This window comes from Pseudomonas sp. GW821-FHT09C10, from assembly GCF_059418085.1.
In genome coordinates, this window is record NZ_JBWKPE010000016.1 from 1 (window position 1) to 178,657 (window position 178,657).

The following is a 178,657-nucleotide window of genomic DNA, read 5'->3' on the forward strand; positions in this document are numbered from 1 at the left end:
GGGTGGGGTCGGGGGGAGGGAGAGGAGAGAAGAAGAGACAGGTATCAGGCATAACTCAGCGGCTGGTTTTGGGGCTGCTTCGCAGCCCAGCGCGGGGCAAGCCCGCTCACCACAACAAGCCCGCTCACCACAAAAAGCTCACCACAAACCACAATAAGCTCATCACATTCGCCATGACCTTACGCGTTCTTGCCCTTTTCCAAACCGCCCGCAGCCCCCGTCACCACCTGCACACTCAAGCGCGGCGTGGCCAGGTCCAGACCGGCTTCATCCAGATGCCGCTTCAGCGACAGGTTGAACGCCCGCGATACTTCCCACTGCTTGATCGGCGCCGTCTTGAACCGCGCGCGCAGGATCGCACTGCCTGACTCGAAGCTTTCCACCCCCTGGATCTCCAGCGGCGACCAGATATTGCGGCGTTGCAGCGGATCGTTGCGCATTTTCTGGCCGACATCGCGCATCAGCTTGATCGCATCGTCGATTTCCATGTTGTACGGGATCGCCACCCGGAAGATCGCGTAGCCGAACTCCCGCGAGTAGTTCTTGATGCTCTTGATCTCGCTGAACGGGATGGTGTGCACGATGCCGTCAATGTCGCGCAGGCGCACGGTACGGATGGTCAGGCCTTCGACGGTGCCGAGGTGGCCGCCGACGTCCACGTAGTCATCGATGGCCAGGGAGTCTTCGATGATGATGAACAGGCCGGTGATCAAGTCGGCCACCAGTGACTGCGCACCAAAACCGATGGCCAGGCCGATCACACCGGCACCGGCCAGCAGTGGCGTGACGTTCATGCCCATGTTTGCCAGGGCGACGATGGCGGCGATGATGAAGATGGTCACGAACAGCACGTTGCGGATCAGCGGCATCATGGTCTGCGCGCGGGCATTGGCCAGGCCTTTGCGCGAGCGGGTGAGGGCGTGATGGATGGCGGTGTCGCTGAGGATCCAGATCAACCAGGCAAATAGCAGCGTGCCGCCCAGGCCGAACAGCTTGACGCTGATTTCATGGCCGTCGCCTTCGGTAAAGCGAATCAGCGACAGGCCCCACACCCGCAGCCCGAGTTCGATAAACACCAGCCACACCACCAGGTGAGCGAGGGTGTAGACGAAGCTTTTCAGGCGTTCGGAGTACAGCGCATGGCGCTTGTGCCCCCGTTGCGGCTTGAGCGCATGGCGCCGCACCAGACCGTTGATCACCATGCACAACACCAGCAACACCGTGCACAGCAGCGACTGGCGCAGGGCGGTGCTGGTGTCGCCGGCGGAGACGAATGTAGCGAACAGCGAGATGCCCACCAACAACAAGGCGGGGATGTACCAGAAGGTGCCGACGATCTCGATGGTGTCGCTGAGGGCGCGGCGGGTCAGGCGGCGCGACAGCGGCTGGTTGCGGATCAGGTGGGCGATCGGCCGCCGGAAGCGCAGGATGAACACGCCGGTGGACAGCGCGGCCATCACATTGGCGACCGTGGCCGCCGTATGGGCCAGGTGCTGGCCGAGCGCAGCCACCAGCCGCGGGTCGCTCAAGGCTTCACCAAAGGCGGCAAAGCTGCCGATCCACCACAGCGGGCGGAACGCCTGGTGGCGCAGGATATACAGCGCGCGGTGGCGGTGCGGGCCGTCGAGCAGGGAGAAGGCAATCACGCAGATCGCCGAGAAACAGGTGCCGACCACCAGCGCGTACGCCAGCACCATTGCCAGGGATTTGCCCAGGGACGAGGGCAGGGCGTAGCTCAGGTAAACCGTGATCACCAGCGCGATCAGCCAGGGCCCCAGCTTGCGCAGTGCGAAGCGCAGCATGTCCCAGGTACGCGGGTGTTGCGGCAACTCCTCGGGCAGGCCGAAGCGCTCGCGTACCCGGTGGCTGAGCCAGATCAACGCGGCTGCCAGCAGGCTCCAGACCGCCAGGATCACTGCAAAGCCGAAAATGATCGGCAGCCATTCGCTGGCCGGCAGCATCAGGGCGCTGAGTTCATCCTTGGCCAGGTCGATTTCATTCGACCAGCGCCCCAGCGGGCTGTCGGCTCCGGAGAACTGCTGCTCCAGGCCCGACAGCGTACTGCCGATCAGCCCGAGCACGCCTTGCTCGGCGGCGGGCTGGGCCTTCTGGGTAGCGGCGCGCAGCTTTTTCAAGTCGCTTAGCAACTGGGTGCGTTGCTGGTCGTTTTCCAGGGTCTTGATCACCTCGTCCAGCGACTGCCCCAACGGCACTTCGGCCTGGGGTTGGGCCTTGGTGGTGCCGAGCAGCCCGGGCAGGCCCACCGCTTGGGCAGGCGAGAGCGGCAGCAGCGTGAGCAGGGCGATCAGGAAACAGCAGGGCAGGGCAAACAGACGGGAAAGCACGAGGCGGTCAACCTTGGAAACGACGGGTTGAGCGAGTGTACGAGTGCAAGCGTCATTCGGCCAGTTTGGCGAGGATCTTGTACACCACGGTGCCCAGGATCAGCAGCATGCCGATCCACATGCCGAACACGCCGAGGGGCTTGTCGCGGAAGTTGAAGCCGACGGCGAGCATGATCATGCCGATCAGGATAGGGATAAGCATGGCGTGGAAAGAGGACATGGAGATCATGGGGCGACGGCCTTGTCGGAGTGGGAATACTGACAAGTCTAGGTCGGATTGCAGGAAATGCAGGTGATGCAGATCAGGTGGACGTAAACCAAATGTGGGGGGGCAAGTCGAATCGTTGCACCGCCCCTCCCACATGTTGACGGCATCCAGTCCTGGTCTTAGGGCAGGTCGTGGCTGGCGTAGAACGCGCCCAACACCTTCACCAGATGCGCCAGGTCATGGCTGCCGCACAGTTCACGAATGGAGTGCATGGCAAACGTCGGCAAACCGATATCCACCGTACGCACTCCCAGGTGGCTGGCGGTAATCGGGCCGATGGTCGAGCCGCAGCCCATGTCGCTGCGCACCACGAAGCTCTGCACCGGCACTTCCTGGGCCATGCACAGGTGACGGAAGAACCCGGCGGTTTCGCTGTTGGTGGCGTAGCGCTGGTTGCTGTTGACCTTGATCACCGGGCCGGCATTGAGCTTGGGGCCGTGGTTGGCGTCGTGCTTGTCGGCGTAGTTGGGGTGTACGCCGTGGGCATTGTCGGCCGACACCAGCAGGGATTTCTGAATGGTGCGTACGAATTCATCACCTTCGGGCAACAGGCGACGCAGGGTCTGTTCCAGCATCGGGCCATCGGCACCGCAGGCCGAGCAGGAACCGACTTCCTCGTGGTCGTTGCACACCAGCACGCAGGTTTCGTCGCTCTCGCTGGTGAGCAAGGCTTGCAGGCCGGCGTAGCACGACAGCAGGTTATCGAGGCGTGCGCCGGCGATGAAGTCGCCGTTGAGGCCGATGACGGCGGCGCTCTGGGTGTCGTAGAAGCTCAACTCGTAGTCGAGTACCACATCGGCGTTCAGCCCGTGCTCCCGTGCCAACTGCTCGGTGAGCACGGCACGGAAGTCCACGCGTTCATCACCGGCAAATTGCGCGAGGATCGGCGGCAATTCGGTCTGGGCATTGATCGCCCAGCCCTGGTTGGCTTCACGGTTCAGGTGAATGGCCAGGTTGGGGATGATGGCGATGGGCAGCTTGAAGTCGATCAGCTGGCTTTCGACCTTGCCGTCGCGACGGAAGGTGACGCGGCCGGCCAGGGACAGGTCGCGGTCGAACCACGGCGCCAGCAGCGCGCCGCCGTAGACTTCCACGCCGAGTTGCCAGAAACCCTGGCGTTGCAGCTCAGGCTGGGGCTTGACCCGCAGGCACGGGCTGTCGGTATGGGCGCCGACCAGGCGAATCCCGCCTTGCAACGGCGAATGGCGGCCGAGCTTGAAGGCGATGATCGAGGAATCGTTGCGGGTCACGTAGTAGCGACCGTTGGCTTCGGTGGTCCAGGTCTCGCGCTCGTCGAGGCGCTGGAAACCGGCCGCTTCCAGGCGCTGGGCCAGGGCGGCGGTGGCATGAAAAGGAGTAGGGGAGGCCTTGAGGAAGTCGATCAGGCCTTGATTCAACGCTTCGCGCATAAATAGCTCCAGACAGCAATGCGCGGAGTTTACCGTTCGAGGGCGGGAAGTGCACAGAACAAATGTGGGAGGAGGCAAGTCGCACCGCCCCTCCCACATGCACTGTATTTACAGCTTTAGAAGGGCGCCGGGCACTCAAAGCGCAAGCGCTCACCGCTTTGCGGGTGAGTGAAGCTCAGCATGCTCGCGTGCAGGCACAGGCGCGGCCAGGCAGCCAGGGCCTGTTCATGGGCATACAGGCCGTCACCGAGCAACGGATGCCCGATGGACAGCATATGCACGCGTAACTGGTGCGAGCGTCCGGTAATCGGCGTCAGCTCGACCCGGCACCAGTCGCCACAGCGTTCCAGCACTTTCCAGAACGTCAGCGCGTGCTTGCCGAACTCGTGGTCCACCACATGGCGCGGTTTGGTCGGCGGGTCGTAGCGCAGGGGCAGGTCGATGCTGCCGCTGTCCAGTGCCGGTTGGCCCCAGGCCAGCGCGGTGTAGGCCTTTTCGGTTTCGCGATCGTGAAACTGGCGGGACAGTTCGCGATGGGTATCGGCATCCCGGGCCAGCAGGATGATCCCCGAGGTTTCCCAGTCCAGGCGATGGACGATGCGGGCTTCGGGGTAGCCGTTTTCCTGCAGGCGGGTGATCAGGCAGTCCTTGTTGTCATCGGCGCGGCCGGGCACCGAGAGCAACAGGGTCGGCTTGTTCACCACCAGGACAGCGTCGTCCTGATGCAGGATATGAATAGTGGACAGCGGCATTAAACAGCCTCGCAACAAACGCCAACGGCGGCTCGACCACCCGGTTCCCGCAAAGGGATCAAGGTGACCGAGCCGCCGTGGCGGCCGCCTGTTCGATCAACGATCAGGCAGGGTGATATTGAGTTCCAGAATCGAGCAGCTGCCGTCATTTTCCAGGGCGACATGCACGTCATCGTTGCCGATATTGACGTACTTGCGGATCACCTCGACCAGTTCCTTCTGCAAGGCGGGCAGGTAATCCGGGGTGCTGCGTTGGCCGCGTTCGTGCGCCACGATGATCTGTAGACGCTCTTTCGCGACCGACGCGGTGCTTGGCTTTTTGTTGGCGCGAAAGAAGTCGAGAAATTTCATTGTTTAGTTGCCTCCAAAGATACGCTCGAAGAATCCCTTCTTCTTAACATCGAGGAAGCGATGTTCCACGGTCTTGCCCAGCAAGCGATCAACCGCATCGCTGTACGCCTGGCCGGCGTCGCTCTGGTCGTCGAGAATCACCGGGACGCCCTGGTTGGACGCCTTCAGCACCGCCTGGGATTCCGGGATCACACCCAGCAGGGTCACGGCGAGGATTTCCTTGACGTCTTCAACACCGAGCATTTCGCCGTTGCTGACGCGCTCAGGGTTGTAGCGGGTGAGCAGCAGGTGTTCCTTGATCGGGTCCTGGCCTTCCTCGGCGCGCTTGGACTTGCTGGCCAACAGGCCGAGCATGCGGTCCGAGTCACGTACCGAAGACACTTCCGGGTTGGTCACCACGATGGCTTCATCGGCGAAGTACATCGCCAGGTGAGCACCGGTTTCGATACCGGCCGGGGAGTCGCAGACCACGTACTCGAAGGTTTCCTTCAGTTCAGCGAGGACCTTGCCTACGCCTTCCTTGGTCAGCGCATCTTTGTCGCGCGTCTGGCTGGCGGCCAGTACATACAGGTTCTCAAGGCGCTTGTCCTTGATCAGGGCCTGTTGCAGGTTGGCTTCGCCGTTCACCACGTTGACGAAGTCGTACACCACGCGGCGTTCGCAGCCCATGATCAGGTCGAGGTTACGCAAACCGACGTCGAAGTCGACGATGACTGTCTTGTGGCCGCGCAGAGCGAGGCCGGTACCGATAGCGGCGCTGGTGGTGGTCTTACCCACACCACCCTTGCCGGATGTAACCACGAGAATCTTGGCCAAGGTGTTTCACCCCTAAGGAAAAAGGACTTTTCAGCCCCTGAAAAACATCTCTTGGAACTCGCCGCAGGCGGACAGCCTTTGTAGGAAAAAAGACGGGTTTTCGCAGGAAAAACGCCAACCTTCAAATGTTCCTACGCAAGTAATGCCAGTTTCGCTGTGCTATCAGAGTCTAGAGATGCTTGGAAAATGCGGCAGTATCCGTTAAAGACGGATGATGTTCAACACATCGCCCGACAGGCTGACCTGCACCGCGGCTCCCCACAGCGGATCGCGGCGCAAATCTTCCGAAACCTTGTACTGGCCCGCGATGGACACCAGCTCAGCGGTCAATTGCTGGCAAAAAATGCGCGCCTTGGTATCCCCCTTGATGCCGGCGAGGGCACGTCCGCGCATCGGGCCGTATACATGGATATTGCCATCGGCGAGAAGTTCCGCGCCGGGACTGACCGAAGAGATCACCACCAGGTCGCCGCCCTGGGCGTAAATCTGCTGTCCGCCGCGTACGGGCGTGGTGATTATCTTTGTAGGCTTGATCGTAGGTTCCGCTGGTTTTTCCGGTTTTTTCTGCACTTCGCCGACCAAAGGTTCCAGTGGACGCTCACGCGCGCCGGAGGGTGGCAGTACTGGCAGTTCAATGGCGATGGCGGCGGCAATGTCTTCGATGCGGCTGGCACGAATCGCCAGGGTTCGCAGGCCGTGGGAGCGGCACACGCGCATCAGGCCGGGCAGGTCGATGCTGCCCTGGCCGGCCGGCAGTTTGTCCAGGGCCAGTACCAGCGGGGCGTTGTTGAAGAAGTTCGGCGCCAGGGCGACCTTGGCGGCGAGCTGGCGGTCCAGGGCGTCGAGGTCGTTGCGGGCCAGTTCCAGCACGGTGATGGCGAGCATGCTGCCTTTCAGCTGGAACACGGGATCTTGGTCTAGCGGTTCGGTTTGGCTCATGGTCGGCAAAAAGCGGCTTGTCACGAAAAGTGTCGAGACTTATAACGAGAACACTCACTGGCCGCAAGCCGAGTCGAACCGTTGTAGAATGCGCGGCCCTGTCTTTCCCGGAATCTGTAATGGATCGCCCGCGTTTTCGAGCTGTATTTTTTCACCCGCGCTTTTGGCTGTTATGGCTGGGACTCGGCCTGCTGTGGCTGGTGACCCAACTGCCGTACCGTGCGCTGCTGACCATTGGTCGCCTGCTGGGTGCAGGCATGTACCATGTAGCCGGCGAACGTCGCCGCATCGCCGCCCGCAACCTGGAACTGTGCTTCCCGGAAAAAACCGCCGCAGAGCGCAAGAAGCTGCTCAAGGAAAACTTCGCCTCCACCGGCATCGCCTTCTTCGAAATGGCCATGAGCTGGTGGTGGTCGCGCCAGCGCCTGGCGCGCCTGGCCCATGTCGAAGGCCTGGAACACCTCAAGCAGGCCCAACTGGATGGCAAGGGCGTGATCCTCATGGCCCTGCACTTCACCACCCTGGAAATCGGCGCGGCCCTGCTGGGGCAGAAGCACACCATCGACGGCATGTACCGCGAGCACGGCAACCCGCTGTTCGACTATATCCAGCGCCGTGGCCGCGAGCGGCATAACCTCGACTCCCTGGCGGTCGAGCGCGAAGACGTGCGCGGCATGCTCAAGCTGCTGCGTGCCGGCCGCGCCATCTGGTACGCACCGGACCAGGACTACGGCGCCAAGCAAAGTATCTTCGTGCCGCTGTTCGGCATTCAGGCCGCCACCGTGCCTGCCACCAGCAAGTTCGCCAAGCTGGGCAAGGCGCTGGTGGTGCCGTTCACCCAGCAGCGCCTGGCGGACGGCAGCGGTTACCGCCTGGTGATCCACCCGCCGTTGACCGACTTCCCCGGCGAAAGCGATGAAGTCGACTGCCTGCGCATCAACCAGTGGGTCGAAGCCTCGGTGCGTGAATGTCCCGAGCAATACCTGTGGACCCACCGCCGTTTCAAGAGCCGGCCACCGGGCGAACCCAAGCTGTACGAAAAACGCCGTCGCTAAGACCGACTTTCCCCCCACATGGAGTGTTGCAATGCGCGCAGCTGAACCGGTTACAGGCTTGATTCTTTCCGGCGGCGGGGCGCGAGCGGCGTATCAGGTGGGGGTATTGGCGGCGATTGCCGAGCTGTTGCCGCCGGGGGCTCCCAACCCTTTTCCGGTGATCGTCGGCACGTCGGCCGGTGCGATCAATGCGGTGAGCCTGGCCAGCGGTGCGATGGATTTCACGGCGGCGATCCAGCGCCTGACTGCGTTCTGGCAGGGGTTTCGCAGTCATCTGGTATTGCGCAGCGATTGGCCGGGGGTGGTGCGCCAGGCGAGTCGCTTCTTTACCCACAGCTTGCTGGGGCTGGGCCGGCAGTTGCCGGTGGCGCTGCTCAACAGCTCGCCGCTGCGGGACTTGTTGCAGGACAAACTGCATTTGGCAGGTATCGACGAGGCCATCCGCCAACAGCACCTGCATGCGGTCGCCGTCACGGCCTTCGGCTACGAATCCGGGCAGGCGGTGACTTTCTATCAGGGCGGCGGCACCATCGACGCCTGGTTGCGCCATCGGCGTATCGGAGTGCCGACGCAACTGACCGTTGAACACCTGCTGGCCAGTTCGGCGATCCCCTTGCTGTTTGCCCCGGTGAAGCTCGACCAGGAATACTTCGGCGACGGCGCGGTGCGCCAGTCGGCGCCCATCAGCCCGGCGCTGCACCTGGGGGCGACCCGGGTGCTGGTGGTGGGTGTCAGCGGTAACCCGCGGGGCAATGAACCGATGGCGCAACGCACCTATACCGGCCAGGAGCCGACGTTGGCCCAGATCGGTGGGCATATGCTCAACAGTACGTTCATTGACAGCCTGGAAAGCGATATCGAACTGCTGGAGCGTCTGAACCAGTTCAGCCATCACCAGCCAGCCGACAGCGCGGCCCGTGGCCTGGCGCCGGTGGAAGTACTGGTGATTGCGCCAAGTCAGCCGATCGACGAAATCGCCGCAAGGCATCGGCAGGAATTGCCGGCGGCATTGCGTCTGTTCCTGCGTGGGCCGGGGGCGACCAAGACAAGCGGGGCGGGGGTGCTGAGTTACTTGCTGTTCGAGGCGGGGTATTGCAGCGAGTTGATTGAGTTGGGCAGGAAGGATGCGCTGGCCAAGCGTGAAGAGATCATGCGGTTTCTGGGCCTGCCGCCTATCTGAATGTGGGAGGGAGCAAGTCCCTCCCGCATGTGTCTTGCAGTGGCTTTTAGAAGTGATACTTGACCAGGAAGCTCGCCGTGTCCTGGGTCGTCTTGAACGCGCCGGAATCCTCGATCCCGTACTTGTTCTTCCAGTAGTCGTATTCAAAGCCCACGTACAACTGCTTGTCGCCCCAATGCAGCGCCTTGCCCAAGTCGTATTTGACCTGCGGGTTGAAGTGCAGGTTGGCGTGGTAAGTGCCACGGGCGTTCTGGTCGTTGTCCACCACCCAATCCATGAAGCCGTCGATCAGGATATTCGAGTTGCCCACCGGCAGGGTGTACGACCATACCGGGGTGATCTGCCATACACCGTCGCCTGGGCGATTGCCTTCGGTCTGGCGCTGGTAGAAGTTCAGCTGGAAGTAGTCGAAGCCTGGGATATTCAGGTCGAAGCCAGGGCCGAGCAGGTACGACTCGTTGTCGCCTTCGCCGAACTCATACGTGAAGGCCAGCAACACATCCTTGATCGGTCCGAAGGACAGGTCCTTGTCGAGAATCTTGCCGAACGACAACCGTGGGCTGAACTCGCCGTAATACGTATTCGGGCCGACATTGCCGTCTTCCTTGCCGTTGTAAAAGATGCGGTCGAGGAAGAAGAAGTTGTCGCCGTACTTCCAGGCGTCGGCATGTTCGAACGTGACGGTTTGCTGGATCTGTGGGTTGACGGTAAAGCTCTTGCCCCACAGGTAAGTCAGGCTGTTGTTCTGCCACTGCAACAGGTCACCGGCCACGGCCTGGCCGCCGGCCAGCAGGGATCCCGCCAGCATCAGGCCTTTGAACATAGGTTTCATTCGGTTGCTCCCGAGTTAAAGTTTTATGGTTTTTCTTCTACACAAGCGCTCTGGTGCGGCGCCTTTAGTGGTTACAAAAGTGGTCTGAATGGTCAGCTTTATTGCTACAGCAAGACCCGCGCCAAGGCGGCAAACAACCGTCGATTCAAGCGGGCGCGGAGAATACTGGCTCCCACGTCAGGGCTCAAGTGCGCCGTTACAGCGCGCACAGGGCGACAATGGGGCATGTGTCAGGTGTGGGCGGGGTCGACTACGGGGCGCTCAGCGCCGCCGAGAATGTTGAACAGGATATTCAGCGACAGTGCGCTGAGGGTCGCCATGGCGATGCCGCTGTGGGTAATCGGGCTCATCCACACGGGCAACTGTGCGAAGAACTCCGGGCGCACCACGGGGATCAGGCCCATGCCGATGCTCACCGCCACCAGCAACTGGTTGCGACGGTCGGCGATATCGGCCTCCTGGAGGATCTTGATGCCGGTGGCCGCCACCATGCCGAACATGGCGATCGCCGCCCCGCCGAGCACCGCCGGGGGAATCGACGCCACCAGGTATGCGGCCTTGGGCAACAGGCTGAGCACAATCAGGAAGGCACCGGCCATCATCGTCACCGAGCGGCAACGCACGCCGGTCATCTGCACCAGGCCGATGTTCTGCGCGAAGGAGGAGTGGGTGAAGGTGTTGAAGAAACCGGCGAAGAACGACGCACCGGCATCACACAGCAAGCCACGGCGCAGCATTTTCGGCGTGACGTCCTGGCCGGTGATCTTGCCCAGCGCCAGGAACATTCCGGTGGATTCGACGAAGATGATCACCACCACCAGGCACATCGACAGGATCGGCGCCAGCTCGAACCTGGGCATGCCGAAGTGCAGCGGCGTCACCACTTGCACCCACGGCGCCTGGGCCAGGCCGCTGAGGTCAACCATGCCGATGGCCCCGCACAGGGCGTAACCCAGGCCCATGCCGATCAGCACCGAGATATTCACCCAGAAGCCGCGCATGAAACGGTTGATCAGCAGGATGGTCGCCAGTACCAGGGCGGCAATCGCCAGGTAAATCGGTGAGCCGAAGGTTGCCGCTGCGCTGCCGCCACCGGCCCAGTTCACGGCCACGGGGAACAGCGACAGGCCGATGGCCGTGATCACGGTGCCGGTCACCAGCGGCGGAAAAAAGCGTACGACCGTGGACATGAACGGCGCGATCAGCATGCCGAAGAACCCGGCGGCGATGGTGGCGCCGAAGATGCCCTGCAAGCCGATACCGGGCATGCCGGCCATGGCGACCATGCTGCCCACAGCGGCGAAACTGGCGCCCATCATCACCGGCATACGGATGCCCACCGGGCCGATGCCGAATGACTGCACCAGGGTGGCGATGCCGGCTACCAGCAGGTCGGCGTTGATCAGAAAGGCGATTTCTTCACGGCTCAGGCCGGCGGCCTGGCCAATGATCAGAGGGACGGCGACAGCGCCTCCGTACATCAGCAAGACGTGTTGCAGGCCTACCAGAATCAGTTGCAAGAGGGGCAGCCGCACCATGGCGGGTGCGGCAGGAATCTGCGGTTCGACTAACTCGGTCATGCAACACCTCGGATCTTTTTTATTTTTGTGTTGTGTGGAACGCAATCTTCAAAACACTGCAGGTCCAAATGTGGGAGGGGGCAAGCCCCTCCCACATTGGAACTATGTGAATCTGTTAGTTGGTACGCGCCCCCTGATTGATCCAGGTGCCAATCAAATCCCGCTCCTGCTGGGTCATCTGGGTGATGTTGCCCAACGGCATGATCTGGCTCGCCACGGCCTGCGCCTGGATGCGCGCCGCCTGTTGCTGGATCTGCGCCGGGGTATCGAACATCACCCCGGCCGGTGCGGTGCTGAACAGCGGGCTGGTGGGCTTGGCCGAATGGCACACGGCGCAACGCTCCTGGATCACCCCGTGGACCTTGTCGAAATCAATCGTCGCCTGGGCAGGCGCAGGTGCGGCGGCCGGAGCTGCCGGCGCGGCGGGTTTCAAGCCACCGCCCAATGCGGTTTCCGGCAACGGTTGGTACTCAATGGCCGCCGGTGCCTTGGCAATCGGTTCGGCCGGCTTTGGCCCGGTCACATACGCCAGGCAAATCATGGCCAACGCACCCACCGGCAAGGTCCACGCATACTTCTGGCTGTTATGCCGCGTGTTGAAGTAGTGCCGCACCAACACCGCTGCCACCGCGATCCCGGCCAGGATCAGCCAGTTGTATTGGCTGCCGTAGGTGCTCGGGAAGTGGTTGCTGATCATGATGAACAGCACCGGCAGGGTGAAGTAGTTGTTGTGCCGTGAGCGCAGCAGACCCTTGGCCGGCAGGGCCGGATCGGGGGTGCGGTTCTCGGCGATCGCCGCCACCAACGCGCGCTGCGCCGGCATGATGATGCGGAACACGTTACCGACCATGATGGTGCCGATCACCGCGCCCACGTGCAGGTACGCACCACGGCCGCTGAACACTTTGCTGAAGCCGTACGCGGCGGCAATCAACAGCACGAACAGGATCAAGCCGAGCAGGGCAGGGCGTTTGCCCAGGGCCGAGTCGCAGAGGAAGGAGTAGATGAACCAGCCGGCGAACAGTGAGCCGATGCCCAGCAAGACGCCTTCGCCGCCACTGAGGCTGCTGCCGGGGGCGAGCAGGTACAGCGTCGGGTTGAGGTAGAACACCACGCACAGCAGCGCGACGCCCGACATCCAGGTGAAATAGGCTTCCCATTTGAACCAGTGCAGGTTGTCCGGCATGGTTGGCGGGGCCAGTTTGTATTTTTCCAGGTGGTAGATACCGCCACCGTGGATCGCCCACAAGTCACCGGACAGGCCGTCCTTGGGGTTGACGCGGTTGAGGTTGTTTTCCAGCCAGACGAAGTAGAACGAAGCGCCGATCCAGGCGACGCCAGTGATCATGTGAACCCAGCGCACGCTGAGGTTCAGCCATTCCAACAGATGTGCTTCCACAGTCTTTACCTCTCGCCTGTCACCCTTGTTGTCGGGTGATCCGGCCTTCTCTTATTGGTGGGGGGCGAGGATCAACCGCTCATCCTCTTTGAAAAAATGCTCATCGCAGTTATTGCCTGTGCCACTGCGATCAACCACCAGGAAGTCATCCCGCTTTTCGATCGTCAGCACCGGGTGGTGCCAGACGCCGCGATGGTAATTGATGCCCTGCCTGCCGTTGGTGACGAAGGCTCGGACCAAGCCTGATACAGGTGCATCGCCAAGTGGCGCGACCACGATCAGAAAGGGGTTGCCGAGCAGCGGAATGAAGGCCTGGCTGCCCAGCGGGTGTCTCTCCAGCATGCACACGGTCAGCGGCATATCCAGCGCGTCGGCGCGGAAGATGCTGATGATCGCGTTGTCTTCAGGCTGTGCGGTTTCTACCGTTGCCAGCTTGTGAAAGCGCATGGTCGACCCGTTGTTGATCATGAAGTGATCGCTGCCGTCGGTTTCGATAACGTCTCCGAAAGGGGCGAAGGCTTCTTTGGTCAGGGGTTCGATCATCAGTGTGCGCATGGCTGTCTCTTATCCGAATTCTGTGTTGTTAAAACTATTTTGTGTGTGGCAATGAGCTTATGTGGTGAGCGGGCTTGCCCGCGCTGGGCTGCGAAGCGGCCCCAACAAGATCACTGCGTTTCTTCTGTGAAAACGCGGTGTCTGCTTCCAGGGTCGCTTCGCGCCCCAACGCGGGCGGTGCGACGATTCGACAAGCCCACTCACCACAACAAGCTCTTTTGCCACAGGATTCAGCGTTTACCTGGAGACTTTACCCAGTACACGCAGACGGCTCACACCGCCATCCGGGAACACGTTCAGGCGGATATGGGTGATCGGCCCCAGCGCCTTGATCTGCTCGGCGAAGGTGTGTTCGGCGTGCATTTCCAGTTTCTGCGCCGGCAGCAGTTCGCGCCAGAACAGCGACTGGGTTTCGATCTGGCTGTCGGTGCCGCCCTTCACGAAGGCGCCCTGGATCGAGCAGGTGTCCGGGTAGTTGCCCTTGAAGTGCAGGGTGTCGACGATGATCTTCTCGATTTCGCCGGGATGCCCCAGGGCTACGATCACCCAGTCATTGCCGGGTGTGCGACGACGGGCGGTTTCCCAGCCATCGCCCATGTTGATGCCACGGCCCGGGTTGAGGATGTTGCTCATGCGGCCGAAGTGCTCGTCGGAACACGCCAGTGCGCGACCACCGTTCAATGCGGCAGCCAGGTCGATCTGTTCGTTGTCGCCCACTGCCGACCAGTCGCGGAACGGCACGCCGTACACGCGCAGACGGGCCACGCCGCCATCCGGGTAGATGTTGAAGCGCAGGTGGCTGAACGCCTGGTCGTTGCTGATCTCGTGGTAGTGGTGGCTGTTGCCTTGCAACTCGACGGCCGACAGGACTTCTACCCACTGGGTGTTGTCGTCAGGCTCGCCCGAGGCCAGGAAGCAGGCTTCCAGGGAGGCCGACGGCGGGTAGTTGCCGGTGAAGAATGAAGTGTCGATGTCCACGCCCTTGATCGAACCCGGTACGCCCAGGCGGATCACTGCGCTGTCGTAGCCTTCGAAGCGCTTGCGGCGTGATTCCCAGCCGTCCATCCACTTGCCGTTGTCATCGAAAACGCCCTCCTTCCACACGGCCGGGGTCGGCTGGAACAGGCGGTTGGCGTCGGCGAACCAGTCATCTGTCACGGAGATGATCTTGGTGCCCAGGCGGGCGTCGGCCAGGTTGACGAACTTTTCGAAAGGTACGGCGTAAGCTTTCATTCTTCTTGTCTGCCTTAAATTGAGTGGCTGGGGATGGTCGTTTAGAGGGTCAGTAAACGGAACAACGCGATCTTGTTGATCTCGTCCAGCGCGCACTTGAACTCGGCATCCACCGAGTTGTGAATGCGGGTTTCGAACGCGGCCAGGATCTGATGCCGGTTGCTGCCTTTTACCGCCATGATGAAGGGAAACTTGAACTTGGCCTTGTAGGCATCGTTCAGCTCGGTGAAGCGTGAGAACTCTTCGGCCGTGCAGTGGTGAATCCCCGCGCCAGCTTGCTCATCGGTGCTGGCTTGGGTGAGTTGGCCCTGGACGGCCGCTTTGCCGGCCAGGTCCGGGTGAGCGTTGATCAACGCCAGCTGACTGGCGTGATCGGCGCTCAACAGGATGTCGCTCATGCGCTGGTGCAGGGTTTCGATCTGGTCGATCGAGGCGTCCTGGCCCAGGTCGAAGGCCTTTTCGGCCACCCATGGCGAATGTTCGTAGATGTCGGCGAAGGCCTGGACGAAGGCGTCGCGGCTCAAGGTCGAGGGTTTCAAGGTCTGGAAAGCAGTCATTTGGCCGCTCCCTGAAAAGGGTGTACGTCATGCCAGTGGCGGGCGATGTCGACGCGGCGGGTGAACCACACCTGGTCATGGCCCTTGGCGTATTCGATAAAGCGCTTCAACGAGGCCAGGCGCGCCGGGCGGCCGATCAGGCGGCAATGCAGGCCGATGGACAGCATCTTCGGTGCCTCGGCGCCTTCGGCATACAGCACGTCGAACGCGTCTTTCAGGTACTCGAAAAAGTCATCGCCCTTGTTGAAACCCTGCACCTGGGTGAAGCGCATATCGTTGGTGTCCAGGGTGTAGGGGATCACCAGGTGCGGCTTGCCGGTGGGAGTGTTGGGTTCCCAGTAGGGCAGGTCGTCATCGTAGGTGTCGCAGTCGTAGAGGAAGCCGCCTTCCTCCATCACCAGCCGCCGCGTGTTCGGGCCGGTGCGCCCGGTGTACCAGCCCAACGGGCGTTCGCCGGTGAGTTCGGTGAGGATGCGGATGGCTTCGAGCATGTGCTCGCGCTCCTGGGCCTCGTCCATGTATTGGTAGTCGATCCAGCGGTAGCCGTGGCTGCAGATCTCGTGGCCGGCGTCGACCATGGCGCGGATCACATCCGGGTGGCGCTGGGCTGCCATGGCCACGGCGAAGATGGTCAAAGGAATGTCGAATTCCTTGAACAACTTGAGGATGCGCCACACGCCGGCCCGGCTGCCGTATTCGTACAGCGACTCCATGCTCATGTTGCGCTCGCCCTGCAGCGGCTGGGCCGAGACCATTTCCGAAAGGAAGGCTTCGGACTCTTTGTCACCGTGCAGAATGTTGCGCTCGCCGCCTTCTTCATAGTTGAGTACGAACGACAAGGCGATGCGTGCCTTGCCCGGCCAGTGGGGGTGAGGAGGGTTACTGCCGTAACCGATCAGGTCGCGTGGGTAGTCAGCGCTCACTGCAGTCTTCCTTCTTGTTCGTGGTAGCAAGTGTGTGGCGGCCAGCGGAAAGACTGGGTGGCGTCACAGCGATGGGCTGATTGTATACAACTTAATGGTCACTTTGTAAGCCTGTATTTCCGCATTTTTTCCGTGGAGTTGCCGCCGTTCAGCACTGCAAGAAACTTGCCCGATTGGTCAGTAAACGGACAAAAGGTCTTTTAAAAGCAAGGCTTGCTGAGAATTCCCGCCGAGGATCGAGGCGTCGCAGCCTGTGGGAAACTTTGTGATTTTTATTGTGTACAATTTTTATTAAAAGTGTCTTAATCGGCCCATCAGCGGCTTTTTGATGCCCCGTAAAGGTGCAGCCTATTTCACTTCATGCAAGGGAGCCCGCCCCATGGGACGACTGACGACACACGTACTCGACGCAGCCCACGGCTGCCCCGGCAGCGCCATCCAGGTTGAGCTGTACCGCGTCGACGGCACGCAGCTGGAACTGGTCGCCACTGCGCTGACCAACAGCGATGGCCGCTGCGACGCGCCGTTACTGCAAGGTGATGACTACCGCAGCGGTGTCTACCAATTGCAATTCAGCGCCGGCGATTACTACCGCGCCCGCGGTGTGCAATTGCCGGAGCCGGCCTTCCTGGATGTGGTGGTATTGCGCTTCGGCATCAGTGCCGAACAGGATCACTACCATGTGCCCCTGCTAATTTCGCCCTACAGCTACTCCACCTATCGCGGTAGCTGAGTCGTCACCTGGTTACACCCCCAAGCTCTTCGTTGGTTTTTCGCCCGCCCACACTGCGGGCTTTTTTTGTGCGCGGCACCCGTCAATTATCTAGCGCCCTGTGGGCGTTTGCGCTGCATAGGCTAGGGTTTTCCTCGACGAAGATACCGCCGTGACTTCACCTACCGATCCCGATATGGCCGACGACGATGCGTTGCAGGCCATGCGTCGCCAACTGACCCGGTCCATCAACCGCAGCCCCCATCCCAGCCTGTTGATCAATTGGCTGACCGTTGCCGACCTGCGGTGCGCCCAGTCGGCCAAACACCAGTCCCGCCTGATCCTGCATGCGCCCAAGGTGCTGCGGGTGATTCGCGCCGAGCTGCGCAAGGCCTTTGACCTGGACCCGGACGGCCTGCTCTTCACCGAACCCAAGCCGCCGGCAGCCGCGCAGCAGGTCGACAGTCTGACCGACCGTGCGTTACGGCTGATGGTGTTGCCTGCAGTGCCGATCAACCTCAATCAGTTCACGGCTGTGAGCCTCAAGGCCGAGCCGGCACGCCAGCTGCCGTTTACGCCGCTGGAGGCGTTGCGCCGGGTGATTGCGCTCAACCTTTCGGCTCGGCTTGCCCAGGTGCACAGCGCCTATTGGCAGGCGCTGGTGCCGGGTTCCTGGCTGACGCGCCAGGAGCGCTGGGCGGCTTTGCACAAGCAGCAGTTCGCTGACCAGGCCTTTGTGGCGCGGCAGTTGGACGAGCTGTCGGAGGAGGCGATGGGCATGGTCCAGGCGCTGGTGGACGCTCCGACGGCCGAAGCGCGCCGACGCGCCGGTGAGCTGTGGGCCAGCGTCCAGGCCAGTGAGTTGATGTGGCCGGGCGTGGGGCCGCGGCTGATGCCGATCCCCGGCGCCCTGCATATTTATCGCGAGGGCGACCCGGCGGGCCGGCCGCACGTGATGTACCTGCCGGGTGCCCGCCGCAACTACTACGAATATCCGTCGTTCGCCCACTTGCAGTGTGGCCTGGTGGCATTGATCAATGGCGCCTCGTTCGACGACCTCTGGCAGTGCCTGCCGCTGCGGCGCCGGCATGAGGTATGCCGGCCAGAAGACGCGGCGGCGCCCGGACGCGGTGTGGCAGTGAGGGGCGATGCGCTGGCATACAGCGCGCAGGCGGTGCTGGAGGGGCAATGGGAAAACGAGTTGGCCTGTGGGATGTCGATCAACCTTGCGCAGGTGTTTTCCGCCAGGCGCGAGCCGCTGGAGATGAATGCCGCGCGGCTGCTCGCCTATATCGAACGCGCGCGCCGACACTGGGTGGGCAAGGCGCGCCTGGGCAGCCTTCGCCGGACGTTGCAGGACTGGGATCAGCATCGGCGGCGCAAGGAAATCCTGTTCGCCAGCACCGCCGCGCACCTGCCCGTTAACACGGCGCTGCAACAGCTCAAACGGTATGAAAAAGGCCTGATGGCATTGCTCGACCCGCAGGACGTCGGGGCGGATACCCAGGCCTTTGACGATTTCGTCGTGTTGGAGCAGCGGCGCAAGGTGCACGCGGACACCCTGCACACGCTGCTGCACGGCGCGCAATTGCACCTGTTCGACCCCGCCTTCTGGAAGGCACGTCCCACCGGTCAAGCCAGGCGCCTGAACGCGCTCATCGACGGGTGGACTGCTGTGCTGCGCGCCGACATCCTCTTGCTGCATCGGCTGCAATTGATCCGCGCAGTCCATCGCGACCTGCTGGTGGATGTGCTGGATACGCCGCTGGCCAGCAAGCGCGCCGGCAGCGATACCCGCGTGCTGTCCGTGCTGGTGGGCAGCGCCGACGCCTTTGAGCCTCTGCACAGCGTATTTGCGGTGACCCGCACCACGGCGCTCAACGATCCGCAACGACGGGTGCCGGTGGTGCTGTGCGCGTTGGGGCGCGAGGGTGGCGTGGCGACGTTTGCCAGCCTCGAAGCCTTGTCCCAGGGCATCGAGGCCAGCCTCGACAGCCGTGATGGGTCTGTGCTGTGGCGCTACATCGAGCGGCCGCAGCGCAACGCCATACGTGAACGGGTGGCCAATCAAACCCTGGCGGTGCGCTATGAGGTCATCGAGGGTAATCCTGTGTTGCTTGCGCTCAAAAGGCTGATGAAGGGGTACCTGCGCCTGCAGCGCGGGTTTGATGGCCGCGCGAATATTTTCAGTGAAACCCGGGATGTCCAGTTGACTCGCTTGCTGTTGGCCGTCGAGTTGGAGAAGCACCTCGACGCGCCGGTCAGCGATGCCCTGATTCAAGCACGGGCCCAGGTCGATCTGGTGCGCAAGGCGGCGGCAGCCAAACACGGATTGCCGAGTTGGCTGGCCGAGGCGACGGTGGCGCAACGCAACCGTTTCAAGTACCTGCAAAGCCGCTACCTGGGCAGCGTCCTGGCCTATGAAGAGCGCCTCGGGCAGCGTTTGCCGGATCTGCTCAGCTTCGCCCGCAGCCTTTTGATTGCGCGCTTGCGTGAGGACGGCCTGCCGCCGCAGCTGGACATCGACACTCCGCTTATTGAAATGCCCGACCGGGTCGATGGTCGCTTCTGCGGTTGGGAAAGCGGCTGTACGGTCGGCGATCGCAAGGAAGTCCTGGCGCCCAGTACTGAGCGTTCGCGCTTGAGCCTGCTGCAACTGGCACTGCACAACCTCGACCCGCAGATGATGTCCACCTGGTGGCGCTTCCGTTATGCCCAGTACCTGCAACCGGCCTGGCGGCAGCAACTGAGCCCGCGTTACCTGATCGGCATGGTGTCCTCGCTGGATATTGGCGGGCGCTACGAAGCCTTGATCAATGGTGCGTTTTATCCCCCCGATGCCGCTGCGCACCGGCTGAGCGACGCACGTGCCCCGGAGCTGCTCAGGCGAGCCTTGCAGGCGGGTATCGAGGCGGATCTCCATTCGGCGATTCAGCAGGGGCTGACCGCGAGTGCCCAACGTTTTTTCAACACGGCAATGGCGGCCCGTACGCCCGCGGATTTGCTTGCACACGGCGATCAATTGCAGTTGCACGTGGTGCATCTGGTGGGCCATACCCTGCAGCACGATCGCTACATCGCCGGCATCCTGCTGATTCACGACCTATTGTCGCAACGCTGCGTGGTCTATTGGCCCAGTGCGCCGGATGCGCGGCACATTCATGAGTACGCCAGCCTGCAAGAGGCCCATGAGCACCTCAATCGTGTCGGGGCGTTGCCCGATTACGTCAGCGCCCTGGCCCGGCATGTTGCGCCGGGCTGGGCGTTTGAAGCCATCGCCCATCACCCGGGCCCGGTGCACGTGCAAGCCGGCTTTTTTCAGCCGAGTAAACTGCTGCCGGGCGCGATCATGCTGCAGGGGCTCTGGCGCGCGGCTGATTTCGTTCGCTCATTCAATATCAAGCACCTGGTGCCCGCGGCGCGTGTCGAGGAGATTGAACAGCAACTGCTTGAGCAAATCGCCAGCGACCCGCTGAACTGGCTGGCCTGGGTCCCGACGTCCCACGCCGATGCCCAGGCCCTGTTGTACCGGGCGCGGGTGCTTGAGTTGCACCGCCAGGCCCAGTCGTACAGTCAGTCCGGCCAGGCGTTGCAGCGCTACCGCGAACAGCAGCTGGAGGCGCAACGTGACACGCGTCGGCGGGCGTTGCTGTCGGTGGTGGTGCCGTTTTTCAGCCTGGGTAACCAGCTGTACGAGTTGCTGCTCACCTCGCGGCGTTATCACCGCTATGGTGAGGCGCGGGATGCCGTGGATGTGGCGTTTGGCACGGTGTTTTTGACGATAGACCTGTTACTGACGTTTTTCCCCGGCCCCAAGCTGAAGCCGGGCGCCGTGGCGAACCCGGCAGTCCGTTCCATGGGCGCCGGCTTGAATCGTATCCACCGCGCGAGCGTCTCGACGTTGGGCCGGGTCGCCCCATTGGAGCCGTCGCCATCGAGGGTCGCGCGGCTCAAGCCCCTGGAGCGCTTCAAAGCCCAGGGTACGCCGCAGGAGGCCGTGGCGTTGAAGGGACCGGGCGAAAAGGGCATCTACGTCAAACATGGCGAGTACTTCATGGTGGACGACACGCACCACTACCCGGTTTACCGACGTGGCGACGAAGCGTATTTCCGCCTGAAGAACCGGCAGGCGCCGGGCGTCGATGAGTTGATCCTGACGGTCCATGAGCCCCGGGAGTGGCTGCTGGGGGCGGATGCACCCGTGGCCGGGCCGAGCTCGGCGACGCTCACCCCTTGGCCGGCACCTGCCCGAGCGCCAGGCTGGCGACCGCCCACGGCACCGATGGCCACCCACAACCGTATTCTTCAGTCCGCCGCGCCGACGGACTACTGGTTCAGTTGGCGTACCCAGATGCCTGAGGCCCTGGCGACGAGTCCGCCGGCTTCCGGGGTGTTTCATGTGCATCTGGAACCGCCCGGTTTTCCCTACGACGCTATCTACATCGGTTCCAGGTATGACACCGCGACGCAATCGGGCGTTGGTTATTACCGGTTGCTTCACCAGGGGGATCACGCGCCGTTAAGCACGCTCGGCTTTATTGCCAGGAACGAGCCGTTGGTTTCAAAGGCCCAGGTGGATATCGAGCGCTGGACCGGCGGCGCGCTGCAGGAGCAGCCGATTCCGGTGTCGCGCCTGCCATCGGGGGAGTGGCAATTGCACGCGCCGTTGTTCGACGGGCCGCTGGAGCCACAGGTGGGCAGGGCGTTCCCGGGCATTACGCGGCAAAGCCAGGCGTCTGCGATTGCCAGGGTGATTGAGTTGGCCGATTCCTCGCGCTCGGTCACGGCCAGCCATTTGCTCAACCTGCGGGCCACCCTGGACAACTGGTTGACCCCCAACCCTGTGAGGCTGGGCCAGACCGATGATTTGCTGAACCTGCTGCGGCCCACGCAAACGCGGGGCGCCAATCTGTTCATTGGCTATGAAGGTAAGGCGCCGGGTTTCACCCGCGTCGATTTCATTTCGCCGGTGGCGCTCGCGCCGGCACTCAAAGCCGGTGGTGCGCAGGTCTCCGAAGCGCGCAAAACCCTGCAGCGGCAGGCCGTCAGGGCGGTACTGGAGCAGCAGGGCTTCAGCCTTCACGAATGGCGTGTGCGGCGCGGCAAGATCCTCGTGCCTGAGCTGGTTGCCACCCATCCCCATTCGAACAACCTGTACTACGTGACCTATCAGTGGTTCGAGCGCGGTTCGGTGGCGTTGAACAAGCGGCTCACTGACCGCTGGCTCCAGGCCGCCATCCGTTCGCACCGGGATTCCGTCCTGGCCGCCACGGTCAGCGGGGCGATGGAGGAACAGCGCCTGGTTCGGATCGTCGCGGGCATCCAGTGGCCGGTGCTGGGGAACCTGGCGCCCAGCGTTTACTTCGTCAAACTGAGCCCGCCCGTGCCTTGAGCAGCGAGGCGACGCCGGCGCAGCCGAACAGCGCGGCACTGACGCGGTTGAACCAGTGTTGGCCGCTGCCGCTGCGCAGGTAGCGCGCAGCGCCATGGGCGCCGAGACCGTAGGCGAGTTTGCACAGCAGGTCGAGGAGCGTCCAGGTGGCGATCATGATCAGCAATTGCGGCAGGAACGGCTGCTGGCTGCTGAGGAACTGTGGCAGGAAGGCGGCGAAAAACAGAATGTCCTTGGGGTTGCTGGCCCCCAGCACAAAGGCGCGGCCGAACAACGCGCGAAAACGCGGCACCGGCGCCGCCTCCGGGACGGTCGCGCCGTGGGACGTCTGGCGCGATTGCTGCCAGCTCTGCCAGGCGAGGTAGAACAAATAGAGCGCGCCGACGATCTTCAACGCGCTGAAGAGTTGTTCCGAAGCCAGCAGCAATGCGCCCAGGCCCAGGGCCGACGCGCTCAACAGGCAGATCGAGGCAATCACCCCACCGAGAAATGCCGGGTACGAGCGGCGCAGGCCGTAGTTCAGGCTGTTGCTGATCATCAGCAACGACAGCGGCCCCGGGATCAGGATCACCACCAGCGCAGCGCCGCTGAACAGCAGCCAGGTTTCCAGACTCATGCATGCTCCTTTTCTATAGAAAGACGAACTTGGCGATAAAGATCGCGCACAACACCCACAGGCTTACGGAAATCTCGCGGTACTTGCCGGTGCCCGCCTTGAGCGCCACATAGGTGATAAAGCCCATGGCGATCCCGTCGGCGACCGAGAAGGTCAACGGCATCATGATCGCGGTGACAATCGCCGGGATGCTGTCGGTGGCCTCATCCCAATTGATATGGGCCATGCTCGCCATCATCAGCATCGCCACGTAGATCAGCGCACCGGCGGTGGCATACGCCGGAATCATGCCCGCCAGCGGTGCGAAGAACATGGCCGCCACAAACAACACGCCGACCGTCACCGCCGTCAACCCGGTACGGCCGCCTGCGGCCACCCCGGCGGCGCTTTCCACGTAGCTGGTCACCGGCGGTACACCCACCATGGCACCGAACACACTCGAAGCGCTGTCGGCCTTGAGGGCGCGGGACAGGTTATCGATCCTGCCGTCGGCGTTGACCAGCCCGGCGCGTTGCGCAACGCCCATCAGTGTACCTGCAGTGTCAAACATGTGCACAAAAAGGAAGGCAAATACCACGCTGATCATGCTGACATTGAATACACCTTTTATGTCCATGGCCATCCAGGTCGGCGCCAGGCTCGGAGGCGTGGAGAGAATGCCGTTGTAGTGCACCAGGTCCAGGCCCCAGCCGGCCAGGGTCACGGCGATGATGCTGATGAGGATCGCGCCGAACACCCGGTGGTAGCTGAGGATCGCGATCAGCAGGAAACACACCGCCGCCAGCAGTGGCGCCGGCTCGTGCAGCGAACCGAGCTTGATCAGGGTGGCCGGGCTGTCGACGATGATGCCCGCGGTTTTCAGGCCGATCACCCCGAGGAACAACCCGACGCCGGCGCCCATGGCGTGGCGCAGGCTCACCGGAATGCTGTTGAGCAGCCATTCACGCACCCGGGAAAGGGTCAGGCCCATGAACAGCACCCCGGAAATAAACACCGCACCCAGCGCGGTTTCCCAGTGGTAACCCATGGTGCCGACCACGGTGTAGGTGAAAAACGCATTCAGGCCCATGCCCGGTGCCAGGCCCACCGGCCAGTTGGCGTACAGCCCCATCAACAGGCACCCCAGCGCGGCGGCGATGCAGGTGGCGACAAACGCAGCGCCGTGATCGATGCCGGCATCGGCCATGATGTTGGGGTTGACGAAGATGATGTAGGCCATGGTGATGAAGGTGGTGAGCCCGGCGATCAGCTCGGTCTTCACTGTGGTGCCATGCAGGCGCAGTTTGAACAGGCGTTCGAGCCAGCCGTTCTGTGAGGGGGCAAGGTCCAGCGGCGAGGCTTCGGATTTGCGGCTATCCACAGCGAGTACTCCTCAAGCATTTTATTGTTATGTCCAGCGCGGGGCGCTGTGAGGTACCGGCGGGTTTTGTTGACTAATAGGTCAGGAACTCGCACGAAGCGAATTATGCTTTTGTATACAAATAAAGCAAATAATGTTTTCTATTTTCTGCATGAAAAGGATGAAAGGCAAAGCCAGGGCGCCACCGAGGATCAAGGCTGGCCTGCAAGCGCCTGGTTGACTGCGAGCCAACCGTTTACCGCTTCTTCGCCCGCTTCGGCGAAGGCACGCTGCAACAGCTTCACCTGTTCACGGCGCAGCGACTGCTCGAAACGCAGGCCTTCCTCGGTCAACTCCAGCAGGCGTTTGCGCTTGTCGGTCTCCGACGCGACGCTGTCCACCAGGTGCATTTCCTGCAATTGGCGCAGTGGCATGTTCAGCGCCTGCTTGCTCACACCGAGCAATTCCAGCAGTTCCTTGACGCTCAGCGCCGGGTAACGCGCGATAAAAAACACGATGCGCTGGTGCACCCGGCTCAGGCCACGGCGTTCAAGCATTTCATCGGCCTTGGCAGTGAACGCCTGGTAACCGAAGAAGAACGCTTCCATGGCTTGTTGCTGGCTGCTTTGGTTTTTAAGGTCAAGCATGTTGACGTATCCACTCAAGCTGTCGTAATTTCGGTCAACCAGTTTGACGTATTTCCCACAGGCTTCGCTAGCGGTGACCTTATGGCCTTCTCTGAACGTGTTACGCGCCTCAAAAGCTCCTTGATCCGTGAAATCCTCGCGGCGGCCCAGCGCCCGGAAGTGATGTCGTTCGCCGGTGGCCTGCCGGCCGAAGCCATGCTGCCGGCGCTGGACTGGGATGATATGCCGCTGAACATCGGCCAATACGGCATGAGCGAAGGCGAGCCGCAGTTACGTGAACTGCTCGCCGCCGAAGCGCGTGGGTTGGGTGTGCCGTGCCAGGCCAGCCAGGTGCTGGTGGTCAGCGGTTCCCAGCAAACCCTGGACCTGGCGGCCAAGCTGTATATCGACAAAGGCACCAGGATCCTGCTGGAAGGCCCGACCTACCTGGCCGCCCTGCAGATCTTCCAGCTGTTCGGCGCTGACTGCCTTACCGTGCAACTGGAAGCCGATGGCCCCGACCTGGCCAGCCTGCGCGCCAACCTCGAGCGCCATCGCCCGGCGTTCATCTACCTGATCCCGACGTTCCAGAACCCTTCGGCCGTGCGCTACAGCGAAGCCAAGCGCGAGGCCGTCGCCGCTTTGCTCGATGAGTTCGGCGTGACCCTGATCGAAGACGAACCCTATCGCGAGCTGACCTTCGACGGCGGCAGTGCACAGCCCATCGTCGGCCGCTTGAAAAAAGCCAGCTGGATCTACACCGGCACGGTCTCCAAGACCTTGCTGCCCGGCCTGCGCGTGGGGTACCTGATCGCCAGCCCGGACCTGTTCCCGCACCTGCTCAAGCTCAAGCAATCGGCGGACCTGCACACCAATCGCGTCGGCCAGTGGCAGGCCATGCGGTGGATCGGCACGCAGAAATACCAGCAACACCTGGTGGAACTGCGCAGTTTTTACCGCGAGCGCCGCGACGCATTCCAGGCTGCATTACAACGCCACTTCAGCGAACTGGCCGACTGGCAAGTGCCCCAGGGCGGATTATTCTTCTGGCTGACCTTGAAACAGCCGCTCGATACCCGCACCTTGTTGGCACCTGCGCTCGATCAGGACGTCGCGTTCATGCCCGGTGAACCGTTCTTTTCCGAGCCGGACCAGCATTTAGGCTCACTGCGACTCAATTTCAGCCATATCGACCCGGCCCGCCTGGACGAAGGGCTCAAACGCCTGGCCGCGGTGGTCCGTCAAGCACAGCACGCGCAAGCGGCATAAGGGGAGCCCCATGTACAAGGTTTATGGCGATTACAAGTCGGGCAACTGCTACAAAGTCAAATTGATGCTCAACCTGCTGGGCATCCCGTATCAATGGGTGGATATCGACATCCTCAACGGCGATACCGAGACCCCTGAATTCCTGGCCAAGAACCCCAACGGCAAGATCCCGGTGCTGGAGCTGGAAGACGGTACCTGCCTGTGGGAGTCCAACGCGATCCTCAACTTCCTTGCCGATGGCAGCGAATTCCTGCCCACCGAACCGCGCCTGCGCACGCAAGTGCTGCAATGGCAGTTCTTCGAGCAGTACAGCCATGAGCCGTACATTGCGGTGGCGCGGTTTATCCAGTTCTACCTGAACATGCCGGAAGATCGCCTGGAGGAATACAAGACCACCCACAAGCGCGGTTACAAGGCTCTGAAGGTCATGGAGCGTCAGCTGCAAACCACGCCATACCTGGTGGGCGAGCAGTATTCGATTGCCGATATTGCGCTGTATGCCTACACCCATGTGGCCCATGAAGGTGGGTTTGACCTGACGCCTTACCCGGCGGTGCAGGCCTGGTTGAAGCGCGTGGCCAGCCATCCCAGGCATGTGGCCATGCTCGACTGATCACCACGGTCAAAAACGGTGGGAGGGCGGTGCGACGATTCGACTTGCCCCCTCCCACATTCAGCTCGATGCCGTGTCAGATAATTCATCGTTCAGCAGGTCGAAACAGCGCTGCGCCGCCGGGCTCAATCCCATCCCGCTACGACTGATCAAGCCGATCTCGCGGTTCACCCCGGGATGATCGATGTGGATGCGCTTCAACCCCTCCAGGCTGTCCGCCGCCGACTCCGGCAGTACGCTGATCCCCAGCCCCTGACGCACCAGTGCCAGCACCGTCGACATGTAGTTGGCCTCCATCCCGGCGTTCATCGTCAACCGCGTCTCATCGAACAGCCCATCGACTTGCTCGCGTACGCTGCTGTCGCGGCCGGTGAGGATGATCGGCTGGTCCGCCAGTTGCTCCAGGGTCAATTGGCGATGGTGGGCGAGGGGGTGATCCAGCGGTACGAACGCACACAATCGATCATTCAGCACCGGGGTGAACTCCAGGCCATGGCTTAGCCGCGCCCGTACGCCAATACCGAAATCCACTTCGCCTGCGCGCACCTGGGCATGAATGCGATGGGCCACCAGGTCCTGCAGGCGTACTTCGATCCCGGCAAAACGCTCGCGAAACAGGCGCAAGGCCGGCGGCAGGGCACCGGCGCAGACCGACGGCAGGGCCGCGAGGGTGACGACGCCACGGCGCAAGGCCGCGAGGTCGCGGGAGCCGGTGACGATGTTGTCCAGGTCCAGCAGCAGTTTTTCCATCGGCCCGCGCGCGTCCTGGCCGGCAGCGGTGATGCTCACATGCCGGGGGCTGCGGTCGAGCAGGGCGACGCCGAGCCAGTCTTCGAGTTGTTGCACCTGCACGGTGAGTGCCGAAGGCGAAAGATGCAGCTCATGGGCGGCCTTGATAAAGCTGCCGGTGCGTGCCACCGCAAGGAACGCCTGAATGTGCTGGATCGAATTTTTCATTGTTGTTGTTCTCGAGCGTTTTGTTTTTACGAATATGACTGGCTGAACATTCCAATTTACAAAGAGTAACGCGCTTCCAATACTCCAGGGAAAACAATAACCGGCCACCAAGGCCGCTCTGGAGTAACCCATGCTCGCAACCCTGGGTGTCATTACCATCCTGTGCCTGCTCGCTGCCGTCATGAGCAAACGCCTTTCGCCACTGGTGGCCCTGATCGCCTTGCCGATCATTGCCGCGCTGCTCGGTGGGTTCGGCCTGCAAACCAGTGCCTTCATCATTACCGGCATCAAGAACGTCGCCCCCGTGGTGGGCATGTTCGTGTTCGCGATCCTGTTTTTCGGGATCATGACCGATGCCGGCATGCTCGATCCCATCATTGATCGCATCCTGCGTACTGTAGGGACACGTCCTACACGGATTGTCGTTGGGACTGCGACCCTCGCCCTGTTGGTGCACCTGGACGGTTCCGGTGCCGTGACCTTTCTGGTGACGGTGCCGGCGATGCTGCCGTTATATAAGCGGCTGGGCATCGACAAACGCATCCTCGCCTGTGTCTGCGCGATGGCCGCCGGGGTCAATTTCCTGCCGTGGACCGGCCCGGTGCTGCGCTCTTCGGCGGCCTTGCACGTGCCGGTGGCGGACCTGTTCCAGCCGCTGATCCCGGTGCAGATCGTCGGCCTGATCTTCGTCTTCGCCTGCGCCTGGTGGCTCGGCCGGCGAGAAGAAAAACGCCTGGGCCTGGGCGCCGGCTCCACCGTGGACGCCGTGCCGCAACGGGTGCTCAGCGACGACGACATCAAGCTGCGTCGCCCCCGCCTGTTCTGGGTCAACCTGATCCTGACCGTGCTGGTCATGGTGGTGATGATCGCCGGCTGGGTCGACCCGGTGGTGATGTTCATGCTCGGCACCGTGGCAGCGCTGTGCATCAACTACCCGAACGTGGACGCCCAACGCGCCCGCATCGATGCCCATGCTAAAACCGCCCTGACCATGGCCAGTATCCTGCTCGCCGCCGGGGTGTTCACCGGCATCATGCAAGGCACCGGCATGCTCAAGGCCATCGCTGAAGTGGCGGTGGCGCAGATTCCGGCGGGCCACGGCAAGTTGATTCCGGCGGTGGTGGGCTTTATGTCCATGCCGCTGAGCATGCTGTTCGACCCCGATTCCTATTATTTCGGCGTAATGCCGGTGATCGCCGAAGTCGGCAAGGCCCTGGGCGTCGACCCGCTGCAAGTGGCCCAGGCGTCGTTACTGGGCGTGCACACCACCGGTTTTCCGGTCAGCCCGCTGACCCCGGCGACCTTCCTGTTGGTGGGCCTGTGCAAGATCGAATTAGCCGATCACCAGCGCTTCACCATCCCTTTTCTGTTTGCCGCGTCGGTGTTGATGACCCTGACGGCGTTGCTCCTGGGAGTGATTTGAAATGAAAACCTTGCGCATAGGTTCCGGCGCCGGCTACTCCGGCGACCGCATCGAACCTGCCGTGGAACTGGCCGAGCTGGGCGACCTGGATTACCTGGTGTTCGAGTGCCTGGCCGAACGCACCATCGCCTTGGCACAACAGGCACGAATCAGCGATCCACAGGGGGGTTATGACCCGCTGCTCAGTGAGCGCATGCGCCGGGTGTTGCCCGTTGTCGGCCAGCATGAAGGGCGCCGTCGCCTGCGGGTGATCACCAATATGGGTGCGGCCAACCCGGTGTCGGCCGCCGTTGAAGTGCGCCGTATCGCCACGGAGCTGGGCCTGCACCTCAAGGTCGTGGCCGTGGTGGGCGATGATGTGTTGGAGGCCTTGCGGCCCGAGCAATTGCTGGATAACGGCCAGACCGTGGGTTCACTCGGCAAGCGACTGATTTCCGCGAATGCCTACCTGGGCGTCGACGGCATTTTGCAGGCCCTGCGCGCCGAGGCTGATGTGGTGATCACCGGGCGGGTGGCCGACCCGTCGCTGTTCCTGGCGCCGCAGATGTTTGCGTTCGGCTGGGCAGCGGATGATTGGCAGCGTCTGGGGCGCGGTACGTTGGTCGGGCATCTGCTGGAGTGTGCCGGGCAGGTCAGCGGCGGCTATTTTGCCGATCCCGGTTTCAAGGATGTGGATGACCTCGCACGCCTGGGCTTTCCGTTGGCTGAAATCGATGCCGAGGGTGACGCCGTGATCACCAAGGTGGCAGGCTCCGGTGGGCGGGTCAGTCGTGCCACCTGCACCGAGCAGTTGATCTACGAAGTGCATGATCCTGCGGCGTATCTCACCCCGGACGTGACTGCCGATTTTTCCCAGGTGGGGTTTGATGAGGAGGGCGTTGATCGGGTACGTGCCCACGGTGCTGCTGGCCGCGCACGGCCCGAGCAGTTGAAGGTGAGCGTCGGTTACCTGGATGGCTGGATTGGCGAAGGGCAAATGTCCTACGGCGGTCCCGGCGCGGTCGCACGGGCGCAGCTGGCGCGGGATGTCGTACTCAAGCGTTTGCAACTGATGGGTGTGAAGATGCAGGACGTACGCGCCGAACTGATCGGCATGGACTCGCTGCACGGTCCGCGCAGCAGCGTAGAGCCCTGGGAAGTGCGCCTGCGCGTGGCGGCCCGCTGTGAAGAACGCAGCGAAGCGGTGCGGGTTGGCAATGAAGTGGAAACCCTCTACACCAACGGCCCGTCCGGCGGCGGCGGTGCCAGCAAGAGCGTACGGCAGGTGGTGGCGGTGGCGTCATTGCTGCTGCCCCGTGACGCGGTCAACCCGAGGATCGAAGCATGAAACTGCACACGCTGGCCCATTCCCGTACCGGCGATAAGGGCGATACCTCGAACATTTCGATCATTGCTTACCGGGCCGAGGATTATCTGCTGTTGTGTGAACAGCTTACCGCCGAGCGCGTGGCCGACTTTTTTGCCGGCCTGCTGGAGCCGGACGCGGCCCCGGTGCGGCGCTATGAACTGCCGAATGTGCAGGCGCTGAACTTCGTACTGCCGGGGATATTGCGCGGCGGCGTAACCCGCTCGCTGGCACTGGATGCCCATGGCAAGTGCCTCGGCTCGGCGCTGCTCGATCTCGATTTGGCACTACTGGACTAACTCTGGGAGGGACTTGCCCCTCCCACAGTGAATCTGCCCAGGTCGGTCAGATCGCGGCGAAACGCTTGTCCAGGTAATCGATGATTACCTTGGAGTCATACATCCAGGTGGTCTGGCCATTCTCTTCGATACGCAGGCACGGCACCTTGATCTTGCCGCCTTGCTCCAGCAGGGTCTGGCGGTCCTGCTCGTTGTTCTTCGCATCCTTCAGCGCCACCGGCACATTCAGGCGGTGCAGGGTGCGGCGGGTCTTCACGCAGAACGGGCAGGCGTGGAATTGATACAGGGTCAGGTCCTTGGCCGCTGCGTTCACCTGTGCCTGTTGTTCGGCAGGGCGCTGCTTTTTGCGCGGACGGGTAAGGAAGTCGCCGGCGATGATGACGTGGCCGAGGCCCACTCGAAGTGCTTTGACGAACATGGCTGAAACCTCTTGCCCATGAAGAAGGGGCCGCAGCTTACCTCAATTTTGCAGGCGAAAAAAAACCGGCGATGAACGCCGGTTTTTCCCTACCCAGCCTGTTACTTGATCAGGCTGAGGAATTCACTGCGGGTGGCCGCGTTTTCGCGGAACTCACCCAGCATCACCGACGTGATCATCGACGAATTCTGTTTCTCCACACCGCGCATCATCATGCACATGTGCTTGGCTTCGATTACCACGGCCACGCCCAGCGCGCCGGTCACTTGCATCACCGCATCGGCGATCTGGCGGCTGAGGTTTTCCTGGATCTGCAGGCGGCGCGCGTACATGTCGACAATCCGCGCGACCTTCGACAGGCCCAGCACCTTGCCGCTCGGGATATACGCCACATGCGCCTTGCCGATAAACGGCAGCAGGTGGTGTTCGCACAGCGAGTACAACTCGATGTCCTTGACCAGCACCATTTCGCTGTTGTCGGAGCTGAACAAGGCACCGTTGGTGACTTCTTCGAGTGTCTGTTCATAGCCGCGGCAAAGGTACTGCATCGCCTTGGCGGCACGCTTGGGCGTGTCGAGCAGGCCCTCGCGGGAGACGTCCTCGCCGAGTTGGCCGAGGATCGCGGTGTAATTCTGTTCCAGGGACATGAAACTACCTGTGGGATTTTCGCAAAGCGCAAGGTTACGGTGGCCGACACATCGCTGCAAGCCTGACGATGGCACTTGTTACTCGTCGCGCCCTTCCATCATCGTGCGCTTGAGCATCACATACACCGCACCCGCGCCCCCATGACGGGCCTGGCACGAGGTAAAGCCGAGCACCTGGGCATGCTGGCGCAGCCAGGTGTTGACGTGGCTCTTGATCATCGGCCGCTTGCCGTCCAAGCGCACCGCCTTGCCATGGGTGACGCGCACGCAGCGGATTTCGAACTTGGTGGCTTCGGCGAGGAAGGCCCACAGGGTTTCCCGGGCTTTCTCCACGTTCATGCCGTGCAGGTCGAGGCTGCCTTCGAACGGGATCTGACCGGCCTTGAGCTTGCGCATCTGGCTTTCCTGTACGCCGTCGCGGGCCCACATCAGCTCGTCTTCGGGGCCGACGTCGATCACGAACTGGTCTGACAGGCCATCTACGGTGGTGGCATCGGTGCGCACGGTAGCAGCCTGGCGCAGCTTGGCGATCTGTGCGCGGTCGGCCTTGGGTTTGCCGGTGTCGGCGCGGTCGTGCTTGATCGGCTTGACGCCGCGCAGCTCGTTTTTGAACAGGGAAAAATCGTCGTCTTGCATGTCAGCCTCCGCGAAGGGCGGGCAGTTTACCTAAATCGCGGCGGCCGGGGCGCAGGAAACGCTATCCAAGCGCCATCAGTCGTGCTTTTTCATCAGGTGCGAGGCGATGTTCAGTGACAACGGCTGGCGCATCTTCCGACGGCTGCGACGCCACAGCCACACGCCCAGCCACAGCACCAGCAGCCCGATCCCCAGCAGAATCGCCGAGCCGCCAGGGCTGGCATTCAGTTCGCCAAGGGCCGGCGAGTGGCCAGACAAACCGGCGCCACCAGCGCCAGCCAACAACAAGCCTACGACCGCCAGCAGAGCGGCAATGCCGGCCACCAGGCGCAGACGCCAGTTGCTCGGGCCCTTGGGGCGCAAGCGACGAGCGTCAAAACCATCGGATATCTTCATTCCGACCTTTCCTCCAGGGTATCGGCCCTTCGACCGGAAGATACACAGGTTGTTCCTGTACCCGAGGTAAATGCGCCAAATGAGAGGGCTTTGCGGATGAGCGGGACCTGCAACAGGCCGCGCCGCTCACCCGAAGGGCGATCAGATCAGGTCTTTAGTCAGTGCAAGAGTGGCAAAGTTGTCAGCCATGATGGCCATCTCGGTCTGCTGCACATGCTCGGCGCTCAGGATGCCACCTTTGTAAGGCAGGTCGCGGGTGGCACAGGCGTCTTCCACCAGGGTGCAGCGAAACCCCAGGTTTTTCGCGGCGCGCACGGTGGTGCTGACGCTGGAGTGGCTCATGAAGCCGCAGACGATCAGGTCCAGGGAGCCGAGGTCCTGCAGGTGTTTTTCCAGGCCGGTGCCGTGGAAGGCGCTGGGCAGCAGTTTGCCGATGATGGTTTCGTCACCTTGAGGTTCGAGGCCGGAGATGAACTCACCACGCTCGCCCTGGGGGTCAAACAGGCCGCCCACGGTACCCAAATGGCGCACGTGCACGATCGGGCGCCCGGCGTTGCGCGCGGCGGCGACCAGTTGCTTGATATTGCCGACCGCCGCGTCCATGCCGGAGAGGGCGAGCGGGCCACTGAGGTATTCCTTTTGAGCGTCGATGATCACGAGGGTCGCATGGGCAAGGTTGGCAGCTGCGTAACCACGACCGCTGAGTTGAAACATCGTCTTTGGAACGGACATTCTGGGGCTCCTGTGAGGGGGGCTTTTGCGTCATTGTCCACTGGCTGAGCGGTTCTGTGAATCGCTACTATCGTAAGGTACGCCGTTGCTGGCGTGCAGCCATGTCAAGTGGGCAGCTTGTTTAACCGAATGATGGCGATTTGGATGAAATCCGACGTACGGCAACAGGTTTTCGTACATCGTCGGTACAGGTGAAGGCTGTTAGAATCGCCAGTCGTTTTTTCCAGGAGTCTGCCCCCCCGTGATCACATCCCGCCTGCGCACCTTGCGCGACCACATCCGTTGGGCCGTCAGCCGTTTCCATGGGGAAGACCTGTTTTTTGGCCATGGCACCGACAATGCCTGGGACGAAGCCCGGCAGTTGGTGCTCGGCGCCTTGCACCTGCCATGGGAAATTGCCGACAGCTACCTCGATTGCAACCTGGAAGAAGAGGAAATCTCTCACGTACAGCGTTTGTTGCATCGCCGTATCCATGAGCGGGTGCCCACGGCCTACCTGTTGAAAGAGGCGTGGTTCTGCGGCATGTCGTTTATCGTTGACGAGCGCGTGCTGATCCCGCGTTCGCCCATCGGTGAGCTGATCGAAAACCGCTTCGAACCTTGGCTGGCCCAACCGCCGGCGCGCATCCTCGACCTGTGCACCGGCTCCGGTTGCATCGGCATTGCCTGCGCCTACGAGTTCCAGGACGCCGAAGTGGTACTCGGCGACCTGTCCTTCGAAGCCTTGGAAGTGGCCAATCAGAATATCGAGCGCCATGGTGTCGACGAGCGCGTGTACACCGTGCAGGGCGATGGTTTCGACGGCCTGCCGGGCCAGCGCTTTGACCTGATCGTGTCGAACCCGCCGTATGTGGATGCCGAAGACTTTGCCGACATGCCGGACGAATACCAGCACGAGCCGGAGCTGGGCCTGGCCTGCGGCGACGATGGCCTGAACCTGGTGCGGCGCATGCTGGCCGAGGCGGCGGACCATTTGACCGAGAAGGGTTTGCTGATTGTCGAGGTGGGCAACAGCCAGGTGCATGTTGACGCGCTGTACCCGGAAGTGGACTTCGCCTGGCTGGACTTCCAGCGGGGTGGGCATGGGGTGTTCATGCTCACGGCCGAACAGTGCCGGGAGCACCAGGCAATCTTCGCCGCTCGGGTTTAACCAACCTTAGGGTAGAAAATGTGGGAGGTGGCAAGCCCCTCCCGCATTTCGATGGCTTTCCAGCCGGCTAGCGGTGCGTGGCAATCCAGATCAACAGCCCCGCCTGAAACACGGTGAACGCCACCAGGCAGGTGATGGTAAACCGCAACCCGCTGTCCTCACGCTTGAACTTGGTGACCTTTTCTTCTTCCTTGCGCAGCTTCACTTCCTGCTCCAGCAGGTTGTGCTCGGCCTGTTGCAGCATCTGCGCGGCTTCGAGGATCTCCACGAACTGCACCTTCTCGGTGTTCCAACTGTCCAGCACGTCGCTGACCTTGCCCGGCTGCACGTTGCCTTTGAGGTGCTGCACATCGGCGTAGGCCACATCGAAACCCTGGACGCGCAGGAAGTGATCGCGGCGCAGGCGTGTGGCTTCGTTGAGTGCGTCCTTGTTGGCCAAGTCCACGCCGTCGACGCGGTAGTGCGACCATTTCTTCTTCGCCCACGCGGCGCCCTGGGCCACCAGGAAGCGACCGATGCCGCGGTTGGCCGGTTCGATTTCCAGACTGTTGCCCGGGCCGAAGTGCACGCGGTGTTTATCGTGATCCACCCAGATATCCAGATGGTTCTGCTCACGGCGCACCCGCTGCCCCGGCAATTGGATCACCATGCGCAACAGGCTGTGGTGTTTGTCATGGCGCTCGGCATAGCCGAACTGTACGAACCGCAGCGGCCGCAGGCCGGTGGCGCGGTCGGTGGCCAGCGGGGCCAGGCGCAGCATCTTGAAATGCTCGGCCTGAACATCCGCCCACGGCAGGGGAGCCGCCGTGTCGATGGCCTCGGTTTTTTCAGCCGGGGTGTCGGCGGTCGGTTCCGGTGTTGCTTCAGTGGTTGTCATGCGGTGCGATCCTGTCCAAGCCCTGCAAGTCGAGCGTCTTTTTGCCGTCGACCCTGGGCTTATCGGCCGATTTCTGCAGGACTGGAGGCAAATTGTCGCTTAACGGGGTTGAAGTCCGTCGATAAAGCGCACCAAACGGTTGCCCAGCTCGGCGGCGAGGGGTAATTGCGGGTCATTGTAGGAGGCCAATTGTTGCTTTACGTCGTTGGGCACGATGCGCATCACGTGGTTCATGCCTTCGATCACCGTCAGTTCGGCATCGGGCTTCGCCCTTTTGAGTTGCTGGGCGTCGCCCACACCGACCTGAATATCGTTGGTGCCCTGGATGATTAACGCCGGCATGCGCAGTTTTGCAAAGGCCGCTGAAGGGTCGGCGCGAAACAGGCTGATCAGATACGGCTGCACGCTGGGTCGGAAAATGCCCTGCAACGGGCCAGGCACATCGGCGTCCACCTGACCGGCCTTGAGGTGATCAAGGATTTCATTACTGCGCAGCAGCAGGGCAGGGGGCAGGTGATCGGCCAGTTGCTGGCGGATGACTTGGTCGACCGGGCGGGCGCTGCCGGACAGGGAAATCACCCCGGCCGGGTCGAGTTGCGGTGCGGCCAGTGCAGCCACCAGCGCGCCTTCGCTGTGGCCCAGCACAATCAGCGGACCCATGCGTGTGTCGGCCTTGAGCAATTTACCCCAGGCCACCGCGTCGGCCACATAGGCGTCGAGGGTCAGGTTGCGTTCGTCGGGCGTGGCGGCGAGGCTGGCGGCCACACCGCGCTTGTCGTAGCGCACGCTGGCGATGTTGTGCCGGGCCAGCACCCAGGCCAGGCGCTTGAGGCTGTCATTGCGTGTGCCGTCGGCGCTGTTGCCGTTGCGGTCGGTGGGGCCGGAGCCGGCAATGATCAACACCACCGGCACCGGTTTGTCGGACTGCGGCAGCAGCAGCGAGCCAAACAGTTCGCCGCTGCCGGTGTCCAGGCTGATCGGGCGTTGCAGTACGACAGGGGAGGCGGCGTGGGCCACGGTGGTAAACAGGGTCAGGGTAAACAGAAGAACTCGCAGCATCATCGCGCCATCATGAGGAAGGTGCCCGTTGGACCAAGGTCTACCGGTAAGGTTTCGAGGATGAACTAGTCGGTTAGCCTGCGTATACTGGCCGCCTTAAGTTATTACGGTTGACTTGATTCAACTGATTTCACGGAGCGCCCTGCATGTCCGGCAATACCTTCGGCAAGCTGTTCACTGTCACCACCGCGGGCGAAAGCCATGGCCCGGCGTTGGTCGCCATTGTCGACGGCTGCCCGCCCGGCCTCGAGCTGTCCCTGGAAGACCTGCAGCGTGACCTCGACCGTCGCAAGCCCGGCACCAGCCGCCACACCACCCAGCGCCAGGAGCCCGACGAAGTCGAGATCCTCTCCGGGGTGTTCGAAGGGCGTACCACCGGGTGCGCCATCGGCCTGCTGATTCGCAACACCGACCAGAAGTCCAAGGACTACTCGGCGATCAAGGATTTGTTCCGCCCGGCCCACGCCGACTACACCTACCATCACAAATACGGCGAACGCGACTACCGTGGCGGCGGTCGCAGCTCGGCCCGTGAAACCGCGATGCGGGTGGCAGCCGGCGCCATCGCCAAGAAATACCTGGCGACCCAGGGCATCGTCATCCGTGGCTACATGAGCCAGTTGGGCCCGATTGAAATCCCGTTCAAGACCTGGGACAGCGTGGAAGACAACGCCTTTTTCTGCCCTGACCCGGACAAAGTGCCGGAGCTGGAAGCCTACATGGACCAGCTGCGCCGCGACCAGGATTCGGTCGGCGCCAAGATCACCGTGGTCGCCGAAGGCGTCAAGCCGGGCCTGGGCGAGCCGATTTTCGACCGCCTCGACGCCGAGCTGGCCCATGCGCTGATGAGCATCAATGCGGTGAAAGGCGTGGAAATCGGCGCCGGGTTCGCCTGCGTGTCCCAGCGTGGCACCGAGCACCGCGATGAACTGACGCCGGAAGGTTTCCTCAGCAACAACGCGGGCGGCATCCTCGGCGGTATTTCCTCCGGCCAGCCGATTGTCGCGCACCTGGCACTCAAGGCTACCTCGAGCATCACCACCCCCGGCCGTTCCATCGATGTGCACGGCAACCCGGTGGACGTGATCACCAAGGGCCGTCACGACCCGTGCGTGGGCATCCGGGCCACGCCGATTGCCGAAGCGATGATGGCCATCGTGTTGATGGACCACCTGCTGCGCAATCGCGGGCAAAATGCCGATGTGCGCGTGAGTACCCCGGTGCTGGGCCAGCTGTGACGGCGCGGCGGTGACAGCCCTCCCGTACTGGCGCCTCTCCAGCTTCTACCTGTTCTACTTCGCCCTGCTCGGGGCGACGGCGCCGTTCCTGGCGCTGTACTTCGACCACCTGGGGTTCTCCAGCGCGCGCATCGGCGAGCTGGTGGCCATCCCCATGCTGATGCGCTGCGTGGCCCCCAACCTGTGGGGCTGGCTGGGCGACTACAGCGGCCGACGCCTGGCTATCGTGCGCTTCGGCGCGGTGTGCACCCTGCTGAGTTTTTCCCTGATCTTCGTCAGCCACACCTACGCCTGGCTGGCCCTGGTGATGGCCCTGCATGCGTTCTTCTGGCACGCGGTGCTGCCGCAGTTTGAAGTGATCACCCTGGCCCACCTGCAAAAACAGACCGCGCGCTATAGTCAGGTGCGCCTGTGGGGCTCCATCGGTTTTATCCTCACCGTGGTGATCATGGGCCGCCTGTTCGACTGGTTGAGCCTGGACATCTACCCGGTTGTAGTCGTGGTGATCATGGCCGGCATCATCGGTGCCAGCCTGTGGGTACCGAATGCGCAGCCCGCCAGCCAAGGCAATCGCTTGGCCGGTGATGGTTTCCTCAAACAGCTGCGCAGCCCCGGCGTACTGGCGTTTTACGCCTGCGTGGCGCTGATGCAAATGAGCCATGGCCCGTATTACACCTTCCTGACCCTGCACCTGGAACACCTCGGCTACAGCCGTGGCATGATCGGCATGCTGTGGGCCCTGGGGGTGGTGGCGGAAGTGCTGATGTTCCTGGGCATGAGCCGCATCCTCACGCGTTTTTCGGTACGCCGGGTGCTGCTGGCCAGTTTCCTGCTGGCGGCCCTGCGCTGGCTGCTGCTGGGCTCGTTTGCCGAACTGCTGTGGGTGCTGTTGCTGGCGCAGTTCATGCACGCTGCCACGTTCGGCAGTTTTCACGCGGCGGCGATTGCCTTTGTGCAGCGCAGTTTTGGCGATAAGCAACAAGGCCAGGGCCAGGCGCTGTACGCCGCCCTGGCCGGCACCGGCGGTGCGCTGGGTGCGCTGTATTCCGGCTACAGCTGGAACCTGCTGGGGCCGACCTTCACCTTTAGTATTGCCAGCGTCGCCGCCCTGGCCGCCGCCGCTATCATCGGTTTTCGATTGCAAGAGCAGAACCAAGGAACCCTTCAATGAGTTATGTCGCCGTCTACCCCGTCGCTTCACCGGATACCCCGAGCAAGGTCCTGACCCATGTCGACGACATCGCCGCTACCCTGGCCGAGCACGGTGTGCGGTTCGAGCGCTGGCAGCCTGCCCTGATCGAGAGGGGCGCCAGCGACGCTGACATGATTGCCGCCTATCAGCCGCAGATCGATGCCCTCGGCTACGGTGCGGTGGCGGTGCTCAGTGTCACCAGCGACCACCCACAGAAAGCCGAATGGCGTGCCCGGTTCCTGGATGAACGCCGCTACAGCGAAGACGAAGTGCGTTTTTTCATCGCCGGCCAGGGCTTGTTCAACCTGCATGTGGGCGACTACGTGTATGCCGTGCGTTGTGAGAAAAACGACCTGCTGGTGGTGCCGGCCGGTATGCCGCACTGGTTTGATATGGGTGAGAACCCGCACTGTATAACGCTGCGACTCTTCGATCAGGCGCAAAACCCGGTGCCGGAGTTGACGGGTGACGATATCGCCCGACGCTTTCCTGGGCTGGATGACTGATTACGACGTATCAAAAACTTCAACCCCCGCATGTTGGAAGTTGTTGTGGGAATAAACTCTTATTCTTGTAAGGCCCAGCTGTTTATCGCGGGGCCTGCGCCTGAGTGCCATTGGTTATGTAACTCTTTGCGGCATCAACGTTTATATCACCTGTCAATAGGAGGAATCCGAAGGTGATAGGGCGATAGCCAATAAAAGGGAGTGAAACTAATGATAGGCCCAAGGGAATTGTCTCCAGCGCCACATTCGGTGCCCAACGCCGCCAGGAGGCGTTTGAGCTTGTCCGGAAAACCGCTGACGCCTACGGAACTGGAAATCCTGCGTTGGGCCTCCGAAGGCAAGACCGTCTGGGAGATCAGCCAGATTCGCGCCACCTCCGAAGCCACGGTGAAATTCCACCTGCGCAATATCTACGGCAAATTTGGCGTGACCAACCGAGTGCAGGCGATGAATGAGGCGGCACGCCAAGGTTTATGCTGACCCCAGCGAGCCTTGGTGAGGGGCTTTCGGCCATCGAAGCCATCGGTTTGAAGCGTCATCGTCCAGCCAGAACGAAACCGTGCCTACGTAGCGCGGTGTGCGCAGTCTGGATTGGACTGGTTCGTCGCTAAGTGCTGGGGGTGGGCGTTCAGCGCCTGATTAACTCAGCCCGGACGATGTGGCATTCGCGCAATTCTTGAGCTGCGCGTTTAGCCATTCAGCAGGCGGCCGCCGTCAAGGACGATTTCAGAGCCGAGCGTCCAGCGCGACTCGTCGGACGCCAGATACAGCACAGCTTTGGCCACCTCGTCGGAGGTACCGAAGCGCCCCAGCGGAATGGTTGCCGCGATCTCTTTGTTAAGCTGCGCGCGATAAGCTTCCGGAATACCCAGCTTGTCGTAAAGCGGCGTCTCGACGGGGCCAGGGCTCACTGCGTTGACACGGATGCCACGGCCCAGCAATTCGGTCGAGAGCGTCTTCGACATGTTCAGCAATGCGGCCTTCGTTGCGGCATACACGGACGAGCGATCTGCGCCTGCATGGGCGCTTACGGAAGTCGTCAACACGACCGAAGCAGGATTGGCGAAGACCGGCAACAGCGCCTGTATCAGGAAGTACGGCCCTTTGACGTTGATGTCGAAAGAGCGGTCGAACATATCTTCCGTCCATTCCTCAATGGGCTGCCAGACGGATACGCCGGCATTAAGGAAGGCAACGTCGAGTTGGCCGTAGTGTTCCTTGATGACGTGTGCCAGCTCCTTTTGTGCCTCAACGCTGGCCGAGTCGGCGCGCAGCACCGGCACTTCCGGGCCTAATTCGGCCTGGGCCTTTGCAATCGAATCGGGGTTGACCCCCGTTACGATCACGCGAGCACCCTCCGCCAGGAACTGCTTTGCCGTTTCCAGCCCGATGCCACTGGTGCCGCCAGTAATGAGCGTACGTTTACCTTGCAAGCGCGACATTTGAATTCTCCGGTGAAGGACGACCACCGCGGTCGACAGGGAGAAATATGCGCTCATGCCCCATGGTATATAAGACTGCTTATTCGCATATAATTAATGCAAATTGAGCATGAATTGAGGTGGAGAAGTGGACCGATTTCTGTTGATGACATGCTTCGCGCGTGCTGTAGAAACCGGGAGCTTTTCGGCGGCAGGGCGTGATCTAGGGCTGGGGCAACCCAATGTAAGCCGCTATGTAGCGGCTCTGGAGGATCATTTGCAGACGCGCTTGCTCCACCGGTCTACGCGCAAGCTGTCGTTGACGCCGGAGGGCGAACGCTACTATGCGGACATCCGGCGCATCCTGGATGCGGTGGATGAATCCGAATCGTCGTTCAGAAACAACGTCGATCCATCGGGACTCTTGCGCGTAGCCTGTCCGACAGCTCTCGCACACGCGTTTGTGCTGCCGCATGTGCCGGCCTTTCTGGAGCGCTACCCTCAATTGATCTTGGATCTCCAACTCAACGATCGATACGTAGACCTGGTCAATGAAGGCACCGAACTCGCCATTCGCATAGGACAGCTGGAGGACAGCACCTTGCGCGCGCGGCCTCTTGGATGGTACGACCGGGTCTTCGTCGCCAGTAAGGATTACCTGGCTAAACGCGGCGTTCCGCAGACCCCGGAGGATCTACGCGACCACGATTGCATCGTCTACACCCTACTGTCGTCCGGGGCGACCTGGCGATTCCGGGACGCGGAGATTCCGATTACCGGCAGGCTCAGGGTCAACTCGCCCGACGCTGTGAGTGCGGCGGTCGTGGCGGGCCTGGGTGTGGCGCATGGACCTGCGTGGCTGTTTGAGGGCGGGCTGAACAGCGGGAGATTACAGTTCATTCTCACCAACCATGGGGCTCCTCCTGTCCCCGTGCAGATGGTTTATGTCGCCAACAGACTGCTCCCCACGCGGGCTATCGTGTTCATGGATTTTATGGCTGAGGTGTTTTCAAAGATTCCAGCCTTGAACGGCGGCACCCCTGTGCCGACTCTATAGGACGAGACGGCACCGGCAGATGTTGAACTCGCCTATAAACAGCTTTATCGGGCTCAGGCGCAGTTCAGCGAAGTGCCGGGCTGGAATCATCGTCAAACAAAAAAGGCCGCGACGCTCAAGAGCGTCGCGGCCTTGTTATGACTGCGGTATTTACGCCGAATGGTAGGTCGGCAGGGCAAAGCGGTTCTGGCTTTGCAACATCGAAATTTGCGGCAGTTCACTGGCTTGTTCGGCCAGGTCGCGACGAATCGCGCTGATCACCCAGGTCAATTGATCGGCGGTGTGCAATTGCTGGTAAGAGATCGAACGCTTGACCTGCTTGCCGTCACTGTTGCGCAGGGTCAACAGAATGCCGCCGTCGGGACGTGGTTGGGTGGTGACGTCGTAGTTGGAGAATACTGAAGCGAATTTATCTTGGATCAGGCTCATGTCTATCAGCTCCGTTGGCTCAAGTTGGCAAGCATGGAGTGATAGGTGCAGTGATTGTGCCAGCTTATGATTTAAAAAATATCCTTATAAATCAATGGCTTGAAAAATCAGTGAATTTTCGCTTTCGTGCAATTTGCATGAATGGCCATCATGCATCCTGCATTTTGCGTTACTCGATGGCATGGGGTTGGCGCCCCTGTACCGATAAAGACTACCTGCGGGCGGCTAAATTCCCTTTTTGAGCGCTCACCCGACGGGATACAAAACTTTTCAAATCCTGCGTGTACAGCCGAAGAACGGCTGACGTATTTTCCTGCAATGCATTCGGCCTTCCTCTTACAGAGGTGTCGGTGCTTCGGGATCAGACGAAGAATAAGAAAAAGGACGTTTCTCCATGAGCCACCCGCACAATGACATGATCACCTGGGGCAAGCTGCTGAGTAAGGTGCCGGCCATCGTTCGCGCCCTGCCGCGCGTAGTGCGCGGCATGCGTGCCGCCAATGTCACCGACCCCGCGCAGCCTTGCGGGCTGGGCTGGCACTTTGAGCAAGCCACCCTGCGCAACCCCGACGGCAACGCGTTGCTGTACGGTGACCGTGTGCTCAGCTACACCGACGCCAACCAGCGCGCCAACCGTATTGCCCACCACCTGCAAGCCGAGGGCATCGGCAAGGGTGACGTGGTGGCGCTGTTTATCGAAAACCGCCCCGAATTGCTCTTGAACGTGCTGGCCGTGGCCAAGCTGGGTGGCATCTGCGCGATGCTCAATACCGCGCAAACCCAGGCGGCGCTGGTGCACAGCCTGAACCTGGTGAGCCCGGCAGCCATTATTGTCGGCGCGGAACTGGTGGCCCCCTATGACGCGGTGCGCGATCAGGTGGCCATTGCGGCTGATCGAACCTGGTTCGTCGCCGATCAGCCATCCAGCCTGGTGCCGCAGGGGTATATCGACCTGTTGGCGGCGAGCGCCGCGTGCCCGGTGGACAACCCGGCCAGCACTGCGCAGATCTTCTTCAACGACCCCTGCTTCTATATCTACACCTCCGGCACCACCGGCCTGCCCAAGGCCGGCATCATGAAACATGGCCGCTGGACCAAGACCGCCGTCAGCTTCGGCAGCATCGCGCTGGACATGGGGCCGGACGACGTCTTGTATTGCACCTTGCCGCTGTACCACGCCACCGGGCTATGTGTGTGTTGGGGCTCGGCGATTGTCGGGGCGTCGGGCTTCGCCATTCGCCGCAAGTTCAGCGCCAGCCAGTTCTGGGACGATGCGCGCCGATTCAAGGCGACCACCCTCGGCTACGTCGGTGAGTTGTGTCGTTACCTGCTCGACCAGCCACCCAGCGAAAACGACCGTGATAACTGCGTGACCAAGATGGTCGGCAATGGCTTGCGCCCCGGCGTGTGGGCGCAGTTCAAGGCACGCTATGGCGTGGAGCATATCTGCGAGCTGTACGCGGCCAGTGACGGCAATATCGGTTTTACCAACGTGCTGAATTTCGACAACACCATCGGTTTCTGCCTGCAGCACTGGGCGCTGGTGGACTACGCCCATGACACTGGCGAGCCGCTGCGTGGCAGCGACGGTTTTATGCGTAAAGTCCCCACGGGCGGGCAGGGCCTGTTGTTGGCGAGGATCGATGAAAAATCCCCCTTCGACGGCTACACCGACCCGGAAAAGAATCGCAGGGTGGTACTCACCGACGTGTTTGAAAAAGGTGACCGCTACTTCAATACCGGCGATTTGTTGCGCAGCATCGGCTTTGGCCATGCGCAATTTGTGGATCGCCTGGGGGATACCTATCGCTGGAAAGGTGAAAACGTGTCCACCACCGAGGTCGAGAACGTCCTGCTGCAACACCCGCAGATCGCCGAAGTAGTGGCCTATGGCGTCGAGATCGAAAACACCAATGGCCGTGCGGGCATGGTCGCCATCACCCCGAGTGAATCCCTGGCCGCGCTGGACATGCGCGAGCTGCTGCAATTCGCCCACGGCCAGTTGCCCCACTATGCGGTGCCGCTCTTCCTGCGGATCAAGGTCAAGATGGAAACCACCGGTACCTTCAAATACCAGAAGGTCAAGCTCAAGGAAGAGGCCTTTGATCCGGACAAGGCCGGCAATGACCCGGTGTATGCCTGGCTGCCGGGGTCGGACTGCTATGTGCCGGTCACCGGGCAACTGTTGGCGCAGATCCAGGGCGGCCAGTTCCGCTATTGATTCTGTCTATGGCCGCTTTTGCTAAAAAGGGCATGACAGTGGGGAACTCCCTCGCGACACTGGCGGCCTATAAAGCACCAGACAAGGAGCCCCCACATGTCAGACCAAGCCAAACAAATGACTGAAGACGAAGCCGCCGAATTTGCCGAGCAGGTCTTCGACGTCGCCCGCAAAGGCGACGCCGCCCTGCTAGCCGCGCTGCTGGCCAAAGGCTTGCCGGCCAACTTTCGCAACCACAACGGCGATACCTTGCTGATGCTGTCTGCCTACCACGGCCATGCCGAAGCGGTAAAAGTGCTGCTGGAGTTCAAGGCTGACCCGCTGATCGCCAATGACAAGAACCAGCTGCCCATCGCCGGCGCGGCGTTCAAGGGTCACTTGCCGGTGGTCAAGGCGCTGATTGAAGGGGGTACGCCAATCGAGGCCGCCTCGTCCGACGGGCGTACCGCGCTGATGATGGCCGCCATGTTCAACCGCGTCGAGATGCTCGACTACCTGCTCAGCCAAGGCGCCAACCCCAAGGCCACCGATGCCCAGGGCGCGACTGCGCTGGCGGCGGCGCAGACCATGGGGGCGAAGGACACGGCGGCGCAGCTGGAGAAACTGGTGTAGGCTGTGCGCCCTCAAAAACCAGCCCGCTACAGGATCACCCCATGAAAACCGCCCTCGTCGAACTTATCAGTAAAATCAGCGCCGGGGTCATGGGCGAGGACGAGGTGGCGCGCATTGCCGAAGAGGCCGCCCAGGCCTACGCCGACCCGGCGGCCTTCCTGGCGGCCAACCCGGATATCAACTACGACGACAGCTTTCCGATCCCGCTGGGGGAGTGGGTGGTGGTCGGCAGCCTGCCGGATACCGTGCTGTTCCAGGCCGACACCTATGGCGACCTGTTTGCGCAGATCGTCGCGTCGTTCGGCCCGGGTGTGGCGTTCAACCTCAAGCCCAAGCAACTGGCCAAGACTGACGGCCTCACCGCCCTGAACCGTATCCAGATCCAGATGAGCGCCCTGAGCCCGGAAGACGGCGGTTATGTGCTGCTCAACTTCAGCCAGTTGCTGGACGATGAGATCCAGGCGGTGCTGGTGTTCGGCAATGACCTGCCGCGCGTGCTGGCGTTGTGTGCCGAAGTCGGCATCCAGGCCGAGCCATCCCTGGAAGCGCTGAAGGTCGCCGTGCACGTCTGAAATAAAACGGAACCCCGGCCGGGGCTGGCTATCCTACAAGGGCATGCCCTCACTTAGGAGCGACACCATGGGTTCCACTTTCAACGGTCTGATCGGGCTGATCATCCTGGCGCTGGATATCTGGGCGATCATCAATGTGTTCAAAAGCGGCGCAAGCACCGGGGCCAAGGTGTTGTGGATCCTGTTGATCCTGCTGCTGCCGGTACTGGGCCTGATCATCTGGGCTATCGCCGGGCCGCGCGGCAACGTGCGGATCTGACCCCCCGCACTCAATTTGGAGTGGGCACAGTAAATGTGGGAGGGAGCAAGCCCCTCCCACATTGGTCTTCAGCGCGCTCCAGAGATTTGTGTATCGAAATATTCGCTGCACACAATTTTCACATCTTATCCAAGACAATCCGCCGGCTCTATCTCTCCCTGCCAAGGCCCTGCCTCAGGTGCTTTTAAAGGCGGCGCAGCGGTGCTCGTTCAGTAATTAATAGCCTTGATGGCATTGATCGGGCACCATTCGCGCCACTGCATTACTTCGTCACTTAAACTTCCAATGGGTCCTGAAACGACATGGCAAACCCGGACGCCCTGAGTCAGCAGCGAGCTTCTAATCGCCTGCTGCAACCGACCGTCAAATCCCATCTGGCGTACACGCTGCTCTGCGCACTGGTCATGATGGTGATGTTCTCCCTGCTGCGCCTGGCGCTGCTGGTCTACAACCGCGAGATGATCCTCGACACGCCGGCCTCGACCTTCCTTGAAGCGTTCGCCAACGGTCTGCGTTTTGACATCCGCCTGGTGGTCTACCTGCTGATCCCGCTGCTGCTGGCACTGTTCAGCGTACGGGCCATGGCTGCGCGTGGGTTATTCCGCTTCTGGCTGACCCTTGCGTCCAGCATCGCCCTGTTCCTGGGCTTGATGGAGATGGACTTCTACCGCGAGTTCCACCAGCGCCTCAACGGCCTGGTCTTCCAGTATGTGAAGGAAGACCCGAAAACCGTGATGAGCATGCTCTGGTACGGTTTCCCGGTGGTGCGCTACCTGCTGGCCTGGGCCGTGGGCACGCTGATCCTGAGCATCGCGTTCAAAGGTGCCGACCGCGCCACGCGCCCACGTGGCCCGTTCAGTGGTGGCAGCATCGGCACGCGCCAGGTGGCGCCGTGGTACAGCCGCATCGCGGTGTTCGTCGTGTGCCTGCTGATCGCCGTGGTTGCCGCCCGTGGCACCCTGCGCCAGGGCCCGCCGCTGCGTTGGGGCGACGTGTACACCACCGATTCGAACTTCGCCAACCAGTTGGGTCTCAATGGCACCTTGTCGCTGATCGCGGCGGCCAAGGCCCGGTTCGGTGAGGACCGCTCCAACATCTGGAAGGCGACCCTGGACCAGCCGCTGGCCACCCAGACCGTGCGTGACATGCTGGTGCTGCCACAGGAAAAACTGGTCGATACCGACATCGCCGCCGTGCGCCGCGACTACACGCCACCGGCCGAGAAGACCCTGCCGATCAAGAACGTGGTCGTGATCCTGATGGAAAGCTTCGCCGGTCACTCGGTCGGCGCCTTGGGGCGTCCCGGCAACATCACGCCATCCTTCGACAAATTGTCCAAGGAAGGCCTGCTGTTCGATCGTTTCTTCTCCAACGGCACCCATACCCACCAGGGTATGTTCGCCACCATGGCCTGCTTCCCGAACCTGCCAGGCTTTGAATACCTGATGCAGACCCCGGAAGGCAGCCACAAGCTGTCGGGCCTGCCGCAGTTGCTCAGCGCCCGTGATTTCAACGACGTGTATGTCTACAACGGTGACTTCGCCTGGGACAACCAGTCGGGCTTCTTCAGCAACCAGGGCATGACCAACTTCATCGGCCGCAACGACTTCGTCGACCCGGTGTTCTCCGACCCGACGTGGGGCGTGTCCGACCAGGACATGTTCAACCGTGGCCTGGAAGAGTTGAAGGCCCGTGAAGGCGGTAAGCCGTTCTACGCACTTCTGCAAACCCTGTCCAACCACACGCCGTACGCGTTGCCGACGCCATTGCCGGTGGAGAAAGTCACCGACCGTGGCAGCCTCAACGAGCATTTGACGGCCATGCGTTACTCCGACTGGGCCCTGGGCCAGTTCTTTGAAAAGGCCCGCAAGGAGCCGTACTTCAAGGAAACCCTGTTCGTGATCGTGGGCGACCACGGCTTCGGCAACGAACAGCAGATCACCGAGATGGACCTGGGCCGCTTCAACGTACCCATGCTGATGATTGCACCGGGCATGCAGGAGAAATTCGGCGAGCGTGACCACACCGTGGGCACCCAGATCGACATCGTGCCGACCATCATGGGCCGCCTGGGTGGCGACACCCTGCACCAATGCTGGGGCCGCGACCTGCTGAACCTGCCGGAAGGCGACAAGGGCTTTGGCGTGATCAAGCCATCGGGCAGCGACCAGACCGTGGCCTTGGTCACCGCAGACCGCATTCTGGTACTGCCCAAGGAAATGCCACCGAAGCTGTGGCAATACGAGCTGGGCGCCAACCCGAGCGGTAAAGTGATTGCCGAATCGCCGGACGAGGCTGCACTCAAGCAGAAACTCGAAGCGTTCCTGCAAACCGCGACCAAGAGTTTGCTGGATAACACCGCAGGCGTTGTAAACGGTAAGCCGGACTAATTAACCGGCAATAAAAAAGAGGCCTTTTTCAAGGCCTCTTTTTTTTGCTTCGTTATTACCGCGGGGCGGTTATATCCGGCCCAACAACAACAGGACCAGCAGCACCACCAGCACTACACCGAGGATACCCGACGGGCCATAACCCCAATTACGCGAGTGCGGGAATACCGGCAGGCCGCCGACCAGCAGGAGGATCAAGATAATGATCAGAATGAGGCTCATGGTTTTTTTCCTTATTGTCTTTCTGCAAAGACCGGTTGTTTAACGATAGGCCTGCAGAGTTAATTACAGACGCCTTAACTACTCCGACTCTGGCGCTTCGCAGAAAATTCCATGTTTTTTTAAAGCATTTCGATCAGTCGCTTATTTCTTTTAATTCGCGCTCATCCAGCACTTATTAGTTGAAAAAACATTGAACTTAGGCGGACGGCAGGTATCCGACCCGGTCCACGGTTTGCCTGGGGCATTCATCACTCTGATGGTGCGTGGGTGCAGGAAAAACCTTCGCTACACTGCCGATCACTTCTTCTGTGAACCACAAGGCTACTTCCTATGCAAAATCGCATGATGATCACTGGCGCCGGGTCCGGCCTGGGTCGTGAAATCGCTCTGCGCTGGGCCCGTGAGGGTTGGCAGTTGGCCTTGTCGGACGTCAGCGAGCCAGGCTTGCAGGACACCCTGAAGCGCGTGCGTGAAGCCGGTGGCGATGGCTTTATCCAGCGCTGCGACGTGCGCGACTACAGCCAGCTCACGGCGTTTGCCCAGGCCTGCGAAGTGAAGCTGGGCGGCATCGATGTGATCGTCAACAATGCCGGCGTGGCCTCGGGCGGTTTCTTTGCCGAACTGTCCCTGGAGGACTGGGACTGGCAGATCGCAATCAACCTGATGGGCGTGGTCAAGGGCTGCAAGGCGTTCCTGCCGCTGCTGGAAAAGAGCAAGGGCCGCATCATCAACATCGCCTCGATGGCGGCCCTGATGCAGGGGCCCGCCATGAGCAACTACAACGTGGCCAAGGCCGGTGTGGTGGCGCTGTCGGAGAGTTTGCTGGTGGAGCTCAAGCAGCAGGAAGTCGGCGTGCATGTGGTGTGCCCGTCGTTCTTCCAGACCAACCTGTTGGATTCGTTTCGTGGGCCCACACCGGCGATGAAGGCGCAGGTCGGCAAGTTGTTGGAGAGTTCGCCGATCTCGGCGGCGGACATTGCCGACTACATCTACCAGCGTGTGGCGCAGGGCGAATTCATGATCCTGCCCCATGAGCAGGGGCGGATGGCCTGGGCCCTGAAGCAGAAGAACCCGCAGTTGCTCTATGACGAAATGACCACCATGGCCGACAAGATGCGCGCCAAGGCACAGGCTGTTAAGGGCTGATCAGGCAGTAGTCTGTCAGGCAATTTACCTGCATATGTAGGTGTTGCCTGATTTTGCCGCGAGGCATTGCTGCGCCCACACCCAGCGCGCATGGTCGGGGTCCTGTCATTCAATAAGGACAACCGCCATGCTGGTCTTAAGCCGCGCCGTAGGCGAAATCATCGCCATCGGTGATGACATCACCGTGCGCATTCTCGAGCTGAACGGTAATCAGGTGAAATTTGGTGTTGTTGCGCCCGTCGGGGTGCATGTCCATCGCGCCGAGGTGTACCAAAAAATCCTCAAGCGTCAAACCTCCCCATCCCAGCCCTCCACCAATCCCTGAGTCAGTCGAACAGATGCTTGGGCACATCGTGCTTGAGCATCAACTGGCACTGCTCGCTGTCCGGGTCGAACACAATCAGCGCCTGGCCCTTGGTCAGCGCCTGGCGCACCCGCAGCACGCGGGTTTCCAGGGGCGTGTCGTCACCATTGTCGGTGCCGTCGCGGGTCACGAAGTCTTCGATAAGGCGGGTCAGGGTGTCGACTTCAAGTGCGTCGTAGGGAATCAGCATACAAGCCTCAGATAATGTATCCCGGCGATCCTACTGCGCCGGGACCGCAGTTGCCAGCGTCAGGACTTCTGGCCGACCAGGCTGTCCACCGATGGCACACGCGTGTCGCTCTCCATCTGCGTTTCGTGCTCGATCTGATGGCTGAACCGATCCAGTGAGCCCTGGGCCGGTTGTGCGTCACTGGCGAACACCGGCGGGCTGAGGATATACGCGCCCAACAGCCGGCTCAGCGCCGCCAGGCTGTCGATATGGGTGCGCTCATAACCATGGGTCGCATCGCAACCGAACGCCAGCAGCGCGGTGCGGATGTCGTGGCCGGCCGTCACCGCCGAGTGGGCATCGCTGAAGTAATAGCGGAACAGGTCGCGGCGCACGGGCAAGTCGTTATCCGAGGCCAGGCGCAGCAAGTGGCGGGAGAGGTGATAGTCATACGGCCCGCCGGAATCCTGCATGGCCACACTGACCGCGTGCTCGCTGGAGTGCTGGCCGGGGGCGACCGGGGCGATATCGATACCGACAAATTCACTCACATCCCAGGGCAGGGCCGCCGCGGCGCCGCTGCCGGTTTCCTCGGTGATGGTGAACAGCGGGTGGCAGTCGATCAGCAACGGTTCGCCGCTGTCGACGATGGCCTTGAGCGCAGCCAACAGCGCGGCGACGCCGGCTTTATCGTCCAGGTGGCGGGCACTGATATGCCCGCTCTCGGTGAACTCGGGCAATGGGTCGAACGCCACGTAGTCGCCGATGCCGATCCCCAGGGAATCGCAATCGGCGCGGGTGGCGCAGTAGGCATCCAGGCGCAATTCCACATGGTCCCAGCTCACTGGCATTTCATCCACGGCGGTGTTGAACGCGTGCCCGGAGGCCATCAACGGCAACACGCTGCCACGGATCACTCCGTTGTCGGTAAACAGGCTGACGCGGCTGCCTTCGGCAAAGCGGCTCGACCAGCAGCCGACGGGCGCCAGGGTCAGGCGGCCGTTGTCCTTGATCGCGCGCACGGCGGCGCCGATGGTGTCCAGGTGCGCCGACACCGCACGGTCGGGGCTGTTTTTCTGGCCCTTGAGGGTGGCGCGAATGGTCCCGCGGCGGGTCATTTCAAACGGGATGCCCAGCTCTTCCAGGCGCTCGGCGACGTAGCGCACGATGGTGTCGGTAAACCCGGTAGGGCTGGGAATGGCGAGCATTTCCAGCAGGACTTTTTGCAGGTAGTTGAGATCCGGTTCGGGGATGGTTCGGCTCATGAAGACTCCTGATGAAATAAGTGAAATTCTTTGGCCAGTGGGGCTGTTGTGGCCAAGGGGCTTGTTGTGGCAAGCCCGCTCACCACAGGGTTATTGAGCTGTCGGCTGGCTATGGGGGAATAACAGGTCCACAAACTTCTCCGCCGTCGGCTGCGGTTCATGGTTGGCCAGGCCGGCCCGCTCGTTGGCTTCGATAAAGACGTACTCGGGTTGATCGGCCGCGGCCACCATAAGGTCCAGGCCCACCATGGGGATATCCAGGGCGCGGGCGGCGCGCACGGCGGCGTCCACCAGGGTGGGATGGAGGATCGCGGTGACGTCCTCCAGGCAGCCGCCGGTGTGCAGGTTGGCGGTGCGGCGTACGGCCAGGGTCTGGCCCCGGGGCAGGATGCTGCTGTAGTCGTAGCCGGCGGCGTGCAGGGTGCGTTCGGTTTCTGCATCCACGGGGATTTTGCTTTCGCCGTCGGTGGCCGCCTGCCGCCGTCGGCTCTGGGCCTCGATCAGCGCGCCAATGGAATGCTGGCCGTCACCGGTCACTTCGGCGGGACGGCGAATCGCAGCAGCGACCACCTCGAAGCCGATTACCAAAATGCGCAGGTCCAGGCCTTGGTGGAAGCTCTCCAGCAACACGCGGCTGTCGAACTGGCGCGCGGCTTCGATTGCCTGCTGCACCTCTTCAATGCTCTGCAGGTCCACCGCCACGCCCTGGCCTTGCTCGCCATCGAGCGGCTTGACCACGACGCGCTGGTGTTCGTCGAGGAACTCCAGATTGTCATCGGCGCTGCCTGCCAGTTGTTGCGCAGGCAGTTTCAAGCCCGCCGCTTTCAACACCTTGTGGGTGAGGCTCTTGTCCTGGCACAGGGTCATGCTGATCGCGCTGGTCAGGTCGCTCAGCGACTCGCGGCAGCGCACGCGGCGGCCACCATGGCTGAGGGTGAACAAACCGGCATCGGCGTCATCCACCTGCACATCGATGCCGCGTCGATGGGCCTCTTCGACAATGATCCGCGCATACGGGTTGAACCCCGCCTGGGGGCCGGGACCGAGGAACAGCGGTTGGTTGATACCGTTCTTGCGCTTGATCGCAAAGGTGGTCAGCGCACGGAAGCCGAGCTTGGCGTAGAGGTTCTTGGCCTGGCGGTTATCGTGCAGCACCGACAGGTCGAGATAGCTCAGGCCACGGCTCATAAAGTGCTCCACCAGGTGGCGCACCAACACTTCGCCCACGCCGGGGCGTGTGCACAGCGGGTCGACCGCCAGGCACCACAGGCTGCAGCCGTTTTCCGGGTCGTGGAAGGCTTTCTGGTGATTGAGGCCCATCACGCTCCCGATCACCGCGCCACTGTCTTCGTCCTCGGCCAGCCAGTACACCGGGCCGCCTTCGTGGCGCGGTGTCAGGCGTTCGGCGTCGACCGGCAACATGCCGCGGCCTTGATACAACTGGTTGACCGCCAGCCAATCGGCCTCGCTTTGCACCCGGCGAATGCGGAAACCGCGAAACACGCGGGTGGACGGGCGATAGTCGCTGAACCACAGGCGCAGGGTGTCGGATGGGTCGAGGAACAACTGCTGCGGATCAATCCCGAGGATCTGCTGGGGCGCAGCCACATACAGCGCGATATCGCGCTCGCCAGTCTGTTCGTTGAGCAGTTCCTGGGCCAGGCTGGCCGGGTCCGGGAAGGTATGGCCGATCAACAACCGGCCCCAGCCGCAATGCACGGCGATCGGCTCGGCGGCCAGCGGGCTGCCATCTTCGGCCAGACGCGCTTGCAGGCGCTCGTAGGTCGGCGCCTGGCCCTTCAACAAGCGTTGGCTGTAAGCCGCTGCATGGGGTTTCATCAATCAGATTCCTTGTTCGCTGAGCCACAGGTTCAGCGCGGCCAGTTGCCACAGCTTCGAGCCGCGCAACGGGGTCAATTGACCCTGCGGGTCAGTGAGCAGGCGGTCGAGCATGGCCGGGTTGAACAGGCCGCGATTCTGGCTTGGGTCCAGCAGCAGTTCGCGCACCCAATTCAGGGTGTCGCCCTGCAAATGCTTGAGGCCCGGCACCGGGAAGTAGCCTTTCTTGCGGTCGATGACTTCGCTCGGGATGACCCGGCGCGCGGCCTCTTTCAATACTTGCTTGCCACCGTCGGGCAATTTGAATTTGCCTGGTACACGGGCCGACAGTTCCACCAGGCGGTAGTCGAGGAAGGGCGTGCGCGCTTCCAGGCCCCAGGCCATAGTCATGTTGTCGACACGTTTGACCGGGTCATCCACCAGCATCACCGTGCTGTCCAGGCGCAGGGCCTTGTCCACGGCGGCGTCCGCGCCGGGCATCGCAAAATGCTCGCGTACGAAGTCGCCGGCGGCGTCGTTGGCGGTCAGCCATTTCGGCGCGACGGTGGCGGCGTAGTCATCGTAGCTGCGGTCGAAGAACGCCTCGCGGTAGGCGGCATACGGGTCGCTGGCGCCATCCACCTGCGGGTACCAGTGGTAACCGGCGAACAACTCATCGGCGCCCTGGCCGCTCTGCACCACCTTGCAATGCTTGGCCACTTCCCGCGACAGCAGGTAGAAGGCGATGCAGTCATGGCTGACCATCGGCTCGCTCATGGCGCGGAACGCCGCCGGCAGTTGTTCGATGATCTCGCTTTCGGCAATGCGCAGTTGATGGTGACGGGTGCCGTAGTGCTTGGCGATCAGGTCCGAATACTGGAACTCGTCGCCACGCTCGCCACCGGCGTCTTCAAAGCCGATGGAGAAGGTCGACAGGTCCTGTACGCCGACTTCACGCAGCAGGCCGACGAGCAGGCTCGAGTCGACGCCGCCGGAAAGCAGCACACCGACATCCACCGCGGCCCGTTGACGAATGGCCACGGCTTCGCGGGTGCTGTCCAACACGCGGTCGGTCCAGTCTTCCAGGCTCAGGTTTTTTTCATCTTCATGGGGGCCGTAGGGCAGGGTCCACCAGGTTTTCTGCTCGGTGTTGCCTTCGGCATCGATGCGCATCCAACTGGCCGGCGGCAGTTTTTCAATGCCCGCCAGCAGCGTGCGCGGAGCGGGCACGACGGCATGGAAATTCAAGTAGTGATTGAGCGCCACCGGATCGAGGATCGGGCTGATATCACCGCCCTTGAGCAGCGCCGGCAAGGCCGAGGAAAAGCGCAGGCGCTGACCGGTGCGCGACAGGTACAACGGCTTCACGCCGAGGCGGTCACGGGCGATGAACAGGCGCTGGGCATCGCGCTCCCAGACGGCAAAGGCAAACATGCCGTTGAGCTTGGGCAGCAGCGCTTCGCCCCAGGCGTGGTAACCCTTGAGCAACACTTCGGTGTCGCCGCCGGAATAGAAGGCGTAGCCGAGGGTTTCAAGCTCCTGGCGCAATTCCGGAAAGTTATAGATCGCGCCGTTGAACGCCAGGGACAGGCCCAGTTGGGCGTCGACCATCGGTTGGGCGGAGCCGTCCGACAGGTCCATGATTTTCAGGCGTCGATGGCCCAGGGCAATCGGCCCTTGGGCATGGAAACCCCACGCGTCAGGGCCGCGTGGTGCCAAGTGATGGGTAATTCGCTCCACCGCTGCGAGGTCCGCAGGTTGGTGATCGAAACGTAACTCGCCAGCTAATCCGCACATAGGTTCCTTACCGGTTTTTCCGTTGGGGAGGGATAGAAAGACCCGCACCAAAAGGGCGGGTACCTAGGGACTGACCCGAGGCTATACGCGGAGTTTTAGATCAATAAGTTATATGGCAAACCGCCGCCCCCCATTCGGAACACCCCTGCAGCCTGTGCGGCGTGGGTGAAAGGGGCGGTAATTAAGTCGAGGCGAGATGCAAAAAGTCGACGGTTACGAGGGCTGATCCTGCGGCTATTTGAACCCTTTTGCGCGATCGCAGCGCTTATCGTATGGCGTCATTGTTCAACGCGATAAAGGAACATTGCGAATGACGCAAACCACTGATTTGACCCAGGCGCTCGAGCCGGTGCCCCACGACCAATTGATGGCGGCGCTGCTGAATATCACCGGTGACCTGGATAAAGCGCAGGTCTTGCACGACACGCTGCCGGCCTGGTTGGTCAAGGCCGACTCTCACGTACTGCAGGCCATCGAGCAGGCGTACGCCGACAGCGAGCGCCCGCGTGAAACCCTGCACCGGGTGCTGAACCGTCTGCAACCGCTGGATAAATTCTGTGCCGAACGGCTCAAGTCTTTCCTGGACGGCAAGGGGCATGGGGGCCTGGACATCGAAAACGACACCCTGGAAATCCCCCGGCGCTCGTTCAGCGGTGTCAGCCAGGACCTGGGCGGCCAGATGATCGAGACCGTCAACCTGGAGAAGCACAGCCTGCTGCAAGCGGCCATGCAGAATTTCTCCCAGGCGGCTGCCGAGCCTGGCGGCTCGCCGACCACTGCCGTGGTGCGCATCGGCCCCAGGCGCCGAATTGCGCAAACCCTCAGCGCCCAGGCCTTTATCGGCTACTGCCGCGAGCTGAACCTGGGAGAGGCCTATCAGACCCATGTGCGCGAAGTGTTCAACCTGGTGGCGCCCGACCAGGACTTCAACCCTTCGGTGACGCAGGTCGGCCAATCCCGTTGCGTGGACATGCAGATCGACCTGCATCTGGCCCATGCCAAGGGCGATATCGATGCATCGACCCGCGCGTTGCTGCTGGGCCTGGTCAAGGCGGATATGCCCGCCAGGGACATCCGGCAACTGTGGTTCAACCAGCAGCCGCTGACCTGGCAAGGCCTGAACATCGACGGCGCCTGCCTGTGGGGGGTACTGGTGTTTTCCAGTGCGTCGGCCGAAGGGTTCTCCAGCGGCCCGATCGTGGTGTATATGCCCAACGAACCCGTGCGGCCGTGGTACCGCTATGAATCACTGGAGCATTTCAAGCTCTACCTCACCCTCAAGCTTCACGTCAGCACTTATCGCGATTTCTTCAAGGGTTACCTGGATGAGTCCGAGCGGTTCGGTTTTTTCGAGCGTTTTGACCAGGAGAAAATCCTCGTGCGGGTGGCGCCGCTCCCGGTCACGGGTAAGCTGTCGACGTTCTTTTTCAATGCCTGCGTCGGCAAGATCCAGCTGGATGCGCGGGTATTGGCGGTTCCCAATGCCCAGGCCGATGACGACGCGCGTCGCAAGCGTATCCAGGATTACCTGGATGTCGGCTTGACGGTGCTCAACGTCGCCGGGTTCGTGGTGCCGGTGGTGGGCCAATTGATGACCGGCGTGGCCGTTGGGCAGTTGCTTGGCGAGGTGTTCGAGGGGGTGGATGACTGGCTGCACCATGACAAGCTCGGCGCCCTCAGGCACTTGACGAACATCGCGGAAAACCTCGCTGCCATGGCGTTGTTCGCCGCGGGTACGAAAGTGGTGGGCCGGCTGTGGCGAACCACGCCGTCGGCGGCGGGGTTCTACGACAGCCTCGAAGCCGTGCGGCTGCCCGACAAGACCACGCGCTTATGGCGCAGTCGTACCGAGTCGTATCGTCACACTGTCTCGCTCGAAGGCACAGTGGCCAGCCCCCGTGGGGTCTATCAGCTCAATGGCCAGTCCTATGTGAATGTCGACGGGGCGCTGTATTCGATTGTCTTTGACGCCCGCACCGGGCGCTGGCGCGCCCGGCATCCGCAGCGGGATTCGGCCTATCGGCCGCCCTTGACCCACAACTACCAGGGCGGCTGGCAGTTCTCGTTCGAGCAGGCGGATGAATGGCGCAGCCCTGACTATATCCTGGGGCGGCTGGACCCCAGTCTCAGCGCCTTACCGGCCGGACACCTGCAGGAGATCGCCGCTATCACCGGCTCGACCTTGCCGCGCTTGCAGCAACTGGCCAGGCAGAACCTGCCGCTGCCTGAGCGGCTGCGCGATTGTGCGCTGCGGTTCAAGCTGAACCAGGGGGTTCGCGACCTGATCTGGCAAATGGAGCATCAAGCCCCGCTCGATGCGGCCACCACCCGTGTGCAGATGCTGGCCCTGCCACTGATGGACGGATGGCCCCGCGGGCGTTTTTTCGAACTGCTTGACGACGAGGGTGACCTGCTTGAGCGTCATCCAGACACCGCGCCGTTCGATTACGAGGACTTGAGCATCCACCTCACCACGCAACAACTGCGGAACGGACAGATTCTGCCCACCTTGCTGGCCGCGCTCGACCCCGAGGAAACCGCGCAATTGCTCGGCGGCACCTTCCACGCCGATGAAGCGCAAGCGGCCCTGGCGCGGCGTCTCACCGCCTCGCTCAAGACCACGCATCAGGCAGTCTATGAGCGGCTGCGCATGGATGCCGATTTCATCGATCAGACCGATCACGGCCAGCTCAAGCAACGCTTGCCGCAATTGCCGATCCGGGTGGCCTGGGAGGTCATGACCCAGGCCTCCACGGCGGAGCGCTGGCACTTGCGCCATACCGGGCGTGTGCCGCTGCGGGTCAGCCAATGGGCCCGGGAAGCCCTGGAAGCGCTGGAGGAAGACGACGCCCTGGCCGGCCTGTACTTGCCGGAGCTGGCCACCGATGCGACACGGCGCGTGGCCACCGGGTTGCTGCAACGGGTTCCGGGCTGGCCCGAGGATCTGTTCTTGCAGGTACGCCGCGAAAGCGTACAGGGCACTGTCCTGGGCCAGGTGGGCCACGCAGACGCTGATATGAGGCGCATCGTGGTGCAGTCGGCCAAGGGCTTTCGCGCCCACGATGGGCAAGGTATGGCGTTGGGCGCGCTGGCCGGCGGGCCGGAAGGTTTCTACGAGGCGTTGCTCAACAGTTTGTCTGCCGCCCAACTCGACGCGCTGCGCCTGACCGCGAGCGGCAGGGCCAGCCAGCTGCGGCATGCATTGATTGGCAAGGCCCAGGATGAACGCAATCGCATCGGCCGTTATTTGTGGCCCGAGCGCGCGGTACCCGAGGAGCAGGCCCTGTCGTGTGTGCAAGGCTCGCCGCCTGCGCGGCCTCCACAGCCTGCGGGCCTGATGCGCAAGGCTCGCAAACTCTTCCCGTTATTCGATGACCGGCGCCTGTCGACCTTCCTGCAGGACTTGGGCACCGATCACCTGTCCCGGGCCAAAGCCGTGCGCACCCTTGAGCAGCACTATGAGGCACTGCAGCGGGCGTTGAGGCTGTGGGCCAAGGACAAACCGGCGCAGCCCTACTCGGACGTCGCGCTGCAAGACTACCGCCTGGCTCGACACCAGGCCGCACGGGCCATCGAGCGGAGTTGGCAATATGCGTCGCTGGCGCCGGATGAACACCATCAAAAAGTGCCGAGCCTGTCCCTGGACGGCATGGCCATCGGGGCGTTGCCGACCTTGCCGGCGCACGTGCAGTTCGAGCATGTCCGGCAATTGTCGTTGAAACGCATGGGACTCAACGATGACGTTGCGTATTTCCTCAAGCACTTCAAGGGGCTGCACAGCCTGGCGTTGAACGGCAATCGGCTGACGCGGCTGCCGGAAGTGCTCCAGCACATGCCGTTGCTCAGGCAGCTGTACATGGCCGATAACCACCTGCAACTGACCGAGTACACCCGCACCAAACTTGCGGACCTGAAGAGCCTGGTCGTGCTCGACCTGAGCAACAATCCCCTGGTGGACCCGCCCGTCGTCAATAAGATGTTCGAGTTGCGCAACCTGATGCTGCGCAACTGCCGGCTGACCAGTCTGCCCACCGGCTTTACCCGCGTTCCGTACCTGGAGCAACTCGACCTGCGGGACAATGACATCGCCAGTTTGCCGGCATGGTTGTTCAATGCGCCGCGCGAGCACACCGAAGTCATCAACGTGCGGCATAACCCTCTGGACGCCAGCACTCGTCAGGCCTTGAACCGTTACCGGGACACCATCGGCGTGGGCATGGGCTTCGTGGAGGATGACATTGCGCGACTCAACGAGCAGACCGCACGGGAGCTGTGGCTGGGCGATGAACACGCGACACACTTCGCCGAAAAGGCCGAGACCTGGCTGGGGCTCAAGGATGAACCCGGCTCCGACGGCCTGTTCAAATTGCTGGCCGGCCTGGGGGGCGCCGCCGACACCACCCACGTGCGCGAGGACATGAACCGCCGCATCTGGCGCGTGCTGGAGGCGGCCGCTGCCGATACCCGACTGCGTGCCGAGATTTTCGAGCGCGCGGCCACGCCGTTGAACTGTGATGACGCCGCTGCCGTGAGCTTCAGTAACCTGGAGGTGCTGGTTGAAATCCACGAGGCCGCGCAACGGGTGGAGGGCGGCAGGGTCACGGCCAAGCCGCTGCTCAGGTTGGCCAGGGGCTTGTTTCGCCTCGACCGCCTGGAGTCCATGGCCAGCCGACACAGCGCCGAGCATCCGATGCTCGATCCGCTGGAGGTCAGCCTGGCTTATCGCACCGGGCTGGTGGAGCGCTTTCATTTGCCCGGGCAGCCCCGGCATATGCGCTTTGCCAGCCTGGCCGGGGTGACCGAGCACATGCTGGAGGTTGCCGAAGCGCAGTTGAAAGAGGCCGAGCTTTCCCCGCAACTGCTGAACTATATGGTGAAGCTGCCATTCTGGAGCAGTTACCTGAGGCGCACCCATGGCGGTTCGTTCGACACCCTGACCCAGCCTTTTGGCGATCGCATGGAAGCGGTGTGGGCGCAAAGGGAAGCCTTGGGTGACGCTGACTATCACACCCAGATGGGCGCGATCCAGCGCGCGCGGGAAAGTGCCGAACTCGTCGAGCTCAAACGCCTGACCCAGGAGGCGTTGAGGCTCGATGAACTGGGCGCCTGCGAATTGCCACCGGCAGGTTGAAGCGCGGCCTACGGGGCCGTTTTTGCAGCGTTGCTGCGAATCAACCCGCGCACTGCAAAGCGATTCGGGTGACAGGCCTCGGCCACGCTGCGGGGCAGGGGCAGCGGTTCGTTGTCCAGCCATGCCGCCAGCAACTCGCCGGACAGCGGCGCGGTGATCAGGCCCCGGGAACCGTGGCCGCTGTTGATGTACAGGCCGTCCAGCCACGGGCAAGTGGCCTGTGGCGTGTGGCGGGCATCTTTGCGCAGCGCGTCGTAGGCCTGGGCGAATGCCAGGCTGTCGGCCAGCGGCCCGACAATCGGCAAGTAGTCCGGGCTGGTGCAGCGGAAGGCGGCGCGGCCTTCCAGGGTCTCTGCGGCAAGGTCGGCGGCGTGCAGGCGCTGGGCCAGGTCCGGGGAAATCTCCTGCAGCAGCTCAAGGTTCCCGGCGTGCTCGGCGGCGGTAGGGGTGAGGTCATCGTTGTTGAAATCAAAGCTGGCCCCCAGGGTGTGTTCGCCCAGGCGAGCCGGCGCCACGTACCCCTCGGCACACACCACCGTGGCCAGGGCCTGGCTGGCGGCGGTCTGGGGCAGCCGGGTGATCTGCCCGCGAATCCGCTTGAGGGGCAACTCGGCGCCGGCGGCAAACCGTTTGACCTCCGCCGCCCCGGCCAGCACCACCACGGGGGCGCTGGCCAGCAGTCGATCACCGTCCCAGGCCTGCCAGTGGCCGTCGACTTTGCGCAGGTCCAGCACCTCATGATGGGCCAGCACCTCGATACCTGGCTGGCGCGCCTGCCATTGGCACAGCGCGGGGGGATGTACCCAGCCGCCTTCGGGGAAAAACAGCCCGCCCTGTTCCAGGCCCACCCCGGCGCGAGCCTGGGCTTGAGACTTGTCCAGCAGATGCAATAACTGCGGTGCGAATGCCTGGGCCAGTTGCGCCTGGCGTTCGGCCTCCTTGGCATTAAAGGCCAGTTGCAGCACGCCGCAGCCGTCCCACTCCACGCCGCGTTGCAGGTGCTCCAGCAGGCGCCGGGTGTACCCGAACCCGCTGACGATCATCTGCGACAACGCCGTGCCGTGTGCCGACAGCTTGAGATAAAGCACCCCTTGCGGATTGCCGGAGGCCTCCTGGGCGAGGCCGCCATGGCGCTCCAACAGGCTGACTTGCCAACCCCGCGCCGCCAGGCTGGCCGCACTGGCGCAGCCGGCCAGGCCGCCGCCGATCACCAGGGCACGGCGCTCGCCAGTGGGCATGGTCGGGCGGGCGAACCAGGGTTTGGCGCTGGCCGGTGCCGGCGTGTCGGCCGGCCAGCCGAGAAACTCCCCGCGCAGGATTTCCCACTTGTGGCCGATGCCCGGCGTACGCTTCATCTTGAAGCCGGCGGCGTTGATCAGCCGGCGCACCCAGCCGGTGCTGGTGAAGGTGCTGATGGTCGAGCCCGGGGCCGCCAGGCGTGCCAGCTCGGCAAACAGTTCGGCGCTCCACATCTCGGGGTTTTTCGCCGGGGCGAAGCCGTCGAGAAACCACGCGTCGATCTGCGCATCCAGTTGCGGCAACTGTTCCAGGGCATCGCCGATCAGCAGCGTAAGGGTGACGCGGCCGTTGTCCAGCACCAGGCGCTGGAAGCCTTGGTGGATGGAGATGTAGTGCGCCAGCAATTGCTCGGCGAACGGCGCCAGCTCCGGCCAGAGGGCGAGGGCGCGTTGCAGGTCGGCGTGGCTCAGGGGGTATTTTTCCACGCTGACAAAATGCAGGCGTGCACCGGCTACGGCGTGTTGCTCGAACAACTGCCAGGCACAGAGAAAATTCAGGCCGGTACCGAAGCCGGTTTCGCCAATCACCAGACGCCCGCCCGCCGGCAGTGCGGCGAAGCGCTCCTGCAAGCGGTTCTGTTGCAGGAACACATAGCGGGTTTCATCCAGGCCCGATTGGTCGGAGAAATACACGTCGTCGAACACCCGCGAGTGCGGGCGACCTTGATCATCCCAGTCGAGCTGGGCGTGGGTTACGGGGTTCATGGGCGGCTCGGTAAAGGCAAGGCGGCCATTCTAGCCGATCAACAGGCTTTGAATTGACCCACGGCAAGCCCCGGTGGAATTTCCTCCCGCGCGTTGTTGCCCAATCCGCTAGTCTTGCTCACTTCTTGAACGGAGCCGCCCATGTTCGAATCTGCCGAAATCGGTCACGCCATCGACAAAGACACCTTTGAGGCCGAAGTGCCCGCCCTGCGCGAGGCCTTGCTGGAGGTGCAGTACGAGTTGCAACAGCAAAAGCGCTTCCCGGTGATCATCCTGATCAACGGCATCGAAGGCGCCGGTAAAGGTGAGACGGTCAAACTGCTGAATGAATGGATGGACCCGCGCCTGATCGAGGTGCGCACCTTCGACCAGCAGACCGACGAAGAACTGGCCCGCCCCCCGGCCTGGCGCTACTGGCGCCAACTGCCTGCCAAAGGCCGCATGGGGATTTTTTTCGGCAACTGGTACAGCCAGATGCTGCAAGGCCGGGTGCACGGCGAGATCAAGGATGCGCGGCTCGACCAGGCCATCGCCGGCGCCGAGCGCCTGGAGAAGATGCTCTGCGATGAAGGCGCGCTGATCTTCAAGTTCTGGTTCCACCTGTCCAAGAAGCAAATGAAGGCACGGCTCAAGGCCCTGGCCGACGACCCGTTGCACAGTTGGCGCATCAGCCCGCTGGACTGGCAACAGTCCGAGACCTACGACAAGTTCGTGCATTTCGGCGAGCGCATCCTGCGCCGTACCAGCCGCGATTACGCGCCCTGGCATGTGATTGAAGGCGTCGACGCCAACTACCGCAGCCTCACCGTGGGCAAGATCCTGCTCGAAGGCCTGCAGAATGCCCTGAAGCTGCCCAAGGGCAAGGCCAGCGGCATGAACCCGGCACCCTTGCCCTCGGCCATCGACCAGATGAGCCTGCTCAACAGCCTCGACATGACCTTGAGCCTGGACAAGGACGATTACGAAGAACAGCTGATTACCGAGCAGGCGCGCTTCTCCGGCCTGATGCGCGACAAACGCATGCGCAAGCACGCGCTGGTGACGGTCTTCGAAGGTAACGACGCGGCGGGCAAGGGCGGGGCGATCCGGCGGGTGGCGGCCGCGCTCGACCCGCGCCAGTACCACATCGTGCCGATTGCCGCGCCCACCGAGGATGAACGGGCCCAGCCGTACCTGTGGCGGTTCTGGCAGAAGATCCCGGCGCGGGGCAAGTTCACCGTGTTCGACCGCTCGTGGTACGGCCGCGTGCTGGTGGAGCGTATCGAGGGCTTCTGTACCACGGCCGACTGGATGCGCGCCTATGGCGAGATCAATGACTTCGAAGAGCAACTGCGCGACGCCGGTGTGATCGTGGTCAAGTTCTGGCTGGCCATCGACAAGCAGACCCAACTGGAACGCTTCCAGGCCCGTGAGGAAATCCCCTTCAAGCGCTTCAAGATCACCGAAGACGACTGGCGCAACCGCGAAAAATGGGACGACTACCGCGCCGCCGTGGGCGATATGGTCGACCGCACCAGCACCGAGGTCTCGCCGTGGACGCTGGTGGAGGCCAATGACAAACGCTGGGCGCGGGTCAAGGTGTTGCGCACCATCAACATTGCCCTGGAGGAAGCGTTCGCCAAGTCCGACAAGCACGACAAGAAGAAAAAGAAATAACCACTGGCCTGGTGTTGTTCAGGATGCCGCCCTCTGTGGCGAGCGGGGCTGTGGTGGTGAGCAGGCCTGTTGTGGCAAACGGGCCTGTTCTGGCAAGCAGGCTTGTTGTGGTGAGCGGGCTTGCCCCGCGCTGGGGCGCGAAGCGGCCCCAAAACCAGCCAATAAGGTCTGCCTGAAATAACGCGGCGCCTTCGCCAGGGCCGCTTCGCAGCCCAGCGCGGGGCAAGCCCGCTCACCACAACAGGCCCGCTTGCCACAACAGGCCGGCCCAGCCACAGGTTTATGTCCGTCACCATGCTTTTGTATACGCCGGATGAATGATCATCGCGGTGGGGCAGGCCTGGATCTATCCTCGATCCATCTCCCCACAACGACAAGATCGAGGTAGCCCATGCGTGAAGTAGTGATCGTCGACAGCGTACGAACCGGCCTGGCCAAATCCTTTCGCGGCAAGTTCAACCAGACCCGCCCGGATGACATGGCGGCCCATTGCGTCAACGCACTGCTGACCCGCAACGGCATCGACCCGGCCAGCGTCGAGGATTGCATTGTCGGCGCCGGTTCCAATGAAGGCGCCCAGGGCTACAACATCGGGCGTAACGTGGCCGTGCTGTCGCAATTGGGCACCGGTACGGCGGGCATGACCCTCAACCGGTTCTGCTCGTCGGGCTTGCAGGCGATTGCGATTGCGGCCAATCAGATCGCGTTGGGTTGCAGCGAGATCATCGTTGCCGGGGGCGTCGAGTCCATCAGCCTGACCATGAAAAGCGTCAACACCGATAACCTGATCAACCCGCTGCTCAAGGAGCAGGTGCCGGGCATCTACTTTCCCATGGGCCAGACCGCGGAAATCGTCGCCCGCCGCTATAACGTCAGCCGCGAAGAACAGGACCTCTACGCCCTGCAAAGCCAGCAGCGCACGGCCCAGGCCCAGGCGGAGGGCTTGTTTGATGATGAAATCGTGCCGATGGCGGTCCAGTACAAGGTCGAGGACAAGAACACCGGTGCCGTGCAGATCCTCGACGGCGTGGTTGATCGCGATGAGTGCAACCGTCCGGACACTACGTTGGCCAGCCTGTCTGGGTTGAAGCCCGTATTTGCCGAAGACGGCTCGGTGACGGCGGGTAACTCCTCGCAGCTCTCCGACGGCGCCTCGATGACCCTGGTGATGAGCCTGGAAAAAGCCCTGGCACTGGGGCTCAAGCCCAAGGCGTTCTTCCGCGGTTTCACCGTGGCCGGTTGCGAGCCGGATGAGATGGGCATCGGCCCGGTGTTCTCGGTGCCCAAGTTGCTCAAGGCGCGGGGCTTGCAGGTGGCGGACATCGACCTGTGGGAACTCAACGAGGCCTTTGCGTCGCAGTGCCTGTATGCGCGCGATCGCCTGGGCATCGATAACGCCAGGTACAACGTCAACGGTGGCTCGATTTCCATCGGCCACCCGTTCGGCATGACCGGCTCGCGGCAGGTGGGGCACCTGGTGCGTGAGCTGCAACGGCGCAATGTGCGTTATGGCATCGTCACCATGTGCGTGGGTGGCGGCATGGGCGCCACGGGGCTGTTCGAAGCCGTGCGCTGATAAGTGTGGGAGGGGCAGTGCGACGATTCGACTTGCCCCTCCCACATTTGAACGGCGGCGTATCCCAATTCGCTCACTTCCCCCCTAGAATGCCCGCTCCACTTCCTCTGGCTTCTGGGGCACTCATGCACATCTCTTCCGGCCGCTGGGTCTACGGTTTTCTCCTGACCCTGCTGACCGCGCTGCTCTGGGGCATTCTGCCGATCAAACTCAAGCAAGTGTTGCAGGTGATGGACCCGATCACCGTCACCTGGTTTCGCCTGATGGTGGCCGGCAGTTGCCTGTTCGTGTACCTCGCCGCGACCAGGCGCCTGCCCAGTCGTAAAGTACTCGGCCCCAGGGGCGGCTGGCTGGTGGCGATGGCGGTGTGCGGCCTGGTGGGCAACTACGTGTTGTACCTGGTGGGCCTGAAACTGCTCAGCCCCGGCACCGCCCAACTGGTGGTGCAGATGGGCCCGATCTTCCTGATGATCGCCAGCGTGTTTGTGTTCAAGGAACGTTTCAGCGTCGGGCAGTGTGTGGGCCTGGTGGTGCTGATCATCGGCTTCGGGCTGTTCTTCAACCAACGCCTGGAAGAGTTGTTGACGTCCCTTGGCGCCTACACCGCCGGCGTGCTGACGATCCTGCTGGCGACTTCGGTCTGGGTGTTCTATGCCCTGGGCCAGAAGCAGTTGCTGACCGTGTGGAATTCGCTGCAAGTGATGATGGTGATCTACCTGTCGTGCGCCGTGCTGCTGACGCCGTGGGCGCATCCGCTGGAGGCCCTGCAACTGAGCCCGCTGCAAGGCTGGCTGTTGCTGGCGTGCTGCATGAACACACTGGTGGCTTATGGTGCATTCGCCGAGGCCCTGGCCCACTGGGAAGCCTCGCGGGTGAGCGCGACCCTGGCCCTGACGCCATTGGTGACCTTTGTCGCGGTGGCGTTGGCGGCGTGGCTGTGGCCGGACTATGTGCAGGCCGAAGAGATCAATGCCCTGGGCTATTTCGGCGCGTTGGTGGTGGTGCTGGGGTCGGCGGCGGTGGCGCTGGCGCCGTCGTTGCTCGCCGGGCTCAAGGCCCGGCGGCTACGCATGGCGTCCTAGGCACCCAGCATGTTTTCCGGGCGTACCCACTGGTCGAACTCTGCGTCGGTGAGGTAGCCCAGGTCCAGCGCCGCTTCCCGAAGGGTCAAGCCTTCGGCGTAGGCCTTCTTGGCGATCTCTGCCGATTTGTCATAGCCGATGTGCGGGTTGAGGGCCGTGACCAGCATCAGCCCGCGCTCCAGGTGCTCGGCCATTTTCCCGGCATCGGGTTCGAGGCCGGCGATGCAGTGCTCCTGGAAGTTATTGCAGCCATCGGCCAGCAGGCGGATCGATTCCAGCAGGTTGTGGATGATCACCGGCTTGTACACGTTCAACTGCAAATGCCCCTGGCTCGCCGCGATGCCGATGGTCACGTCATTGCCCAGCACCTGGCAGGCCAGCATCGACAGCGCCTCGCACTGGGTCGGGTTGACCTTGCCGGGCATGATCGAGCTGCCGGGCTCGTTGGCCGGCAGTTTCACCTCGGCAAGGCCGGCACGCGGGCCGGAGCCCAGCAGGCGCAGGTCGTTGGCGATTTTCATCAGGGCCACGGCCAGGGTTTTCAGGGCGCCGTGCAAGGTCACGATCGGTTCATGGCCGGCCAATGCGGCGAATTTGTTCGGTGCGGTGACGAAGGGCAGGCCCGACAACGCCGCCAATTCCGAAGCAATTGCCTCGCTGAAGCCATGGGGCGCATTGAGCCCGGTGCCCACCGCCGTGCCACCCTGGGCCAGCTCGCATACCTGGGGCAGGGCGCTGCGGATCGCCCGTTCGGCGTAGTCGAGCTGGGCGATAAACGCCGAGATCTCCTGGCCGAAGGTGATCGGCGTGGCGTCCATCATGTGGGTGCGGCCCGTCTTTACCAGCTTTGCATGCCGCGCCGACAGTTCCGCGAGGCCGCCGGACAGCGTATTGATCGCCGGCAACAATTGCTGGTGCACCGCTTGCACCGCCGCAATGCTCATGGCCGTAGGGAAGCAGTCGTTGGAGCTTTGGGAGCGGTTCACATGGTCGTTGGGGTGCACCGGGCTCTTGCCGCCACGGGGCTTGCCCGACAGCTCGTTGGCGCGGCCGGCGATGACCTCGTTGGCGTTCATGTTGCTCTGGGTGCCGCTGCCGGTTTGCCAGACGACCAGGGGGAACTGGTCATCATGTTGGCCATCGAGCACTTCGTCGGCGGCCTGTTCGATCAGGCGGGCAATGTCGGCGGGCAGGTCGCCGTTGCGGTCGTTGACCCGGGCGGCGGCCTTCTTGATCAGGGCCAGTGCGTGCAGTACCGCGAGGGGCATGCGCTGTTCGCCGATGGCGAAATTCACCAGCGAACGTTGGGTCTGGGCGCCCCAGTAAGCGTCATCCGGGACTTCCACGTCTCCCAGGCTGTCGGTTTCGATACGGCTCATCGGGCACTCTCCTTCAGGTTCGTTTGCGCAGTTTAGGCCCTGATCGGCCTGGGGGGTTCCCTAAAAGACTTTTCATCGGATTCATTCACCGCAATCCGCGCCCGGTAAGGCCCGGGGTTGAGCCGCAGCGTTTTTTAGGCGCAGAATGGGCGCCCTTGGGGTCTTACCTCGCCTGCTAGAAAAGGAAACTCGATGACTCGTCTTCGTGCCATCTGTACCGCGGTTGCTCTGGTTTGCGCCAGCGGCCAGGTTTTTGCCGATACCGCCAGCCACAACGCCAGTGCCGAAGCCTTCCTTACCCTGGCCCATGCCGACAAGCTGGGTACCCCGGTGTACATGCAAGTGCAGCAAATGTTCGCCCAGCGTTTCGAACAGACCAAGGCGCCTGCCGCCAAGCAGTCCGTTCTGGACAGCTACCAGGCCAAGGCCAACGCCGCCCTGGACCAGGCCATCGGCTGGCCGAAGCTGAAACCGGACATGGTCAAGCTCTACACCACCAACTTCAGTGAATCCGAGCTCAAGGACCTGGTTGCTTTCTACCAGTCGCCACTGGGCAAGAAAGTCCTGGAAAAAATGCCGCAGCTGACCCAGCAATCGGCCCAGATGACCCAGGCCAAGCTGGAAAGCGCCGTGCCGGTGGTGAACAAGCTGTTGGAAGACATGACCAACGAGCTGACGCCAAAAGCCGCTGCACCGGCCAAGAAGAAGTAAGCAGGAATGACCATGCAACAGCGTATCGAAACGGCGCTCGCCGCCCTGGCCCCGGAGCACTTGAGCGTGCTGGATGAAAGCCATATGCACAGCCGTGGGTTGCAGACTCACTTCAAGGCCGTGCTGGTCAGCCAGCAGTTCGAGGGGCTTAACCGCGTCAAGCGCCACCAGAAGGTCTACGCCACCCTGGGTGACCTGATGAGCGAATTTCATGCGCTGGCGCTGCATACCTACACGCCCGAAGAATGGGCGAAAATCGACGCAGCCCCGGCCTCGCCGACCTGCGCCGGCGGGCATAGCTGATACGCGGGTGTCTCTGACACCCTGCATTTGCTAGAATCCGCAGCGCGCCGCTCAGCCGGCGCGTTTTTTTTGCATCCGGTTCACCCCTTACGAGGGTAGCCACCTGGAGAGAACACCCATGACTCAACCGATTGTCGTGGCGGCACTGTATAAGTTCGTCACCCTCGAAGATTACGTCGCCCTGCGCGAGCCACTGCTGCAGGCGATGGTCGACAACGGCATCAAAGGCACCTTGCTGATCGCCGAAGAAGGCATCAACGGCACCGTTTCCGGCAGCCGCGAAGGCATTGATGGCCTGATGGCCTGGCTGAAGAACGACCCGCGCATGGACGACATCGACCATAAAGAGTCGTACTGCGATGAGCAGCCGTTCTACCGCACCAAGGTCAAGCTCAAGAAAGAGATCGTGACCCTGGGCGTCGAAGGCGTCGACCCGAACAAGAAAGTCGGCACCTATGTCGACCCGCAGGACTGGAACGCGCTGATCAGCGACCCCGAAGTGCTGTTGATCGACACCCGCAACGACTACGAAGTGTCGATCGGCACCTTCGAAGGCGCAATCGACCCGAAAACCACCAGTTTTCGCGAATTTCCCGACTATATCAAAGCCAACTTCGATCCGGCCAAGCACAAGAAGGTCGCCATGTTCTGCACCGGCGGCATTCGTTGCGAGAAGGCGTCGAGCTACATGCTCAGCGAAGGTTTCGATGAGGTCTACCACCTCAAGGGCGGCATCCTGAAGTACCTCGAAGAGGTGCCGCAGGCAGAAACCAAATGGCAGGGCGACTGCTTTGTGTTCGACAATCGCGTCACTGTGCGCCACGACCTGAGCGAAGGCGACTACGATCAATGTCACGCCTGTCGCACACCGGTGAGCGCCTCCGACCGCGCATCCGAACACTATGTGGCTGGCATCAGTTGCCCCCATTGCTGGGATAAGCTGCCGGAGAAAACCCGTCGTAGCGCGATCGACCGGCAAAAGCAGATTGAGCTGGCCAAGGCCCGCAATATGCCGCACCCGATTGGCTTCAACTACAAGCAAACCCCTTCCGAGGCCTGACCCATGCCCGCGCGCCTGCTCTATGTGATGGACCCGATGTGTTCCTGGTGCTGGGGCTTTGCCCCGGTGGCGCAGGCGCTGGTCGAGCAGGCCCAGGCGGCCGGCGTGGACGTGCACCTGGTGGTGGGCGGCTTGCGCACCGGCAGCGGCGCGGCACTGGAACCGACCACGCGGCGCTACATCCTCGAGCACTGGCAGGCGGTCACCGACGCCACCGGCCAGCCGTTCAAGCGCGATGGCGCGTTGCCTGATGGCTTTGTCTATGACACCGAGCCTGCCTGCCGTGCCATCGTCACCGCGCGCAGCCTGGCGCCGGATTGCGCCTGGACGTTGTTAGGGCTGATCCAGCGCGCGTTTTATGTCGAGGGCCGCGACGTGACCCTCGCCAGCGTGCTGGTGGAACTGGCTGAAAAGGCAGGCATCCCGCGCATCGAGTTTGCCGGCGCATTCGACCGTGCCGAGCAGCATGCCGCGACCGCCGCTGACTTCACTTGGGTCCAGGACCTGGGGATCGCCGGCTTTCCGACCTTGCTCGCCGAGCGTAACGGCCAGTTGGCGTTGCTGACCAACGGCTACCAGCCGCTGTCCGAGCTGTCACCGTTGTTGGGGCGATGGCTGGAGCGAGCGACCTGTGCATGACCAGTCACCCCGTTCCGACCGACTGACCTGGGCGGAAATTCGCCGCCTGGCCCTGCGGCACAAGAAGTCCCTGTGGATCGCCAATGGCGTCGCCGTGCTGGCGACCTTGTGCAGCGTGCCGATTCCCTTGCTGTTGCCGTTGCTGGTGGATGAAGTGCTGTTGGGACACGGCGATGCCGCGCTCAAGGTGATGAACCACGTACTGCCCCTGGGTTGGCAGAAGGCGGCCGGCTATATCGGCCTGATGCTGCTGGTGACGCTGTTTCTGCGTTGTGGCGCGCTGCTGTTCAACGTGGTGCAGGCGCGGTTGTTTGCGCGCTTGGCCAAGGACATCGTGTACCGCATCCGCGTGCGCCTGATCGAGCGGCTCAAGCGCATCTCCCTGGGCGAATACGAAAGCCTGGGCAGCGGGACCGTCACCACCCACCTGGTCACCGACCTGGATACGCTGGACAAGTTTGTCGGTGAAACCCTCAGCCGTTTCCTGGTGGCCATGCTGACCCTGGTGGGTACCTCGGCGATCCTGGTGTGGATGCATTGGCAGCTGGCGCTGTTGATCCTGCTGTTCAACCCGTTGGTGATCTACGCCACGGTGCAGTTGGGCAAGCGCGTCAAGCACCTGAAGAAGCTGGAAAACGATAGCACCTCGCGTTTTACCCAGGCCCTGACCGAAACCCTGGATGCCATCCAGGAAGTGCGCGCCGGCAACCGCCAGGGCTTTTTCCTCGGGCGCCTCGGCCAGCGGGCCCAGGAAGTGCGTGACTACGCCATTCACTCGCAATGGAAAACCGACGCTTCGAGCCGCGCCAGTGGGTTGCTGTTCCAGTTCGGTATCGACATCTTCCGTGCGGCGGCGATGCTCACCGTGCTGTTTTCCGACCTGTCCATCGGCCAGATGCTCGCGGTGTTCAGCTACCTGTGGTTCATGATCGGCCCGGTGGAGCAGTTGCTGAACCTGCAATACGCCTACTACGCGGCAGGCGGGGCGCTGACGCGGATCAACGAACTGCTGGCGCGTGCCGATGAGCCGCAATATGCCGGCGGTGCTGATCCGTTCACCGGGCACGACACCGTGGGCATTGAAGTGCGCGGCCTGGACTTCGGCTACGGCGAAGAGCTGGTACTCGACCAGTTGAACCTGGCCATCGCGCCCGGTGAGAAGGTGGCGATCGTCGGCGCCAGCGGCGGTGGTAAAAGCACCCTGGTGCAACTGTTGCTCGGGCTCTACACACCCCAGGCGGGCAGTATCCGGTTTGGCGGTGCCACCCAGCAGGAGATTGGCCTGGAGACTCTTCGCGAGCATGTTGCGGTGGTGCTGCAACACCCGGCGCTGTTCAACGATACCGTGCGCGCCAACTTGACCATGGGCCGTGAGCGCAGTGACCAGGCGTGCTGGCAGGCGCTGGAAATCGCCCAGCTGGAGGCGACGGTCAAGGCCTTGCCGCAGGGCCTGGACAGTGTGGTCGGGCGTTCCGGCGTACGCTTTTCCGGGGGCCAGCGCCAGCGCCTGGCGATTGCGCGCATGGTCCTGGCAGAACCCAAGGTGGTGATACTCGACGAAGCAACCTCGGCCCTGGACGCCGCCACCGAATACAACCTGCACCAGGCGCTGGCGCGGTTCCTCAGTGGCCGTACTACACTGATCATCGCCCACCGTCTGTCGGCGGTGAAACAAGCTGATCGAGTGTTAGTGTTTGACGGTGGTCATATTGCTGAGGATGGCGATCATCAGCAATTGATCGCCGATGGCGGTCTTTACGCCAAACTCTATGGGCACTTGCAGCAAATACGTTGATTTAGCCTAGGCTGTGCTATCGGAAGTGGGTGTTTGCGTGCGTTTCCAGCAGTGCATATGCAAGGGACTTCATGAAGCAAAAGCGGACTTTCGGAACGCCTCGGTTATTGGGCATTGTCTGGCCCTTTATCGCCGTCGTGCTGTTCCAGGCATTGTTGGGTTGCGTCAGTCTCTACGTGCTTTCAGCGGTGCGTGGTTATGTGGGCGGCGAGAGCCTGTGGTCCAAGGGCCAGAAGGACGCGATCTATTACCTAACGCTGTATGCCGATAACCGCGCCGAAACCACCTATCTCAAATATCAGCAGGCCATTGCCGTGCCTCAGGGCGGCCATGAGTTGCGCATTGCCCTGGACCGTCCCAGCCCTGACCTGGCCGCGGCGCGCCTGGGTATTCTCAAGGGCGGCAACCACCCGGACGATGTGTCCAGCCTGATCTGGCTGTACCTGAATTTTCGGCATTTCAGCTACCTGGAAAAAGCCATTGAGCTGTGGACCGTAGGCGATGGCTACCTGGTTGAGTTGGACGAGCTGGCCCGCGAGATGCACCGAGCGATCAATGCCGACGAGCAGGTCAACCCCAATGAAGTCCGGCAGTGGAAAGCCCGTATCACCGCGATCAATGAGGGCGTGACCCCCGCCGCCAAAGCCTTCAGCGACGCTTTGGGCGAAGGCTCGCGGATGATTCTGCGGTTGCTGCTGATCACCAACCTGGCGACGGCCCTGGGCCTGATTGTGCTGGCGCTGTTGCGTACCCATAAGCTACTGGCCCAGCGTCATGCGTTCGCCAATGCCCTGCAGGCCGAGAAGGAGCGTGCGCAGATCACCCTGGAGTCGATTGGCGACGGGGTAATCACCACCACTGTGGACGGGACCATTACCTATATGAACCCGGCAGCCGAGGCGATGACTCACTGGAACTCGGCGCAGGCCCAAGGCCTGCCCCTGGCGGCACTGTTCAACCTGCTCGATGACAATGCGCAGCCGGATGGTTTTACCCTGATCGAACACATCGTCAAGGGCCGGTTCAAGGGCGGCAGCGAGCATTCGAAAACCATCCAGCGCCTGGACGGCAGCACGGTCTCCGTCACCCTGGTGGGAGCGCCGATCCTCAGCGGCGGCCAGGTCAGCGGTGCCGTGCTGGTCCTGCACGACATGACCCAGGAGCGTCAGTACATCGCCAACCTGTCGTGGCAGGCCACGCACGACGCCTTGACCGGCCTGGCCAACCGTCGCGAGTTCGAGTATCGCCTTGAGCAGGTGCTGCACAGGGCAGGGCAGCCCCAGGGCGGGCGACATGCATTGATGTTCCTCGACCTCGACCAGTTCAAGCTGGTCAACGACACCTGCGGCCATGCGGCGGGCGACGAGTTGCTACGGCATATCTGCGCGCTGCTGCAATCGGATTTGCGCGAAGGTGACACCCTGGCGCGCCTGGGGGGCGATGAATTCGGCATCCTGCTGGAGAACTGCCCGGCGGCGGTGGCGGAAAAAGTCGCCGAGAGCCTGCGCCACACCGTGCAGAGCCTGCATTTTGTGTGGAAGGGGCGGCCGTTCATGACCACCGTGAGCATCGGCCTGGTGCAGATCTCCCAAACCCCGACCACCCTGGAAACCTCGTTGCGCGCCGCCGACATGGCCTGCTACATGGCCAAGGAAAAAGGCCGCAACCGAGTGCAGGTGTACCACGCCGATGACTCGGAGCTGTCCCTGCGCTTTGGCGAAATGGCCTGGGTGCAGCGTTTGCACATGGCGCTGGAGGAGAACCGGTTTTGCCTGTACGCCCAGGAAATCTCTCCCTTGGGAAGTGCCGACGGCGGCAGTGGGCATATTGAAATCCTGCTGCGCCTGCACGACGAGGCGGGTCGGATCATCCTGCCCGACAGCTTCATCCCCGCAGCTGAGCGTTACGGCTTGATGACCTCCCTGGACCGTTGGGTGGTGGAGAACGTATTCAGGATCATTGCCCGTTGCATGCACGAGCACCCGGGCCGGCCTATGGCGATGTGTGCGATCAATCTGTCAGGCATTACGATTGGCGACGATGATTTCCTCGGTTTTTTACGTGAAAAATTCGAGGTTTACCGCATTCCGCCAGAAATGATTTGTTTTGAAATAACTGAAACAAGCGCTATTGCGAACCTGGGCAGTGCCATTCGCTTTATTAACGAACTCAAAGCCTTAGGTTGCTTCTTTTCCCTCGATGACTTCTGCGCCGGAATGTCCTCATTCGCGTATCTGAAACATTTACCTGTAGACTTCCTGAAGATCGATGGAAGTTTCGTAAAGGATATGCTGGACGACCCGATTAACCGCGCGATGGTCGAAGTGATCAACCACATCGGCCATGTCATGGGAAAGCGCACAATTGCCGAATTTGTTGAAACCCCGCAGATCGAGCAGGCTTTGCTCGACATCGGTGTGGATTACGCTCAGGGCTACCTGATTGAACGACCGCAATTGTTTACCTTTGATAGCTTGCGTCGACCCGTGCGGCCGCAGCCTCTGTTATTCAGGGCGCCCGGCACATTCCGCTGAAACATTTGCCGGTCTGTAAATCACACTTAAAAAGGAGCCTTAATAGTGATCGACACATTCAGCAGAACCGGCCCGCTTATGGAAGCCTCAAGTTACCCCGCCTGGGCTCAGCAATTGATCCAGGACTGCAGCGAGAGCAAGCGCCGGGTTGTCGAACACGAACTGTACCAACGCATGCGTGACAACACGCTCAGCGCCAAGACCATGCGTCACTACCTGATCGGTGGCTGGCCCGTGGTGGAACAGTTTGCCTTGTACATGGCACAGAATCTCACCAAGACCAAGTTTGCCCGCCATCCAGGAGAAGACATGGCGCGCCGTTGGCTGATGCGCAATATCCGTGTGGAGCTGAACCACGCGGACTATTGGGTGCATTGGGCGCGCGCCCATGGCGTCAGCCTTGAAGAGCTGCAGGCCCAGAACGTGCCGCCGGAGTTGCATGCGCTGAGCCACTGGTGCTGGCACACCAGCTCGGCCGATTCGTTGATCGTGGCCGTTGCCGCGACCAACTATGCGATCGAGGGCGCGACCGGGGAGTGGTCGGCGGTGGTATGTTCCACCGGTGTGTATGCGGCAGCCTTTCCCGAGGAAGACCGCAAGCGTGCGATGAAGTGGCTGAAGATGCACGCCCAGTACGACGACGCCCATCCTTGGGAAGCCCTGGAAATCATCTGCACCCTGGCCGGGATGAACCCGACCAGGGAACTGCAGGCAGAGCTGCGCCAGGCCGTGTGCAAGAGCTACGACTACATGTACCTGTTCCTGGAAAGTTGCATGCGCCTGGAGAAAGACAAACCGGCGAGCGCTGCCGTGCGCGAGCGCCCGTTGCGCGTCGCCAGCGAAGCGTGATGTAACGGGGATGGCGGGGTTTTACCCCGCCATTGCCAGGCGATTGCGACCTTCGCGCTTGGCCACGTACAAGGCGCTGTCGGCGCGACGCAACAGGCTCTCGGCCGACTCGGCGGCCAGCAAGGTCGAACAACCGAGGCTCACCGTCAATTCGATCCGTGTCCCGTCCGCCCAATAATCCTGGGCCTGTGCCGCCTGGCGCAGGCGTTCACCGACCATGGCCGCTGCATCCCGGCTGGTGTTGGACAGCAGGATCAGAAACTCTTCTCCGCCAAACCGAAACACCATGTCCACGTTACGCAACTGGCTCTTGATCGCCCCGGCGACGGCGCGCAATACGTTATCGCCGGCTGCATGGCCGTGGGTGTCGTTGATGATCTTGAAGTGGTCGATGTCCAGCATCAGCAAGGACAGCGGGTTCAAGTGCCGGCGCGCCATGTCGATTTCCCGTTGCAGGGTCTGGTCCATGGCAATGCGGTTGCCCGTTTCGGTCAACGGGTCGCGCAGGGCGCTGCGGGTGGCGGCTCGGTAGAGCAGGGCGTTGCGCATCGGGTAGAGCAGGGTCGACAGCAGTGATTCGAGCTGGCCCAGTTCCTCTTCCAGCAGGCGCTGGTTGCGGCGAAAGATCAGCTCGCCGAGGTGCTCGCCTTCGTGGCTCAGGCTGTAGCTCACCGAATGATGGCCGCGGTGGCCGAACTCCAGGCGCAGGTCGCTGGTTTCGTGGCGATATTGCAGGGCGTCCAGGGGGACCAGGCGTTGGATTTCACGGAAAAACACCGCGAGGATACGCTGCGGTTCCAGGCTGGTCTGCAATTGCATCCCCAGCTGCTGGCGAAGTTGTGCGACGGTCGTCGGGCGTCGAGGTACGAGTGATGGCTGACCAAAGCCCAGGCGTTGCAATTTGGCACTGTCGAAGTCAACTGCGTTGGTCTGGGTTGGTGTTTTCATAAGCAAACGGCCTCTAAGCACTTAGCTGTCTTACAGGCTGGATGAGAGTGGCGAATGCCAGGCGTCTTACCGTTCCTTCAGTTCCGTAAAACATTGGAAACAGTTTAGACCGCTTTACCAGGGGTTATAACCCCTGGGCACTGCCGCACGTCTTGTCATCGCTTGACCTGCTTGGAAGGTGTTAGAGCGAGATTCGTGCCATTTCGTTTAAATAAATAAAAGTCCTTACAAATCAAAGACCGTTTTTACAGTAAAAAAACGGTCGTTCAGTACTCACGTCAGTTATTTGGCTGATTGCACCAGCGTGTTGTGGTCAATCTGGTCGATGGACGTGACACCCGTCAGCGTCATGGCCACGCGCATCTCCTTGGCGAAGATCTCCAGCAGGTTCTCTACCCCGTGCTGCCCATCGGCGGCCAGTGCATAGGCGGTGGCGCGTCCGAGCAGGCACGCCTTGGCGCCCAGGGCAAGCATGCGCACCACGTCCAGCCCGGAACGAATACCGGAGTCCACCAGCACCGTCAGGTCATCGCCCACGACATCGGCAATCGGTGGCAAGGCCTTGGCGGTGGACAGCACACCGTCCAACTGACGGCCGCCATGGTTGGAAACCACGATGCCATCGGCGCCGAAACTGACTGCGTCCCTGGCGTCCTGAGGGTCGAGGATGCCCTTGATAATCATCGGGCCTTTCCAGAAGTCGCGGATCCACTCCAGGTCTTTCCAACTGATGGAGGGGTCGAAGTTATTGGCCAGCCAGCCGATGTAATCTTCCAGGTGAGTGGGTTTGCCGAGGTACCTGGAGATATTGCCCAGGTCGTGGGGGCGGCCCATGAGCCCTACGTCGAACGCCCATTGCGGCTTGGTGACGGCCTGCAACATGCGCCGCTGCGCCGCGAACGGCCCGGACATGCCCGAGTGGGCATCGCGGTAGCGCGCTCCCGGTGTGGGCATGTCCACGGTGAACACCAGGGTGGTAACCCCCGCCGCCTGGGCCCGCTCCAGGGCATTGCGCATAAAGCCCCGGTCCTTGAGCACATACAGCTGGAACCAGATTGACTGCGGGCTCTGCGACGCCACTTCTTCAATCGAACACACCGACACCGTCGACAGGCAGAAGGGGATGCCCTTGTTCGCCGCCGCCTTTGCCGCCTGTACTTCGCCGCGCCGCGCATACATGCCGGTCAAGCCGACAGGGCTGAGGATGACCGGCATGTCCAGGGCCTGGCCGAACAGCGTGGTCTTGAGGCTCAGGCTATCGACATTGCGCAGCACGCGTTGGCGCAGGCTGATCTCGGCCAGGTCCGAGCTGTTCGCGCGCATCGTGTGCTCGGCGTAGGCACCGCCGTCGATGTAGTCGAACAGGAAGCGCGGCAGCTTGCGTTTGGCCGCTGCGCGGTAGTCGGAGGCGGACGAGATGATCATTAAGCGTGTCTCCACAAGACTGGGCGGGTCAGGATAGGCAAATATCTGTCATGATAAAAACAACTTTTATCGCTAGATACCAGTCGCTAAAGGAATACCCATGAACTTGAGAACGTTGCGCACGTTCGTCGAAGTGGTGCGTCAGGGCGGATTCTCCCAGGCCGCCGACGTGGTGGCCTTGACCCAATCCACGGTGAGCAAGGCGGTCAAGACCCTGGAGGAAGAACTCGGCATGCCGCTGCTCGACCGCCTCGGCCACCGCAATGAACTCACCGCCGCGGGTGAAATCACCTACCGTCGCGCCCTGGTGCTGCTCGCCGAACACCATGACCTGGTCGCCGAGATCAACGACCTGCGCGGCCTCAAGCGCGGCGTGTTGCGCATCGGCCTGCCACCGGTGGGGTGTGGGGTGTTGTTCGCGACGATGTTTGCCACCTATCGCAGTCGTTACCCGGACATCGACATCGAACTCACCGAATACGGCAGCAAGAGATTGCGCGAGTGCCTGGAAGCGGGGGAGGTCGACCTCGCTGCGTTGTTGCTGCCGGTGGATGCAGGCTTCGATTATCAGCCCGTGCGCAACGAACCGCTGATGGCCGTGCTGCCCAGGAGCCATGCCCTGGCCCAGCGTCAACGCATCGACTTCGCCGACCTGGCGGATTCGCCGTTCATCCTGTTCGAAGCCGGCTTCGCCCTGAACGCCAAGATCCTCGCCGCCTGCGAGCGCAAAGGCGTGATACCCCGCGTGGCGGCGCGCAGCGGGCAGATCGACTTCATCGTCGACCTGGTCGCCGCCGGCCTCGGCGTCGCCTTCCTGCCCCGCATGCTGGCGCACAAGCATCAACACGCAGGCATCGCCCTGATCCCCCTCGACGAACCCCACACCGACTGGCACATCGCCCTGGCCTGGCGCGCCAGCGCCCACCTGCCCCCCGCCGTGCGCGCCTGGCTGGACCTGGCCAAGGAGCAGCAGCTTTCAACCGGTCATCCGGGTTAATCGTCCAGGTACTCAGGGAAAGCTTGACTTCTCCTTTTCAATCAGTAACATACGGCGCATTCCGCGATAGCTCAGTTGGTAGAGCAAATGACTGTTAATCATTGGGTCCCTGGTTCGAGTCCAGGTCGTGGAGCCAGATAGGGAAAAGCCTGCAGCGATGCAGGCTTTTTTTTGCCTTGGATTTTTCCGGGGTGATCAAAGCGCACAGCGTGGCCCGCATGAATGCATCTCAAATCCTACGATTCAGAAGTCGTTTCAACCAAAGACGGGCCGGGTAAAACCACGCTCGGCGTCAATCTGGGCGCGTTCTGCGCCGATGCAGGGATCCGTACCCTGCTCATCGATCTGGAAATCAGCCGTCGCTGTCGTCGTTCTATGCGCTATCGCACGAGGCGCGCGGTGGAACCATATATGCTGAGTAATGCTCATCGTCGTCGGCTCGATAACCCGTAGAATGGTGGCGACGTTGGATAGCTACTGGGCCTCGTCTATCACTAACGGACCATGGAATATGAATCTAGACCGTGCGAACTTTGCCGATTTCGTTTATTTCCTTGCCATTGTCCGGCACGAGAGCTTTAGCCGGGCGGGCAAGGAGGTAGGCATCAGTGCGTCTGCATTGAGCCACGCCATAAAGGGGCTTGAGACACGTCTCGGCGTTCGCCTGCTCAACCGTACCACTCGCAGTGTTACGCTGACGGCGGCAGGCGAGGAGTTGCATGGCTTCATCCGCAAGCCCATGGACGAAATCGCTCAAGCAGCCGAAGCGTTGAATCGTTATCGAGATGAGCCTACCGGACGTATCCGTTTGAATCTTCTCAGTGACGCGGCCGATCTTTTACTGGGCCCGGTTCTCCCCGTGTTCAATGACCGCTATCCGGATATGCAGGTCGATTTGACCGTCACCAACCTGATCGTCGACGTCATCGGCGGTGGCCACGACGCAGGTATTCGCTATGGCGGTACTGTGCCCGCGGACATGATCGCCCAGCGCCTGTCGCCCGATATCCGCTGGGTGGTGGCGGGTAGTCCGGACTACCTCAAACACTTCGGTGTGCCGCAGCATCCGAGCGATCTGTTGCAACATCGTTGCCTACGTATTCGTCTGGGCAATGGTGCGATGTATGACTGGGAGTTCGAGAAAGATGGTGAGCTGTTGGCCATTCCCGTACCGGGTTCCATCACCATCGACGAGACGCGCGTTGGGCTGTCCCTTGTACGTCAGGGCGCTGGCCTGATGTACGCACCTGAACCGGCGATTGCCTCTTTGGTGGCGCGCGGTGAGGTGGTCCGGGTACTGGATGACTGGGCCAGCGTAGCACCGGGATTCCACATGTACTTTTCGAGCCATCGGCAGGTCCCGATGGGCCTGACGTTGTTGATAGACCTGATCAGGGAACTCAAACCCATGGGTGAGTGCCTGCCGTAGCCTCATCGGAAAACTCGACGCGGCTCGCTTTTTCAGGCTCGTTTCGAAGCAGCTGACGAATCGCCCCACCGCCCGACGCTGGATCTGCAGGGGGCAAATCCAGCGTCGGCACCTTTCGTGCCGTAGGCACGGACGCTGAACGGCCTTTGGGGTGTGCGGGTTCCGAAGCCTGCGCTACTGGCTGCCTGCTCCGCTTAGCAAGGGCGCTGCTGCCCGTACGGCTCCTGCCTCGGTACTTTGCGACAACTCATGGCCGAAGGTGTGGCGCTGGGTGCCTTGTCTTCACTGATGTGACTGCGCTCCCTAGGTTTTCTTGCGGCCGGAAAAGACATCGTTGACCACTGGTACTGTGCTAAACACGTTCGGCCATCCTGTGTAGAACGCCAGTTGCGTCAACATCTCGGAGGCTTCCCCCTGAGTCAGCCCGTTATCCATGGCTCGATTGAGGTGGGCGCCGAGCTGTGCAACCTGCCCGGTGGCGATCAGTGCGCTGACCGTAATCAGGCTCCGATCCCGTGGTGCGAGCCCCGGCCGTAGCCACAAGTCGTGGAAGAGTGCAGCGCTGGTGTAGTGCACCAACCCTGGTGATACAGGACCTACTGTCTTGTCGACAAAGGTCGTGCGCACTTTCTCGGACGCTTGGTCGATAGCCAGCAACGGGGGCGACACGGGTGGCAATTGATCCGCTGTGACACCGCGCTGAGCGAAGACTTGCCTGGTCACCAGAATCGTCGCGGAGGCATTGCCCCAGCCGGTGTAGAACGCCAGGTGGTTGATGACTTCGGAAATTTCAGATGGCTTGACGCCGTTATCCAATGCCAGGTTCAGGTGGTAGGCCAATTCGACCGTCTGCTGCTTGGAGACCAGCACCGCGAGGGTGACTAGACTGCGGTCGCGAGGAGACAGCCCTGGGCGTTTCCAGACTTCTGCGAGCAACATCGATTCAGTGTTGTGTGCCAACGTCGGAGACACAGCGCGCATATCATCCACGCTCGGAACGGCAGGCACTTGAGCCGGGTCGCCGGGCGTATGGGTCGAGCACGCTACCAGGAGCGCTGAGAGTGAGATCAGTCCGAGCTTCAAGACTTTCATCGCGCCGCCTCGTACTGCTCTTCGGTGACTGGCTCCAGCCATTCCACGTTTTTACCATCCTGAGATTCCTGGATCGCCATGTGGCTCATCCCCGTTGTAGCTGTCGCGCCATGCCAGTGCTTGACACCGGGTGGTGTCCAGATCACATCGCCAGGTTTGATGACGATTTTCTCCCCATTCTCCTGCTGTATCCAACCCATGCCCGCTGTGACGACCAGCGTCTGCCCCAGAGGGTGGGTGTGCCAGACAGAGCGCGCGCTGGGCTGGAAAGTCACCGCACCCGCGGAGACTTTCGAGGGCGCGCGCGCGGGGAAAAGCGGGTCGATTCGCGCATTACCGACGAAGGTCCCGGGCGCTCCCATGATGGAGGCCTGCTCTCCATTGCGAACGACATTCATGGCTTTTTCGGCGGTAATGTCGGCGGCATGGCTCGACATCGCGGTCATCAAGATCGTGGCCAGCGTGGCTAGCGTCGCGATTGCTCTCATCGATACAGTCCTGCTGTTTAAACGGAAGAACTGACACGCTAGTAGAACATCGCTTGCAGGACTACTCGGCAAAATCGGCATGAAACGATGAATGACGCTCATCAATAGAGCGCTACAACAACCGCAGTTGGCTCCCACCACTGATGAGCAATGCTCACAAGAACATCCCGTATGCACCGGGTACCCGTCTCAGCCACGGTTGACTACCGTAACCCCTCGAACACGAGCGACGAGCCGCCATTATCTGCAACCCATGATCAGCGAACGTTCCGTGCAGCGACCGTTCGTATCCGGCCCCGAGAGAACAGACAGTGAGCAAACTGGAAGTGATTACACCGCGTGTTGACGTCGCGCACGCCGAAGTATCGACCATTACTGTTGGCCACGGGCTGCGCGTTCTACTGATTCTAAGTGCGTTGCTGGCGTTCGCTTCCATTTCGACGGATCTGTACCTGCCTGCGATGCCGGTCATGGCGACGTCGCTGCATGCTACCAGCGGCATCATGGAACTGACGGTCAGCGGTTATCTGGCGGGATTTAGTCTGGGCCAGCTGTTCTGGGGGCCGTTCAGTGATCGCTTCGGGCGGCGCTTGCCTGTCGCACTGGGGCTGCTGCTGTTCATCATCGGCTCCAGCGGCTGTGCGCTGGCCGCTGACGGCACCACAATCATTTTCTGGCGAGTGGTTCAGGCGCTGGGGGCGTGCGCCAATGTCGTCCTGGCGCGAGCCATGGTGCGCGACCTGTACGAAGGTCGATGTGCCGCGCAGAAAATGTCGACCCTGATGACCATCATGGCGATTGCTCCGTTGGCGGGCCCGACCGTTGGTGGGCAGATTCTGCACTGGCTGTCCTGGCAGGCGATCTTCTGGACCCTGGTGCTGGTCGCACTGACCACATTGGCCAGCCTGCTCTGGCTGCCCGAGACGCTTCCTGTTCATCGTCGAACGCCTGCTTCGCCCCGTGCAATCTTGCTTCGCTATGGAGACTTGCTAAAGCACCGCAAATTCATCGGTTACGCCGCTGCGGGTGGATTCTTTTATGCCGGGACCTTCGCTTACATCGCCGGCTCTCCGTTTGCCTACATCACGTATTACCACGTCGATCCGCAGTGGTACGGCATCTTGTTTGGCGCGGGCATCGTCGGATTGATGCTGACCAATCAGATAAACGCCAGGCTGCTCAACCGCTACACAAGCGACACGATGATGACCGTGGGCGGGCTGATTTCATGCATCGCCGGACTGATGCTCGCCATCAACACATGGACTGATCTGGGCGGTCTGCCGCTGATGATCTGCGGATGCCTGTTGTTTGTGTCGGCGACGGGGTTGGTGTTGGCCAACTCTATTTCGGGGGCACTGGGCTGCATGCCGCAATTCGCGGGATCAGCTTCGGCGCTGGCTGGCGCCCTGCAATATGGGGCGGGCATTTTCGGCTCGGCGCTTGTCGCGATTTTTGCCGACGGCACACCCCGGCCGATGGGGTTGGTACTGGCCGCCTGTGGTGTGGGCTGCATCGTCAGCGCCGTGTGGGTGCTGAGCGCCCCTGGCGAACATTGACTCCTTGAACCCCCCTTGATCTATCGAAATAGAGGAACACACCCATGAGCTTTTCATTCGAAAACCAGGTCGCGCTGGTCACCGGTGCCGCATCAGGGATCGGCTTGGCCACCGCGCAGGCGTTTGCACGTGCAGGTGCGGCAGTGGCATTGGCGGACATCAACGGCGAATCCGCACAGGCCGCAGCCCAGGCGCTGATCGCCCAAGGTCATCGCGCCATCGGCATTGGTTGCGACGTGGCTGATATCGATCAGGTCGAAGCCATGGTCAAGGAGACAGTTGCCACCTTTGGCCGTCTGGACGCTGCGTTCAACAACGCGGGAATTCAGAACAAACTAGCGGAGATCGCTGACGCTACGGTCGAGGACTACGACAAGGTCATGTCAGTCAACCTGCGGGGCGTCTGGAGCTGCATGAAGTTCGAGCTGGAGCACATGCGTCGCCAAGGCCGCGGCACCATCGTCAACTGCTCGTCGCTGGGTGGCCTGGTGGGCGGCGCGGAGCGTGCCAATTACCATGCTGCCAAGCATGGCGTGATCGGCCTGACCAAGAGTGCGGCTCTGGAATATGCCGCACGCAACATCCGCATCAACGCGGTCTGCCCAGGGCTGGTCTGGACGCCGATGGCCGACCAGATGGTTGCAGAGGGGCAGGGCGATGCTTTGGCTGGCATGACGCAAATGATCCCGATGGGGCGCCACGGCAAACCTGAAGAGATTGCCGACGCAGTGCTCTGGTTGAGCAGTTCGACCTCAAGCTACGTCACTGGCCAATCCATTTCCGTGGATGGTGGATTCGTCATGCGCTGACGTGCTTGCACCCATGTGATGTGACTCCGAAAACGCCTCACGCCCTACAACACAACCTTAGCCCCAGGATTTCAACTTTTTTGAAGTCATTGGCCGGCGTTGCCTGAAAAATACCTGAAAGGAAACCGGATCCATGCCGCCATCGAGCACTTCCAGATTGACTACCGCACTGCTCATTCTTCTCGGCATCGTCGTCTTGCTTGTCGGCGTGACGCTGCTGGTGGGGGGCGGCTACCTCATCGTGCTGGGCGGGTCATGGTACTTCGCGCTGGCGGGAGCAGGCCTGGTCGTCAGCGGCGTATTTCTGGTGCGGCAACGCTTACCGGGTGCGGTGATGTATCTGCTAGTGTTCGCGGCGTCTGTCGCGTGGTCGCTGTGGGATGCAGGGCTGACATTCTGGCCGCTGTTTTCCCGGCTGTTCGTGCTGGGCGTGGCGTTGGTTTTCGTACTGCTGGCGGTCCCGCACCTGAGGGCTCGCCGACGTCCAGCATCGGCACCGCTGGCGTACCTGGCAGCGGCAGGGGTGGCGGCCGGTCTGGGCGTGACCTTTTACACCTCGCTGCAGCCGCAGCCCATCCAGACGGCTGACGCAATGCCCGCGCCCGTGCCGGGCAACGCGGTCGGCACGGTCGTGCCTGCGACCGACTGGCGCTATTTCGGTCACACACCTTCTGGCACGCGTCACGCTGTGATCGACAAGATCACACCGCAGAACGTGTCGGATCTGAAGGTGGCCTGGACGTATCGGACGGGCGAGGTACCTGTCGGTAGTCAAGGCCATGTCGTAACGCCGCTTCACGTGAACGGGATGGTCTACGGCTGTACCCAGTCCAGTCAGTTATTTGCCTTGGATGCCGACACTGGCAAAGAGATCTGGCATCACGATCCCAAGGTTCAGGCGAACAACACGTACCCGCGCTGTCGCGGTGTCGCGTACTACGACGTGACACCTGGACAGACAGCCTCCGGCGCGGACGCAACCGTGCAAGCCTGTACGCGACGGATCATAGCCACGACGGTCGACGCTCGACTGGTTGCGGTGGATGCGCAGACCGGGCAGGCCTGCACTGACTTTGGCGACCATGGCAGCGTGAGCTTGCGCATCGGCATGGGTGGCCAGGACCAGGACCTTTACTTCCCGACCGCCGCGCCTACCGTCGTTCGCGATCTGGTTGTGGTCGGCGGCCTCGTGTGGGACAACCAGAAAACCGGCGAGCCATCCGGCGTGGTGCGGGCCTTCAATGCGCGTAACGGTAAACTGGTCTGGGCCTGGGACCTGGGGAATCCGGCGATCATGCGTGAGCCGCCAGAGGGCCAGACTTATACCCCTGGCACACCGAATGTCTGGTCCACGCCTTCCTTCGACGATGCGCTGGGTTTGATTTACCTGCCCACCGGCAACGCGACTCCGGATTTCTGGGGCGGCCACCGCACCGAAGCCGATGAGCACTATTCATCGTCCATCGTGGCGCTGGACATCGCGACAGGTCGCGAGCGCTGGCATTTCCAGACCGTTCACCATGATCTTTGGGACTACGACGTACCCTCGCAACCCGCGCTCTATGACGTTCCGAATGGTGATGGCGGGATGCTCCCTGCGCTGATCCAGACCACCAAGCGCGGCCAGATTTTCATGCTTGACCGGCGCACCGGCACCCCAATAGCACGGGTCGAGGAACGCCCGGTTCCACAGGGCGGCGTGGCGGATGATCATACCGAACCGACTCAACCTTACTCTGTGGGCATGCCTTCTATCGGCACCGAACCACTGAGCGAGAAACGCATGTGGGGTCTTACCCCGCTGGACCAGTTGATCTGCCGGATCGACTTTCGCAAGGCACGCTATGAGGGTGAGTTCACACCGCCCAGTGAGCGTCTGACGATTCAGTATCCGAGCTGGTTGGGTGGCATGAACTGGGGTTCGGTTTCCATCGCTGAAAACCTGGGGTACATGATCGTCAACGACACCCGTGTCGCCATCTGGAATCGCATGATTCCACGCGCCGCCTACGATGAGAAAACCCTCAATGGCGGTGGCCATGAAGGCAATGCGCCGCAGGCGGGCACCCCATGGGGTATCGAGCAGGGCCGGTTCCTGTCGCCGCTGGGCATTCCGTGTCAGGAACCGCCTTACGGCACCCTCACTGCCATCGATCTGGCGACACGCAAGGTCGCGTGGTCAATGCCCTTGGGCACGACCGAGCAGACCGGTCCGCTGGGTATCGCAACCCATTTGCCGATACCGATCGGTATGCCTACTCGCGGTGGCCCGATCACCACCTCGACGGGATTGGTGTTCATGGCCGGTACTCAGGACTTCTACCTTCGTGCCTTCGAGGTGCGCACGGGCAAAGAACTCTGGAAAGGACGTTTGCCGGTCGGGGCTGAGGCCACGCCCATGACCTATGTCTCGCCCAAGACCGGCAGGCAATTCGTGCTCATCAGCGCAGGCGGCAACTCCGCCACTGCGCAGAAGGGAGACTACATCGTGGCGTACGCGCTGCCCGATCAGACCTGATGGCGCACATCACTGATATCAGTCGGCATTGCAGCGGCCCTGACCCAGGTCACCGCTGCATGCACACCTCAACCCCATCACCGAAACGAAAGGAAAACTCATGGAACTCAAACGCCCAGGCTCGCAACCCTCCATCAAAGGCCCGGAGGAATGGTTCACCGGAACCGTGAGAATCGACCCCCTGAACTTCCCGCCGGAACCGGCCCGAGTGTCCGTTGCCAGCGTCACCTTCGAGCCTGCCGCGCGCACGGCCTGGCACACCCATCCACTGGGCCAGACCCTGATCGTCACCGCCGGCTGCGGCTGGACCCAGTGCGAAGGTGAGCCCATCGTCGAGATTCGCGCAGGCGACGTCATCTGGTGCCCGCCCGGCCACAAACACTGGCACGGCGCAACCGCCACCACCTCAATGACTCATATTGCGGTGCAAGAAGCGTTGAATGGCAAAAACGTTGCATGGCTGGATAAGGTCACGGACGAGGAGTACGCCGTTGGTCCTGCTTCTATGCCCCATGTCCACAGCCACTGACGCGTCTGTGATGACGCAGGTATTTAACGTTCATTCATGATCAGTGATTGATTACATTCGATCCTATATGGCTAAGCCTTGATATTCAGGGCGCAGCCGAGGTTTTCAACAGAATCGGCCAGAAACGGACGCGCGGCCCAGTCTTAGCCAGGGCGGACGTTCGACGCTGATCGAAGTACTTCCACGCATCACACACGTTGAACCTGAGCGGGCGCACCGTAACCTGAACCTGTGGTTTCCCGGCCCATCGAATGCCTGGGTTTTGGTGTACCCGCTCCTGAGCAACACACGGCCACCCGCGTGGGAATCGCAGGCCACCGCAATCGAAGGAATGCTTGAGTGCCCCCCCTCACAGCGACGTGAGGGCCGAGTTCATGGAGGTGCTGCGCCGCGTTTACATTCGAGGCTTTCACCTAAGCCACGGATCATCTCCATCAATGCCTTCACCCGCAGCGGCAAGTTTCCCGCCGGGTATACCGCGTGCATCTGTGGGCTCTCACCGCTGCTGGAAGTGAGCTTGTACTCAGGACACACCCGGAGCAGGCGCCCCGTTTCCACTTCGGGTTCCGCCATCCAATCGGCCAGGCGGGCGATCCCGACGCCCGCCAGGGCTGCCTGGAATACCGCCAGGCCGGAGCTGAAGCGAAATTTTGGATGAACCCGAAAGCTGATGGCCTGCTCCTCGCTGCGAAAATTCCACTCCTTGAGAATCCGCGGCGCCGTATGCAGGATCAGCGAATGCGCCTCCAGTGCCTCGATGGAGTCGGGCATGCCGTTGCGCTCCAGGTAGCCGGGGCTGGCATACAGGTAACGTGAGTAACTCCAGAGCGCAAAGCCGATCAAGTCGCTGGATTGTGGAAACGCGCCGCGAATCGAGAAGTCCAGCTTGCTCTTGGCCGGGTCGATGATCTCATCGGTGAAGATCACATCGATGTTAACGTCTGGATAACGCTCGCAGTATTGCGCGATCAACCGGGGCAATACCCCGTGTCCGAGCACCTCGGGGGCGGAAAAGCGGATCCAGCCGGAGGCCAGGCCGCTGAGGCCGGCCAGGTCTTCATCCACCTCACGTTGCAGATCGAGCATTTTGTACGCGTGGGGCAATAAGCATTCGCCCGCTTCGGTCAAGCTCACGGCATTGGACGAGCGATTGAACAACTTGAGCCCCACACTTTCCTCCAGGGCTTGAACGGCGCGGGTCAGTGCACTGGGGGAGCGCCCAAGCGTCCGTGCCGCGGCGACGAAGCTGCGCTTGCGAGCCACGGTCGCGAAGGCTTCAAGTTCCCCCAACATATTCAATGCCACTCTCCACCTCATTGCATTTTTCACAACGCGGCATTGCAACACAAAAAAGGCCCTTCCGTTAACCTTCCCGTTCAACCCACAAGGATGGTGCAAACAGGAGCGCAAGGACGTGTCGAAGCTGGATGAAGTAATCGGGAAAGCCGCAGCGTGTATTGATGAAGTCATTCATGAAAGGCTGGAAAAAAAATCAGTGACTTCAACCCGACGGGAGATACCGCAAATTCATCTGTCGCTGGAAGAACAACGCACACTTCAGGCCGGGCTGGCGTCGCTGGACGTGACCGATAGCGCCTCGGGGATCCGCCAGATGCCGGTCCTGGGGCGGTTGCTGGAAAGTGTCCTGGGCACCGAGAAAATCCAACAGCTGCGCAATTTTCCACAGGCCCGTGACGTGGCGATGATCGTCAGGGGGCTGCCGCTGGACCCGCAACTGCCCGCCACGCCCTATGACCTGGAGCCGGGTATCGAGAACCTGTCGATTCTGGCCGGGGCTATTTTGTCCGTGCTGCACACTCTGCAAACCCGTCCGCTGGCGTACGAGGGTGAAAGCACCGACTCCGTGTTCCGTCATGTATCGCCCAAGCGCAAGCGGGAGACCGAAAAGAGCTCCTATGGCTCGCGGGCGGATCTGGACATGCATGTCGACAACCCTCACCTGCCTTTGACCTGCGAACCCATCTCGCAGTTGTCGGCCTGTCCGGAGTACCTGTCCCTGACCGGCCTGCGCTGCGAGCTCGACGTGCCGACGCGCATCGTCGCCATTGACGAGGTGCTGGCCATTCTGCCGGCCTACGTCGAAGAAGAACTGTCACGACCGAACTTTACCGTTCGCCGACCGGCCTCCTTCGGCAAACAGGGGAATGTGCTGGAAAACGTCCCCTTGCTCTACAGAAGCGCAACCGATGGCCTGTATTGCCGTTACAACAAAGCGAGTGTCGAAGCGACCTGCGCCCCTGCGCAGTTTGCCCTCCAGCTGTTCGCCGCCGCCGCCAATCATCCCGATGTCGTGCACCACATCATGCTGCAACCGGGGGACATGCTGATCTTCAAGAACCAGCAAACCCTGCATGCCCGGGATGGTTTTACCCCCCGCTACGACGGCCGTGATCGCTGGATGTTGCGTGTCTTCGGGGTCAATGATCCGGCACGCGTGGTACCGCTGGACCCTCATCAACCCTACATAGTCAGAGCCTGATTTCATGGTCGATATTGTCATCCTTTGCGTGTTCGCCTTCGCCGCCGGCCTGATCGATGCGGCGGTGGGCGGCGGCGGACTGATCCAGATTCCCGCGCTATTCAACGTGCTACCTACCGCTCAACCGGCGGCGCTGCTGGGGACCAATAAGGTCGCGGCCGCCTGCGGCACCGCATTCGCGGCCCGGTCCTTCGTGCGCAAGGTGGTGATCGACTGGGGTCTTGTGATCCCCGCCGCCTGCGCGGCCTTTGTCATGGCCTTCTTCGGAGCCGCCACCGTGTCGTTCGTGCCCCAGTCGATGATCCGGCCGGCGGTGCTGGTGTTGATTGTGCTGATGGCGATCTACACCTTCTGGAAAAAAGATTTCGGCGCTCTGCACAAACCCATGCGCATCGGTACCAAGGAAAAACTGCTGGCGATCATCATCGGCGGCGCCATCGGTTTCTACGATGGTCTGTTCGGTCCCGGCACTGGCAGCTTCCTGATCTTCCTGTTTATCCGCTGCTTCGCCTTCGACTTTCTTCATGCCTCGGCATCGGCCAAGCTAGTCAACATCGCGACCAACGTAGCGGCACTGATATTCTTCATTCCGACGGGTAACGTGCTCTACCTGATCGCAATCCCCATGGCGGCATTCAACATCCTGGGCGCGCTCACCGGCACCTGGCTGGCGGTTCACAAAGGCGTGCCCTTTGTCCGGGCTCTATTCCTGGTGTTGCTGGTGATTCTGATCAGCAAGCTGTCCTACGACCTCCTGTAAACCAGAGGAAAACTACATGCATCCCATGTTCGATCGCCTCGTGGCATTACTCGATGCCCGCTCAGCCTCTTACCGGGTGTTGATGCACGATGCCGAGGGTCAGTCGGCGCGCGTCGCCGAAATCCGTGGCACCGAGCCCGGCCAAGGCGCGAAGGCCATGCTTTGCGCCCTCAAGGGCCAGGCCGGCCCCTATGCGCTGGTGATACTGCCGGGCGACCAGAAGCTGGACATGAAGAAAGTCGGAGCGGCCCTGGGCGGGAAAAAAGCCGAGCTGGTGAAGGCCGAAACCGCCATGGAACTGACCGGGTGTCGGATCGGCGCCATCCCTCCGTTTGTTTTCGATGAGCGGATTCAATTGATCGTCGATCCGGCCTTGACCACAGGCTACGCCGAAATAGCCTTCAACGCGGGGCGGCTGGATGCGTCGATGGTGCTCGATACGCAGGACTATCTGGCCATTGCCATGCCTCGATTGCTGGATATCAGCCAGGCCTGAGCAGACGTTTTCACATACGCGGCCAAAAAAAACCGATAGCCGCGCTGGCCTGCTATGCACTGTATCTGGCCGGTCTTCAGGCTCGAACGACAGGTCGGTCACGTCATTTCCAGAGCAACCGCATCAGGCATGAACCGGTGCGCTCATTCTCTCGCTTAGATTTGCGGGAATTTCTCAGGACCAGATCGTCCTTTAGTCCATCCGCCGAGCAAGTATTGCAGTCTGTGTCTATGCTGCGGTATCGGTGTTGAAAGCCGGAACGAACCTGTCTCGGCGTGGCACATCTCGATGTCCGGCAGTCCGCATTTAAACCATCACAGCCTCAAAACAGCACAGCGGAATGTGCGTGAGCGTGGGCATTGAACGCCTGAGCGTTTCAGCCATTTATCGGATAGGGAAATAGGCTTGATGTGTCGGTAAAAAAAATTCTTTGCGTGGTCGGGACACGTCCCGAAGCTATCAAAATGGCTCCCGTCATTCTGGCCTTGAAACAACAACGTTGGGCCGATGTGCGTGTCGTCGCCACGGCACAACATCGCGGTATGCTGGATCAGGTCCTGGCGTTTTTCGGCATTGAGCCCGACATCGACTTGGACGTCATGCGACCCAATCAGGCCTTGGCCACTCTGACCGGGCAGTTATTGCTCAAGTTGGATGTTGTCCTGCTCGAAGAACAGCCCGATGCTGTTCTGGTACAAGGCGATACCACGACCGTGATGGCCTGTGCCCTGGCCTGCTTTTACCGGCGCATACCGGTGGGGCATATTGAAGCCGGCCTGCGTACGTGGGATCTGCAGCATCCATTTCCCGAGGAAGCCAACCGGATCATTACCAGTAAATTAGTGCGTTGGCACTTTGCGCCGACGCAAAGCGCTAGGCAAAACCTGCTCAAAGAGGATGTAGCCAGTGCGGATGTTTTCGTCACAGGCAATACGGTGATCGATGCCCTGCTCACGACAGCCGCCAGTGAGGTGGAGATCGGCCTTGATCTGGATCCGAGCAAGCGCCTGGTGCTGGTGACGGCCCATCGTAGGGAGCATTTTGGTGCGCCGTTTCTCGGCATCTGCCGAGCGTTGCGCACCCTTGCCGAGAACAATCCTGAGGTTCAGTTTCTTTACCCTGTGCACCCGAACCCGAAGATCCAGGACGTCGCCCAGGTGTGTCTGGCAGGCATGCCGAACTTCAGGCTGTGCGCGCCGCTGGGTTACGCGGCGTTCATTGCCGCCATGAAAGCTGCGTATTTCATCCTGACCGACTCAGGAGGTGTCCAGGAAGAGGCACCGGCGCTGGGTAAGCCGGTGCTGGTCATGCGTGATGAAACCGAGCGCCCTGAGGCGGTGGAGCAGGGCAGCGTCAAGCTGGTGGGCGCCAACTATGAACGCATCATCGAGCAGGCACAGCGCCTGCTTGACGACGAATCGGCCTACCGTGGCATGGTGCGAGGTGTTTCGCCCTACGGCGATGGGCAGGCTGCCGGGCGTATCGTGAAGGTCCTGCACGAGCACTTTTCTTGACGCGCCTGGTATTTCTCTCGCCGTTGCCCTGGCACAGCTTCGCCCAGCGGCCGCACAAGTTTGTCGATTGGGTGCACAGCCGCACAGGGGCGTCGGTGCTCTGGGTTGATCCTTATCCCACGCGGCTGCCCAGGTGGATCGATCTCAAGGCGGCTGCGCCCTGCGCGCAACCCAGTCCATCCAGTGGCACGCCGCCATGGCTCACGCTTATCAAGCCTGGCGGTCTGCCGATAGAACCTCTACCTGGCTCGGGCTGGGTGAACCGGTTTTGCTGGCGGCATGCATTAAGGCGGATTGATCAATTCACTCACGCCTCCCCAGCCTTGCTCGTGGTCGGCAAGCCCTCGGTCCTGGCATATCTGTTGTTGCAGCGGCTTCGTCACTGCTCGTCCTTGTATGACGCGATGGACGATTTTCCGGCGTTTTATACCGGCGTCTCGAGGTGGGCCCTGGCGCACCGTGAGCGGCTGATTGCCCAGCGCGTGGACGTCATATGGACATCGAGTTCGACGCTTGATACGCAGTGGCGGCGTTATCGCAATGAGGTATGCCAGGTGCTGAACGGCCTGGACTTGTCGGCGATCTCAGCGGTAAGGTGGGCGCCGACGTCATCAAGTCGAAAGATTTTTGGCTACGTGGGTACCTTGGCCACCTGGTTTGACTGGGCCTGGGTGGCGGCTTTGGCTGAAGCCAGGCCCAACGATGAAATTCGTTTGATGGGGCCGGTCTTCGGCGACGCGCCCGGGCGCTTGCCGAGCAACGTTGTGTTGTTACCCCCCGGTAATCATGGCGCGGCGTTGGCCGCCATGGCCGAGTTCGATGTGGGCTTGATTCCTTTCAAAAAGACCCGGCTCACCGCGTCGGTCGATCCGATCAAGTACTACGAATACCGTGGCCTGGCATTGCCAGTGATCTCGACGGATTTCGGCGAGATGCACGGCCGTTCAGGGCTGCCCGGGGTTTTTATCAGTCACTCGCACAGCGATATTTCCGAGCTGGCCGAGGCCGCCTTGCAGTGTGAGCGCAATGCGGACGAAGCCCGTGCATTTGCATGGCAACACTCATGGGAGGCGCGTTTTGATGCTGCCACGTTTCATCCATAGCTGCGACGTAAGCGTCGTTAAGTACAACGTCGGCAAGCTGATCGGCGAGTGCGTGGCGTCGGCCCTCGGGGAAGGCGTTCTACACGTGATTGTGGTGGACAGCGGCTCGTGCGCCGGCAGCCTGGCGTACCAGAATGAGATCCGTGGGTATGTCTGAGGTCACGGTCGGTGTGCTGGGGGCCAGCAGCCTGGTAGGCCACTGCCTGCTTGCGGTGCTTGCGCGCGAACAGTTTAAGGTCGTCGCTTTTTCACGGCAGCCACAGTACGGGCGTGACAGTGACACGGTCAGTTGGCAACAGCTTCCTGAACCGGGTGTAAGCGAGTATGCCGAGTCCATTCCCTACTGGATCTGTGTGGCACCGATTTGGGCGCTGCAGCAGCATTTTGGGTTGTTGCAGGCCTGTGGCGCGCGCAAAGTCGTGGTTTTGTCTTCGACCAGTCGGTGGAGCAAAAGCCAGTCGATCGACCCCGCAGAGCGGCGTCTCGCCAGCCTGCTGGGTGACGCCGAAGCACGTGTTGAGCAATGGGCGCAGGACCATGGGGTGCACTGGTGCATCCTGCGCCCGACCTTGATCTACGACCAGGGCCGCGACAAAAACATCACCGAGATTGCGCGTTTTATTCGCCGCTTCGGCTTTTTTCCGCTGTTGGGCGGCGCGATGGGACTGCGTCAACCCGTGCATGCCGAGGATGTGGCGAGCGCCTGCGTGCGTGCGTTGCAGGCACCCCAGGTGTGCCGTCATGCCTACAACCTCAGCGGTGCAGAAACGCTGCCCTATCGGGAGATGGTCACCCGCGTATTCACGGCGCAGAACCGCCGCCCGCGTTTACTCACGGTGCCGCTCTGGGGGTTCCGGATGACCCTGTTGCTGTTGCGAATGCTGCCGCGCTACCGCCATTGGTCGGCGGCGATGGCGCAGCGCATGAACCAGGACCTGGTGTTCGAGCATACCGAGGCTGCCCGGGATCTTGGCTTCGCGCCCAGGGGATTTTTATTGTCACAGGACGACCTGCGTTAGTTACTCATATTCATGGGGCACCCACGGGCCCCACTTGGCTTCATAGATCGCCTTGTTGCGCTCGAACAGGGCTTGGCGTTCATCCTGGTTCATGAGCGCGAACGATGCCGAAAGCTGGTGATGGATAAACACATCGCGGGCGCAGGCGTTCACCAGGACCGCGTGTTCGACCCGTCGGCAGTAGTCGTCATCCTCGAAGAAACCACGGCCGTAGACTTCGTCGAGCGGGCCGATTCGCGTGTAGGTGCTGCGCGGCATCATCACGCAGAAGAACGCCAGGGTCGGCAGCCGGACCACCTCGCCAAGGTGGCGGCAGGTAAAGCGCCGAGCCGCTTGTGGCATGCCTGCGAGGTCGGCGTAGTCGATGTCGATCCTGGCCTGATTACCGATGTTGTTGGTCACCGGGCCAATCAGGCCAAGCTCGGGATTGCGTTGTAGATGCCGGCGTAAGGTACTCGCCCAGCCGCTGGTGACCTGCGTGTCGTTATTGAGCAGCACCAGGTACTCACCGTTGGCGATCGCCAGGCCCTGGTTGTTCGCGGCGGCGAAACCGCGATTGTCGGTGTTGAGTACGATCGTCTGGCCGCTGCCGGCCGCCCATTGCGAGAGAAATTCAGCGGTGCCGTCACTGGACGCGTTGTCCACCACGATGATTTCCAGTTCAGGCCCCTCGCTGTCGTGCTCGAGGCTGTCCAGGCACGCCCGCGTCAGCGCCAGGTTGTTGTAGGTCACGACGATCACGCTGATGCGTGCCGCGTGGTCGCGGCGTTCGGCCAGGGTGATGAGCGTATCGGCGCGGTGTGTCCAGGTTTGTCGGGCAGCGAATGCCTGACGCTGGGCAATCTGTTCGGTCGTCGCTGGCAGCAATGCCCGCGTGATCGCGGCAATGAACGCCGGGCCGTCGCGGCCAACCTGAACCTGCGAGCCGAATTGCTGCATCTCTGGCAGGTCGACTGAGACCACCGGTTTTCCGGCACTCAGGTATTCGTAGACCTTGACCGGGTTGGTGGCGAGCGTCAGTGCCGTGATATGAAACGGCACAATGCCCACATCGAAGCCATGCAGGTAGTAGGGCAGTGTGGCATAGGGCACTTCGCCGATGAATTCTATGTTCGCATAGCCACGCAATTGCGCCTGCGCGCCCACCGTATCGGCGCCGATCAGCAGCACCACATGCTGTGGAAACGCCTCGGCGATGCGGGCGACGAGCGCCTGGTCGAACCAGTGTGCAATGGCGCCGTAGTAGCCAATCACCACGCGTTGCAAGCGATCCCGGTAGATCGAGGCAGGTGGGGTGCAGAACCGGGTAAAGTCGGCGGCATTGCGCAGGATCGCGCGGGTTTCATTGGCCTGGGCCGGCCATTGCTCGGCCAGCCAGTCGGAGGTGAACAGCCGAACGTCGGCGTTGCGCACCAGCCGTTGCTCCAGGTGCAGGATACCCGGGGCGTTGTCGCCGAAGCCTTGATGATGGTCCATGCAATCGTAGATCAATCGACTGTTGGGTAATTCACCGGCAATGTCACACCAGAAAGGGTGCTGCACCAGTGAAATCACCCGGGCGGAGCCGGCCCATAGGAGTACCTCGCCAATACTGCCGCACAGCTGCCGAACCTGTGTGGCGTCAGGCGCTGCGGCGTAGATCAGCGGTGCACCCCGGGCAAACAGCTTGACCTGGAACAACCGCTGGGTCTGGTCCAGCGACTCGAGTTCAAAGCCGGCCTGGGGGGCGTGTATCAATGAGGCCGAGACGTAGATGACCCGCCGCCCGGTGGCGCTCAGCGCCTGGGCCAGTTGTTGCGGGCGCTGGTGGCGCAAATCCCAATCGATAGCCCCCCAGATAATGTAATCCGCCAGACCGGCCTGTTGTGGCTGAGGTGCCGACGATGGGCTGGCGAAGGTTTCCATCGGTTGCAGGACGCCGCGCAGTGCGCGCACAGCGGGCAGCAGTGCACGTCGGTAGATGACTGCCAGGAGTTTTTTCGCGCTGGCCGGCAACGGCAACTGGTGATACACCGCGCGCCAGCGCTGCCGGCCAGACGGGCGCCGCTCGATCAGCATGGGCGGGGCGACCTCATCAGGACGTTCTCGGCGATGCGGCGACCACCACAAAGTCGCTTTTCAACGTGCCCGACTCGATCAGCCCGTCTTCGATGTCGAACAACATCTGCAGTACCCTGAGGGACTGCGGGTTGTCCGCGGTGAAGTTGCCGGCGATACCGTGCAGCAGAAACTGCAGCAGCGAACCGCCGCAGAGGTTCAGCGCACGCACATCAAAGTGCTCCTGTACCACCTGCAGGATATCTGCCGAACGCACGGCTTCCGACGGGTCGACTTTCACCACCTCGGCGGGGTCGGGCAGTGGCACGACCTGTTGAACCTGGCCGTATGAACCCTTCACGAATGAGCGGCGCAAATGCGCGGGAATCAAGCCGAACGCATGGCTGATGGCCGCGCGTTGCTGGGCATCAAAGGCAAAGTGATTGGCCCCGACATATTCATTGAAAAACAGCCAGCCCCCAGGCTTAAGGCTATGGCGAACCCGCTGGCAAACCACTTCCAGCTCGCGGATATGGTGCAGTGAGCCATTGAACCAGACCGCGTCGTAGTGATTGCCCGGCAGGTCAGTGCGTTCGATATCACACAGGGCGTAATGGATCGTCGACGCGCCCATCGCCAGCGCTTCGGCTCTGGCCACCTCGAGGGCGGCAGGCGCTATATCCACGCCGTCACAGTGCTCGAACGCCTTGAGCCTGTAGAGTTCGCGCTCCAGGGTGCCGGTGCCGCAGCCGATGCTCAGCATCCGTGTGCCTGGCGCCGGGTTGCCGAGAAACTCCTTCAGGCAGTACTGCACCCAGCCCGGATGGCCGCTGCCCGCCGTTGCCTTGTGCTGATGGCGGCGTTGTACGGTCGGTACCGCCAGCCAATAGACATCCGCAGAAAAGGCATCGGAGCCGGCCATGTTTTCTGACCAGTGATCCGCCGTGACTTGCTTGTCGGCGCCGATCCCTTCGCGCTTACCGTTGAGTTTGTTCATGATTCGCTTGAGCACGGTGTCTTCCTTTGGTTGGTCAAGGGCTACCCGATTTGCGCTGCGGTTCAGGGCGCGTCCATGTGCCCCATTTGCTTTCAAAGTACGCCTGGTTCTTGTCCCACAGCGCTTGATACTCGCCGCTGGCGATCAGCTTCTTGAAGGACGCCTGCCCGTAGTGGTGGATGAAGGCATCCTCGGCGCACACGGTCCTCAGGCCGGCCGCCTGGATGCGCCGGCTATAGTCATCGTCTTCGAACATGCCGATGCCGAACGCCTCATCCAGCCAACCGATGCGTTCCAGCACCTCGCGGCGCATGGCCACGCAGAACATGGCGAGCATGCTGATATCGAAGCTGCGCCCGCGACACCGCGCGACGTGCTGATCGGCGAAGGCTTCCATGTGTTCGAGGCCGACGTAGTCGACGAGCACTTTCGCTTCGTTGCCTACCGAGTTGGTCATTGGGCCGACCAGGCCAATCTGCGGGTCTTGCAGGTGGCGCAGCAACGGATCGACCCAGCCCTTGGGCACCACGGTATCGTTGTTGAGCAGCACCAGGTATTCCCCGGTCGCCAGGCGCAGCCCCTGGTTATTCGCGGCGGCGAAGCCCAGGTTGCGGTCATTGAGCACCAGGGTGACGTTTGCTTGGGTGCGGCCCAGGTAACGCAGGTAATTGCGCGTGTCGTCCGAGGACGCATTGTCGACAATGATCAGCTCGTAATCGGGGTACGTGGTGTTGCGCAACAGGCTTTGGATACAGCCCTGGGTCAGTTCGACGTTGTTGTAGGTAACGATCACGATCGACACTTTCGGGTGCAAGGACTCCAGCGCACTGAGGTTGGCGTCGAAGCGGTGGCGCCAGTCATTGGCGCTGGCGAGTGCCACGCGCCGGGTAGCGGCCTGGGTATCGGTTTCGTTCAGGGCGCGCTCGATCTGCTCGATGAAGGCCTGCGGTTCGCTGGCGAAATACACGAAATCCGCGTAGATCTGCATTTCTTCCAGCGGCACCGACACCACCGGTTTACCTGCGCTGATGAATTCGTAGAACTTCACCGGGTCGACCGCATGGGTCACGTTATACAGGCGAAACGGGATCAGGCAGACATTGAAGTGGTAGAGGTACAACGGCATCTGTGCATAGGGCTTCCTGCCGAGTAAATGCACATTGGGCAGGCGGTCCAGACCGGCCAGGTCCTTGACGAAAATGTCACCGATCAACACAACGTTCCAGTCCGGCCGCAGCCGGGCGATGCTCGCGATCAAGGGCAAATCGACCCATTCGGCCAGGGCTCCGTAGAAGCCGATCAGCGGCCGCTCGATCTCCGCCATCAAGGGGTTGGGCACACAATTTTGCTCGAAGAACTCGACATCCACGCCATTGCGCAGCAACAGGCAATTGCGGCTCATCGCGGCCCATTTTTCCTGCAGCAGCGCGGCGGTGACCGTCACCAGGTCGGCGTCTCGGACCAGGGTGTGTTCTTCCTCCAGCAACGTCTCGCCGATCCCCGGAAAGCCCACCCAGTCATCCATGCAGTCGTACTGGATTTTCCAGCCGTGGGCGTCGCGCAAGCGATGCGCGAGCGCAGCCCAGAACGCCAGGTGCACCACACTGACTGCGGTTTTTATGCGCCAATCCTTGGCCAGCGCATCAATTGCCTTGGCGTAGGTTTGCAGGTGTTTTTCCGACATGCGCTGGGTGTAGCAGTCCACGAACTCGTCGCGCTGCAATGTCACCTCGAATACCCCGGGCGCCACTTCCAAGGTGCTGTAAGCCAGGCCAGGCTCGGCGCTGCGGGAGGGCACGATGTAGAACACGCGGTAGCCGTGACGGGCGAACTGGCTCATCAACTGCTGGGGGCGCTGGAAGCGGGCGGCCCAGTCGATATTGGCGAAGCAGAGAATGTCGAAGCGCGCCTCTGGTGGCGATAAATCCGCCGATGGCGACAGCGGGTTTTTCAACGCCGTGCGCAACGGCAGATATTGCCCGTGCAGAAAGTCGGGGATGTCGGCGTCGGTGTGGGATGACCGATACCTCAACCAATGCAGCAGCGCCCGTAAGGGCTTGGTGATCCGCCACGAACGGGTATTTTTCAACATGGCGATGTAAGCCAGCGCCGCGTCTCGTTCCCTGATGGCCGCATCGCGCTCCAGCGTGGCCGGATTGTCCTTGTCCATGGTGCGATCCTTCACGAAAACGTGGTGTTGTGCTGTTCGCCGTAAGTGTGCAGAGGTGTCGGGTCGTTGGGCGGCCACATCGAGCTGGTAGAGCCGGGGCGGTAGAACGTCACTGTCACGCTGCGCCTGGAAGAACGGCAACCCTCGACAACCCGTGAAACCGCATGCCAGGAGTTGTCGGCGCGCACCAGAATCGCCGAGTTGCCGACCTCGGGCGTCACTTGCGCAACGATATCGGTGGGCCTGGCAGAGCCGAGGATCTGCAGGCAGCCGCCGTCGGCAGGGTCCCAGGTCTGATTGAAGTACAAAATGTGCGTGACCAGTTTGTCATCCAGGTCCGGGTGCGGCCCGAGGTTGGCCCCCGGGCCGTAGTGGAACAGGTTGGCTTCCATGGGGACCTCGGTCACGTCCACCCCGGTCAGCGCGGAGAGGGCCTGGCGGTACTGCGGCGAACAGAGGCTATGGGCCAGTGCCAGCCATTGCGGGCTCAAGGCTTGTGGGTTGACCACTTCGTGGCTGCCCATGGCGATCAATTGCCGCGCCTCGTATTCGTAATCCTTGGCCCCGCCGTAGCCGGAGACCGTCTTGAAGTGGTCGTGCGGGTAGGTTTCGGCCAGCGCCTTGGCATCGTCGGGGGTGTAGAGCGCACCGATTTGCGCCCAGGAAAAAGGTACGGTCTGCAGGCGGTGGGCCGTCAGTTTGTTCAGGTCAATCATGTCGAAGGGCTCCCAGCCATTTGTTCAGGGTTCGGCGCAGATGGCGCAACGGCGCCGTCAGCTTGAACGAGTTGGAGCGGTACAGCGTTTCCAGTGCCTGTTGATGTTGCTCGCGTTCGTGTTGCCGCTCGGCGGCCTGGCTTTCGAGGTGTGAGTGCAGGTCTTCGAGAACACCCGGCAAGGCTTGCCAGTAGCGATTGAGCGCGGGCTGCGTGGGCCTGCGACCTTCGCGGATCAACTCGGCCACGCGGTCCCAGTGTGCGTCGATCTGTACCATCGCGTCGGCGGTCACCTGGGACACCGGCTGCTTGCCCAACTGTGCGCGAAACCACTGCGGATCAATCGGCTGGTCTCGGCGTAATTGGAATATTCGCCCATGGCTCGGCAGCGCGGTGTATTTGCCGGTGCCCAGGTCCGCCGAGCAGAAGATCGGCACACCAAAGGCCAGTGCACTGATCGCCAGGTGGTAGCTGTGCCCGATCACCCCTTCGGCATGGGCGAGCAGTTCTGCCAGCAGCAGGGGCTCGGGCCAGAAGGGCAGGCGCCGCGAGCGCGCAAGGCCGTCGCCCAGTACGGATTCGTGATCGCCCAGTACCGGCCCTATGGGCAGCAGCAGCAGTTGCACGTCCTCGAACTGCCCGGCGTGGGTTCGCCACAGCTGCAGGAAGCTGTCCAACCCCCACATTGCATGCACCACCAGATAGGGTTGGGTCAGGCCGGCGCTGCTGCACAGCTCCAGGAACGGGGCAGAAGGCGATTGAGGGTCGAGCAGGCGTTGCAGGCCAAAGGCCGTGTCGGGAAGCACCTCGACCTGGGCCGCCGGCGACAGTTGGGCCAGGGCCGATTGGGACAGCGCATCGCGTACCCTGATGTGCGGGCTGTGTTCGAGGGTCAGTTGCACCAGCGGTGCGGCCCACGGCGGGATGTCATTGCAATGCATGCCCGGTGCATTCCAGATCAATGGGATGCCGTGTTGCAGCGCAATCAGCGCGGGCGTCAGCCAGTAGCCGGTAGGGTGGTGAATGGCGGCATCCGGGGGGTAATAACCGCTGGCCACCAGCTTGTCGAAACGCACAATGAAACCACCGCCGATCAACACCCCATCCAACTGACCGACGATGTCCGGCAAACGGGTCAGCGAGGTGACCTCGTACGGCCATTCGGGCGGCGTTTTCCCGTGATAGGAAAACCGGTGCAGCGTTATCGCGCCCAGGCGCCGGGTCAATTCCGCCTCAGCGAGGATGGGAAACAGCAAGTCGCCATAGTTGGCGACATCGAATGTGCCGAAGATCCCGACCTGCCACTCTCGGCTCATTGCAGCCCCCCCGGTTCACTCGTGTGAGGGGCAGGACCGGCCTCTATTCCCAGATCGACGAACCCAAGGAACTCCCGGGTACCCGGCAAAGTGTCGAACGCCAGCAGCGCGACCTGCTTCTCGATGAGCTGCGCGGTCTCTTCGAGGTGGCCGTTCATCAGTTTCAGCGTGATGTGGTACTTGCCCGCCGCAAGGTTGGCGGGGAATCGGACGTTGAGCGTCGCCTTGCGCCAGCCGTCGTGCGCTGCCTCCAGGTGCAGCGGCAGGTTGGCGCCGCCGATCACCAGCAGCCGCGCCTCCTGGATCGTCACGCTGAGGGTCGGCAGCTCGATGCTGTCGCGTACCCGGGTTTCGATGCGCAGTTGGATGGTCTCTCCATACACAAAACTCGAATACAGGCTGTCCGTGTTGGTAAAGCAGGCCGCAACGATATGCCCCTCATCGGTGCCAAAGGCGATGCCAGCCTGTTGGGCAAGGAACGCCTTGGGGGCGACCGCCACCGCGCCGCCGCTGGCCCAGCGACGCTGTTCGTCACGCATCTCCAGCAGGTAGAGTTCGGCCATTTCTTCGGGAGAGCCACTGGCGCGCACCTGGCCTTCGCGCAGGTAAATCACCCGATTGCAAAAGCGTTTGACCATGCCCATGTCATGGGACACGAACAGTAGCGTCGTGCCTTGCTGGGTGAGTGCTTCCAGCCGATTGAGGCACTTGAACTGGAAGGAGGCGTCGCCCACTGCCAGGGCTTCATCGACGATCAGGATGTCGGGGTCTACGCACACCGCGACGGCAAAGGCCAGGCGTACCAGCATTCCGCTCGAATAGGTCTTGGTGGGCTGGTCGATAAAGTCGCCGATATTGGCGAAGTCAGTGATCTGGGCAAAACGGGCATCGATCTCCGCGCGACTGAGCCCCAATACCGCACCGTTCATATAGACGTTTTCACGCCCGGTGAAATCGTGATTGAAGCCCGAGCCCAGCTCCAGCAACGCCGCCACGCGGCCATGGCTGTGAATGCTTCCGGAGGTGGCACTGAGCGTGCCGCAGATCAGTTGCAGCAGCGTCGATTTGCCGCTGCCGTTGCGGCCGATGATCCCTACCGTTTCACCTTTGCACAGTTGCAGCGACACGTCACGCAGTGCCCAGAACTCGCGATAGAACTGCTTTTGCCCGCGAGACAACAGCTGCCACAGGCGATCCCTGGGCGTGTCGTAGATGTGATAGCTCTTACTAAGGTGGGCCGTTTGTACGGCGATGTCAGAGCACATCGGCAAATCCTTTGCGGGTTTTCTGGAACCAGGTGAACCCCTGCCAGGCGATACCCCCGGCCACCAGCAGGCCGCAGGCCCAGGTGAAAGGGTCCGGTACCACGCCCAAGAACAGCACGTCCCGGGCCTGTTCGACCACCAGGGTAAGCGGGTTGAGGTGAAGGATGCCCTGGTAGGCTGGCGGAAATGCGCTGGTCGGGTAAAAAATCGCCGAGACAAACATCAATGCCGTGGTCAGCACGCCCACCACCTGGCCGACATCACGCAGGTAAACCCCCAGCGCTGCCAATAGCCAGGTGACTCCCAGTGTGAAGAGCGCCAGCGGCAATAACACCAGGGGCAGCAACACACTGGTCAGGGGCGGCCAGCCGAAAAACACCAGGTGGAAGACCAGCCAGATCACCAGGCTGGCCAGGGTGTGGAACAACACGGCGCCCAGCACCACCCACGGCAGGATCTCGAGGGGGAACACGACTTTCTTGACGTAGTTGGCATTGGCGATGATCAGGCCCGGCGCACGCCCCACGCATTCGGCGAACACGTTGAACACCAGCAGGCCGGCAAACACCAGCAGCGCGAACTCGGTGCGCGAACCGTCGCCCGCGGGCCAGCGCAGCTTGAACATCACGCTGAACACAAAGGTGTAGACCAGCAACATGAATAGCGGGTTAAGGAACGACCATAACAGCCCCATGATGGAGCCTCGATAACGCCCAATCACTTCCCGCTGGACCATGGAAAACAACAACTCTCTATGTCGCCACGGGCTGGAAAACATCCCCGCTCGTGCATTTGTTTCACTCATGCAGCGATTCCCATAGCCAGTGCGGTGCGACCGTAAGTCTAGTCAGCAATTGCCGTTTAGCTATGTGGCGTCAAGTGATTACTTGATCGAGGGGGCGTGGGCCCTGTCGCGCCAGCCTGTCTTCAGGTGATCAGCGCACTGGATAAATTTTTTTGTGATGACGCTTGAAATTTTTACCCCTGAACCTACTTAGGTTTTACGCGATGCCGAATGCGGGTCGCGTGTCAAATCACTTGGAGAAAACTCAGGAGATTTTGCAATGGCTACTACTCTTTCGTTGGCCCCACTGTTCCGTCATTCCGTCGGCTTTGACCGCTTCAATGACCTTTTTGAATCGGCGCTTCGCAGCGAGGCCGGTACCACCTACCCACCTCACAACGTCGAAAAGCACGGTGAAGATCACTACCGGATCGTCATCGCGGCGGCAGGCCTGGTGGAGGATGACCTGGAAATCCAGGTGGAAAAAGGCGTGTTGACCGTCGCCGGCGGCAAGCGCGAACACGATGAGGGCATCACCTACCTGCACCAGGGCATCGCCCAGCGCGCGTTCCGTTTGTCGTTCCGCCTGGTCGACCACATTGAAGTGCAGGGCGCACAACTCGCCAACGGGTTGCTGAGCATCGACCTGCTCAGGGTGGTACCGGAGGAAGCCAAGCCTAAGCGCATTGCGATTGGCGGTGCAGCCAAAGCCGAGGTGAAATCCATCAGCGAGCAGTAAGGCTGGAATGAATAAAGGCGCTCTTCGGAGCGCCTTTATTCGTAGCGTTCACATTACAGCGTGGGAACATTTCTCCCTCTAGACTCGTGCCCCGCCCGCACCTCACGCCCCTCCCACTTGGCAATCACCAACGGCGCCAACGCATTGCCCAGCACATTCAGCGCTGTGGTCGGCATCTCCATCAAGCGATACACCCCGGCGATAAACGCGATGCCTTCCAACGGCAAACCCGCGCTGGCCAGGGTGGCCGAGAGGATCACGAACATGAATCCCGGTACTCCGGCAGCCCCCTTGGAGGTGAGCACCATGGTCACCACCAGCAAGGCCTGATCGCCCAGGCTCAGGTCGATGCCGTACAACTGCGCGACGAACAGGGTGCCGATGCCGAGGAACAGGGAAGCGCCGTCAAGGTTGAACGAGTAACCCACCGGCACCACAAAGCTCACCAGCGAAGGGGGTACGCCGTAGGTTTCGAGTTTTTTCATCAGTTGCGGCATCACCGCCGCCGAGCTGGCGGTGGAGAAGGCCAGCACCAGTTCATCCTTGATATGGCGCATCAGGGCGAACAGGTTGATCCCGCATACACGCGCCACCAGGTTGAGCACCACCAGTACGAAGAAGGCGATGGCCACATAGCTGACCATGATCAGCTTGGCCAGCGGCAGCAATGAGCTGAAGCCGAAGTTGGCCACGGTCACGGCGATCATGCCGAACACGCCGATGGGCGAGTAGGCCATGATCATCGAGGTGACCTTGAACATGGCATCGCTGACGCCGCGCAACAGCGCGATGACCGGGTCTTTGCGTTCGGCGGGCAGGCGCGCCACGCCCAGGCCGAACATCACCGCAAAAAACAGCACCGACAACAGGCTGCCCTGGGCCATGGCGTTGACCACGTTATCGGGGATGATGCCGACAATGATTTGCCCCAGGCTATGACCGGCGCCGTTGCTGGTGGGCAGGGTGATATTCGCCGCGTGCAGGCTGGACAGTTCAGTGCCGGTGCCGGGCTTGAGCAGGTTGCCCATGACCAGGCCGATGATGATCGCCAGGGTGGTGATGCAGAAAAAATAGCTAAGGGATTTCACCCCGATACGCCCCAGGGATTTGCCGTCACCGTGGCCGGCAATGCCCACCACCATGCAGGCAAACACGATAGGCACCACGATCATCTTCATCAGCTTGATAAAGATATCGCCCGCCGGTTGCAGGAGATTGTCCACCAGCCACGGCCGGGATTCGGGAAAGCGGTGCAGCAGGGCACCAATGGCGATGCCGGCGAGCAAGCCGATCATGATTTGCCAGACCAGCGCGATACGGGGCGTGTGCATGGGAATGCCTCATTTGAGATCAATGATTTTTAAGTTGTTGTTCTAGGCAGTCAAAAGGCGGCCGTCCGCTGGTCGCCGGGTGTTACGGGTGGCCGTCAGCGCAGGTCGTGGCATGCGTCTTTGAGGCGACGGCACCCTTCTTCGATCACGTCCAGGGCGCTTGCGAACGACAGGCGCACATACGGCGACATGCCGTAGGCCGCGCCGCTGACCGTGGCCAGGCCGTAGTCGCGCAGCAGGTAGTCCACCAGTTGGGTGTCGCTGTCGAGGCGATCACCCTGGGGGGTGAGCTTGCCCATCAGGCCGCTGACGTTGGCGAACACATAGAACGCGCCATCGGGCGGGATGATGCCCAGGCCTGGAATACCCGCCAGTCGCTCCAGCATCAGGGCACGACGCTGCCGGTATTCCCCGCGCATGGCGGCGATAGGTGCCTGATCACCCGCAAACGCGGCCACCGCTGCCGCCTGGCTCAACGAGCTGGGGCAGGTGGTGGTCTGTGACAGCAACTTGGCGATGGCCGCGATCAACCACGCCGGCCCGGCACCAAAACCCAGGCGCCAACCGGTCATCGCATAACCCTTGGACGCGCCGTTGACGATCAGCGTGCGTGGCTTGAGGTCGGGCGCCAGGCGTGTCAACGGCACATGCCGGGCGTCGCCGTAGACGAAGTGCTCGTAGATCTCATCGGCCATGATCAGCACATGGGGGTGGCGGCGCAGCACCTGCGCCAGGGCCAGCAGCTCGGCTTCACTGTACACCGCGCCGCTGGGGTTGTTCGGGCTGTTGAGGATCACCCATTTGGTGCGTGGGGTGATCGCTTCTTCGAGGGCGGCGGGCGACAGCTTGAAACCCAGGCGTTCATCGCCGGGAATGATCACCGGCGTGGCGTCGTTGAGCCGTGCGATGTCCGGGTACGACACCCAATAAGGCGTGTGCACGATGACTTCATCGCCGCGATTCAAGGTGGCGGCCAACGCGTGATAAATGATGTGCTTGCCGCCGCAACCGGCGACGACTTCGTCCAGGCCATACACCAGATCATTGTCGCGCTGCAGTTTCAGGCAGATGGCCTGGCGCAGCGCGAGGGTGCCGGTGGTGGCCGTGTAATGGGTGTCACCGCTGTGCATCGCCAGGCTGGCGGCCTCGAGAATGTGCGCCGGGGTGTCGAAGTCCGGCTCGCCCACGGTGAAGTTGACGATGTCACGGCCCTGGGCGCGCAACTCGGTGACCAGGGCGTTGGCGGCGATGCTGGGGGAGGGTGCGATGCCCAGGACACGGTCCGACAAAAATGCAGTGCTCATCTCGGACTCCTTCACGCCAGGCCGGCGTTGTTGAGGGCCTTGTCGATCCAGCTCTGGCGCACCGCACCGCTGGCGATCTCTGTCTTGACCGCTTCTTCATGTTCGGCATGTTGTGCGGCACGGCGCAGCACTTCGGCGGCGTCGGCCTGGGAGAACGCGACCAGGCCGTCTTCATCGCCCACCAGCAGGTCGCCGGGGTTGACCACCATGCCGCCGATGGACACCGGCACGTTCACTTCGCCGGGGCCGGTCTTGTACGGGCCGGTATGCACCACGGCGCGGGCGTAGCACGGGGTGTCCTCGAAGCTGGCGACATCGCGAATCGCGCCGTCGATCACAAACCCCACGCAACCGCGCTGTTGGGCATACAGCTTGATCAACTCGCCGATCACCGCGTTGTTGGTGTCGCCCTGGCCGTCCACCACCAGCACATGGCCGGGTTGCAGCAGGCTCATGGCCTTGTAGATCAGCAGGTTGTCACCGGGGCGGGTCTTGACCGTGATCGCCGTGCCCACCAGCTTGCCGCTGCGGTTGTAGCGCGTCAGGCCACGGGCGCCGATATGACGGCCGAGGTTGTCGCTGATATGCGGGGTGACGACATGGGCAAACGCCTCGACCAGTTCGGCCGGCGCCATGGGCGCGTTGGGAAGGATGCGTGAACCGGGCAAGGACATGGCAAATCTCCAGAATTGTTGGATAGCGATGGGCTATGGCCGGATCTTAGGAGTGATGAAGGGAGAGTTTTAGCGATATTTTATGATGTGATAGCATCGCTTTTTCTCATGAGTTGGCCGCCATGATCACCTTCAAGCAAATCGATGCGCTGTACTGGATCGCCGAACTCGGCAGCTTCGAAGCAGCGGCGAACAAGCTGAACATGTCTCAGTCGGCCATCTCCAAGCGCATCCAGGAACTGGAAGACACCTTCGACGTCGAGATTTTCGACCGCAGCAAGCGCAACGCCCGGCTGACGGAGAAGGGCGGTGAGCTGCTCGACTATGCCCGCGACCTGCTCAACAGCCGCGACCAACTGCTCGAACGGGTCAGCGCCCGCGAAGTGCTGGTGCGCCGTTTTCGTCTCGGCGTCACCGAACTCACCGCCTTGACCTGGCTGCCGGCGCTGGTGGAAGCGTTGCGCCAGGCCTACCCCAAGGTGCAGATCGAACCGTCAGTGGAACTGAGCAGCGAACTGTTTCGCAAGCTGGAAAGCGACCAGCTCGACCTGGTGATTGTGCCGGACGTCTACAGCGACCCGCGCTTCCACAGCACTGCGCTGCAAAGCGTGGAAAACGCCTGGATCTGCGCGCCTGGCCTGATCCCCCATCCCGACCCCGTCAGCCTGGAAGTGCTGGCCGACTACACCGTGCTGACCCAGGGTTCGCAGTCGGGCACCGGCCTGATCTACGAGCGTTGGCTGGCCGCGCACAATGTGCAGATGCCGCGCACCCTCACCAGCCATAACCTGCTGGTGCAGGTGGGGTTGGCGTTGTCGGGGATCGGCGTGAGTTATTTGCCCAAGGCGTGTTTGTCGCACTTGATCGCGCAGGGGGCGTTGCGTGCGCTTATTACGCAGCCGCAGTTGCCGAGTATCCAGTATGTGGCATTGCACCGGCTGGACCGGCAATTCGGCCTGAACCAGGACGTGGCGCGGATGGCGCAGGCGTGCTGCGATTTTTCGCGGTTGCTGTTCTAGTCGGCTCGTAGGTTATGGTTTTTTTGCTGCAGGGCTGTGAGGACTGGGCGGTGCGATAGACGCCGCAACATCCCAGCTCATCAGCAACTGGCTGATCGCCGCGTCGAGGGTGGCATGGGGCACGTTGTCCCGCGCCAAGATCGACACCCCCTGCAAAAAACTGTCAAACACACTCGCCATCACCGCTGGCTGGGTCTGCTGCGGCAACTGGCCCAGGCGAATCGCGCGCTCCACACACGCCACAATCCCGGCCCGGGTGCGCAGGCGAGATTGGGTCAATGCATCGGCCACCCGCGCATTCTCCGGGCTGGGCGCACTCATCACGCCCAGCGCCACCATGCAGCCTTTGGGGTGCCCCTCTTCACACTGCATGCGCGCCGATTGGCGCAGCGCGGTTTCGACGGCCTGGCGCGGGGGCAAGGTGTCGTCCCACAGGCATTCGGTGACCTGGGCGTAGGTCGCCAGGTAGCGCTGCACACACTCGTCGAACAACGCCTCCTTGGAGCCGAACGCCGCGTAGAAGCTCGGCGCGGAGATCCCGCCACCCAAACCCGCCTTGAGCTGGGCCAGGGAGGTGGCGTCGTAGCCATGCTGCCAGAACAGGTGCAAGGCCTGTTCCACAGCGTGTTCGCGGTCGAAGGTGCGGGGGCGGCCCATTTGTGCCATGTCAGGTCTCCAGTGGGAAAACGAGATAAATACTAGTCGATACATAAGTCGTTGACAACGCGCATTGGCTGTCTGCAATATTTATATCGATCAGTATCTAAGTCAGCCCAAGGAGTTTCCCGTGACCCCCTCACTCAGCTTATCGGCCTCATCCGAGCGCCTGCCCATCGGTGCCTTGCTCGCCCTGGCGATGACCGGCTTCATCTGTATCGTCACCGAAACCCTGCCCGCCGGCCTGTTGCCGTTGATCAGCGATGGCCTGGTGATTTCGCCGTCGATGGCCGGGCAGATGGTCACCGCGTATGCGCTGGGCTCCGTGCTGGCGGTGATCCCCATGACCATCGCCACCCGTGGCTGGCGCCGGCGCAATGTGCTGCTGCTGACCATCGTCGGTTTCCTGCTGTTCAACTCGATCACTGCGTTGTCATCCCACTATGGCGTGACGCTGGTGGCGCGCTTCTTCGCCGGGGTGGCGGCGGGGTTGGCCTGGAGCCTGCTGGCCGGTTACGCGCGGCGCATGGTTGCGCCCCACCAACAGGGCAAGGCACTGGCGCTGGCGATGGTCGGCACGCCGATTGCGCTGTCGTTGGGGGTGCCGTTGGGCACCTGGCTCGGTGGCCTGGTGGGCTGGCGCACCGCCTTCGGCCTGATGTCGGCCGTGAGCCTGATACTGATCGCCTGGGTGCTGGTAAAAGTCCCGGACTACGCGCCGCAGCCCGCCCATCAACGCCTGTCGCTGGGCAAGGTGCTGACCACGCCGGGGGTGCGCCCTGTGCTGGCGGTGGTGATCAGTTGGATGCTGGCGCACAACATTCTGTACACCTACATCGCACCGTTCGTGGCGCCGGCCGGTTTGGCCGAGCGCGTGGACCTGGTGTTGCTGGTCTTCGGGATCGCTGCGCTGGCGGGGATTTGGCTCACGGCCAGGCTGGTCGAGCCGTTATTGCGCAACACCGTGCTGGCAAGCCTGGCGAGCTTTGCGCTCATCAGCCTGGTGTTCGGCTTACTGGGAACGATGCCGCAGGTGATTTACCTCGGCGTGGCGGTCTGGGGCCTGAGCTTCGGCGGCGCCGCGACCTTGCTGCAAACCGCCCTGGCGGATGCGGCGGGAGAGGGCGCGGATGTGGCGCTGTCGCTGAACGTGGTGGCGTGGAACAGCGCGATTGCTGGCAGCGGCGTGGCAGGCGGTGTGTTGCTGGACCGCTGGGGCGTGGCGGCATTTCCCTGGGCGATGCTGGTATTGATCGGCGTGGCGTTGTTGATCACTGCGGCGGCGCACGCCCATGGCTTCAAACCGGGGGCGCGCAGTACTGGCAAACCGAACGTTGCCGGCCACTGAAAGAAAAACAGCCGCCAGTGAATAGCGGCCAGTTTCTTCAAGGGATCAACCGCGCTTCACGCAACTGATCGAATACATCAAAAAATGCCTGGTCGCTGGCTTGGTAGGCGGTAAACCCCATCTTCCGGCTCTTGGACATATCGGTGACCACCTCGATCGGGCGCCCAAGGTCGGCATCGGTGTGCCAGGGTGAGACCAAGCGCCTGATGTCGGTTTCTTTCAACCCGTGTTTGGCCGCGATCTCGCTCCAAGCCGCCTGATCATCGGCCATCTGGTGCTCAAGCGGCGACTGTTTGGCCGGGAACTCTGCGGGTACAAGGCCAAAATAATCGGCGATCTGGCCCCACATCCATTTCCATCGAAACACGTCCCCATTGGTGACGTTGAACGCCTGGTTGGCGGCAGCGGGCGTAGTGGCCGCCCATAACTGTTGCTGGGCCAACTGCCGCGCATCGGTCATGTCCGTGAGGCTGTCCCATTGCACGCGGGAGCCTGGGAATACAAACGCACGACCGGTGTGTTTGCAGACACTGGCGTAGACGGCGAGGGTGGTCGCCATGTTCATTGCGTTGCCCACCGCCACGCCGGTGACGGTGTGCGGGCGATGCACGCTCCAGGTGAAGCCGTCCTTTTTTGCGGCGGCGAACACTTCGTCTTCCTGGGCGTAGTAGAAGTTCTCGACGTCCAGGCGGCCTTGCTCTTCGCGGAACGGGGTGTGCGGCAGGCTGCCCTTGCCATAGTTTTCGAACGGCCCGAGGTAGTGCTTCAAGCCGGTGACCAGCGCCACATGCTGCACGCTCCCGGCGGGGCGCACGGCGTCCAGCACGTTGCGCACCATGGCGGCGTTGACGCGGATGTTCTCGGCTTCGGTGGCCTGGCGCGACCAGGTCGTGATGAACACATGGGTGGGTTTCAGATCGGCCAGGGCCTGTTGCAGCGATGCCGGGTCCTGCAAGTCGGCGGCGACCGGAATCACCCCCGGCACCTGCGAGGGCTGACGGGACAGGGCTGCAACGTGCCATTGGTGTTCAAGCAGTAACTGGGTGATGGCGCTGCCAACGATGCCGCTGGCGCCCACGACTAATGCGGTCTGGGTCATAGGTTTCTCCCGAGGATGTAGGGTTCTGAGCCCCTGGGCGTAGGAGAGGTTCAACCTTATCCGTGAGTCTCGCGGCACCAAACACACGAATCAGGGTCCATAAGCCCCGCACGAACATTCGCGCTCATCCGTTACCCTCACCATAAGATTTAAAGCATGTACCTACGCACCATCGCAGTCGGGCTGTCGGCCCTTGTTTTGCTTTCTACCGCTGTAGAAGCCCGCAGTCTGGCAAACCCTTACACCCCCACCGAGCAACGCGCCTCATTCGATGGCTGCGCCGATCTCTTCCCTGGCGCTGCGCCGATCAAGACGGCCACCGTCCCGGCGTCGATGAAGCCGCTGGCGCTGTGTTCCGAGACGTTTGCGGTGCTCTACTCACAAACCAGCAAGACCCCACTGGTGGTGGTCGAACGCCTGAACACCAGGCAGTTGAAAAATGCCAAAGGCGAGGAGCGCACCAACCAGTTCTACGCCGACCCACGCATTCCCAAAAGTGGCCGTGCGGAGCTGAGTGACTACCGCAGCCAGCACCCGGCCATGGACCGTGGCCACCAAGCCCCGGCCGCCGACGCACCCAACGCGCGTGCCATGGCCCAATCCTTCGCGCTGTCGAACATGGTGCCCCAGGACCCCACCAACAACCGCAAGATCTGGAGCAAGGTCGAGGCCGACGTGCGCAAGTTCGCGGTGCGCGCGGGCGGTGACGTGTATGTGTTCACCGGGCCGCTGTTCGACCCGGGCTACAGCACCATCGGCGCCAACCAGGTCTGGGTGCCGACACGCCTGTTCAAGCTGGTGTACGACGCCTCCAGCCAGCGCGCCTGGGCCTACGTGCTGCCCAACACCGAAACGCGCATCCAGAAGCCGATGGACTACGACACCTTCGTGAAAAGTACCGGGCTCAAATTGCTGGGCAACCTTCCGGTATCCGGGTCGGTGGGGCGTTCCTGATCAAGCGGCTTACCTGGCTTTTTTCAACGCTTTCAAGCGTTGGGTTGCACGTTGCACGGCGGCCATTTTCTCGGGGCGTTTCATGCGTTTCCACTTGCGGATCTCGTCCTTGCTGCGGCCACAGCTGACGCACAGGTCGCCGCTGAGCTGGCAGGTGGAGACGCAGGGGTTTTCGATGTCTTTAGCCAAGGTGTCACCTGGAAATGGGGTAAAGGGGCGCACTCACGCCGAACGAAACTCAATGGTGAGGTGGCTCACTTCATGCACCGCCTTGAGACGCTCGCGAAGGGTGTCGGCATCCGTGGTGTCCTGGCCGAGCACACTCACAATCGCCGCGTGGGCGTCGGGGCCCACGCGCCACACGTGCAGGTCGGTAATCCTGGCGTCGCCGGGTTGTTCGACCAACGCGCGGATCTCGGCGGCGACGTGCTCATCGGTTTGATCCAACAGCACACCGGCGGTCACCCCCATCAGGCTCCAGGCCCAGCGCGCGATCACAATGGCACCGACGATACCCATCACCGGGTCCAGCCACACCCAGCCCAGGTAACGCCCGGCCAGCAAGGCGGCGATGGCGAGGACCGAGGTCAGCGCATCGGCGAGCACATGCACATAGGCGGATTTGAGGTTGTTGTCGCTGCCGTGGTGGTGCTCGTGATCGTGCTCATGGCTGTGACCGTGGCCCAGCAACAGCGCACTGACGATATTCACCACCAGGCCCAGGATGGCAATCAGGGTCGCGGTACCGAACTGCACCTCGGTGGGTTCCAGCAGGCGGACCACCGACTCGACGCCAATGCCCAGGGCCACCAGCGCCAGGATCAGCGCCGAGGCGAAGCCACCCAGGTCGCCCACCTTGCCGGTGCCGAAGCTGTAGCGCGGGCTGCGCGCGTGGCGTTTGGCATAGGCATAGGCTGCGGCGGCAATGCCCAAGGCACCGGCATGGGTCGCCATATGAAAACCGTCGGCCAGCAGGGCCATGGAGCCGGTCAGGTAGCCGGCGGCAATTTCCGCCACCATCATCACCACCGTCAGCATCACCACCCACAGGGTGCGCCTGGCGTTCTCGTCGTGGGCGGCGCCGAGGAACACATGGTCGTGGGCGTGGTGGGGCATGAGCGTCATTTGGCGTAGCGCCGGATGGCTTCGAGCAGTTCTTCGACGCCCTTGCTGCGTTCCTCCTCGCTGAGGGAAGGATCGGCCACGTGCGCCCTGGCGTGTTCTTCGATGATTTCTTCCATCAAGCCGTTGATGGCGCCGCGCGTAGCGGCCACCAGGTGCAGGGTCTTGGCGCAGTCGGCGTCCGACGCCAGGGCTTTTTCCACCGCCTGAATCTGCCCGGCGATGCGCTTGACCCGTTTTATCAGGCTGTCTTTGTTGGCTGCGATATGGCTCACGGTATACCCCCCTACCTATAGTGCGGCGAAATGTGTCATACCCCACCCCCCTATGCAAGGTAACCGCAGCGAGAGGCTGTTGTGTAGCCAACTGGGACCCTGTGGTGAGCGGGCTTGTCGAATCGTCGCACCGCCCGCGTTGGGCTGCGCAGCAGCCCCAAAACCAGGCGCGGAGGAGTACCTGATACACCGCATTCATCTTCATCAGGGGGCGCTTCGCACCCCAGCGCGGGACAAGCCCGCTCACCACAGGAATTCGGTCAGCCCGAAATTGTTTATGCAAGACTCAAGACTTTTTGGTTAAGTTTTAACCCTTAAAAATCAATTGGTTATGTTGAATTTTAGAGGGGTTATCGAGCCCTGGCGAGGCTGCGATGGCGGTGGCATCGCTTGCATCTACGTTGCCTGACACACCGCTATCGCAGCCTCGCTGAAGATCGACAACGCCCACAGGTTATACTCGCCCCTTCGCAATCACCCCTTCAAATCAAACCGAGATCTCCATGAGCACCTCTCTTTCCCTCACCCCTGCGCGCAAGCCTGTCGCGCCGCTGGTGGCCTTCGTCATCCTGGTGCTGGGCGCCTTGTTCCTGCAAAACAGCGTCGGTTCGCGCCAGGTGCTGTTGCTGGTGGTTGGCGCCGCACTGGGCTTGACCCTTTACCACGCGGCCTTCGGCTTCACCTCCGCCTGGCGCGTGTTTATCAATGATCGCCGTGGCGCTGGCCTGCGGGCGCAGATGGTGATGCTCGCGCTGGCGGTGCTGCTGTTTTTCCCGGCGCTGGGGGCGGGCACGTTGTTCGGGCAACCGGTGGTCGGGCTGGTGGCGCCGGCCGGGGTGTCGGTGGTGTTCGGCGCGTTTATTTTCGGCATCGGCATGCAGTTGGGCGGCGGGTGTGCCTCGGGCACGCTGTTCACGGTGGGCGGCGGTAATGCGCGCATGCTGGTGACCTTGTTGTTCTTTATCTGCGGTTCGCTGATCGCCACCCACCATGTGGACTGGTGGTTTGCGTTGCCGGCATTCCCGGCGGTGTCCATCGTCAAGAGCTTCGGCGTGGTGCCGGCGTTGCTCGCAAGCCTGACCATGTTTGCGCTCATCGCGGCCGTCACCGTGCGCCTGGAAAAGCGCCGCCACGGCCAGCTTGAAGCCGGCGTGACCAGCGAACACCAAGGCCTGCGCCGCTTCCTGCGCGGGCCTTGGCCATTGGTGTGGGGCGCGATTGGTTTGGCGCTGCTCAACTACGCCACCCTGGCGCTGGCCGGGCGGCCGTGGGGGATTACCTCGGCCTTCGCGCTGTGGGGCGCCAAGGTGGCAAACGGGTTGGGTGTGGACGTGGCCAACTGGGCGTTCTGGCAAATGCCGGGCAACGCCAAGGCCCTGGCTGCGCCGGTGTGGGAAGACATCACCAGCGTCATGGACATCGGCATCGTCCTCGGTGCGCTGTTGGCCGCCGGCCTGGCCGGGCGCTTTGCCCCCAGCCTGAAGATCCCGGCCCGTTCGCTGCTGGCCGCGGTGATCGGCGGCCTGCTGCTCGGCTACGGCTCGCGCCTGGCCTACGGTTGCAACATCGGCGCGTACTTCAGCGGTATCGCCTCGGGCAGCCTGCATGGCTGGGTGTGGCTGGTGGCGGCGTTTATCGGCAACAGCGTGGGCGTGCGCCTGCGGCCGTTCTTTTTCGCGGGTGAGCGCCGGCCCGAAGCACTGAGCGGTTGCTGAGTTAACCCTCGGGGGACATGTCTGGCGCCTGGGCGGCCTCAGCCGCCAGCTTTTCCCGCTCGGCCTTGCTGATGTACTTGTCCTTGGATTTCGGTGCCAATTTGGCGCTGGCCTTTTTGGCTTTGGCCTTGAACAGCTGTTGCAGTTTTTTCTGGCGATTCATGGGTTGTTACCTGGCGTGTACGTGCGCGGATGATACCAGCTTAAAAAACCGCGACGGCTGCCTGGGTCGCTTTTTAGCGCCGATCTGTGCATTGAATCGCCGCGCCTTTCGCCAATACTCGGGCCCCGCATTTCCTGAGTATTGAACGCGATAAGGAACACACCATGAGCCTGCACACCCGCACCAAACGCATGACCGTGCCCCAACTGGTCGCCATGAAAGGCCAGCAGAAAATCGTCTCCCTCACGGCCTACACCAGCGCCATCGCCAGGCTGATCGATCCGTTGGTGGACTTCATTCTGGTCGGTGACTCCACGGCCATGGTCGGCTATGGCCGGGCGTCGACCTTGAGCATGCAGCTCGAAGAAATCATCAGCCACACCCGCGCCGTGGTCGACAGCACGCGCCTGGCCTGTGTGATTGCCGACATGCCATTTGGCAGCTATCAGGAATCCCATGAACAGGCGTTCCGCAATTGCGCCCAGGTGTTGGCGCGCACCGGCTGCGACGCGGTCAAGCTGGAAGCCAACCAGGCGCTGGCGGGCACCGTGGCGTTCCTGGTGGCGCGTGGTATTCCGGTGATGGCGCACGTGGGGCTGATGCCGCAGTTCGTCAACGTGATGGGTGGGTTCAAGGCCCAGGGCCTCACGGCTGAAACCGGCGCAGTGATTGCCGAAGACGCCCGCGCCAACCTGGAGGCGGGCGCTTTCAGCCTGCTGCTGGAAGGGGTGGCCGAAGGCGTGGCGCGGCAGATTACCCAGGACTCGGACAGGCCCACCATCGGCATCGGCGCCTCACCGGCCTGCGACGGCCAGGTGCTGGTCACCGAAGACCTGTTGGGCCTGGGCGGCGAGCACCTGCCGCGCTTCGTCAAGCAGTACGCCGATGTCGGCGCGGTGATCCGCGAGGCGTGCGGGCAGTTCGCCGAAGACGTGCGTCACGGCCGCTTCCCCGAAGCGCGGCACTGCTACGGGCTTTGACGGATCGCCTGGGCCAACATCTGCACGGCCTGGGCGATATCCTTGCTCCAGTCGAGGGTGTAGCTCAGGCGCACATGCTGCGCCCAGCTGCCCTGCAGGCTGAACAACTGCCCCGGGGCGATCACGACGCGCTGGGCCAGCAGGCGCTCGAACACCTGCCCCATGTCGACCGGGCGCCTGGCCTCCAGCCAGAAACTCGCGCCGCCATGGGGTTCGACCACGTGCCACTCGCCGTGCGTTTCCAGCAGGGCTTTCATGCGCGTCATCCGTTCCCGCAAGGCCGCGCGCAGCATCAGCAGGTGCTGGTCGATGCGCCCGGAGGTGAGCAGCTTGGCAATCGCTTTCTGACGGGTCGGCGACAGGCGAAACCCCCGCTCCAGGAACACCCGCGGCAACTGCGGCCCTTGCCCGCGACACAGCACATAAGCGTAGGGCGCCTCCGCGCCGATCACCTTGTCGAAGGTCGAGAACACCAGCAGTTTCTGCGGGTCGGCAAAGTCGCGATAGCGGGCGGGGGGCGGCTCGAAATACAGCTCGCCGTAGGTGTCGTTCTCGAACAGCCAGATGTCCCGCTCTGCCAGCCAGCGGCAGATCTGCTGTTTATCCTGCGCCGGCATCACGCCGCCCTGGGGCACGTTCACGCTGGATGACAGCACCGCCAGACGGATCGGCTCCCGCTCGAGCAGTGCCTGGAAGGCGGGCAGGTCGAAGCGCCCGTCCGCACCGAGGGGCATTTCAATCACGCGGATATTCGCCGCCTGCAACTGACGCAGCACCGCCCACGAACACGGCGACTCCACCAGCGCCAGCGTGCCACGCAACGCCAGGGCGCTGAGCGACAGGTCCAGCACGCTGTGCAGGTCCGAGCCGATATACACCTGTTCGGCCTGCCAATAGCGCTGGGTGGATTGGGTGTAGCGCGCGGCCAGCGCCGCACGCAACTCGGGCTCGCCGAACGGCAGGTACAGCGGCGTGAGGGCGCGCGGGTACTGGCGGGCCAGTTCGCGCTCCATCATCAACAAGGGGTTTTCCAGCGACAGCAGCATCGCCGGCGCGTCGCTGCTCAGGGCCAGCATGCCCGGCTGGCGGGCGTTGGCGAACACCTGGTCGAGCAAATCAGGCGAACCTTCGCTCAACAGCGGCGCCGGCACGGCCCGGGTGAAATAGCCACGCTTGGGCCTGGCCTGGACACGCCCCTCATCCTCCAGCAGCGCATAGGCGTACTTGGTGGTCGACACCGACACGCCCAGGCGCCGGGCCAACTGGCGCAGGGACGGCAGTTGGCGTTCGCCTGCCGAAGGGTTCGCCTCGATCAACTCGACAAGGTAGCGGTACACCGCCTGATAGGCGAAAGAAGCGTCGTTGGCGGTATCCATGGTCCCTCGGTTTAGCCAGGCTGGGCCGCCAGGCTATTACTGATGTTGCGCCCCAGCACCAGCACTGTAACAAAACCGCAGCCCACCAACGCCGTGGCCAGGCTCAACAACACCGAGCTGCCCAGTTGGTCGACGATGCGCCCGCCGAAGAACGAACCCAAGGCAATGATCACCTGGAACAAGGCCACGAACAGCGGCATGCCGCGTTCGACATCCTTGGGCGCCACCACAAACATCCAGATACTGGCACAGGCCGGGAAGGCGCCGAAGGCGAAGCCCCACAGCCCGATCAGCATGGCGGCGCCGGTCATGCCGGTGGCGAAGTGGGGGAACAGCGCGGTGCTGGTGCCGATCATCAGCGCCACCAGCAACAGGGTGTGACGCACGCTGCGGTTGGCGGCGAAACCGGCAAAGATATTGCCGAACACCCCGGCCACGCCGAAGAGCAGCAACAGCGAACCAATCGTCGGCCCGTCGAAGCCGGAACTGTATTTGAAGAACGGCGCCACATAGGTGTAGGCCGCAAAGTGCGCCAGGCCGATCAACAGCACCGCGATCAACCCGATCCGCGCCTGTGGGTTGATAAACAACGCCGGCAGGTCACTGATGCGAATGGCCTTCTCCGGGGTGAGCCGCGGCAGCAGGAACACCTGCGCCAGCAGCACCGGCACACCGAGCAGCGCGGTGACCAGGAACGTCATGCGCCAGCCCATCAGGCCGCTGAGCCAGGTGCCCACGGGCACGCCGAGCACGGTGGCCAGGGTCACGCCCATCATGATGATCGAGGTGGCCTTCGCCACGTCCACACCCCTGGGCGCCAGGCGCCCACTGAGGGCAATGGCCGTGGCCCAGAACCCGCCGATACTGATGCCCAGCAAGACACGGCCGAACAGCAGCAGGCTGAAGTCACTGGCAAAGGCCACCACCGAGTTGGCGATGATCATGATCAACGTCAGGCCGATCAGCAGGTAGCGCCGGTCCATCGCGCCAATGCTCACCGACAGGAACGGCGCAGCGAGGGCGGCCATGATGCCGGGCAATGTCACCATCAGCCCGGCATGGCCGGCACTGATACCGAGGTCGCTGGCGACGTCGTTGAGCACACCCACCGGCAGGAACTCACTGGTCACCAGGGCGAAAGCGCCCACCGCGACCGAGAGGATTGCCAGCCACTGCTGTTTGACGCTTTGCTGATTATGTTCGGGACGGCCGCTGGGGGCCTGGAGGGCACTTGGCATGATGCTGGGTTCCAAGGGGGATGTCGCCTGTGTCCAGGCGAAGGGGAGGAATTGGGAGGCGATTATAGGAATCGGGCCTGGCCACCCTATAGGCGAGCGGTTCGATAGTAATCATCAGTGCTATCGATGTGAGGGGGGCTAGGCGTGTGTGATGAGATAGGGCGTCACAGTGTCTTCGAGCATTTGCACCAGTTCCGGATCCATAAAGCGAAAGTCATCCGGAATATCCAAGCAGTGAAGCGGCTTATGCTCAAGCAAGCGTGCGTATTCTGCTTTTAGTCGATGCAGGTGTTTACGTTCCATGACGAAGATGACATCTGCCCAACGAATATCCGCTGCGCCGATAGTTTTACGTGCATTCAGACTGGTGCCCGCTGAGCGCGCATTAAAGCCCGGGCGACGGCGCCAGATGGCTTCCGCAGTAGGGCTGCGCCATTGGTTGCGGCTACAGATAAACAGTAGGTTTGCCACGTTGTTGCCTATCCAGCTAGTCATGGATATTTATTGTTTTCAGCTCATCGAGGGTCATACGGCGACGCCGAGGCGTCGCCGTCAATGTATATCCCAGCCCCTCAAGAATCGCCGCAACTTTGCGAATCCCCACCTCTGGGACGGTGTTGTTTTCGATCCCCGAGATGGTTGCGCGACTCATACCATGTCGTTGTGCGAGTTGGCTTTGGGAGAGGCCGGCGGCTTTACGCAAATTTTTGATCAGGGGGCCTAGATCGTTCATACCCGATTGCATCCTATACAGTGCATCAGTGAGGTGCTCACCGAAACCGCATCGTATTTGATGCACTATGAGATGAACATCCTGCTTTCTTCAATTGCGAAACGAGCGCTTCAAAAACTCACTGATCAGCCCCACCACCTGCTGCTGAATCTCCGCCCTCGGCCGGGCCCCCTCACCATCGCGGCAAATCATGCCGTTGCCCGGCGAACTCTCCTCGATCAGCGCCATGCCCCCCGGCTTGCAGATCGACATAAAGCTGAAGTGCGTAGCGTCGGCGATCTCCACGTACTTCGTCGTTGCTGCAGGCAGCCGCTTGACCATGTCGGCGGACTCCAGCTGCGGGTCCATATCCTCCGACGGCACGCCCCCCGCAATCACCAGCGCCGGTACCGGCAATGCCGCCAGGCTGGCGTCGGTGAAGCCGCGGGACAGGCCCAGGTCCAGGGACACGATGGCGGTGACGCGCTTGTCGCTCAAATCCGCCGCCAAGCGCACTTTACCTTCTGGCGTGCCGGCGGGGTTCATCTCCTGGTAGCCGATGCAACCGCCGAGCTTGGGGTGGACGCTGCAGTCGCGGCTGAACAGCTCGGGATCGAAGCGCGCCCCGGCGAGTTCCAGCACGGTCCAGCCGCCCAGGGAATGGCCCACGGCGGCGATCTGGCCTTTCGCGACCGCGCCAAATGGCTTTGGCTGAGCCAACACCGCATCGATCGCGCGGCTCAGGTCGGCCGGGCGTAGCCATAACTGCGCGGCGGTTTGCGGGTTACGGTCTTTGGTGGTGGTGCCGGGGTGGTTGACCGCCGCCACGATGTAGCCCTGATGCGCCAGCGCACTGGCCAGCCACACCTGCTTGCCCCAGTTACCGCCATAACCGTGGGAGAGCACCACCAGCGGATGCTCGCCGGCAGCCGGCGGGGCGTCGGGTACGGCGAGGGCACCGATGAACACCGCGTTGTCGGCGATCAGGGTGGGGTTGGCGGTGGTGGTGGCGGGGTACCAGACGACCAGCTCAAGTGGACGCTTGTATTGCGCATCGGGCAGGGTGACGGTCTTGAAGCCGACGAGGTTTTCGGCGGCGAAGGCAGGAGCGGTCAGGCACAGCAATAGCAGGGCGGCGAGGGCGTTTTTCACGGTTGTTATCGTCCTTGATATGAGCGACGCATCATGCACTGAATCCCCCGTTCAGTGCCATGAGCCCCGCGCCGTTTTTTTACCTGCTGCTAGCGCCTACGCATGGGTGAGCCCGGTCAACGTATCGGCAATGGTCTTGGTCCGTTGCGCCGTGCCTTCGGTGGCGCGGCTCGACGCCTCCAGGGTATCCAGCATCTCCCGCAACGCACCCACCCCGGTGGACTGGTCTTCAATCTGCTGGGCCACCCGCTGGATCTCACTCGACAACAAGTCGATATCCACACCAATCTCCGCCGCATTCTTGCGCGTGATTTCCGCCAGCTTGCGCACCTCGTCCGCCACCACCGCAAAGCCTCGGCCCAGGTCGCCTGCGCGCGCCGCTTCAATGGCGGCGTTGAGCGCCAGCAAGTTGGTCTGCCCGGCGATCTGCTGGATCACCTGCACAATCGACTGGATACGCAAACTCGAGCCCGCCAGCGTACGCGCACCCTCCACCGCCACATCCGCCTGGCTGGACAGCCCTTCCACCGTCGACCCGGCCTGGGCCGACACGGCGTTCTGCTGATCGATGGTCCCCACCAGTTCATCCATCGACGCGTGCAACTCCCCCGAGTAATGCTTGAGCTGCGCGGCGATGTCCTCCTGCTGCCGCTCGGCATTGGCCAACACCATGCCCAAGTCCGCCAGGCCTTCGAACACCGGCAAGATATTGCGGTCCAGCCCACGGGTATTGAGGGTGTTGCTGAAGTCATTGTTCTTGAACGCGGTGATCTGCTTGACCACCACATGGTTCAACCCCGCCAGCTTTTTCACCTGGCGCCGTAGGAAAAACGCCTTGAACTCGCCGTAATGGGCGATAAAGTTGTCCACGTACTCATCACTGAAACTCGCACCCTTGGCCACCCGAAAGAAAAAAATCGCCGTCAGCGTCTGGTTCAGGTTCAAGCCCAGAATCTCCCCAAAGGTCGAAAACCCCGCCAGCGGTACATCCCCAAACGTGCCGGCCATGCTGCCCAGCTCGGCGCCGTTGTTCAGCCGGCGCAGAATGCAGTCATTCAAAATCCCCGCCACCGGCTGGCCACCCTTGCCGCGCAGGAACTGCTCATAATCCAGGCGCGTCGCCTCCCGCAATGGCGTACGCCGCACCATCACCAACTCCTCGCCCGGCGCCACGTCGCAAAACAACTGCACGATCTGCTGCTCATAATCGATGCGCGCGATGGACCGCACAAACAACTCACTGCCCACCCGAATCGCAAACGAATAATCCGCCAGCTTCGACTCCAACGCCTGGGGCGCGCAACTGAACGCATCACACAGCGCCTGCACCATGCTCTTGATATTGCCGCTGCTGTCGATCACCTGGTCAATCGTGCGGTCCTCCACCGACGCGGTCAGCACACTGAAGGTCAAATCCGCCGCCTTGAAGTTCTGGCTCTTGAACACCCCAAACCGCACATGGGCCGCCGTTTTCAGGAACACAATCTGCGCATGGTTCTGATAACTGCGCTGGCCGTCATGAATCAGCGTCTTCTGGAAGTCCGACTTACCCCCGGCCGATCCCCCTACAAACAAACACGGAAACCGCCCCGACTCATACAGCGCCTCCATAAAAAACGACTCCGACGCCGACAACCCATCGAACACCACATACGCCAACGTATCGCGATGATCGATCGACGTACGTACCTGCACCCGCTTGATATTCGCCACCAACTTGGCAATCCGCTCCTGCATCCCCAGACGAGTGCCGCCACCGCGAATGTCCTCACACTCCAACGGCACCATCACCACCTCGGCCGAGGCGATCAGACTGTCGTCGAACAACTGCAACACCACCCGGTCCCAGCGCTCGCCGGTGGCGCAATACAGCGAACCGGGCGCATTGCACAGCTCGCCGGAGGTGGTGCACAGGCTGAGGGTGGACTGGGGGAAACGACGCTTGAGCTTGGCGGCGATGGCGTCGACGTCCAGGTGGGGGGAGATGAAGCCGGTGATCAGGGTGGGGGTGATACGCAGGGCCGTGAGTGCGGCGTCCAGGTTGTTGGCGGTGCTGGTGAGGGTGGTGGTGCCTTGGCGAGCGGGCCGGGATTTTTTCAGGAGGGAGAGTGGATTCATGGGGTGGGCTCGGTCGGGTGGGGATGCGGGGGTAGGCATGTGATTAGTAGGGTTATCGGCAGGTTGGGTGGGGGCTGGAGGGGGTGGGTGGGGGATGCGACGGATGGACGCGGTTGTTCTTAGGTTGGTGTTTATAGAGGGGCTGCTTTCGGCCAGAAGCAGACATTCGCTTGTGCCCTCTGGTATTGCCTGGTTCACGCCCAATGTGTCTAATCGTGATTTTTTTCGCAAGGAGCACAACATGCAGCTCAGCACTCTGACGTTTAAGAGTACCGTCCGCCTTGGAGGCTCATCAAACGGCTGTACCACTGTTGAGCGTTGCTTTTCCGATTTTCGAATTGACGACCGTTCTTTATTAGAAATTCTAGTGACCGCTGACGGTGGCCACTCTGACTTCATGAGCGGTTTCGTATCGGGTTTTTCAGAACAAAATCTCCTTTTTGCCGATAGCCTCCTTCGAGGCGGTCAGTCAGAGGTGGAGCCGTATCGGGTGTTGATTTACATCTGCCCAGAGTGTGGCGACATCGGATGTGGAGCCTACTCAGTGCAAATTCGCGGATGTAATAGCGAGATTATTTGGGAGGAATTTGCTTACGAAAATGGATATGAAGAACCTCGCGTAATACGTAACGTTGGCCCATTTAAATTCAGCTCAGCCCCCTATGTCAGCGCTGTAAAAGCCGTATCGGAGATTTAACTTTACGGAGGCGGGAGAGTGCCCTCTCGGCCAAAAGCGGACTTCGGCTTCAATCTGTTTCAACTCCAAGCGGGTATTCTCGAAGGTCTATTTTTAGACTGACTCCAACGGATGGAGATCATCGCAATCGAGTATCAAAACTTTCAAGGCATTACCGAACTCAGCTAGGGTTGTGTAGTGCTCCCTTCATTGTCTCTTTCCGGATGTCTCCGATGCCTTTCAGCACCGTCGTTCTGTTTAAGTGTCCTAGTTGTGCACACACCAGTCGGACCTCAGTACCTGCTCCCGACACAAGCTGGCTTGAAAAGCCGTCCACTCGAAATGCTGTGATTGACTGTGACAATTGCGGAAAGCGTTACGACGCAACTGTGAAAAAAACTCCCTACAGGTACGAAGTCACGTTAGTGGACTACCAAAATGTGGAGGTATTCTCCAGTGTTCTCACAGAACTTTCCGATTCGCATGCCACCAGCTCTGGTCAGAATAACGTCCGGGCGACTGACGATCCGCTATTCGAGTTCCTGTCGAGCTACACTCATATGACTGAGGTACTGCATACGTATGGTATTGGCGGATCAGGATTACTCAAGAGCTCTGCTCCGGAAATTAATAAGCTGGTGCTATCTGGACTAATCAGCGCAATGGAGGCTTACCTTGCCAACACACTTATGGCACTTGTGGCAGAAGAGATAGGCGTAACTGAGAATCTTCTCTTGAAAGAGGAAAAATTGTCTTCTCAGAAGATCACCCTTTTTGAAGCATGGAATGAGAGTTTGACGGTAGAAAGACGTGTCCAAGACTACTTGCGAGATCAGATCTATCATCGGCTGGGAAAAGTTGAGCAGCTTTATGAGATTGCATTCAATATTCAGGTTTTCCCAAGCCTTGAACTTAAAGAGCGACTTCATCGTGCGGTGGCTCTTCGGCACGATATCGTGCATCGTAACGGGAGAAGCCTCCAAGGCAAAGAACAGGAATTCTCGAGCATTGCGGTCCTAGCAATGATGAGAGATATCCATGACTTCGTTATGCATGTGAATAATCAACTCTTCAAAGCGCTCATCGATGCCCAAGAGGAAGAGTAGTCTTGAGCTTTTTTGGACGCTTCTCACAGACCACCTTTGGCCGTTTCCTGACTTCAGCAGAGGTAGCTCTCGGCCAGAAGCAGCCGTTTAGTATTTTTTCTTTAATGACGGCTTTGAGCTGACTTCGGTCAGACAGTCATGGTGGTCGTACGGCTGCTGCGATATAGACTCTTCACCGATTTTTTCAATAGCCGGGGTTGTGGGCTTAAAAGGTTGGAGCTTCTTCAAGACATCGTTCAGTTCCACACCAATCTTTACGGCCAGGTGCTGAATACGGTCATGCTCTTTCTGCATGAACTCGCGAGCGTTGGTTTTTTCAAAAAACTCTTCTGCGTACCAAAACGACTCCAAGAACAGAATCCACTTCTCTTCCCTCCTGCCGGTGGCGTCCTCGTTAAGTTCTGGCCGGACGATGCTGCGGTGCTTTGAAGTGTTGGTCAGGGCATTAAGGTACTTGTAGTCATCGCCAGTTGTGATCCCACGGAACAATTTACAGAGATTGTCGTAATCGGGACTCCCTTCATCACGTTGCTGCTCTAGGAGCTTGAGGACTTTATTGGCATAGATGTCTCGCTCCTTGAGGGGTCTGGGGAGCCTGTCCAACGCCAGGGAGTAATAGAGCATGTGGGAACAAGTATCCGCCACGGCATGCAGACTCTGGACGAAGGCAGTTATATTCGCCCTGATCTTCAGCATCAGATGACTGAACTCATCGTAGTCCTCGTAGACACCCCACAAGCCTGTCTCCTTTAGTTTGGAATCGATGTATTCATTCATCATGTCCAAGGCTTCGTGGTAATGGTAGTGGCAGAACTCAGGTCTGTCTGTCATGGATCTTACGCTAGCGTGCACCTTCTTCCACTGCGCCGCCCCGAATACCGCAGTGACCAGTTTCCCCGTCAATCGGACGTCCCATGTGGGGTTCTTCTGTTCTTCAGTTTCAGAATAGATGTCCATGTTTTCCCCTTATTAGGTTGGGAAATCTTTAATTTTTTGCCCGCGTACGTACTTTAGCTGTCTGTGGAGCTTTGTTCTCACGGTTTGCAATGGGTCGCTTCTTGACAGTTTCCTGTCCTGCCGAATGACTGCTTCTGGCCGGTTAGCGACCGTCGCTCTGATTAGCCATCCTTGTCTTTCCACACGTGGAGGACTTGTCATGAACATCATTGCTACCTGCGGCCGTCAGCCCTGGAACAAAGGAAAACTAGTTGGGCAGAAAGCCCCACTCCGACTGAGAGATATCTCGGCCATCCGAGTAAGGCTTCAAATTGCGAAAAGAACCCGGGATCTGGCTCTCTTCGATCTGGCCATCGACAGTAAGCTTCGAGCCTGCGACTTAACCAAGCTCCGCGTGCGTGATGTCGCCCATGGCGAGCACGTATCATCACGAGCCATGGTGATGCAGCAGAAAACGCAGCGACCAGTGCAGTTTGAGATCACTGAGCAAACACGGTCAGCTCTCGTGGCCTGGATACATCAGGCACAACTTCGCAGCGAGGACTGCCTTTTTCCTAGCCGGCTACATACCTCAGACCATCTATCCACTCGTCAATACGCTCGTATCGTCAAAGGCTGGGTGAAAGCCGCAGGCCTTGATCCAGCCATGTATGGCACTCACACAATGAGACGTACGAAGGCATCACTAATCTATCGCAGAACGAAGAACCTACGGGCGGTTCAGTTGCTGCTTGGCCATACGAAGCTGGAGAGCACTGTTCGATATCTGGGGATTGAGGTCGATGACGCCCTGGAGATGGCGGAACAGACTGAGGTTTGATCATGCATAGCGACGGTCGAAGTCAGGCCGTCGCTAACCGGCCAATAGCAGTCACCCAGAGTCAAAAACCTTATGAGTGTCTTGCCTAAGAGCGAGGCTCTCCCTCAGAAATTGACCAGGTGGGTTCACTGAGTAGGACACGAATGCATAGCGACAAGTATCTAGGATTGTCATAATAATCGTCTGGCAGCCCGGAAAACTCCCCATCCACTTGCAGGGGTTGTAGGCACCCTTTGTAGGAATGGGACTCGCCAAACGATAAATCACATGACGTATCTTCTCTCGGGGCAAAGCATGAAGCTTAGAAAAATCAAATGGAACAAACATCCAATACTAGGTGACCTGTCTCTCGATTTTGTCAACCCCAATACTGGGGAGCCTTACAGCAGCATCCTACTAGCTGGTGAAAACGGGACTGGTAAGTCGACTATTCTCGAAGCAATCAGCAGCTTTCTCAATGTTGGGCCATATGAGCACTTCGACTATATCGAATACGTCGTTGACGATAAGATATATAAGACGCAGAACCCAACTGACGGAAATCGGCATAAGCCATTTTTTGATATTATGGACGAAGGAGGAGGTGTTCAAAAAATCAGGCATGATAGGAATAATAGTCCTGGCCTGTTAGATACGGAAACTAAAGACCCAAGACACTACGGTTGTATTTATTCTAAAGCGCGATCAGATTATAAAACCCAAAAAATAAGATCAACCACTACTAGTGAGCTTGATAAGAAAAAGCATGACATAGACGCTGAAGAGGATTTTACCTCGCTAAAACAGCTAATCGTCGACGTAGTAAATCAGGACAACGCTAGCTATTCAGAAGAAAACCGAGCGCTTGGCGACAAACCAAAGTCTTGGGATGATTTTTATCAAACCTCAAAATTATTTAGATTTAAAAGTGCGTTCGACAGTTTTTTTGACAAAATGAAATATGAAAAGGTAGATGACATCGACGGAGAGAAAACCATCCTTTTCTCCAAGAGCGGAAAGCTTATACCCGTAGACTCACTGAGCACCGGTGAAAAGCAGGTTGTATTTAGAGGCATATTTCTACTTAGAAACTCCAACGTCCTAGATGGCGCTGCCATTATGATAGATGAGCCGGAGCTAAGCATGCACCCCAAGTGGGAGAGAAAAATACTGAGCTACTATAAAGGGTTATTCTCTTTAAGCGGACAGCAAAAAGCCCAGCTCATATTCGCCACTCATTCAGATCATGTTCTTAAAGAAGCTTTGATTGATAAGGTAGACAGCATCGTCATCACCCTAGAGGAAAATCAGAGTGTCATTACCTGCCGAAATATTGATGCCCCCTCAATCTTGCCCTCAATAACTTCAGCGGAGACGACCTTCCTAGCTTTCGATGTGCCCTCTAATGATTACCACATTGAACTCTACGGTTGGCTTCAGGATAAAGAAAACGTGGGCACAATCAAAGTATGCGATAACTTTATAAAAAACCACCAACTCTACGACGCTTCAAGGCATGCAAAGCCTTCCAGTCATAACACGACAACATATGAAACCCTTAGTACCTATATCCGTAATGCCATCCACCATCCCGACTCAGGCAATACTTTCACAGAGTCCGAATTGAGAACTTCAATCAAACTATTAACCGAAATTTGCAGATAGGGCATATGCTCGCGCTTTGTAAACAAATTAAAACGCTGCACTTAGCTGAAAGCTACCGGCGACTTCACTGTTGAAAGTGCAGTCGCTCCTCAATCAGTTCAACTATCGCGTATATTGCAGCTATGGGTCAGAAACCCTGCTTCACGAACCTGTGGGTTGAAGGCATTGCCCATGTAGAGCAGGAGGGTTCGGCGTAGATATCGTAACTCCCATTTGAGCGACTGCCGCGTGCCAATCTCTGCCGAAGGCCAGCTTCGGGTCGATTTCTGCCTGTAGCCACTGTCAGCTTCTAGCCGATAGCTACCGTACGCAACTGAACGCTTCCGCCCCAAAAAAGCGGTCCCTAATCGCCGAATAAACGCTAAGAAACCTGATCACCTATCACTATGATGGATGCTCCGAAGATTACGTGAGATAGCCGGGTAACCTCAGTCAATGCCCGTAATGGGGCAGGCAAATCGAATAGTTTCAGTGGATTCTGGGGACGGTATTGCAGCTCATACCCCCTCAACGCCTGGCGTGAATCGCGATGAACGTCCGACCAGTCGTAAGCAAAGAACCCACGTTTAGCAAATTCAACGAAAGCGTTTGCACCAGCCCCAACAGTGGCCCGATCTACATCGGACACTTTCGGCAAGGAAAGGACAAATTCTTCGGAGTTTTCGACGGAGGGTATCGCGGAATCAGGAACTGGTCCGGGGCCACCTGTAGTGAAGAGCGCAACCTGTCCGAGGGCGTCGGTAGCGACCCATCCAACGTCAAAGTCCTGAAGAACGAAGGGAGCCATCATTTGCACCTACTTTTGAAGAGGGGACGAGTTGATTTCCCAACTCTGCTTACCAGCCCAGAGAGCGTAAAAGTGCGTAGACAAACTCTCAAAGCGGGAAGAAATTCGAAGGATTTATTTTTCCAGCTTAAAGATCTGCTTCTGGCCGATATCCGCTACCACCCTGAAACTCACGCACTATCTGCACAACCAGCGGCTTCACATATTTCTCAATGGTATCAACATATTTCTCAATGGTATCAATCTCCGGCGGATCATCATGGCGCACCCACTCCCCCTGATCAAAGGCCTGATAAAGCGAGAAAGCAGGCTGCGGCATGTCATTGGTCATGCCCACATCAACGATGGCAGCGATGAGCCCGTTCATGACGCCATCGCAGAACTCGTAAGTCAAAGCCCCTGCCAAGTAGCCTTCAGCAACCGCTATGGATAGCTCGTTCAGCAGATTGCTGGGGGCCACGCCGAATTCCTCGAAGGTGGCAGCAAGATCATTCAACGTTAAACCGTAGGCTTCGGCTTCAACCAAAAGCTTATTGCGTTGGTTCTTTGGCAACATCCCGTCCACGGTTCCCTTCCACGTTACGGATGTCGTACCCGTGTCACTCATAATACTTCCCAGCCAGCAAAATGGCCGCACAGCGATGCCAAACATTGGGTATCGACCTATCCTCTTGGGCAAGTCGGGAACTGGCGTCTGCCCACGAAGCCGCCGCATCAAAAAACGCGTCAACGGACACATTTTCCCAGCCAAGAGCACTTGGCCCATAGACCGATGAAGGCGATGTCTTTTCAATTAAACGCCTGCTGGCGAAATCTACACCGAGGGCTTCGATAAATCGTATGAACGACGGTTCATCTCTGACGTGCGCCAACAACTCATGAAGATCTACAGGGCTATGCATAGGTTTCCTGGAAGCACTTATGATTGATCACATGCTGCTGCACTGCATCGTGAACGGTCAACTCGGCTATCCAGGCTTTCAGGCCGGGGATGTGATGCGCAGTGACCGCTTCTGGCCGATTCTGTTGAAAAATTCGGTCATCCAGAACTGCCTGATCATCGACCGGCGAAAACGCCTTTTTTACACGCTGCTATTTGAAATCCGCCTCTGGACACCTTAGCCGAAAGTAAAGATTTCAACGTCGAGCGCGTACTTTTCAGCTGCGGAAACCATGGCCGACAGTTTCAACAGAATCGGCCAATAGCCGTCGCTCGACTGATTAGACAGGTAGGGCTACGCTGGCACTTTTGCATGCATGGAAGAGCGTATGACAGAGGTGTACCAAGGAAGCTGTTTATGTGCCGCCGTCAGTTACGAGCTATCCACCACACCGAAAGCAGTGAGTCATTGTCATTGCAGCCAGTGTCGCAAAGGTCATGGGGCGGCATTTGCTTCTTACTGCAGTGTTCCGCGTAGCGCGCTGCAAATACTTAGCGGCTCCATCCATATCAAATCCTATGCTTCTTCAGCGACGGTATCACGCGAGTTCTGCGTGCAGTGTGGTTCGGCTTTGTTCTGGTCACGGTCTCAAGGCGAGTTTGCCAGTTGGGTTTCAATAGCACTGGGTACGCTCGATACGCCCTTCTTGCCTCGAAAGCAGAAACACGTTCATCTCGACTCCGCAGCCCACTGGTACGTTCCAACCAACCCATGCCCTTCAGTTGATTGAAGTCTTCTGGGCGAAAGCTGTCTGTCGCTATGCCCCCTTGTTGTTGACCGATATAGGCATTGACGTAAAATCGCCACCCCAAAAAATCAGCTTGAATAGCGAGAAGGTGCTTCGATGCAACGGGTGATGATTGTTGGTCAACCTGGGTCTGGCAAAAGCACTTTGGCACGTAAGCTTGGTCAGCTCACGGCCTTGCCGGTCGTTCATATCGACACTATCCACTGGCAGCCAGGTTGGATAGAACGAAGCCGGGACGAGAAGACGCAGCTTTGTCTCGAGGTCGAGGCCCGTGATTGCTGGATATTCGAAGGTGGTCATTCAGCCACGTGGGACAACCGGATGGCCCGTGCAGATCTTTTGATATGGATTGATCGTTCGGCGACGCTTCGATTCTTGCGCGTACTGCGCAGAACGTTGCTCCAACGCGGTCAGTCTCGGCCTGACTTGCCGCATAACTGTCCTGAACTGCTGGCGAACCTGCCGGAGTTTTTTAGATTCATGTGGCGGACGAAAAGATCAGCGCGCGCAAAAATGCAGCAACTCGTCGCAACTGCGCCATCAGCTTGCCGCGTGGTTTATCTGCGGTCTAATCGGGACACTAGGATTTTTCTCGCGAGCATTGGACATTCGACTGGCCAGACTCCGCAGGACTGATCGACGGCTGACGGCTTCTCTACGGAAACTGCCGACCACGAACTCGGGTTGAGAGGGGTTAGGGGATGGGTCTATTTATTCCGAAAGAAAACCGCCGAGTCTTCGCAAAGTGAGTCACAACGACTCAGCGATCTATCGAGTGGGTGGAAGGTTAGCTGCCCGCTCCAGCAGCCCCCTCCCGCTCCATCAACTTATCCACCAACAAAACCCCCAATTCACTCAACTGGTGAATCGCCAACGCCACATCCCGCTGCTTCCCTTCCAGCTCATCCGACAGGTCCAGCAACAACGCAGTAACCGAAGAAAAAGTCTCATAGCTATTGGTAATCAGCACTTCACTGCTGACATCGTCCGCAACGCTGAACAGCGTAGTCGAAGGTGGAGGAGGCGGCCCTGGCGGTTCGGCGCCCGCGTTGAGGTAGTGATCAATAGCACGATGCGCCGCCTGATTCAGTTTCAGGTCGGGACCGTTCGGAGGGTTAGGCGTGACTTTGTACATGTGTGTTGTACCTGTTTTAGGGCCAACACCTTTTCGCTACTAAACGAGAGGGTGGCGGCTGTACGCAGGTTAGTAGACCGGGGAAACACACAAAGCCGGCGCGCCCGAGGGCGCCCTGCGCACAGCCACCATCAAGTACAGACAAGAACATCTGATCGATGAGGCTCATGCACTTTATGTTGTCACTCGGGCTACTAAACCCGATCACTGAGTTGTCAGCGACCGGGCCACCTTAGAGACGCCCACTCAAGCGCACAAGCCGGCGGATTCTGACGCAACTGTAGGCAACGGGGCAAGGTGCTGCAGCTTGCTGTAGGACATGTCTACAAGGTAGGCGCGAGCTGGCGCGCGAAGAATCCTGGAGCTCCGCGGGAAACCAGAGTCGCGGCGTCATCGTTGACGTTTTTCGCGAGCGAGCTCGCTCCTACATTGGGTTGCGTTGATCACTGGAGGTTGTTGTCGAGGGACGCCCGGCCAGCCTGCTTGGACCAGTGGCCGAGTCGCTGGTGGGCTTGGTCACGAACGATAAGTTTGAATTCGTCCGCCAGTGCGAGGCCCACGACTGCGTGCTGCTGTTCCATGACCTGAGCAAGTCACACCGCCGCCGCTGGTGCAGCATGGCGACGTGCGGCAACCGGATGAAGGTGGCGGCGTTTCCTTCCAGGAATAAACCGTGAGTCGATAATGGGGGGCTGGGAGATAAGTCGATCCGAATGTGGGGCATCAGTCAGGTACTCGTCGGCTATCAAGGCCTCGCGGGAGCAAGCTCCCTCGCCACAGGGGGGGCAGTTTTTCTTTGATTGAACTTGGTATTGCCCAGCATTGCCCCATAACTATCCCTGTCTCCATTAACCGCAAGGACAGACCATGACCAACCCAACCGAAACCGCCATCCTCGCCGGCGGCTGCTTCTGGGGCATGCAGGACCTGTTGCGACGCTACCCCGGCGTGCTGCAGACGCGCGTCGGCTACACCGGTGGCGATGTGCCGAATGCCACCTACCGCAACCATGGCAACCATGCTGAAGCGATTGAGATCGTGTTTGACCCAGCGGTGATTTCCTACCGGCAGATCCTTGAGTTCTTTTTCCAGATCCATGACCCCAGCACGCCGAATCGGCAGGGCAATGATCTGGGGCCAAGCTATCGTTCGGCGATTTACTACCTGAGCGAACAGCAAAGGGATATTGCCGAAGATACTGCGGCTGACGTGGATGCCTCCAAGCTGTGGCCGGGGCCTGTGGTTACGGAAATTGAACCCGCCAGGGAGTTTTGGCAGGCGGAGCCGGAGCATCAGGATTATCTGGAGCGGATACCCAACGGCTATACCTGCCACTTCATCCGGCCGAACTGGAAGCTGCCCAAGCGGGCGTGAGCGTGAGTAGCGGCGGGGGAAAGGTCGCGACAGGGGAGGTCGGCCTGCCCCCCATTTCCTCATTTCGTTTCTTTTGCCTTGAATCCACTGCCCGCCTTCTAGAGAATCCCCGCCTTTGGCTCGAAAGGAGGCGTGCGATGAAGTTCGAAGGGACGTTCCAATACATGGGCAATCACGGGATCGTGTTCAACGTTTCGCAGATCACCCTCACCGACAGCGAGCGCGGACGCCTGCGCGAGCTGCATTTTGGCGAGGCGAAAAGTGCCCATTACGAGGTCAACAGCAAGGTCGTCGAGGTGTACGACAAGATGTTGGCCAAGAGCCTGCCGTGCGTGATGATGATCGGCATCTCCAAGCCACTGACGCGGCAACAGGGCGACACCCTCAATGCCCAGCGCACCAGGATCGCCAACCTGGCCGCCAGTGCCTTCGCCGGCGCCACTTCTGCTGTGGCTTCCCCTTACGTGGGTGTTCCTGTTGGCGCGGGGGTGCGCATGTATGCCAATGAAATCCTGCCCACCTATCATGCCGGCGACGTACTGGTCAGCATCGAAGCGCAGGTCAACGGCGGCATCGGCCCGCAACGCAGCGCCTCGACACTGATCATCAAGACCTGACGGGAGAAGCACATGTCTGACATTACCCAGCTGGTCCTGGCCCTGGTGCTGTTTTTTCTGCTCGATCGGTTTGTTAAACCGTACCAGCTTCGCACGTGGCTGGGGGTGCTGCTGGTGGTGGCGGGGGCGGTCGGCTGCGTGGCGGCGAGCCAGGTCCGTCCATGGGGGGCTGACCTGGGGTTGCTGTCGATCTTTGCGGTGGCGTTGGGGGTGGGGTTGTTCCTGAAGCGGCGGCGGTTTGAGCGAGTCGGTTGAAGGGGGGGCAGCTCATTAGCCATTACAGCTCTGCTTGTTGATTTCGAACCGTCCAACCTCTTTTACGTTTTTGCTGCCGAATATGTAAATGAAGGTGCCACCCAATGAAATGATGGACTGGTCCCTTGGCATTTGCGCGGCGCAGACAGCCTGGGTGATGCTGGATTTCATCACGCCCAAGTCAACGTCCTCGGGATGGGTATCGTAATCGACCAACGTGTAATAGAACTTGAGGGCGTGACTGTTGGCCGCTTCCGCGCGAACGAAGGTTAGATGCTCGTCGATCTTTCGATTCCCGGGCGTCGTTCGTGCGGTCACGATGATGAGGTCGCTGAGGAAGCTGGGTTTGCTGGGCTGGGGTGTTTCCTGGAAGGCCTGTATGACTAAAACCCCGACCAGGCTCAAAAACAGTAACCCCCATGCCGAATACACAAACGCCTTTTTGGTTTTTGCTGTTGCCATGTCCTGGTTTCCTTGCGTTTGAGGCCCGCAGTGGCGGCGCGACGGCCTCACGGACTCAGTGGTGCGTTCCGATACCGAGGCAGGAACCCGCGAAATTGATCAGACGTGCACCGTTGGTGGCGTGAGGTCGGTTTCTTGCGCTTCGGGCGCGTCAGCAAGTTGCATGGCTGACAGCGCTTTCAGCTTGAAATAGGGGCCTGTGAAGCGTGTGCCTCCATCCAGTGTGGTGAGCGTGATCCGCTCTGAATCGCACCGATGGAATGGGCTGAACATACGTTTCTTGGGGCAGTAAACGCCTTCCTGCGTCTCGGAATACTTCAAGGCACGCATCGCGTTTTGCAGCGCCGCAGGGCTGACAGGGCTGGCCATGCACCACGCGGAAAGGGCGGCATCGTGGTACATCCTGTAGGTCGCCCCTATGCATGCACCCAGTGTGCCGCCGTAGAGGACGTTGACCTTGAATGTGGCGGTTATGCCAACGCTGTGTGCAACGAACAGCATAAGGGCCGTCGTTACAAAGCAGAGGAGGGTGCTCTCCAGCAGGGCCAATGCCTTGTAAGGGTCTACGGCCAGTTGGTCTTTGAGCTTAAGTCGTGTGACGGTCGTGTCGGCGTGTTGTGGCGCGTGGGTGTCAAGCGGTTTCAAGCGTTACCCCTCCTGGGTTGAGTCTTCCTGATCGAGAACGGCTCGCATTTTACGCAAACTGAAGCGGCTGTGCAGGACGTTTTCTTTGGGCTTCATCTCTATCGTTTGCCGCCTCAGCTTGCCGCCGATGGCGGAGTGTCAGCCACCGTGATAGCGGGCGAATGCGCAGGTGCTGAGGTGTGGTGAAGGTTAGACACAGGCGCTAATAGTATCGATCGGCTGCTTATGCGAGCGCTGGACTAGGATTTTTCTTCCGGAGTCTTCCGGACTCAAAATTCACTGGTATCGACAAGGAGTAGCCAGTAGGCTACAAAAAATTCTGTGACCAATCTGATCGGCAGGACGCCGGAGTTCGATACATGGCTCGACGGCATGAGCGATACTTATGGAAAAACCGCTGTCCTCACACGGTTAGACCGAGCCGAGGAAAATAATTTCGGCGATTGTGCACCCGTAGGCGATGAGGTGAGTGAAATGCGTGTGTTTGTCGGGCCCGGCTACAGAGTTTACTTTGTGCGTACGGGCATCACTGCTTACCTGATGCTCTGGGGCAGTGATAAAACCGACCAGAACAGAGGAATCAAACGGGCAAAAGAGATCCTTGATGCCCTGAGAGGTAGATGAAATGAGCGAATCGAAATTCAAACCAGAGGACATGCCGATCCTCGATCTTGATACCTCCGGTACCAGCGTCTATGAAGCGTCGCGCTTCCTCGATAGCCCGGAAACCATCAGCGCTTATCTGGCGCAGAGCATGAAATCTCAAGACCCGCAGGTGCTCATGAAAGCGCTTGCCGAGGTCGCCAAGGCCCAGGGCGTGAACAAGGTGGCGGAGTCTGCGGGGGTTAATCGCGAGAGTCTGTATAAGACGCTGAAAGGCGGTTCTAAAACGCGCTATGAGACGATTCAGAAGTTGATGCTGGCGTTAGGCGTGGAACTGACTGTGCAGCCGATTGCGGCGGTGGCAGTCAAGAAAACTGCAAGAGCAAAGCGGGCTTTGGCCGGTAAACCCTGACGCGCGGTTTAGCGAGCGACCACAACCCTTGTAAAACACCGAGGACCCATGTGGGAGGGGGCTTGCCCCCGATGGCGGAGTGTCAGTCGATACATGGCTGGCAAACACACCGCAATCGGGAGCAAGCCCCCTCTCACATTGGATTGATGGTGTTCTGGAGACCGAGCCGCCCCCGGAACCCAGCGCTTCAGCGCACCAGGCAAGGCTGCTTGTTGTTATAACGCCACCCCGGAATCAGGAACTGCATCGCCACGCTGTCATCCCGTGCGCCGAGGCCCATGCCTTTGTACAGTTCGTGGGCCTTGGCCACGGCGTCCATGTCGATGTCCACGCCCAGGCCAGGCTTGGCCGGCACTTTCACATAGCCGCCTTCGATTTTCAGCGGTTCGCGGGTCAGGCGTTGGCCGTCCTGCCAGATCCAGTGGGTGTCGATGGCGGTGATGTCGCCCGGGGCGGCGGCGGCCACTTGGGTGAACATGGCCAGGGAAATATCGAAGTGGTTGTTGGAGTGCGAGCCCCAGGTCAGGCCCCACTCATGGCACATCTGCGCCACGCGCACCGAGCCTTGCAGGGTCCAGAAGTGCGGGTCGGCCAAGGGGATGTCCACCGATTGCAGTTGGATCGCGTGGCCCATTTCGCGCCAGTCGGTGGCGATCATGTTGGTGGCGGTTTTCAGGCCGGTGGCGCGGCGGAATTCAGCCATGACTTCGCGCCCCGAGTAACCGTTTTCGGCGCCGCATGGGTCTTCGGCGTAGGCGAGCACGTGGTGCTGGTCGCGGCACAGGCGGATGGCTTCTTTCAATGACCAGGCGCCGTTGGGGTCGAGGGTGATGCGCGCATCGGGGAAGCGTTCGGCCAGGGCGGTGACGGCTTCGATCTCTGCATCGCCACTCAATACGCCGCCTTTGAGCTTGAAGTCGTTGAAGCCGTACTTGGCCTTGGCGGCTTCGGCCAGGCGCACCACGGCCTCGCTGGTCAGGGCGGTTTCATGGCGCAGGCGGAACCACGCGTCGTCGCTGTCGGTTTCGTTGCGGTAAGCCAGGTCGGTGGCGCTGCGGTCGCCGACATAGAACAGGTAGCCGAGCATTTTCACCGCATCACGCTGCTGGCCTTCGCCGAGCAGGGCAGCCACCGGCACTTCGAGGAACTGGCCCAGCAGGTCGAGCAGGGCGGCTTCCATGGCGGTGACGGCATGGATGGTGATGCGCAGGTCAAAGGTTTGCAGGCCACGGCCCGCCGAATCCCGTGAGGCAAAGGTGCTGCGCATCTGGTTGAGGACGCGCTGGTACTGGCCGATGGGTTGGCCGATCACCAGGCTGCGCGCGTCTTCCAGGGTTTCGCGGATGCGTTCGCCGCCGGGGACTTCACCGACGCCGGTGTTGCCGCTGCTGTCCTTGAGAATCACGATGTTGCGGGTAAAAAACGGTCCGTGGGCGCCGCTGAGGTTGAGCAGCATGCTGTCGTGACCGGCCACCGGGATGACCTGGAAGTGGGTGATGACGGGAGTATTCATGGCTAATTCCTAAAGAGGCTCAGAGAGATTTGCTGATGGCAGCGCCGGTGGGCACGGCGCCCGAAGAGGCCAATGCGGCAGCGGGCGAGGTCTTGGCGAAGAACACCAGGATTGCGGCGAGCACCGAGGTGCCGGCCAGGCCGTAGAGGCCGCCCTGGATCGAGCCGGTGGTCTGCTCCAGGAAGCCGAAGGTGGTCGGCGCAACGAAGCCACCCAGGTTGCCGATGGAGTTGATCAAGGCAATCACGGCTGCAGCGATGCGCACGTCCAGGTAGCCCTGTGGGATGGGCCAGAACAGCGAAGACGCTGACTTGAACCCAATGGCCGCAAAGCAGATCGCCACGAACGCGAAGATCGGCCCGCCGGTGGTGGACATGAACATGCCCGCCGCGGCAATCAACAGCGCAGCCGCAACCCAGGCCTGCTGGAACTTGAATTTGCCCGACAGCGTCGCGAAGGCGTACATGGCGATGATCGAGATCAGCCACGGGATCGAGTTGAAGAAACCCACCTGCACATCGCTCAGGTCACCCATCTTCTTGATGATGCTCGGCAGCCAGAACGTCGCCGCGTAGATCGTCAGTTGAATGCAGAAGTACAGGGCGCAGAACAGCAGGATCTGACGGTCCCTGAGCAGCTTGCCGAGGGTCGGCTTGACGCTGGTCAGGGCTTCACGCTCGCGCTGTTCCTGGTCGATGGCGTTGACCAGCGCATCCTGTTCTTCGCGGGTCATCCATTTGGCGTCGTGGGGCTTGGAATCGAGCCAGAACCACACAAAGAAACCGATCACCACCGAGGCCAGGCCTTCGATGGCGAACATCCATTGCCAGCCGTGGAAGCCGAACCCTTCGATCTGCAGCAGCGCGCCTGACAGCGGGCCGGAGATCAGCGAGGCCACCGCCGAGCCGCTGAGGAAAATCGCAATGGCCTTGCCGCGCTCAACCCCCGGCAGCCAGCGCGTGAAGTAGTAGATCACCCCAGGGAAGAAGCCGGCTTCGGCCACGCCCAGCAGGAAGCGCAGGATGTAGAAGTGGGTTTCGTTCTGGATGAACGCCATCAGCGTGGCGACGATGCCCCAGGTGAACATGATGCGGGTCAGCCAGATGCGCGCGCCGACCTTTTGCAGCAGCATGTTGGAGGGCACTTCAAAGAGCGCGTAGCCGATGAAGAACAGCCCGGCACCGAAGCCATAGGCGGCAGCGCCGATGCCCAGGTCATGTTCCAAGTGCGTGCGCACAAAGCCGATATTGACCCGGTCGATGTAGTTGAGGATGAACATGATCACGAACAGTGGGAGCACATGGCCCTTCACTTTGCTCACGGCGCGCGCGAGGACCGGATCACTTTCTGGTGCGGCAGATGCATGGCTTGAATTGTTCACAATTCAAAACTCCCCCTGATTGTTTTTATGCGGGTTTGCGTGTCTTGTTGATAGACATCATACAAGTGAGTTTCTGAGGTTCGCAATACGGTCGTGAGTGATTTGTTCTTATAAGACCGTACGGTTATCGGGTATTTTGGTTATTTTCTTAATGTTTATTGGGTTTTTTGGCGCGTTGAAGAGCGCTGGCTGTCGCGAGTTCTTCAGGGTGACGATGATGAGATAAGGCAGGGCTAAGATTGGTTGTCATACAAGTCGGCTGACTTTTGAATCAACCCCGCCTCGTGCCCGATCGGGATGTTAAGCTCCCTCCAGCCCAACCCCGTGGACCCGCAACGATGCCCATTGACAGTGGACCTCCCGTCCGTAGACGCTCCAACAACCTGGCCCAAGGCGTGCTCGACGCCCTGACCCAGCGCATCCTGCTTGGGCAGTTGAAGCCCGGTGAAAAACTGCCGTCCGAATCCACCATCGTGCTCGAGCATGGGGTGAGCCGGACTGTGGTGCGCGAGGCCCTGTCCAAGCTGCAAGCCTCGGGGCTGGTGGAGACGCGCCATGGCATCGGCACCTTTGTGCTGGCGCAACAGGCCCAGCGAGGCTTGCGCCTGCATGTGGACACCGTCGCCAGCGTGCGCAACATGCTCGAGCTGCGCCTGGGCCTGGAAGTGCAGGCGGTGGCGCTGGCCGCCGTGCGCAGGTCCGACACGCAGCTGGCCCACATGCGCGCCGCTCTCGACGACTACCAGGCCTCGCTGGCCAACAACGACAGCTGCGTGGAAGAGGACAAGCGTTTTCACCAGTTGATCGCCGAAGCCACCGGCAACACGTTCTTCACCGAGATCATGCAGCACCTGGGCAATGCGATGATTCCGCGTACCCAGGTGAAGGGTGACGAGCGCGGCGGGGCGGACTTTGCCAAGCTCGGGCAACTGGCGAACCTGGAGCATGAGGCGATCTTCAACGCGATCAAGCGCCAGGATCCGGATGCCGCAAGGGCGGCGATGGTGTTGCATCTGACCAACAGCCGGGATCGATTTTCCGGCGAATAAAAAGGAACGCAGGTTGAACGAACACACCTTGTCCATGCGCCTGGAGCGTGTGGCCGCGCAGGTGCCGAGGGGCGCGCGGCTGGCCGATATCGGCTCGGACCACGCCTACCTGCCGGTGGCCTTGATGCGCCGTGGCGTGATTGAGGCGGCGGTGGCGGGCGAGGTGGCGAGCACGCCGTTCCACGCGGCGCAGCGCACCGTGCGCGACAATGGCCTGGAGCAGCACGTCACGGTGCGCCTGGCCGATGGGTTGGCGGCGATAGAGCCGGCGGACGCGATCACCGCGATCAGCGTCTGCGGCATGGGCGGCGAGACGATCCGCGACATCCTCGACAGCGGCAAGGCCCACCTCAGCGGCCGCGAACGTCTGATCCTGCAACCCAACGGCGGCGAACAGCCGTTGCGCTACTGGTTGATGAGCAACGGCTACCGCATCCTCAGTGAGGAGCTGCTGCACGAAAACCGCTTCTACTATGAAATCATCATGGCCGAGCGCGCCGAACCCGTGGTGTACAGCGCTGAGGAGCTGTACTTCGGCCCCATGCACCTGCAGGCCCGCAGCCCGGCGTTCCTCGCCAAGTGGCAGCGTGCGTTGCGCCTGAAAAAACGTACCCTGGCGGGCTTTGAACAGGCTCGGCAGCGGGTGCCGCAGGCGAAGGCGCAAGCCATCGCCGAGCAGGTCCAGTGGATTACCCGGCTGCTGGCGTGAACAGTCCGGCGTATCCCCTTCAAGTTCTTCCCGTGTGCGGCCGATAGGCTGTGGTGATTGAGGGCGTTTCAGTGCGCGCCTCGGGTGGTCGTCTCCGCAGGTGACGATGCCTGTGTCGCAACTGGGTGCTTTCGCCCCATTTTCGAGCACGCCTCGGGCCGTATTGGCGCGTCGCGTGCCCTGTTTCAGGGCTGTGCAGCAGCGGCCCGTATCTTGCTAGTGCCAACCTAATCAATGACATGGCATTTTGCCGTTAGTCATTTCAAGGCTTCGCCTGCCGTCTAACGCGTGGGTTGTTTTTGGGAGTGGACATGCACAGCCTTTTATCACCCGGTATCCGCCTGCTCGGACGTTTCGGCTTCGCACGTAAGTTCCAGATCCTGTTCTTCCTGTTCATGCTGCCCCTGGCGGGCAGCCTGTGGATGATCGGCCAGGACTATCGCGACAAATTAAGCGTGATTTCCAACGAACAGTCCGGCGTTCGCCAGCTGTTGGCCCTGGATGCACTGGACGGCCAGTTGACGGCGCAACGTAACCTGGCGGCGCGCTGGAAGGCGGCGGACATCCTGCACGCCCCGACACCGGAAGCGAAGGCGGCGATGGATAACGTCGATGCCAATTTCCCGCTGATCCTGCAAAGCCTGCAAGCCCTCGGCGAGGCGTTGAAAACCCAGAACGCCAGCGCTGATGTCATGGCCCGCTTCGAAGCGTTGCAGGGCACCGTCAAGGGCATGGATTCGTCATCGCTGCGCACCGTCGGGTGGTGGCCGGACGGCTACGACCGCTTCACCACCGCGCTGACGGCCATGCAGGCGCTGCGCGAACAGATCGCCCTGGACGCCGGGCTGATCCTCGACCCGTGGCTGGAAACCTACATGCTCATGCAGATGGGCACCCAGCACGCGCCCGACCTGATCGAGCGCATCGGTCGCATGGCCAGCGTGGGGCAGTCGTCCATTTCTTCGGGACAGTTCACCTTACAGAGCCGTTTGCAGATGCGCGACTTGCGCAGCCGCATCGGCGATGCGCGCGACCAGTTGACCAAGGCCGCCTCTTCGCTCAAGGCCAAGCAGTTCGCGGGCATGGAACCCTGGACCGGACAGTACGACAACAGCCTGCAAGTGCTGGATAACGAACTCAAGGTGCTCGACGACGGCGTGTTTGGCGGCACCATCAAGCTCGACACCGCCGCCTTCGACCGCAGTGTCGACGCCATGCTCGGCAGCCTCGGCGCGCTGCGCAAGCAGTCGTTGACCTCTCTGGACGCGCGCCTGAGCTATTACCACGACCGTTCACTCAAGCAATTCATCCCGATGGCGGCGACATTCAGCCTGTTGGCCCTGGCGGCGCTGTACCTGTTCATGTGCCTGCAAGCCTCCATCCGTCGCAGTGCCAGCGGCATTACCACGTTGGCCGAGTCCCTGCGCGACGGCAACCTGTGCGTGGAAGTGGCGGTGGAAGGGCGCGACGAACTCGCGGCGATCAGCACCGCGTTGAACGTCGCGGTGGTGCAATTGCGCACCAGCCTGCTCGGCGTCAATCACGAAACCCAGCAACTCGGCTCGGCGGTGCTCACCCTTAATTCGCAATCGGGCAGCACCCTCAGCGAAGTCGAGGACCAGCAGCACCAGATCAGCCAGATCGCCGCCGCCGCCACGCAGTTGGCCGCCACGTCCATGGGCGTCGCGCGCAGCTGCGAGCAGGCCTCGGGCAGTGCCCAGCAGACCCGGCGCATCGCCGAAGACAGCAGCCGCGACAGCCAGCGTACCACCGCCAGCATCCAGCAGCTCAACCAGCGCCTGACCGACACCTCGGACGCCTTGCAGCAGGTCAGCCAGCAAGGCCAGCAGATTCAATCGGTGGTCGACACCATTCGCGGCATTGCCGAGCAGACCAACCTGCTGGCGCTCAACGCAGCCATCGAAGCCGCCCGCGCAGGCGAGCAGGGCCGAGGGTTTGCGGTGGTCGCCGATGAAGTGCGCAGCCTGTCGCAACGCACTCAGGCGTCGACGGCGCAGATCGCCGGCACCGTCGACAGCCTGCGCGCCACCGTGAGCCAGGCGGTGACGCTGATGGGCGCCGCATGCGAGCAGGCGTTGACCGATGCCGAGTCCGTCACCGGCCTGGGCACGCGCCTGGGCGAGATAGCCGGCGCGGTGCAGAACGTCACCGACACCCTGGCGCAAATCGCCACGGCGGTGGAGGAGCAGGCGGCGACGGCGGACGAAGTGAGCGGCAATATCCAGCAAGTCGACCAGGCCGCCGGGCGCCTGCTGGACGGCGCCCGCGCGGTAAACCGTGCGGCGGACACCTTGAGCAAGGGCAGCCAGGCGTTGAGTGATAACACCGCACGGTTTCGCCTGAGCTGAGGCCTGTACACCCTCAAGATCCAACCCTGTGGGGGTGTAGAACCGTAGACATCGTTTACATCTGAAACCGGGGACATCGTTTACACATTTGAGGCCTGGACGCGGGTCATACCTCGTCCAAGCCTCCCCAAGGGATAATCACACAGGTTCAGGTCAGTTGGCCGAGGTATGCAGCACCTCAATCCACAGCGCCCCCTTGCCCGACGCCGCTTCCCCCACCCGCTTCAACGCACCGCTGGCGCTGACTGCATAGGTGCCGACCTTGTCGCTTTTCTCGCCGGTCACCAGCAGCCAATGCCCGTTGGGGGAGAACGCGATATTGCGCGGCTGCTTCTCCTCGACCGGGTAGTTGTCGACATAGCGCAGGCCGCCGGTGGCGGTATCCACCGCAAACGCCGACACCGAACTGCTGGTGCGCTCGCTCATCAGCAACAGCCTGCCGTCCGGCGACAGGCGCAGGTCGGCCGCCCAGATGCGCGGCGTCGGGTCGTCTTTCAGGTCATTGTTGCGCGCGTCACGCACTTCACCATGGGCCAGTTTCAAACGCTCGGGAATGCCATTGGCCACGCCGATCTGCGTCAGCGCACCGGTGCCGTCATCGATGGCAAACGCGGTGACGGTGCCGCTCATTTCACCGACCACATACAGGTACTTGCCGTTGGCCGAAAACGCCAGGTGCCGAGGCCCGGTATTGGCCGGCACGCTCACGAAGCCGCTGCCGATCGGGGTGAGTGCGCCGGTGGCGGCGTCGAAGCGGTATTGCAGCACATGGTCCGTGCCCAGGTTGCCGGCGTAGGCAAAGCGATTGCTGGGGTCGGTGCGCAGCGAGTGGGCATGCAGGCCGGTTTTGTAGGTGCGGATGGGGTCGGGCTTGACGATGGGCTGGACGCTGAGGGTGTCGGCACCGTAGGACGCCGCGAGCAAATAGCGCCCGGCGCGGTCGGTGGCCAGGTACGCCATGCTTTCGGCCAGCGGCGCCTTGGACTGCGGCGTCAGGCGGCCGGTTGTCGGGTCGATGCTGAAGCCCTGGACCTGAAACGGTTTGACCCGCAGGGCCGCGAACAAGGTCTTGCCGTCGGGACTGAGGGCCATGGGGTTGACCTGATCGCCGGCCGTCACTTGCTCGACCAGGCTCAGGGCGCCATTGCTTTCGTCGAGGCGGTACTGGGAAATCAGCCCGTCACCGGGGCTGGAGATATACGCAAACGTGGCGGCGTGGGCGTGGGCACTGAAGCCGCAGACAACGGCGGCGGCCAGGAGCAGGGGTTTGTTCACGGGTGATCCTTTATTGTTATGGGTGTGATCAGTCATCGTATGACTGTGGGCGAATCTCGGCAATGATTGTTTTATCGGCGGTCGGGGCGCTGTATCTCTGCCCGCGCCAAGGGCATGATGCGCTGCATGAATAACGACCCCGTGGCACTTTACTGGCGCTTCAAGGCCCCCGATCCCGGCATCGGCTCGCGCGAACAGGCACCCATGCTCGCCCAGGAGCAGGCCTGGGCGCGGGAGCATGCAGCCGGGCATCACTTCAGTTGGATCGAAGTGCTGCTGCCGCCGCTGTGCTTTGGTGTGTTCCTGCCCAGCCTGGTGTTCATGCTGGGCGTGTGGCTGTACGGGGCCGCGTTCGCGCCAGGGCTGGACGTAGACCGTGTCATCGGCGACACGTTTGCCTGGCAGGTGTTGGCGGCGGTGGTCTTTACGGCGGCCTGGGGGCTGCGCAACTACCTGCGTGATACCCGCGATCCCATCAAGCGCTACTGGCAGGCCATGCCGGACCAGGGCGTGGTCGAGCTGGAGCGCCACAGGCTGGTGTCGGGCACCAGCCTGTGGGCCTCGGACTACGATCCCGACTGCAACGCCCTGACGCAATGGAAAAACGGCGAGCTCGAACGCACCCAGAGCAGCGGGGTGTCGCAGTGGATCGTCGCCAAGACCACGGCGGGCCACTGGCTGGTATTCAAGGACGAATACCCCGGCGACTTCACGTACAACCGAGTCGGCCACATGCCGGCACCGGACAAACAACTGCAACCCTGCCAGGACCTGGCCTTTACCTTCGCTCCCGGCACCAACCTGATGCTGGGCCGACGTTTCGACGGCGAACCGCTGCCCTTGCTGGACACCGGGTATTGGCTGGCGGCCGATGAGCTCAAGCGCCTTACAGCAATCGCCCATCACTGGGCGTTTTTCCCGCCGGACCGCTATGGCGTGGTCAATCCCCGGAACGCGCCGTGGGTGCAGCAACTGTTGGACAAGGCACAAGCCGATGGCGAGGTGGCCGGGGGAATGGGTTTTACGCACGCTTAGTGGTGAGCGGACTTTTTGTGGTGAGCGGGCTTCTGTGGTGAGCGGGCTTGCCCCGCGCTGGGCCGCGAAGCGGCCCCATCAAGAACACCGCGTTTTTCCAGGTGAATCCTGATCACAGCTTTTGGGGCCGCTTCGCAGCCCAGCGCGGGGCAAGCCCGCTCACCACAAAAAGCCAGGTCACTCCAGGCCGGATACATTCAGGCACCCGATGACAGGTTTTCTGTAATGGGATGATCTTTTGTGATGGGGCACACGTGTAGTGGTGAGTGGACTTTTTGTGGTGAGCGGGCTTGCCCCGCGCTGGGCCGCGAAGCGGCCCCATCAAGAGCACCGCGTTTTTCCAGGTAAATCCTGATAACAGCTTTTGGGGCCGCTTCGCAGCCCGGCGCGGGGCAAGCCCGCTCACCACAAAAAAGCCAGGTCACTCCAGGCGGATACATTCAGTCACCCGATGACCCTGGCTCGCCAGCTACGGCGCGCTAGTGTTAATGCTCTTCAGGACGGTCCCCAGGAGCAACGGAATGCGCCCCACACCCCAATCCCATCGCCTGCGTCACGGCCGGTACTCTGAATACGGGCGCAGTTACCTCATTACCATTGTCGTGCATCACCGTCAGCGCCTATTCACCGACCTTTATCTGGGTCGTCTGCTGGTTGCCGAATTCCGGCAGGTTCATGAGCTGGGATTGGTCGACTCTCTGGCCTGGGTCATCATGCCTGACCACATTCACTGGTTGTTTGAGCTGAAGCAGAAGACGTTGCCCGACGTGGTGCGGCGTATGAAGTCGCGTAGCACGCTGACCATCAACCGGCGTCGTCAAAGCAAGGAGCGTGTCTGGCAACCCGGTTATCACGATAGGGCTGTCCGCGCGGAGGATGATGTTCGCAAGATGGCTCGCTACATCATTGCCAACCCTTTGCGGGCCGGATTGGTGGCGCAGGTAGGGGATTATTCGTTATGGGATGCTGCATGGCTCTGATTGAGTAATTGATGGCGCAGTGGTTGAAGCCCGCTCACCATAAAAAGGTGTCCGCTTGCCGCATAGGAACCTTCAGGCCTTAAGGGGCTCACTTGTTATGTCGCCCTGTTCCCCTGCCGAAAGGAATCCGCATGCATGCCACCTCATCAATGGTCCCCCTTCATCCCCCCGTCGAACGCGAACTGAGCCTGCGCGCGGTCATCACCGGCACCGTGCTCGGTATCCTGCTGACCCCTTCGAACGTGTACGCCGGGTTGAAGATCGGCTGGTCGTTCAACATGTCGATCATTGCCCTGCTGGTGGGGTATGCGATCTGGCAGGGCCTGGCGAGGCGGTCGTCGGAGCAGCTGCCGTGGACGCTGCATGAGAGCAATATCAACCAGACCGTCGCCTCGGCCGCCGCTTCGATCATTTCCGGTGGGCTGGTGGCGCCGATCCCGGCCTATACCCTGCTGACCGGTAACCAGCTGGATGCGCTGCCGATGATCGCCTGGGTGTTCTCGGTGAGTTTCCTGGGCATCTGGATCGCCTGGTACCTGCGGCCTTCGTTGCTCAATGACAAGGCGCTGAAGTTTCCTGAAGGCATGGCCACCCTGGAAACCCTGCTGCATATCTACAACCATGGGCGCGAAGCGGCGACGCGCTTGAAGGTGCTGCTCAGTGCGGCGTTGCTGTCCGGGCTGGTGAAGTGGGTAGACACCTTTATGTGGGCCTTCCCGCGTTGGTCGCCATCCGCCCAGCTGGAGCGCCTGACCTTCACTGCCGACCCTTCGCTGTTGCTGCTGGGGTTTGGCGGCATTATCGGCATTCGCGTAGGCCTGACCCTGCTGCTCGGCGCCTTGCTCGCCTGGGGCGGCCTGGGCCCGTGGCTGCTGGCGCAAGGCCTGGTGAGCTTGCCGGCCGGCAGCAGCGGCCCGCAATTTGCGGCGTTGGTGGAGTGGTTGCTGTGGCCGGGAGTGAGCCTGATGGTGTGCTCGACCTTGGCGTCGCTGACGATTCGTCTGTGGGCGTTATACACCTCGACCAAGTCCGCCGGCGGGCAAGCCTGGAGCGTACCCAAACCCGGGCCGGCCGCTGGTTTTGTGCTGTCGATCGTATTGGTGGTGAGCCTGCAGGCGCTGTTGTTCGGCATCAACCTGTGGATGGCGTTGCTGACCATCCCCCTGGCGATCTGCCTGGCGGCCGTCGCTGCCCGTGTGGTGGGCGCCACCGGTATTCCGCCGATTGGCGCCATCGGGCAGTTGTCCCAGCTGAGCTTCGGTATCGTCGCGCCGGGGCAGGTGCCGATCAACCTGATGAGCGCCAACACCGCCGGCGGCTCGGCCGGGCAGTGCACCGACCTGATGAACGACTTCAAGGTCGGCAAGGCCATTGGTGCCACGCCTCACAAGCAAGTGATCGCGCAGATCCTGGGGATTTTCATTGGCAGCATCGTCGGGGTGTTTGCGTACCTGGCGCTGATTCCTGATCCGCATTCGATGTTGCTCACCGAGGAATGGCCGGCGCCGGCGGTCGCGACCTGGAAAGCCGTGGCGCAAACCCTCACCCATGGGCTGGATTCATTGTCGGCGAGCATTCGCTGGGCGATCGGTATCGCAGGGCTGGCCGGGGTGTTGCTGGGCGTACTCGACAGCCTGTTACCCGCCCATCGCGCCCGCTACCTGCCCAGTGCTGCCGCGTTGGGGCTGGCGTTTGTGCTGCCAGCTTCGGTGTCGCTGATGATGGCCCTGGGTGCGGTGCTCACCTGGCTGGTGAGCTGCCGCTGGCCGAGCCTCACCGAGCGGTTTGCGATTACCGCAGCGGCGGGGTTGATTGCGGGGGAGAGCATCACCGGCGTGGGCGCTTCGCTGTGGCAGATGGCGGCGCCTTAGCCTCTGTCACGCAGTCGAGGGCAAGCTACTCACTTGGCAAACGCATACTCCCCACCCTGTTCCAGCGCCTGGCGATAAGCCGGGCGTGCCTGGAAACGCTGCACCCACGCCGCCAGGTGCGGGTACGCCGCCAGCTTGCCCTGGGCCTTGGCGATTTCGCCGATAAAGCTCATCTGGATGTCCGCGCCGCTCAAATCATCCCCCAGCAGATACGGCGTGTGTGCCAGTGCCTCGTTGAGGTAACCGAGGTAATTGGCCACTTCCGATTCGATCCGCGGGTGCAGCGGCGCACCGGCTTCACCCAGGCGGCCCACATACAGGTTAAGCATCAGCGGCAGCATGGCCGAGCCTTCGGCGAAGTGCAGCCATTGCACGTACTGGTCGTAGGCGGCCGTGGCCGGGTCCGGTTGCAGGCGACCGTCGCCATGCCGGCGGATCAGGTAGTCGACGATGGCGCCGGACTCGATCACCACGTTGGCGCCGTCTTCGATCACCGGGGATTTACCCAGCGCATTGATCGCCTTGAGCTCCGGCGGCGCAAGGTTGGTTTTCGGGTCGCGCTGGTAGCGCTTGATCTCGTACGGCAGGCCAAGCTCTTCCAGCAGCCACAGAATGCGCTGCGAACGTGAGTTGTTGAGGTGATGGACAATGATCATGGGAACTCCGCGGGGCATGGGGTGTGTAGGAACAGACTGCTGCGGCAACGTAGAGTGCCCTGAATCAGCGGGATGTTTGCTTGGCAAACGTCCCTTCGATCAACGCACCACCTCGAACGCCGTGTATTCATACGCCGAGCGCATTTTGCTCGAGGTCGTTGCCAGCGTCACGGCAATGCCCAGGTCTTCGATAAACGCGCGCGAGGTCTTGTAGTCGCCTTGCTCGCACTCAAGCTTAATGGCGTCGCCGGTCAACGAGGCAAACACCTGTCGGGCCGGGAAGCGCTGGCCTATCTTGCAGCTCACGGAGGTCTCGAGCGGGGTATCGGTCGGTTTGCCGGGCACGTTCGCCATGTGCAGGTTGGCGCTCAGCGTCTGGCCAGGCGTCCAACTGCTCGGAATGCTCAGTTCGGCTTCGCGGGTCAGCAGCACCTGGCCGTCGCCCACGCCGTTCATCTTCGACTTCAACTGGATCAGGTCCGCCTGCACCAGGCGCTCGACATGGAAGGTGTCGCTGTAGATCTCATTCTTGTTCAGCAAGCCACCCACCGCCGTGAAGGTCACCGAGGTGGGGCTGTCGTTGTTGCCATCGCTTTTTTTCGACAGGTAGGTGTAGTTCAACGTCTTGAACTTCGGCTGCAGCAGGGCCGAGTCGAGGCGCTGGAGCACGCTGGCGGGGACGGCGACGTCGTTGATGCTCGGCTCTACGACGGTGCGCGGGTAGTCCACCGGTTGGATGTCCGGACGCGACCAGGCCAGCAGCGCCGCATCGACACCACCCTGCAACGAACAACTGATGCGCGATTGCGTGCCGTCGCTGCCCTCCGGCTCTACCAGCAGCACGCGCTCGACTTCGCGGGTGCCGGGCGCGACGCCGGGCCGTGGCTTGATGGCCTGCCAGCGGTCGCCGACCTTGAGCTCGCTACGGATGTAGGCGCCGTCGCCTTTTTGCAGGCGAGCCGGTTGGTCGAGCAGCGGGGCAAGGCGTTGGGCAACCTCGTCGATGTTGCCTTGCACAACAAAGCCCCAGTAATAGTAGAGCCCCAGATTGCCGAGGTCGGTGGCCTCGTCGGCGTACGACAACAGCTTCAAGCCGGCGATCGGCGGCGTGCTGACCGGCACCGCGTTGGCCTTGCGGTCTGCACGGTTGACCACCGCGATCCACGAGAAGTCTTTTTCCTGCTTGAGCGGCGCGTAGGCCTGCCAGGCGTCGCGATGGCTGTTCAGGCGGCTGAAGAACGTCGCGTCGCAGCGGGTGAAGGCCTTGAGTGTATCGGTCAGCGCGGCGTCGTCGGCGTGGGCGATGGAAGGCAGCAGCGCAGAGGCGAGGAGGAGGGCGGCAGCGGTGGGCAACTTCATCGAGCGGGATGTCCGTATCGGGGGCGGGAGCTGGGCATTATCCAGAAATTACCCGCTAAAGGCTCGACTCAATGACCGAGCCCCATGAGGCGCGCGATTTTTTCAGATCCAAAGATCGTTTGTTGCAGTACGTTCACCGCCTTCATGACCGGTATTCAGAATGCCTCGCGGTTCGATCATCATCAGCTTCGCCTCACCCTCGGCGGCAGTCCGATGTTCAACGCCACGCGGGACCACATACAGCTCGCCCGCCGCCACGTACACCGGGCCTTCCGGCAGATCGATACGCAGCGTCCCTTCCAGCACCAGGAATGCTTCGTCGGTTTCCGGGTGCGAGTGCCAGATGAACTCCCCTTCGATGCGCACCACCTTGAACTGGTAGTCGTTCATTTCGGCGACGACCCTGGGGCTCCACTGCGCGTCGATGAGCGATGCCTTTTGCGCGAGGTTTACCGGTTGTGCCGAGTGCTGTGAGGTAGCCATGATCCATCCTCTGGTAGGTAAGACGGCCAGACTATCGAGGCCACGAGGCGCCTGGCTTGTACGATCCTGCAAGTTGGTCGTCTAAAGCTCGGCCGATTTCCGGCGATAACCTGTATGAACCGCCAATCAAGGATCGATGAAATGGCTCTTTTCGTCAGCGCTGCCTATCTCCCGCCGGCCAACACCAGTCTTACACCTTCCGAGCAGAAACTCGTGGCCCAGCCCCTGACGGACGCCGCGAAAGACGCGTTGGCCAACGCCGCCCCGGCGGCCGTCTACCATCCCAGTGGATCAGCCAGCGCCCCCTTGGAACCGCTGGAGGTGGTCGACACCTGGGTCGGTCGGACCCAGTCGCGAGACTTTCCTCGCCGCGCTGAAATCTTCAACGGGGCGTTCAGTACGCTGAAGGCTTCCTTCAAGTCATTCGAGTCAGCGCTGTCGGCCACCGCTCCCGACTTGGCCGGCAAAAAATACGGCTTCACCGTCGAAGCCGATGGCCGCCTGAAAGTGCTGGATTCGGCCAGCCAGCTCAGCCGCTCGGATACCCAGCGGCTGACGGATTTGCTCAATCAATCCCTTGGTCTGAAAACCGCAGCCGTTGCCTACCGGAATGCCGCCATCGACACGGTGGACGCCGATTCGGTCTGGTCGGGCCTGGGCTATTACAGCCTGACCAACGAAAACTTCGCCAAGACCCTTGATCTGGCGCCTCTACTCACGGATCACGACCCGTCGGACATCAAGGGGGCCAAGGACCGGACTTTTATCCAACAACTGCAATACAAAGGCGAGCGGGCGACGCAAGCGACGGAAGCGGCGATGTATGAGCGGCGTGGAGTGCAGCGGTTCAGTACGCAGGCGTGACCTGCCTGGTGGGGTAAAAATGCAGCCGTGCAGCGACCATCGCGAAAGCCCGCAGATGCCCTGCCCATTGGTACAACCGGCGCCAGGAAGATGCGCACTCACACCTTGGCCGTATGCACCTTGGCCAGGCGCACGCGCCAATCGCCGTCATGGCGCAGGCGGCATTCTTCCTCGGAGTCGAAGTGTACGCAGCGCCCCATGGGCGCGCCGTGCACGTCGGCGTCGTTGAGTGCAGCGGCGGTCAGCTCACGCATGCGTGTGTCTGCCCCGGTCGAGAGGGCGTGTTCCTTGCGGGCGCGGCTGTCGAACACCCAGATCACCCGCAGGCTTTGGGGGAAGGCGCTGTAGTCGACGGTGTGGGTCAGCCAGTCGAAGCCGGGGATTTCAGTCTTGGCGGTTTCGCAAGCGTCGGTGAGGGCGGCGATGAGACGGCGGTCGAGGCGGGCGGTTTCGCGATGGGTCAGGGGCATGGAGATTCTGCAGGGGGGAAACGCCTGAGAATAGCAGCGTGCGCAAGTGGGTGGCAGTACTCATCTGGGATTGGCTTTCAGCCGGCCCAGTATCGCCGTGCGCAGGCAACCCCAGGCGATCAACCCGATAATCAGCACCTCGGCGATGCCGACAAGCAGGTTGAATGAAAAAACCATCGGTTGCTCAGCCCAGTAAAAACTTGTCGACCCCGTTCGAAGCCCGCTGACCCGCAGCCGTCCGGTCAACAGCGCACGCATCAATGCGATCACGTGAGTCAACTCCAGCACCGCCAGGAACGCACCCAGCAGGGTGAGCAGGGCGCGGGCGGGAAGGCCGAGTTTCTCGCTCGATTCGTGTGAAGAGTTGAGCTCTTTCCCCTTCGGCTTGACCCCCTTCGCCGCTCTGGCGCGGGCGGGAGCGGGCCTATAGGCGGCGGTTGCCCTGGCCGCCGAATCGACCACGACCTCGGTGGGCACCGGCACGTTCAGGTAGTCGGCCAGCTCACGCAGCCACCTGTCGGTGCGTTGACTGCCCGGCACTACCGGCACGTTGTCGGTGGTCAAACGCTGCTCGCTGCCATCGCGCATCACCAGCCACAGCTGGGTATAGACCGGCTCGGCCTGTGGGCGGCGGCGAAGTTCGAGGGCATGGGGGGCATTGATGCTGAACACCGACTGCACCCGTTCGCGGCGGCCGAAAAAATTACGGGTGCGGCGCGTGCCTTCACCGTTGTGCCGCGATAACAGCAAGGTCTCGCGGGTGCCGGTGTACACCATCAGCAGCAGGCCAAGGGCAGGAATCAGCAGCAGCCCGAGCACGATCAGCAGCGACGAGAGTGGGTCCAGGTCTGCCATCGACGCATTTTCAGCGCTGAACCCCAGCACGACGAAGGCCAGCGGCAGGATGAAGGCCATTGCGCCGGTCAGCAGCACGAATGCGCTTTGCACCCGGTTGCGCGAGTGGATGTGCAGGTCACCCTGGGCGGTGCGCTCGAAGCGATGGCCGATCAACATGCAGCTCTCCTGGTGCGCCGTTTTTAAGGTTGCTCGAAAGTCTGTGACAGGCGGTGCATGTCGCAGCGCAGGATAGCTTATGCCGGACAGGGCCGGGCCAGCGGCACACGGGTATTCTCCGGCAGGCCCGTATTGCTAAAGTTTCCCACTCACCCGCCGACAGATTTTGTTCCCACTTCACGGATGATTTTAATGTTCCGCTCTCTTTTTTCCGGCGTTGCATTGCTCGCCGTCGCCTGCACTGCCCACGCCCGTACCGTCACCACGCCCGAACAGCTGCTGACCGAGTTCTCTCGTTGCGATGCGCATTTCTTTGAGAGCCTGCGCGATGCGCGCTTGCCAGCAGGTACCTTGCGCCTGAGTGACTACGGTTCGGTCAAGGCACCGACCATCATGAGCCCGCTGCAGGAAGGTGGCACTTACCAACACTTCGAAACGCCCCTGATCGTTAATGGCGTGCGTATGGTCGGCTATTACAACCAGGCCCAAACCATCAAGGACGTCGGCAATTTTCTGTTCTGGGGTTTTGTAGCCGATGGCTCGCCGCAAGAGGTGGCTGCAAAGCTCAAGCCGCTGATCGTTGATAACGCCCGTTTTGTCAGTCAGGGCAAAGCCATTACCCGCGCCGAAATCCGCCGTGTCGGTGACCCGATCGGCCAATGGCGCACCGAAGGGCTGACCGGTCCTGGCGTCGCTACGCCGTTTGGTTTCGTAGACCGCGTGTTGATGGTCGACGCGGGCGACACGTCACCGTCGCTCGTGGGACACACCACCGTGTTCTGCTCGCTGCAAGGCACCGTGACCGCGCCGCTCCTGCAGGTCTATCGCCCTGACCTCAACGCTCATCTGCTCGACTGACAAGGATGCTGATCATGAATACTCGCTGGCTCGCACTGATTGCCTGCTCCGCCCTCCTCACCGGTTGTGCAGGGATGCAGAACCCGCAAAAAGCCAACCTTGCCCACTGCGCCAACCAGTTAAAGGCGTCCAAAGCCGAAAACTATCCTCTGGTGCTGCAGGAAGGTGATCTGTGCCTGCAGAAAGCTACGCTGCCTGCCTCGCTGCATAGTTTGATTTATGCGGTGCAGGCCGACGCCTACCTCAACCTCAAGCGCTTTCCCGAAGCCTTGGCCGCCAAGGAGAAATCCATGCAACTGGTGGTCAAGCCTGAGCCGCGCGCCTACCTGGACTTGAGCGCCATGTATCGCGCCGCTGGTAACCCGAAAAAAGCCCTTGAGCTCGTGCAGTACAACCTTGACAACGGAATGGGAGAAGCAGGAAAGGGGACCGGCTTCAATATGCCGACCTACTATCATCTGGGCCTCGCACTGACAGACCTGGGTCAGTACCGGGAGGCCGCCGAAGCATTCAGTACCGGCCTTCAGCGCCAGCCGGACTACGCCTGGGCCTATTATGCGCGCGGGATCGCGTACGACCATTTGGGCAACAGGGAAGACGCCAAGGCCGACTTCATGAAGTTCTCGCAGATCGTCGACAAGAAGTACCTCGAGCAGGAGAACAAGGCCAAGCTCGCGGAGTACAGGATTTCCATGCCGTAATTGGAACACCCGCTTAGGGGCGAATGTGCATGTTGTCTGGATAATTCGACGGATTCTGAGAAAGCACAGGCAGTGGAACAGGGTGGCCAGGCTCTGTGGTTCATCTGTGCTGCGAATGGTTGGGGGGCTGCTGCGCAGCCCAAAGGGAGCAAGCTCACTCGCCACAGGGGGGAGCGCGTGCTTAGGTCAGTTCGCTGCAGCTGCCGCATGCTTCTTGGCCCATAGCGCCAGGCAGCGGTTTGAAGGCTTGGTTTGGTGTTGGTCTGCTTACTGCACGCTCGGCCAGTTGGCCTGGCGAAAGGGCCTTTTCTTCGTGCCCAAGCTGGGCGCGCATAACCTCTTCATTTCTGGGTAGCTTGCGCTTCAATGCTATGCGCAAAAGCCCGCACGCCTTAACAAAAGATAGGTCAGATAGCCTAGGAGCAGCGCAACCAAAGGAACGACAAACCGGCGCAATTTCGAATCCGTTCGTGAGGTGTGGACGGGCAGTGTAGCGATGCTCACGCGCCGTACATAGATGCCTTGCTACAACAGGTTTAACCGCGTTCGGCGCTGCGAACCAGCGGCGCATGTGCTGGCTCATGTAGGCGTTGATGGCGATGGTACATCGCGCCCAGCAGGGAAAATTACGCCGTGGTGGGTTGGTCGGGGACCATAATTACGGTAGGCATGCAGTGAAGGTCAGGATCGCTTCCGGGTTACTTGAACCTGTTTTGATTACTCGCTTACCGGAGGGCAGCTTTCGAGCGAGCTAACCGGTAGCTATGGGGAGCAAACGACCCGTAGCTGACAGTCGGTTCAGATTCAGATTGAGCAAGTCGGTCGCTCACCCAATCGCTCTACCAACCTTACAAGATAACCGTCGGGATCCTGGACGATGAATTCGCGCTGGCCTACTTCTACATTGTCAGCCCGATACCAAGTGTCTTTGCATTCTCGATAGAGAGCACAGCCAGCCTGATCAAGTTTTTGGATAATGGGTGCAACAGCCTCAACATCAATCTGCAGGTTGATGCCTCTTCCAAACGGCTTGGTCAACGGCGCAGTCAGCCATTGACCCGCACCCGAATCAACCTGCTCAAGCATGACTTGAGCACCCTTCAAATCAAGGTATGCAAATCCATCTTCCAGGCGTTGATAAGCTACTTTGAAGCCCAGACGAGAAACCCAAAAAGCCAAGCTGCTATCCAGGTTGGTGACCATTAACTCCGGTACCAGTTTGTTACGTTCGAACATGGGATGACGTCCATTTCAAAAGGCTCGTTTTTGCGAACGGGCAGGTTTTGCGCCGTTGGCTTCTATACCGCAACGGGAACGTGGCGAGCGCGATGATGCACCGTCGGGTGGGAATTATCGAGTCGCGTCGAGTGACAACTAATGGCCCAGAGTTTTTTACACACTCTGGGCCGGTTAGCGACCGTTGCGCTCGGGAGCATCCGCTTCTGGTCGAAAGCCCCCCCCTTTCTAAGCCAACCGGTCTACCATGCCACCCCCGGCAGTGGTTGCACGCGCTACCGACTCAACTTTTAAAGGTATCGCAATGTCCATCGACCAAATCTCCCTCCCCAAAGGCGTAGGCCCTCACGCCGCCAAGCTTCTCGACGCCATCACCGGCGCCGCCACCCATGAAGAACTCAACCGCGCTGGCGGCAAGGCTGAAGGTTTTGTGCTCGGTCTGGAATCCACCAAAGCCATCAAGAGCCAAATCGCCGAGTCGTTGTATGTGGCCTATGACGACGCGGCGAGTAATCGTTCTAGTGAATTGAAGGGCTAGGCATTAACCGGAGCAGGGCGCTTCGCGGTCGAGCAATTTGGCAGTGAGGAGTACGCCCAGCTCGCTCAGTTGGTGGATAGCGAGGGCGATGTCGCGGTGTTTGCCGCATAGGTCTTCGGACAAGTCGAGCAGCAGTATGCTGACTGAGGCGAAGGTTTCGTAGCTGTTGGTGATGAGGGTTTCGTTGCTGGCGTCGGGTGAGACGCTGAAGAGAGCGGTTGAATCAGGTTTGACTTGATACATAACGATATCCAGATGTGGGCCGTCACCTCGCCGCTACTAAACAAAAAGGTGGCAGCTGTACGCAGGTTAGTAGACCGGTGGATATCAAAGCCGGCGCGCCCGGAGGCGCCCTACGCACAGCCACCATCAAGCACAGACGCAATGTCTGACTGATGACGCTCATGCACTTTTTTGATACCCAACTCAGGCTACTAAACCCGATCACCGAGAGATTCAGCGACCGAGCCACCTTAGAGACGGCCATCCCAGCGCACAAGCCGGCGGATTCTGACGCAAGCGTAGGCAAGGGAGCAAGGCACGGTGGCTGGGCGGCTCACACCGTAAGACTTAATAACCATCCCGTCGCGCCGCTTCCTACAACCACCAGCCACGGTGGCAGTTTCCACACCATCAGCGCCACCAGGCCAATCAGCGCCAGGGCGACGTCCCAGGCGGTGAAGATGGCGCTGGTCCACACCGGTTGGTACAGCGCCGCCAGCAACAGGCCGACCACCGCTGCGTTCACACCCGCCAGCGCGGCTTGGGTGCGCGGGCTGCGGCGCAGGCTTTCCCAGAAGGGCAGTGCGCCCAGCACCAGTAAAAACGACGGTGTGAAGATCGCCAGTAGGCAGAGCAGGCCACCGAGCCAGCCGTTCGGCGCTTGGGTCATCGAGGCGCCGAGGAAGGCGGCGAAGGTGAACAACGGGCCGGGCATGGCTTGGGCGGCGCCGTAGCCGGCGAGCAACACGTCGTTGCTCACCCAGTGGCGGGGCACGACTTCGGCTTGCAGCAAGGGCAGCACCACGTGGCCGCCGCCGAATACCAGCGCGCCGGTGCGGTAGAAGGCGTCAGTCACGGCCAGGGTTGGGTTGGGCATCCACTGGGCGAGAATCGGCAGGCTGGCCAGCAACAGCACAAACAGCGACAGCCATAGCGCCCCGGTGCGACGGCTGATGGTCACGGGCAGGGCGTCGTGCGCGGTGGGCGGTGTGGGCTTGAACAGCAGCAGGCCGGCCATGCCCGCGACGAGGATCACGCCGACCTGGCCCCACGCCGATGTTTGCAGCAGGGCCACGCAAGCGGCGAGCAGCATCACGGCCACGCGCGGGGCGTCGGTGCACAGGTTGCGCGCCATGCCCCACACGGCCTGGGCGACCACGGCGACGGCCACCACTTTAAGGCCATGCAACGCGCCGGGAGGGATGGCGGTGCTGTGCCGGGTGATGCCCAAGGCCAACAGGATCAGCACCACGGCGGACGGCAAGGTAAACCCGAGCCACGCCGCCAATGCGCCGCCGTACCCCGCGCGCGACAGGCCGAGGGCGATGCCGACCTGGCTGCTGGCGGGGCCGGGCAGGAATTGGCACAGCGCGACCAAATCCGCGTAACTGCGCTCGCTCAGCCAGCGCCGCCGGGTCACGAACGCGTCCCGGAAATAACCCAGGTGCGCAATCGGGCCGCCAAAGGAGGTAAGGCCCAGGCGCAGGAAAATCAGGAACACCGACCAGGGGCTTTCGCGGTGATCTGCGGGGGAGTGGGCCAAGGCGGGCGGTCTCGGTGAGGGCAGGGCATCGCGGCACCTTAGCGAATTTTGATGACGTGAAGAAGCGGCGCTAGCGCTCAATGTTGTACCGTTGCTCCCCAGGACCGTACCGATGATGAAGGAGCCACCATGACATTGACCGTCGACACCCTGCTCGAACTGGCCATGGCCAACCCCATCAACGCCGAAATCACCGCGCGCCTGCCTGACCTAGGTGTGGACCAGTGCATGCTCACCGCGGGTTGCCTGTTCCAGGCGGTGTGGAATCATCAGGCGAATCTGCCGGCTGATCAGGGCGTGAAGGATTACGACGTTTTTTACTTCGACACCGACCTGTCCTACGAGGCGGAAGACGCGGTGATTCGTGCGGCGGATGAACTGTTCAAAGACCTGGGCGTGAATGTCGAGGTCAAGAACCAGGCGCGGGTGCACCTTTGGTACGCTCAGCGCTTTGGTCGGCCTTACCCGCAGTTGCAGTCGGCGCGCGACGGGGTCGACCGTTATCTGGTGGCCGGTACGTGCATCGGCTTGGAGGTTGCCACGGGCGACGTGTATGCGCCGTATGGGTTGGAGGATGTGGAGTTGGGGATTTTGCGGATTAATCCACTGCATCCGGAGCAGACGTTGTTTGAGCAGAAGGCGCGCAGTTATCAGGCGCGGTGGCCCTGGCTGAGGATTGTCGGGTTGGAGATGCCGGAATGAATTGGCGCTGAACTTTTAGGTAGGTGTCGCACGTCCAAGCTTCAAATCACTCCCGCCAAGGACAGACGATGACCTTCTTTATCTTCCTGCTTGCCTGCGCCGCCGCCGCCAGTACCGGCGTCATTTTCAAACCCGGCGCCTGGTATGAATCCCTCGTCAAACCCAGCTTCACCCCACCCAATTGGCTGTTCCCGGTGGCCTGGACGATCATCTACCTGCTGCTGGCCTGGGCCGGCTATCGCTTGAGCCTGATCCCCGGCAGTCAAATGGTGCTGGCGCTGTGGGCTGCGCAAATTGCCCTGAATACCCTGTGGACGCCGGTATTTTTCGGCGCGCATCGCCTGCTGGCCGGGATGGTGATCATCGTGTTGCTGTGGATCACCGTGGCGGCGATGGTGGTGCTGGCCGTGCGCCTGGACCTGATCACCGGCCTGATCCTGTTCCCGTACCTGGCGTGGCTGTGTGTGGCGGCCGCTTTGAATTTTTCGATCCTGCGTAATAACCGCTGATGGCTCGCCAACCGTGGCCCGCCAACGAGGCGGAACTGGCGCAGATGCGCCGCTTCAATCAGAAGCTCGCCTGGCTGCCGCGCTTCAAGATCCGCAATCGCGTTACGCCGCGTTTGATCCAGGCGCTGTTGCGCGCCAGTCAAACGCTCAAGCGTGCCATACCGGCTGAAAGCCGGATGGTCGCCGACGTCCCGGTGCGCATCCTGCGGCCAAGCGGCAAGCCCAAGGGCGTGGTGCTGGATATCCACGGCGGCGGCTGGGTGATCGGCAATGCGCAGATGGATGACGACCTCAACCTGGGCATGCTGCAGGCGTGCGACGTGGCGGTGGTGTCGGTGGATTATCGCTTGGCGGTGGATACGCCGGTTGAAGGCTTGATGGAAGACTGCCTGAACGCCGCACGTTGGTTGCTCACGGATGATGAGTTTGCCGGGCTGCCGGTGATCGTCGTCGGTGAATCGGCCGGTGGGCATCTGGCGGCGGCGACATTGCTGGCGCTCAAGCAATGGCCGGAACTGCTCAAGCGCATAAGCGGCGCGGTGCTGTATTACGGCGTTTATGACCTGGCCGGTACACCGAGCGTACGCGCGGCCGGGCCTGAAACGTTGCTGCTGGACGGGCCGGGGATGGTGGAAGCGTTGCGCATGCTCACGCCGGGGCTGAGTGATGATGAACGCCGACAGCCGCCGTTGTCGCCGTTGTATGGCGACTTTGAAGGGCTGCCCCCAGCGTTGATGTTTGTCGGGGAATTGGACCCGCTTAAGGATGACACGCTGCTGATTGCCGAGCGGTGGCCCAGTGCTGAAGCACACCTGCTGCCGGAGTCGGCCCATGGGTTTATTCATTTTCCGGTGGCGATGGCGGATGGGGTGTTGGCCTATAGCCGACAGTGGATCACTCAGTGCATTGATGGCGAACAGGCATAACTGTATAGGCGCCTCTCTAAGGCTCACCCATTCCTCTGTGGTGAGCGAGCTTGCTCGCGTTGGGCTGCGAAGCGGCCCCAAAACCAGCCAGTGCAGAGTAAGCTCGCGTCCCACAGAAAGCACCGATTCACCATTACCGCCTTATCTTTTATCAGCAGGCCGGGTACCCTCTTTTCTCCACACATTCCCCCCAAGCCAAGGAAAGCACGTGAAGGTTCTTCAAGGAGCAATCGGACTATCGGCGTTGTATCTGCTGGCAGGCTGTGGCCAGGTCACCGAAAAAACACTGACGTTCGACGTGCCCTATGGGATGTATGAAACCGTTCTGCGCCAGAACGTCACCGGAACAGGCCAGTTGACCTGCAAGGTCACCACCGACAACCAGGACCGCGGCGAAAAGTGGGTGCCGTCGGTGATTCTTGCGGCGGCCGAGGACGCTGCCGAGGACGACACCCTGTTTCTTTCCAGCTACACGCCCGCCGACAGCGACCAGCGCTTGTTCCAACTGCGCACCTTCAACAAAGCCAGGCCGGTCATCGACACCTTCTTCCATCGGGCCCCCGACCAACGCGGTGTGTATACGTTGCGCCTGACCTGGCAGGTGGACGGCGCCATTGGTTATCAGGTCGCCAGCGGTGGGGCCTGGGAAGAGAGGAAACTCGTCGACAAGCCCGGTTTTTCCGTGCGCCATGTGAGCGTGCATGCCTCCGGTATGAAGGGCAGTGCTGTGTGTGAGTTGCGCGAGTGAACGCGCTGACGTTGAGGCCGGCGACGGTGACTGATCTGCCGTTCTCCCTGTGGTGAGCGGGCTTGTCCCGCGTTGGGCTGCGAAGCAGCCCCGAAACCAGTCTCTACAGAGTGTCTGATACAGCGCATTCCTCTTGACTGGGGCTGCTACGCAGCCCAACGCGGGCAAGCCCGCTCGCCACAACAGCCTATCTACCACCGCCCCTCCCACAATAGAGTCTCGGGTGAAGTGGACATGTGCTGTTCAGTTAGACCGCAACCGCAGTATCTGCGCCCCATCAAACGGGTCCGTCAGGTAATGCGCCTGCACCCCGAATGTCTCCTGTAGTCGCTGTGGCGTCAGCACCTCCAGCGGCTTGCCCAGCGCGACCAGGCGCCCACGGTCCAGCACGGCCAGGCGATCGCAGGTCAGCGCCTGGTTCAGGTCATGCAGGGCGATGAGGGTGGTCACCGGCAAGCCTTGCACGCCTTTCAAAATCGCCAACTGATGCTGGATATCCAGGTGGTTGGTCGGCTCATCCAGCAACAGGATCTGCGGCCGTTGCGCCAGGGCCCGGGCGATGTGCACGCGTTGGCGCTCGCCGCCGGAGAGGCTGCGCCAGGCGCGCTGGCTCAGGTGGGTGGCGTCCACGTCATGCAGGGCCTGGCGCACGATGGCGTCGTCGTCGCCGGACCACGGGCTCAGCGCCGACAGCCACGGTGTACGGCCCAGCGCTACGGCGTCGAATACGCGGATGGCGTCGTCGGTGTCGGCCTGTTGTTCCACCACCGCCAGCTGTTGGGCGATGGCGCGGCGGGACAGGTCGCCCAGGCGCTGGCCGCCCAGGTGCACGTCGCCGCTGGCCGGTGCGCGCAGGCCGGCGAGCAGTTTGAGCAGGGTGGATTTGCCGGAGCCGTTGGGCCCGACAATCCCCAGGGTTTCCCCCCGCTGAACCTCCAGGTGAATATCCTGCAGCAACTCCGCCTCACGCACCTTGAAGCCCAGGCCGGTGCAACTCAGTACGCTCATCGCGCATTCCTCCGGCCAATCAGGATCAGCGCAAACACCGGCGCGCCCACCAGCGCCGTCACCACGCCGACCGGAATCACCTGGCCCTTGATCAAGGTGCGCGACAACACATCGGCCGCAATCAAAAATAACGCGCCGCCCAGCGCACTGGCGGGCAGCAGGCGCGAATGCCCGGTGCCGAGCAGCAGGCGCACCGCGTGGGGGATCACCAGGCCGACAAAGCCAATGGAGCCGACAATCGACACCATCACCGCCGTTACCAGCGCCGCGCACCCCACCAGCACAACCTGCACGCGGCGTACCGGGATGCCCAGGGAGGCCGCCGAATCCGTGCCGAAGGTAAACGCATCCAACGCGCGACGATGCCACAGGCACACCGCCAGGCCGGTGACCGCCACCGGCACCGCCAGCCACACCGACGGCCAGCGCACGCCGCTGAGGTTGCCCAGCAGCCAGAACATGATGCCGCGTGCCTGTTCGGAGCTGGCGGACTTGGTGATCAGGAACGCGGTAAGTGCATTGAACAGCTGCGAGCCGGCGATGCCGGCGAGTATGATCTGCCCGGTGCCGCTGGACGAACCGCTGGCCCGCGCCAGCAGGATCACCAGGGCAAACGCCGCCATCGCGCCGACAAAGGCGCCGGCCGACAATGAAATCAGCCCGCCGCCCACGCCCATCAACGCCACCAGCACCGCGCCGGTCGAAGCCCCGGCGCTGATGCCCAGCAGGTACGGATCGGCCAACGGGTTGCGCAGCAACGACTGCAAAATCACCCCGCAGGTGGCCAGCCCCGCACCGCAGGCGGCGGCCACCAGGGCACGGGTGAGGCGATAGTTCCACACCACGCCTTCATCGATCGGGTCCAGCACGTAACCGGCCGCCCACAGTTTGTTGGCGAGCACCTGTAGCACCACCTGGGGCGAGATGGCGGTTTCGCCGATGGCCACGCCGGCGAGCACGGCGATCAGCAATAGCGCCAGGGCGAGTAAGGTCCGGATCATTGCGGCAGGTCGTAGCCGTCGATGGCCGTGGCCAGGTGTTCAAGGCCGTCGAACATGCGGATGCTGGCCTGCAGCGCCAGGGCGTCGAGGATGATGATGCGGTTGTTTTTCACCGCGTCCATGTTGCGCGTGACCGGGTCGCTGCGCAGGAAGGCGAGTTTCTTTTCATGGTCGTCGGCGGGGTAGCGGCGGCGGTCCATGCGGGCGATTACCAGGAAGGTCGGGTTGGCCTTGGCGAGGGTTTCCCAGCCGACGGCGGGCCATTCTTCATCGGATTGCACCACGTTGTGCAAACCGAGGGTTTCGAGCATGAACTCCGGAATGCCCTTGTGTCCGGCCACGTAGGGGTCGCTGGCCAGTTCGGCGCTGGAGAACCACACCAGCGCGCTGGCCTGCTTGAGGCCTTTGCTCTGCACGGTGGCCACGGATTTGGCCAGGCGCGCCTGGAGCTCATCGTTCAACTGTTGGCCGCGATCCTGTACATCGAAAATCTGCGCCAGCTGGCGGATGCTTTTGTAGATGGTCTCGATACGGAACGGCTCCAGCCGCGTGCCGTCGGCGCCCACCAGGTTGTCCTTGCCTTCGCAGTCGGAGGGCAGCAGGTAGGTGGGGATCTTCAGTTCGTGAAACTGCTCGCGGGTGCCGACCACGCCTTGCGGGCCCACCACCCATTCCAGCTCGGCGGCCACCAGTTGCGGGCGCTTGGCGATCACTGCTTCGAAGCTGGGCTCGTTGTTGGCCAGGCGCTCGATGCTGTCGTTCTGCGCCTTGAACTGCGGCAACACGCTGTTGAACCACAGCGAAGTGCCCACCACGCGGTCAGCCACGCCGAGGGCATAGAGCATTTCGGTGGCGGCCTGGCCGATGGTCACGCTGCGCGCGGGCGCCTGCGGGAAAGTAAGGGTGCTGCCGCAGTTTTCCAGGGTCAGCGGGTAATGCGTGGGGGCGGCGTGGGCCAGGGCGCAGAAACCCAGGCCGCTGATCAGGGCGGTAACGCGTGGCAGCATGAGGCGATCTCCGTGTGAACCGTACGTGGAAACAGGGGAGGTACGGTTCGGAAATACGCCCTCGAACGCTGCCGAACGGGCAGGCAAGGAGGTCCTTCCCGGACACCCCGCCGGTTAGTGATTACTGGGCCGGCAGGTCTCCTGACTGATGCGTCGTCGCCACGCTCCGGCCTTCCCGGACGCGGTCCAGTGGCAGTGGGGAGCAGGCTCGGCACCTACAGTTGCGGGGGCAGTTCCGATTGACGCGGTGTACCGCGCTTCGGATTCCCTATTAGTCCCGTTCGGGAACCGGCGCGGTATGGTAGTTGATTAGGGCCAGGCGATACAGCCCGAAGGGCGCCCGGTCAGAGACGAATATCCTCGGGGCCGCGGATCAGCGCTTCAATTCGCGTGCCCGTGGCGCGCTCTTCGTTGCTGAAACCGTCGTAGTCCGCCAGGTTGGCGAAGCGGATGCCGGTCAATTGTTCGATCTGGATCACGCTGCGCTGGTAGGTCCTGACCTGGCCGAACATCAGGTCGAGCTGACCCAACTCGCGGCTTTGGTCGATCATGTAGGCGCTGGCGGAGGGCTTGCCGTCATCGCTGAGGTAGGCCACCACCTTCCAGAACGCCTTGGGGATTCTGATGCCACGGTAAAGGCGGTCGTCGTCGGCGAACACCGGGCCGCTGAACACCGTTGCCCGGGCTTTCCAACGTTGCGTGTTATTGAGGATGTAGTCTTCCAGTTCCAGCCAGGTCTTCTGGTTGAACCCGCTCATCTGCGGCGAGCAGTTGGTGAAGTGGAAGGTGTCGAGGTTGGCGGTGTTTGCCGCATCGCCCCAGTTGGGATCCTGGCGCCGTACCAGGTGGCCGCGATCCAGGCCATTGCTGGCATAGAGCTCTTCGCCGACCTGGGCGCTGATCGGCAGGCGCCCATCGTAGGCCCAGGTGTCGTTGCTGCGGATAATCTCCACATGCTGCCCGCCGTCGATATTGACGCCCACGTAGAGCGCCAGTCGTCGGGAACGGGACATCGTCACCGAGAAATGCGTGTAGTCCAGGCGCAGCGGTTGGACGTCGTCCGCCAATGCCTCATCGGCGGTGGGCCAGGGCACTGTGAAGCTGCTGAGAAAGTCCTCGGCGTAGCCCTGTCGGTCCTGTAGATCCTTGGCCGCGGTGACACGGGGCTTCGCCGCCCGGGCTTCCATCAGGGTGGGATTGGTCGCGATCAAAGGGCGCAGATCGGCGAGTCGTGGGCGGTGCGCAAGATCGATTTTGGCTTTGCGGGCTGGCATGGGTAAGTCCTCCTTGGATAAACACGACTGCAACATAGATTGATGACAATTGATGACACGGGTTAACCCTGGGGGGCTATCCTCAAACGGTTACCGGAGCTACACCATATGCCAACAGGGAGCCAGCTAATGTGTGATCGCCACCACCGCAACCCGATTTTCTGCCTGATCCCGCCGTATATGCTCGACCAGATCGCGCGTCACGGTGATAAGGCCCAGCGCGACATCGCGCTGCGCACCCGCGCCAAGGACAGCACGTTCCGTTCGCTGCGCATGGTCGCAGTGCCCGCCAAGGGGCCGGCCCACATGGCCCTGGTCATGGGCGCCGGCAAACGGCGCTCGATCTACAGCGCCGAAGGCACCGACAGCCTGCCGGGCAAGCTGATCCGCGGTGAAGGCCAGCCCGCCAGTGGCGACGCCGCCGTGGACGAAGCCTATGACGGCTTGGGTGCCACGTTCGATTTTTTCGAAGAGGTGTTCGACCGCAACTCCATCGACGACGCCGGCATGGCGCTGGATGCCACCGTGCACTTTGGCCAGAACTATAACAATGCGTTCTGGAACTCGACCCAGATGGTGTTTGGCGACGGCGATGGGCAGTTGTTCAACCGCTTCACGGTGGCCCTCGATGTGATTGGCCATGAATTGGCCCACGGCGTCACCGAGGACGAGGCCAAGCTGATGTATTTCAATCAATCCGGCGCGCTGAACGAGTCACTTTCGGACGTGTTCGGCTCACTGATCAAGCAGTATGCGTTGAAGCAAACCGCCGAAGACGCCGATTGGCTGATCGGCAAAGGGTTGTTCACCAAGAAGATCAAAGGCGTCGCCCTGCGTTCGATGAAGGCCCCCGGCACCGCGTTCGATGACAAGCTGCTGGGCAAGGACCCTCAGCCAGGGCATATGGATGATTTTGTCCAGACCTACGAGGACAATGGTGGGGTGCATATCAATTCCGGCATTCCCAACCATGCGTTCTATCAGGTGGCGACCCGGATTGGCGGGTTTGCCTGGGAGCGCGCAGGACGTATCTGGTATGACGCGCTGCGCGATGCGCGGTTGCGGCCTAACTCGGGGTTTTTACGTTTTGCGCGTATAACCTACGATATCGCCGGTCGTCTCTACGGCGCGAACAAGGATGAGCACAAGGCGGTCAAGGAGGGCTGGAAAGCGGTTGGCATTAACGTCTGACGTGAGGAACAGCCATGCAAATTTCGATCAAGGAAAACGGCGGGCCGGCGTTTTTTCCGGGTTTGACCAAGCCTCGTACGGTGGAGTTGAACACGTTGCCCGAGCCGGACCAGCAAGAGTTGCGGCAGCTGATCGAGGCTTCAAACTTCTTTCAATTGCCGCAGAGCACCACGCCAGAGCCCGGAAACCCGGGCCAGGTGCACTACACCCTGACCGTGAAAGAAGGCCAGCAGGAACATACGGTGTGCGTGCTCGCGCCGGTGAAGTCGCAGGCGCTGGATGGGCTGGTGCAGTGTGTGCGCCGGCATATCCGCAGTTGAGGTCACCCCAGCAGTTCCTTCACCTTGGTAATGAGCTTGTTGATGTCGAACGGCTTGTCCAGCACCGCATCGAACAGGTCCGAGCGCTGCATGCCGATATGGGCCTGCGCGCCGCTGATCAGGATAATCGGCAGGTGCTTGACGGCAGGCAGTGCACGGACCGCTTCGGCGAACTCCTCACCGTCCATCACCGGCATCATGAAATCGGTGATGATCAGCGACGGCCGTTCTCGCTCCAGCACCTCCAGCGCCTTTTTCCCATTGCCAGCTGTGACGACCATGAACCCCTCATCTTCCAGTGCGTAGGCAAGGATATCGGCGATCAAGTACTCGTCATCGACGACCAGGATAGTGGCCATGTCAATTCAACCTACCCAAAGACTTAAAAAGCTGAACCAGGCAGCGCTGAATTGGATGCAACTGAGGGGGCATTTCTTGAGACCTTTCTTAAGTCAACGGCTTGGTCACGGATCACCACCTCCAATAATGAGGGGTCATAAAAGCTGTCTCTGACCTTAAGAATGGAAAGCGTCCTTCTAAGTTCAGACTGAATCTCGAAGAAACGCATAAGCATGAGGTTGTCGGCAATGCTCGACAGTTCAGACGCGGGTGAAGTGACCTCCGAGCCGAACAGATCATGCATCTCCCACGTGGCGAACACCGTGACGCCCCTGGCGCGCAGTTCGTTCATCAGTGCGCTGTAGAAATCGGTGATCCGTGCCGGGTTGTTGGAGACGCGGGTCATGCCGCTCAAGCTGTCGATGAACAGGCGCTTGATGCCCTTTTCCTCGACCAGGCGCAGCAATCGCGCGCCAAGCCCATCCAGCAGGCCTTCGGTGGTGGGCTGCCAGGCGATGGTCAGTGCGCCACTGTCTTCCATCTCCTGGATATCGATGCCCAGGGATTGGCCTTTGAGCCGCAGGCGCTGAGGGCTTTCGTAGAAGCCGAAGTGCAGGCCGGGAGCGTCTACCGTCGATTCCGAGAGGAACTTGAGGCCCAGGGTGGTCTTGCCGATGCCCGACGGTCCCATGACCAAAGTCACGCTGGAGCTGTGCAGCCCGCCGCCGAGGATGCCGTCCAACGAGCCGATACCGCTGGCGATGCGCGTCAGGTCGGCGCTGTCGGGCGCGGACGGACGGCCATAGAGGCTTTCCAGGCGCGGATACACCACCAGGCCGTCGTCGTTGATTTCACACTCGTGCAGGCCGGTGAGCGCGCCGCTGCCGCGGGTCTTGCGCAACTGGATACGGCGCACGGAACGGGTGCCGAACAGTTCCTCGCCCATTTCGATCACGCCATCGACCATGGTGTGCTCGGGGCTGCCGTCATCCAGGCGTGAGCTGGTGAGGAACAGCACCGTGCAACCGGCGAAGGCGGCATGCCCTTGCAGTTCGGAAATGAATTTTTTCGTGTCGATCGGCGAGTCGGCCTTGGAACGCGCGTTCAACAAGCCGTCCACCACCATGACGGTGGCTCTCTGCCTGCTGATCTCACGCCTGAGCAGCTTGACCACTTCGTCGAGGCCTTCGTTTTCCAGGGTGTCGAAGGCGCTGACAAACTGGATTTCGGCGCCCACACGGGAGGCGTCAAAAAAGCTCAGGGTAGAGAGGAACTGGAAAAGGCGGTCGTGGGATTCCGCCAACAGCGTGGCAACCAGGACTCGGCCGCCATTGCGCGCGTGATGAAACCCCAGCTGGTTGGCAAGGATGGTTTTACCTGAGCCGGGGCGGCCCTGAATGATGTAGGACGCCCCAGACACCAGCCCTCCCTTGAGCAGAGCGTCCAGCCCTTCGATTCCGCTTTGAAGGCGATTTAGCTTTTCCACAGTGCGATCCTGACCCTAAAAACATGCTGTTAAGCCGAGTGGACAGAATGCTAACGCCATTTGTTCACTGCTGCTACTTGCGATCCAGCCATACGGTCTGCGCATTGCAGAATTCGCGCAGGCCAAAATGCGACAACTCGCGCCCGAACCCGCTCTTCTTCACGCCGCCAAACGCCACCCGAGGGTCGGACACGCTGAACGCATTGATGAAGATCCCGCCGGTGTCCAGCTGGTTGGCGATGTCGCGGGCCTTGGCCGGGTTGGTGGTGAAGAGGCTGGCGGTGAGGCCGAACTCGCTGTCATTGGCCAGGGCCACGGCGTGGTCGGCATCGCGGGCGGTGATGATCGACGCCACGGGGCCAAACAGTTCCTGTTTGAACGAAGTCATCTGGTCGGTGACGTCGGCCAGTACGGTCGGCTCATAGTAGTTGGCGGCACCGGCGACTTTGTGGCCGCCCAGCAGCAGGGTGGCGCCTTCTTCCAGGGTGGCCTGGACCTGGCCGTGCAGCTCGTCGCGCAGGTCGAAGCGCGCCATCGGGCCGACGTAGGTGCTGGCCGAGGTCGGGTCGCCCATCACCAGCGCGCGGCTGGCTTCGACGAACTTGGCGGTGAAGGCGTCCACCACACCGGCTTCGATGATCAGGCGCTTGGCGGCGGCGCAGACCTGGCCGCTGTTCTGGAAACGACCGATCACGGCGGCCTGCACGGCGGCGTCGAGGTCGGCGTCGTTGAGTACGATGAACGGGTCGGAGCCGCCCAGTTCCAGTACGCATTTCTTCAGCGCGGCACCGGCCTGGGAGCCGATGGCCATGCCGGCGCGTACGCTGCCGGTGAGGGTGACGGCGGCGATGCGCGGGTCGGCGATGGCAGTGGATACGCCGTCCTGGGTCACGTTGATCACTTCGAACAGGCCTTCAGCGAAACCGGCCTTCTGCAACGCCGCTTTCATCAGGTAGGCGCTGCCCATCACGTTCGGCGCGTGTTTGAGCACGTAGGTATTGCCGGCGAGCAGGGTCGGCACGGCGCCGCGCAGCACTTGCCATACCGGGAAGTTCCACGGCATCACGGCGAGGATCGGGCCCAGCGGGCGGTATTCGATGTGGGCGCTGCCGTTGTCCACCAGGGTGGGTTCCGGGGCCAGCATGGCCGGGCCATGGGCGGCATACCACTCGCTGAGCTGGGCGCATTTTTCGATTTCGGCGTGGGCCTGGGTGATGGGCTTGCCCATTTCCAGGGTGATCATCTGCGCCATTTCTTCGGCTTGATCGCGCAGGGCGCCGGCCAGGGCCAGCAGCAGTTCGGCGCGCTGGCTGACCGGCTCGCGGCGCCAGGTGCGGAAGGCTGCGCTGGCACGGTCGAGGGCGGCGTCCAGTTGCGCGGCGTTTTCGTAGGCGTAGCTGCCGACTGTTTCGCCGGTGGCGGGGTTGATCGACAGGGCGTGGGTCTGGTGGGAAATAGCGTTCATGGCACCGTCCGGCTGAAAGAGTGGAATGGGTTCAGCCTACGGGGCTGTATGTTTTCTGGAAACTGAATAATATTAAGCAATACATTCACGATTGGAGAATGACTTGGACCTGGTGCAGCTGGAAATCTTCAAGGCCGTTGCCGAGCAAGGCAGCATCAGTGCCGCCGCGCAGTTGATTCATCGGGTGCCGTCGAACCTGACCACGCGCATCAAGCAACTGGAGCAGGATCTGGGCGTGGAGTTGTTTATCCGCGAGAAGAGTCGTCTGCGCCTGTCGCCCGCCGGGTGGAATTTCCTCGGTTATGCGCGGCGTATTCTCGACCTGGTGCAGGAAGCCCGCGCGACGGTGGCGGGGGAGGAGCCCCAGGGCGCATTTGCCCTCGGCTCCCTGGAAAGCACGGCGGCGGTGCGCATCCCGGCGCTGCTCGCGGCCTACAACCAGAAGCACACCAAGGTCGAATTGGACCTGAGCACCGGGCCTTCAGGCACGATGATCGAGGGCGTATTGTCGGGGCGGCTGGCGGCGGCGTTCGTCGATGGGCCGGTATTGCATGCCACCCTGGAAGGCGTGGCGGTGTTCGAGGAGGAGATGGTGGTGATTGCGCCGCTGCACCACGCGCCTATCAGCCGTGGGCAGGATGTGAACGGGGAGAGCATCTACACCTTTCGCTCCAACTGTTCCTACCGGCACCATTTCGAGCGCTGGTTCGCAAAGGACGGCGCGGTGCCGGGGAGGATCTTCGAGATGGAGTCCTACCACGGCATGCTTGCCTGTGTCAGCGCCGGGGCCGGCCTGGCGCTGATGCCGCGCAGCATGCTGGAAAGCATGCCGGGGTTTACCACGGTGAGCGTGTGGCCGCTGACGGACAGTTTTCGCACCCTGCATACCTGGCTGATCTGGCGCCGTGGCACGGTGTCGCAGAGTTTGAACAGTTTTGTGAAGTTGCTGGAGGAGCAGGGTGTGGCGTCGGCCTAGCCGCCGAACTGGAACGTGCCCATGGCCAGCTTGGCCATGATTGCCGTCGCGCCCAACTGCACCAGCCACAAGGCCAATCCACCCAGGAACACCCCGAGCGCCACCTGCAACACCAGGCTTTTCTGGCGCTTGGCTTGGGGCGCGCGCGGGGTGTAGTCGTGCAGTTCGTCGCGGTCGGCGCGCAGGTCCAGGTCGTCGTTTCTCATAGGGCTCTCACAGCAAAGGGGCGATCAGGGTTCAGTCTAGTGGGTTCGCCAATAAAAAGGGGGAAGCCATCGGCTTCCCCCTTCGTATGACGCCGTCAGGCTTATAGAACCTGAACAATCGCCTTTGTTACCGCAGCAATGTTCGACTGGTTCAACGCCGCCACGCAGATACGCCCGGTATCCAGCGCGTAGATACCAAACTCGCTGCGCAGGCGGGTGACTTGCTCAACGGTCAGGCCGGAGTAGGAGAACATCCCGCGCTGGCGACCGACGAAGCTGAAGTCGTGGCCCGGAGCAGCCTTGGCCAGCTCGGCAACCATCTGCTCACGCATGCCACGGATGCGCAGGCGCATCTCGGCCAGTTCGGCTTCCCACTGGGCGCGCAGCTCAGGGTTGTTGAGCACCGCGGCAACAATCGCTGCGCCGTGGGTTGGCGGGTTGGAGTAGTTGGTACGGATCACGCGCTTGACCTGGGACAGGATGCGCGCGCTTTCTTCCTTGGAGTCGCCGACGATGGACAGCGCGCCCACACGCTCGCCGTACAGGGAGAACGACTTGGAGAACGAGCTGGAGACAAAGAAGGTCAGGCCCGATTCGGCGAACAGGCGCACGGCGGCGGCGTCTTCGTGGATACCGTCGCCAAAGCCCTGGTAGGCCATGTCGAGAAACGGCACCAGGTTCCGGGCCTTGACCACGTCCAGCACGTTCTGCCAGTCGGCCGGGCTCAGGTCGACGCCGGTCGGGTTATGGCAGCAGGCGTGCAGCACCACGATGGACTGGGGCGGCAGGGCGTTGAGGTCTTCGAGCAGGCCGGCACGGTTCACGTCGTGGGTGGCGGCGTCGTAGTAGCGGTAGTTTTGCACCGGGAAACCGGCGGTTTCGAACAGGGCGCGGTGGTTTTCCCAGCTCGGGTCGCTGATCGCTACGACGGCGCCTGGCAGCAATTGCTTGAGGAAGTCTGCACCCAGCTTCAGGGCGCCGGTGCCGCCTACCGCTTGTACGGTGGTGACGCGGCCAGCGTTCAGCAGTGGCGATTCAGCGCCGAACAGCAGGGTTTGCACGGCCTTGTCGTAGGCCGCGATGCCGTCGATCGGCAAGTAGCCACGGGCGGCGTGTTGCGCCACGCGAATGGCTTCCGCTTCGGCAACGGCACGCAAGAGTGGAATCTTCCCCTCCTCGTTGCAGTAAACGCCCACGCCAAGGTTGACCTTGGTGGTTCGTGTATCGGCGTTGAATGCTTCGTTGAGGCCCAGGATTGGATCGCGTGGTGCCATTTCGACAGCGGAGAACAGGCTCATTTTTGCGGCAGCTCTATGGGAGAAGGGAGGGACGTGTCGCGCTCCAGCCGAATGCACTAGAGCGGTGCACAAACGGGGAGCTAGTATAGAGGCCATCACCGCTGAGGGCGACAACCGAAACGGCTTTTCGGCCAAGTTTTTCGGTTTATTTGCCGACCGTTAGTCTTATTGCAACATGGGTCGACGACGGCAGGCGGGACGATTGCCTTGAAACCCGTCACATTCGCCACCACTTCTACAGCTATCATGGTTTTTTCCTACGACCCGCTCTGAAACTTCGCGGGTTGTGGTCTTTTTCGTCCCCGACGGGTTTACAGTCTGGGGTGACTTCAAGAGGTACGTTATGTCGGATTTCCAACTAGTCACCCGCTTTGAACCTGCCGGCGACCAGCCCGAGGCCATTCGCCAGATGGTCGAAGGCATCGAGGCCGGCCTGGCACACCAGACGCTGCTCGGGGTGACCGGTTCGGGCAAGACCTTCAGCATCGCCAACGTGATTGCGCAGATCAACCGCCCCACGCTGGTGCTGGCCCCGAACAAGACCCTGGCCGCGCAGTTGTACGGCGAGTTCAAGGCGTTCTTCCCGAACAACGCGGTGGAATACTTCGTTTCCTACTACGACTACTACCAGCCCGAAGCGTATGTACCGTCCTCCGATACCTTTATCGAGAAGGATGCGTCGATCAACGACCATATCGAGCAGATGCGGCTGTCGGCGACCAAGGCGTTGCTGGAGCGCAAGGACGCGATCATCGTCACCACGGTGTCGTGCATCTATGGCCTGGGTAGCCCGGAAACCTATTTGAAGATGGTGCTGCACGTGGACCGCGGCGACAAACTCGACCAGCGCGAGCTGCTGCGCCGTCTGACCAGCCTGCAGTACACCCGCAACGACATGGATTTTGCCCGCGCCACTTTCCGCGTGCGTGGCGATGTGATCGACATCTACCCGGCCGAATCCGACCTGGAGGCGATCCGCATCGAGCTGTTTGACGATGAAGTCGAGAGCCTGTCGGCCTTCGACCCGTTGACCGGCGAGGTGATCCGCAAGCTGCCGCGCTTCACTTTCTATCCGAAAAGCCACTACGTGACCCCGCGCGAAACCCTGATGGGCGCCATCGAGGGTATCAAGGTCGAGCTGGCCGAGCGCCTGGAGTACCTGCGTGCCAACAACAAGCTGGTGGAAGCCCAGCGTTTGGAGCAACGCACGCGCTTTGACCTGGAGATGATCCTCGAGCTGGGTTACTGCAACGGCATCGAGAACTACTCGCGCTACCTCTCGGGCCGTGACTCCGGCGCACCGCCGCCGACCCTCTACGATTACCTGCCCGACGACGCGCTGCTGGTGATCGACGAGTCCCACGTCAGCGTGCCGCAAGTGGGCGCCATGTATAAGGGCGACCGCTCGCGCAAGGAAACCCTGGTGGAGTACGGCTTCCGCCTGCCGTCGGCACTGGATAACCGGCCGATGCGCTTCGACGAGTGGGAAGCCATCAGCCCGCAGACCATCTTTGTCTCCGCTACGCCGGGCAACTACGAGGCCGAGCATGCCGGCCGTGTGATCGAGCAACTGGTGCGTCCCACCGGCCTGGTCGACCCGGAAATCGAAATCCGCCCGGCGCTGACCCAGGTCGACGACTTGCTCTCGGAAATCACCAAGCGCGTGGCGCTGGAGGAACGGGTGCTGGTCACCACGCTGACCAAGCGCATGTCCGAAGACTTGACCGACTACCTCGCCGACCACGGCGTGCGCGTGCGTTACCTGCACTCGGACATCGACACCGTGGAGCGCGTGGAAATCATCCGCGACCTGCGCCTGGGCACCTTTGACGTGCTGGTGGGCATCAACCTGCTGCGCGAAGGCCTGGACATGCCGGAAGTGTCGCTGGTGGCAATCCTCGATGCAGACAAGGAGGGCTTCCTGCGTTCCGAACGCTCGCTGATCCAGACCATCGGTCGCGCGGCGCGTAACCTCAATGGCCGGGCGATTCTCTACGCGGACCGCATCACCGGTTCCATGGAGCGGGCGATTGGCGAGACGCAACGCCGTCGCGACAAGCAAATTGCCTTCAACCTGGAAAACGGCATTACGCCCAAAGGCGTGTTCAAGGACGTTGCCGACATCATGGAAGGCGCCACCGTGCCGGGCTCGCGCAGCAAGAAGCGCAAGGGCATGGCCAAGGCCGCCGAGGAAAGCGCCAAGTACGAAAACGAACTGCGCTCGCCGAGTGAGATCACCAAGCGGATTCGCCAGTTGGAAGAGAAAATGTACCAGTTGGCGCGGGATCTGGAGTTCGAGGCCGCGGCGCAGACCCGCGATGAAATTGGCAAGTTGCGCGAGCGTCTGCTGGCGGTTTGATGGGTGGTGACTTGACCGGCCTCATCGGGGGCTTGCCCCCGATGGCTGCGCCTCGGTTTTCCAGAAATCACCCAGGCTGTTACCATTCGCCCCTTGTTTCAATTTCAGTTATATCGCCCATTCGAGACCTGCCATGACCACCGTCCGCACGCGCATCGCGCCATCGCCTACTGGGGATCCCCACGTCGGCACTGCCTACATCGCCTTGTTCAACTACTGCTTTGCCAAGCAGCACGGCGGTGAATTCATCCTGCGGATCGAAGACACCGACCAACTGCGCTCCACCCGCGAGTCGGAACAGCAGATTTTCGATGCCCTGCGCTGGTTGGGCATTACCTGGGCCGAAGGCCCGGACGTCGGCGGCCCGCACGGTCCGTATCGCCAGAGCGAGCGCAGCGACATCTACAAGCAGTACACCCAGCAGCTGGTCGACATGGGCCATGCGTTCCCATGCTTCTGCACCGCTGAAGAACTCGACCAGATGCGCGCCGAGCAACAGGCCCGTGGCGAAACCCCGCGCTACGATGGCCGCGCATTGCTGCTGTCGAAAGAGGAAGTGGCGGCCCGCCTGGCCGCCGGTGAACCTCACGTTATCCGCATGAAGGTGCCGAGCGAAGGCGTGTGCGTGGTGCCGGACATGCTGCGCGGTGACGTCGAGATCCCGTGGGACCGCATGGACATGCAGGTGCTGATGAAGACCGACGGCCTGCCGACGTACTTCCTGGCCAACGTGGTCGATGACCACCTGATGGGCATCACCCACGTATTGCGCGGTGAAGAATGGCTGCCGTCGGCGCCGAAGCTGATCCTGCTTTACGAGTACTTCGGTTGGGAACAGCCGCAGCTGTGCTACATGCCGCTGCTGCGTAACCCGGACAAGAGCAAGCTGTCCAAGCGCAAGAACCCGACCTCGGTGACGTTCTACGAGCGCATGGGCTTCATGCCTGAAGCGATGCTCAACTACCTGGGGCGCATGGGCTGGTCGATGCCGGACGAGCGCGAGAAGTTCTCCCTGCAGGAAATGGTCGATAACTTCGACCTGTCCCGCGTGTCCCTGGGCGGGCCGATCTTCGATATCGAGAAACTCTCGTGGCTCAATGGCCAGTGGCTGCGTGATCTGCCGGTGGAAGAGTTTGCCAGCCGCGTGCAGCAATGGGCGCTGAACCCAGAATACATGATGAAGATCGCACCGCTGGTGCAGGGCAGGGTGGAGACGTTCAGCCAGGTCGCACCGTTGGCCAGCTTCTTCTTTGCCGGTGGTGTGAACCCGGATGCCAGGCTGTTCGAATCCAAGAAGCTCTCGGGCGATCAGGTTCGTCAGCTCATGCAACTGATCCTGTGGAAGCTGGAAAGCCTGCGCCAGTGGGAGAAGGACGCGATCACTGCGACGATCCAGGCGGTGGTGGAATCCCTGGAGTTGAAATTGCGCGATGCCATGCCGCTGATGTTTGCCGCGATCACCGGGCAGGCCAGTTCGGTGTCGGTGCTGGATGCGATGGAAATTCTCGGCCCGGACCTGACCCGTTTCCGCCTGCGCCAAGCCCTTGATTTGCTTGGTGGTGTATCGAAGAAAGAAAACAAAGAGTGGGAAAAGCTGTTGGGCGCTATCGCTTAAGCAGTCCGTTGCAGCGACGAAACCCAGGTTTTCCGGGGTTTCGTCGGTAAGTGATTGTTATCCCGGCAAAAAATTTTGGAAAATGTTGAAAATAAATTTGACACCTTTCCAAACCGCCATTAAGATTCGCCCCGTCCTCACCGATGAGGGGCTATAGCTCAGCTGGGAGAGCGCTTGCATGGCATGCAAGAGGTCAACGGTTCGATCCCGTTTAGCTCCACCAATCTACAGGTTCAAGGTCTGGCCACACCGTCCTTGAACCGATCAGCTCTCAGCGCTGGTCAGATGTACAGAAGGTTTTGTCCCCTTCGTCTAGTGGCCTAGGACACCGCCCTTTCACGGCGGTAACAGGGGTTCGAGTCCCCTAGGGGACGCCA

Annotated in this window: 171 protein-coding genes, 3 tRNA genes, 1 pseudogene and 1 riboswitch; of the genes and pseudogenes, 88 read left to right on the forward strand and 87 right to left on the reverse strand. The window is 61.3% G+C overall.

Annotated elements, in window-relative coordinates:
- Nucleotides 1-179: 179 nt before the first annotated feature.
- From AC07OT_RS25365 to minC, 7 genes are all read right to left on the reverse strand, one after another.
- Nucleotides 180-2,345 (reverse strand): mechanosensitive ion channel family protein, encoded by a 2,166-nt coding sequence (locus tag AC07OT_RS25365; protein ID WP_495109341.1) that lies wholly within the window; start codon nucleotides 2,343-2,345, stop codon nucleotides 180-182.
- 52 nt (nucleotides 2,346-2,397) lie between these two features.
- Nucleotides 2,398-2,565: a hypothetical protein gene (locus tag AC07OT_RS25370; RefSeq protein ID WP_162492707.1), complete on the reverse strand. Its 168-nt coding sequence runs from the start codon at nucleotides 2,563-2,565 to the stop codon at nucleotides 2,398-2,400.
- A gap of 167 nt (nucleotides 2,566-2,732) precedes the next feature.
- Nucleotides 2,733-4,022: a M18 family aminopeptidase gene (locus tag AC07OT_RS25375; RefSeq protein WP_115486786.1), complete on the reverse strand. Its 1,290-nt coding sequence runs from the start codon at nucleotides 4,020-4,022 to the stop codon at nucleotides 2,733-2,735.
- Nucleotides 4,023-4,138: 116 nt separating this feature from the next.
- Complete coding sequence (locus tag AC07OT_RS25380) at nucleotides 4,139-4,774, reverse strand: RluA family pseudouridine synthase (RefSeq protein ID WP_065940525.1); 636 nt, start codon at nucleotides 4,772-4,774, stop codon at nucleotides 4,139-4,141.
- 96 nt (nucleotides 4,775-4,870) lie between these two features.
- Entirely contained in the window at nucleotides 4,871-5,125 is a 255-nt protein-coding gene (gene minE / locus AC07OT_RS25385; RefSeq protein WP_003175252.1) for a cell division topological specificity factor MinE, read from the reverse strand.
- Between the two features lie 3 nt (nucleotides 5,126-5,128).
- The gene (gene minD, locus AC07OT_RS25390; protein ID WP_003175251.1) at nucleotides 5,129-5,941 is read right to left on the reverse strand and encodes a septum site-determining protein MinD; all 813 of its coding nucleotides are present in this window, start codon (nucleotides 5,939-5,941) and stop codon (nucleotides 5,129-5,131) included.
- Between the two features lie 201 nt (nucleotides 5,942-6,142).
- Nucleotides 6,143-6,880, reverse strand: coding sequence for a septum site-determining protein MinC (gene minC, locus AC07OT_RS25395; protein ID WP_027603909.1), 738 nt, complete (start codon nucleotides 6,878-6,880; stop codon nucleotides 6,143-6,145).
- A gap of 119 nt (nucleotides 6,881-6,999) precedes the next feature.
- Here minC and AC07OT_RS25400 point away from each other — a divergent pair, with 119 nt between their 5' ends.
- Both AC07OT_RS25400 and AC07OT_RS25405 read left to right on the forward strand, forming a co-directional pair.
- A complete protein-coding gene (locus AC07OT_RS25400; protein ID WP_495109342.1) occupies nucleotides 7,000-7,935 on the forward strand; it encodes a lipid A biosynthesis lauroyl acyltransferase in 936 nt (311 codons plus the stop codon).
- Nucleotides 7,936-7,966: 31 nt separating this feature from the next.
- Nucleotides 7,967-9,115: a patatin-like phospholipase family protein gene (locus AC07OT_RS25405; RefSeq protein WP_027603911.1), complete on the forward strand. Its 1,149-nt coding sequence runs from the start codon at nucleotides 7,967-7,969 to the stop codon at nucleotides 9,113-9,115.
- A 46-nt stretch (nucleotides 9,116-9,161) separates the two neighbouring features.
- Here the strand turns inward: AC07OT_RS25405 and AC07OT_RS25410 are convergent, their stop codons facing one another.
- The 7 genes from AC07OT_RS25410 to puuE form a co-directional block, all read right to left on the reverse strand.
- A complete protein-coding gene (locus AC07OT_RS25410; protein ID WP_495109343.1) occupies nucleotides 9,162-9,947 on the reverse strand; it encodes an outer membrane protein OmpK in 786 nt (261 codons plus the stop codon).
- A 230-nt stretch (nucleotides 9,948-10,177) separates the two neighbouring features.
- Entirely contained in the window at nucleotides 10,178-11,527 is a 1,350-nt protein-coding gene (locus AC07OT_RS25415; protein ID WP_495109344.1) for a nucleobase:cation symporter-2 family protein, read from the reverse strand.
- A gap of 115 nt (nucleotides 11,528-11,642) precedes the next feature.
- The gene (locus tag AC07OT_RS25420) at nucleotides 11,643-12,926 is read right to left on the reverse strand and encodes a urate hydroxylase PuuD (protein ID WP_495109345.1); all 1,284 of its coding nucleotides are present in this window, start codon (nucleotides 12,924-12,926) and stop codon (nucleotides 11,643-11,645) included.
- 51 nt (nucleotides 12,927-12,977) lie between these two features.
- Nucleotides 12,978-13,481, reverse strand: coding sequence for an ureidoglycolate lyase (locus tag AC07OT_RS25425; protein ID WP_027603915.1), 504 nt, complete (start codon nucleotides 13,479-13,481; stop codon nucleotides 12,978-12,980).
- A gap of 237 nt (nucleotides 13,482-13,718) precedes the next feature.
- Nucleotides 13,719-14,714: an allantoicase gene (alc, locus tag AC07OT_RS25430; protein ID WP_115486790.1), complete on the reverse strand. Its 996-nt coding sequence runs from the start codon at nucleotides 14,712-14,714 to the stop codon at nucleotides 13,719-13,721.
- A 41-nt stretch (nucleotides 14,715-14,755) separates the two neighbouring features.
- Nucleotides 14,756-15,271 carry a 2-oxo-4-hydroxy-4-carboxy-5-ureidoimidazoline decarboxylase gene (gene uraD, locus AC07OT_RS25435; protein ID WP_092355128.1) on the reverse strand — a complete coding sequence of 172 codons (516 nt, stop codon included), beginning with the start codon at nucleotides 15,269-15,271 and terminating at the stop codon, nucleotides 14,756-14,758.
- On the reverse strand, nucleotides 15,268-16,194 hold the full coding sequence (puuE, locus tag AC07OT_RS25440; RefSeq protein ID WP_027603918.1) for an allantoinase PuuE: 927 nt from the start codon (nucleotides 16,192-16,194) through the stop codon (nucleotides 15,268-15,270). The genes uraD and puuE overlap by 4 nt, the downstream gene beginning before the upstream one ends.
- 379 nt (nucleotides 16,195-16,573) lie before the next feature.
- On the opposite strand from puuE, the gene uraH reads away from it, so the two are divergent.
- Nucleotides 16,574-16,927, forward strand: coding sequence for a hydroxyisourate hydrolase (uraH, locus tag AC07OT_RS25445; protein ID WP_027603919.1), 354 nt, complete (start codon nucleotides 16,574-16,576; stop codon nucleotides 16,925-16,927).
- Nucleotides 16,928-17,078: 151 nt separating this feature from the next.
- Nucleotides 17,079-22,298 (forward strand): dermonecrotic toxin domain-containing protein, encoded by a 5,220-nt coding sequence (locus AC07OT_RS25450; protein WP_495109346.1) that lies wholly within the window; start codon nucleotides 17,079-17,081, stop codon nucleotides 22,296-22,298.
- On the opposite strand, the gene AC07OT_RS25455 is transcribed toward AC07OT_RS25450, so the two are convergent.
- The 3 genes from AC07OT_RS25455 to AC07OT_RS25465 all read right to left on the reverse strand — a co-directional run bounded on the left by AC07OT_RS25455 (nucleotide 22,273) and on the right by AC07OT_RS25465 (nucleotide 24,900).
- Nucleotides 22,273-22,914, reverse strand: a complete 642-nt coding sequence (locus AC07OT_RS25455; protein ID WP_495109347.1) for a LysE family translocator — start codon at nucleotides 22,912-22,914, stop codon at nucleotides 22,273-22,275. The two genes, AC07OT_RS25450 and AC07OT_RS25455, sit on opposite strands and share 26 nt — an antisense overlap.
- 13 nt (nucleotides 22,915-22,927) lie before the next feature.
- Nucleotides 22,928-24,274, reverse strand: a complete 1,347-nt coding sequence (locus AC07OT_RS25460; protein ID WP_495109348.1) for an NCS2 family permease — start codon at nucleotides 24,272-24,274, stop codon at nucleotides 22,928-22,930.
- A 191-nt stretch (nucleotides 24,275-24,465) separates the two neighbouring features.
- Complete coding sequence (locus AC07OT_RS25465; RefSeq protein WP_281114128.1) at nucleotides 24,466-24,900, reverse strand: MarR family winged helix-turn-helix transcriptional regulator; 435 nt, start codon at nucleotides 24,898-24,900, stop codon at nucleotides 24,466-24,468.
- 81 nt (nucleotides 24,901-24,981) lie between these two features.
- On the opposite strand from AC07OT_RS25465, the gene AC07OT_RS25470 reads away from it, so the two are divergent.
- Entirely contained in the window at nucleotides 24,982-26,148 is a 1,167-nt protein-coding gene (locus AC07OT_RS25470; protein ID WP_495109349.1) for an aminotransferase-like domain-containing protein, read from the forward strand.
- Nucleotides 26,149-26,158: 10 nt separating this feature from the next.
- Nucleotides 26,159-26,761, forward strand: coding sequence for a glutathione S-transferase family protein (locus tag AC07OT_RS25475; RefSeq protein WP_027603925.1), 603 nt, complete (start codon nucleotides 26,159-26,161; stop codon nucleotides 26,759-26,761).
- A 60-nt stretch (nucleotides 26,762-26,821) separates the two neighbouring features.
- Here AC07OT_RS25475 and AC07OT_RS25480 read toward each other — a convergent pair whose 3' ends face one another.
- Nucleotides 26,822-27,718: a LysR family transcriptional regulator gene (locus AC07OT_RS25480; RefSeq protein WP_495109350.1), complete on the reverse strand. Its 897-nt coding sequence runs from the start codon at nucleotides 27,716-27,718 to the stop codon at nucleotides 26,822-26,824.
- 130 nt (nucleotides 27,719-27,848) lie between these two features.
- Between AC07OT_RS25480 and AC07OT_RS25485 the strand changes: the two genes are divergently transcribed.
- The 3 genes from AC07OT_RS25485 to AC07OT_RS25495 are packed head-to-tail and all read left to right on the forward strand — an operon-like array spanning nucleotide 27,849 to nucleotide 30,785.
- Nucleotides 27,849-29,141 (forward strand): CitMHS family transporter, encoded by a 1,293-nt coding sequence (locus AC07OT_RS25485; protein ID WP_495109351.1) that lies wholly within the window; start codon nucleotides 27,849-27,851, stop codon nucleotides 29,139-29,141.
- A 1-nt stretch (nucleotide 29,142) separates the two neighbouring features.
- Nucleotides 29,143-30,468, forward strand: a complete 1,326-nt coding sequence (locus AC07OT_RS25490) for an acyclic terpene utilization AtuA family protein (protein WP_495109352.1) — start codon at nucleotides 29,143-29,145, stop codon at nucleotides 30,466-30,468.
- Nucleotides 30,465-30,785, forward strand: a complete 321-nt coding sequence (locus AC07OT_RS25495) for an AtuA-related protein (RefSeq protein WP_027603929.1) — start codon at nucleotides 30,465-30,467, stop codon at nucleotides 30,783-30,785. The genes AC07OT_RS25490 and AC07OT_RS25495 overlap by 4 nt, the downstream gene beginning before the upstream one ends.
- 46 nt (nucleotides 30,786-30,831) lie before the next feature.
- Here AC07OT_RS25495 and AC07OT_RS25500 read toward each other — a convergent pair whose 3' ends face one another.
- From AC07OT_RS25500 to AC07OT_RS25520, 5 genes are all read right to left on the reverse strand, one after another.
- Complete coding sequence (locus AC07OT_RS25500) at nucleotides 30,832-31,203, reverse strand: glutathione S-transferase N-terminal domain-containing protein (protein ID WP_027603930.1); 372 nt, start codon at nucleotides 31,201-31,203, stop codon at nucleotides 30,832-30,834.
- Nucleotides 31,204-31,304: 101 nt separating this feature from the next.
- Nucleotides 31,305-31,850, reverse strand: coding sequence for a GTP cyclohydrolase I FolE (gene folE, locus AC07OT_RS25505; protein WP_003442011.1), 546 nt, complete (start codon nucleotides 31,848-31,850; stop codon nucleotides 31,305-31,307).
- Nucleotides 31,851-31,928: 78 nt separating this feature from the next.
- Nucleotides 31,929-32,486: a Smr/MutS family protein gene (locus AC07OT_RS25510; RefSeq protein WP_016976371.1), complete on the reverse strand. Its 558-nt coding sequence runs from the start codon at nucleotides 32,484-32,486 to the stop codon at nucleotides 31,929-31,931.
- 75 nt (nucleotides 32,487-32,561) lie between these two features.
- A complete protein-coding gene (locus tag AC07OT_RS25515) occupies nucleotides 32,562-32,882 on the reverse strand; it encodes a hypothetical protein (RefSeq protein ID WP_092355101.1) in 321 nt (106 codons plus the stop codon).
- Nucleotides 32,883-33,023: 141 nt separating this feature from the next.
- Nucleotides 33,024-33,614, reverse strand: coding sequence for a cysteine hydrolase family protein (locus AC07OT_RS25520; protein ID WP_115486801.1), 591 nt, complete (start codon nucleotides 33,612-33,614; stop codon nucleotides 33,024-33,026).
- A 241-nt stretch (nucleotides 33,615-33,855) separates the two neighbouring features.
- Here AC07OT_RS25520 and prmB point away from each other — a divergent pair, with 241 nt between their 5' ends.
- Nucleotides 33,856-34,764 (forward strand): 50S ribosomal protein L3 N(5)-glutamine methyltransferase, encoded by a 909-nt coding sequence (gene prmB / locus AC07OT_RS25525; protein WP_065926617.1) that lies wholly within the window; start codon nucleotides 33,856-33,858, stop codon nucleotides 34,762-34,764.
- A 67-nt stretch (nucleotides 34,765-34,831) separates the two neighbouring features.
- Here the strand turns inward: prmB and AC07OT_RS25530 are convergent, their stop codons facing one another.
- Together AC07OT_RS25530 and AC07OT_RS25535 are read right to left on the reverse strand one after the other, a co-directional pair.
- Complete coding sequence (locus tag AC07OT_RS25530; protein WP_065940505.1) at nucleotides 34,832-35,641, reverse strand: hypothetical protein; 810 nt, start codon at nucleotides 35,639-35,641, stop codon at nucleotides 34,832-34,834.
- Nucleotides 35,642-35,740: 99 nt separating this feature from the next.
- A complete protein-coding gene (locus tag AC07OT_RS25535; protein WP_495109353.1) occupies nucleotides 35,741-36,703 on the reverse strand; it encodes an alpha/beta hydrolase in 963 nt (320 codons plus the stop codon).
- A gap of 143 nt (nucleotides 36,704-36,846) precedes the next feature.
- Here AC07OT_RS25535 and aroC point away from each other — a divergent pair, with 143 nt between their 5' ends.
- The 4 genes from aroC (at nucleotide 36,847) to AC07OT_RS25555 (ending at nucleotide 40,116) form a co-directional block, all read left to right on the forward strand.
- Nucleotides 36,847-37,938, forward strand: a complete 1,092-nt coding sequence (gene aroC / locus AC07OT_RS25540; protein ID WP_027603936.1) for a chorismate synthase — start codon at nucleotides 36,847-36,849, stop codon at nucleotides 37,936-37,938.
- A gap of 10 nt (nucleotides 37,939-37,948) precedes the next feature.
- A complete protein-coding gene (locus AC07OT_RS25545; protein ID WP_495109354.1) occupies nucleotides 37,949-39,109 on the forward strand; it encodes an MFS transporter in 1,161 nt (386 codons plus the stop codon).
- Complete coding sequence (locus tag AC07OT_RS25550) at nucleotides 39,106-39,636, forward strand: 1,2-dihydroxy-3-keto-5-methylthiopentene dioxygenase (protein ID WP_495109355.1); 531 nt, start codon at nucleotides 39,106-39,108, stop codon at nucleotides 39,634-39,636. The genes AC07OT_RS25545 and AC07OT_RS25550 overlap by 4 nt, the downstream gene beginning before the upstream one ends.
- 210 nt (nucleotides 39,637-39,846) lie before the next feature.
- Nucleotides 39,847-40,116, forward strand: coding sequence for a response regulator transcription factor (locus tag AC07OT_RS25555; protein WP_092486366.1), 270 nt, complete (start codon nucleotides 39,847-39,849; stop codon nucleotides 40,114-40,116).
- A 209-nt stretch (nucleotides 40,117-40,325) separates the two neighbouring features.
- Here AC07OT_RS25555 and AC07OT_RS25560 read toward each other — a convergent pair whose 3' ends face one another.
- Entirely contained in the window at nucleotides 40,326-41,078 is a 753-nt protein-coding gene (locus AC07OT_RS25560) for an SDR family oxidoreductase (protein ID WP_495109356.1), read from the reverse strand.
- A 127-nt stretch (nucleotides 41,079-41,205) separates the two neighbouring features.
- Here AC07OT_RS25560 and AC07OT_RS25565 point away from each other — a divergent pair, with 127 nt between their 5' ends.
- Nucleotides 41,206-42,114 carry a LysR family transcriptional regulator gene (locus tag AC07OT_RS25565; protein ID WP_115486808.1) on the forward strand — a complete coding sequence of 303 codons (909 nt, stop codon included), beginning with the start codon at nucleotides 41,206-41,208 and terminating at the stop codon, nucleotides 42,112-42,114.
- A 150-nt stretch (nucleotides 42,115-42,264) separates the two neighbouring features.
- On the opposite strand, the gene AC07OT_RS25570 is transcribed toward AC07OT_RS25565, so the two are convergent.
- A complete protein-coding gene (locus AC07OT_RS25570) occupies nucleotides 42,265-42,543 on the reverse strand; it encodes a DUF3509 domain-containing protein (protein WP_027603943.1) in 279 nt (92 codons plus the stop codon).
- A 394-nt stretch (nucleotides 42,544-42,937) separates the two neighbouring features.
- On the opposite strand from AC07OT_RS25570, the gene AC07OT_RS25575 reads away from it, so the two are divergent.
- The 5 genes from AC07OT_RS25575 to AC07OT_RS25595 all read left to right on the forward strand — a co-directional run bounded on the left by AC07OT_RS25575 (nucleotide 42,938) and on the right by AC07OT_RS25595 (nucleotide 48,597).
- Nucleotides 42,938-44,764 carry a long-chain-acyl-CoA synthetase gene (locus AC07OT_RS25575; protein ID WP_495109357.1) on the forward strand — a complete coding sequence of 609 codons (1,827 nt, stop codon included), beginning with the start codon at nucleotides 42,938-42,940 and terminating at the stop codon, nucleotides 44,762-44,764.
- A gap of 96 nt (nucleotides 44,765-44,860) precedes the next feature.
- Complete coding sequence (locus AC07OT_RS25580) at nucleotides 44,861-45,376, forward strand: ankyrin repeat domain-containing protein (protein WP_495109358.1); 516 nt, start codon at nucleotides 44,861-44,863, stop codon at nucleotides 45,374-45,376.
- Nucleotides 45,377-45,417: 41 nt separating this feature from the next.
- Nucleotides 45,418-45,948: a hypothetical protein gene (locus tag AC07OT_RS25585; protein WP_065948604.1), complete on the forward strand. Its 531-nt coding sequence runs from the start codon at nucleotides 45,418-45,420 to the stop codon at nucleotides 45,946-45,948.
- 67 nt (nucleotides 45,949-46,015) lie between these two features.
- Nucleotides 46,016-46,207: a PLDc N-terminal domain-containing protein gene (locus tag AC07OT_RS25590; protein WP_003172956.1), complete on the forward strand. Its 192-nt coding sequence runs from the start codon at nucleotides 46,016-46,018 to the stop codon at nucleotides 46,205-46,207.
- Nucleotides 46,208-46,509: 302 nt separating this feature from the next.
- Nucleotides 46,510-48,597, forward strand: coding sequence for an LTA synthase family protein (locus tag AC07OT_RS25595; protein WP_065940494.1), 2,088 nt, complete (start codon nucleotides 46,510-46,512; stop codon nucleotides 48,595-48,597).
- Nucleotides 48,598-48,666: 69 nt separating this feature from the next.
- On the opposite strand, the gene AC07OT_RS25600 is transcribed toward AC07OT_RS25595, so the two are convergent.
- Nucleotides 48,667-48,819, reverse strand: a complete 153-nt coding sequence (locus AC07OT_RS25600; protein WP_015885095.1) for a DUF3309 family protein — start codon at nucleotides 48,817-48,819, stop codon at nucleotides 48,667-48,669.
- A 330-nt stretch (nucleotides 48,820-49,149) separates the two neighbouring features.
- Between AC07OT_RS25600 and AC07OT_RS25605 the strand changes: the two genes are divergently transcribed.
- Together AC07OT_RS25605 and csrA are read left to right on the forward strand one after the other, a co-directional pair.
- Entirely contained in the window at nucleotides 49,150-49,965 is an 816-nt protein-coding gene (locus tag AC07OT_RS25605) for an SDR family oxidoreductase (protein WP_065940493.1), read from the forward strand.
- A gap of 127 nt (nucleotides 49,966-50,092) precedes the next feature.
- Nucleotides 50,093-50,290 carry a carbon storage regulator CsrA gene (csrA, locus tag AC07OT_RS25610; protein WP_495109359.1) on the forward strand — a complete coding sequence of 66 codons (198 nt, stop codon included), beginning with the start codon at nucleotides 50,093-50,095 and terminating at the stop codon, nucleotides 50,288-50,290.
- Between the two features lies 1 nt (nucleotide 50,291).
- Here csrA and AC07OT_RS25615 read toward each other — a convergent pair whose 3' ends face one another.
- The 4 genes from AC07OT_RS25615 to AC07OT_RS25630 all read right to left on the reverse strand — a co-directional run bounded on the left by AC07OT_RS25615 (nucleotide 50,292) and on the right by AC07OT_RS25630 (nucleotide 55,378).
- The gene (locus AC07OT_RS25615) at nucleotides 50,292-50,519 is read right to left on the reverse strand and encodes a YheU family protein (protein ID WP_003236706.1); all 228 of its coding nucleotides are present in this window, start codon (nucleotides 50,517-50,519) and stop codon (nucleotides 50,292-50,294) included.
- Between the two features lie 59 nt (nucleotides 50,520-50,578).
- Nucleotides 50,579-51,763, reverse strand: a complete 1,185-nt coding sequence (locus AC07OT_RS25620; protein ID WP_027603950.1) for an osmoprotectant NAGGN system M42 family peptidase — start codon at nucleotides 51,761-51,763, stop codon at nucleotides 50,579-50,581.
- 90 nt (nucleotides 51,764-51,853) lie between these two features.
- Entirely contained in the window at nucleotides 51,854-53,602 is a 1,749-nt protein-coding gene (gene ngg / locus AC07OT_RS25625; protein ID WP_495109360.1) for an N-acetylglutaminylglutamine synthetase, read from the reverse strand.
- Nucleotides 53,603-53,605: 3 nt separating this feature from the next.
- A complete protein-coding gene (locus AC07OT_RS25630) occupies nucleotides 53,606-55,378 on the reverse strand; it encodes an N-acetylglutaminylglutamine amidotransferase (RefSeq protein WP_495109361.1) in 1,773 nt (590 codons plus the stop codon).
- Nucleotides 55,379-55,688: 310 nt separating this feature from the next.
- Between AC07OT_RS25630 and AC07OT_RS25635 the strand changes: the two genes are divergently transcribed.
- Nucleotides 55,689-60,509: an NEL-type E3 ubiquitin ligase domain-containing protein gene (locus AC07OT_RS25635; protein WP_495109362.1), complete on the forward strand. Its 4,821-nt coding sequence runs from the start codon at nucleotides 55,689-55,691 to the stop codon at nucleotides 60,507-60,509.
- Between the two features lie 8 nt (nucleotides 60,510-60,517).
- Here AC07OT_RS25635 and mnmC read toward each other — a convergent pair whose 3' ends face one another.
- A complete protein-coding gene (mnmC, locus tag AC07OT_RS25640; protein WP_495109363.1) occupies nucleotides 60,518-62,512 on the reverse strand; it encodes a bifunctional tRNA (5-methylaminomethyl-2-thiouridine)(34)-methyltransferase MnmC2/FAD-dependent 5-carboxymethylaminomethyl-2-thiouridine(34) oxidoreductase MnmC1 in 1,995 nt (664 codons plus the stop codon).
- A 141-nt stretch (nucleotides 62,513-62,653) separates the two neighbouring features.
- Here mnmC and pap point away from each other — a divergent pair, with 141 nt between their 5' ends.
- The 3 genes from pap (at nucleotide 62,654) to AC07OT_RS25655 (ending at nucleotide 66,826) form a co-directional block, all read left to right on the forward strand.
- On the forward strand, nucleotides 62,654-64,168 hold the full coding sequence (gene pap, locus AC07OT_RS25645) for a polyphosphate:AMP phosphotransferase (RefSeq protein ID WP_495109364.1): 1,515 nt from the start codon (nucleotides 62,654-62,656) through the stop codon (nucleotides 64,166-64,168).
- Nucleotides 64,169-64,559: 391 nt separating this feature from the next.
- A complete protein-coding gene (locus tag AC07OT_RS25650; protein WP_495109365.1) occupies nucleotides 64,560-65,744 on the forward strand; it encodes a thiolase family protein in 1,185 nt (394 codons plus the stop codon).
- Nucleotides 65,745-65,869: 125 nt separating this feature from the next.
- Nucleotides 65,870-66,826: a DMT family transporter gene (locus AC07OT_RS25655; RefSeq protein ID WP_115486819.1), complete on the forward strand. Its 957-nt coding sequence runs from the start codon at nucleotides 65,870-65,872 to the stop codon at nucleotides 66,824-66,826.
- On the opposite strand, the gene AC07OT_RS25660 is transcribed toward AC07OT_RS25655, so the two are convergent.
- The gene (locus AC07OT_RS25660; protein ID WP_495109366.1) at nucleotides 66,823-68,205 is read right to left on the reverse strand and encodes a class II fumarate hydratase; all 1,383 of its coding nucleotides are present in this window, start codon (nucleotides 68,203-68,205) and stop codon (nucleotides 66,823-66,825) included. The two genes, AC07OT_RS25655 and AC07OT_RS25660, sit on opposite strands and share 4 nt — an antisense overlap.
- Nucleotides 68,206-68,397: 192 nt before the next feature.
- Here AC07OT_RS25660 and AC07OT_RS25665 point away from each other — a divergent pair, with 192 nt between their 5' ends.
- From AC07OT_RS25665 to AC07OT_RS25695, 7 genes are all read left to right on the forward strand, one after another.
- Entirely contained in the window at nucleotides 68,398-68,916 is a 519-nt protein-coding gene (locus AC07OT_RS25665) for a DUF2059 domain-containing protein (protein WP_003236690.1), read from the forward strand.
- Between the two features lie 6 nt (nucleotides 68,917-68,922).
- Complete coding sequence (locus AC07OT_RS25670) at nucleotides 68,923-69,219, forward strand: BolA family protein (RefSeq protein ID WP_065923917.1); 297 nt, start codon at nucleotides 68,923-68,925, stop codon at nucleotides 69,217-69,219.
- 118 nt (nucleotides 69,220-69,337) lie between these two features.
- Nucleotides 69,338-70,279 carry an oxygen-dependent tRNA uridine(34) hydroxylase TrhO gene (trhO, locus tag AC07OT_RS25675; RefSeq protein ID WP_065923916.1) on the forward strand — a complete coding sequence of 314 codons (942 nt, stop codon included), beginning with the start codon at nucleotides 69,338-69,340 and terminating at the stop codon, nucleotides 70,277-70,279.
- 36 nt (nucleotides 70,280-70,315) lie between these two features.
- A complete protein-coding gene (locus AC07OT_RS25680) occupies nucleotides 70,316-70,918 on the forward strand; it encodes a DsbA family protein (protein ID WP_169898031.1) in 603 nt (200 codons plus the stop codon).
- Nucleotides 70,911-72,713 carry an ABC transporter ATP-binding protein gene (locus tag AC07OT_RS25685; protein WP_065940483.1) on the forward strand — a complete coding sequence of 601 codons (1,803 nt, stop codon included), beginning with the start codon at nucleotides 70,911-70,913 and terminating at the stop codon, nucleotides 72,711-72,713. The genes AC07OT_RS25680 and AC07OT_RS25685 overlap by 8 nt, the downstream gene beginning before the upstream one ends.
- 71 nt (nucleotides 72,714-72,784) lie before the next feature.
- Nucleotides 72,785-75,247: an EAL domain-containing protein gene (locus AC07OT_RS25690; protein WP_495109367.1), complete on the forward strand. Its 2,463-nt coding sequence runs from the start codon at nucleotides 72,785-72,787 to the stop codon at nucleotides 75,245-75,247.
- A gap of 78 nt (nucleotides 75,248-75,325) precedes the next feature.
- Entirely contained in the window at nucleotides 75,326-76,096 is a 771-nt protein-coding gene (locus AC07OT_RS25695) for an iron-containing redox enzyme family protein (RefSeq protein WP_413771002.1), read from the forward strand.
- Between the two features lie 21 nt (nucleotides 76,097-76,117).
- Here the strand turns inward: AC07OT_RS25695 and AC07OT_RS25700 are convergent, their stop codons facing one another.
- Nucleotides 76,118-77,044 carry a GGDEF domain-containing protein gene (locus AC07OT_RS25700; RefSeq protein WP_115486824.1) on the reverse strand — a complete coding sequence of 309 codons (927 nt, stop codon included), beginning with the start codon at nucleotides 77,042-77,044 and terminating at the stop codon, nucleotides 76,118-76,120.
- A 282-nt stretch (nucleotides 77,045-77,326) separates the two neighbouring features.
- Nucleotides 77,327-78,469: an FMN-dependent L-lactate dehydrogenase LldD gene (gene lldD / locus AC07OT_RS25705; protein ID WP_495109368.1), complete on the reverse strand. Its 1,143-nt coding sequence runs from the start codon at nucleotides 78,467-78,469 to the stop codon at nucleotides 77,327-77,329.
- A gap of 100 nt (nucleotides 78,470-78,569) precedes the next feature.
- Here lldD and AC07OT_RS25710 point away from each other — a divergent pair, with 100 nt between their 5' ends.
- The 4 genes and pseudogenes from AC07OT_RS25710 (at nucleotide 78,570) to AC07OT_RS25725 (ending at nucleotide 80,895) form a co-directional block, all read left to right on the forward strand.
- Nucleotides 78,570-79,466 carry a LysR family transcriptional regulator gene (locus AC07OT_RS25710; RefSeq protein ID WP_495109369.1) on the forward strand — a complete coding sequence of 299 codons (897 nt, stop codon included), beginning with the start codon at nucleotides 78,570-78,572 and terminating at the stop codon, nucleotides 79,464-79,466.
- 60 nt (nucleotides 79,467-79,526) lie between these two features.
- Nucleotides 79,527-79,602: transfer RNA gene (locus AC07OT_RS25715), tRNA-Asn, on the forward strand.
- An 86-nt stretch (nucleotides 79,603-79,688) separates the two neighbouring features.
- A pseudogene (locus AC07OT_RS25720) lies at nucleotides 79,689-79,870 on the forward strand (ParA family protein); the annotation flags it as partial.
- Nucleotides 79,871-79,977: 107 nt separating this feature from the next.
- On the forward strand, nucleotides 79,978-80,895 hold the full coding sequence (locus AC07OT_RS25725; protein ID WP_495109370.1) for a LysR family transcriptional regulator: 918 nt from the start codon (nucleotides 79,978-79,980) through the stop codon (nucleotides 80,893-80,895).
- A 303-nt stretch (nucleotides 80,896-81,198) separates the two neighbouring features.
- Here AC07OT_RS25725 and AC07OT_RS25730 read toward each other — a convergent pair whose 3' ends face one another.
- Together AC07OT_RS25730 and AC07OT_RS25735 are read right to left on the reverse strand one after the other, a co-directional pair.
- On the reverse strand, nucleotides 81,199-81,987 hold the full coding sequence (locus tag AC07OT_RS25730; RefSeq protein ID WP_495109371.1) for a carboxymuconolactone decarboxylase family protein: 789 nt from the start codon (nucleotides 81,985-81,987) through the stop codon (nucleotides 81,199-81,201).
- The gene (locus AC07OT_RS25735; RefSeq protein ID WP_495109372.1) at nucleotides 81,984-82,475 is read right to left on the reverse strand and encodes a (R)-mandelonitrile lyase; all 492 of its coding nucleotides are present in this window, start codon (nucleotides 82,473-82,475) and stop codon (nucleotides 81,984-81,986) included. The genes AC07OT_RS25730 and AC07OT_RS25735 overlap by 4 nt, the downstream gene beginning before the upstream one ends.
- Before the next feature lie 311 nt (nucleotides 82,476-82,786).
- Here AC07OT_RS25735 and AC07OT_RS25740 point away from each other — a divergent pair, with 311 nt between their 5' ends.
- From AC07OT_RS25740 to AC07OT_RS25755, 4 genes are all read left to right on the forward strand, one after another.
- Nucleotides 82,787-84,034, forward strand: a complete 1,248-nt coding sequence (locus AC07OT_RS25740; RefSeq protein WP_495109373.1) for a multidrug effflux MFS transporter — start codon at nucleotides 82,787-82,789, stop codon at nucleotides 84,032-84,034.
- A gap of 44 nt (nucleotides 84,035-84,078) precedes the next feature.
- Nucleotides 84,079-84,843 (forward strand): SDR family NAD(P)-dependent oxidoreductase, encoded by a 765-nt coding sequence (locus AC07OT_RS25745; RefSeq protein WP_495109374.1) that lies wholly within the window; start codon nucleotides 84,079-84,081, stop codon nucleotides 84,841-84,843.
- A 133-nt stretch (nucleotides 84,844-84,976) separates the two neighbouring features.
- Nucleotides 84,977-87,361 carry a membrane-bound PQQ-dependent dehydrogenase, glucose/quinate/shikimate family gene (locus tag AC07OT_RS25750; RefSeq protein ID WP_495109375.1) on the forward strand — a complete coding sequence of 795 codons (2,385 nt, stop codon included), beginning with the start codon at nucleotides 84,977-84,979 and terminating at the stop codon, nucleotides 87,359-87,361.
- Between the two features lie 100 nt (nucleotides 87,362-87,461).
- On the forward strand, nucleotides 87,462-87,890 hold the full coding sequence (locus AC07OT_RS25755) for a (R)-mandelonitrile lyase (RefSeq protein ID WP_495109376.1): 429 nt from the start codon (nucleotides 87,462-87,464) through the stop codon (nucleotides 87,888-87,890).
- Nucleotides 87,891-88,262: 372 nt separating this feature from the next.
- On the opposite strand, the gene AC07OT_RS25760 is transcribed toward AC07OT_RS25755, so the two are convergent.
- Entirely contained in the window at nucleotides 88,263-89,195 is a 933-nt protein-coding gene (locus AC07OT_RS25760; RefSeq protein ID WP_495109377.1) for a LysR family transcriptional regulator, read from the reverse strand.
- Between the two features lie 109 nt (nucleotides 89,196-89,304).
- Here AC07OT_RS25760 and AC07OT_RS25765 point away from each other — a divergent pair, with 109 nt between their 5' ends.
- The 7 genes from AC07OT_RS25765 (at nucleotide 89,305) to AC07OT_RS25795 (ending at nucleotide 95,282) form a co-directional block, all read left to right on the forward strand.
- Nucleotides 89,305-90,390, forward strand: a complete 1,086-nt coding sequence (locus AC07OT_RS25765) for a TauD/TfdA family dioxygenase (RefSeq protein WP_495109378.1) — start codon at nucleotides 89,305-89,307, stop codon at nucleotides 90,388-90,390.
- 4 nt (nucleotides 90,391-90,394) lie between these two features.
- Nucleotides 90,395-91,150 (forward strand): sulfite exporter TauE/SafE family protein, encoded by a 756-nt coding sequence (locus AC07OT_RS25770; protein ID WP_495109379.1) that lies wholly within the window; start codon nucleotides 90,395-90,397, stop codon nucleotides 91,148-91,150.
- Between the two features lie 16 nt (nucleotides 91,151-91,166).
- The gene (locus tag AC07OT_RS25775) at nucleotides 91,167-91,646 is read left to right on the forward strand and encodes a YbaK/prolyl-tRNA synthetase associated domain-containing protein (RefSeq protein ID WP_027603983.1); all 480 of its coding nucleotides are present in this window, start codon (nucleotides 91,167-91,169) and stop codon (nucleotides 91,644-91,646) included.
- A 410-nt stretch (nucleotides 91,647-92,056) separates the two neighbouring features.
- A complete protein-coding gene (wecB, locus tag AC07OT_RS25780) occupies nucleotides 92,057-93,160 on the forward strand; it encodes a non-hydrolyzing UDP-N-acetylglucosamine 2-epimerase (protein WP_495109380.1) in 1,104 nt (367 codons plus the stop codon).
- The gene (locus AC07OT_RS25785; protein ID WP_495109381.1) at nucleotides 93,157-94,263 is read left to right on the forward strand and encodes a glycosyltransferase family protein; all 1,107 of its coding nucleotides are present in this window, start codon (nucleotides 93,157-93,159) and stop codon (nucleotides 94,261-94,263) included. The genes wecB and AC07OT_RS25785 overlap by 4 nt, the downstream gene beginning before the upstream one ends.
- Nucleotides 94,241-94,420 carry a hypothetical protein gene (locus AC07OT_RS25790; RefSeq protein WP_495109382.1) on the forward strand — a complete coding sequence of 60 codons (180 nt, stop codon included), beginning with the start codon at nucleotides 94,241-94,243 and terminating at the stop codon, nucleotides 94,418-94,420. Before AC07OT_RS25785 ends, AC07OT_RS25790 begins: the two co-directional genes overlap by 23 nt.
- A complete protein-coding gene (locus AC07OT_RS25795; RefSeq protein ID WP_495109383.1) occupies nucleotides 94,413-95,282 on the forward strand; it encodes an SDR family oxidoreductase in 870 nt (289 codons plus the stop codon). Before AC07OT_RS25790 ends, AC07OT_RS25795 begins: the two co-directional genes overlap by 8 nt.
- Here the strand turns inward: AC07OT_RS25795 and AC07OT_RS25800 are convergent, their stop codons facing one another.
- Genes AC07OT_RS25800 through AC07OT_RS25830 form a run of 7 tightly spaced genes read right to left on the reverse strand, consistent with a single transcriptional unit; the run spans nucleotide 95,283 to nucleotide 104,587 of the window.
- The gene (locus tag AC07OT_RS25800; protein ID WP_495109384.1) at nucleotides 95,283-97,340 is read right to left on the reverse strand and encodes a glycosyltransferase; all 2,058 of its coding nucleotides are present in this window, start codon (nucleotides 97,338-97,340) and stop codon (nucleotides 95,283-95,285) included.
- Between the two features lie 16 nt (nucleotides 97,341-97,356).
- Nucleotides 97,357-98,331, reverse strand: a complete 975-nt coding sequence (locus AC07OT_RS25805) for a class I SAM-dependent methyltransferase (protein WP_495109385.1) — start codon at nucleotides 98,329-98,331, stop codon at nucleotides 97,357-97,359.
- Between the two features lie 19 nt (nucleotides 98,332-98,350).
- The gene (locus tag AC07OT_RS25810) at nucleotides 98,351-100,486 is read right to left on the reverse strand and encodes a glycosyltransferase (protein ID WP_495109386.1); all 2,136 of its coding nucleotides are present in this window, start codon (nucleotides 100,484-100,486) and stop codon (nucleotides 98,351-98,353) included.
- An 11-nt stretch (nucleotides 100,487-100,497) separates the two neighbouring features.
- Nucleotides 100,498-101,202: a 2OG-Fe(II) oxygenase family protein gene (locus tag AC07OT_RS25815; protein WP_495109387.1), complete on the reverse strand. Its 705-nt coding sequence runs from the start codon at nucleotides 101,200-101,202 to the stop codon at nucleotides 100,498-100,500.
- Complete coding sequence (locus tag AC07OT_RS25820) at nucleotides 101,195-102,517, reverse strand: polysaccharide pyruvyl transferase family protein (protein WP_495109388.1); 1,323 nt, start codon at nucleotides 102,515-102,517, stop codon at nucleotides 101,195-101,197. The genes AC07OT_RS25815 and AC07OT_RS25820 overlap by 8 nt, the downstream gene beginning before the upstream one ends.
- The gene (locus tag AC07OT_RS25825) at nucleotides 102,514-103,782 is read right to left on the reverse strand and encodes an ABC transporter ATP-binding protein (protein WP_495109389.1); all 1,269 of its coding nucleotides are present in this window, start codon (nucleotides 103,780-103,782) and stop codon (nucleotides 102,514-102,516) included. The genes AC07OT_RS25820 and AC07OT_RS25825 overlap by 4 nt, the downstream gene beginning before the upstream one ends.
- Nucleotides 103,772-104,587: an ABC transporter permease gene (locus AC07OT_RS25830; RefSeq protein WP_495109390.1), complete on the reverse strand. Its 816-nt coding sequence runs from the start codon at nucleotides 104,585-104,587 to the stop codon at nucleotides 103,772-103,774. Before AC07OT_RS25830 ends, AC07OT_RS25825 begins: the two co-directional genes overlap by 11 nt.
- 259 nt (nucleotides 104,588-104,846) lie before the next feature.
- On the opposite strand from AC07OT_RS25830, the gene AC07OT_RS25835 reads away from it, so the two are divergent.
- Nucleotides 104,847-105,305 (forward strand): Hsp20 family protein, encoded by a 459-nt coding sequence (locus AC07OT_RS25835; RefSeq protein ID WP_027603994.1) that lies wholly within the window; start codon nucleotides 104,847-104,849, stop codon nucleotides 105,303-105,305.
- Nucleotides 105,306-105,358: 53 nt separating this feature from the next.
- Here AC07OT_RS25835 and AC07OT_RS25840 read toward each other — a convergent pair whose 3' ends face one another.
- The 3 genes from AC07OT_RS25840 to AC07OT_RS25850 all read right to left on the reverse strand — a co-directional run bounded on the left by AC07OT_RS25840 (nucleotide 105,359) and on the right by AC07OT_RS25850 (nucleotide 108,614).
- Nucleotides 105,359-106,636, reverse strand: a complete 1,278-nt coding sequence (locus AC07OT_RS25840) for a cation:dicarboxylate symporter family transporter (RefSeq protein ID WP_115486853.1) — start codon at nucleotides 106,634-106,636, stop codon at nucleotides 105,359-105,361.
- 95 nt (nucleotides 106,637-106,731) lie between these two features.
- Nucleotides 106,732-107,940 (reverse strand): pyridoxal phosphate-dependent aminotransferase, encoded by a 1,209-nt coding sequence (locus AC07OT_RS25845; RefSeq protein WP_495109391.1) that lies wholly within the window; start codon nucleotides 107,938-107,940, stop codon nucleotides 106,732-106,734.
- Between the two features lie 11 nt (nucleotides 107,941-107,951).
- Entirely contained in the window at nucleotides 107,952-108,614 is a 663-nt protein-coding gene (locus tag AC07OT_RS25850; protein WP_495109392.1) for an RraA family protein, read from the reverse strand.
- 122 nt (nucleotides 108,615-108,736) lie between these two features.
- Between AC07OT_RS25850 and AC07OT_RS25855 the strand changes: the two genes are divergently transcribed.
- Nucleotides 108,737-109,633 (forward strand): LysR family transcriptional regulator, encoded by an 897-nt coding sequence (locus AC07OT_RS25855; RefSeq protein ID WP_495109393.1) that lies wholly within the window; start codon nucleotides 108,737-108,739, stop codon nucleotides 109,631-109,633.
- A gap of 12 nt (nucleotides 109,634-109,645) precedes the next feature.
- On the opposite strand, the gene AC07OT_RS25860 is transcribed toward AC07OT_RS25855, so the two are convergent.
- Nucleotides 109,646-110,299, reverse strand: coding sequence for a TetR/AcrR family transcriptional regulator (locus tag AC07OT_RS25860; protein ID WP_495103087.1), 654 nt, complete (start codon nucleotides 110,297-110,299; stop codon nucleotides 109,646-109,648).
- 121 nt (nucleotides 110,300-110,420) lie between these two features.
- Here AC07OT_RS25860 and AC07OT_RS25865 point away from each other — a divergent pair, with 121 nt between their 5' ends.
- Nucleotides 110,421-111,638 (forward strand): MFS transporter, encoded by a 1,218-nt coding sequence (locus tag AC07OT_RS25865; RefSeq protein ID WP_495109394.1) that lies wholly within the window; start codon nucleotides 110,421-110,423, stop codon nucleotides 111,636-111,638.
- Between the two features lie 37 nt (nucleotides 111,639-111,675).
- Here AC07OT_RS25865 and AC07OT_RS25870 read toward each other — a convergent pair whose 3' ends face one another.
- Nucleotides 111,676-112,737, reverse strand: coding sequence for an SDR family oxidoreductase (locus AC07OT_RS25870; protein ID WP_495109395.1), 1,062 nt, complete (start codon nucleotides 112,735-112,737; stop codon nucleotides 111,676-111,678).
- A 156-nt stretch (nucleotides 112,738-112,893) separates the two neighbouring features.
- Between AC07OT_RS25870 and AC07OT_RS25875 the strand changes: the two genes are divergently transcribed.
- Complete coding sequence (locus AC07OT_RS25875) at nucleotides 112,894-113,691, forward strand: DNA/RNA non-specific endonuclease (protein ID WP_141155631.1); 798 nt, start codon at nucleotides 112,894-112,896, stop codon at nucleotides 113,689-113,691.
- A gap of 9 nt (nucleotides 113,692-113,700) precedes the next feature.
- Here the strand turns inward: AC07OT_RS25875 and AC07OT_RS25880 are convergent, their stop codons facing one another.
- From AC07OT_RS25880 to AC07OT_RS25890, 3 genes are read right to left on the reverse strand one after another with little or no spacing between them, the layout of a single operon-like run.
- The gene (locus tag AC07OT_RS25880) at nucleotides 113,701-113,880 is read right to left on the reverse strand and encodes a DUF1289 domain-containing protein (RefSeq protein WP_027604002.1); all 180 of its coding nucleotides are present in this window, start codon (nucleotides 113,878-113,880) and stop codon (nucleotides 113,701-113,703) included.
- Between the two features lie 33 nt (nucleotides 113,881-113,913).
- Complete coding sequence (dmeF, locus tag AC07OT_RS25885; protein WP_495109396.1) at nucleotides 113,914-114,816, reverse strand: CDF family Co(II)/Ni(II) efflux transporter DmeF; 903 nt, start codon at nucleotides 114,814-114,816, stop codon at nucleotides 113,914-113,916.
- Nucleotides 114,813-115,088, reverse strand: a complete 276-nt coding sequence (locus AC07OT_RS25890; protein ID WP_405125562.1) for a metal/formaldehyde-sensitive transcriptional repressor — start codon at nucleotides 115,086-115,088, stop codon at nucleotides 114,813-114,815. The genes dmeF and AC07OT_RS25890 overlap by 4 nt, the downstream gene beginning before the upstream one ends.
- A gap of 503 nt (nucleotides 115,089-115,591) precedes the next feature.
- Here AC07OT_RS25890 and AC07OT_RS25895 point away from each other — a divergent pair.
- Entirely contained in the window at nucleotides 115,592-116,803 is a 1,212-nt protein-coding gene (locus AC07OT_RS25895; RefSeq protein ID WP_495109397.1) for a YeeE/YedE family protein, read from the forward strand.
- 1 nt (nucleotide 116,804) lies between these two features.
- On the opposite strand, the gene AC07OT_RS25900 is transcribed toward AC07OT_RS25895, so the two are convergent.
- Nucleotides 116,805-116,966 carry a DUF2986 domain-containing protein gene (locus AC07OT_RS25900; protein WP_065923882.1) on the reverse strand — a complete coding sequence of 54 codons (162 nt, stop codon included), beginning with the start codon at nucleotides 116,964-116,966 and terminating at the stop codon, nucleotides 116,805-116,807.
- Nucleotides 116,967-117,130: 164 nt separating this feature from the next.
- Between AC07OT_RS25900 and panB the strand changes: the two genes are divergently transcribed.
- The gene (gene panB / locus AC07OT_RS25905) at nucleotides 117,131-117,946 is read left to right on the forward strand and encodes a 3-methyl-2-oxobutanoate hydroxymethyltransferase (RefSeq protein WP_495109398.1); all 816 of its coding nucleotides are present in this window, start codon (nucleotides 117,131-117,133) and stop codon (nucleotides 117,944-117,946) included.
- Here panB and AC07OT_RS25910 read toward each other — a convergent pair.
- From AC07OT_RS25910 to AC07OT_RS25935, 6 genes are all read right to left on the reverse strand, one after another.
- On the reverse strand, nucleotides 117,934-119,322 hold the full coding sequence (locus AC07OT_RS25910) for an aminotransferase-like domain-containing protein (protein ID WP_495109399.1): 1,389 nt from the start codon (nucleotides 119,320-119,322) through the stop codon (nucleotides 117,934-117,936). The genes panB and AC07OT_RS25910 overlap by 13 nt on opposite strands.
- 11 nt (nucleotides 119,323-119,333) lie before the next feature.
- On the reverse strand, nucleotides 119,334-120,560 hold the full coding sequence (locus AC07OT_RS25915; protein WP_065940441.1) for an MFS transporter: 1,227 nt from the start codon (nucleotides 120,558-120,560) through the stop codon (nucleotides 119,334-119,336).
- A 138-nt stretch (nucleotides 120,561-120,698) separates the two neighbouring features.
- On the reverse strand, nucleotides 120,699-121,031 hold the full coding sequence (locus tag AC07OT_RS25920; protein ID WP_495109400.1) for a low molecular weight protein tyrosine phosphatase family protein: 333 nt from the start codon (nucleotides 121,029-121,031) through the stop codon (nucleotides 120,699-120,701).
- A 16-nt stretch (nucleotides 121,032-121,047) separates the two neighbouring features.
- On the reverse strand, nucleotides 121,048-121,293 hold the full coding sequence (locus AC07OT_RS25925) for a helix-turn-helix domain-containing protein (RefSeq protein ID WP_092486196.1): 246 nt from the start codon (nucleotides 121,291-121,293) through the stop codon (nucleotides 121,048-121,050).
- A gap of 90 nt (nucleotides 121,294-121,383) precedes the next feature.
- Nucleotides 121,384-122,424, reverse strand: a complete 1,041-nt coding sequence (locus AC07OT_RS25930) for an alpha/beta hydrolase family protein (protein WP_495109401.1) — start codon at nucleotides 122,422-122,424, stop codon at nucleotides 121,384-121,386.
- Between the two features lie 96 nt (nucleotides 122,425-122,520).
- The gene (locus AC07OT_RS25935) at nucleotides 122,521-124,542 is read right to left on the reverse strand and encodes a methyl-accepting chemotaxis protein (protein ID WP_495109402.1); all 2,022 of its coding nucleotides are present in this window, start codon (nucleotides 124,540-124,542) and stop codon (nucleotides 122,521-122,523) included.
- Nucleotides 124,543-124,783: 241 nt separating this feature from the next.
- Between AC07OT_RS25935 and AC07OT_RS25940 the strand changes: the two genes are divergently transcribed.
- Both AC07OT_RS25940 and AC07OT_RS25945 read left to right on the forward strand, forming a co-directional pair.
- Nucleotides 124,784-125,239 (forward strand): hypothetical protein, encoded by a 456-nt coding sequence (locus AC07OT_RS25940; RefSeq protein WP_495109403.1) that lies wholly within the window; start codon nucleotides 124,784-124,786, stop codon nucleotides 125,237-125,239.
- A 212-nt stretch (nucleotides 125,240-125,451) separates the two neighbouring features.
- Nucleotides 125,452-126,324 carry a hypothetical protein gene (locus AC07OT_RS25945; RefSeq protein WP_495109404.1) on the forward strand — a complete coding sequence of 291 codons (873 nt, stop codon included), beginning with the start codon at nucleotides 125,452-125,454 and terminating at the stop codon, nucleotides 126,322-126,324.
- A gap of 87 nt (nucleotides 126,325-126,411) precedes the next feature.
- On the opposite strand, the gene AC07OT_RS25950 is transcribed toward AC07OT_RS25945, so the two are convergent.
- The gene (locus tag AC07OT_RS25950; protein ID WP_495109405.1) at nucleotides 126,412-127,281 is read right to left on the reverse strand and encodes a hypothetical protein; all 870 of its coding nucleotides are present in this window, start codon (nucleotides 127,279-127,281) and stop codon (nucleotides 126,412-126,414) included.
- A gap of 199 nt (nucleotides 127,282-127,480) precedes the next feature.
- Here AC07OT_RS25950 and AC07OT_RS25955 point away from each other — a divergent pair, with 199 nt between their 5' ends.
- Together AC07OT_RS25955 and AC07OT_RS25960 are read left to right on the forward strand one after the other, a co-directional pair.
- Nucleotides 127,481-128,101 carry a tyrosine-type recombinase/integrase gene (locus AC07OT_RS25955; RefSeq protein ID WP_495109406.1) on the forward strand — a complete coding sequence of 207 codons (621 nt, stop codon included), beginning with the start codon at nucleotides 127,481-127,483 and terminating at the stop codon, nucleotides 128,099-128,101.
- 267 nt (nucleotides 128,102-128,368) lie between these two features.
- A complete protein-coding gene (locus AC07OT_RS25960; RefSeq protein WP_495109407.1) occupies nucleotides 128,369-129,745 on the forward strand; it encodes an AAA family ATPase in 1,377 nt (458 codons plus the stop codon).
- A gap of 914 nt (nucleotides 129,746-130,659) precedes the next feature.
- Here the strand turns inward: AC07OT_RS25960 and AC07OT_RS25965 are convergent.
- The gene (locus tag AC07OT_RS25965; protein ID WP_495103102.1) at nucleotides 130,660-131,097 is read right to left on the reverse strand and encodes a hypothetical protein; all 438 of its coding nucleotides are present in this window, start codon (nucleotides 131,095-131,097) and stop codon (nucleotides 130,660-130,662) included.
- Nucleotides 131,098-131,131: 34 nt separating this feature from the next.
- Nucleotides 131,132-131,434, reverse strand: coding sequence for a DUF7660 family protein (locus tag AC07OT_RS25970; protein ID WP_495109408.1), 303 nt, complete (start codon nucleotides 131,432-131,434; stop codon nucleotides 131,132-131,134).
- 19 nt (nucleotides 131,435-131,453) lie between these two features.
- Between AC07OT_RS25970 and AC07OT_RS25975 the strand changes: the two genes are divergently transcribed.
- The 3 genes from AC07OT_RS25975 (at nucleotide 131,454) to AC07OT_RS25985 (ending at nucleotide 132,857) form a co-directional block, all read left to right on the forward strand.
- The gene (locus AC07OT_RS25975) at nucleotides 131,454-131,654 is read left to right on the forward strand and encodes a hypothetical protein (RefSeq protein WP_495109409.1); all 201 of its coding nucleotides are present in this window, start codon (nucleotides 131,454-131,456) and stop codon (nucleotides 131,652-131,654) included.
- Between the two features lie 147 nt (nucleotides 131,655-131,801).
- The gene (locus AC07OT_RS25980) at nucleotides 131,802-132,203 is read left to right on the forward strand and encodes a GFA family protein (RefSeq protein ID WP_495109410.1); all 402 of its coding nucleotides are present in this window, start codon (nucleotides 131,802-131,804) and stop codon (nucleotides 132,201-132,203) included.
- A 114-nt stretch (nucleotides 132,204-132,317) separates the two neighbouring features.
- A complete protein-coding gene (locus AC07OT_RS25985; protein WP_495109411.1) occupies nucleotides 132,318-132,857 on the forward strand; it encodes a P-loop NTPase family protein in 540 nt (179 codons plus the stop codon).
- A gap of 151 nt (nucleotides 132,858-133,008) precedes the next feature.
- Here the strand turns inward: AC07OT_RS25985 and AC07OT_RS25990 are convergent, their stop codons facing one another.
- Complete coding sequence (locus AC07OT_RS25990; protein ID WP_495109412.1) at nucleotides 133,009-133,356, reverse strand: DUF6124 family protein; 348 nt, start codon at nucleotides 133,354-133,356, stop codon at nucleotides 133,009-133,011.
- Nucleotides 133,357-133,862: 506 nt separating this feature from the next.
- On the opposite strand from AC07OT_RS25990, the gene AC07OT_RS25995 reads away from it, so the two are divergent.
- The 4 genes from AC07OT_RS25995 (at nucleotide 133,863) to AC07OT_RS26010 (ending at nucleotide 135,602) form a co-directional block, all read left to right on the forward strand.
- The gene (locus AC07OT_RS25995) at nucleotides 133,863-134,033 is read left to right on the forward strand and encodes a CGNR zinc finger domain-containing protein (protein WP_495109443.1); all 171 of its coding nucleotides are present in this window, start codon (nucleotides 133,863-133,865) and stop codon (nucleotides 134,031-134,033) included.
- A gap of 190 nt (nucleotides 134,034-134,223) precedes the next feature.
- Nucleotides 134,224-134,730 carry a peptide-methionine (S)-S-oxide reductase MsrA gene (gene msrA / locus AC07OT_RS26000; protein ID WP_495109413.1) on the forward strand — a complete coding sequence of 169 codons (507 nt, stop codon included), beginning with the start codon at nucleotides 134,224-134,226 and terminating at the stop codon, nucleotides 134,728-134,730.
- A 137-nt stretch (nucleotides 134,731-134,867) separates the two neighbouring features.
- Nucleotides 134,868-135,347 (forward strand): hypothetical protein, encoded by a 480-nt coding sequence (locus tag AC07OT_RS26005; protein WP_092354986.1) that lies wholly within the window; start codon nucleotides 134,868-134,870, stop codon nucleotides 135,345-135,347.
- 12 nt (nucleotides 135,348-135,359) lie between these two features.
- On the forward strand, nucleotides 135,360-135,602 hold the full coding sequence (locus AC07OT_RS26010) for a hypothetical protein (protein WP_495109414.1): 243 nt from the start codon (nucleotides 135,360-135,362) through the stop codon (nucleotides 135,600-135,602).
- Between the two features lie 15 nt (nucleotides 135,603-135,617).
- Here AC07OT_RS26010 and AC07OT_RS26015 read toward each other — a convergent pair whose 3' ends face one another.
- Both AC07OT_RS26015 and AC07OT_RS26020 read right to left on the reverse strand, forming a co-directional pair.
- Nucleotides 135,618-136,064, reverse strand: coding sequence for a hypothetical protein (locus tag AC07OT_RS26015; protein WP_495109415.1), 447 nt, complete (start codon nucleotides 136,062-136,064; stop codon nucleotides 135,618-135,620).
- 99 nt (nucleotides 136,065-136,163) lie between these two features.
- A complete protein-coding gene (locus AC07OT_RS26020) occupies nucleotides 136,164-136,709 on the reverse strand; it encodes a hypothetical protein (RefSeq protein WP_495109416.1) in 546 nt (181 codons plus the stop codon).
- Between the two features lie 321 nt (nucleotides 136,710-137,030).
- Here AC07OT_RS26020 and AC07OT_RS26025 point away from each other — a divergent pair, with 321 nt between their 5' ends.
- Together AC07OT_RS26025 and AC07OT_RS26030 are read left to right on the forward strand one after the other, a co-directional pair.
- Nucleotides 137,031-137,333: a type II toxin-antitoxin system RelE/ParE family toxin gene (locus AC07OT_RS26025; protein WP_495109417.1), complete on the forward strand. Its 303-nt coding sequence runs from the start codon at nucleotides 137,031-137,033 to the stop codon at nucleotides 137,331-137,333.
- 1 nt (nucleotide 137,334) lies between these two features.
- On the forward strand, nucleotides 137,335-137,724 hold the full coding sequence (locus AC07OT_RS26030; RefSeq protein ID WP_065925048.1) for an addiction module antidote protein: 390 nt from the start codon (nucleotides 137,335-137,337) through the stop codon (nucleotides 137,722-137,724).
- A gap of 187 nt (nucleotides 137,725-137,911) precedes the next feature.
- Here the strand turns inward: AC07OT_RS26030 and gudD are convergent, their stop codons facing one another.
- Entirely contained in the window at nucleotides 137,912-139,237 is a 1,326-nt protein-coding gene (gene gudD / locus AC07OT_RS26035; protein WP_495109418.1) for a glucarate dehydratase, read from the reverse strand.
- 19 nt (nucleotides 139,238-139,256) lie between these two features.
- Nucleotides 139,257-140,618, reverse strand: coding sequence for an MFS transporter (locus tag AC07OT_RS26040; RefSeq protein WP_495109419.1), 1,362 nt, complete (start codon nucleotides 140,616-140,618; stop codon nucleotides 139,257-139,259).
- A gap of 338 nt (nucleotides 140,619-140,956) precedes the next feature.
- On the opposite strand from AC07OT_RS26040, the gene AC07OT_RS26045 reads away from it, so the two are divergent.
- The 3 genes from AC07OT_RS26045 (at nucleotide 140,957) to AC07OT_RS26055 (ending at nucleotide 144,745) form a co-directional block, all read left to right on the forward strand.
- Complete coding sequence (locus AC07OT_RS26045) at nucleotides 140,957-141,667, forward strand: FadR/GntR family transcriptional regulator (RefSeq protein WP_495109420.1); 711 nt, start codon at nucleotides 140,957-140,959, stop codon at nucleotides 141,665-141,667.
- A 13-nt stretch (nucleotides 141,668-141,680) separates the two neighbouring features.
- On the forward strand, nucleotides 141,681-142,376 hold the full coding sequence (locus AC07OT_RS26050; protein WP_495109421.1) for a tRNA (adenine(22)-N(1))-methyltransferase: 696 nt from the start codon (nucleotides 141,681-141,683) through the stop codon (nucleotides 142,374-142,376).
- A 311-nt stretch (nucleotides 142,377-142,687) separates the two neighbouring features.
- Complete coding sequence (locus tag AC07OT_RS26055) at nucleotides 142,688-144,745, forward strand: methyl-accepting chemotaxis protein (protein WP_495109422.1); 2,058 nt, start codon at nucleotides 142,688-142,690, stop codon at nucleotides 144,743-144,745.
- A 153-nt stretch (nucleotides 144,746-144,898) separates the two neighbouring features.
- On the opposite strand, the gene AC07OT_RS26060 is transcribed toward AC07OT_RS26055, so the two are convergent.
- Complete coding sequence (locus tag AC07OT_RS26060) at nucleotides 144,899-146,020, reverse strand: lactonase family protein (protein ID WP_495109423.1); 1,122 nt, start codon at nucleotides 146,018-146,020, stop codon at nucleotides 144,899-144,901.
- 126 nt (nucleotides 146,021-146,146) lie between these two features.
- Here AC07OT_RS26060 and AC07OT_RS26065 point away from each other — a divergent pair, with 126 nt between their 5' ends.
- The 3 genes from AC07OT_RS26065 (at nucleotide 146,147) to AC07OT_RS26075 (ending at nucleotide 149,906) form a co-directional block, all read left to right on the forward strand.
- Complete coding sequence (locus tag AC07OT_RS26065; RefSeq protein ID WP_495109424.1) at nucleotides 146,147-147,055, forward strand: hypothetical protein; 909 nt, start codon at nucleotides 146,147-146,149, stop codon at nucleotides 147,053-147,055.
- Nucleotides 147,056-147,576: 521 nt separating this feature from the next.
- Entirely contained in the window at nucleotides 147,577-148,035 is a 459-nt protein-coding gene (locus AC07OT_RS26070; protein WP_495109425.1) for an REP-associated tyrosine transposase, read from the forward strand.
- 131 nt (nucleotides 148,036-148,166) lie between these two features.
- Nucleotides 148,167-149,906: an OPT family oligopeptide transporter gene (locus tag AC07OT_RS26075; protein WP_495109426.1), complete on the forward strand. Its 1,740-nt coding sequence runs from the start codon at nucleotides 148,167-148,169 to the stop codon at nucleotides 149,904-149,906.
- A 29-nt stretch (nucleotides 149,907-149,935) separates the two neighbouring features.
- Here AC07OT_RS26075 and AC07OT_RS26080 read toward each other — a convergent pair whose 3' ends face one another.
- The 3 genes from AC07OT_RS26080 to AC07OT_RS26090 form a co-directional block, all read right to left on the reverse strand.
- Entirely contained in the window at nucleotides 149,936-150,562 is a 627-nt protein-coding gene (locus AC07OT_RS26080; protein WP_495109427.1) for a glutathione S-transferase family protein, read from the reverse strand.
- A gap of 99 nt (nucleotides 150,563-150,661) precedes the next feature.
- Nucleotides 150,662-151,921: a hypothetical protein gene (locus tag AC07OT_RS26085; protein ID WP_495109428.1), complete on the reverse strand. Its 1,260-nt coding sequence runs from the start codon at nucleotides 151,919-151,921 to the stop codon at nucleotides 150,662-150,664.
- Between the two features lie 102 nt (nucleotides 151,922-152,023).
- Nucleotides 152,024-152,404: a cupin domain-containing protein gene (locus AC07OT_RS26090; protein WP_027604035.1), complete on the reverse strand. Its 381-nt coding sequence runs from the start codon at nucleotides 152,402-152,404 to the stop codon at nucleotides 152,024-152,026.
- Nucleotides 152,405-152,545: 141 nt separating this feature from the next.
- On the opposite strand from AC07OT_RS26090, the gene AC07OT_RS26095 reads away from it, so the two are divergent.
- Entirely contained in the window at nucleotides 152,546-153,268 is a 723-nt protein-coding gene (locus AC07OT_RS26095; RefSeq protein ID WP_495109429.1) for a hypothetical protein, read from the forward strand.
- Between the two features lie 98 nt (nucleotides 153,269-153,366).
- Here the strand turns inward: AC07OT_RS26095 and AC07OT_RS26100 are convergent, their stop codons facing one another.
- Together AC07OT_RS26100 and AC07OT_RS26105 are read right to left on the reverse strand one after the other, a co-directional pair.
- Nucleotides 153,367-153,738: a hypothetical protein gene (locus AC07OT_RS26100; protein ID WP_495109430.1), complete on the reverse strand. Its 372-nt coding sequence runs from the start codon at nucleotides 153,736-153,738 to the stop codon at nucleotides 153,367-153,369.
- A gap of 60 nt (nucleotides 153,739-153,798) precedes the next feature.
- Nucleotides 153,799-154,752 (reverse strand): hypothetical protein, encoded by a 954-nt coding sequence (locus tag AC07OT_RS26105; RefSeq protein ID WP_495109431.1) that lies wholly within the window; start codon nucleotides 154,750-154,752, stop codon nucleotides 153,799-153,801.
- 192 nt (nucleotides 154,753-154,944) lie between these two features.
- Between AC07OT_RS26105 and AC07OT_RS26110 the strand changes: the two genes are divergently transcribed.
- The gene (locus tag AC07OT_RS26110) at nucleotides 154,945-155,610 is read left to right on the forward strand and encodes a hypothetical protein (RefSeq protein ID WP_141155606.1); all 666 of its coding nucleotides are present in this window, start codon (nucleotides 154,945-154,947) and stop codon (nucleotides 155,608-155,610) included.
- A gap of 14 nt (nucleotides 155,611-155,624) precedes the next feature.
- Nucleotides 155,625-156,311, forward strand: a complete 687-nt coding sequence (locus AC07OT_RS26115) for a tetratricopeptide repeat protein (protein ID WP_495109432.1) — start codon at nucleotides 155,625-155,627, stop codon at nucleotides 156,309-156,311.
- A gap of 804 nt (nucleotides 156,312-157,115) precedes the next feature.
- Here AC07OT_RS26115 and AC07OT_RS26120 read toward each other — a convergent pair.
- Nucleotides 157,116-157,547, reverse strand: a complete 432-nt coding sequence (locus AC07OT_RS26120; protein WP_330216249.1) for a bleomycin resistance protein — start codon at nucleotides 157,545-157,547, stop codon at nucleotides 157,116-157,118.
- A gap of 304 nt (nucleotides 157,548-157,851) precedes the next feature.
- On the opposite strand from AC07OT_RS26120, the gene AC07OT_RS26125 reads away from it, so the two are divergent.
- On the forward strand, nucleotides 157,852-158,085 hold the full coding sequence (locus AC07OT_RS26125) for a hypothetical protein (protein ID WP_027604039.1): 234 nt from the start codon (nucleotides 157,852-157,854) through the stop codon (nucleotides 158,083-158,085).
- Between the two features lie 3 nt (nucleotides 158,086-158,088).
- Here AC07OT_RS26125 and AC07OT_RS26130 read toward each other — a convergent pair whose 3' ends face one another.
- Both AC07OT_RS26130 and chrA read right to left on the reverse strand, forming a co-directional pair.
- Complete coding sequence (locus tag AC07OT_RS26130; RefSeq protein WP_495109433.1) at nucleotides 158,089-158,328, reverse strand: DUF6124 family protein; 240 nt, start codon at nucleotides 158,326-158,328, stop codon at nucleotides 158,089-158,091.
- 313 nt (nucleotides 158,329-158,641) lie between these two features.
- A complete protein-coding gene (gene chrA / locus AC07OT_RS26135) occupies nucleotides 158,642-159,850 on the reverse strand; it encodes a chromate efflux transporter (protein WP_495109434.1) in 1,209 nt (402 codons plus the stop codon).
- A gap of 129 nt (nucleotides 159,851-159,979) precedes the next feature.
- Between chrA and AC07OT_RS26140 the strand changes: the two genes are divergently transcribed.
- The 4 genes from AC07OT_RS26140 to AC07OT_RS26155 all read left to right on the forward strand — a co-directional run bounded on the left by AC07OT_RS26140 (nucleotide 159,980) and on the right by AC07OT_RS26155 (nucleotide 162,735).
- Nucleotides 159,980-160,552 carry a nucleotidyltransferase family protein gene (locus AC07OT_RS26140; protein WP_141155602.1) on the forward strand — a complete coding sequence of 191 codons (573 nt, stop codon included), beginning with the start codon at nucleotides 159,980-159,982 and terminating at the stop codon, nucleotides 160,550-160,552.
- 68 nt (nucleotides 160,553-160,620) lie between these two features.
- On the forward strand, nucleotides 160,621-161,061 hold the full coding sequence (tspO, locus tag AC07OT_RS26145; RefSeq protein ID WP_065925072.1) for a tryptophan-rich sensory protein TspO: 441 nt from the start codon (nucleotides 160,621-160,623) through the stop codon (nucleotides 161,059-161,061).
- Nucleotides 161,061-161,987 (forward strand): alpha/beta hydrolase fold domain-containing protein, encoded by a 927-nt coding sequence (locus tag AC07OT_RS26150; RefSeq protein ID WP_495109435.1) that lies wholly within the window; start codon nucleotides 161,061-161,063, stop codon nucleotides 161,985-161,987. Before tspO ends, AC07OT_RS26150 begins: the two co-directional genes overlap by 1 nt.
- Nucleotides 161,988-162,195: 208 nt before the next feature.
- Nucleotides 162,196-162,735, forward strand: a complete 540-nt coding sequence (locus AC07OT_RS26155) for a hypothetical protein (RefSeq protein WP_495109436.1) — start codon at nucleotides 162,196-162,198, stop codon at nucleotides 162,733-162,735.
- A 243-nt stretch (nucleotides 162,736-162,978) separates the two neighbouring features.
- Here AC07OT_RS26155 and AC07OT_RS26160 read toward each other — a convergent pair whose 3' ends face one another.
- The 4 genes from AC07OT_RS26160 to AC07OT_RS26175 all read right to left on the reverse strand — a co-directional run bounded on the left by AC07OT_RS26160 (nucleotide 162,979) and on the right by AC07OT_RS26175 (nucleotide 167,025).
- Entirely contained in the window at nucleotides 162,979-163,743 is a 765-nt protein-coding gene (locus AC07OT_RS26160) for an ABC transporter ATP-binding protein (RefSeq protein WP_495109437.1), read from the reverse strand.
- Entirely contained in the window at nucleotides 163,740-164,744 is a 1,005-nt protein-coding gene (locus AC07OT_RS26165; RefSeq protein WP_065940391.1) for a FecCD family ABC transporter permease, read from the reverse strand. The genes AC07OT_RS26160 and AC07OT_RS26165 overlap by 4 nt, the downstream gene beginning before the upstream one ends.
- Nucleotides 164,741-165,751, reverse strand: coding sequence for an ABC transporter substrate-binding protein (locus AC07OT_RS26170; RefSeq protein WP_495109438.1), 1,011 nt, complete (start codon nucleotides 165,749-165,751; stop codon nucleotides 164,741-164,743). The genes AC07OT_RS26165 and AC07OT_RS26170 overlap by 4 nt, the downstream gene beginning before the upstream one ends.
- Nucleotides 165,752-165,865: 114 nt before the next feature.
- A riboswitch (cobalamin riboswitch) is annotated at nucleotides 165,866-166,059 on the reverse strand.
- Between the two features lie 36 nt (nucleotides 166,060-166,095).
- Nucleotides 166,096-167,025 carry a DNA/RNA non-specific endonuclease gene (locus AC07OT_RS26175; protein ID WP_495109439.1) on the reverse strand — a complete coding sequence of 310 codons (930 nt, stop codon included), beginning with the start codon at nucleotides 167,023-167,025 and terminating at the stop codon, nucleotides 166,096-166,098.
- A gap of 129 nt (nucleotides 167,026-167,154) precedes the next feature.
- On the opposite strand from AC07OT_RS26175, the gene AC07OT_RS26180 reads away from it, so the two are divergent.
- Both AC07OT_RS26180 and AC07OT_RS26185 read left to right on the forward strand, forming a co-directional pair.
- Nucleotides 167,155-168,216, forward strand: coding sequence for a M4 family metallopeptidase (locus AC07OT_RS26180; RefSeq protein WP_495109440.1), 1,062 nt, complete (start codon nucleotides 167,155-167,157; stop codon nucleotides 168,214-168,216).
- A 14-nt stretch (nucleotides 168,217-168,230) separates the two neighbouring features.
- Nucleotides 168,231-168,536 (forward strand): protealysin inhibitor emfourin, encoded by a 306-nt coding sequence (locus AC07OT_RS26185; RefSeq protein WP_027604053.1) that lies wholly within the window; start codon nucleotides 168,231-168,233, stop codon nucleotides 168,534-168,536.
- 2 nt (nucleotides 168,537-168,538) lie between these two features.
- Here the strand turns inward: AC07OT_RS26185 and AC07OT_RS26190 are convergent, their stop codons facing one another.
- From AC07OT_RS26190 to AC07OT_RS26200, 3 genes are all read right to left on the reverse strand, one after another.
- Entirely contained in the window at nucleotides 168,539-168,895 is a 357-nt protein-coding gene (locus AC07OT_RS26190; protein ID WP_027604054.1) for a response regulator, read from the reverse strand.
- Nucleotides 168,896-168,918: 23 nt separating this feature from the next.
- Entirely contained in the window at nucleotides 168,919-170,361 is a 1,443-nt protein-coding gene (locus AC07OT_RS26195; RefSeq protein ID WP_065940386.1) for an ATPase domain-containing protein, read from the reverse strand.
- 73 nt (nucleotides 170,362-170,434) lie between these two features.
- Nucleotides 170,435-171,826: an aldehyde dehydrogenase family protein gene (locus AC07OT_RS26200; protein WP_495109441.1), complete on the reverse strand. Its 1,392-nt coding sequence runs from the start codon at nucleotides 171,824-171,826 to the stop codon at nucleotides 170,435-170,437.
- Nucleotides 171,827-171,929: 103 nt separating this feature from the next.
- Here AC07OT_RS26200 and ptrR point away from each other — a divergent pair, with 103 nt between their 5' ends.
- Complete coding sequence (ptrR, locus tag AC07OT_RS26205) at nucleotides 171,930-172,802, forward strand: putrescine utilization regulator PtrR (protein WP_495109442.1); 873 nt, start codon at nucleotides 171,930-171,932, stop codon at nucleotides 172,800-172,802.
- Here ptrR and AC07OT_RS26210 read toward each other — a convergent pair.
- Nucleotides 172,799-173,008 carry a hypothetical protein gene (locus tag AC07OT_RS26210; RefSeq protein ID WP_016970937.1) on the reverse strand — a complete coding sequence of 70 codons (210 nt, stop codon included), beginning with the start codon at nucleotides 173,006-173,008 and terminating at the stop codon, nucleotides 172,799-172,801. The genes ptrR and AC07OT_RS26210 overlap by 4 nt on opposite strands.
- 101 nt (nucleotides 173,009-173,109) lie before the next feature.
- Nucleotides 173,110-174,306: an amino acid aminotransferase gene (locus tag AC07OT_RS26215; RefSeq protein ID WP_027604058.1), complete on the reverse strand. Its 1,197-nt coding sequence runs from the start codon at nucleotides 174,304-174,306 to the stop codon at nucleotides 173,110-173,112.
- Between the two features lie 343 nt (nucleotides 174,307-174,649).
- Between AC07OT_RS26215 and uvrB the strand changes: the two genes are divergently transcribed.
- The 4 genes from uvrB (at nucleotide 174,650) to AC07OT_RS26235 (ending at nucleotide 178,657) form a co-directional block, all read left to right on the forward strand.
- A complete protein-coding gene (uvrB, locus tag AC07OT_RS26220) occupies nucleotides 174,650-176,665 on the forward strand; it encodes an excinuclease ABC subunit UvrB (protein ID WP_115486904.1) in 2,016 nt (671 codons plus the stop codon).
- Between the two features lie 133 nt (nucleotides 176,666-176,798).
- A complete protein-coding gene (gene gltX, locus AC07OT_RS26225; RefSeq protein WP_016970940.1) occupies nucleotides 176,799-178,280 on the forward strand; it encodes a glutamate--tRNA ligase in 1,482 nt (493 codons plus the stop codon).
- A gap of 147 nt (nucleotides 178,281-178,427) precedes the next feature.
- Nucleotides 178,428-178,503 (forward strand) — tRNA-Ala (locus tag AC07OT_RS26230).
- A 78-nt stretch (nucleotides 178,504-178,581) separates the two neighbouring features.
- Nucleotides 178,582-178,657 (forward strand) — tRNA-Glu (locus AC07OT_RS26235).

Coding starts and splice junctions, on each gene's coding strand:
- AC07OT_RS25900 (WP_065923882.1), bottom strand. CDS start 116,966: ATGAATCGCCAGAAAAAACTGCAACAGCTGTTCAAGGCCAAAGCCAAA.
- AC07OT_RS26055 (WP_495109422.1), top strand. CDS start 142,688: ATGCACAGCCTTTTATCACCCGGTATCCGCCTGCTCGGACGTTTCGGC.
- AC07OT_RS25455 (WP_495109347.1), bottom strand. CDS start 22,914: ATGAGTCTGGAAACCTGGCTGCTGTTCAGCGGCGCTGCGCTGGTGGTG.
- AC07OT_RS26185 (WP_027604053.1), top strand. CDS start 168,231: ATGCAAATTTCGATCAAGGAAAACGGCGGGCCGGCGTTTTTTCCGGGT.
- AC07OT_RS26085 (WP_495109428.1), bottom strand. CDS start 151,921: ATGAAGTTGCCCACCGCTGCCGCCCTCCTCCTCGCCTCTGCGCTGCTG.
- AC07OT_RS25570 (WP_027603943.1), bottom strand. CDS start 42,543: ATGAGCCTGATCCAAGATAAATTCGCTTCAGTATTCTCCAACTACGAC.
- AC07OT_RS26095 (WP_495109429.1), top strand. CDS start 152,546: ATGGCTCTTTTCGTCAGCGCTGCCTATCTCCCGCCGGCCAACACCAGT.
- AC07OT_RS25680 (WP_169898031.1), top strand. CDS start 70,316: ATGTGTTCCTGGTGCTGGGGCTTTGCCCCGGTGGCGCAGGCGCTGGTC.
- AC07OT_RS26010 (WP_495109414.1), top strand. CDS start 135,360: ATGTCTGACATTACCCAGCTGGTCCTGGCCCTGGTGCTGTTTTTTCTG.
- AC07OT_RS25370 (WP_162492707.1), bottom strand. CDS start 2,565: ATGTCCTCTTTCCACGCCATGCTTATCCCTATCCTGATCGGCATGATC.
- AC07OT_RS25530 (WP_065940505.1), bottom strand. CDS start 35,641: ATGACAACCACTGAAGCAACACCGGAACCGACCGCCGACACCCCGGCT.
- AC07OT_RS25730 (WP_495109371.1), bottom strand. CDS start 81,987: ATGAAAGTCTTGAAGCTCGGACTGATCTCACTCTCAGCGCTCCTGGTA.
- AC07OT_RS25515 (WP_092355101.1), bottom strand. CDS start 32,882: ATGAAGATATCCGATGGTTTTGACGCTCGTCGCTTGCGCCCCAAGGGC.
- AC07OT_RS26165 (WP_065940391.1), bottom strand. CDS start 164,744: ATGATCCGGACCTTACTCGCCCTGGCGCTATTGCTGATCGCCGTGCTC.
- AC07OT_RS25425 (WP_027603915.1), bottom strand. CDS start 13,481: ATGCGCACACTGATGATCGAACCCCTGACCAAAGAAGCCTTCGCCCCT.
- AC07OT_RS25810 (WP_495109386.1), bottom strand. CDS start 100,486: ATGGACAAGGACAATCCGGCCACGCTGGAGCGCGATGCGGCCATCAGG.
- ngg (WP_495109360.1), bottom strand. CDS start 53,602: ATGAAACCCCATGCAGCGGCTTACAGCCAACGCTTGTTGAAGGGCCAG.
- AC07OT_RS26125 (WP_027604039.1), top strand. CDS start 157,852: ATGTCCATCGACCAAATCTCCCTCCCCAAAGGCGTAGGCCCTCACGCC.
- AC07OT_RS25915 (WP_065940441.1), bottom strand. CDS start 120,560: ATGCCAAGTGCCCTCCAGGCCCCCAGCGGCCGTCCCGAACATAATCAG.
- AC07OT_RS26200 (WP_495109441.1), bottom strand. CDS start 171,826: ATGAACGCTATTTCCCACCAGACCCACGCCCTGTCGATCAACCCCGCC.
- AC07OT_RS25895 (WP_495109397.1), top strand. CDS start 115,592: ATGAGCACCTCTCTTTCCCTCACCCCTGCGCGCAAGCCTGTCGCGCCG.
- AC07OT_RS25850 (WP_495109392.1), bottom strand. CDS start 108,614: ATGTCCTTGCCCGGTTCACGCATCCTTCCCAACGCGCCCATGGCGCCG.
- gudD (WP_495109418.1), bottom strand. CDS start 139,237: ATGAATACTCCCGTCATCACCCACTTCCAGGTCATCCCGGTGGCCGGT.
- AC07OT_RS25950 (WP_495109405.1), bottom strand. CDS start 127,281: ATGGACATCTATTCTGAAACTGAAGAACAGAAGAACCCCACATGGGAC.
- gltX (WP_016970940.1), top strand. CDS start 176,799: ATGACCACCGTCCGCACGCGCATCGCGCCATCGCCTACTGGGGATCCC.
- AC07OT_RS25535 (WP_495109353.1), bottom strand. CDS start 36,703: ATGATGCTGCGAGTTCTTCTGTTTACCCTGACCCTGTTTACCACCGTG.
- AC07OT_RS25775 (WP_027603983.1), top strand. CDS start 91,167: ATGCATCCCATGTTCGATCGCCTCGTGGCATTACTCGATGCCCGCTCA.
- AC07OT_RS25725 (WP_495109370.1), top strand. CDS start 79,978: ATGAATCTAGACCGTGCGAACTTTGCCGATTTCGTTTATTTCCTTGCC.
- AC07OT_RS25550 (WP_495109355.1), top strand. CDS start 39,106: ATGAGTTATGTCGCCGTCTACCCCGTCGCTTCACCGGATACCCCGAGC.
- AC07OT_RS25815 (WP_495109387.1), bottom strand. CDS start 101,202: ATGATTGACCTGAACAAACTGACGGCCCACCGCCTGCAGACCGTACCT.
- AC07OT_RS25840 (WP_115486853.1), bottom strand. CDS start 106,636: ATGCACACGCCCCGTATCGCGCTGGTCTGGCAAATCATGATCGGCTTG.
- AC07OT_RS25600 (WP_015885095.1), bottom strand. CDS start 48,819: ATGAGCCTCATTCTGATCATTATCTTGATCCTCCTGCTGGTCGGCGGC.
- folE (WP_003442011.1), bottom strand. CDS start 31,850: ATGTCCCTGGAACAGAATTACACCGCGATCCTCGGCCAACTCGGCGAG.
- AC07OT_RS26210 (WP_016970937.1), bottom strand. CDS start 173,008: ATGAGAAACGACGACCTGGACCTGCGCGCCGACCGCGACGAACTGCAC.
- AC07OT_RS25955 (WP_495109406.1), top strand. CDS start 127,481: ATGAACATCATTGCTACCTGCGGCCGTCAGCCCTGGAACAAAGGAAAA.
- mnmC (WP_495109363.1), bottom strand. CDS start 62,512: ATGAACCCCGTAACCCACGCCCAGCTCGACTGGGATGATCAAGGTCGC.
- trhO (WP_065923916.1), top strand. CDS start 69,338: ATGACTCAACCGATTGTCGTGGCGGCACTGTATAAGTTCGTCACCCTC.
- AC07OT_RS25845 (WP_495109391.1), bottom strand. CDS start 107,940: ATGAGCACTGCATTTTTGTCGGACCGTGTCCTGGGCATCGCACCCTCC.
- pap (WP_495109364.1), top strand. CDS start 62,654: ATGTTCGAATCTGCCGAAATCGGTCACGCCATCGACAAAGACACCTTT.
- AC07OT_RS26120 (WP_330216249.1), bottom strand. CDS start 157,547: ATGTTCGAACGTAACAAACTGGTACCGGAGTTAATGGTCACCAACCTG.
- alc (WP_115486790.1), bottom strand. CDS start 14,714: ATGAAAGCTTACGCCGTACCTTTCGAAAAGTTCGTCAACCTGGCCGAC.
- AC07OT_RS26105 (WP_495109431.1), bottom strand. CDS start 154,752: ATGTTGATCGGCCATCGCTTCGAGCGCACCGCCCAGGGTGACCTGCAC.
- AC07OT_RS25745 (WP_495109374.1), top strand. CDS start 84,079: ATGAGCTTTTCATTCGAAAACCAGGTCGCGCTGGTCACCGGTGCCGCA.
- AC07OT_RS25490 (WP_495109352.1), top strand. CDS start 29,143: ATGAAAACCTTGCGCATAGGTTCCGGCGCCGGCTACTCCGGCGACCGC.
- AC07OT_RS25415 (WP_495109344.1), bottom strand. CDS start 11,527: ATGACCGAGTTAGTCGAACCGCAGATTCCTGCCGCACCCGCCATGGTG.
- AC07OT_RS25595 (WP_065940494.1), top strand. CDS start 46,510: ATGGCAAACCCGGACGCCCTGAGTCAGCAGCGAGCTTCTAATCGCCTG.
- uvrB (WP_115486904.1), top strand. CDS start 174,650: ATGTCGGATTTCCAACTAGTCACCCGCTTTGAACCTGCCGGCGACCAG.
- AC07OT_RS25690 (WP_495109367.1), top strand. CDS start 72,785: ATGAAGCAAAAGCGGACTTTCGGAACGCCTCGGTTATTGGGCATTGTC.
- lldD (WP_495109368.1), bottom strand. CDS start 78,469: ATGATCATCTCGTCCGCCTCCGACTACCGCGCAGCGGCCAAACGCAAG.
- AC07OT_RS25980 (WP_495109410.1), top strand. CDS start 131,802: ATGACAGAGGTGTACCAAGGAAGCTGTTTATGTGCCGCCGTCAGTTAC.
- AC07OT_RS26215 (WP_027604058.1), bottom strand. CDS start 174,306: ATGAGCCTGTTCTCCGCTGTCGAAATGGCACCACGCGATCCAATCCTG.
- AC07OT_RS25615 (WP_003236706.1), bottom strand. CDS start 50,519: ATGCTGATTCCCTACGACGCACTTGAAGTCGACACCCTGACCCGCCTT.
- AC07OT_RS25830 (WP_495109390.1), bottom strand. CDS start 104,587: ATGAGTGAAACAAATGCACGAGCGGGGATGTTTTCCAGCCCGTGGCGA.
- AC07OT_RS26180 (WP_495109440.1), top strand. CDS start 167,155: ATGTGTGATCGCCACCACCGCAACCCGATTTTCTGCCTGATCCCGCCG.
- AC07OT_RS26150 (WP_495109435.1), top strand. CDS start 161,061: ATGGCTCGCCAACCGTGGCCCGCCAACGAGGCGGAACTGGCGCAGATG.
- AC07OT_RS25410 (WP_495109343.1), bottom strand. CDS start 9,947: ATGAAACCTATGTTCAAAGGCCTGATGCTGGCGGGATCCCTGCTGGCC.
- uraH (WP_027603919.1), top strand. CDS start 16,574: ATGGGACGACTGACGACACACGTACTCGACGCAGCCCACGGCTGCCCC.
- panB (WP_495109398.1), top strand. CDS start 117,131: ATGAGCCTGCACACCCGCACCAAACGCATGACCGTGCCCCAACTGGTC.
- AC07OT_RS25580 (WP_495109358.1), top strand. CDS start 44,861: ATGTCAGACCAAGCCAAACAAATGACTGAAGACGAAGCCGCCGAATTT.
- AC07OT_RS25790 (WP_495109382.1), top strand. CDS start 94,241: ATGCTGCCACGTTTCATCCATAGCTGCGACGTAAGCGTCGTTAAGTAC.
- AC07OT_RS26110 (WP_141155606.1), top strand. CDS start 154,945: ATGTTCCGCTCTCTTTTTTCCGGCGTTGCATTGCTCGCCGTCGCCTGC.
- AC07OT_RS25835 (WP_027603994.1), top strand. CDS start 104,847: ATGGCTACTACTCTTTCGTTGGCCCCACTGTTCCGTCATTCCGTCGGC.
- AC07OT_RS25975 (WP_495109409.1), top strand. CDS start 131,454: ATGATTGATCACATGCTGCTGCACTGCATCGTGAACGGTCAACTCGGC.
- AC07OT_RS25590 (WP_003172956.1), top strand. CDS start 46,016: ATGGGTTCCACTTTCAACGGTCTGATCGGGCTGATCATCCTGGCGCTG.
- AC07OT_RS25960 (WP_495109407.1), top strand. CDS start 128,369: ATGACGTATCTTCTCTCGGGGCAAAGCATGAAGCTTAGAAAAATCAAA.
- AC07OT_RS26130 (WP_495109433.1), bottom strand. CDS start 158,328: ATGTATCAAGTCAAACCTGATTCAACCGCTCTCTTCAGCGTCTCACCC.
- AC07OT_RS25985 (WP_495109411.1), top strand. CDS start 132,318: ATGCAACGGGTGATGATTGTTGGTCAACCTGGGTCTGGCAAAAGCACT.
- AC07OT_RS25710 (WP_495109369.1), top strand. CDS start 78,570: ATGAACTTGAGAACGTTGCGCACGTTCGTCGAAGTGGTGCGTCAGGGC.
- AC07OT_RS25480 (WP_495109350.1), bottom strand. CDS start 27,718: ATGAAAAATTCGATCCAGCACATTCAGGCGTTCCTTGCGGTGGCACGC.
- AC07OT_RS25935 (WP_495109402.1), bottom strand. CDS start 124,542: ATGAATCCACTCTCCCTCCTGAAAAAATCCCGGCCCGCTCGCCAAGGC.
- minE (WP_003175252.1), bottom strand. CDS start 5,125: ATGAAATTTCTCGACTTCTTTCGCGCCAACAAAAAGCCAAGCACCGCG.
- AC07OT_RS25750 (WP_495109375.1), top strand. CDS start 84,977: ATGCCGCCATCGAGCACTTCCAGATTGACTACCGCACTGCTCATTCTT.
- AC07OT_RS25770 (WP_495109379.1), top strand. CDS start 90,395: ATGGTCGATATTGTCATCCTTTGCGTGTTCGCCTTCGCCGCCGGCCTG.
- AC07OT_RS26075 (WP_495109426.1), top strand. CDS start 148,167: ATGCATGCCACCTCATCAATGGTCCCCCTTCATCCCCCCGTCGAACGC.
- AC07OT_RS26170 (WP_495109438.1), bottom strand. CDS start 165,751: ATGCTGCCACGCGTTACCGCCCTGATCAGCGGCCTGGGTTTCTGCGCC.
- AC07OT_RS26115 (WP_495109432.1), top strand. CDS start 155,625: ATGAATACTCGCTGGCTCGCACTGATTGCCTGCTCCGCCCTCCTCACC.
- AC07OT_RS25860 (WP_495103087.1), bottom strand. CDS start 110,299: ATGGCACAAATGGGCCGCCCCCGCACCTTCGACCGCGAACACGCTGTG.
- AC07OT_RS25605 (WP_065940493.1), top strand. CDS start 49,150: ATGCAAAATCGCATGATGATCACTGGCGCCGGGTCCGGCCTGGGTCGT.
- AC07OT_RS26100 (WP_495109430.1), bottom strand. CDS start 153,738: ATGCCCCTGACCCATCGCGAAACCGCCCGCCTCGACCGCCGTCTCATC.
- AC07OT_RS25510 (WP_016976371.1), bottom strand. CDS start 32,486: ATGCAAGACGACGATTTTTCCCTGTTCAAAAACGAGCTGCGCGGCGTC.
- AC07OT_RS25470 (WP_495109349.1), top strand. CDS start 24,982: ATGGCCTTCTCTGAACGTGTTACGCGCCTCAAAAGCTCCTTGATCCGT.
- AC07OT_RS26160 (WP_495109437.1), bottom strand. CDS start 163,743: ATGAGCGTACTGAGTTGCACCGGCCTGGGCTTCAAGGTGCGTGAGGCG.
- AC07OT_RS26090 (WP_027604035.1), bottom strand. CDS start 152,404: ATGGCTACCTCACAGCACTCGGCACAACCGGTAAACCTCGCGCAAAAG.
- AC07OT_RS25970 (WP_495109408.1), bottom strand. CDS start 131,434: ATGCATAGCCCTGTAGATCTTCATGAGTTGTTGGCGCACGTCAGAGAT.
- AC07OT_RS25655 (WP_115486819.1), top strand. CDS start 65,870: ATGCACATCTCTTCCGGCCGCTGGGTCTACGGTTTTCTCCTGACCCTG.
- AC07OT_RS25910 (WP_495109399.1), bottom strand. CDS start 119,322: ATGGATACCGCCAACGACGCTTCTTTCGCCTATCAGGCGGTGTACCGC.
- AC07OT_RS25630 (WP_495109361.1), bottom strand. CDS start 55,378: ATGTGCGGATTAGCTGGCGAGTTACGTTTCGATCACCAACCTGCGGAC.
- minC (WP_027603909.1), bottom strand. CDS start 6,880: ATGAGCCAAACCGAACCGCTAGACCAAGATCCCGTGTTCCAGCTGAAA.
- AC07OT_RS25495 (WP_027603929.1), top strand. CDS start 30,465: ATGAAACTGCACACGCTGGCCCATTCCCGTACCGGCGATAAGGGCGAT.
- AC07OT_RS25795 (WP_495109383.1), top strand. CDS start 94,413: ATGTCTGAGGTCACGGTCGGTGTGCTGGGGGCCAGCAGCCTGGTAGGC.
- AC07OT_RS25695 (WP_413771002.1), top strand. CDS start 75,326: ATGGAAGCCTCAAGTTACCCCGCCTGGGCTCAGCAATTGATCCAGGAC.
- AC07OT_RS25380 (WP_065940525.1), bottom strand. CDS start 4,774: ATGCCGCTGTCCACTATTCATATCCTGCATCAGGACGACGCTGTCCTG.
- AC07OT_RS25635 (WP_495109362.1), top strand. CDS start 55,689: ATGACGCAAACCACTGATTTGACCCAGGCGCTCGAGCCGGTGCCCCAC.
- AC07OT_RS25560 (WP_495109356.1), bottom strand. CDS start 41,078: ATGTCGCGCTTGCAAGGTAAACGTACGCTCATTACTGGCGGCACCAGT.
- msrA (WP_495109413.1), top strand. CDS start 134,224: ATGACCAACCCAACCGAAACCGCCATCCTCGCCGGCGGCTGCTTCTGG.
- AC07OT_RS25735 (WP_495109372.1), bottom strand. CDS start 82,475: ATGAGAGCAATCGCGACGCTAGCCACGCTGGCCACGATCTTGATGACC.
- AC07OT_RS25875 (WP_141155631.1), top strand. CDS start 112,894: ATGTACCTACGCACCATCGCAGTCGGGCTGTCGGCCCTTGTTTTGCTT.
- dmeF (WP_495109396.1), bottom strand. CDS start 114,816: ATGACGCTCATGCCCCACCACGCCCACGACCATGTGTTCCTCGGCGCC.
- tspO (WP_065925072.1), top strand. CDS start 160,621: ATGACCTTCTTTATCTTCCTGCTTGCCTGCGCCGCCGCCGCCAGTACC.
- AC07OT_RS25990 (WP_495109412.1), bottom strand. CDS start 133,356: ATGTACAAAGTCACGCCTAACCCTCCGAACGGTCCCGACCTGAAACTG.
- AC07OT_RS26175 (WP_495109439.1), bottom strand. CDS start 167,025: ATGCCAGCCCGCAAAGCCAAAATCGATCTTGCGCACCGCCCACGACTC.
- AC07OT_RS25475 (WP_027603925.1), top strand. CDS start 26,159: ATGTACAAGGTTTATGGCGATTACAAGTCGGGCAACTGCTACAAAGTC.
- csrA (WP_495109359.1), top strand. CDS start 50,093: ATGCTGGTCTTAAGCCGCGCCGTAGGCGAAATCATCGCCATCGGTGAT.
- AC07OT_RS25700 (WP_115486824.1), bottom strand. CDS start 77,044: ATGAAAACACCAACCCAGACCAACGCAGTTGACTTCGACAGTGCCAAA.
- AC07OT_RS25800 (WP_495109384.1), bottom strand. CDS start 97,340: ATGCTGATCGAGCGGCGCCCGTCTGGCCGGCAGCGCTGGCGCGCGGTG.
- AC07OT_RS25945 (WP_495109404.1), top strand. CDS start 125,452: ATGCCTTTCAGCACCGTCGTTCTGTTTAAGTGTCCTAGTTGTGCACAC.
- AC07OT_RS25670 (WP_065923917.1), top strand. CDS start 68,923: ATGACCATGCAACAGCGTATCGAAACGGCGCTCGCCGCCCTGGCCCCG.
- AC07OT_RS25465 (WP_281114128.1), bottom strand. CDS start 24,900: ATGCTTGACCTTAAAAACCAAAGCAGCCAGCAACAAGCCATGGAAGCG.
- AC07OT_RS25870 (WP_495109395.1), bottom strand. CDS start 112,737: ATGACCCAGACCGCATTAGTCGTGGGCGCCAGCGGCATCGTTGGCAGC.
- AC07OT_RS26070 (WP_495109425.1), top strand. CDS start 147,577: ATGCGCCCCACACCCCAATCCCATCGCCTGCGTCACGGCCGGTACTCT.
- AC07OT_RS26030 (WP_065925048.1), top strand. CDS start 137,335: ATGAGCGAATCGAAATTCAAACCAGAGGACATGCCGATCCTCGATCTT.
- AC07OT_RS25375 (WP_115486786.1), bottom strand. CDS start 4,022: ATGCGCGAAGCGTTGAATCAAGGCCTGATCGACTTCCTCAAGGCCTCC.
- AC07OT_RS26190 (WP_027604054.1), bottom strand. CDS start 168,895: ATGGCCACTATCCTGGTCGTCGATGACGAGTACTTGATCGCCGATATC.
- AC07OT_RS25575 (WP_495109357.1), top strand. CDS start 42,938: ATGAGCCACCCGCACAATGACATGATCACCTGGGGCAAGCTGCTGAGT.
- AC07OT_RS25650 (WP_495109365.1), top strand. CDS start 64,560: ATGCGTGAAGTAGTGATCGTCGACAGCGTACGAACCGGCCTGGCCAAA.
- AC07OT_RS25585 (WP_065948604.1), top strand. CDS start 45,418: ATGAAAACCGCCCTCGTCGAACTTATCAGTAAAATCAGCGCCGGGGTC.
- AC07OT_RS25825 (WP_495109389.1), bottom strand. CDS start 103,782: ATGTGCTCTGACATCGCCGTACAAACGGCCCACCTTAGTAAGAGCTAT.
- AC07OT_RS25820 (WP_495109388.1), bottom strand. CDS start 102,517: ATGAGCCGAGAGTGGCAGGTCGGGATCTTCGGCACATTCGATGTCGCC.
- AC07OT_RS25665 (WP_003236690.1), top strand. CDS start 68,398: ATGACTCGTCTTCGTGCCATCTGTACCGCGGTTGCTCTGGTTTGCGCC.
- AC07OT_RS25485 (WP_495109351.1), top strand. CDS start 27,849: ATGCTCGCAACCCTGGGTGTCATTACCATCCTGTGCCTGCTCGCTGCC.
- AC07OT_RS25620 (WP_027603950.1), bottom strand. CDS start 51,763: ATGAGCCGAACCATCCCCGAACCGGATCTCAACTACCTGCAAAAAGTC.
- AC07OT_RS26015 (WP_495109415.1), bottom strand. CDS start 136,064: ATGGCAACAGCAAAAACCAAAAAGGCGTTTGTGTATTCGGCATGGGGG.
- AC07OT_RS26140 (WP_141155602.1), top strand. CDS start 159,980: ATGACATTGACCGTCGACACCCTGCTCGAACTGGCCATGGCCAACCCC.
- AC07OT_RS25555 (WP_092486366.1), top strand. CDS start 39,847: ATGATAGGCCCAAGGGAATTGTCTCCAGCGCCACATTCGGTGCCCAAC.
- AC07OT_RS26080 (WP_495109427.1), bottom strand. CDS start 150,562: ATGATCATTGTCCATCACCTCAACAACTCACGTTCGCAGCGCATTCTG.
- AC07OT_RS25925 (WP_092486196.1), bottom strand. CDS start 121,293: ATGAACGATCTAGGCCCCCTGATCAAAAATTTGCGTAAAGCCGCCGGC.
- AC07OT_RS25500 (WP_027603930.1), bottom strand. CDS start 31,203: ATGTTCGTCAAAGCACTTCGAGTGGGCCTCGGCCACGTCATCATCGCC.
- AC07OT_RS25855 (WP_495109393.1), top strand. CDS start 108,737: ATGATCACCTTCAAGCAAATCGATGCGCTGTACTGGATCGCCGAACTC.
- AC07OT_RS25755 (WP_495109376.1), top strand. CDS start 87,462: ATGGAACTCAAACGCCCAGGCTCGCAACCCTCCATCAAAGGCCCGGAG.
- AC07OT_RS26045 (WP_495109420.1), top strand. CDS start 140,957: ATGCCCATTGACAGTGGACCTCCCGTCCGTAGACGCTCCAACAACCTG.
- AC07OT_RS26005 (WP_092354986.1), top strand. CDS start 134,868: ATGAAGTTCGAAGGGACGTTCCAATACATGGGCAATCACGGGATCGTG.
- AC07OT_RS26065 (WP_495109424.1), top strand. CDS start 146,147: ATGAATAACGACCCCGTGGCACTTTACTGGCGCTTCAAGGCCCCCGAT.
- uraD (WP_092355128.1), bottom strand. CDS start 15,271: ATGACTGCTTTCCAGACCTTGAAACCCTCGACCTTGAGCCGCGACGCC.
- AC07OT_RS25940 (WP_495109403.1), top strand. CDS start 124,784: ATGCAGCTCAGCACTCTGACGTTTAAGAGTACCGTCCGCCTTGGAGGC.
- AC07OT_RS25405 (WP_027603911.1), top strand. CDS start 7,967: ATGCGCGCAGCTGAACCGGTTACAGGCTTGATTCTTTCCGGCGGCGGG.
- AC07OT_RS25400 (WP_495109342.1), top strand. CDS start 7,000: ATGGATCGCCCGCGTTTTCGAGCTGTATTTTTTCACCCGCGCTTTTGG.
- AC07OT_RS25660 (WP_495109366.1), bottom strand. CDS start 68,205: ATGAGCCGTATCGAAACCGACAGCCTGGGAGACGTGGAAGTCCCGGAT.
- AC07OT_RS25520 (WP_115486801.1), bottom strand. CDS start 33,614: ATGTCCGTTCCAAAGACGATGTTTCAACTCAGCGGTCGTGGTTACGCA.
- aroC (WP_027603936.1), top strand. CDS start 36,847: ATGTCCGGCAATACCTTCGGCAAGCTGTTCACTGTCACCACCGCGGGC.